Origin of the sequence: Niallia sp. M35, from assembly GCF_050971705.1 — a bacterium.
GTDB lineage: Bacteria > Bacillota > Bacilli > Bacillales > Cytobacillaceae > Niallia > Niallia circulans_A.
This window is the reverse complement of record NZ_JBPCEP010000003.1, coordinates 173,015-384,351: the sequence shown is the minus strand read 5'-3', so window position 1 is coordinate 384,351 and position 211,337 is coordinate 173,015. Positions and strand designations below refer to the sequence as shown.

The 211,337-nt window shown below is 34.9% G+C and carries 200 protein-coding genes, 5 pseudogenes, 2 riboswitches and 3 other annotated features (1 of these 210 cut by a window edge); of the genes and pseudogenes, 148 read left to right on the top strand and 57 right to left on the bottom strand.

Features of this window, described 5'->3' with window-relative positions; genetic code table 11:
* A partial coding sequence (locus tag NiCM35_RS05735; protein ID WP_433778889.1) for a DNA/RNA non-specific endonuclease occupies positions 1 to 672 on the top strand: 672 nt, incomplete at its 5' end.
* Positions 673 to 682: 10 nt separating this feature from the next.
* On the top strand, positions 683 to 1,150 hold the full coding sequence (locus NiCM35_RS05730; RefSeq protein ID WP_433778887.1) for a DUF600 domain-containing protein: 468 nt from the start codon (positions 683 to 685) through the stop codon (positions 1,148 to 1,150).
* A gap of 316 nt (positions 1,151 to 1,466) precedes the next feature.
* Here NiCM35_RS05730 and NiCM35_RS05725 read toward each other — a convergent pair whose 3' ends face one another.
* Positions 1,467 to 1,655: a helix-turn-helix domain-containing protein gene (locus tag NiCM35_RS05725; protein ID WP_433778898.1), complete on the bottom strand. Its 189-nt coding sequence runs from the start codon at positions 1,653 to 1,655 to the stop codon at positions 1,467 to 1,469.
* Between the two features lie 94 nt (positions 1,656 to 1,749).
* Between NiCM35_RS05725 and NiCM35_RS05720 the strand changes: the two genes are divergently transcribed.
* The 19 genes and pseudogenes from NiCM35_RS05720 to NiCM35_RS05630 all read left to right on the top strand — a co-directional run bounded on the left by NiCM35_RS05720 (position 1,750) and on the right by NiCM35_RS05630 (position 16,915).
* Complete coding sequence (locus NiCM35_RS05720; protein ID WP_268877105.1) at positions 1,750 to 1,974, top strand: recombinase family protein; 225 nt, start codon at positions 1,750 to 1,752, stop codon at positions 1,972 to 1,974.
* Positions 1,971 to 2,201 carry a recombinase family protein gene (locus NiCM35_RS05715; protein WP_433778885.1) on the top strand — a complete coding sequence of 77 codons (231 nt, stop codon included), beginning with the start codon at positions 1,971 to 1,973 and terminating at the stop codon, positions 2,199 to 2,201. Before NiCM35_RS05720 ends, NiCM35_RS05715 begins: the two co-directional genes overlap by 4 nt.
* Positions 2,153 to 2,830: pseudogene (locus tag NiCM35_RS05710) on the top strand (transposase); the annotation flags it as partial. The gene NiCM35_RS05715 and the pseudogene NiCM35_RS05710, both read left to right, overlap by 49 nt.
* 57 nt (positions 2,831 to 2,887) lie before the next feature.
* A complete protein-coding gene (locus NiCM35_RS05705) occupies positions 2,888 to 3,409 on the top strand; it encodes a DNA/RNA non-specific endonuclease (RefSeq protein WP_433778896.1) in 522 nt (173 codons plus the stop codon).
* On the top strand, positions 3,402 to 3,872 hold the full coding sequence (locus NiCM35_RS05700; protein WP_433778884.1) for an antitoxin YezG family protein: 471 nt from the start codon (positions 3,402 to 3,404) through the stop codon (positions 3,870 to 3,872). The genes NiCM35_RS05705 and NiCM35_RS05700 overlap by 8 nt, the downstream gene beginning before the upstream one ends.
* Before the next feature lie 840 nt (positions 3,873 to 4,712).
* A complete protein-coding gene (locus NiCM35_RS05695; protein WP_433778882.1) occupies positions 4,713 to 5,663 on the top strand; it encodes an HNH endonuclease signature motif containing protein in 951 nt (316 codons plus the stop codon).
* Between the two features lie 21 nt (positions 5,664 to 5,684).
* A complete protein-coding gene (locus NiCM35_RS05690; RefSeq protein WP_061796301.1) occupies positions 5,685 to 6,158 on the top strand; it encodes an SMI1/KNR4 family protein in 474 nt (157 codons plus the stop codon).
* Between the two features lie 706 nt (positions 6,159 to 6,864).
* A pseudogene (locus tag NiCM35_RS05685) lies at positions 6,865 to 7,239 on the top strand (recombinase family protein); the annotation flags it as partial.
* A 25-nt stretch (positions 7,240 to 7,264) separates the two neighbouring features.
* On the top strand, positions 7,265 to 8,899 hold the full coding sequence (locus NiCM35_RS05680) for an HNH endonuclease (protein ID WP_433778880.1): 1,635 nt from the start codon (positions 7,265 to 7,267) through the stop codon (positions 8,897 to 8,899).
* Complete coding sequence (locus tag NiCM35_RS05675) at positions 8,896 to 9,384, top strand: SMI1/KNR4 family protein (RefSeq protein WP_123259340.1); 489 nt, start codon at positions 8,896 to 8,898, stop codon at positions 9,382 to 9,384. The genes NiCM35_RS05680 and NiCM35_RS05675 overlap by 4 nt, the downstream gene beginning before the upstream one ends.
* A gap of 282 nt (positions 9,385 to 9,666) precedes the next feature.
* Positions 9,667 to 10,293, top strand: coding sequence for a DNA/RNA non-specific endonuclease (locus tag NiCM35_RS05670; protein WP_433778878.1), 627 nt, complete (start codon positions 9,667 to 9,669; stop codon positions 10,291 to 10,293).
* 11 nt (positions 10,294 to 10,304) lie between these two features.
* Complete coding sequence (locus NiCM35_RS05665; protein WP_123259341.1) at positions 10,305 to 10,781, top strand: DUF600 domain-containing protein; 477 nt, start codon at positions 10,305 to 10,307, stop codon at positions 10,779 to 10,781.
* A 720-nt stretch (positions 10,782 to 11,501) separates the two neighbouring features.
* Positions 11,502 to 11,975 (top strand): annotated as a pseudogene (locus tag NiCM35_RS05660) (recombinase family protein); the annotation flags it as partial.
* A gap of 179 nt (positions 11,976 to 12,154) precedes the next feature.
* Positions 12,155 to 13,084, top strand: coding sequence for a DNA/RNA non-specific endonuclease (locus NiCM35_RS05655; protein ID WP_123259342.1), 930 nt, complete (start codon positions 12,155 to 12,157; stop codon positions 13,082 to 13,084).
* Between the two features lie 2 nt (positions 13,085 to 13,086).
* Positions 13,087 to 13,497 carry an immunity protein YezG family protein gene (locus tag NiCM35_RS05650; RefSeq protein ID WP_123259343.1) on the top strand — a complete coding sequence of 137 codons (411 nt, stop codon included), beginning with the start codon at positions 13,087 to 13,089 and terminating at the stop codon, positions 13,495 to 13,497.
* A 426-nt stretch (positions 13,498 to 13,923) separates the two neighbouring features.
* On the top strand, positions 13,924 to 14,700 hold the full coding sequence (locus NiCM35_RS05645) for a recombinase family protein (RefSeq protein WP_249878404.1): 777 nt from the start codon (positions 13,924 to 13,926) through the stop codon (positions 14,698 to 14,700).
* 147 nt (positions 14,701 to 14,847) lie between these two features.
* Complete coding sequence (locus NiCM35_RS05640; RefSeq protein ID WP_123259345.1) at positions 14,848 to 16,077, top strand: IS110 family RNA-guided transposase; 1,230 nt, start codon at positions 14,848 to 14,850, stop codon at positions 16,075 to 16,077.
* A 218-nt stretch (positions 16,078 to 16,295) separates the two neighbouring features.
* Positions 16,296 to 16,628: a hypothetical protein gene (locus tag NiCM35_RS05635; protein ID WP_249878405.1), complete on the top strand. Its 333-nt coding sequence runs from the start codon at positions 16,296 to 16,298 to the stop codon at positions 16,626 to 16,628.
* A gap of 5 nt (positions 16,629 to 16,633) precedes the next feature.
* Positions 16,634 to 16,915 (top strand): hypothetical protein, encoded by a 282-nt coding sequence (locus tag NiCM35_RS05630; RefSeq protein ID WP_047940545.1) that lies wholly within the window; start codon positions 16,634 to 16,636, stop codon positions 16,913 to 16,915.
* Between the two features lie 351 nt (positions 16,916 to 17,266).
* On the opposite strand, the gene NiCM35_RS05625 is transcribed toward NiCM35_RS05630, so the two are convergent.
* Positions 17,267 to 17,467: a helix-turn-helix domain-containing protein gene (locus NiCM35_RS05625; RefSeq protein WP_026906918.1), complete on the bottom strand. Its 201-nt coding sequence runs from the start codon at positions 17,465 to 17,467 to the stop codon at positions 17,267 to 17,269.
* A gap of 166 nt (positions 17,468 to 17,633) precedes the next feature.
* Between NiCM35_RS05625 and NiCM35_RS05620 the strand changes: the two are divergent.
* The 20 genes and pseudogenes from NiCM35_RS05620 to NiCM35_RS05525 all read left to right on the top strand — a co-directional run bounded on the left by NiCM35_RS05620 (position 17,634) and on the right by NiCM35_RS05525 (position 33,101).
* Positions 17,634 to 18,409: pseudogene (locus NiCM35_RS05620) on the top strand (recombinase family protein).
* A gap of 131 nt (positions 18,410 to 18,540) precedes the next feature.
* Positions 18,541 to 19,773, top strand: a complete 1,233-nt coding sequence (locus NiCM35_RS05615; RefSeq protein ID WP_433778874.1) for an IS110 family RNA-guided transposase — start codon at positions 18,541 to 18,543, stop codon at positions 19,771 to 19,773.
* 521 nt (positions 19,774 to 20,294) lie between these two features.
* Positions 20,295 to 20,759, top strand: a complete 465-nt coding sequence (locus NiCM35_RS05610) for a hypothetical protein (protein WP_249879602.1) — start codon at positions 20,295 to 20,297, stop codon at positions 20,757 to 20,759.
* 551 nt (positions 20,760 to 21,310) lie between these two features.
* Complete coding sequence (locus NiCM35_RS05605) at positions 21,311 to 21,823, top strand: Imm6 family immunity protein (protein WP_249878406.1); 513 nt, start codon at positions 21,311 to 21,313, stop codon at positions 21,821 to 21,823.
* A 222-nt stretch (positions 21,824 to 22,045) separates the two neighbouring features.
* Positions 22,046 to 22,588: a T6SS immunity protein Tdi1 domain-containing protein gene (locus tag NiCM35_RS05600; RefSeq protein WP_433778871.1), complete on the top strand. Its 543-nt coding sequence runs from the start codon at positions 22,046 to 22,048 to the stop codon at positions 22,586 to 22,588.
* A 624-nt stretch (positions 22,589 to 23,212) separates the two neighbouring features.
* The gene (locus tag NiCM35_RS05595) at positions 23,213 to 23,686 is read left to right on the top strand and encodes a toxin-antitoxin system YwqK family antitoxin (protein ID WP_095328968.1); all 474 of its coding nucleotides are present in this window, start codon (positions 23,213 to 23,215) and stop codon (positions 23,684 to 23,686) included.
* Positions 23,687 to 24,005: 319 nt separating this feature from the next.
* Positions 24,006 to 24,189: pseudogene (locus NiCM35_RS05590) on the top strand (IS1595-like element ISSpps1 family transposase); the annotation flags it as partial.
* Between the two features lie 81 nt (positions 24,190 to 24,270).
* Positions 24,271 to 24,816 carry an SUKH-4 family immunity protein gene (locus tag NiCM35_RS05585; RefSeq protein WP_123257762.1) on the top strand — a complete coding sequence of 182 codons (546 nt, stop codon included), beginning with the start codon at positions 24,271 to 24,273 and terminating at the stop codon, positions 24,814 to 24,816.
* Between the two features lie 425 nt (positions 24,817 to 25,241).
* Positions 25,242 to 25,454, top strand: coding sequence for a bacteriocin immunity protein (locus NiCM35_RS05580; protein WP_371474300.1), 213 nt, complete (start codon positions 25,242 to 25,244; stop codon positions 25,452 to 25,454).
* A gap of 558 nt (positions 25,455 to 26,012) precedes the next feature.
* Positions 26,013 to 26,501 carry a cytoplasmic protein gene (locus NiCM35_RS05575; protein WP_433778868.1) on the top strand — a complete coding sequence of 163 codons (489 nt, stop codon included), beginning with the start codon at positions 26,013 to 26,015 and terminating at the stop codon, positions 26,499 to 26,501.
* A 252-nt stretch (positions 26,502 to 26,753) separates the two neighbouring features.
* A complete protein-coding gene (locus tag NiCM35_RS05570) occupies positions 26,754 to 27,239 on the top strand; it encodes a hypothetical protein (protein ID WP_095328978.1) in 486 nt (161 codons plus the stop codon).
* Positions 27,240 to 27,516: 277 nt separating this feature from the next.
* On the top strand, positions 27,517 to 27,891 hold the full coding sequence (locus tag NiCM35_RS05565; RefSeq protein ID WP_433778866.1) for an immunity 22 family protein: 375 nt from the start codon (positions 27,517 to 27,519) through the stop codon (positions 27,889 to 27,891).
* 467 nt (positions 27,892 to 28,358) lie between these two features.
* Positions 28,359 to 28,682 (top strand): carbon-nitrogen hydrolase family protein, encoded by a 324-nt coding sequence (locus NiCM35_RS05560; protein WP_235973328.1) that lies wholly within the window; start codon positions 28,359 to 28,361, stop codon positions 28,680 to 28,682.
* 53 nt (positions 28,683 to 28,735) lie between these two features.
* On the top strand, positions 28,736 to 28,972 hold the full coding sequence (locus tag NiCM35_RS05555) for a hypothetical protein (RefSeq protein WP_235973327.1): 237 nt from the start codon (positions 28,736 to 28,738) through the stop codon (positions 28,970 to 28,972).
* Between the two features lie 215 nt (positions 28,973 to 29,187).
* Positions 29,188 to 30,369, top strand: a complete 1,182-nt coding sequence (locus NiCM35_RS05550) for a GTP-binding protein (protein WP_303984118.1) — start codon at positions 29,188 to 29,190, stop codon at positions 30,367 to 30,369.
* A gap of 35 nt (positions 30,370 to 30,404) precedes the next feature.
* Positions 30,405 to 30,554 (top strand): 50S ribosomal protein L33, encoded by a 150-nt coding sequence (gene rpmG, locus NiCM35_RS05545; RefSeq protein WP_016203575.1) that lies wholly within the window; start codon positions 30,405 to 30,407, stop codon positions 30,552 to 30,554.
* A 68-nt stretch (positions 30,555 to 30,622) separates the two neighbouring features.
* Positions 30,623 to 30,892, top strand: coding sequence for a 30S ribosomal protein S14 (rpsN, locus tag NiCM35_RS05540; protein ID WP_095328963.1), 270 nt, complete (start codon positions 30,623 to 30,625; stop codon positions 30,890 to 30,892).
* A 73-nt stretch (positions 30,893 to 30,965) separates the two neighbouring features.
* On the top strand, positions 30,966 to 31,322 hold the full coding sequence (locus NiCM35_RS05535; protein ID WP_095328962.1) for a hypothetical protein: 357 nt from the start codon (positions 30,966 to 30,968) through the stop codon (positions 31,320 to 31,322).
* A 322-nt stretch (positions 31,323 to 31,644) separates the two neighbouring features.
* Complete coding sequence (locus tag NiCM35_RS05530) at positions 31,645 to 32,604, top strand: LacI family DNA-binding transcriptional regulator (protein ID WP_123257758.1); 960 nt, start codon at positions 31,645 to 31,647, stop codon at positions 32,602 to 32,604.
* Between the two features lie 335 nt (positions 32,605 to 32,939).
* The gene (locus tag NiCM35_RS05525) at positions 32,940 to 33,101 is read left to right on the top strand and encodes a hypothetical protein (protein WP_163186798.1); all 162 of its coding nucleotides are present in this window, start codon (positions 32,940 to 32,942) and stop codon (positions 33,099 to 33,101) included.
* 213 nt (positions 33,102 to 33,314) lie between these two features.
* On the opposite strand, the gene NiCM35_RS05520 is transcribed toward NiCM35_RS05525, so the two are convergent.
* From NiCM35_RS05520 to murQ, 4 genes are all read right to left on the bottom strand, one after another.
* Complete coding sequence (locus tag NiCM35_RS05520) at positions 33,315 to 34,328, bottom strand: MupG family TIM beta-alpha barrel fold protein (protein WP_095328960.1); 1,014 nt, start codon at positions 34,326 to 34,328, stop codon at positions 33,315 to 33,317.
* Positions 34,325 to 35,689 carry a PTS transporter subunit EIIC gene (locus tag NiCM35_RS05515; RefSeq protein ID WP_433778861.1) on the bottom strand — a complete coding sequence of 455 codons (1,365 nt, stop codon included), beginning with the start codon at positions 35,687 to 35,689 and terminating at the stop codon, positions 34,325 to 34,327. The genes NiCM35_RS05520 and NiCM35_RS05515 overlap by 4 nt, the downstream gene beginning before the upstream one ends.
* 102 nt (positions 35,690 to 35,791) lie before the next feature.
* Positions 35,792 to 36,646 carry a MurR/RpiR family transcriptional regulator gene (locus tag NiCM35_RS05510; protein ID WP_095328958.1) on the bottom strand — a complete coding sequence of 285 codons (855 nt, stop codon included), beginning with the start codon at positions 36,644 to 36,646 and terminating at the stop codon, positions 35,792 to 35,794.
* Between the two features lie 21 nt (positions 36,647 to 36,667).
* A complete protein-coding gene (gene murQ / locus NiCM35_RS05505) occupies positions 36,668 to 37,567 on the bottom strand; it encodes an N-acetylmuramic acid 6-phosphate etherase (RefSeq protein ID WP_095322230.1) in 900 nt (299 codons plus the stop codon).
* Positions 37,568 to 37,769: 202 nt separating this feature from the next.
* Between murQ and NiCM35_RS05500 the strand changes: the two genes are divergently transcribed.
* The 8 genes from NiCM35_RS05500 (at position 37,770) to NiCM35_RS05465 (ending at position 47,643) form a co-directional block, all read left to right on the top strand.
* On the top strand, positions 37,770 to 38,153 hold the full coding sequence (locus NiCM35_RS05500; RefSeq protein ID WP_433778859.1) for a PH domain-containing protein: 384 nt from the start codon (positions 37,770 to 37,772) through the stop codon (positions 38,151 to 38,153).
* 90 nt (positions 38,154 to 38,243) lie between these two features.
* The gene (locus tag NiCM35_RS05495) at positions 38,244 to 38,939 is read left to right on the top strand and encodes a DUF5694 domain-containing protein (protein WP_371472175.1); all 696 of its coding nucleotides are present in this window, start codon (positions 38,244 to 38,246) and stop codon (positions 38,937 to 38,939) included.
* Between the two features lie 128 nt (positions 38,940 to 39,067).
* Positions 39,068 to 39,970, top strand: a complete 903-nt coding sequence (locus NiCM35_RS05490; RefSeq protein WP_095328955.1) for an alpha/beta fold hydrolase — start codon at positions 39,068 to 39,070, stop codon at positions 39,968 to 39,970.
* Positions 39,971 to 40,091: 121 nt separating this feature from the next.
* Positions 40,092 to 40,937 (top strand): alpha/beta fold hydrolase, encoded by an 846-nt coding sequence (locus tag NiCM35_RS05485; protein ID WP_371472178.1) that lies wholly within the window; start codon positions 40,092 to 40,094, stop codon positions 40,935 to 40,937.
* Positions 40,938 to 40,995: 58 nt separating this feature from the next.
* Complete coding sequence (locus NiCM35_RS05480) at positions 40,996 to 43,089, top strand: class I SAM-dependent methyltransferase (RefSeq protein WP_433778856.1); 2,094 nt, start codon at positions 40,996 to 40,998, stop codon at positions 43,087 to 43,089.
* A gap of 139 nt (positions 43,090 to 43,228) precedes the next feature.
* The gene (locus NiCM35_RS05475) at positions 43,229 to 43,411 is read left to right on the top strand and encodes an H-type small acid-soluble spore protein (protein WP_371000768.1); all 183 of its coding nucleotides are present in this window, start codon (positions 43,229 to 43,231) and stop codon (positions 43,409 to 43,411) included.
* A gap of 269 nt (positions 43,412 to 43,680) precedes the next feature.
* Positions 43,681 to 45,042 (top strand): methyltransferase domain-containing protein, encoded by a 1,362-nt coding sequence (locus tag NiCM35_RS05470; protein ID WP_095328952.1) that lies wholly within the window; start codon positions 43,681 to 43,683, stop codon positions 45,040 to 45,042.
* Positions 45,043 to 47,643: a polynucleotide kinase-phosphatase gene (locus NiCM35_RS05465; protein ID WP_433778853.1), complete on the top strand. Its 2,601-nt coding sequence runs from the start codon at positions 45,043 to 45,045 to the stop codon at positions 47,641 to 47,643.
* A 93-nt stretch (positions 47,644 to 47,736) separates the two neighbouring features.
* Here the strand turns inward: NiCM35_RS05465 and NiCM35_RS05460 are convergent, their stop codons facing one another.
* The gene (locus NiCM35_RS05460; protein WP_433778851.1) at positions 47,737 to 48,288 is read right to left on the bottom strand and encodes a class I SAM-dependent methyltransferase; all 552 of its coding nucleotides are present in this window, start codon (positions 48,286 to 48,288) and stop codon (positions 47,737 to 47,739) included.
* A gap of 211 nt (positions 48,289 to 48,499) precedes the next feature.
* Between NiCM35_RS05460 and NiCM35_RS05455 the strand changes: the two genes are divergently transcribed.
* From NiCM35_RS05455 to NiCM35_RS05400, 12 genes are all read left to right on the top strand, one after another.
* Positions 48,500 to 50,482, top strand: a complete 1,983-nt coding sequence (locus NiCM35_RS05455; RefSeq protein WP_371472190.1) for a methyl-accepting chemotaxis protein — start codon at positions 48,500 to 48,502, stop codon at positions 50,480 to 50,482.
* 64 nt (positions 50,483 to 50,546) lie between these two features.
* Entirely contained in the window at positions 50,547 to 51,464 is a 918-nt protein-coding gene (locus tag NiCM35_RS05450; RefSeq protein ID WP_095328948.1) for a CobW family GTP-binding protein, read from the top strand.
* A gap of 209 nt (positions 51,465 to 51,673) precedes the next feature.
* On the top strand, positions 51,674 to 52,597 hold the full coding sequence (locus NiCM35_RS05445; RefSeq protein ID WP_433778849.1) for a permease: 924 nt from the start codon (positions 51,674 to 51,676) through the stop codon (positions 52,595 to 52,597).
* An 18-nt stretch (positions 52,598 to 52,615) separates the two neighbouring features.
* Complete coding sequence (locus NiCM35_RS05440; RefSeq protein WP_095328946.1) at positions 52,616 to 53,392, top strand: TIGR03943 family putative permease subunit; 777 nt, start codon at positions 52,616 to 52,618, stop codon at positions 53,390 to 53,392.
* A gap of 479 nt (positions 53,393 to 53,871) precedes the next feature.
* On the top strand, positions 53,872 to 54,690 hold the full coding sequence (gene thiM, locus NiCM35_RS05435; RefSeq protein ID WP_095328945.1) for a hydroxyethylthiazole kinase: 819 nt from the start codon (positions 53,872 to 53,874) through the stop codon (positions 54,688 to 54,690).
* A gap of 4 nt (positions 54,691 to 54,694) precedes the next feature.
* Positions 54,695 to 55,495, top strand: coding sequence for a bifunctional hydroxymethylpyrimidine kinase/phosphomethylpyrimidine kinase (gene thiD / locus NiCM35_RS05430; RefSeq protein WP_095328944.1), 801 nt, complete (start codon positions 54,695 to 54,697; stop codon positions 55,493 to 55,495).
* A 12-nt stretch (positions 55,496 to 55,507) separates the two neighbouring features.
* Positions 55,508 to 56,167: a thiamine phosphate synthase gene (gene thiE / locus NiCM35_RS05425; protein ID WP_433778846.1), complete on the top strand. Its 660-nt coding sequence runs from the start codon at positions 55,508 to 55,510 to the stop codon at positions 56,165 to 56,167.
* A gap of 194 nt (positions 56,168 to 56,361) precedes the next feature.
* Complete coding sequence (locus NiCM35_RS05420; protein ID WP_095328942.1) at positions 56,362 to 56,496, top strand: YjcZ family sporulation protein; 135 nt, start codon at positions 56,362 to 56,364, stop codon at positions 56,494 to 56,496.
* A gap of 307 nt (positions 56,497 to 56,803) precedes the next feature.
* Positions 56,804 to 58,087 (top strand): ammonium transporter, encoded by a 1,284-nt coding sequence (locus NiCM35_RS05415; RefSeq protein ID WP_371472199.1) that lies wholly within the window; start codon positions 56,804 to 56,806, stop codon positions 58,085 to 58,087.
* Positions 58,088 to 58,260: 173 nt separating this feature from the next.
* Positions 58,261 to 59,244 (top strand): DUF294 nucleotidyltransferase-like domain-containing protein, encoded by a 984-nt coding sequence (locus NiCM35_RS05410; protein ID WP_123257746.1) that lies wholly within the window; start codon positions 58,261 to 58,263, stop codon positions 59,242 to 59,244.
* 1 nt (position 59,245) lies between these two features.
* Complete coding sequence (locus tag NiCM35_RS05405; RefSeq protein ID WP_123257745.1) at positions 59,246 to 59,974, top strand: exonuclease domain-containing protein; 729 nt, start codon at positions 59,246 to 59,248, stop codon at positions 59,972 to 59,974.
* A gap of 43 nt (positions 59,975 to 60,017) precedes the next feature.
* Positions 60,018 to 60,611 (top strand): GNAT family N-acetyltransferase, encoded by a 594-nt coding sequence (locus NiCM35_RS05400; protein WP_123257744.1) that lies wholly within the window; start codon positions 60,018 to 60,020, stop codon positions 60,609 to 60,611.
* Positions 60,612 to 60,922: 311 nt separating this feature from the next.
* Here the strand turns inward: NiCM35_RS05400 and NiCM35_RS05395 are convergent, their stop codons facing one another.
* Entirely contained in the window at positions 60,923 to 61,276 is a 354-nt protein-coding gene (locus NiCM35_RS05395) for a hypothetical protein (protein WP_123257743.1), read from the bottom strand.
* Positions 61,277 to 61,698: 422 nt separating this feature from the next.
* Between NiCM35_RS05395 and NiCM35_RS05390 the strand changes: the two genes are divergently transcribed.
* The 3 genes from NiCM35_RS05390 to NiCM35_RS05380 all read left to right on the top strand — a co-directional run bounded on the left by NiCM35_RS05390 (position 61,699) and on the right by NiCM35_RS05380 (position 65,307).
* Positions 61,699 to 62,451, top strand: coding sequence for a DeoR/GlpR family DNA-binding transcription regulator (locus tag NiCM35_RS05390; protein WP_095328936.1), 753 nt, complete (start codon positions 61,699 to 61,701; stop codon positions 62,449 to 62,451).
* Positions 62,448 to 63,356, top strand: coding sequence for a 1-phosphofructokinase (gene pfkB, locus NiCM35_RS05385; RefSeq protein WP_095328935.1), 909 nt, complete (start codon positions 62,448 to 62,450; stop codon positions 63,354 to 63,356). Before NiCM35_RS05390 ends, pfkB begins: the two co-directional genes overlap by 4 nt.
* A gap of 73 nt (positions 63,357 to 63,429) precedes the next feature.
* Positions 63,430 to 65,307 carry a PTS fructose transporter subunit IIABC gene (locus NiCM35_RS05380; protein ID WP_123257742.1) on the top strand — a complete coding sequence of 626 codons (1,878 nt, stop codon included), beginning with the start codon at positions 63,430 to 63,432 and terminating at the stop codon, positions 65,305 to 65,307.
* 80 nt (positions 65,308 to 65,387) lie between these two features.
* On the opposite strand, the gene bcbE is transcribed toward NiCM35_RS05380, so the two are convergent.
* On the bottom strand, positions 65,388 to 66,686 hold the full coding sequence (gene bcbE, locus NiCM35_RS05375; protein ID WP_123259377.1) for a bacillibactin exporter BcbE: 1,299 nt from the start codon (positions 66,684 to 66,686) through the stop codon (positions 65,388 to 65,390).
* A gap of 169 nt (positions 66,687 to 66,855) precedes the next feature.
* On the opposite strand from bcbE, the gene NiCM35_RS05370 reads away from it, so the two are divergent.
* The 8 genes from NiCM35_RS05370 (at position 66,856) to trpA (ending at position 74,569) form a co-directional block, all read left to right on the top strand.
* Positions 66,856 to 67,497 (top strand): MOSC domain-containing protein, encoded by a 642-nt coding sequence (locus tag NiCM35_RS05370; protein ID WP_123257740.1) that lies wholly within the window; start codon positions 66,856 to 66,858, stop codon positions 67,495 to 67,497.
* A 59-nt stretch (positions 67,498 to 67,556) separates the two neighbouring features.
* Positions 67,557 to 67,806, top strand: a binding site (T-box leader).
* Positions 67,807 to 67,843: 37 nt separating this feature from the next.
* Positions 67,844 to 68,079: a binding site (T-box leader), on the top strand.
* A gap of 88 nt (positions 68,080 to 68,167) precedes the next feature.
* The gene (gene trpE, locus NiCM35_RS05365) at positions 68,168 to 69,565 is read left to right on the top strand and encodes an anthranilate synthase component I (RefSeq protein WP_433778841.1); all 1,398 of its coding nucleotides are present in this window, start codon (positions 68,168 to 68,170) and stop codon (positions 69,563 to 69,565) included.
* Entirely contained in the window at positions 69,546 to 70,133 is a 588-nt protein-coding gene (locus NiCM35_RS05360; RefSeq protein ID WP_163186810.1) for an anthranilate synthase component II, read from the top strand. The genes trpE and NiCM35_RS05360 overlap by 20 nt, the downstream gene beginning before the upstream one ends.
* Positions 70,130 to 71,155 carry an anthranilate phosphoribosyltransferase gene (gene trpD / locus NiCM35_RS05355; protein ID WP_123259381.1) on the top strand — a complete coding sequence of 342 codons (1,026 nt, stop codon included), beginning with the start codon at positions 70,130 to 70,132 and terminating at the stop codon, positions 71,153 to 71,155. Before NiCM35_RS05360 ends, trpD begins: the two co-directional genes overlap by 4 nt.
* The gene (trpC, locus tag NiCM35_RS05350) at positions 71,156 to 71,950 is read left to right on the top strand and encodes an indole-3-glycerol phosphate synthase TrpC (protein ID WP_123259382.1); all 795 of its coding nucleotides are present in this window, start codon (positions 71,156 to 71,158) and stop codon (positions 71,948 to 71,950) included.
* A complete protein-coding gene (locus NiCM35_RS05345) occupies positions 71,947 to 72,558 on the top strand; it encodes a phosphoribosylanthranilate isomerase (protein WP_433778838.1) in 612 nt (203 codons plus the stop codon). The genes trpC and NiCM35_RS05345 overlap by 4 nt, the downstream gene beginning before the upstream one ends.
* 18 nt (positions 72,559 to 72,576) lie before the next feature.
* Complete coding sequence (trpB, locus tag NiCM35_RS05340) at positions 72,577 to 73,773, top strand: tryptophan synthase subunit beta (RefSeq protein ID WP_123257735.1); 1,197 nt, start codon at positions 72,577 to 72,579, stop codon at positions 73,771 to 73,773.
* Between the two features lie 4 nt (positions 73,774 to 73,777).
* A complete protein-coding gene (trpA, locus tag NiCM35_RS05335; protein WP_095328925.1) occupies positions 73,778 to 74,569 on the top strand; it encodes a tryptophan synthase subunit alpha in 792 nt (263 codons plus the stop codon).
* Positions 74,570 to 75,062: 493 nt separating this feature from the next.
* On the opposite strand, the gene NiCM35_RS05330 is transcribed toward trpA, so the two are convergent.
* Positions 75,063 to 75,989 (bottom strand): LysR family transcriptional regulator, encoded by a 927-nt coding sequence (locus NiCM35_RS05330; RefSeq protein WP_433778836.1) that lies wholly within the window; start codon positions 75,987 to 75,989, stop codon positions 75,063 to 75,065.
* Between the two features lie 453 nt (positions 75,990 to 76,442).
* Here NiCM35_RS05330 and NiCM35_RS05325 point away from each other — a divergent pair, with 453 nt between their 5' ends.
* The 14 genes from NiCM35_RS05325 to NiCM35_RS05260 all read left to right on the top strand — a co-directional run bounded on the left by NiCM35_RS05325 (position 76,443) and on the right by NiCM35_RS05260 (position 91,396).
* Positions 76,443 to 78,155, top strand: coding sequence for an ABC transporter ATP-binding protein (locus NiCM35_RS05325; RefSeq protein ID WP_095328923.1), 1,713 nt, complete (start codon positions 76,443 to 76,445; stop codon positions 78,153 to 78,155).
* A 191-nt stretch (positions 78,156 to 78,346) separates the two neighbouring features.
* Complete coding sequence (locus NiCM35_RS05320) at positions 78,347 to 79,321, top strand: DMT family transporter (RefSeq protein WP_095328922.1); 975 nt, start codon at positions 78,347 to 78,349, stop codon at positions 79,319 to 79,321.
* Positions 79,322 to 79,699: 378 nt separating this feature from the next.
* Positions 79,700 to 80,476, top strand: a complete 777-nt coding sequence (locus NiCM35_RS05315) for a Cof-type HAD-IIB family hydrolase (RefSeq protein WP_095328921.1) — start codon at positions 79,700 to 79,702, stop codon at positions 80,474 to 80,476.
* 380 nt (positions 80,477 to 80,856) lie between these two features.
* Positions 80,857 to 81,954: a glutamate 5-kinase gene (gene proB, locus NiCM35_RS05310; RefSeq protein WP_095328920.1), complete on the top strand. Its 1,098-nt coding sequence runs from the start codon at positions 80,857 to 80,859 to the stop codon at positions 81,952 to 81,954.
* A gap of 16 nt (positions 81,955 to 81,970) precedes the next feature.
* Positions 81,971 to 83,218, top strand: coding sequence for a glutamate-5-semialdehyde dehydrogenase (locus NiCM35_RS05305; RefSeq protein WP_095328919.1), 1,248 nt, complete (start codon positions 81,971 to 81,973; stop codon positions 83,216 to 83,218).
* Positions 83,219 to 83,273: 55 nt separating this feature from the next.
* Positions 83,274 to 84,173, top strand: coding sequence for an AEC family transporter (locus tag NiCM35_RS05300; RefSeq protein WP_095328976.1), 900 nt, complete (start codon positions 83,274 to 83,276; stop codon positions 84,171 to 84,173).
* A 359-nt stretch (positions 84,174 to 84,532) separates the two neighbouring features.
* Positions 84,533 to 84,865 carry a PadR family transcriptional regulator gene (locus NiCM35_RS05295; protein WP_095328918.1) on the top strand — a complete coding sequence of 111 codons (333 nt, stop codon included), beginning with the start codon at positions 84,533 to 84,535 and terminating at the stop codon, positions 84,863 to 84,865.
* Positions 84,862 to 85,506, top strand: a complete 645-nt coding sequence (locus NiCM35_RS05290) for a hypothetical protein (protein WP_095328917.1) — start codon at positions 84,862 to 84,864, stop codon at positions 85,504 to 85,506. The genes NiCM35_RS05295 and NiCM35_RS05290 overlap by 4 nt, the downstream gene beginning before the upstream one ends.
* Positions 85,507 to 85,599: 93 nt before the next feature.
* Positions 85,600 to 87,081 (top strand): DUF4153 domain-containing protein, encoded by a 1,482-nt coding sequence (locus NiCM35_RS05285; RefSeq protein WP_095328916.1) that lies wholly within the window; start codon positions 85,600 to 85,602, stop codon positions 87,079 to 87,081.
* Positions 87,082 to 87,153: 72 nt separating this feature from the next.
* Positions 87,154 to 87,768, top strand: coding sequence for a sigma factor (locus NiCM35_RS05280; protein WP_433778831.1), 615 nt, complete (start codon positions 87,154 to 87,156; stop codon positions 87,766 to 87,768).
* Between the two features lie 26 nt (positions 87,769 to 87,794).
* Complete coding sequence (gene clpP, locus NiCM35_RS05275; protein ID WP_433778829.1) at positions 87,795 to 88,376, top strand: ATP-dependent Clp endopeptidase proteolytic subunit ClpP; 582 nt, start codon at positions 87,795 to 87,797, stop codon at positions 88,374 to 88,376.
* 348 nt (positions 88,377 to 88,724) lie between these two features.
* Positions 88,725 to 89,141 (top strand): NAD(+)--rifampin ADP-ribosyltransferase, encoded by a 417-nt coding sequence (gene arr, locus NiCM35_RS05270; RefSeq protein WP_095328913.1) that lies wholly within the window; start codon positions 88,725 to 88,727, stop codon positions 89,139 to 89,141.
* A 97-nt stretch (positions 89,142 to 89,238) separates the two neighbouring features.
* Positions 89,239 to 90,429, top strand: coding sequence for a class I SAM-dependent rRNA methyltransferase (locus NiCM35_RS05265; RefSeq protein WP_095328912.1), 1,191 nt, complete (start codon positions 89,239 to 89,241; stop codon positions 90,427 to 90,429).
* Positions 90,430 to 90,616: 187 nt separating this feature from the next.
* Positions 90,617 to 91,396 carry an HAD family hydrolase gene (locus NiCM35_RS05260; RefSeq protein WP_095328911.1) on the top strand — a complete coding sequence of 260 codons (780 nt, stop codon included), beginning with the start codon at positions 90,617 to 90,619 and terminating at the stop codon, positions 91,394 to 91,396.
* A gap of 88 nt (positions 91,397 to 91,484) precedes the next feature.
* Here NiCM35_RS05260 and NiCM35_RS05255 read toward each other — a convergent pair whose 3' ends face one another.
* Positions 91,485 to 91,931 carry an Lrp/AsnC family transcriptional regulator gene (locus NiCM35_RS05255; protein ID WP_047940607.1) on the bottom strand — a complete coding sequence of 149 codons (447 nt, stop codon included), beginning with the start codon at positions 91,929 to 91,931 and terminating at the stop codon, positions 91,485 to 91,487.
* A 226-nt stretch (positions 91,932 to 92,157) separates the two neighbouring features.
* Between NiCM35_RS05255 and NiCM35_RS05250 the strand changes: the two genes are divergently transcribed.
* From NiCM35_RS05250 to ppc, 4 genes are all read left to right on the top strand, one after another.
* Positions 92,158 to 92,784 carry a YitT family protein gene (locus NiCM35_RS05250; protein ID WP_095328910.1) on the top strand — a complete coding sequence of 209 codons (627 nt, stop codon included), beginning with the start codon at positions 92,158 to 92,160 and terminating at the stop codon, positions 92,782 to 92,784.
* Positions 92,785 to 92,968: 184 nt separating this feature from the next.
* On the top strand, positions 92,969 to 93,349 hold the full coding sequence (locus tag NiCM35_RS05245) for a hypothetical protein (protein ID WP_095328909.1): 381 nt from the start codon (positions 92,969 to 92,971) through the stop codon (positions 93,347 to 93,349).
* A gap of 241 nt (positions 93,350 to 93,590) precedes the next feature.
* Positions 93,591 to 93,890 (top strand): heme biosynthesis protein HemY, encoded by a 300-nt coding sequence (locus NiCM35_RS05240; RefSeq protein WP_061796239.1) that lies wholly within the window; start codon positions 93,591 to 93,593, stop codon positions 93,888 to 93,890.
* Positions 93,891 to 94,347: 457 nt separating this feature from the next.
* Positions 94,348 to 97,110 carry a phosphoenolpyruvate carboxylase gene (gene ppc / locus NiCM35_RS05235; RefSeq protein ID WP_095328908.1) on the top strand — a complete coding sequence of 921 codons (2,763 nt, stop codon included), beginning with the start codon at positions 94,348 to 94,350 and terminating at the stop codon, positions 97,108 to 97,110.
* A 238-nt stretch (positions 97,111 to 97,348) separates the two neighbouring features.
* Here ppc and NiCM35_RS05230 read toward each other — a convergent pair whose 3' ends face one another.
* A complete protein-coding gene (locus NiCM35_RS05230; protein ID WP_095328907.1) occupies positions 97,349 to 97,666 on the bottom strand; it encodes a thioredoxin family protein in 318 nt (105 codons plus the stop codon).
* Between the two features lie 309 nt (positions 97,667 to 97,975).
* Here NiCM35_RS05230 and NiCM35_RS05225 point away from each other — a divergent pair, with 309 nt between their 5' ends.
* Positions 97,976 to 98,410 (top strand): hypothetical protein, encoded by a 435-nt coding sequence (locus NiCM35_RS05225; RefSeq protein WP_095328906.1) that lies wholly within the window; start codon positions 97,976 to 97,978, stop codon positions 98,408 to 98,410.
* A 58-nt stretch (positions 98,411 to 98,468) separates the two neighbouring features.
* Here NiCM35_RS05225 and NiCM35_RS05220 read toward each other — a convergent pair whose 3' ends face one another.
* Positions 98,469 to 99,263: a Cof-type HAD-IIB family hydrolase gene (locus tag NiCM35_RS05220; RefSeq protein ID WP_095328905.1), complete on the bottom strand. Its 795-nt coding sequence runs from the start codon at positions 99,261 to 99,263 to the stop codon at positions 98,469 to 98,471.
* 125 nt (positions 99,264 to 99,388) lie between these two features.
* Positions 99,389 to 100,324, bottom strand: coding sequence for a helix-turn-helix domain-containing protein (locus tag NiCM35_RS05215; RefSeq protein ID WP_433778824.1), 936 nt, complete (start codon positions 100,322 to 100,324; stop codon positions 99,389 to 99,391).
* Between the two features lie 251 nt (positions 100,325 to 100,575).
* On the opposite strand from NiCM35_RS05215, the gene NiCM35_RS05210 reads away from it, so the two are divergent.
* The 3 genes from NiCM35_RS05210 to NiCM35_RS05200 all read left to right on the top strand — a co-directional run bounded on the left by NiCM35_RS05210 (position 100,576) and on the right by NiCM35_RS05200 (position 103,343).
* On the top strand, positions 100,576 to 101,733 hold the full coding sequence (locus NiCM35_RS05210) for a metallophosphoesterase (protein ID WP_095328903.1): 1,158 nt from the start codon (positions 100,576 to 100,578) through the stop codon (positions 101,731 to 101,733).
* A gap of 90 nt (positions 101,734 to 101,823) precedes the next feature.
* Entirely contained in the window at positions 101,824 to 102,828 is a 1,005-nt protein-coding gene (locus tag NiCM35_RS05205) for an LLM class flavin-dependent oxidoreductase (protein ID WP_123257729.1), read from the top strand.
* Positions 102,829 to 102,935: 107 nt separating this feature from the next.
* Complete coding sequence (locus NiCM35_RS05200; protein WP_095328901.1) at positions 102,936 to 103,343, top strand: hypothetical protein; 408 nt, start codon at positions 102,936 to 102,938, stop codon at positions 103,341 to 103,343.
* Positions 103,344 to 103,457: 114 nt separating this feature from the next.
* On the opposite strand, the gene NiCM35_RS05195 is transcribed toward NiCM35_RS05200, so the two are convergent.
* Together NiCM35_RS05195 and NiCM35_RS05190 are read right to left on the bottom strand one after the other, a co-directional pair.
* The gene (locus tag NiCM35_RS05195; protein WP_095328900.1) at positions 103,458 to 104,462 is read right to left on the bottom strand and encodes a cation diffusion facilitator family transporter; all 1,005 of its coding nucleotides are present in this window, start codon (positions 104,460 to 104,462) and stop codon (positions 103,458 to 103,460) included.
* A 224-nt stretch (positions 104,463 to 104,686) separates the two neighbouring features.
* The gene (locus tag NiCM35_RS05190; RefSeq protein ID WP_164463637.1) at positions 104,687 to 104,860 is read right to left on the bottom strand and encodes a hypothetical protein; all 174 of its coding nucleotides are present in this window, start codon (positions 104,858 to 104,860) and stop codon (positions 104,687 to 104,689) included.
* Positions 104,861 to 105,097: 237 nt separating this feature from the next.
* Between NiCM35_RS05190 and NiCM35_RS05185 the strand changes: the two genes are divergently transcribed.
* Positions 105,098 to 106,753: a copper resistance CopC/CopD family protein gene (locus NiCM35_RS05185; RefSeq protein WP_433778821.1), complete on the top strand. Its 1,656-nt coding sequence runs from the start codon at positions 105,098 to 105,100 to the stop codon at positions 106,751 to 106,753.
* Between the two features lie 281 nt (positions 106,754 to 107,034).
* Here the strand turns inward: NiCM35_RS05185 and NiCM35_RS05180 are convergent, their stop codons facing one another.
* Positions 107,035 to 107,607, bottom strand: coding sequence for a biotin transporter BioY (locus NiCM35_RS05180; protein ID WP_235850211.1), 573 nt, complete (start codon positions 107,605 to 107,607; stop codon positions 107,035 to 107,037).
* A 150-nt stretch (positions 107,608 to 107,757) separates the two neighbouring features.
* Here NiCM35_RS05180 and NiCM35_RS05175 point away from each other — a divergent pair, with 150 nt between their 5' ends.
* The 6 genes from NiCM35_RS05175 to NiCM35_RS05150 all read left to right on the top strand — a co-directional run bounded on the left by NiCM35_RS05175 (position 107,758) and on the right by NiCM35_RS05150 (position 111,727).
* Positions 107,758 to 108,090: a DUF3889 domain-containing protein gene (locus tag NiCM35_RS05175; protein ID WP_095328898.1), complete on the top strand. Its 333-nt coding sequence runs from the start codon at positions 107,758 to 107,760 to the stop codon at positions 108,088 to 108,090.
* 83 nt (positions 108,091 to 108,173) lie between these two features.
* The gene (locus NiCM35_RS05170; RefSeq protein WP_206426401.1) at positions 108,174 to 108,887 is read left to right on the top strand and encodes an MOSC domain-containing protein; all 714 of its coding nucleotides are present in this window, start codon (positions 108,174 to 108,176) and stop codon (positions 108,885 to 108,887) included.
* Between the two features lie 258 nt (positions 108,888 to 109,145).
* Positions 109,146 to 109,442 carry a YfzA family protein gene (locus tag NiCM35_RS05165; RefSeq protein WP_095328974.1) on the top strand — a complete coding sequence of 99 codons (297 nt, stop codon included), beginning with the start codon at positions 109,146 to 109,148 and terminating at the stop codon, positions 109,440 to 109,442.
* Between the two features lie 206 nt (positions 109,443 to 109,648).
* Entirely contained in the window at positions 109,649 to 109,780 is a 132-nt protein-coding gene (locus tag NiCM35_RS05160) for a hypothetical protein (RefSeq protein WP_275068594.1), read from the top strand.
* Between the two features lie 292 nt (positions 109,781 to 110,072).
* Positions 110,073 to 110,507 carry a MarR family winged helix-turn-helix transcriptional regulator gene (locus NiCM35_RS05155; RefSeq protein ID WP_095328896.1) on the top strand — a complete coding sequence of 145 codons (435 nt, stop codon included), beginning with the start codon at positions 110,073 to 110,075 and terminating at the stop codon, positions 110,505 to 110,507.
* Complete coding sequence (locus NiCM35_RS05150) at positions 110,504 to 111,727, top strand: MFS transporter (RefSeq protein ID WP_095328895.1); 1,224 nt, start codon at positions 110,504 to 110,506, stop codon at positions 111,725 to 111,727. The genes NiCM35_RS05155 and NiCM35_RS05150 overlap by 4 nt, the downstream gene beginning before the upstream one ends.
* Before the next feature lie 53 nt (positions 111,728 to 111,780).
* Here NiCM35_RS05150 and NiCM35_RS05145 read toward each other — a convergent pair whose 3' ends face one another.
* Positions 111,781 to 114,951, bottom strand: a complete 3,171-nt coding sequence (locus tag NiCM35_RS05145) for a S8 family peptidase (protein ID WP_433778816.1) — start codon at positions 114,949 to 114,951, stop codon at positions 111,781 to 111,783.
* A 223-nt stretch (positions 114,952 to 115,174) separates the two neighbouring features.
* Between NiCM35_RS05145 and manA the strand changes: the two genes are divergently transcribed.
* On the top strand, positions 115,175 to 116,119 hold the full coding sequence (manA, locus tag NiCM35_RS05140; RefSeq protein WP_123257724.1) for a mannose-6-phosphate isomerase, class I: 945 nt from the start codon (positions 115,175 to 115,177) through the stop codon (positions 116,117 to 116,119).
* Positions 116,120 to 116,388: 269 nt separating this feature from the next.
* Here manA and NiCM35_RS05135 read toward each other — a convergent pair whose 3' ends face one another.
* On the bottom strand, positions 116,389 to 117,186 hold the full coding sequence (locus NiCM35_RS05135) for a histidinol-phosphatase HisJ family protein (RefSeq protein ID WP_433778814.1): 798 nt from the start codon (positions 117,184 to 117,186) through the stop codon (positions 116,389 to 116,391).
* 200 nt (positions 117,187 to 117,386) lie between these two features.
* On the opposite strand from NiCM35_RS05135, the gene NiCM35_RS05130 reads away from it, so the two are divergent.
* From NiCM35_RS05130 to spoIIP, 6 genes are all read left to right on the top strand, one after another.
* The gene (locus NiCM35_RS05130; RefSeq protein ID WP_095328891.1) at positions 117,387 to 118,154 is read left to right on the top strand and encodes an alpha/beta hydrolase family protein; all 768 of its coding nucleotides are present in this window, start codon (positions 117,387 to 117,389) and stop codon (positions 118,152 to 118,154) included.
* Between the two features lie 136 nt (positions 118,155 to 118,290).
* Positions 118,291 to 119,064 carry a DeoR/GlpR family DNA-binding transcription regulator gene (locus NiCM35_RS05125; RefSeq protein WP_095328886.1) on the top strand — a complete coding sequence of 258 codons (774 nt, stop codon included), beginning with the start codon at positions 118,291 to 118,293 and terminating at the stop codon, positions 119,062 to 119,064.
* Positions 119,061 to 119,933, top strand: coding sequence for an HAD family hydrolase (locus NiCM35_RS05120; protein ID WP_095328885.1), 873 nt, complete (start codon positions 119,061 to 119,063; stop codon positions 119,931 to 119,933). Before NiCM35_RS05125 ends, NiCM35_RS05120 begins: the two co-directional genes overlap by 4 nt.
* A 428-nt stretch (positions 119,934 to 120,361) precedes the next feature.
* On the top strand, positions 120,362 to 120,967 hold the full coding sequence (locus NiCM35_RS05115; RefSeq protein ID WP_095328884.1) for a lysophospholipid acyltransferase family protein: 606 nt from the start codon (positions 120,362 to 120,364) through the stop codon (positions 120,965 to 120,967).
* Positions 120,964 to 121,383: a 3-hydroxyacyl-ACP dehydratase FabZ gene (gene fabZ, locus NiCM35_RS05110; protein ID WP_235850209.1), complete on the top strand. Its 420-nt coding sequence runs from the start codon at positions 120,964 to 120,966 to the stop codon at positions 121,381 to 121,383. Before NiCM35_RS05115 ends, fabZ begins: the two co-directional genes overlap by 4 nt.
* A 257-nt stretch (positions 121,384 to 121,640) precedes the next feature.
* Positions 121,641 to 122,780, top strand: a complete 1,140-nt coding sequence (gene spoIIP / locus NiCM35_RS05105) for a stage II sporulation protein P (protein WP_095328883.1) — start codon at positions 121,641 to 121,643, stop codon at positions 122,778 to 122,780.
* A gap of 51 nt (positions 122,781 to 122,831) precedes the next feature.
* On the opposite strand, the gene NiCM35_RS05100 is transcribed toward spoIIP, so the two are convergent.
* Positions 122,832 to 123,779, bottom strand: a complete 948-nt coding sequence (locus NiCM35_RS05100; protein WP_095328882.1) for a tyrosine-type recombinase/integrase — start codon at positions 123,777 to 123,779, stop codon at positions 122,832 to 122,834.
* Positions 123,780 to 123,886: 107 nt separating this feature from the next.
* On the opposite strand from NiCM35_RS05100, the gene NiCM35_RS05095 reads away from it, so the two are divergent.
* The 7 genes from NiCM35_RS05095 (at position 123,887) to NiCM35_RS05065 (ending at position 130,992) form a co-directional block, all read left to right on the top strand.
* Positions 123,887 to 125,371 carry an aminotransferase class V-fold PLP-dependent enzyme gene (locus NiCM35_RS05095; RefSeq protein ID WP_123259394.1) on the top strand — a complete coding sequence of 495 codons (1,485 nt, stop codon included), beginning with the start codon at positions 123,887 to 123,889 and terminating at the stop codon, positions 125,369 to 125,371.
* A gap of 163 nt (positions 125,372 to 125,534) precedes the next feature.
* Entirely contained in the window at positions 125,535 to 126,140 is a 606-nt protein-coding gene (locus NiCM35_RS05090) for a TetR/AcrR family transcriptional regulator (protein ID WP_095328880.1), read from the top strand.
* Entirely contained in the window at positions 126,127 to 127,386 is a 1,260-nt protein-coding gene (locus NiCM35_RS05085; RefSeq protein WP_095328879.1) for an MFS transporter, read from the top strand. The genes NiCM35_RS05090 and NiCM35_RS05085 overlap by 14 nt, the downstream gene beginning before the upstream one ends.
* A 109-nt stretch (positions 127,387 to 127,495) precedes the next feature.
* Positions 127,496 to 127,594, top strand: a riboswitch (TPP riboswitch).
* A 69-nt stretch (positions 127,595 to 127,663) separates the two neighbouring features.
* On the top strand, positions 127,664 to 128,245 hold the full coding sequence (thiT, locus tag NiCM35_RS05080) for an energy-coupled thiamine transporter ThiT (protein ID WP_095328878.1): 582 nt from the start codon (positions 127,664 to 127,666) through the stop codon (positions 128,243 to 128,245).
* Between the two features lie 152 nt (positions 128,246 to 128,397).
* Positions 128,398 to 128,817: a GNAT family N-acetyltransferase gene (locus NiCM35_RS05075; RefSeq protein ID WP_095328877.1), complete on the top strand. Its 420-nt coding sequence runs from the start codon at positions 128,398 to 128,400 to the stop codon at positions 128,815 to 128,817.
* 146 nt (positions 128,818 to 128,963) lie between these two features.
* Entirely contained in the window at positions 128,964 to 129,086 is a 123-nt protein-coding gene (locus NiCM35_RS05070) for a hypothetical protein (RefSeq protein ID WP_268926805.1), read from the top strand.
* A 193-nt stretch (positions 129,087 to 129,279) separates the two neighbouring features.
* Positions 129,280 to 130,992, top strand: coding sequence for a glycosyl hydrolase family 18 protein (locus NiCM35_RS05065; protein ID WP_095328875.1), 1,713 nt, complete (start codon positions 129,280 to 129,282; stop codon positions 130,990 to 130,992).
* Between the two features lie 54 nt (positions 130,993 to 131,046).
* On the opposite strand, the gene NiCM35_RS05060 is transcribed toward NiCM35_RS05065, so the two are convergent.
* Positions 131,047 to 132,759 carry a methyl-accepting chemotaxis protein gene (locus NiCM35_RS05060; RefSeq protein ID WP_095328874.1) on the bottom strand — a complete coding sequence of 571 codons (1,713 nt, stop codon included), beginning with the start codon at positions 132,757 to 132,759 and terminating at the stop codon, positions 131,047 to 131,049.
* Between the two features lie 546 nt (positions 132,760 to 133,305).
* Here NiCM35_RS05060 and NiCM35_RS05055 point away from each other — a divergent pair.
* The 16 genes from NiCM35_RS05055 (at position 133,306) to NiCM35_RS04980 (ending at position 150,465) form a co-directional block, all read left to right on the top strand.
* Positions 133,306 to 133,719 (top strand): CoA-binding protein, encoded by a 414-nt coding sequence (locus NiCM35_RS05055; protein ID WP_095328873.1) that lies wholly within the window; start codon positions 133,306 to 133,308, stop codon positions 133,717 to 133,719.
* A gap of 641 nt (positions 133,720 to 134,360) precedes the next feature.
* Positions 134,361 to 136,340, top strand: a complete 1,980-nt coding sequence (gene parE, locus NiCM35_RS05050; protein WP_095328872.1) for a DNA topoisomerase IV subunit B — start codon at positions 134,361 to 134,363, stop codon at positions 136,338 to 136,340.
* The gene (gene parC / locus NiCM35_RS05045) at positions 136,337 to 138,772 is read left to right on the top strand and encodes a DNA topoisomerase IV subunit A (RefSeq protein ID WP_095328871.1); all 2,436 of its coding nucleotides are present in this window, start codon (positions 136,337 to 136,339) and stop codon (positions 138,770 to 138,772) included. The genes parE and parC overlap by 4 nt, the downstream gene beginning before the upstream one ends.
* A gap of 894 nt (positions 138,773 to 139,666) precedes the next feature.
* Positions 139,667 to 140,443 carry a YybI family spore inner coat protein gene (locus NiCM35_RS05040; protein WP_095328870.1) on the top strand — a complete coding sequence of 259 codons (777 nt, stop codon included), beginning with the start codon at positions 139,667 to 139,669 and terminating at the stop codon, positions 140,441 to 140,443.
* 78 nt (positions 140,444 to 140,521) lie between these two features.
* Complete coding sequence (locus tag NiCM35_RS05035; RefSeq protein ID WP_095328869.1) at positions 140,522 to 141,586, top strand: AbrB family transcriptional regulator; 1,065 nt, start codon at positions 140,522 to 140,524, stop codon at positions 141,584 to 141,586.
* A 144-nt stretch (positions 141,587 to 141,730) separates the two neighbouring features.
* Positions 141,731 to 142,294: an SGNH/GDSL hydrolase family protein gene (locus tag NiCM35_RS05030; RefSeq protein WP_172859345.1), complete on the top strand. Its 564-nt coding sequence runs from the start codon at positions 141,731 to 141,733 to the stop codon at positions 142,292 to 142,294.
* An 8-nt stretch (positions 142,295 to 142,302) separates the two neighbouring features.
* Entirely contained in the window at positions 142,303 to 143,034 is a 732-nt protein-coding gene (locus NiCM35_RS05025; protein ID WP_095328867.1) for a class I SAM-dependent DNA methyltransferase, read from the top strand.
* A 21-nt stretch (positions 143,035 to 143,055) separates the two neighbouring features.
* Positions 143,056 to 143,700 carry a histidine phosphatase family protein gene (locus NiCM35_RS05020; protein ID WP_123259398.1) on the top strand — a complete coding sequence of 215 codons (645 nt, stop codon included), beginning with the start codon at positions 143,056 to 143,058 and terminating at the stop codon, positions 143,698 to 143,700.
* A gap of 47 nt (positions 143,701 to 143,747) precedes the next feature.
* A complete protein-coding gene (locus NiCM35_RS05015) occupies positions 143,748 to 144,272 on the top strand; it encodes a P-loop NTPase family protein (RefSeq protein ID WP_095328889.1) in 525 nt (174 codons plus the stop codon).
* 53 nt (positions 144,273 to 144,325) lie between these two features.
* Positions 144,326 to 144,537 (top strand) — a binding site (T-box leader).
* A gap of 45 nt (positions 144,538 to 144,582) precedes the next feature.
* Complete coding sequence (locus NiCM35_RS05010) at positions 144,583 to 145,044, top strand: HIT family protein (RefSeq protein ID WP_123257718.1); 462 nt, start codon at positions 144,583 to 144,585, stop codon at positions 145,042 to 145,044.
* Complete coding sequence (locus NiCM35_RS05005; RefSeq protein WP_433778806.1) at positions 145,044 to 145,850, top strand: PP2C family serine/threonine-protein phosphatase; 807 nt, start codon at positions 145,044 to 145,046, stop codon at positions 145,848 to 145,850. Before NiCM35_RS05010 ends, NiCM35_RS05005 begins: the two co-directional genes overlap by 1 nt.
* A gap of 152 nt (positions 145,851 to 146,002) precedes the next feature.
* Positions 146,003 to 147,034, top strand: a complete 1,032-nt coding sequence (locus NiCM35_RS05000) for a glyceraldehyde-3-phosphate dehydrogenase (RefSeq protein ID WP_433778805.1) — start codon at positions 146,003 to 146,005, stop codon at positions 147,032 to 147,034.
* A gap of 248 nt (positions 147,035 to 147,282) precedes the next feature.
* Positions 147,283 to 147,996 carry an ABC transporter ATP-binding protein gene (locus tag NiCM35_RS04995; protein WP_123259399.1) on the top strand — a complete coding sequence of 238 codons (714 nt, stop codon included), beginning with the start codon at positions 147,283 to 147,285 and terminating at the stop codon, positions 147,994 to 147,996.
* Entirely contained in the window at positions 147,989 to 149,149 is a 1,161-nt protein-coding gene (locus NiCM35_RS04990) for an ABC transporter permease (protein WP_371473169.1), read from the top strand. Before NiCM35_RS04995 ends, NiCM35_RS04990 begins: the two co-directional genes overlap by 8 nt.
* A 30-nt stretch (positions 149,150 to 149,179) precedes the next feature.
* Positions 149,180 to 149,797, top strand: coding sequence for an NUDIX hydrolase (locus NiCM35_RS04985; RefSeq protein ID WP_433778803.1), 618 nt, complete (start codon positions 149,180 to 149,182; stop codon positions 149,795 to 149,797).
* Between the two features lie 98 nt (positions 149,798 to 149,895).
* On the top strand, positions 149,896 to 150,465 hold the full coding sequence (locus NiCM35_RS04980) for a nitroreductase family protein (RefSeq protein ID WP_095328859.1): 570 nt from the start codon (positions 149,896 to 149,898) through the stop codon (positions 150,463 to 150,465).
* 44 nt (positions 150,466 to 150,509) lie between these two features.
* Here NiCM35_RS04980 and NiCM35_RS04975 read toward each other — a convergent pair whose 3' ends face one another.
* A complete protein-coding gene (locus tag NiCM35_RS04975; protein ID WP_095328858.1) occupies positions 150,510 to 151,574 on the bottom strand; it encodes a DmpA family aminopeptidase in 1,065 nt (354 codons plus the stop codon).
* Positions 151,575 to 151,731: 157 nt separating this feature from the next.
* Here NiCM35_RS04975 and NiCM35_RS04970 point away from each other — a divergent pair, with 157 nt between their 5' ends.
* From NiCM35_RS04970 to murA, 3 genes are all read left to right on the top strand, one after another.
* The gene (locus NiCM35_RS04970) at positions 151,732 to 152,331 is read left to right on the top strand and encodes a DJ-1/PfpI family protein (RefSeq protein WP_095328857.1); all 600 of its coding nucleotides are present in this window, start codon (positions 151,732 to 151,734) and stop codon (positions 152,329 to 152,331) included.
* Positions 152,332 to 152,484: 153 nt separating this feature from the next.
* Positions 152,485 to 153,315: a DeoR/GlpR family DNA-binding transcription regulator gene (locus NiCM35_RS04965; RefSeq protein WP_433778800.1), complete on the top strand. Its 831-nt coding sequence runs from the start codon at positions 152,485 to 152,487 to the stop codon at positions 153,313 to 153,315.
* 28 nt (positions 153,316 to 153,343) lie between these two features.
* Complete coding sequence (gene murA / locus NiCM35_RS04960; RefSeq protein WP_095328856.1) at positions 153,344 to 154,654, top strand: UDP-N-acetylglucosamine 1-carboxyvinyltransferase; 1,311 nt, start codon at positions 153,344 to 153,346, stop codon at positions 154,652 to 154,654.
* A 598-nt stretch (positions 154,655 to 155,252) separates the two neighbouring features.
* Here murA and NiCM35_RS04955 read toward each other — a convergent pair.
* Positions 155,253 to 156,140, bottom strand: coding sequence for a sulfite exporter TauE/SafE family protein (locus NiCM35_RS04955; protein WP_095328855.1), 888 nt, complete (start codon positions 156,138 to 156,140; stop codon positions 155,253 to 155,255).
* 113 nt (positions 156,141 to 156,253) lie between these two features.
* Here NiCM35_RS04955 and NiCM35_RS04950 point away from each other — a divergent pair, with 113 nt between their 5' ends.
* Positions 156,254 to 157,150 carry a LysR family transcriptional regulator gene (locus tag NiCM35_RS04950; protein WP_095328854.1) on the top strand — a complete coding sequence of 299 codons (897 nt, stop codon included), beginning with the start codon at positions 156,254 to 156,256 and terminating at the stop codon, positions 157,148 to 157,150.
* A gap of 217 nt (positions 157,151 to 157,367) precedes the next feature.
* Here NiCM35_RS04950 and NiCM35_RS04945 read toward each other — a convergent pair whose 3' ends face one another.
* Complete coding sequence (locus NiCM35_RS04945) at positions 157,368 to 159,560, bottom strand: alpha-galactosidase (protein WP_341122908.1); 2,193 nt, start codon at positions 159,558 to 159,560, stop codon at positions 157,368 to 157,370.
* A 73-nt stretch (positions 159,561 to 159,633) separates the two neighbouring features.
* On the bottom strand, positions 159,634 to 161,580 hold the full coding sequence (locus NiCM35_RS04940; protein ID WP_123257713.1) for a sucrose-specific PTS transporter subunit IIBC: 1,947 nt from the start codon (positions 161,578 to 161,580) through the stop codon (positions 159,634 to 159,636).
* 221 nt (positions 161,581 to 161,801) lie between these two features.
* Between NiCM35_RS04940 and NiCM35_RS04935 the strand changes: the two genes are divergently transcribed.
* Both NiCM35_RS04935 and NiCM35_RS04930 read left to right on the top strand, forming a co-directional pair.
* Entirely contained in the window at positions 161,802 to 163,283 is a 1,482-nt protein-coding gene (locus NiCM35_RS04935) for a sucrose-6-phosphate hydrolase (RefSeq protein WP_095328851.1), read from the top strand.
* Between the two features lie 6 nt (positions 163,284 to 163,289).
* The gene (locus NiCM35_RS04930; RefSeq protein ID WP_123257712.1) at positions 163,290 to 164,267 is read left to right on the top strand and encodes a LacI family DNA-binding transcriptional regulator; all 978 of its coding nucleotides are present in this window, start codon (positions 163,290 to 163,292) and stop codon (positions 164,265 to 164,267) included.
* A 174-nt stretch (positions 164,268 to 164,441) separates the two neighbouring features.
* On the opposite strand, the gene NiCM35_RS04925 is transcribed toward NiCM35_RS04930, so the two are convergent.
* From NiCM35_RS04925 to NiCM35_RS04915, 3 genes are all read right to left on the bottom strand, one after another.
* Positions 164,442 to 165,338, bottom strand: coding sequence for an NAD(P)/FAD-dependent oxidoreductase (locus NiCM35_RS04925; protein WP_433778796.1), 897 nt, complete (start codon positions 165,336 to 165,338; stop codon positions 164,442 to 164,444).
* 93 nt (positions 165,339 to 165,431) lie between these two features.
* Positions 165,432 to 165,848 carry an RrF2 family transcriptional regulator gene (locus tag NiCM35_RS04920; RefSeq protein WP_123257710.1) on the bottom strand — a complete coding sequence of 139 codons (417 nt, stop codon included), beginning with the start codon at positions 165,846 to 165,848 and terminating at the stop codon, positions 165,432 to 165,434.
* Between the two features lie 123 nt (positions 165,849 to 165,971).
* Positions 165,972 to 167,228 carry a polysaccharide deacetylase family protein gene (locus tag NiCM35_RS04915; RefSeq protein ID WP_123257709.1) on the bottom strand — a complete coding sequence of 419 codons (1,257 nt, stop codon included), beginning with the start codon at positions 167,226 to 167,228 and terminating at the stop codon, positions 165,972 to 165,974.
* Between the two features lie 187 nt (positions 167,229 to 167,415).
* On the opposite strand from NiCM35_RS04915, the gene NiCM35_RS04910 reads away from it, so the two are divergent.
* The gene (locus tag NiCM35_RS04910; protein WP_095328846.1) at positions 167,416 to 168,282 is read left to right on the top strand and encodes a permease; all 867 of its coding nucleotides are present in this window, start codon (positions 167,416 to 167,418) and stop codon (positions 168,280 to 168,282) included.
* Positions 168,283 to 168,297: 15 nt separating this feature from the next.
* Positions 168,298 to 169,140 carry a TIGR03943 family putative permease subunit gene (locus tag NiCM35_RS04905; RefSeq protein ID WP_095328845.1) on the top strand — a complete coding sequence of 281 codons (843 nt, stop codon included), beginning with the start codon at positions 168,298 to 168,300 and terminating at the stop codon, positions 169,138 to 169,140.
* A gap of 48 nt (positions 169,141 to 169,188) precedes the next feature.
* Here NiCM35_RS04905 and NiCM35_RS04900 read toward each other — a convergent pair whose 3' ends face one another.
* The gene (locus NiCM35_RS04900; RefSeq protein WP_095328844.1) at positions 169,189 to 169,710 is read right to left on the bottom strand and encodes a GNAT family N-acetyltransferase; all 522 of its coding nucleotides are present in this window, start codon (positions 169,708 to 169,710) and stop codon (positions 169,189 to 169,191) included.
* Between the two features lie 191 nt (positions 169,711 to 169,901).
* Here NiCM35_RS04900 and NiCM35_RS04895 point away from each other — a divergent pair, with 191 nt between their 5' ends.
* The 3 genes from NiCM35_RS04895 (at position 169,902) to NiCM35_RS04885 (ending at position 172,593) form a co-directional block, all read left to right on the top strand.
* Positions 169,902 to 170,120: a hypothetical protein gene (locus NiCM35_RS04895; RefSeq protein WP_095328843.1), complete on the top strand. Its 219-nt coding sequence runs from the start codon at positions 169,902 to 169,904 to the stop codon at positions 170,118 to 170,120.
* A 130-nt stretch (positions 170,121 to 170,250) separates the two neighbouring features.
* Positions 170,251 to 171,201: an L-lactate dehydrogenase gene (locus NiCM35_RS04890; RefSeq protein WP_095328842.1), complete on the top strand. Its 951-nt coding sequence runs from the start codon at positions 170,251 to 170,253 to the stop codon at positions 171,199 to 171,201.
* A gap of 123 nt (positions 171,202 to 171,324) precedes the next feature.
* Positions 171,325 to 172,593: a glycoside hydrolase domain-containing protein gene (locus NiCM35_RS04885; RefSeq protein ID WP_123257708.1), complete on the top strand. Its 1,269-nt coding sequence runs from the start codon at positions 171,325 to 171,327 to the stop codon at positions 172,591 to 172,593.
* Between the two features lie 93 nt (positions 172,594 to 172,686).
* On the opposite strand, the gene NiCM35_RS04880 is transcribed toward NiCM35_RS04885, so the two are convergent.
* The 4 genes from NiCM35_RS04880 to NiCM35_RS04865 all read right to left on the bottom strand — a co-directional run bounded on the left by NiCM35_RS04880 (position 172,687) and on the right by NiCM35_RS04865 (position 175,591).
* Complete coding sequence (locus tag NiCM35_RS04880; RefSeq protein WP_433778792.1) at positions 172,687 to 172,989, bottom strand: phospholipase A2 family protein; 303 nt, start codon at positions 172,987 to 172,989, stop codon at positions 172,687 to 172,689.
* A gap of 147 nt (positions 172,990 to 173,136) precedes the next feature.
* Positions 173,137 to 173,688: a hypothetical protein gene (locus NiCM35_RS04875; RefSeq protein ID WP_123257706.1), complete on the bottom strand. Its 552-nt coding sequence runs from the start codon at positions 173,686 to 173,688 to the stop codon at positions 173,137 to 173,139.
* The gene (locus NiCM35_RS04870) at positions 173,685 to 174,059 is read right to left on the bottom strand and encodes a hypothetical protein (protein WP_047940673.1); all 375 of its coding nucleotides are present in this window, start codon (positions 174,057 to 174,059) and stop codon (positions 173,685 to 173,687) included. The genes NiCM35_RS04875 and NiCM35_RS04870 overlap by 4 nt, the downstream gene beginning before the upstream one ends.
* Positions 174,060 to 174,334: 275 nt before the next feature.
* Positions 174,335 to 175,591, bottom strand: a complete 1,257-nt coding sequence (locus NiCM35_RS04865; RefSeq protein WP_095328838.1) for a sensor domain-containing protein — start codon at positions 175,589 to 175,591, stop codon at positions 174,335 to 174,337.
* A 241-nt stretch (positions 175,592 to 175,832) separates the two neighbouring features.
* Between NiCM35_RS04865 and NiCM35_RS04860 the strand changes: the two genes are divergently transcribed.
* Positions 175,833 to 176,456, top strand: coding sequence for a LysE family translocator (locus NiCM35_RS04860; protein ID WP_095328837.1), 624 nt, complete (start codon positions 175,833 to 175,835; stop codon positions 176,454 to 176,456).
* A gap of 171 nt (positions 176,457 to 176,627) precedes the next feature.
* On the opposite strand, the gene NiCM35_RS04855 is transcribed toward NiCM35_RS04860, so the two are convergent.
* The 6 genes from NiCM35_RS04855 to NiCM35_RS04830 all read right to left on the bottom strand — a co-directional run bounded on the left by NiCM35_RS04855 (position 176,628) and on the right by NiCM35_RS04830 (position 183,584).
* Complete coding sequence (locus NiCM35_RS04855; RefSeq protein ID WP_123257704.1) at positions 176,628 to 177,353, bottom strand: MBL fold metallo-hydrolase; 726 nt, start codon at positions 177,351 to 177,353, stop codon at positions 176,628 to 176,630.
* A gap of 244 nt (positions 177,354 to 177,597) precedes the next feature.
* A complete protein-coding gene (gene htpG / locus NiCM35_RS04850; RefSeq protein ID WP_433778894.1) occupies positions 177,598 to 179,475 on the bottom strand; it encodes a molecular chaperone HtpG in 1,878 nt (625 codons plus the stop codon).
* Positions 179,476 to 179,770: 295 nt separating this feature from the next.
* Positions 179,771 to 181,399 (bottom strand): catalase, encoded by a 1,629-nt coding sequence (locus tag NiCM35_RS04845; RefSeq protein WP_123260876.1) that lies wholly within the window; start codon positions 181,397 to 181,399, stop codon positions 179,771 to 179,773.
* A 563-nt stretch (positions 181,400 to 181,962) separates the two neighbouring features.
* Positions 181,963 to 182,376 carry a GNAT family N-acetyltransferase gene (locus tag NiCM35_RS04840; protein WP_095328834.1) on the bottom strand — a complete coding sequence of 138 codons (414 nt, stop codon included), beginning with the start codon at positions 182,374 to 182,376 and terminating at the stop codon, positions 181,963 to 181,965.
* Positions 182,377 to 182,495: 119 nt separating this feature from the next.
* Positions 182,496 to 183,251, bottom strand: a complete 756-nt coding sequence (locus NiCM35_RS04835) for a DUF1048 domain-containing protein (protein WP_123257703.1) — start codon at positions 183,249 to 183,251, stop codon at positions 182,496 to 182,498.
* Positions 183,252 to 183,584 (bottom strand): PadR family transcriptional regulator, encoded by a 333-nt coding sequence (locus tag NiCM35_RS04830; protein ID WP_095328832.1) that lies wholly within the window; start codon positions 183,582 to 183,584, stop codon positions 183,252 to 183,254.
* Positions 183,585 to 183,787: 203 nt separating this feature from the next.
* On the opposite strand from NiCM35_RS04830, the gene NiCM35_RS04825 reads away from it, so the two are divergent.
* Complete coding sequence (locus tag NiCM35_RS04825; RefSeq protein ID WP_095328831.1) at positions 183,788 to 184,291, top strand: hypothetical protein; 504 nt, start codon at positions 183,788 to 183,790, stop codon at positions 184,289 to 184,291.
* Positions 184,292 to 184,351: 60 nt separating this feature from the next.
* On the opposite strand, the gene NiCM35_RS04820 is transcribed toward NiCM35_RS04825, so the two are convergent.
* From NiCM35_RS04820 to map, 3 genes are all read right to left on the bottom strand, one after another.
* Positions 184,352 to 185,752, bottom strand: a complete 1,401-nt coding sequence (locus tag NiCM35_RS04820) for an amino acid permease (protein ID WP_095328830.1) — start codon at positions 185,750 to 185,752, stop codon at positions 184,352 to 184,354.
* A 155-nt stretch (positions 185,753 to 185,907) separates the two neighbouring features.
* Positions 185,908 to 186,086, bottom strand: a riboswitch (Lysine riboswitch).
* A 264-nt stretch (positions 186,087 to 186,350) separates the two neighbouring features.
* Positions 186,351 to 186,767 (bottom strand): hypothetical protein, encoded by a 417-nt coding sequence (locus NiCM35_RS04815; protein ID WP_341182201.1) that lies wholly within the window; start codon positions 186,765 to 186,767, stop codon positions 186,351 to 186,353.
* 345 nt (positions 186,768 to 187,112) lie between these two features.
* Positions 187,113 to 187,856, bottom strand: a complete 744-nt coding sequence (gene map, locus NiCM35_RS04810; protein WP_341182200.1) for a type I methionyl aminopeptidase — start codon at positions 187,854 to 187,856, stop codon at positions 187,113 to 187,115.
* A 301-nt stretch (positions 187,857 to 188,157) separates the two neighbouring features.
* Here map and NiCM35_RS04805 point away from each other — a divergent pair, with 301 nt between their 5' ends.
* Positions 188,158 to 188,799, top strand: coding sequence for a LysE family transporter (locus tag NiCM35_RS04805; protein WP_095328827.1), 642 nt, complete (start codon positions 188,158 to 188,160; stop codon positions 188,797 to 188,799).
* Positions 188,800 to 188,841: 42 nt separating this feature from the next.
* Here the strand turns inward: NiCM35_RS04805 and NiCM35_RS04800 are convergent, their stop codons facing one another.
* From NiCM35_RS04800 to NiCM35_RS04760, 9 genes are all read right to left on the bottom strand, one after another.
* Entirely contained in the window at positions 188,842 to 190,290 is a 1,449-nt protein-coding gene (locus tag NiCM35_RS04800; RefSeq protein WP_095328826.1) for an alpha-amylase, read from the bottom strand.
* A 171-nt stretch (positions 190,291 to 190,461) separates the two neighbouring features.
* Complete coding sequence (locus NiCM35_RS04795; RefSeq protein WP_433778787.1) at positions 190,462 to 192,444, bottom strand: methyl-accepting chemotaxis protein; 1,983 nt, start codon at positions 192,442 to 192,444, stop codon at positions 190,462 to 190,464.
* A gap of 164 nt (positions 192,445 to 192,608) precedes the next feature.
* A complete protein-coding gene (locus tag NiCM35_RS04790; RefSeq protein ID WP_371471786.1) occupies positions 192,609 to 193,778 on the bottom strand; it encodes a M20 family metallopeptidase in 1,170 nt (389 codons plus the stop codon).
* A gap of 182 nt (positions 193,779 to 193,960) precedes the next feature.
* Complete coding sequence (gene speD, locus NiCM35_RS04785; RefSeq protein WP_095328823.1) at positions 193,961 to 194,767, bottom strand: adenosylmethionine decarboxylase; 807 nt, start codon at positions 194,765 to 194,767, stop codon at positions 193,961 to 193,963.
* Positions 194,768 to 194,882: 115 nt separating this feature from the next.
* Complete coding sequence (glsA, locus tag NiCM35_RS04780; protein WP_095328822.1) at positions 194,883 to 195,812, bottom strand: glutaminase A; 930 nt, start codon at positions 195,810 to 195,812, stop codon at positions 194,883 to 194,885.
* Between the two features lie 113 nt (positions 195,813 to 195,925).
* Positions 195,926 to 198,127 carry a sensor domain-containing protein gene (locus NiCM35_RS04775; RefSeq protein WP_433778783.1) on the bottom strand — a complete coding sequence of 734 codons (2,202 nt, stop codon included), beginning with the start codon at positions 198,125 to 198,127 and terminating at the stop codon, positions 195,926 to 195,928.
* Positions 198,128 to 198,547: 420 nt separating this feature from the next.
* Positions 198,548 to 200,344 (bottom strand): carbon starvation protein CstA, encoded by a 1,797-nt coding sequence (gene cstA / locus NiCM35_RS04770; protein ID WP_433778781.1) that lies wholly within the window; start codon positions 200,342 to 200,344, stop codon positions 198,548 to 198,550.
* Positions 200,345 to 200,493: 149 nt separating this feature from the next.
* A complete protein-coding gene (locus NiCM35_RS04765; RefSeq protein WP_095328817.1) occupies positions 200,494 to 201,234 on the bottom strand; it encodes a LytR/AlgR family response regulator transcription factor in 741 nt (246 codons plus the stop codon).
* Positions 201,227 to 202,987 carry a sensor histidine kinase gene (locus NiCM35_RS04760; protein WP_095328816.1) on the bottom strand — a complete coding sequence of 587 codons (1,761 nt, stop codon included), beginning with the start codon at positions 202,985 to 202,987 and terminating at the stop codon, positions 201,227 to 201,229. The genes NiCM35_RS04765 and NiCM35_RS04760 overlap by 8 nt, the downstream gene beginning before the upstream one ends.
* 157 nt (positions 202,988 to 203,144) lie before the next feature.
* On the opposite strand from NiCM35_RS04760, the gene NiCM35_RS04755 reads away from it, so the two are divergent.
* The gene (locus tag NiCM35_RS04755) at positions 203,145 to 203,771 is read left to right on the top strand and encodes a ribonuclease H1 domain-containing protein (protein ID WP_433778778.1); all 627 of its coding nucleotides are present in this window, start codon (positions 203,145 to 203,147) and stop codon (positions 203,769 to 203,771) included.
* Between the two features lie 216 nt (positions 203,772 to 203,987).
* Positions 203,988 to 204,935 carry a nucleoside hydrolase gene (locus NiCM35_RS04750; protein WP_095328814.1) on the top strand — a complete coding sequence of 316 codons (948 nt, stop codon included), beginning with the start codon at positions 203,988 to 203,990 and terminating at the stop codon, positions 204,933 to 204,935.
* A 54-nt stretch (positions 204,936 to 204,989) separates the two neighbouring features.
* On the opposite strand, the gene dacB is transcribed toward NiCM35_RS04750, so the two are convergent.
* The 3 genes from dacB to NiCM35_RS04735 all read right to left on the bottom strand — a co-directional run bounded on the left by dacB (position 204,990) and on the right by NiCM35_RS04735 (position 208,426).
* On the bottom strand, positions 204,990 to 206,480 hold the full coding sequence (dacB, locus tag NiCM35_RS04745) for a D-alanyl-D-alanine carboxypeptidase/D-alanyl-D-alanine endopeptidase (RefSeq protein ID WP_095328813.1): 1,491 nt from the start codon (positions 206,478 to 206,480) through the stop codon (positions 204,990 to 204,992).
* Positions 206,481 to 206,573: 93 nt separating this feature from the next.
* Complete coding sequence (locus tag NiCM35_RS04740; RefSeq protein ID WP_095328812.1) at positions 206,574 to 207,383, bottom strand: Fpg/Nei family DNA glycosylase; 810 nt, start codon at positions 207,381 to 207,383, stop codon at positions 206,574 to 206,576.
* Between the two features lie 461 nt (positions 207,384 to 207,844).
* Positions 207,845 to 208,426, bottom strand: a complete 582-nt coding sequence (locus NiCM35_RS04735; protein ID WP_095328811.1) for an NAD(P)H-dependent oxidoreductase — start codon at positions 208,424 to 208,426, stop codon at positions 207,845 to 207,847.
* A 122-nt stretch (positions 208,427 to 208,548) separates the two neighbouring features.
* Here NiCM35_RS04735 and NiCM35_RS04730 point away from each other — a divergent pair, with 122 nt between their 5' ends.
* Entirely contained in the window at positions 208,549 to 208,923 is a 375-nt protein-coding gene (locus NiCM35_RS04730; RefSeq protein WP_095328810.1) for a winged helix-turn-helix transcriptional regulator, read from the top strand.
* Positions 208,924 to 209,333: 410 nt separating this feature from the next.
* Here NiCM35_RS04730 and NiCM35_RS04725 read toward each other — a convergent pair whose 3' ends face one another.
* From NiCM35_RS04725 to NiCM35_RS04715, 3 genes are all read right to left on the bottom strand, one after another.
* Positions 209,334 to 209,771, bottom strand: a complete 438-nt coding sequence (locus NiCM35_RS04725) for a GNAT family N-acetyltransferase (protein WP_371471798.1) — start codon at positions 209,769 to 209,771, stop codon at positions 209,334 to 209,336.
* A gap of 269 nt (positions 209,772 to 210,040) precedes the next feature.
* Positions 210,041 to 210,766 carry a lysozyme inhibitor LprI family protein gene (locus NiCM35_RS04720; protein WP_433778773.1) on the bottom strand — a complete coding sequence of 242 codons (726 nt, stop codon included), beginning with the start codon at positions 210,764 to 210,766 and terminating at the stop codon, positions 210,041 to 210,043.
* A gap of 469 nt (positions 210,767 to 211,235) precedes the next feature.
* Positions 211,236 to 211,337, bottom strand: partial view of an NAD-dependent epimerase/dehydratase family protein gene (locus tag NiCM35_RS04715; protein WP_433778771.1) — the 3' end only. It continues 792 nt past the right edge of the window; only the last 102 of its 894 coding nucleotides appear in the window; its start codon lies off the right edge, out of view — the gene reads right to left on this strand; it ends in the stop codon at positions 211,236 to 211,238.

Below are 211,337 nucleotides of genomic sequence, written 5' to 3'. Positions count from 1 at the left end.
AAACAATATGTCCAAGAAGTCACCCACTTCTTTAGACAAAACTTTATGCCCCATCCGTCCTTCCAACTAAGTACAGCGAATCAGGCTCCTGTCAATGTGTGGAGCAGAGCCACAATAGAAAATCGGATGGATTCAATCGTTCCGGTTTCTCTGAGGAAAGTGGAAGGGAAAGGGACTACTAAGGGTATAGATAATGGTACTAGACAGGTATCTGGTGATATCATTAAGGATGGTAGTCATTTGGTTAAAGGTGGTAAATTAAAACCCAATGTTAAATATCAAGCAGGTGAATATAATTATCAATATAAGACAGATGGTTTAGGGAGACTTACTGATTTTAATGCGGATGACTTAAAACTAACAAAACGTAATAATAGATTGTCTCATAAGTCCAATACACCTGGAAAAGAACCTGGAGACCACGCAGGACATCTAGCAGCTGATAGATTTGGAGGTTCTCCAGATTTGGATAATCTTGTGTCTCAATCAAGTAGTGTTAACTTGAGTAAATACAAAAAGTTAGAAAACCAATGGGCTAAAGCAATAGAAGAAGGAAGAGACGTTTCAGTTAATGTTAAGGTTAATTACGAAGGAAATAGTTTAAGACCTAGCAGCTTTGATATAGAATATGAAATAGATGGTCGTATGAGGTTCACAAGTTTAGAGAACTAGGGGGGATTATGTGAAGTTATTTGAGGACTATTTTTCAGAATTACAAACAGACATGGTGGCTATTTGTTTAGAGTATGTTGATAATAAGGCTGATGAAATTTTTATTTATTGTTCGTATGAACCAAAAATGTATGTTTTTGATTTTTTCTATAAAATTAATGGAAAAGTTGTTCATAAACATCAACTAAACGAAGCTTCAAAAGAATTGGATAGTCAACAAAATCGAGTTTATGATGTTTCCAAAGAAAGGCAGAAGGCTGCACTAAGAATAGGTAATCAAAATTTAAAGCTTATTCATAAAAAATGTGAAGAGTTCAATAAGGATATGCCAACAGAAATGAAATTACATTATAATGTAAAGAAAAATAGCTTAAAAGGAAAATATAGATATGATTTAGTTTATTCTATTGATGACGAACTATTACCAGATGATATCTTTGATTTATGGTTCGAAGAAGTGAAGGAAAATAATTTGTAAAACTAGACCTTGATTGGCTTAAGTGCCTTTCAAGGTTTCTTTTTTGAGGGGCTACCTAGTGCCGAATGAACCGCTAGTTATAAATAGAAAATAGATACTCTTTGTATGCCGGATAGGTTGTTTTAACAAATTCTTTAGTACGTACAACACCTTTAAAAAGGGTACCCTATCTAGTGAATTTCCTTTGTTGTGAAATAACCTAAAATCATCAGATACCACCATACTTAACCTCAAATACTTACCCTTTGCTTTCTCCCTGCCTTTTAAATTTTTCGCAACTTTTACGTACAAAAGAACGATTACTTTATCGAGAGGACTACTCCACCTCGATTAATTCCTGAATGTCGATGTCTAACACTTTGCATACTGTTTCTAATGTTGATAGATATACCCTATCTACGTTGTCTGAACAAAGGTGACTGATAGTATTAGGCCGCAGCCCTGTCATACGTGCTAATTCACGTTGTGAAAGGTCACGTTCTTTTAGGATTTCCTTTAGCTTGATTGTATCGCTAAAGCAGCATACAATGAATTTATATTAAATATAGCGGTTAAGCGTTACGTTAATCAAGATTAGCGTAACGGAGGGGTAAAATATCATGAAAGTTATCGGTTATATTCGAGTATCTACACAAGGTCAAGCAAGGGATGGTTACAGCCTTGCTTACCAGGAAGAGGAAATCAAGGCATATTGTCAGGCTCAAGGGTACACGCTTTTACGCTTGTTTAAGGACGAGGGTATCAGTGGTGCTAAAGTAGATGAAGAAGCGTTAGAAGTGGATAGGATGCTTTTAGGAGATGTTGGAGTATCTCTCCCACAATGAGGTGGGATTATGTTGTAACACTTAATACAAGCCGTTTATGGCGGTCAGACATTGTGAAAGTGTTAGTACATCGAGAATTGAAAAAGTATGGAGTGGACATTCGGAGTATTGAACAACCGCAATACAGTATCCATAAGAAAGACCCTAGCGACTTTTTAATCAATGGTTTAATGGAGTTTTTTGGGAAAGCTATCCTTCGCCATCTCATTTGGAGGGGAAAACGGTAGATGAATTACGGACATTTCTATTAGAAGCGAGTAGCAATGTATGTTCAACTAGAAAAGCAGAGCAGATACTATCACTTGTTCAATCTGATGGAGAAGTAAAGCGAGACTATCAGACATCAAGAGATTTTATCATCCAAAGCATGGTCAGAGATATTCGCTTTAAAAAACAGGAAATCAAGAAGGTGGATAAAGAGTTAAAGGTAACTATTCAGACATTAGGTATGAAACTTGAAACCATGCCAGGAATTGATGTAGTTACTTCATCCGCTTTAATTGCAGAGATTGGTGACATTCATCGGTTCGCAAACTCTGACAAACTCGCAAGATATGCAGGAATTGCCCCTATCAAAATGGGTTCGGGTGGTAAGGAAACGATGAAGAAAACCAAGCAAGGTAACCGAAAGTTATATGACATCTTCTACAATCTAGCTGTGCAACAAGTACAAGTCTGTAAAGGAAGTAAAATACCTCGTAACCCTGTGTTTTATGCTTACTATAACCAAAAGCTGAATGGAGGAAAATCTAAGTCACCAGCCCAGCTTTGCATTATGAGAAGATTAGTCAGAATAATCTATGGTATGATGAAAAATAAAATGGCTTATATCATGCCTGAAACGAAAGTAAGTTAATTAATTTGGGTGGTGGTTGAATAAACTGCCATCCTTTCATAAAGTACATTTTTAGATATTCCTAAGGGTACGGGTAAAGACATTACAAAAGTTAAATACGGGGACCAATATACTAGGATTGGTCGTAAAAAAGTATTAAAAGCGAATGTTGAGTATACAAGTAAAGAAGGATACAATTATAAAACAGATAGTCATGGTCGGATAAATAATGCTGAAGGAACTCTCACATTAGGAGATGGCAAAAGAAATAACTATGCTCAAAAAGTAGTAGGAAGAGAATACCGAAAACCTGATGATGAAGGTGGCCATTTAATTGCAAGTATTTTCAAAGGTTCAGGAGATCTTGATAATCTTGTTCCAATGAATGGAAATTTAAATAAAGGCGAATGGAAAAAACTTGAGAATACATGGACAGATGCACTTAAACATGGTGATGAAGTAAAGGTTAGGATAACCCCAAACTATAAGGCTAATTCACAACGTCCGGAAAGTTTTAATATTAAGTATAAAATTGGTGAGGATGAATGGGAAATTAGACGATTTGATAATGTATCGGGAGGGAGAAAGTTAGATGAATGAAGAACAATTAGATAGATTATATCAACAGATAGCTGAGGTTGTTGTAGAAACTATTCCAGAAGAATGGTCTAAGGTTTATTTATACGGTGAGGTTGTTGAAGGATCTCAGACTGCTTACTTTTATTATTATCCGGAAGGTAGTAATAAACCAATATACAGTCATGAAATAACTGAACTATTTACAGTTAGTGAACTTGAATACACAGAAAAATGGCATCAATTAGTTGATTTTATTCAAGAACTTTGGAGAGCATTTAAAGATAATGATCAAGAGCCTTGGACAAATTTCACTATGGTTTTTGATAAGATAGGAAAGTTTAATATTGATTTTAATTATGATGTTCTTTCTAAGATAGACTCTCATGAAAGGAAAACTATTTGGAAGTATGAGCATCTTGGCATTATACCTAAAAGTAATTCTGGGAAACGGCATTTAGAAAAATATCTCTCCACACTGGAATAATTTCTAAATCAGGTTAAGGATGAAAAGAACGAGGAATAGGTGAGATGACATTTAAAACTTCGAAGTACTGTTATAGGGAACAAGGCAAATACTTACGAAATTAAATAGGTTTTTGGTTTCAAATAGAATTAGTATTAGATTAATTTATATAGCTAACTATAAAGCACTTGACTGCATTTTATGCACAACAAGTGTTTTTTTGTAAGCAATTTATACTTTGGACGACATCAAAACTGCTTATATGAAATTCATACCTCATGAAGGCAGTACCATCATGGAGTCTTGATTGAATAATAGGATTTTGTGAGAAGAATAATAACTAGCCAAGAAGACATTTTACATGGCGAGGATAAGTTATACATGGAATAGCTAACAAACTAACGATAATGACAAAGCTCGTGACGATAACTAATGGGTAACGTAAAGAGGTGCTGTTTTATTGTATAAGAAAAATAACTTATGGTTGTATTTTTACAAGTGACGGTCGTATAATATTCGCTATTCGTTAAAAAACGTTACGAAAATTACAACTTTCCTAAAAGGAGGGTCAAAGTTGAATGTTGTAGGGTATACGAGTTTCAACACAAGAGCAAGCCAAAGATGGATATAGCTTGAAATTGCCCTTAAATTAACGAAGGGAAGAAACAAGAAGCCAAGGAAGGTATTACCCCTATTTCCAGAAACAGTGATGAGAGTCGATTGGAACGATATTTGGGGAATCTCACCCAAATTATATGGGGAGTAAGCTATAGACTTAGCCGCGTCATTCGGGAAACGTATCGGTTCTCCAGCCTTCTATTTAGTCTGTTATAAAACGATCCCGCAATAGTCCTTGAATCGATGGCGCAGTCTATAACAGACACCGCCGAAAAAGAAGGGATCATGTATGTATCGGGAAGTGCAGCCACTTCCTTCCTCCCATATGTCGGCCAAGCAAAATACCTTAAGCTGTTAAAAGGAGAAAAAAGTAAAAATAAAGCCAACGGAATCCGTTCAGCCATTTCACAAAAAACAACAGAATCGCTCCAACGAATCGATGGAAGCAAGAAAGAGAACAGCCTATGGCCTAATGGCATAAAAAATAGTGGCAAACAATATGTCCAAGAAGTCACCCACTTCTTTAGACAAAACTTTATGCCCAATCCGTCCTTCCAACTAAGTACAGCGAATCAGGCTCCTGTCAATGTGTGGAGCAGAGCCACGATAGAAAATCGGATGGATTCCATCGTTCCAGCCTCTTTGAGGAAAGTGGAAGGGAAGGGGACTACTAAGGGTACGGTTAAAGATAAGGGAGTTAGTGAAACTACTTTAAGAAATATTGATGATTTTATAAATGGTAACAAGAAATTTGATGAAGTCATTGAAGACTATGCAAAAGTATATAAAGAACATGTTGATTTAAACAAACCTTGGTCTTGGGATGATACTATTCCGGGTGGAGATTGCTTGTCTTCTGCTCAAAAAAGAAAGATAAAAGAAATGGCTATAGAAAAAGGACATATTCCTGAAATAAAGGTTACAAAAGCAGATGGTATGAGGTATGGATTTGCCGACTTTGCAAGTGCAGGTGTTGTAGAAGAGACTGTTCAGCTACCAGAGAGATTTTGGAAGTTATCGGATAAAGAACAGTTTAAGTGGTTAGACGAACAAATTGGTGGTACAAGAAAAGGGATGACGTGGCATCATACGGAGGTTCCTGGTAAAATGGAGCTAGTCCCCTTTGGCATTCATAATATTACACCTCATAATGGTGGAAGGACAAAAGGTATGTGGGCCGACGCTCCAAGATAATAATATTGAGGAGGTATAGTAATGGAATTTAAGGATGGTTCAATAATTTATCCCTTGCCGGACGATACTTTGCTTTCTGAAAAGGAAGGTAAGTGGAGAATAAATTTACCAGAGACGTATAAAGAATTTATAAAAAAATATAATGGTGGTACTCCTATAAAGGATAGTTTTAAGTGTAATAGCCATATTTATGCGATTGATAGGTTTTTATGTATTTTAAAAGTAACCGGTGAAAGAGATGATGAGTATTACGATATAGGAGTAGTTAGAACACAACTAGACGAAAGAATTGTTTTTGATGAAAATTTAGTAGGTACTGAACTGCTACCAATAGCTGTTTTATTTGCAGGTGACTTTGTTTGCTTAGACTATCGTAACAATGTTGAAGAGCCTATTGTATGCGTTTGGAATCATGAAGAGTCTTCAGATTTAAATCCTATAACATATATTGTAAGTAATAGCTTTGAAGAATTTTTAAATATGTTAACAGAATAGATACTTGTTGGTAGTATCTAAACCTTGATATAATGCCCGTAAGTTAGTAACACTTATTTAATTTACTTTAAGCACTTGATTGTCTAATAGGCAACAGGTGCTTTTTGTTTTTTGTGAGAAATTTATGCTTTGGTCTACATGAAAAATGCTAATGAAAATTCATAATTCATGATGGTTATACCATCAAGGCATTTGTTTAATACTGTGTTTGTGAAAATAATAAGATAAATAGGTGAGACTACATTTTTACATGCAAAGAGGATTTATTATACTACAAAACCACAAACTAAAAACAACAACGACAAAGCTCGTAGTGCTAAAAGATACAGATACATAAATCTAGTAAAAAGAAAGTGAGAATTTTTGAGTGAGACAAAAAGAAAATGATTTACATGAAAATCGAAAGCTCATGATGTTTGTACTATCAAGGAGTATCGTTTTAATACTTGGCGGGACTGAATAAGAAAGAGAAATGGGCGAAATGACATTTTACATAGCAGGGGTAGTTATGATATGGAATGGTTGACAAGCTAACGAGTGACAAAGCTCGTGGCGATAAAAGGTAGGTTACGTAAGAAGGTTACTAGTTTAGCAACAGGGCAGACAAAAATTGGGTTGTATTTTTAAAAGAGACGGTCGTATAATACTCGCTATTCGCTAAAAAGCGTTACGAAAATTAAAATTTATGTAACGGGAGGGTGAGAAGTTGAACGTTGTTGGGTATATACGTGTCTCGACACAAGGGCAAGCAAAAGATGGATACAGCTTGAAATATCAAGAAGATGAAAATTAAGCGTTTTGTAAAGAACAAGGCCTGAACTTGATTATATTTTTAGAGAGGAAGGAATTAGCGGCGCCAAATTGAATGACGAAGCATTTGAAATAGACAGGGTGGGCTTACAGGAAATGTTGGCTCACCTTTCGTCTGTCCAAGTTGATTATGTGGTAGTACTGAACACAAGACGATTATGGAGGTCGGATAATAGTGAAGGTACTCATACAACGAGAGCTGAAGAAATATGACTGTGACATTAAAAGCCTTAAATTAACGAAGGGAAGAAACAAGAAGGCAAAGGAAGGTATTCCCCTCTATTTCCAGAAACAGCATGATGAGAGTCGATCGGAACGATATTTGGGGAAATCTCACCCAAATTGAATGGGGAGTAACCTATAGACTTAGCCGTGCCATTCAGGAAACATATCGGTCCCCCAGCCTTCTATTTAGTCTGTTTGACGATACAGATCTGGAAGAAAAAGAGCGAAGCAGATATAATAAACAACAGCTGGAAAGCATTCGAAATGACATGGAATCTGTTCAATCCAAGCTAAAAAATAAAATGGAAGAGCTGTGGGATCTCTATGAGTCAAAAGTAAAAAAGTATGAAAACACAGATGATGAATATGCAAACAAGGCCTCTCAGGTCAAGGATCGCTATACAACTTTCTCTGAAAAGGTAAGCGATGTGATTTCTGTAACAGCAGAGGGAGCTTGGGATTTTGTAAAAGGGCTCGCCGTAGCGATTTATGAGATAGCCAAAGGCCTTATTACGCTTGTGATCGATGCTGGAATCGTGGCCGCATCAGGAATCATTCCAGATTCTATAGAGCCGGATTTTCTAAAAAAAGCTTCTACGAAAAGGATAGAGAGTGCTACAGAAACGCTCGATGCGATTATACACGATCCCGCAATCATCCTTGAATCGATGGCGCAGTCTATAACAGACACCGCCGAAAAAGAAGGGATCATGTATATATCGGGAAGTGCAGCCACTTCCTTCCTCCCATATGTCGGCCAAGCAAAATACCTTAAGCTGTTAAAAGGAGAAAAAAGTATCAATAAAGCTAACGGAATCCGTTCAGCCGTCTCACGAAAAACAACAGAATCGCTCCAACGGATCGATGGAAGCAAGAAAGAGAACAGCCTATGGCCTAATGGCATAAAAAATAGTGGAAAACAATATGTCCAAGAAGTCACCCACTTCTTTAGACAAAACTTCATGCCCAATCCGTCCTTCCAACTAAGCACAGCGAATCAGGCTCCTGTCAATGTGTGGAGCAGAGCCACAATAGAAAATCGGATGGATTCAATCGTTCCGGCTTCTTTGAGGAAAGTGGAAGGGAAGGGGACTACTAAGGGTATAGATAATGTCCACCGTTCTGAAATTGATGAAGTAATTAAAAATGATTATGATATAAATGGAAACTTTATTAATAGATCCATTGTTCCAAAAGGTTATGAGAGTGTTGAAGACTTTTTGAAAGTAGTAGATGATACAACTATTAAGGAATATGGTTATGATAGTATTGATGAATTTAAAGCCGTAGTGGGGCATGTGGATGATTATTTAAATGCTTCACCAAAGAATAATATAGTAAATAAAGGATTAGCAGGAGGAAAACATGTGAAAGGTGTAAATTATGATGTACTAGGTTTTCCTATTTTTAAGGGTGATGATGTTAAATTTACATTGAAACTTCAAGAAAATCTATTTAGAGCAACAGATGATAAGCAGTTTAAAATTTGCACCGGCATTCTAAAGGAGGCAATCGAAAAGGGAGAGGTCTCAAAGGATTTATTTACTCCAAAGCAATTAGCTCAAATAAATGCTGGGAAACTGAGAATTCAGGGATTAACTTGGCGTCATCATCAGGTTCCAGGAAAGATACAATTAGTTATTTCTAAAATTCATGATGTAAACCATTTAGGTGGTAATAAATTATGGGGAGATGGTATTAGATGAGTAAAATAGAATGGCAATTTGCTGATGAACCAGTAAGTGAAGAATATGTAAAAAAAACTGGGAATGAATTAGGTTTTGAATTTCCAGAAGATTATATAATTTGTGTTGCTATAAATAACGGTGCAAATGTAGAACCTGATCTATTTAATATAGGAAACAGAGAGAAAGTATTTGGTACTTTATTGTCATATGATAAGAGTAATGATGAGTATATTGTAGATGTTTATATTAGTTATAGAGATACATTGCCTAATGGATTAGTTCCATTTGCATTTGACCCCGCGGGGAATTTAATATGTTTTGATTATAAAGAACACAAGGATAATCCAATTGTAGTTTTTTGGGAACATGAAAATGCTTGGGAAATAGAAATGTTAATAAAAGAAGAGGGTTTAACTGAAGAACAGGCTGAAGAGCGTGCAAGAGAAAATGTATTTTACGTTGCAGCAACATTTTCGGAATTTCTTGATAAGCTACATGACTAAGAATTTAATAAAATAAACATTAAAATCAAAAGCTCATGAAGGTTGTACCATTATGGGGTTGTATAACAATATTTTGCTATGAAAATAAGTACGATAATTAGGCGAGATGACATTTTAAACATACGATGTATTGTTACAGGGAACAACCAAAAACTTACGAAATTAAATAGGCTCGTTGGTTTAAAGATAGAAATAGTAATTAATTACTTTATATAGCTAACAATAAAGCACTTGATTGCCTTTTAGGCAATGGACATCACCCACTTCTTTAGACAAAACTTTATGCCCAATCCGTCCTTCCAATTAAGTACAGCGAATCAGGCTCCTGTCAATGTGTGGAGCAGAGCTACAATAGAAAATCGGATGGATTCAATCGTTCCAGCCTCTTTGAGGAAAGTGGAAGGGAAGGGGACTACTAAGGGTACGGATAATAAAACAAATAAAATTCCAGATGGTGTTATTAGAGACGGAAGTCATATGAGTACGGATGGTGCTTTGAAACCGAATGTTAAGTATAAAGCAGGAGAATATGAGTATTTATATGAGACTGACAATATGGGGAGACTTAAAGAGTTTAATGCAGATGATTTAAAATTAACAGAAAGAGATAGTAGATTACCACATAAATCAAACACGCCTGGAAAAGAAACGGGTGACCAGGCTGGACATTTAGCTGGTGATAGGTTTGGGGGCTCTCCAGATTTAGATAATCTTGTATCTCAATCAAGTAATGTGAATTTGAGTAAATACAAGAAGTTAGAAAATCAATGGGCTACAGCCATAAAAGAAGGGAAGAAGGTTTCCGTTAATGTTAAAGTCAATTATGACGGAACTGGATTAAGGCCGACAAGCTTTGAAATAAAATATAATATAGATGGTGTTATTAAGAAAGTAAAATTAAAAAATTAGGGGTGATAGACTTGAGTAAAGTATTTGAAGATTATTTTTCTGAATTACAAGCAGATATGGTAGCAATTTGTTTAGAATACGTTGAAAATAAAGCAGAGGATATTTACATTTACTGTTCATATGAGCCAGAAATGTATGTTTTTGACGTATTTTTTAAAATAAATAGTCAATTTGTTTTTAAGCATAACTTAAATGATGCAGTAAATAGCACAAGCACGAAAGGTAAGAAAACATTGATTTATGATACCTCTGAACAAAGGCAAGAAGCTGTTTTAGATATTGGACTTGAAAATTTAGAAAAAATTCATGAAAAATGTAAAGAATATGGAAAAGAAATGCCTACAGAGATAAAGTTACATTATAATGTGAAGCAGAATAGTTTAAAAGGAAAATATAGATATGATTTAGTTTATTCAAATGACGAAGAGCTTTTACCAGATGATATTTTCAATTTTTGGTTCGAAGAGGTAAAAAGTGGAAATTGCTGAAGTGGAAATGTCTTAATTAGTATAAGAGTTCAGAAGTATTCAGGATTATGTTTTAGAATTAACTACAAGCACTTGTTTGTCTTATTAGGCAACAGGTGTTTTTGTTTTTGTGTTAGAAATTGTTAACTTTGGGCAACATTGGACTATGCTTTGTGAAATTCATAGCTCATGAAGGTAGTACCATCATGGAGTATTGATTTAATATTTTGATTTTTAAGAAGTACGATAAACAGGCGAGATGACATTTTAAGTGGCAGGAAGACTTATGATGCTGCAAAACCCACAAACTAATGAAAATGACAAAGCTCGTATTGCTAAAGGTGGTAACGAATCAGATACATAAAGCTAGTGAATAAAAAGAAAGTGAGGATTTTTTGGAGAGACAAAAAGAAAATGATTTAATTGAAAATCGAAAGCTCATGATGGTTGTACCATCAAGGAGTATCGTTTTAATACTTTACGGGAAATGAATAGGAAAGAGAAATAGGCGAGATGACATTTTACATGGCAGGAATAGTTATGATATGGAATGGTTGACAAACTAACGAGATTGACAAAGCTCGTGGCGATAAAAGGTAGGTTACGTAAGAAGGTTACTAGTTTAGCAATAGGGCAGACAAAAATTGGGTTGTATTTTTACAAGAGACGGTCGTATAATACTCGCTATTCGTTTAAAAAGCGTTATATAAATTGTAATTTCCGTAACGGGAGGGTGGAAAGTTGAACGTTGTTGGGGATATACGGGTTTCAACGTATGAGCAAGCGAAAGAGGGATATAGCCTGAGATATCCAGAAGATGAAATAAAAGCATATTGTGAAGAACAGAGTTTTAAGTTGATACATATTTTTAGAGATGAAGGAATTAGTGGCGCAAAACTAAATGAAGAAGCATTAGAAATAGACAGGGTGGGATTACAGGAAATGTTGGCTCACCTTTCGTCTGTCCAAGTTGATTTTGTGGTGGTGCTGAACACAAGCCGATTATGACGGTCAGACATTGTAAAGGTGTCGATACAACGAGAGCTAAAGAAGTATGGCTGTTACATTAAGAGCATTGAACAACCATCTTACAGTATCCATAAGAAAGACCCCAACGATTTTTTGGTCAATGGCATAATGGAGTTATTAGACCAATATCAACAGCTTGAAATTGCCCTTAAATTAACGAAGGGAAGAAACAAGAAGGCAAGGAAGGTACTACCCCTATTTCCAGAAACAGTGATGAGAGTCGATTGGAACGATATTTGGGGAATCTCACCCAAATTATATGGGGAGTAAGCTATAGACTTAGCCGCGTCATTCGGGAAACGTATCGGTTCCCCAGCCTTCTATTTAGTCTGTTATAAAACGATCCCGCAATCGTCCTTGAATCGATGGCGCAGTCTATAACAGACACCGCCGAAAAAGAAGGGATCATGTATGTATCGGGAAGTGCAGCCACTTCCCTCCTCCCATATGTCGGCCAAGCAAAATACCTTAAGCTGTTAAAAGTGGAAAAAAGTAAAAATAAAGCCAACGGAATCCGTTCAGCCATTTCACAAAAAACAACAGAATCGCTCCAACGGATCGATGGAAGCAAGAAAGAGAACAGCCTATGGCCTAATGGCATAAAAAATAGTGGAAAACAATATGTCCAAGAAGTCACCCACTTCTTTAGACAAAACTTTATGCCCCATCCGTCCTTCCAACTAAGTACAGCGAATCAGGCTCCTGTCAATGTGTGGAGCAGAGCCACGATAGAAAATCGGATGGATTCCATCGTTCCGGCTTCTTTGAGGAAAGTGGAAGGGAAGGGGACTACTAAGGGTACGGGTAATGCTTCTAACAAGGTAAACTTTGGTGAGCAATATACTAAGGTTAATGGAAAGAAAGCATTGAAACCAAATATAGAATATAAAACTAAAGAAGGTTACCATTATAAAACGGATAGTGAAGGAAGAATATCAAATGTAGAAGCGACGTTACAACTCGGAAAAGCAGACCGTAATAATTATGCACAAAGGACAGTTGGTAGAGAAGATAGATTACCTAATGATGATGGGGGTCATTTGATAGCTAGCATTTTCAAAGGTTCAGGGGAAATTGACAACTTAGTACCAATGAATGCTACACTTAATAGGAAAGAATACAAAGCCTTAGAAACTTCTTGGAAAAAGGCTTTAGAATCAGGGAAAACAGTTGAAGTTAAAATTGAACCTATTTATAAAGGTAATTCTTCTCGTCCTTCAAAATTTGAAGTTGAATATAAAATTAATGGCAAGAAGTATGAAGTTAATTTAAGCAATTATAATGGAGGTAGTTAAATTTGGAAACAAAACAGATGGAAGCCATCTACCAAAAGGTAGCGAATATTTTAGTTGAGATGATACCAGAAGAATGGGAAAAGATTTTATTATATGCTGAGGTAAGAGAGGGGTTTTCTCAAGTATTTTTTTATTACTATCCAGTAAATCAGGAACAACCAGTATATAGCTTGGATATTGTAGATATGTTTAACATTGATAAACCTCTGCATAGAAAATTAAAACAAGAACTGTATGATTGTTTTGAAGAACTTTGGAATGAATTTATGGTTCAGGACCAGGAACTATGGACAAGTTTAACATATATTTTGGATAACATGGGGAGAATGAAACTTAATTATGGGTATGATGACGTTTCAGAAATTAGTCCAGACGAGAAACAGGATAAATGGGAGGCTGAATACTTAAAGTAATAACAGTAGGTGATTTACTTTAACTTTTTTACTAACTGAGCACTTGATCGTCTTTTAGGCATCAAGTGCTTTTTGTATGAAGAGTATTCCTAGGGAAACACTAAAAATATTTGTATGGAAATTCATAACTCATGATGGTTGTACCATCAAGGCATTATGTTTTAACACTTGAATAGAATGAAAAGTACGATAAACAGGCGAGATGACATTTTACATGGCAGGGGTAGTTATGACAGGGAATGGCAAGAAACTAATGAGAATGACAAAGCTCGTGGCGATAAAGGTAGGTTACGTAAGAAGGTAACTAGTTTAGCGTCAGGGCAGACAAAAATTGGGTTGTATTTTTACAAGAGACGGTCGTATAATACTCGCTATTCGTTAAATTCGTTACGAAAATTACAATTTATGTAACGGGAGGGTGAAAAGTTGAACGTTGCTGGGTATATACGAGTCTCCACTCAAGGGCAAGCAAGAGATGGATATAGTTTGAAATATCAAGAAGATGAAATTAAAGGGTATTGTAAAGAACAAGGCTGGAACTTGATCCATATTTTTAGAGAGGAAGGAATTAGTGGTGCAAAACTGAATGAAGAAGCATTAGAAATTGACAGGGTGGGCCTACAGGAAATGTTGGCTCACCTTTCGTCTGTCCAAATTGATTATGTGGTGGTGCTGAACACAAGCCGATTATGGAGGTCGGATATTGTGAAGGTACTGATACAACGAGAGTTGAAGAAATATAGCTGTGACATTAAAAGCATTGAACAACCTAAGTTCAGTATCCATAAGAAAGACCCCAATGACTTTTTGGTAAATGGCTTAATGGAGTTATTAGACCAATACCAACGACTTGAAATTGCCCTCAAACTAACGAAAGGAAGAAATAAAAAGGCGAAGGAAGGTGGTTATGCAGGAGGAAGGGCAACATTTGGTTATACAAAACAAAAGGGTGAAAAGGAATTAAAGATACATAACGGTCATGCAGAAGCAGTAAAACGGTTGTTTGAGCTTAAACAGCTACATAGGAAATGGTCACTGTCTAGGTTGGCAGAAGCATTGAATGAAGAAGGGTATCAAACAACCCAAGGGAAAACATTTACGAAAGTACAAGTAAAAAGAATTTTAGACAGAGAGAGTTTTTATCAAGGGATATATACATATGGACAAATACAAGCAAATGGGAAACATGAAGCAATAATTTAATAGGTTACTTAAAAAAGGGACTCATTTTCTTATAAATTACTATGTAACGATGAAAATGGATAGGCCTTCGTACCAATGCGCACCAGAAGGTGAACGCTCGAACTAAGGTTGCCGGCATTTTCATTTAATTGAATAGGAGATGGGAAAATGCACGAAAAACAGAAACACTTGTATGTCGGAGTAGACTTGCATAAACAACACCATGTGGCAGTGATTATTAATTGTTGGCAGGAGAAGCTTGATGAAATAAAGGTTGAAAATAAACCGTCTGCCTTCTCAACTTTTTTATTGGACATTGATAAACTTATAGATGATGGATTAACGCCTGTATTTGGCTTAGAAGATGTTGGAGGCTATGGACGATCGTTAGCACAGTTTTTAACGGACCATGGACAAGTTGTAAAAGAAGTAAACCCAGCACTTTCCTACGCTGAACGAAAAAGCCATGTGACCGTACAAAAAAGTGATAGCTGGGATGCGGAATGTGTGGCACTCATTTTGTTGAATAAACTGAACGATTTGCCTGACGCGAAACCGCATGATTTATATTGGTCGATACAACAATTGGTTACAAGAAGAAATGCTTTGGTGAAAGTACAAGGTGCTTTAAAGAACCAACTGCATATTCAATTGAGTCACCATTACCCTAGCTATAAGAAGTTTTTCTCCCAAGTGGATGGTAAAACAGCTTTAGCATTTTGGGAACGATACCCATCACCGTCTTGTATAGAAGGTGTGAGTATAAAACAATTGACCACCTTCTTATTAGAAGTGAGCCATAATACTTGTTCGGTGAAAAAAGCGAATGAAGTATGGAAGCTATTGAAAGAAGATGGACACACAACGAAAGAACACCAAGAAACACGAGATTTTCTAGTGAGAAGCATTGTACGTGACATCTCATTTAAAAAGCAGGAAATGAGTTATGTGGAAGGCGAATTAAAACAGTTAATGAGTTTACTAGATTTTCAACTAGACTCCATGCCAGGCATTGACCTCGTAACAGCTTCAGCATTAATTGCAGATATAGGTGATGTAAGACGTTTTCCTAATGCCAACAAATTAGCACGATTTGCGGGGATTGCGCCTGTTTACTTTGGGTCTGGTGGGAAAGGCAAGGAACAAAAAAGCAAACAGGGAAATCGGGCGCTACACGCTTTATTTTACAACCTCGCAGTCCAGCAAGTGCAAGTAGCAAAAGGAAGCAAACTACCAAGGAACCCTGTGTTTCATGCTTACTACCAACGAAAGCTTAAAGAAGGCAAAACAAAGGGACAAGCATTGGTTTGCATTATGAGAAGGCTTGTGAACATTGTTTATGGCATGATGAAACATAAAACAGCCTACGAATTGCCGATAGAGCAAGAAAAGAAGTAGTTTAATAGGATGGTAAATGGCTGACTTTTTTATTTTTAGCTTTTAAGATTACAATATAGGGTATAGATAATGCTTCTGTAACCAACAAAAGTAATTTATATAGGGGTGATAGTTTACTTCACTCTCGAACTAGACCAAATGGAATTGGTAAACCTCATATATCGAGTTCAGGTGATTTAGTTCCAGCCAGTAAGGATGGTTTATATAAAGGGCGACAAGTGACTGTTACAGATATACTTGGGGGTTATAGAAAAGGAGCTAAATCTAATAGCCCTTATACTAGTTTTACAAATAACAAAAATGTGATTGGAAATTATGGAGAAAATGCAATTGAACTAGATATATCAGCCTTAAGGAAAGATATACAGTCTGGAAAGGTAAAAGATGTTGTTATACTTTCTCCAAAACAAATTCAAAAGTTAATTGAAAGAGATGTTATTTCTTCTGATTTTTGGAAGAATAGAGCAATTAACTGGACTAAAAGGGATAATGAGTATTTGATTAAAGGGGAAGTTCCTAGCCAATATATTAAGGTTTCGCCTAAGGAGTGAGAATTTTGAAACTATACTTTCTAAACGAGTTTTTAGGAGATATACGCAATATTAATGTTGATGGTATGTGGATTAATGCTGAGATTACTCCTTCAAAAAATATAGACAAATTCAATGATTTTTTTGCAGCGATTGTTGATGAGGAAAATGATTTTGAAGAAACCAATTATAACGAAGAATGGTTAGATGATAGCAATTGGTATATTATTGATGATGAAAATAGGAGAAAGGGTATATACATACCTGCAGTTTATCCTGATAGGGAAATTAACTGGAGGTGGAGATGATTTATAGATAGATAGCATTGATTATATTTATAGATTATAAAAAACCTTGAGTGGCAATACGCCTTTTAGGTTTTCTTTTTTGGTGGGCTACCTAGTGCCGAGTGAACTACTAATTATTTACAGAATAGAGATAATGCTTTTAAGCTCTATATGATGTTTTAACAAATTCTTTAGTATGTAACACCTTTATAACCTATGCCATATCTACTCTTTATTTTGTTAAGCAAATAATCATAATATCATCAGATACTACCATTTCTATTCTTCAAAGCCAAACCTTTGTTTTCTCCCTGCCTTTTAAATTTTTTCGCAACTTTTACGTACAAAAGAACGATTACTTTAACGAGAGGACTACTCCACCTCGATTAACTCCTGAATGTCGATGTCTAACACTTTGCAAACCGTTTCTAATGTTGATAGATACACTCTGTCCACATTGTCTGAACAAAGATGGCTGATTGTATTTGGTCGCAAACCTGTCATTCGTGCCAATTCACGCTGTGAAAGGTCTCGTTCTTTAAGGATTTCCTTTAGCTTGATTGTAATAGGCATGGTACTTCCCTTCCTCTTATTCATGTTACCTTTTACGATACATTACAAACTTATATCGGTAAAGGGGTTGATTGTATCGCTAAAGCCGCATACAATGAATTTATATTAATTATAGCGGCTAAGCGTTACGTTAATTGAGATTAGCGTAACGGAGGGGTAAACTACCATGAAAGTTATCGGATATATTCGAGTATCTACACAAGGACAAGCAAGAGATGGATACAGTCTTGCTTACCAAGAAGATGAAATCAAGACTTACTGTCAGACTCATGGATACACGCTTTTACGCTTGTTTAGGGACGAAGGTATCAGTGGGGCTAAAGTAGCGAAGAAGCGTTAGAAGTGGACAGATTAGGCTTTCAGGAGATGTTGGAGTATCTTACCCATCAAAAGGTGGATTATGTTGTCACACTGAATACAAGCCGTTTATGGCGGTCAGACATTGTGAAAGTGTTAGTTCATCGGGAATTGAAAAAGTATGGAGTAGACATTCGGAGCATTGAACAACCGCAATACAGTATCCATAAGAAAGACCCTAGCGATTTTTTAATCAATGGTTTAATAGAGTTATTAGACCAATATCAACGATTAGAAATCTCTTTAAAGCTAGGGAGAGGGCGGAATAAGAAAGCCCAACAGGGTGGCTATTCAGGTGGAAATGTCGCATTAGGCTACAAAGTGGAAAAAGGTAAGAAAATCCTTGTCATAGATGATAGACAAGCGAAAACCGTTCAAAGAGTGTTTGACCTAAAGGAACAGTATCCTTTATGGACATTAACACAACTGGCAGAACGATTGAATGAAGAAGGACATCGAACGAAACAAGGAAAGTTGTTTACGAAAGTCCAAGTAAAGCGAATATTGGATAGAAGGAATTTCTATTCAGGTAAGTATCAATATGGTGACATTATCGCTAATGGAAAACATCAAGCGATTTTATAAGAGATAAGAAATAGAGGATGGATTGGCTTTTGTACCCTTGCGAGTCTCTAAGAGACTAACGCTCGAACTAAGGTTGCCGACATTCTCTTTTTCTTTCTCACGTACATAATCCAAGATAGGAGTGAGGTCTTTTGAAAAGAGATGAATTTATTTATGTAGGTGTCGATTTGCATAAATTCCAACATACAGCGGTGATTGTGAATTGTTGGGGGGAGAAGCTAAATGAAATCACATTTTTGAACAAACCTTCCTTATTCCCTGACTTTATACGTTTTGTAGAAGAACAAGCAGAAAAAGGTATCACTCCTGTATATGGATTAGAGGATGTCAATGGCTATGGTCGTTCTCTAGCAGTTTATTTGTTAGAAAGAGGATATATTGTAAAATCAGTTAACCCTTCTTTGTCTTATGCAGAAAGAAAAAGTCATGCCATGACAAAAAAGAGTGATAGCTGGGATGCCGAGTGTATTGCAGAAATTCTAGCAAGAAAAATTACACAACTTCCTGATGCAGCCCCATCGGATATTTATTGGACAATCTCTACATTAGTTGGTCGGAGAGATACCCTTGTGAAACAATTGGGTTCGCTGAAAAATCAATTACATTTACAGCTTTCCCACCACTATCCAAGCTATCGTCAATTCTTTTCACAGGTGGAGGGAAAAACAGCTTTAGCTTTTTGGGAAAAGTATCCTTCACCCCACCATCTGGAGGGGGTAACAATGGATGAACTTCGATTGTTCTTACTTAATGCTAGTAACAACAGTTTATCTACTAAAAAATCAAAGACTATTCTTTCCCTTGTAAAATTTGATGGTGAGACGAAACGTGACTATCAATCGCAAAGAGACTTTATTATTCAAAGTCTTGTTCGTGACATCCGATTTAAGCAAGAGGAAATCAAGAGGGTGGAGAAGGAACTTAATGGGCTAGTGAAATCTCTAGGGATGCAACTTGCAACGATGACAGGGATTGATACAGTCACCGCTTCCGCTTTAATTTCTGAAATAGGAGACATTCACCGTTTCTCTCATTCTAATAAACTAGCACGTTATGCAGGAATAGCCCCTGTACTATTCGGTTCGGGCGGTAAGGAAACGTATCAGAAAAGCCAACAAGGCAACAGAAATCTTCATCATATCTTTTACAACCTTGCTGTCCAACAAGTTCAAGTAAGTAAGGGGAGTAAGACACCCCGTAATCCTGTGTTTTACGGGTATTATCAGAAGAAGTTATCACAAGGCAAAACAAATAAACAAGCCCTTATATGTATCATGAGAAGGCTTGTGAACATCATTTATGGCATGATGAAGAATAAGACAGCATATATCATGCCTGAACAAGTAGAGAAGAAAGCTAGTTGATGGATAAAGGTGGCGGTGTTATTCAACTGTCACCTTATCTCATGTATAATTTAAGATAGAACTAAGGGTACGGGTGATGTTACTCCTAAAAAGAAATCTGTACTAGATTTGCTTAAAGAGCGTTGGGAAGCAGGGAATAATTTTAATAAGGAAAATCGTCCTCGTTTCCCTTATAATGATGAGGTAGAGTTGGAAGCAAAAGAAGTAGGGGGCAAAAAGTAAGTAGTTGACTCAAATGTACCCAACAAGGAAATAGTATCGAGAAAATTTACTCAACTTAGTGAAGTGCAAGGAAAAAACAGCTAAGAGTTACTTAAATGAAATCACAAAAAAACATTCTTGGGGTTCTAAAATAACAAATGGGACTTTTAATTCTAACGCTTTCAAAGAAGGGCGACTTAAAGTGAATTAATATTAGAAATACCTGTACAAAATAAACTAATTCAGCAAACAATTCTTGATGAGGCAACAAAAAGCAGGATTATTATTAGGGATATTAAGGGGAAGGTGTATAATTGACTATGAAAATTTATTATTGTGACGAATGGTCGGACATCAAAAAGAAGCCTTGGAACATACTTGATGTCCGTACTGCATACACATACCATCAAAAACAAGAACCATATACGGCGGTATTATTAGAGGATGAGAAACCTAAGTATATTGTAAATGTTACAAATGAATGGGTTTCGTTGGGGTTTTATGATGACCTGATTCGTAAATATTTAAATTATGATTTTGAAGTTATGAGTGATGGTAAGATTTTTTTAAGAACAGCCGTGTATTGGGAATATGATGATGAAACTGACATGGAAGTAAGCACCTTGATTTTGGGCTTCCGAGAAGATGGCTTTATAGCAATGGAAAAGAGAGATTTAAAGACCGGTTCAGTCGAGGAGCGCGAAACTAGCGATATCCTTGAAAGAAACTGGGATGTATTTCCTGAATTTGGTCATTACAATTATTTGTGTAAAGAGGAAAGATAACGTGTTTAGAGTACTCTAATACCTAAATTAGTTATACGAAAGGGGTTTACGTGTACATAAAGCAAGTGAATTAAAATACAATTAAGACATTAGAGTTGGACAAAAAGAGCAATGATATGTTTGAAAAATAGAGACTCCATGAAGGTACTGCACATCATGGAGTTTTATTTTATATAGGATTGATAAAAAAATACGAAAATTGGATGATTTGACATTTACATAGTGTGGGGGACTTCTGATACTGCAAAACACGCAAACTAAAGACAATGACAAAGCTCGTGGCAATAAACAATAGGGTAACGTGAAAGTGTGTTCTGTTATTAATTTAGCTTAGCTTATTAATTATAAGTTGTATTATTACTAGAAGCGGTCGTATAGTACTTGCTATTCATTTAAAAAGCGTTACGAAAATTAACATTTATGTAATGAGAGGTTAAAATACGCTAAGATAAAATCGAAGTAACATCAGAAATGGGTGAAAACATAAAAATAACTAGTAGGCTTAATTTAATGATTAAAAATGGAGAATAATGATTAGTGGGAGGTTAATTATGGAAAATGCTAACTTTAGTAGTTTAACAGAAGATGGTAAAGTAATATTTTTCCTTGGACTCTCAGAAAAAGTTTTGTCGGTATTTTCTCGCAAAGAAGATCAAATGTTAGCCCAAGAAGTTATATATAAATGTTGGGAATGGCTAAAAGGGAAAGAAAATATAGGGGTTATTCTTTATGAATTGTTAGATAATGAGGAAAATGGTATAACAATAATTCAAGAGATGTCAGATAATGAAACAGACTTCATAGCTTGGAACTGTGTTATTGATGCAGTTGCTTATACTAGTAGAAAAGCATTTGAAAGAGAAGGTGTCAAATATTATCCAGAACCAATTGCTTTAGTTGATGATACATTAGTAGACCATTTTATGGATCGTTTTGGAAAATGTGTAGAGAATGCAGATAGTTATATTCAAAGAATAATTTTTTTATTGGATAATTATAAGAATGGGAATATTGCGAATGATTGGCGGACAGAAATTTTAAAGAAATTACAACTATACAATTAACTATGACTCTATTATTATATGAACTTTCTTGAAAAGTGCTACAGAAACGGTCGATGCGATTATACACGATCTAGTAATCGTTCTTGAATCGATGGAATCAAGTAAGAGAACATCCTATGGCGTAACAATATAAAAAATAGTGGGAAATAATATGTCAAGAAGTCACCAAAGAATACTTATTTGAATGTAAAGTTGACACATTAAATTAAGGGAGCATTTTAATTGGATTCCTTTGAGAATTTTTTAAAACATCATACTGTTGATGAAAGGATTATCTTAAAATATAAAGATAAACTTCCGGGAGAACTGATAGAAGTATGGTATAAATATGGTTTTGGAACATTATTAAACGGTTTTTTAAAATTAATTAATCCAGATGAGTATTTGGATATTTTAGAAAGATGTTATAGAAGGTACGAGCAAGCAATTCCAATTTTTACGACCTCGATGGGTGATATTATCGTGTGGGAAAAAGATAAATATGTTAATTTGTTGAACTTTAGGAAAGGACTCGTACACATTGTTTCATCTGGCTTTAACTTCTTTTTTGATGATTTAAAGGATAATGACTTTATAAATGATGAATTAATGTGGGAACCATACCCTAAAGCTTATAGTAAGTATGGTAGACCTGATTATGAAGAATGTTTTGGATACACTCCTTTACTAGGTCTAGGTGGATCTGAAAAAGTAGAAAATCTAAAAAAGGTAAAAATAAGAGAACATATTCTTATTATTACAGAATTTATGGGACCGATTGAATAGAACCAATCTCAAGATAAGCACTTGATCGCATTTAAGGTATCAAGTGCTTATTTGTATGTAATATGCTTAGTTAAGCAAATGAATAATACTGCTTGAAATAGAGACCCCATGATGGCAATACCATTATGGAGTACGGTTGTAATACTAACTAAAGATACGGGCTCCTTTTGATTAGTGTAAAGCATTTAAACTAAAATGAATAATAATGCATGTGCGCTAAACAATGGATAACCTAAAAAGGTCACATAATGTACAATTTCTGCAGCGGTAGGGTGAAGAGGTTGAACGTTGTTGGGTATATACTTGTTTCAACGTAAGTCGCTCCCTTTTGTAACAGTACAACCTCAGTAGACTAACAGTTGGCAGCATTTTTATTAAATAGGAGGAACATGATTAATTAGATTAAGAACAAATCTGGGTGATGGACCTCAAACTGAAGTTTCTACTTTTAATGAGGCATTATTGGCGATGTCTGATGCGAAGCTGGAAGAATTTGTGGTATATTAATCCTTGCAAGGAAGCTCAATAATTTCATGCCAAAAGGGTACAAAAAGCAAAAGATAAGATATCCACACTATGCATACATCATAGCCTGATCTTAATATATACTAGAGGTGCTTAATTATGGAAAATGATAGTAAATATACAAAGGATTTTGTCTTGAAAAACGGTGTAAACTTTGATGATTTATGGTTTACTTCATATAGTGACGAGATTCTTGATAACCCTGAAGATGAAGGTGGAAAGCCATTTACCGGATTAGCATTCGAACTGTACGAAAATGGGAATCTAATTTATTTTTGTTTCTATAAAGATGGATTAGCTCATGGTTTAAATCGCGAATTTTATGAAAGTGGAAAAATAAAATGTGAAGAGTACTTTAAATATGGACTAGTTAATGGAAAAAGTATTTGTTGGCATGAAAATGGAAATGTTAAATCGACAAGTGAAGTCGAGTTATCGATTGAATTGAACTATAAAGAATGGGACGCCAATGGAAAACTTATAATGGAAAAGGAATTAGAACAAGATAAAGAAAATGCGCAATATGCTATTTTATTAACAAGAAGAGAAATAAATCGTAACATAGGTAGGTAAGAAATCATTGAATAATAGATTTGTTTCAATTTAGAATATAAACATTATGCAAAAATAGAATGAAAAAGTGGTGTTTTCGTTGTTATTAAAACCGGAGTATGCCCAAAATATAATAGTCGGGGTAAAAACTTCTTCTCAATTCTCATGGTATCTAACAGAAAGAGATGTTTGGATACTAGATATAGTAAAATATAAAAAATTATATGAAAGAAATGGATTTAGTTTTGATATGGACTTTGCTCTTTCTCTAAGAAATAACATTTCAGTTGTAAATGAAAAGAATTATCGTCTCTATTTACAAGAATATACTGATTATACTTTTTATTGGGGACATAAAGTGTTTTCTGCACGCGCTAAAGAAAAGTATAGATTTATTTAAAGGAATAGTAGAAAAGGATGAAACCTATTTCTGGGAAAGTCAAAAAGGTCAAAAGGATATTGAAAATCACAAACCTAGAAAACGTGGTGGTTCTTCTACTGTCGGTATCCATAATGTGGAAATGGATTAGAGACTGGAATAGATGATGAAACTGCAAGAAGGCTGGATACCTTTATAAAAGATTCAAGAAGGTGAGAGAAGAATAGTGATGACACCAGAAGAATTTATTAATAAATGGGATTATATTAAGAATGGCCCACTGAACAAATTTAAAGAAGCAGATTTAATGAATACATATTTTTCGGATGAAGTTAAGAGGTTTTTGTCTATAGGAGGTCTACCGGAGACTCCACCGCCGTATTTGGAATTTACTACGTCCCAATTTAGACCTATTACCGATGTATTTGATATGCCAGAAGAGTTTCAAAAATATTGGTTTTTAGGGTCAACTGGTTCGGGGAATCCAATCTGTATAACGGAGAAGGATGAAAACATAGTGTCACTTACTAATGGGGATAATTATAAAGTGATATTTGTTAATTCATCTCTGAATCAGTTTGCAGAATGTATATTAGCTTATGTATCCATGATTGATAAAGCAATAGAGATTAACGGAGAGGATGCCTATATTGATAACGATATACCTAAAGTAGTAATGGAGTGGCTAAAAGGGGAACTAGAGAAAATTGATAGTAAGTGTATGGAAGCAGGATTCTTTTGGTCTACTGAGTTTGAAAATCTATTTGTATAACCTCTCGCGTATGGGAAGATCCTTAAAATATAAGAGCTTTAAATTAGACAGAAGTCTTCAAACCCACACCAAACTTATATAAAAAGAGTCAATTAGTGTAATGCCAAGGAGATAAACTGTTAGGTAAGCAATTTAATTCTTTGATAATTTTAGAGAAAGAGAAATGGGATAATATAGGAAATGATAACCTTACAAAGGAGTTTAAAAACCAAAATATTTCAAGGATGTTAGAGGGAAGTACTTCTATTGTAGAACATGGTGGTAAACATAAATCATATATACTTACATAAAAGCATATAGACAAGGGTAGAGAAGTGTTCAAACTTGATAATTTAATGATAACTTCATCAAAAATACACTAAAATATTTGAAAACCTGTTTATCAATTTGGAAAGAAAGGGCAGTAATTTAGGAATGGTAGAAAAATGAGTGAAAAGTTATCTAAAGATGAGTTAGTTGAACTAGTAAAAAAAATATGTAATCCTAAGCAGTCAGATGAAAAGGTAAGTGAATATATAGAAATTTTGGAAGAAAATGTTCCTCATCCTGCTCCGAGTGACTTAATTTTTTGGAATGATGAGGATTTATCTCCAGAGGAAGTAGTAGAGATTGCCTTTGCACATAAAGAAGAGAACTAATCGGTAAAGGGGGTGATTGCATCGCAAAAGCCCCATACAATGATTTGATTAATATAGAGGCTAAGCGTTACAGTATTCCTAAATGGCATAACATGTTATGAAGTTATCAGAAATATTCTAGTATCTACACAAGGCCAAGCAAGAGGTGGATATAGCATTGCATTTGAAACGATGAAGAAGACGAAACAAGGTAATCGAAAGCGATATGACATCGGCCATTATTTTTAAATATTCCTAAAGTTATAGATAAGCAAAATAGACCTATTCCATGGGCTTCTGGAAATCCTCCCTTACGCGTTCCTAGGAAAAATTCACTAGAGTTAATGGGGTTACCCGGCTCTATAAGTTGGCTAGGTTATCAAGCAAGATATAAAAATTCCTACTCCATAAAATAAACATCCAGTTATTAAAAATGGAAATGAATGACTCTGCAAATGGTGTATTTTTACCTATACTTTTTGGCGATGTTAGTAGCCTATCTAAATATAGAGGCTTTCAAAACGTTTATAACAATATTGTAAGAAAAATAGAAGAATTAAGGGAAAGGTGGTTATCTAAATGAAATTGGGTGAAAACACTCAATTAGTAGAAGAAGTAATGGATTTTATACGTCATAATAAGATGTTTAATATGAATAACTTTCATGTAAATAATTTAGAGGTAATAAATAATTTCAAGGAAGCACAAAACCTTGCTTGGTCTCAGGACTCAAGTGAAGTTGATACTGTATGGGAAAATGTTAAATCACAGGAAGCAGGAAGTATTGTTCAACAGGTATATGATTTGGATTTAGTAACTGAACAAGATGATTTATATGATTTTTTTAATGACTATAACAATTACTCGAACGACTTTCTTCCTTTTGATTATATTGATATTAATGAGGAAGTTGAGGGTGACCTCATGATGTGTGCATTAAATCGATTAGTTAATGGGAAAACAGACAATTTTTATGAAAAAATCTTTGAGATTTATAAGCAAGGAGGGTGGCCGTGTGGGTGGAAGGGGACATACCCGATTGGTGAAATTATTGTGTATGTGCCTTAAAATAAAAAAATTACAAATCTTGATTGGCAAAGTGCCTTTTCAAGTTTTTTTTATTTATAATAAATTAAACTGATATTTAGTGAAACAAAATGAAAATAATTTGTTTGAGAACGGAGAGCTTAGGATCCTAGTACCATCAAGGCATTATATTTTAAGTGGTTTGTGAAAATAAGACGATAATTAGGTGAGATAACATGGTACATGCAGGTGGAAGGGGTAAGAGTTGACTTTGAGAAAGGTGGTATAAAAGTAATGAACGATGGTGTATTTAATAATTTAGTTGAAGAGGTAATTCGGTTCTCAAAAAATTTCCAGAGCGAACTTACTAATAATATTACCAATAAAATTGTTATTATTAATGATATAAAAAAAGCAGAATATTTAGCGTATGATGAGATTTTTGGTGAGGATGAGTATAATTGGAAAGATATCAGAGAATTGGAAATGAGTGAAGTTTGGGAGACTTATTACGCAATGTCAGAAAAGGAAAAGCCTAAAGGATTGGAAGAATTATTAGAAGTTATTGCTGGTAATGTGAGCAAAAGCTCATGTAAATATAGTATGTTTTATAATGATGTTGTAGCAGACCTTACTAATTGTGCCATTAATCGAGCGGTAAACGGAAAGAATAACACTTTTTTTGAAGATTTGTTTGAGATATATCAACTTGGTGCCTTTCCTTGCGGTTGGAATGGTGCTTATCCAGAAGGAAAAATTATTGCTTATACATTGGATTAAAAATAAAAAATCAGAAAGAAAAATGCACGTCAACTTAGAAAATCAAGAGATTTACATGAGTAGAACTTAGTTTCAAAGGTTCCTCAATTTAAGTGTGGATATATTTAGTACTGAAGAGATTAAAGATTTAAGAACAACTATATCAGATGTCAATCCAAACGTGTTTATGTAGGAGGAAGCCCCGTTAAAGCACATGATAATTGTTAGCAGTAATAGATTAGAGGGTGGAGTTATGTCTCTGCCTCATGCTTTAAGACTAAAATAGGAGGCTACTATTATGGAAAAACAAGGGTGCGTTTCAGTTTGGTTAGGGAATATAAACGATGAGGACTCAATAGGAGAGTATGTTGATTTAAGTTATGATGAGGATGGCGAGTCTGTCCCATCCCAATTCTTTATCGATTTTAAGATTGATGTGGATGAAACAGATGAGGATACGATAGAAAAGGAAGTGTATAAGAATAGTAGTAGTGATATTGCAGCATTATTAGAAGGGTGTTCGTATGAAGAAATTGTCATCCCAAAAATCCAGAAAAGTATAAATCTAAAGAAATCATATAATGCTGTGATTTTAATATATAATTTTCAATATCAAAATGAAATTAGCTCAACAGATGATTTTGATTTTATTGCTGCAACAAATTATGAGTAAGATAAATTTTAAAGATATGGAGAATGGAATTAGTTAATGGTCAACTCAGAAATTACTTATCTCTTCTTAGTAGCCTTATGTTTTACACTTACTATATCAGAAGTCAAAAGAAGGAAATATAAAGGCACGGAATAATCTATGGTTTTTTGAAAGATATAACGACTTATATCATGCTAGGTCAACCGGAAACATAGCTAGTTAATCATTTTGTTTGAGGTTGAAATTAGCAATAGAACAATGAAAACTTTCTCATGAAAAGAAAGGATTTTCCAATTGAAATAAAGAATGTATTTAAGTAGATGAAATTTAAGTGAAGGTTTCCGATCAAAGGAAGAACTTTTTTGATAATAATTCAAATAAATAGTAACTAATTATGGGGCTGTTGTAATGGAAGATTTAAATTATGAAAGGAATATACATACATTTAAATATTTACTAGAAAACAATTAAATATATCAGGAGGGAAAATGAAAATACTAATTAGTCAACCAAAAATGGAAAACAGCTTACAGCAATTGACAAAAGAAATAGAACGTTTTCCCGAAGTCAATGTCATTCTATTTCCAGAGGGTTACTTTACTGCTGATTATATCGAAGAAGTATGTAATCTAGCGATAAAACATCATACATATATAGTTACAGGTTATAAAGATAAAAATAAGAAAGATAGAGCATTTATAGCCAATCGCGCGGGGAAAATAATTTTAGAAAGAGCAAAAACGCCTGAGAATGAAATATTATATACACCGTCTAAACAAAATTATTATGCAGAGAGATATTTCAAGGAGTAGTAGGTTTAGAGAATGGTAAGGTTGAGATCATTTTTAATCCAATAGGTGTTGGAATGTTTAGCGAGAAACAATACGAAGAATGGACATGTGAAGCAAGAAAAATAGCAATGAAAGAAAATGCTATCGTAGTCGGAACAAGTCATGCTGATGGTTCCTATAGAAATGGCGGTTTTTCTATCCCAATTGCTTACTGTTTTGATCAAGAGGGAAATGATTTATTGCTTTCTAAAGATGATATTCGCACTAGAATTTTTGATACAGAGACTAATAGTATAAAGATAGCAGAGTAATTAAGATAAAGATGGAAGAAGAAGGGGAAATTAACATAAATCCCAAGTTCCCTTCCGTAACTAAATTTCATTACATAATAAAAAAGTATATAATAAACACTTGCAAATCGTAATCATTTCGTTTTATTATAGAATAGTTATTACTTCATCAGAAATAACTAAAGTGGAAAGTTTAAATCGGAATGATGACGATTTGTTTATTGGGAGTGAGAGTATTGAATAATAAGAAAATCCCTGTTACTGTTTTAAGCGGTTATCTCGGGTCGGGCAAAACTACTTTGCTAAATCATATTCTATCCAATAGGGAAAGCCTAAAGGTGGCTGTGATTGTCAATGATATGAGCGAGGTAAATATTGACGCTTCATTGGTGAAACAGGGCGGTTTTTCAAGAACGGATGAAAAATTGGTGGAAATGCAAAATGGTTGCATCTGCTGTACACTTAGGGAGGATTTAATAATTGAAGTGGAAAAGCTTGTGCAATTAGGTGATATTGATTATATCGTAATTGAATCAAGCGGAATTAGCGAACCGATTCCGGTTGCGCAAACATTTACATATGTAGATGAGAGTGTAGGGATTGATTTATCGCGATTTTGTCAGTTAGATACGATGGTTACAGTCTTAGATGCTCATCGTTTTTGGCATGATTATGCATCTGGTGAAAGTCTTTTAGACCGAAAGCAAGCAGTGGGTGAAATGGATGAAAGAGAAATAGCAGATTTGTTAATTGATCAAATTGAATTTGCGAATGTCATTTTGTTAAATAAAACGGATTTAGTTTCGGAAAGCAAACTACAGGAACTGAAAGCAGTTATCCAAAAATTTAACCCAGAAGCCAAAATTATAGAAAGTGAATATTCCAGAATTCCTTTAAATCAAGTTTTAAATACTCAGTTATTTGATTTTGACGCTGCTAGTCAAGGTGCAGGCTGGATAAAAGAATTAAATGAAGAGCATATTCCAGAGACAGACGAATATGGAATTTCTTCCTTTGTGTATCGTAGCAATAAACCTTTTCACCCTGTGAGATTAATGCAGTGGTTGCAAGACTGGCCAGTTGAAGTAGTTCGGGCGAAAGGATTTATTTGGTTGGCTACGAGAAATGATATTGCCGGATTACTTTCCCAAGCTGGACCGTCCTTAACCATACAAGAAGCGGGCATGTGGATAGCAGCTTATTCGGAAAGCGAGCAGAAAGAAGTTTTAGAGGAAGATCCAGATTTACAAAAACGTTGGGATCCTCTTTACGGAGATCGCATGACAGAGTTAGTGTTTATTGGGATTGGCATGAATCAACAGCAAATGGAAGACGAGCTAGATGCTTGTTTATTGACTGATATGGAAATGAAAAAGGATTGGACTAAATTTATTGATCCACTGCCTGCGTTTTTTTGAGTAAAAAAATTCAATTTTATTAGGAGGAAGAAAAAATGAGAGTGAAAATTACTTTAGCATGTACAGAAACAGGAGATAGAAATTATATTACAACAAAAAACAAACGAAATAATCCAGACCGTATTGAGTTGATGAAGTATTGTCCGCGTTTAAAAAAGCGCACTTTGCACAGAGAAACAAAATAATTTTTTTATAGTTATTAAATCGTAATCATTTCGTTTTATATAATTCGAATGTATTGGAGGAAGTAGAAATGGCAAAAAAGTCGAAAGTAGTAAAAGAAAAAAAACGCCAAGCCATGGTTGAAAAATATGCAGCGCTTCGAATGGAGTTAAAAGAAAAAGGAGACTTGGAAGCACTTAGAAAGCTACCAAGAGATTCCTCACCGACCCGTTTGAAAAATAGATGTGAAGTGACTGGTAGACCAAGAGGGTACTTAAGAAAATTTAAAATGTCCCGTATTGCTTTTAGAGAATATGCCCATAAAGGACAAATTCCAGGAGTGAAAAAATCAAGCTGGTAATGAATAGAAAGAAAAGTCGTCAGCATATTGGTTTGACGACTTTTATCTACACAAAAAAATGGAGGAATAAGAAATGAATTCCGTTAATCCTGTATTAGTGCAAATTTTTTATCGAAGCGCGATTGCTAACTTGCCAGAAAAAAAACGGGAGATTTATCGATACATAACGAGTAAAGAAGAAGAATTAGAGAAGATAGCTGTAAGCGAGAAACAGTTTATGGAGCTGATGGTTAATCATTCCCCATTTAAAGAGGCGTCTAACTATTTTTCCCTCAGTATGTCAACAATTAAAGAGATTATGGGTGAGGCACAAGCGGAAATCGATTTAATGATTATGACCAGAATTAATCAAATGAGATGGATTAATTACTCCAAGACTGATAGAAAAGCGCGAAAAAATAAAAAATGGACATTTGTATTTGTCTCTTAATTTTGCCATAATGGCACTCTTATTTAAATAGATACGTTGGAATAACATACATAGCTACCATGCTTATCTGTTTTTTCACATTAACCTGGTATGTGTTTCATCCTTTACACTTTAAGCAAATAAGATAAGCGGGGCAGAAATTTATTTTGCTTCTATTTTATAGCTTAGCTTATGTTTGCTTAAAGTCGTCTGGACAATCAATGGATGCAACATAAATTTCATCTTTTGCAGGTTATTTCATTGGGGTATACAGAAAAGACCAGAAACTGTATTCTTAATATATAAGGTAAAAAAGATATTGGGTTTTGAAAAGGTGAAAAGTATGACAAACATTAAAGATCTAGCAAAGATGGCTGGTGTTTCTGTAACAACTGTTTCCCGTGTCCTTAATAATCATCCATATGTAAGCAAAGAAAAGAGAAATGCTGTATTAGCGGCAATTAAAGAAAGTAATTATGAACAAAATATTAATGCAGTTCATTTAAGTAAAGGAAAAACACAAATGATTGGTGTTGTCCTTCCTTTTTCTGACCATCCTTATTTTGCGTTGCTGCTAAAAGGGATAGCAAAACAAGCGCTGGAGAATAATTATAAACTTGTATTGTTTCAGACGGATTATATGGAAAGCAGGGAATTAGAGGCATTACAAATGTTGAAGCAAAAGCAAATTGACTCCCTCATCATTTGTTCGCGAACTTGCGAATGGTCTGTAATTCAAGAATATCTTTCCTATGGAACAATTGTTTTATGTGAAGACACAAAGGGGAAGGAAGTTTCTTCGACATTTGTTAACCAATATAAAATTTTCAAAGAAGCTTTAGCATTTTTACATAAAAAGGGGCATCAAAAAATCGGCTACTGTATTGGGAGAAAAACGGGTCCAAGCAGCCAATTACGTGCAAATGCCTATCAAGAGTTTCTTTTGGAACATCAACTTCCTTATTGTGAAGAATATATTATCGATCACTGTAATTACTTTGAAGATGCCAAAAAGGTGATGGATCATTTACTGCAAATGGATAATCCTCCGTCTGCTTTAATTGTGACAAGTGATCAAGTTGCAGCAGGAATTGTTATCTATTGTCAAAAACAAGGAATCAAAATTCCAGAAGAGCTTGCGATAATAGGTTATCATAACGAATCCATTGCAAGGCTGATGGAAATATCTACAATGGAAATTCCGCTTTTAGAGATGGGAAAGAACTTATTTCAACAAGCTATTAGCAAAGAAATATCGAAAGAAGAAATGTTTTTTCGGTTTATTGAAAGAACCACTGTATAAACAAGTTGTTCTTTAGCTGCAAATTAAAAACATCCCAAACAAGCATTTTGGGATGTCAGACTGTAGACAAACGCCTGGAAATTTGAGGTTTTGCCTATGGTCTTTTTTGTGACCTCTTCTAATAGGGTATTGATTTCCGCTACAGGGGTTCGCTTTCCATGGGGCGAGCGCCGAGCCGCTTCGTCGCATACGCTCCTGCAGGGTCTCGGACTTTCTCGCATCTCCCATAGGAGTCTCACCCCTTCCGCTCCAATCAACATGTTTTCATCAAGTTAGTCTAAAAATTTAACTGTTCTGGTTTAAAAATATAGGTAGATAATTTTAGAGGTGAAGTCATGCTTTCCAAACATTCTTCTATTCAAAGAAAACTTGCTTTAGATCACCCTCGACCTAAACAAGTTATCAAAAAATTTATGCAAAAAGAAAAGCGTGGTATGCGATGGACAACTTTATGGGGACTTAAAAAATTGTCTATGCAAGCGATGCTTAATCCATAAAGGCCAACTGGACTTGGATGAGTCTGGTAACTGCTTAAGAAGAGCATAAAGAATAAATCAAAATACAATAAAATAACGAAAAAGACCCTAAATTACAAAAGGGGTTCAGAATAAAAACATTCTGATTCCCTTTTGTCGACAAACTGTCACCCCAAGCAAGCATTTGGGATGTTTTTATATTTTGTATCTTGCCTCTTTACGATTTTGCTCTAATTAGAAGGAAAAAGGAACAAGTTTTATTTTTTGACTAGGTTTTAGTAAGGATAGAAGCGGTATATCTGCATCAATTACCTTTCCGATAACGTTGACTCGCTCATCTGCTGGAAGATCGCACAGGGTGATTTGTATTTCTCCGCGATAGCGTCCATAGAGGTCATTATCTCTTGTGATTGTGCCGGCTGGACGTGCTTCTGTGTTCTCTGGGTAGATATTCTCTAGACTTCTCGTACCTAGGAAGCGGAGAACATCACGGGAAAGATCAGGACGAAGTTGGAACTCGCCTTCTTGATAATCCTGGATACGGATGGAGACATAATGATGCTGATCAAAATCGATTAATTTATGAAGTAGTGCTTCACTTACTCCAGGATCACCAATGTAAACATCCTCAACCCCTGCTAGAAATAACTCTAATGCACCATGATATGGCTCTAAGTGCCGATGATTTTCCAATGTAGGCAGCCCGTCAAATAGAGGACCACGTTTTTCTTCATCACCTGGAATATATGCACTAATAGGTATTCCGAAGCGCTGGAAGATTTTATTTTGCGATTGAAAAAAAGAAAAGGATAATCCCGTTTCTTGTCTTGGATAGAAATTATGCCATGCTATCAATTGGTTGGCATTCAGACCAGCTTTTATAAGTGCAGACAAGTCCTCCTCTTGGAAAGCACTAGCATTAAGAGCCAATTTAAAATCTTGGGAAAGGGTTAAAATCATTTCATTATCAAAACCATCATCTAATCGAAGACCAATAACCCCTAGCTTCTTTAACTCCATTAAACTGTTTAATCCTAAATGACTAGGAGTTCTTAAGGAAACATCGGCAAAAACCTCTATTCCTGATTCAGCAGCTAGAGTCATAAGTGCTTTAGCTCTAGTCGCTAATTCTCCAGACTCCTCCGGAATATGGAGGGAGGTGAATGCCCGCTTTACTCCTAATTTTCCAGCGCGGGTAATTCGTTCTTCCGCTAAAGGATCCTTTAAATAAAAGGAAATGCCAATCATTCAAACTCACCAGCCATTTCATCTTTGAAGCCAAATAAATACGTAAAAACAAATCCAGCAGCATAAGCAATTAATACCCCTGCTAAATATAGAAACACTTGACCGGTAACAACAAGGAATGCAAGTGGGATACCAGATACGCCGATAGCTACAGTAGCAACTCCGAATGCAGCCTGAAACGCTCCGCCGATTCCAGCTCCCAAACATGCCGTTAAGAAGGGACGCCCTAGCGGAAGGGTAACACCAAATATCAATGGCTCGCCAATCCCAAGAATCCCTGCAGGAAGACCACCAGCAATAGCTCTCTTTAATCGTTTTTTCTTTGTTTTAAAGTAAATCGCAAACGCTGCACCTACTTGGGCAGCACCACCCATTGCAAGGATTGGCAGAAGAGGATCATTATCAATTGTATTAATTAACTCAAGATGTATTGGTGTTAACCCTTGGTGTAACCCAGTGACAACAAGGGGAAGGAAGGTTGCCCCAAGAACAAATCCTGCAACTACACCCCCCATTTCCAGTAAGGAGGTTAATCCTTTTGTAATGACATCAGAAATAAGACCGCCAAGCGGCATAAATATGAGATAAGTCAAGATACCAGTAAGCAATAAAGCGACAGTCGGCGTAATAAAAAGATCTAGTGAGGTTGGAACATATTTACGAACCTGTTTTTCAACTAATGCGATAAAGATTGCTGCGAATAGCACGCCAATTAGTCCGCCTCGACCAGGCAGTAAATCTGTGCCAAATAAATGAATCCCAGCAACAGCGGGGTTTATTATCAAAATACCGGCAATAGCTCCAAGCGCTGGCGAACCGCCAAATTCTTTTGCTGCATTTGTACCAACTAATATGCCGAGGTATCCGAATAATCCACTGCCAATCACAGATAAAATGATGGCAAGTTGTGATTCTTCTGCCAGCACACCGGCCTGGACAATGGCTTTTGTAATTCCTGTTATCAATCCAGACGCTACGAGAGCAGGAATTAAAGGAATGAAGATACTAGCAATTTTGCGCAAAAATAATTTAAAAGGTGTTGCATTTTTTTTGTTAATTTCAGCTTTTGTGCTTGCTGCCTTTTCTTTTAGATTAATCCCGCCAGCATCTTCGATTAATCTACTAAAGGCTTCTGTAACTTTATTTACTTTTCCAGGGCCAAGAATAATTTGCAGTGTTTCTTCAACTACAACTCCTAATACTCCATCCACTTTTTTTAATTCTTCTTTATTGATTAAGGAAGAATTTTTCGGTGTGACACGAAGTCTTGTCATACAATGTGTGTAGCTAACAATATTTTCAGGACCACCTAATTGTTCGAGAATCTTTTCTGCTAAAATTTTATTGTTTTCACCAGCCATCTTAAATTCCCTTCTCTCCACTATTATTTATTTTTGCACTCCTATCAAATGTGTCCAGGCACCATGTTGTTTCTAGATAGGAAAGACACATTTAAGCGAATGCTACTTTCCTTCTTTAATAAATTGAATAGCTTCTCTTGTTTTATCAATAGAGGTAATAGTGTCCTCATATTGAACTGTTGCCATTGAGAGAAACAAAATATCCATGATATATAGCTGAGCTAGACGTGACGATGTGGCTGCACTTCGAAAGGGAGCTTCAGCTGAATAGGAAGTAAACAGCTTTATATCTGATAATGATGCAACAGAAGATTGACCGTATTTTGTTAGACTGATTGTTTTTACACCATGTTTCTTGGCAAGTGACATGACTTTAATTACTTCGGGAGTTTCGCCTGAATGGGAGATTCCAAAGACAATATCATCCTTGCCTGCATTTCCGATTAATGTAGCGACAAGATGTATATCAGTAAAGGCAGTAGCGTTTTTATGAATTCGCAGAAGCTTTTGCTGAGCATCTTTAGCGATAATATTGGAAGCACCAATCCCAAAAAAATGAACATTTTTTGCAGCAGATATAGTGTGGACAGCGCGCTCCAATTCTTCATAATTAATTATTTCTTCAGAATCACGGATACTCTGAATGCTGTTACTAGTTGTTTTTTGAACAATAGAGTAGAAGGATTCATCTGGTTCAATATCGCGATATCCTTGTTCAAGGGGCTTCACTAAATCGCCAGCAATTCTAACTTTTAAATCTTGAAAGCCATTTAAGCCTAAGGATTTACAGAGTCGAATAACCGCGGCTCCGCTTGTACCTGCATGCGCGCCGATTTCATGAACGGTACTGTTTAAGAGCATATTTGGATTTTCTAGTATAAATGCAGCAATCTTTCGCTCGGAAGCGGGGAGCTGCTCCAACATGCTTTGAATAATTTTTAAACCACCTGCTACCACAATCTTAACCACCTTTTCAGATTACTTCTGAATTGCTTTTTTTACATAACCATTAGCATTTGCTAAAAGCTGCTCTGCTTCTTGCTTGCTTGAATTTGTTTTTAACATGACGATTGCTGTTTTGACTTGTAAGTTTGCCTCTTCCAATGTTTCTAATGCTTGTTCATAGGAGACATCTGCAATTTTGCAAATAATAGCGATTGCTCGTTCCTTAAGCTTTTCATTGCTTACATGAACATCTACCATTAAGTTTTCGTATGCTTTTCCTAGCAATATCATGGAGGAAGTGGAGATCATATTTAAAATCATTTTGTGTGCAGTGCCTGATTTTAACCGGGTTGAACCGGTAAGCACCTCAGGACCGACAATCACTTCGATTGCTTGCTCTGCTTCTTTACTGATGGCTGCATTTTTATTACAGGATAAGGCAATTGTTTTTGCTCCAACTGCTCTTGCATACTGCAATGCTCCGATAACATAAGGAGTCCTTCCACTGGCGGCAATACCAATCACCGTATCATTTTTTGAAAGACTTATAGCTTTTAAATCTTTGATACCAAGATCTGGCTGATCTTCTGCTCCTTCGACCGCTTTAAAAAAGGCTGTTTCTCCACCAGCGATCAGTCCTTGCACCATTTCGGGATCTGTACCAAATGTTGGTGGACATTCTACAGCATCGAGAACGCCTAATCTTCCACTCGTTCCTGCGCCCACATAAATAAGGCGACCGCCTTTTTGGAAGGATTCAAAAACGTATTGGACGGCTACCTCTATATCAGATAAGACTTCCTTGACTGCAAGAGCCACTAGTTGATCTTGTTCATTCATCAAACGCAATATTTCCATTGGTTCAGCCGTATCGATTTGCATTGTTTGCTCATTTCGAGATTCTGTTGTTAATAGCTCAAGCTTTTCTTCCATGGTAAATACTCCTTCTCCAAGTTTGTTTAGATTTGAAAACGATTTCCTTGAGATGATTATAATAAAACTAAAATGAAATTTCAATAATTCATAACAAATAATAAAATGAAATTTTATTTCAAGATGCTTACATAAAAGAAAAGACAATTGACTGAAACTTACTGTTATCCTTATACGTATGATAAGAGGAGGGGGTAAAAACATGATTTTCCGTTCGAAAGTAGATCGCTTCTTTATTATCATGTTGTTAGTCGTTATTTTTAGCATGGGGCTTGTTACGTTAGGTCCATTGTTTATAGAGAAGGAACGAACAATATTGCCCAGTATTATTATGAGTACCATTTTTATCTTATGTACTTCTTTTTTTGCATGGATTACATTTGGTATTAAGTATGTGTTTACCGATGAGTATTTACTAGTAAAAGGGGGACCTTTTCACAGTAAAATCCGCTATGAAAATATTACTAAAGTTGCTAAGACGACTGATATATTTACTGGTTTTCGACTTAACATGCGAACCAGCAATCGAAATATTTTACATGACAGCGAGCCTTGGCAGTGTAAAAATATCTCCGCAGAACGCTGAATTATTTTTAATAGAATTAGAAAATAGAATTTCAAAAAGAGGAAAAAACAATAATTAACGATAAGTTATTTTAACGATGGCGGTGGAGATGTGAAGAAGATAATATTAGTAGGCACTTTTCATTTTGCGGAAAATGCTGATATGATAAAAAGGAAAGACGAAGAGATCGAAGAATTAGTTCAATTATTAGCAGAATGGAGACCTTCCAAAATTGCCTTAGAATGGGATAAAAAAGATGAGCAGCTTCTTATTGAAAAATTTCATCAAGAAAGTAATCAATATTCTTCAGATGAGATTGAACAAATTGGTTTTAGATTAGCGAATAAATTACACCATGATAAGGTATATGGTGTAAATTGGGAAGGGGAATTAGTGCAAGAAGATGTTCAAAACCTATTTAATGAAATAAAGGAAAATTATCAAGAACTATCTGAAAAAATGGAAAGTTTAAATAAAGCTAGTCCCGTGTTGTCTGCAACAAGTTCATTAATAGAGGCATTTCGCCGATTGAATGAGAACGCATATATACATAGACTTGAGGATCTTTATTTATCTTTTGTCTTAGTTGAAAATAAACAGGGTGTAAAAATTGGTATTCCCTTTCTAGATAAATGGATGAAAAGAGAATTGTATATATTTAATAATGTGCTAGAGATTACAAAGGATAATGATCAAGATTGTATTTTGCTTCTTATTGGCAGTGACCATTTGTGGCTATTAAGAAAGTTTTTTGAAGGAATTGGCTGGGAAGTAATAAATCCTTTTTCCTATACAAACAAAATATAAGGGGCAGGAGGAATGTTTCATGTATTCAATAGAAGGCTTCCATTAACGTTCAAGGTTACTGCCATTTTCACGAGCTCCCCCATTTTCTATAGGCATAAGAAGAATGGAAAAAGGAAGGATGAAAATCGATGGCAATTCACTACTTGAACATTAATAATAAAGAATTATATGTGGAAACGCATGGGAAAATGACAGGAAAAGCTATTCTATATTTACATGGCGGCCCAGGTGAAGGGTGTTTTGACTTTTCCATGAATCAAACACATCGTCTAAACAATTTTTTTCGTTTAGTTGTTATAGATCAGAGAGGAGTATGTCGCTCTGAAGAAATTTTTAAGGAGGAGTCTTTTGGAATAAACCATTTAATAGAAGATTGCGAAGAACTACGTATCCAACTAGGTATTTCTAAATGGTCGATTATAGGGCATTCTTTCGGTGGATATTTAGCCGTCCTATATGCAAATCGCTATCCATATGCTATCGAAAAGTTAATTTTTGAGTGTCCTACATTTGATTTCGAATTAACAGCAAAATCCTTATTAAAAAGAACGGCTAGCTTATTTGCAAGATATAATATGATTCCATTACAGAAGCAAGTCAATCGTTTAATTGCTAAAGCTGTGTCACCAAAAGAATTGGTAGAAGGCTATTTGCAGCTAAGCTCTTATTTGCAAGAAAAACGAATGGAAATATATAGTTTGCATTCTATCAATCTAGAAACAAGTATTTATACAGACGAACAATGGGATCGTTTTTATGATAAGTCTGAAATCCATTTTGTAAGATTAAGGAATGAAGGCAAGATCTTCGAATCGGTTTTACCACTATTAAAGAAGATACAAGTACCGAGTCTTTTAATAGTAGGTGAATATGATCCAGTAACCTGTGAAAAGCAAATAGATTTTTTTGATAAGAATGTTCGACAAGGAGAAATTCAAATAATAGAGCAGTGTGGGCATACGCCTCATAATGAAAGTCCAGAATGGTTTAGTAAAATGGTAACGGAGTTTATATTATGGGAAAATCATTGAAGCAAAAATCATGAAACTAAATGGTGTGAAGTAAAAGGTGCTATGTTTTCATTATTAGTACCTTTTCCCCTTTTTTTGAAAGACTTCATAAGATAGATTGCTGTAAAAGGAGAAGACAATCATGTATGTAAAAACAAGGGATGGATTACTAGTATATTACGAAATGAGTGGAAACGGAGATCCATGCCTTTATCTGCATGGAGGTCCAGGATATTGGAGCAAACCTTTCCAGCTATTTGCCCATGGTCTTTTAGAAAAAGATTTGCAAATGATATATTTAGATCAGCGAGGATGCGGCCGATCTGAACATTCCCTATCCCATGATTATTCATTAAATAGATTAATTATGGATTTAGAAGAATTAAGAATATCGCTAGGAATTAATAAATGGTATATTATGGGACATTCCTTTGGCGGCATTCTTGCAGTTAACTATGCTGCTCGATTTCCGGAACATACCATTGGGCTAATATTAGCCAATGTAACACTGAATATGTACGAATCGTTTGAGTATCAAATAAATAGAGGACTTGAAATTTTACAAGAACAACGAAATATCTTCCCTTCTGATCCACTGGAGGATTACATAGAATTATTCTATTCGACTCTTTTTAAATTAATCGAGAACGGACGTTACGATCATTTTCAATATACAGATATAGACAAGAAAAAAGAAGTAGATATGATAGATAAGGAATTAAGAACGGATGCCTATTTCCAAAAGAAGATTTTCTCCTTAAAAGAATATTTTGACGATTTTACAGAACTTCTGAGAGAAATACAAAAACCGACTCTGATTATAGCTGGTAAATCTGATCATGCTGTTGGACCAAACCATCATTTAACTTTTCCGTGTGAAAATGCAGTCATTCACTATATTAATGGCGGACATCATCCATACATAGAGAATCAAGATGCGTTTAAAGAGGCAGTATTAAGTTTTGTAAATGATAAAAAGACTGTTTAGAATTAAATTAAATCCGATGATAATATTGTATTCATCATTTTGTCAGGAGTGAAAGGAAATGCTAGCCTCTCTACAGGCAATTCAAGAAGTGAGACAAGGAAATAAAGAGGTATTGCGACAACAGAAATGGCTGCAATATCTTTATATAACAAAAGAAAAGAATGTGAATTTAGAACAAGTTCCTTCGTTAGAAGGGTTAGAAAGCAATCCGGTTTTATCCTATGTGGAAAAGACTCTATTAATCTTAGATAATTGTACGAGTTTAAATGATCCTGAAAAACAAATAATAGAACAGGTTTTAATTTGGAGTGATGTAGCAAAATGTGGATCGCCTTCTCAGCGCAAATATTGGAGAGAAAGGGGATTTCAATTAGGCATTCATAATATTGGTTCTGCGCAAATTTATGCAGAGGAAATAAGAAAGACAACAAATGGCGAACGTAACTTGGTTTTAGAAGAGCTTATTTTTACACTTATTTATACACATGGATTAATAGGTCAATTTATAAGAGGAGAAGTTCGCTATTGTCAGTTAGAACCATTAATTTTATCTATGAATAAAAACATCGTAGTAGATCAAAATGATAGGTACCGTTTATTATATGTCTTGAATCAATGTATCATCGAAGCTGTTTCACCGGAAATATGGAAGGAAGTTCAAAAGGAAGTTAAAGAAGTTATCAGCTCTATTTTGGAAGGGAAAAGGGAGCAAGAGTTGCCATTAAAGGAAAGAATAAAGAGGCTGAGAAAAGCTGCTATCCAAAACGGTGAAAATTTTGATGAAGAGTATAGTCGTTTTTTAAAAGAATCGAAAAGAAATGAAATGCTTCAATTATTTTTTCATAAAACGGATATGTGGTATGTGGAGTCTGCTCTGCATGATTTCTCCTTGGAAGAATTTTTGAAAATCTTCCTATTAATCTATCAAAAAGTCGATCCATTAACAATAAGGCAAATCAGCTTTGAACCGTTTATGAAAGACATCTATTATGACTATAAAGGTAAAAAGACAATTAACTTATACAAAAAGAGAATCATTGAGGCATTTTTGAAAGAACAAACGATTGATGATTTAATTGCCGGCACAAAGTGCGCAAATGAACATGTCGAATTAGTGATTATTCCGCTTGACTCTTTAAATGAAAATATTAGCGTAACATTTGTTTATTCAAAGGCTGGGGAGAAATTAATTGAGTTTTGTCAGGAAGCAGAAAAATCCCCCCTTTATGAACGGGCAATCATTCTTTTATATGATTTTTTTGGTTTTCGAAAGGATGGCTTTGATCGAATGCAAAATGAACAAAACTATCTTGCTGATATGAATAATGCTGAAGACCATAAAAAGATGATTGCTGACTACGCAATAGGAAATAAGCTGCTGGATATAGGGGCAGGCGGTGGAATTATGTTAGATATTCTATCGGATCGTCATCCCCAAGCAACTGTTATCGGCATTGATATTTCTACCAATGTTATCGAGGCATTAGAAAAAAGGAAAATAAGAGAAAAGAAAACATGGCTTGTTAAACAGGCAGATGCACTGCAATTAAAAGAAACTTTTGCGGTGAATAGTATGGATACCATTGTATTTTCTTCGATACTTCATGAGATGTATTCTTATATTCCATATAAAGGGATGAAATTTAATCCAGAGGTTATTTTGGATAGCCTAACAAGTGCATTTGAAGTCCTTAAACCGGGCGGCAGAATCATAATTAGAGATGGTATTATGACCGAACCGAAAGAAGAATGGAGACAAATTGAATTTAAGCAGCCAAATGGTTTGGATTTTTTTAAACGCTATGTAAATGATTTTAAAGGCAGACAGATCGAGTTTGAGCAAATTAATGAAAGCACTGTTAAATTGCCGATAAATGATGCGATGGAATTTCTATATACTTATACATGGGGAGAAGAGGCCTATCCGCATGAAGTACAAGAGCAGTTCGGGTACTTTACCCCTGCAGAATATAAAGATGTTATTAAAAGGGTGATTGGCAATAAGGGGAAAGTGCTATTGTTTGACCATTATATACAAGATGGCTATGCAGAGCATCTATTACCGAAAGTAAAATTGATGGATTCCTCTCAAAACGTGGTTAAACTTCCTGACAGCACCTGTTTTATTGTGATTGAAAAACATCTTAGATAGAGCTTTAAATAGTTTTCAAGTAAGGCAAAAAAATGGAGAGAATAGATTTCCGCCTACTTTCACATAATGAAAAAGGATCTATTTTAATAAAGGAACCCTATGGGGAACTTAACATTTCTTTATATAGAAAGTAGGTGGAATGATGGATATTAACAGAGCAAAACAAATACTTTCCTCATCAGCAGAAATAGAAGTAAAGTATAACGGTGCCTCAGTTTGGCTGGAAGATATTAAAGAAAAAGATGCAACCGCAATCGTTCATCTGGTAGGCGGAAGTCAAGAACAAACAGAAGTTGACATTGCAAGCCTAGAAGAAGCTTAAAATCTCTCGCAAGACAACCACGAGGATAGAGGTTCCAGTTGGTAGACAAAAGGAGAGGATCAGAATGTTTTCATTCTGATTCCCTTTTTAACACTTGTAGCGGAAAACAACATCTCTATTAGAAGGGATTACAAAAAAAGAGTATAGGCAAAACTCCTAATTCAAGGAGTTTGTCCTCATTCTGCAACCACTCGTAATAGTGGTTCTTTTTTATGAAAAATATGGTAAAATAGTATTCAAATGGTTTTGAGAGAAAAAGAGGTGAGTTTATGCAAATAAGTCTTAAAGTATATGGCGAGCATGCAAGGATGGTCTCCCATCTTATTGCTAAAAATCCCCATAACTTATATGAAAGAAAAGAGAAAGGCGGGTTAGTGCGCATTGTTTTTACCAAAAACGAGGAGCATGAAGTCCAGATATTATTTTTCGTTACAGTAGATAATATGGAATTAACGAAAAATCAAACTAACTTTTCGTCTATTACACATTATATTAATGATAGAGAAAGTGCTGTCAGCAGTATTTTCTGCTCAGTTTTACGAAAGGCAGTTGGAACTGCATTAAATGGAAAGCCAAAAGATGAATTCAAAGAGTGGGTGAACTATTCTTTTCCCCTAGAAATTACATTTGGACCGCTATCTACCAAGTTAACCAATCATGAATTAGCAGAACTCTTTGAACCTTTAGGATATGAGCTTACGATCGAAAATGGCAAGGTACTTTTACCAAAGTCATTCGCGAAAAAAAGTTCAGCAAAATTTATTACGTTAAAGGCAAAACAGACGATACAAGACTGTTTCCGTCATTTGTTTGTGCTGATTCCAGTAATGGACCAATATAAACATTATTATATTGATGAAAAAGAAGTGGATAAGCTGAAGCGTTACGGAGAAGGATGGCTTTCCTCCCATCCGAAAAGAAATGAAATTATAAAGGAGTCGCTTGTTTTTTCAGATTTAATAGAAAAATCAAGGTTAATAGAATCAAAGCCTTCAGAGGAAAAACAAGCACCTTTGACAAAGAAGAAAAGCTTAAATCAATGGCGCTATGAGAAAATTATAGAAACTGTAAAGAAGCTTCCGCATAATAGCCGAATTGTAGATATGGGTGCTGGAGAAGGAAAGCTAACGGCCCAATTAGGCTTTATAAGCGGAATAGAAGAACTTATCGCAGTAGATCCTTCTGAACGAGAACAGTTAAAAGCTAAAAAAAGAATCGAGGCATTAGTGGATAAGCCTGACTTTCTTCTTCCAACTTTTAAATGGGGCTCTTTATTTTATTATGATAGTGAATTGGAAAAGAAAGATATCTTTATTCTCTGTGAAGTCATTGAGCATATTGACGAAAATCGATTAGGGAAGGTATTTGACACCATTTTTACAAAATACAAGCCTTATCATGTAATTGTGACAACGCCTAATCAAGATTACAATGCTGTCTATGATATGAATGAGGCAAAAAGGCACAGCGACCATCGATTTGAATGGACGCAGCAACAGTTTGAAGAATGGACCAAGTATTGGGAAAGTCATGCTAACTATAAGGTACAAATCGATGGGATAGGTGAATATATAGAAGGTTACGGCTATCCTACACAGATGGCCATATTTTCGCAGAAAAGAGGTGGATAAATGAAAACGATTCGAATACCCTATAACAGTATTGTTTTATTAATAGGACCATCAAATAGTGGCAAATCAACAACATTGGAAAATTGGATAAACAAAGGTTTTCTGCAAGCGGAAGAAGTAATTAGTTCCGATCATTTTCGGAAATTAGTCAGTAATATTGACTTTGTAGACTGGACAAATCAACCTAAAGAAGTAGCTGCCAACTTGATGGAAGAATATAGCCAAATCTCAACAGCGGCCTTTGAAATGATGAAACAAATGATTAGCGCAAGAGCGACATTGAATAAGCGAAGCTATATCGACGCAACCCATTTAAAAGAGGCAGAACGGGAAAAGTATCGACTTCTGGGAAAAAAATATCATGTTCCTGTAGTAGTGATTGTTTTTGATCTCTCTTTATCTGTCCTTCTGGAAAGAGACGAAAAGCGCACCCATCCGAGAGGAAAAGGGAAGGTAAAAAGACAATTTGAAATAATGCGTCAGGAAATCCGCAAAATCCAAAGGGAAAGCTATCACGCAATATATTATATTAGAGATCGGGACGAGTCAGTAAGTATCGAAACAGAAGAAGCTTCGTACTATTTAAATGCTGATAATGGCTTAGATATTATCGGAGATATTCATGGATGTATGGATGAATGTTACGAATTGCTAGAACGTTTAGGTTATATAAAACATGATGATGGGTTATATCGCCATCCAGAAGGTCGGAAATTTGTTTCGGTAGGGGATATTATGAGCCGCGGCCCAAAATCTGCAGAAGCACTTTTCTTTTTCTCTGCTCACCTTAACCATAATCTTGCGTATATGATTGATAGTAACCATGGATGGAAAATAGCAAGATGGCTTGATGGGAAAAAAGTGACACTAAATCACGGAGATGAATGGATTAAAGAAACGTTTACTTCCTTTTCCCTTACATATACAGATGAGCAGATAGAAAAAATAAGAGAAGATTGGAAAACTATGCTTCTTCAGTCACCTTCCCATTATGTTCTGACAAGAAATGGTGTGAAAACAGCAGTTGTTGCTCATGCAGGGATAAAAGATCATTATATTGGCAAACAATCAAACACGATTTCCGATTTTACAAGATATGGAGAAACATTAGGAATGGACACAGATGGGAAGCCGATCCGTGGAGACTGGTACAGAAATCATCTATCAAAAGAATTAATTATTTGGGGACATGATCCGAAACCGGAGCCGCTCTTTGTGAATAATACAATCAATATTGACCAAGGGGTTGTTTTTGGCGGAAAGTTAACGGCTTTTCGTTATCCAGAAAGAGAATTTATTTCGGTTAAGGCTCAAAAGGATTATGCTCAAATTGAAGATAATCCATTAAAAAAATGGCAGGAAACAAGGCTTTCTCTGCCGAATGTTCAGCGATTTATTAATGGTTATAGTGTTTGGACAGATACGTTTGGAGAAATTAGTTGTCCGCAAAATAATGTGAAAGCAGCGATGGACAAGGTGTCCCATTTTACAATTCCCATGGAAGAGTTAATCTATATACCGCCAACGATGAGTCCTCCGTCGCAAACTTCAACAATCGAAGGATATTTGGAACATCCAATCGATGCCTATCATTACTACAAAGATAATGGGATAGACCAAATGGTTGTCGAGAAAAAGCATATGGGCAGCAGAGGGATACTTTTGTTATTTAAGAATCCAGAGGCAGCAGAAAAGTATGTTGGGAAAAGAAGTTTAGGCACTATCTATACAAGAACAGGGAGAGCCTTTTTTTCTATAGAGCTCGAAGAAAAAATTCTGACAAAGCTCCATTATGATCTGACAACTGTAAATTATTTTGATAAGAATCAGACAGACTGGGTATTGCTTGATGCTGAAATCCTTCCATGGAATTTAAAGGCAAAGGATTTAATTATTCAGCAATACGCACATGTGGCTGAAATGAGCGTGATGGATAGAGACAAGATTTACGAGCAGCTTCTTTGTGCGCAGCAAAATGGCATGGCTGTTAATGGCTGGGTAGAAGAATTTGCACAAAAGCGACAAAATGCGCAAAGTTTTAGTGAAGTGTACAATCAATATTGTTGGGAAATTCAACAATTAGAGGATATAAAAATCGCTCCATTTCATATCCTTGCACATAGCAACGAAAGTTATTTTCATCAAACACATCAGTGGCATATGGAACAAAACGAATATTTCAGCACAATTAGCAGTCTTTTTATGAAAACAGATTATCTGATTGTAAATGATGATGAATCATTAAAGAAAGCTGTCAGCTGGTGGGAAGAAATTACGACAGATGGCCATGAAGGGGTTATCTTTAAACCTTATCAATTCCTTGCGAGAAATCCAAAGGGAAAATTACTTCAACCAGCCATTAAAGTAAGAGGACGGAAATATCTTCAAATTATATATGGCATGGATTATTTAGAAAAGGATCAATTAAGACGATTAAAAGACCGTAAAACAGCTAAGAAGCAGCGCAATGCCTTAAAGGAATTGGCTTTAGGAATAGAAGGGATCAATCGTTTTATCCAGTTGGAGTCAGTGGAAAGAATTCATGAATGTGTCCTTGCGACATTGGCTTTGGAAGAAGATCCGATTGATGCAAGATTATAAGATAAAAAGCAAATTCAGAAGGATATTTTCTCAATGAATTTGCTTTCTATCCCAGCTTGATATTTATAAGGGAATGCACTGGTTAATTTTTCATTATCTTTTCCATGCATCGATTATAAGAGAAGGAAATAAAAGCTTTTCCCCGTTATTTCTTTGATCGTATTTTTTGGACCTAAAAATCACGCCATCTTTTCCGTGCCATTCATTTTCATGAAAAACACCTTCTTCATCACAATACTCCAATAAATGTACTTCGAGTCCTGCTAATTCAAACATTTTTGACAATGTTTGATAATTAAGAACAATCTTATGAGTGAAGGCAGGATGGTTTTTAGGCCCGGGCCCTCCGATTTGCACTATTCGTTGATACGATTCATCCGGAAAGAAACCGTCTGGTACAGCACAGCGAATATAACCTCCTGGGTTCAAATATTGATAGCAAAGTGAAGCTGCTTGAACACCTTCCTCAAAGGTGAGATGCTCCCATACATGTTCCGCTAAAATAGCGTCTATGGAACATTTTACAAACTTTAGCCAAGTTGAATCGTCCAATAAGTTAAGCTCATCTTCCTGTGTATGAATCCAGCCAGGATTATTCCTGTATTCCCCAGCACCAATAACAATCTTTATCGTTTCATCCTTCATATGAATCCCTCCATTTTAGAAATTACCATTAGCATACAATATAGAATATAAATTACTTTTTCGACAAGATAAAAATGTTAACGAGTAACAAATAAAAAACAGGCCAAATGACATAGGAATCATCGCCTATCTATTGTAAAATAATAGTACAGAAAGGATTACCTTTTTTCTTGTAAGAATGTATGCGTATTCAAAGAGAGGGGAGATGACAATGAAAAAATTTCTTATAAAAAAAAGAAAAGGAATTCCGTTAAAAAAGAAGCTTATTATTTCCTTTTTAGCAATGCTATTAATTCCGAGTATCTTAATTGGTGCATTTTCTTTTTTATATGCAAACAAGCAGATGGAAAAAGATTTTATAAGCAATGCGAGTACTAATTTAAACATGCTGGATAAGAGTATAACCAATTTAATGTCTGAAAAAATTTATGATGTGTCAGCATTAACAGAAACAATGACGAAAAAACTATTGGAAAAAGATCCGGAAACTCTGCAGAAAACCATTGAGCAGTATAGCCAAGTCCATCCTGAAGTTTCTAGTATCTATATTGGAACAAATGATGGAAAGCTTTTTCAGAAGTCTATGGAGGAAAATAATGATCATATGGATCCAAGGTTGAGAGATTGGTATAAAGCGGCTGTTAATAAACCAGGAGAAGCAGTTATCATGGATCCTTATCTTTCCCCAGTTTCTAAAAAGATGGTTATTACCATTGGAAAAACGATTGCAGATAATGCTGGCGTTATGGCAGTAACCATGAATTTAGATTACTTAGCAGAACTCGCAGGTGAAATAACATTTGGAAAAGAAGGCTATGTCATCTTACTTGATCAAAAGAAACGGTTTATTGTTCATCCAGATGAAAAACAAGGGGGTGTGGTGAAAGCCTCCTATTATGAAACACTTTATAACCGACAAGCTGGCACATTGGATTATTCAGCAGATAAGATTAGTCGGAAAATGGTTTTTCAGACAAATAAGCTGACTGGATGGAAGTTAGCAGGAACGATGGAAAAATCAGAAATTGTCAATCATTCCAAAGATCTATTGTATGCGGTAACAGGGATATTAGCTGTCTCTATTATTATTGGAGGGATCATGATGATGGTGATTGTTTCCTCTATTATCAAACCAATTAAAAAATTGAAAGAACAAGCCATTACAGTGAGTAAAGGGAATTTAACTACGGACATTAACATAACTGCTAAAGATGAAATTGGCGATGTTGCAGCAGCATTTCATACGATGCAAAATAATTTACGACAGCTTATTAGCAATATCGAGCAAAGTTCCGAGAATGTCGCTGCAAGTGCCGGTCAGTTAACAGCAAGTGCGAATGAGGTGACTATTGCATCAGAGCATGTAACCAATACTATCCAGCAAGTAGCTAGCGGTGCGGAAATTCAGACAAAAGGTTTGGATAATAATGTCGATAGTCTTAAGTCTGTCTTAAATGGAACAAATCAAATCGTTATTTTTAGTAAAGAGGTTTCAGATCTTTCAACAGGCACGATAGAAAAAGCATATGCGGGAGGGAACTCCATACAAGCAACACTGGAACAAATGCATGTAATCAATGGGACAGTTGCTGAATCAAATAAAATGATTAAAGAACTCGTAGAACAATCCAAGCATATCGAAAAAATAACAGAAAGCATTACTACTATCTCCGAACAAACGAATCTTCTTGCATTAAACGCAGCGATAGAAGCAGCAAGGGCGGGGGAGACAGGCAAAGGTTTTGCTGTTGTAGCAAATGAAGTACGTAAACTTGCGGAACAGTCTGGACAATTTGCCAGTAATATTTCGCAATTAATTACGGATGTACAGAAAACGACCGAGAATACAGTTCAAAGAATGGCAGAGGTATCACGAGCTGTTCAAACAGGACTAGAAGTAACGGATGAATCTCATATAAGATTTCAAGAAATTGTACATAGTATGAAGGAAATGACCCCACATATTCAAAAAGTTACGGACACTTCAAATGAGATGGCAACCACTCTAAAGGAGGTAAGCATCACAGCAGGCGAATTAGCGCAGATTGCCTCTGATAATTCGGCTTCTTCTGAAGAAGTTGTATCCCTAACGGAAGAACAGCTGGCTGCTATTGAAGAAATTTCAGGTTCCGCAAAGAATTTGTTGAATATGGCGGAACAACTCAAACGAAATCTTCATCAATTTACCTATTAATCGTCATATGAAAAGTACCTCTTGCATAAAGTAGCGTTAGGCTTTATATGCAGGAGGTATTTTCGTGGAAAAAATAAAAGTTTATTTAATAAATGGGTTTCTTGGGAGCGGAAAAACAACAACTCTATTAAAATGTATGGAATATTTTAAAGGGAAAAATAAAAAATATGCTATTATCTTGAATGAACTTGGGGAAACAAATATCGAAAAACATCTTTTTAAAGAGGAGTCACTCTATGAATTGTTAAATGGATGTGTCTGTTGTTCCATCAAAGAAGATTTAAGATCAACACTTAATGACCTAACCGTGACATTGCATAAAGAGAACATAGAAATTGTGTTGTTAGAAGGGACAGGAGTAGCAAATCCTTGCGAAATAATGGAGACATTTAGTGAACAGAGATATAGAGATAATTTTGAGGTCGTTGAAAGAATTTGTTTAATTGACAGCTTGCATTTTACAGAATATACAAGTATTTTTTCGAGCAGCAAAGAAGTGAGGCAGCTGCAGAAAGAGCAAATTGAGAACGGAACAGTATTAGTCCTAAATAAAATCGATCAGCTTTCAAGCAAGCTTGCTGTTGAAAAGGTGGAAAAGCGAATTAGAAAGATAAATCCTGATGCTCCGTTATTACATAGTAACTATGGCCATGGAGTAACAGCATATTTGGAAAAACAGGAAGGTACTAAAATCAAAGACCAATCTATTTCCCATCATCATCACCATCATCATATTAAAGCAATGAAAATAGTTCAAACAACCCCTATGACGAAAAGCGAATTACGAGATTTCTTAAAAAATAATCAAGATAAGTTACTGCGAGCTAAAGGAACAATCAAAAATAGTGATGATCATTCTTGGTATCATTTTCAATATGCTTCTGGTTTGCTAGAATGGCAAAAAGTAAAGGAATATCTTCCTGATCGAAAAGGAGAGATCATTTTAATAGGTGAAAAATTACCTGAAAAAGTAATTCTATAATACTTTCTTTGTGTATCTTAATCGAATCTAGCATAAGATACACTATTTTTTGCATAGATAGGATAGGACAAGCATAGATATAAACTGTATAAGGATACATGATCGAAGAAAAGGAGTATGCTATGTCTATCCCAACTCGTATGAAGGATATTTTTATCTTTTGCTTATTTATCGCTTTAATGTATCTATTTTTTTTCGGGGATCTTTATGTGGCAAAGCAATGGAGCTTCGCATTGCCAGATCAAATAAAAACTATTTTTGTGTTATTTCTTGGGATTTTGCTTGAGGCACTTCCGTTTTTATTATTAGGTGCTATCGCCTCCTCTATAATTAATATTTATATTTCAGAAGAGTATATTGCTAGAATTATGCCGAAAAACCCAATAGCGGCCATTGGTGCTGCTTTAATTGCTGCAGTGATTACACCAGTCTGTGAATGTGCCATTATTCCAGTTGTTCGCAGATTAATTCAAAAAGGAATTCCTGTCCATATTGGTGTTGTCTTGTTAATGGGAGCTCCAATTCTTAATTTTATCGTTTTTGGCAGTACGTACTATGCCTTCCAACATAATTTATCGATTGCATACGGACGTTTTATCATTTGCGTATTGGCAGCCATTATAGTGAGTCTCATTATTTATTTCTTTTTTTCGAAACAAAAGGTATTAAAAACACAAAGGGAAGATTTAATGGCAGCCGTTCCTACTAATGAAAACAAAGGTGATTCTAAATGGAAAGGAATTTTGCATCATACGTGTCATGAATTCTTTACGATCGGGAAATATTTCATTGTTGGAGCAGTATTTGCAAGTGTTGCCCAAGTATATTTAAAGGATAGTTTTATCATGCAGGCGGGGGAATCACCAATTGAAGGAACAGCAGTAATGATGGGGCTAGCATATGTGCTATCACTTTGTTCAGAGGCAGATGCTTTCGTAGCAGCTTCCTTCTCCAAGATGTTTACCCCTGAAGCGATTATTGGTTTTTTAGTTTTTGGACCAATCCTTGATTTTAAGAATACATTTGTCATGATGGCCTCTTTTCGGGTGAAATTCGTATTCGTGTTTATTACGATTGTTACAATGATTGTCTTCTTGCTTTCGCTAGCTTCACGATTCATTTTGTTTTCATGACACATATAAGGAGGAAAAATGGTGAAAATTAAATGGAGTCCAACCTGGCAATTAGCAAACGAACTGCAAGGAATTGTGCTGATTGGCTTCAGTCTCCTTATTTTCAAGTTATTGGTGACAGGAGATGTCGGACAGCTTGTTGCCCCTAAAATGGTGCCATTATTAGGTATAACGATGACATTAATGTTTCTTCTTGGTTTTTTCCGGTTGTTAAATAGCAACTTAAAGGGAGCAGATTGTGATTGTGATGTATGCGACGAGAATGCCTCTTTCCTGAACCTTACTTTTTCTTATCTGCTATTCTTTAGCCCGTTGATGTTGTTTTTTACCTTACAAGACATGTCGATTGATAAAAGCATGCTCCCAAATATTCAATTTGAGCAAGGACAAACCTTTTCTGTTAGTGAAGGTCAGCTCAAAACCTCTGAAAAAGAAGATATGATTACAATTGAAGATGACAATTATTTGCAGACAATGGATATGATTCATACAAATTTGGATGATATGGCGGGTAAAGAAGTGATGATTACGGGTTTTATTCATCGGGAAGAATCCTTTTCCGATAATCAAGCAGTTATTGCAAGATATGTCATGACCCATTGTATTGCAGATTTAGGCTTGTTTGGTTACATGCTGGAGGGCGAAGTTGGTGGATTACAAAGTGATCAATGGTATGTGATAACAGGAAAATTGGATAAGAAGGAATATGAGGGTCAAATAATGCCTATCATTAAACTAGAAAAGGCCGAAGAAACAATAGCACCTGATGAAGATTACATATATTCATTAGACTAATAGGCTACCATTCTTGCATTATTCCTATTTTTTCGTTAAAATTTAAGAGAATTCAATTAAATATAAGCGGGGGCTTGTGGAAACAGGCTGAGAGTATGGCTAATCTGCCATTGACCGAATGAACCTGTTGGATAATGCCAGCGTAGGGAGGTGTAATGGGATCAAAACACTTTGCTTAGGCGTAGTGTTTTTATTTTGCCATAATTGCTGAAAAATCGCACGGCGCTTCCTTCGTATCCGTGTTAGGAATTCAGTTAGTTATGGCTTTTTTTGTTTGTACGTAATTTATTTCACGTTTGAAACGGGAAGATGCCATTGTAAGCATATCTATATTTGAGGAGAATAAATCGGCCTCAGAAAATACTATCTGCAAAGGTACTATGAAAGGGAATTCCCGTGAGAGGGAGATCACTTTGCCATCAAAACGTTAATAGTCTTAAGATTAATAGGGAACTTTAGAAAGGAAATGAGATTAAGAGATGAATGAAAAAGTTGACATGGTAATTCCGGCTATTTTAACAAAACTTCGAAAACATGTTCCGTTGGTTCATAATATTACTAATGTTGTTGTTACTAACTTTACGGCAAATGGATTACTAGCATTAGGAGCTTCACCGGTAATGGCATATGCAAAGGAAGAAGTTGCAGAAATGGCAGCAGTAGCGGATGCTCTTGTCCTAAATATTGGAACACTAACAGCTGAAAATGTAGAGAGTATGATTATTGCTGGGAAGGCTGCGAATCAGGCGAATACACCCGTAATTTTAGACCCTGTTGGTGCAGGAGCTACTAGTTACCGTACGGAATCTGTGCACCGTATTATGAAGGAAGTAAAAATCAGCTTGCTTCGCGGAAATGCAGCAGAAGTAGCGAATGTAGCTGGAATTAAAGCAAAAATGAGAGGAGTAGACTCTGTCGGCGAACATAATAATCAAGGAATCGCGCTGGAAGCTGCAAAGCTTTTACAAGTACCAGTGATTATAACAGGTGAACAAGATATAGTCGCAGTTGACGGGAAACTGGCTATTATCCATAATGGGCATTCCATGTTAACAAAGGTTACAGGAACAGGTTGTTTACTTTCCTCCATTCTTGGTGCATTTATTGCAGTAGAAAAGGATATCTTTCTTGCTTCTATAGCTGGTTTAGTAGCATATGGAGTTGCATCAGAACATGCTTTTGAAAAGACGAGTGAAGAAGGTCCAGGAAGTTTTCAAATCGAATTATTAAATCAATTATCGAAAATAAAGGAAGAGAATGTAAAAGAAGCGATGAGAGTGGAGATTAAGAGGGGGTAATTTTATGGCTACAGCAAAAGCATTAACAATAGCAGGGTCAGATAGTGGCGGAGGAGCTGGAATCCAAGCAGATCTAAAAACCTTCCAAGAACTTAAAGTATATGGAATGAGTGCCATCACCGCTATTACCGCGCAAAATACCCGAGGTGTAGATGGGGTATACCCAATGACGCTTGAGGCAATTGAGAAACAACTAGAATCTATCGCAGTGGATTTACGACCAGATGCGTTAAAAACAGGTATGCTATTTAATAGTGAAATAATTGAATTGGTAGCGGAAAAGATAAAAGAGTATCATTGGAAAAATTTGGTGATTGACCCTGTGATGATCGCTAAAGGTGGTGCTAATTTATTGCAGAAGGAAGCAGCAGAGTCCATGAAAAGAAAGCTCCTCCCTCTAGCTACTGTTTTAACACCGAATATACCAGAGGCAGAGGTATTAACAGGGATGGATATTCGAAATATAGAGGAAAGGAAAGAAGCTGCCAAAAGATTAAATGCGATGGGGGTTGCTTATGTCGTTATAAAAGGTGGACATGGGGCCGAGAAGGAAGCTATTGATCTATTATTTGATGGCAGCGATTTTTCAAGCTTGGTGGCGGAAAGAATTCCAACGAAAAATACGCATGGAACAGGATGTACTTTTTCGGCTGCGATTACAGCGGCCCTTGCCAATGGTTATTCTATTAATGAAGCTTTCCGATTAGGGAAGGATTTTATTCATCAAGCTATAAAAAATGATCTTCATATAGGCAGTGGACATGGTCCAACCAACCATTGGGCTTACCAAGAAAGCAAAAGATAATATGGGGGATATATGACAACTTATACAAAAGAACGAATAAAACAATTGTTGAAAATTTATTTTATAACGGGAAGCAACAATAGTACATCTGATCCAAAAGTTATTTTGGAAGAAGCACTTAAAGGCGGGATATCCATTTTCCAATTTCGCGAAAAGGGAAATGGGGCATTAAGAGGAGAAGACAAAATTCAACTGGCAAAAAGGTTGCAAGAACTTTGCAAGCAATATCATGTTCCATTCATTGTGAATGATGATATTGAATTAGCCTTGGCCATTGATGCTGATGGGGTACATATCGGTCAAGATGATGAAAATGCCATAAAAGTTAGAAACATGTTAGGTAATAAACTGTTGGGGGTTTCTGCTCACTCCATAGAGGAGATTAAAGCAGCGATAGAGGCAGGAGCGGATTATATTGGCATAGGTCCTATTTACCCAACAAGTACGAAAAAGGATGCCAAAGCAGCACAAGGCACCTCTCTTATTGAAAAAGTAAGACAAGAGAACATTTCGATACCGATTGTTGGGATAGGGGGAATTACTACTGAAAATGCTCCTCCTGTTATACAAGCAGGAGCAGATGGAGTTGCTGTTATTTCGGAAATAAGTTTGGCAGAAAATCCTTATAAACAAACGATAAACTTAAGAAAAGCAGTTTTTAACCAAGCATAAGTTATATTTTTTTAAGTAAAATGGCAAGAGTTTATATTTTTTGCGGAAAATAGACATTCACCCAACCCAAATATAGCTGCCTGCATACAATGGTTTTGTAGAGGAGCTAGAATAAAGAAAATATAAAGGCTCCTTATTCGTTAACCAAAAAAGAAATGGTTAATCTACTACAAAAGAGAAAGGGAGATGTATATATGTACGGTTATGGTGGATATGGATGCGGATATGGTACTGGAGCTGTTGGTGGTGTTGGCTACGGTGGCGGATTTGCATTAATCGTAGTATTGTTTATCTTATTAATTATCGTCGGTGCGACATTTATTTGTTAATAAAAGATAAAAAGCTGACCTTGTGTCAGCTTTTTTTACATATAAAAGAATTTACGTTTTGTTCATTAATGGGTATTTTTAAAATATAAATGGTAACGGTTTCGGAAAAATATCGAAAAATACATACAATTATCGTAATAAAACAACAGGTATAATAAAATAAATATAATATTTTAAGTTTTAAGAAAATTAAATTTAAAATACTTATTGACAGAAAATTTAATATGGGTAAAATAAAGTTATTAGAGTGTTAGATTATATGACACTCGATGGCAAAATAACGTACATAAAGGGGGAAGGTAACTTAATGGAAAATTTAGAGTTTTTAATGAACAGCTTGTGGACGATGATTGCTGCAATTTTAGTTATTTTTATGCTTGGTGGATTTATCTTATTAGAAGCAGGTTCCACAAGAATGAAAAATGCAGGCCATATTGCTGGTAAAACAATTTTTACATTTGGGATAGCTTCGTTAGTTTTCTGGGCTGTTGGTTATGGATTTATTTTTGGAGACAATGCTAATTTCTTTGTCGGAATGAGTGAGTTTTTCTACAATGGCGGTAGCGTTGGCCAAATAGATGGAGATGGATTACAAACTACTGTTTTCTTCGTCTTCCAACTAGCGTTTGCAGGGATTTCTTTAACAATTGCACTTGGTGGTTTTGCGGAGCGTGCGAAATTATCTGTATATCTAATTTTCTCCGTATTATTCGGTATATTGGTTTATCCTATCATTGCCCATTGGATTTGGGGAGGCGGCTGGTTAGCTGAGCATGGAAAGCAAGACTTTGCGGGCTCAACTGTTGTTCACTTAACTGGTGCAGCAGCGGCTCTAGCAGCTACGATGCTTTTAAAGCCGCGTATTGGAAAATACAATGCTGATGGTTCGGCTAACCCGATATTTGGTCATAACCAAGTTTATACAGCGTTAAGCGTATTAATTCTTTGGGTCGGTTGGTTCGGATTCAATGCAGGTAGTACAGTTTCTGTAGCAGACGGTTTCTTTGGATATGTTGCTTTAAATACAAACTTAGCAGCAGCAGCTGGCGCAGTAGCAGCACTACTAATTTCCTGGATTGTTTTAGGAAAGTCAGATATTACAACCATGCTAAATGGTGCCTTAGCAGGTCTCGTTGCCATCACAGCATCTTGTGCATTCGTTGAGCCTTGGGCAGCAGTAGTAATTGGTTTAATTGCTGGAGTACTGGTATTTTATAGTGTTCGCTTCTTCGAGAATAGAAAAATCGATGATCCAATTTTTGCACTATCTGTTCATGGTACTGCGGGAATTTGGGGAACACTATCTAATGGATTATTTGCAACAGCAGAGTTAGCGGAATATACGGGAGTAGGGAAAGCTGGTCTATTTTATAACGGAGGCTTTGGGCAATTAGGCGTGCAGGCGCTTGGTGTTATAACTTGTGGGTTATTCGCTTTTGCAATAAGCTATGTCATTCTATTTGTTATCAAGAAGGTTAGCGGACTACGAGTAACAGAAGAAGAAGAAATTATGGGCTTAGATATTAGTGAACATGGTTCATATGGTTACCCGGAAGCATTCTTGTCAAAAGACGAAACAAAAAGCTTATAAAATCAGACGTTTAATAGTCGCGATTAAGAAAACAGCCTGTAAATTAAATGAGGATAGAAGTCTCGCTGAAAAGTGAGACTTTTATCTTTTTTCATAAATCAATTGCAAATAAGAACATGTTATGATAGACATACAGATTAATATAAATATCGACTAAAGAAGGAAGTGCATGGATGTGCTCTAAAAATCATAGATTAAATGAATGGAAAAGAGAAAAGGAACTTTTTTTACAAACAACCACTTATCAAAACACTCAATTAAATGATTTTTACGATGAACTATTTATGGAGTTATTTCAATTCATCCTTTTTGAATATAAAAAAAATTATGGAGAACCTCCATGCTCATTTGTCTGGTTTGTTACAGGAAGCGCTGGCAGAAAAGAGCAAGGCATCTTTAGCGATCAAGATCATGGCATTATCTATGAAAGCAATGACGAAAACAGCAATCAATATTTTATCCATTTTGGAGAATGGCTAAGTGATGCGCTAAATGAAATAGGTTATCCATATTGTGAAGGGAAAGTCATGAGTAGTAATCCAATCTGGTGCAAATCCGTAGAAGAATGGAAACACCAATTACAGCAATGGATGGAAAAAGAAAACTGGGAATCAATTAGATTTTTGCAAATCTTTTATGATAGTAGACAACTATTTGGAGAGGAAAATTATGTTCAAGAGTTGAGAAGTTATATTCATCAGTTCTGCGTTCTTCATCCAATGCTTCTAAAAAGATTTATGAATAATGTAATGCGTATAAAAAAAGGGGTCGGAATATTTGGCCAATTTTTTGTTGAAAGAACAGGAAGTCACAGAGGATCGATTCATTTGAAGCATACGATGTATTTACCGTATGTCAATTCGATTAGACTTCTCTCTATTAAGGAAAAAATCCAGCAAACATCGACGTTAGAACGCATTCAAACATTGAGAACGATGGAGACATATGACAACTGGTTAAAACCATATGAAAGCTCTTTTCGGAGAATATTAGATTATCGCATTAATTCATTTAAAGAGGCAAAAACTTATGAAGATGTTCACTATTTGAATATAAAAGAGTTAACGAAAGAGCAAAGACAAGAAATAAAAGGATTAATGCGCCATGGCATCAAATTATATCATCAAGTACAAAGGATAATTGAAAAAGGGTGTTAAAATGGGAGTCGAATCGTTTCTTCAATATATGAGAGATTTATATGGAAAAGTAAATTCGAGTGTATTGCACGCTACTTCAAGTGGGAGTAATTCTCAGCAAATTGCTTTTATGAGACAGCTTCAAAAGGATTTAAAGGTTGAGGCTGCCTCTAGGTTACCATTAAATAATTTAAAAGCAGTTGTTTTTGATATTGAAACAACGGGATTTTTACCTGATAAAGGCGATCAAATTATTTCAATAGGTGCTATAAAAGTAGAGGGGAGCGATATTTTAGATGAGCAATTTTATACATTAGTAAACGCTAGAGTAGAGATACCAGAAGAAATAAGCCGCTTAACAGGAATTAAAACTGAAGATTTACTTGATGCGCCGTCTTTATCTGATGTTCTTGTGCGATTTTTTGGTTTTGTAAAAGATGATACGCTCATTGCTCACCACTCTTCCCATGAGAAAAGCTTTATGCAGTCTGCATGCTGGAGAAGTTTTAAAACACCATTTAAGCATCGAATCGTTGATACTTCTTTCTTGTTTAAAATCGTTGAACCACAACAAAGAATATTGACATTAGAGGAATGGTGCGAATTTAGTGATATTCCAGTCATTAATCGTCACCATGCCTTAGGAGATGCTAAATTAACTGCTGTTCTATGGTGTCAGTATTTACAAAGGGCTGAACAATTGGGCTGTCGCACGTTACAGGATATATATGAAAGGCTAGCATGTCGATAAAATAGAGGACAAAGTTTTAACAATTTACTGGTGGTGAATGTAAATGGATGTGTTTGAGACAAAAAGACTGTTATTAAGAGGATGGAAGGAAGCGGATTATAAAGATTTATATGAATATGCGCAAAAGGAAGAAGTAGGTCCGTTTGCGGGCTGGTCACCACATAAAAGTGAACAAGAAAGCAAAGACGTAATCCGCTATTTTTTACAGAATGAAAATTCATATGCGATTGTTTGGAAAGAAGAGAATAAGGTGATTGGAAGTATTGGTTTTCATGAACGAATGCCTGATGTTAAACTCTCTCATTTAGCACAGCGCGAAGTAGGTTTTGCCCTTAACCCCCGGTATTGGGGAAGAGGGGTTGTGCCAGAAGCAGTCAACCATCTATTAGAATATGGATTTGAAAAATTGTGTTTGGATTTAATATGGTGTGGTCATTTTGATTTTAATACGAAGTCAAGACGAGTAAATGAAAAATGTGGGTTTCGTTATAAATTCCAAAAAACCAATCACTATAAACTTTTTGATAACCAGTTAATTACAAGCGTTTATTATTGTATGACGAAAGAGGAGTATTTTAAAAAAATACGAGAAGCTTCAGTAGGTGTATCCCATACAAATCAAGTAAGAAGCACATAATAGAGACCGCTTCCCTAAAGGTGGAAGTGAATAATGAATAGGCTGCCTCGAACTTATCGGGCAGCTTTTTTGTATGAATTTTGGTAATTAAAAAGCACTTCGATCAAAACATTTAATTAATAGGGGGATATTAAAGACGGATAGAGGAAATTAATCCAAAAAAAAGTCGCTTCATAGAAGCGAAAAGAGACATTGGATTAAAGATTGAATCGATAACTATATATAGTGTGATTTTATAAAAAAACAACTATATATTGATTTGATAGTATCATACAATTTATTTTTACGCAATTATTTTCTATTAAATTAATCTAGGAAACAATGAGTAATACAATATAAAACAAGAGGATAAATCCTATGCCGAATAGTATTAGGTATTTCGTCCACATCGAGGAAAGCTTTTTTCGCTCTCGATTTTTAGTAAAGCCAATAAAAGATAGAGTGTTTTTGTATAACACAAAATAAATCAAGGCAAATCCTATATATTGTAAAATAAATAATCCTGTTAAAGACTGCTTTCCCTTTAAAAATTCCACATTAGGAAATGAGTAACCAGTAATAAGTTTTATAATCGTATCGTTAACTGTTCCGAAAATGGCAAATAAAAGGACCGCAGAAAATAGTATTTTAACAAAGTCTAAATAATAATAAGAAATTCTCTTCATATATTCCTTCCTTTTCTTTTGTAAATATTTTTCTCACCAGAACACAGAATACCATAAACAACGAGGAAATGATAAAGGAAATTCTATCTGTGTTGAACATTTAGTGCTGCGATTTTCGTAAAATCGGTAAATTAAAAGAGATAATTTAGGGAAAAATAATGATAGTTTTAAAAGGGAGAACAATAAAAAAATTCATATTATACTAAAAACGTTCACAAAACGTCAAAAATATGATAATATTTGATTGTTTTTGAAAGAAAATGCTTGAAATGTGAAATCGTTTACAGTATGATGTTCTTAAATTAAGTTGTTTTTTAATGAGGGTAAAAATCATATTTATCGTATCCTGTTTAGTTAAGGTTAATCACCTCAAAGAAAATGACATAATCCCAAGACATACCCTAAAAGGGAGCGTGATAATCTTGTTAACACCTGAAAGGCATGAACTTATTTTACAATTACTGAAACAACATAGTGTTGTGAAAATTCAAGATTTGATAGATGTTTTGAATACTTCAGAATCCACCATCAGACGCGATTTAACTCAATTAGAGCAAGAAGGGTTCTTGAAACGGGTGCATGGTGGAGCAGCTAGGCTCCAAAGGAAAATAACGGAGCAGAGTATGAGTGAAAAAGCGTTCAAAAACCTCCAAGAGAAAAAAATGATTGCGGCATACGCAGCAAAGCTAGTAGAAGATGGAGATAGTATATATTTGGATGCTGGTTCAACCATTAAAGAAATGATTCCATTCTTAAAGAATCGAGACATTGTTGTGGTAACGAACGGACTTACGCATATGACAAGCTTACTTGAAGCTCGTATTCAAACCTATATAACAGGTGGTTATGTCAAAGAAAAAACAAACGCGTTAGTCGGTCGTGGCGCATTATTAAGTCTTGATAACTATCGATTCGATAAATGCTTTATGGGTGTCAATGGTATTCATCCTGAATATGGGTATACTACTGCTGATCAAGAAGAAGCAATGGTGAAAAGCAAAGCATTATCATTATCAAGAGAAGCTTTTTTTGTCGCAGATGATAGTAAATTTTCCGAAGTTTACTTTGCAAAGATAGCTGATTTGCACAATGCTTCTATTATTACTAACTATCTGGATGAAGAGGTAAACGATTTATATTCAAGGAAAACTAGCATAAAGGTTGTGAAAGAATGATTTATACCCTAACTTTAAATCCTTCTGTCGATTATATAATCGAAGTGGCAGAAGTGCATTTAGGAGAACTAAATCGCTTAGAAAAAACAAGTAAATTTGCAGGTGGAAAAGGAATAAATGTTTCAAGAGTGTTAAAAAAAATGGGCGTGCAAAGTAAAGCGTTAGGATTTGTCGGCGGATTTACTGGAAGCTTTATTGAAACACAACTATTATCAGAAATGATTGAAACAGATTTTGTGAAAGTAGAAGAAGATACACGTATCAATGTGAAGTTAAAGAGTGATACAGAAACAGAATTAAACGCAAATGGTCCCGCTATTTCTGAAGTAAAGTTTCAGGAATTGAAAGAGAAGATTGCTGCTCTAACGTCAGAAGATCTACTAGTTTTAGCTGGAAGTGTTCCGTCTACTCTTCCTAAAACCACCTATGAAGAGCTAGTCAAAATCTGTCACGCAAATAATGTTTCTTTCGTCGTAGATGCAGAAGGTGAATTATTAAAAGCAGTCTTGCCTTATCAACCGTTTTTAATCAAGCCTAATCATCATGAACTGGGTGAATTGTTTGGGGTAACTATTTCGACTCCAGAAGAAGCGATCCCGTATGGAAAAAAACTATTGGAAATGGGAGCGCAAAATGTGATCGTCTCTTTAGCAGGTGATGGCGCAGTCTTGATTACTCAACACGAAGAAATTATTAGTACGGTTCCGAAAGGGCAAGTGAAAAGCTCAGTTGGCGCAGGAGATAGCATGGTAGCAGGCTTCTTATCTAAATATGAGGAGACACAGGATATAAAAGAATCCTTCCGCTATAGTATTGCCTCAGGAAGTGCGACTGCTTTTTCAATTGGATTATGTACAAAGGAAAAGGTAGAAGAGCTTCTTCCGCAAGTCCAAGTACAATCATAATCGATACACACCATTTCATAAGAAAGATAGATGAAAGTGGATAAAAATATAAATAAAAAGGGAGCGTTATGGAATGAAAATTACTGAATTATTAACGCAAGAGACTATCCTTTTGAATATTGAAGGAAATGGTAAGCTTGATGCCATTAATCAGTTAGTGGATATTCTTCATTCAGCGGGGAAATTAACAGATAGAGAAACGTATAAGCAAGCGATTTTAAATAGAGAAGAGCAAAGTACAACGGGAATTGGCGAAGGAATAGCAATTCCCCATGCAAAAACGAGTGCTGTAAAAACTGCTGCTATTGCGTTTGGGCGATCAAGCAGTGGTGTCGATTATGAATCATTAGATGGACAGCCGGCGAATTTATTTTTTATGATTGCTGCACCAGATGGAGCTAACAATACTCATCTCGAAGCACTTTCAAGACTATCTACATTATTGCTTAAAGAAGAAGTGCGCAGTAAGTTATTAACTGCAACTACAAAACAAGATGTAATATCAATAATTGACAGCTATGATGTAGAGGAAGAAACGGTTGACGAAAATATTGCCGATAAGAAGAATTTTATTGTGGCAGTAACTGCTTGTCCAACCGGTATTGCTCATACTTACATGGCAGCAGATTCATTAAAGGCAAAAGCAGCTGAAATGGGTGTTGATATTAAAGTTGAAACAAATGGTTCCGGTGGGGCAAAGAATGTTCTGACAGCAGAGGAAATTGACAAAGCAACAGCTGTAATTGTTGCTGCTGATACAAAAGTGCAAATGGAACGCTTCAACGGGAAACATGTGGTTGAAACACCTGTTGCAGATGGTATTCGAAAACCTGAGGAATTAATCAATCGCGCTATTAACCAGCAAGCACCGGTATATAACGGTGGATCAGGCTCTAATTCCGGCGAAGTTAACACAGGAAAAAAAGGCATTGGTAGTCAAATTTACAAACACTTAATGAACGGTGTTTCGAACATGCTGCCATTTGTTGTTGGTGGCGGAATACTAATTGCTATTTCCTTTATGTTTGGTTATAACTCAGCTGATCCGAATGACCCGAGTTATAATGCTTTTGCTGCTGTTATTAAATATATTGGTGGCGATAATGCCTTTGCATTATTAGTGCCAGTTCTTGCTGGTTTTATCGCGATGAGTATCGCAGATCGCCCAGGTTTTGCTCCTGGTATGGTTGCAGGATTTATGGCTGCTCAAGGTGGTGCTGGTTTTCTTGGTGGATTAATTGGCGGATTCTTAGCTGGTTATTTAGTTATCGGTCTAAAGAAAGTGTTAGAAGTACTTCCTAGATCATTAGAAGGAATTAAAACGATTCTACTTTACCCATTACTAGGAATTTTCTTTACTGGCCTTATTATGAATTATGTGATTATGGAACCTGTTGCAGCTATTAACACTGGTATGACAAATTGGCTGTCAAATATTGGTACGGGTAATGCCGTCTTCTTAGGAATTATCTTAGGGGCAATGATGGCGATTGATATGGGTGGACCAATCAATAAATCGGCATATGTTTTTGGAACAGGGCTAATTGCAAACGGTGTATTTGAGCCAATGGCTGCTATTATGGCTGGTGGAATGGTACCGCCATTAGCAATTGCTTTAGCAACAGTTTTATTTAAAAAGAAATTTACAAAGCAAGAAAAGGATGCAGGTTTAACAAACTTTATTATGGGTCTTTCCTTTATTACAGAAGGTGCTATTCCTTTTGCAGCAGGTGATCCGTTACGCGTTATACCATCTGTTGCAGTTGGTGCGGCAGTTACGGGTGGACTATCAATGTTCTTCCATATCGGTTTAAGAGCACCACACGGCGGTGTGTTCGTAGTTGGATTGGTTGATGGAAATCCATGGCTATACCTATTGGCTATTGTAATAGGGGCGATCATATCAGCTTTATTGTTAGGATTAGTAAAGAAGCCTGTTCAACAAAAATAAGTATAGAAAAAGCTGTAAATTGACTTTACTCGTTAATTTACAGCTTTTTTAATATGATCAAAGAACTGATGGAAGTTTTTCTATTGGTTTATTTTATTTTCTTTCTTTTCTTCTTGACCATCCACGTACTTTAAACGAAAGAAGGCAGCGATCGCAGCGATTAATGTGATTGCACTTAGTAAATAAAATTGTAAATGGTCGATATGCTTCATTAAAATTGCCATAATAGGTGGTCCTGCAGCGACTCCGATAAACCGCATACTGCTATATATACTTGTGATGGTTCCTCTTTCTTTTTTTTCAATTCCCTCCGTAATAAGGGCATCAAGAGGTGGTAAACTAGCACCAATGCCAATGCCAGCCACTGTAAGAAAGAGAATGATAAACCACATATTGTCCGAGAAGTTGAGTGCAATCGTACCAATAATGATTGCAAGCAATCCAATAAAAGTAATCCAGCGCATTAAGTTTTTGTCTTTTTTAATTTTTTTCCCGGTAATATAGGAAGTAAGACATAAAGCACCAAGCGGTATAGCAAGATAGAGCCCTTTTTTAACATTTTTTATATGATATTTTTTTTCTAATATATCTGATAGGTAAAACATTTCGGCAAATAATACAAACATAACGATTACCCCAATAAAGAAAATGGCATAGAGCCATTTTTTATCTTTATGCATTGTTTCTTTTGTATGCTGAATAAATTCCTTAAATGGTGCAGGTTTTTCTTTACTTTTTGGTGATTTTACAAAGATCAAAATCAAAACGATGGAAACCAAACAGAAGACAGGAATAGACATAAATGGGATGAACCAAATAAATCCTGCCAAAAAAGCTCCAAGAATGGGACTAAGTACTTTCCCAAAAGTGTTAGCTGTTTCAATAACTCCTAAAGTACTACTAACTTGTTCTTCATCCTTAAACAAATCACCTACTAGTGGCAATACTATTGGGAAGGCCCCAGCTGCTCCAACACCTTGAAGAGCCCGTCCAATAAGGATAATCCAGTAACTGTTATCCATCAGCCATGCAGCTAAACCAGAAATTACACCGCCAACACCTGCGATTATTAGGCTGGGGATAATCACTCGTTTACGACCGATACGATCAGATAGATATCCTGCCACTGGAATTAATATGATCGCTAAAACGGAATAGACTGTAATAATCATACTAACTTGAAAAGAGGATATATCCAGCTTTTTTTCAATCGAAGGCAATACTGGAATCAGCATACTGTTTCCAAGGGTCATTACTAATGGGATGGAAGAAAGTGAGAATATCGCCATTTTTGAAACCTTGACATTTTGCTTCTTCGCTGTCTTTTGTGCTTTGTTTGTAAGGTTTACTATGTTTTTATCATCATTTACATGATCCATTTTCATTCTCCCTGCTTTCAAATAGTTAACTATAGTTAATATGTACAGTCATGGCAAAAAATAAAGCATTTTCTTTCATCCAAAAACTGGATTTCATTATTTGGTTTACAAGCACTTTTCGTACAATAATATGGTATGATGAAATAAAAATAGTGGTGGTGTTTAATTAGTGGGGAAAATTATCACACTTAGTATTGGGAAGGAAAAAACATTTATATGGAAAAATAAAAGTATTTCTTCCGCGATTGGCAAAGAAAAAGTGAGTGAAGTCAGTCTAACATTTGATGGTTTTGTAGGCGATGGTGTTGCTAATCCAGCATTTCATGGTGGCAAGGAAAGGGCTGTCTGTTATTATCCTTTTGAACATTATAAAAAATGGGAAGACGAATTTAAAACAAAAATAAATCCTCCGGCGTTGGGGGAAAATATATGCGGAACGGAATTCACAGAAAAAAATACATATATTGGGGACATTTTTTCTTTAGGAAATGCTATTGTTCAGGTAACACAAGGAAGAGTACCATGTTCAACCATTTCAAAATATAATCAGATTGATCCATTTTTAAGTAGAATTGTGGAAACTTGTTATACCGGCTATTTTTTAAAGGTATTAGAAGAAGGCGTAGTCAGCGAACATTCTACGATGGAGCTAATAGAACGTCCGCAGAACAAGATATCAGTTTGGGACGCAACAAAAGTAATGCTTCTTGATCGTACAAATAAAGAAGCAATGCTTTCCATCCTGCAAATTGACGAATTAGCAGAAGATTGGAAGAATCGTTATAGAAAGGCACTTCAAAAAGTAAAATGAATTTTTGGGGAAAATGGTTGACTTTTATGTGAGAGTTCACTATTATGTAATTAACATATCGAACGGCAATGATGAAGAGTAGTATCTTTATTGAAAACGTCAGAGAGCTGGTGGTTGGTGTGAACCAGTGTGGACGATAAAGAGAATGGACTTCTGAGCTTCTAAACCGAACCAACCTTTGTAGTAGGCTTTAGCGAACGTCTCATCGTTACAAGAGACAGAAATTTGTCTAATAAAGACTGATTTCTTAAAGTGAGCTTAATTTTATTAAGCTAATGAAGGTGGCACCACGGGTTTCTCGTCCTTTTTATAGGAGAGAGACCCTTTTTTATTTTCAAAAAAATATGGCAAAACAATGAGGAAGAGTAGTAAGTATAAGAAAGATGTTAAAGAGAGTCGGTGGCTGGTGTGAACCGATACATTGATTATACTGAATGGACTTCTGAGTGGGGGCTTGAAAAAGAAGTAGGGCCTGACGGTATCCCCCGTTACTGGGATAGAGTATAATATTGTACTCGTAAAGAGAGAGCGAAGCTTCGCTCTAACCAGAGGTGGTACCGCGGTTTATGAATCGTCCTCTATTTGCAAATAACAATGCAAATAGGGGACTTTTTTTATAGAATTTTATAGATGAGCACTTTTCAAAAGCATCTGACTAGGAGGATTTATGATGGAAAATAGCATTTTGTTAATCGATGAAATCCAAGGAGATACACTGACACCCATTAGTATTTATCAAAGATTGTCTGGAAAAAAGAAATTTTTGCTCGAAAGCTCATTAAAACATGAAGATTCTGGAAGATTTTCTATCATTGGCTGCGATCCAACCTTTGAAGTTATAGGGAAAGGATTGGAAACAACTATTGTGGAAGGGGAAAAGCGAGAACAAAGAAAAGGAAGAGCACTCGATTTTATTAACGAATTTTTACCTGAAAACAAAGCGACGCTTCCCTTTCAACTACCAGTTAATGCGGGAGCATTTGGATATGTTGGGTATGACAATATCAGACTATATGAAAACATTGGCCCAGAAGCAAAGGATGAAATCGGGATTCCAGATGTGCATCTAATGTTTTTTGAAGATTTGGTAATTTTTGATCATTCAGAACTTAAAGTTTATTTAATTGCTAGCCCATTAAAGCACACAACAACGGAAAAAGAGTTAAAGTTCCGCCTTCAGATAAGAAAGTTAGAGATTACTGCACCATATAAAGAAGATTCACCTGAAGTAAAGGTAACTCCCTTTCAAGCAAGTATGTCAAAAGAACAATTTATGGAGAAAGTGAAGAAAGCAAAACAATATATTTTAGAAGGAGACATCTTTCAAGTAGTTCCATCGCAGAGAATGACAGCTGAGATAGAAGGATCACCATTTTCTTATTATCGTAAATTGCGTATCAAAAATCAGTCCCCTTATATGTATTTCTTTGATTTTGAAGATTATGCAGTGCTCGGAAGTTCTCCTGAGAGCTTAATTAAAGCCGTAAATGGCAAAGTCATTACCAATCCTATTGCAGGTACAAGACCAAGAGGTAAGACGAAGGAAGAAGATAGCCAGTTAGAACAAGATTTACTATTGGATGAAAAAGAATTGGCGGAACATAAAATGCTTGTTGACTTAGCAAGGAATGATGTTGGGAAAGTGAGTAATTTTGGCAGTATTGCGATAGATAAATATATAAAAGTAGAAAAGTTTAAGCATGTTATGCACCTCGTATCGGAAGTAAGTGGAGAATTAAAGAAGGATTACTCGTGTGTAGATGCTTTAATTTCTTGCTTGCCTGCGGGAACAGTGTCAGGTGCACCTAAAATTAGGGCAATGCAAATTATAAATGAATTAGAAGGAACAAAACGAGGTATTTATTCTGGAGCTGTTGGCTATTTTTCCCAAAATGGGAATATGGACTTTGCTTTAGCAATTCGCACGATGGTTATTAAAGGCAAAAAGGCATTCATTCAAGCTGGAGCAGGAATTGTTCATGACTCTATTCCAGAAAAGGAATATGAAGAAACAATCCATAAATTAAAATTATTTTTGGAGGGACAACATGATTTTATTAGTCGATAATTATGATTCTTTTACGTATAACTTATTTCAATATTTAGGGGAGCTGGGAGAAGAGATAAAGGTTGTTCGAAATGATGAAATAACTGTAGAGGAAATTCGGACATTAAATCCTCATGGAATTGTTTTGTCTCCTGGACCAGGCAGGCCAGAAAATGCAGGCATCTTAATCGAACTTATCCAATCCCTTTATCAAGAATATCCAATTTTAGGGATTTGCTTAGGGCATCAGGCAATTGGATATGCCTTCGGTTCTGAGATAGTAAAGGCAGTAAATGTCATGCATGGAAAGACATCGACTTTACGAGTTACTGGTCATCCCTTTTTTCATGCTATGGAGGAACCGATTGAAGTGATGCGTTATCACTCTCTTGTTATTAAAAAAGGTACATTAACGAAGGAATTTGAGGTTTTGGCTAGTTCAACAGATGACCATGAAATTATGGCGATCAAACATAAAGATTATCCGTTGTATGGCTATCAATTCCATCCAGAATCGATTGGGACCGAGAGCGGCAAGCAATTTTTGCAAAATTTTATCAATGAAACTCGAGAGGAAGTGCAGAGATGAAACAATATGTGGAGAAAATCATGGCTAATGAATCATTAACTGAAACAGAAATGGAAGGGGCCGCTGATCTTCTTTTTTCTGATGACATTACCGATACAGAAATTGCTGCTTTTATGACAAGTTTAAAAATGAAGGGAGAAACAGTGGAAGAGATCGTGGGTATTGTAAAAGCCGTTCGTAAACAAACATTGTCTTTTGCTGAGCCTGTCAGTGGATGTATCGATAATTGTGGAACAGGTGGAGACAAATCACAAAGCTTCAATATTAGCAGCACGTCGGCATTTGTGTTAGCTGGAGCTGGAATTCCTGTCGCTAAACACGGAAATCGCAGTATTTCTAGTAAGACGGGAAGTGCAGATGTATTAGAAGAGCTTGGCATTAAGCTAAATATCACTCCAGAACAAAACATGCAGCAATTAGAAGAAGTTGGGATCACTTTCTTGTTCGCGCAACATGTGCAGCCGAAAATGGGGAGAATTATGAAGGTTCGCCGAGAATTAAGACTTCCAACTATATTCAATCTAATTGGTCCATTAACCAACCCAATTTCTTTGGAAAGCCAGGTGTTAGGGATATACAGAAGTGATTTATTGCTTACCTTTGCGGAAAGCTTACGGAAACTTGGTAGAAAACGAGCAGTTGTATTAAATGGAGCAGGTGGAATGGATGAAGCTTCCCTGCAAGGCGATAATCAGCTTGTCATTTTACAAAATGGAAGAATAGAGAAAATCGTCCTTACTCCAGATGATGTTAATCTGCCATATTATACAAATCAACAAATACGTGGAGGCGATGCTAAGGAAAACGCAGCTATTTTATTAAAAGTGTTGAAAGGAGAAAAAGGTGCATATCGAGATACAATCCTATTAAACGCAGGCATTGGTATCTATACAGCTGGAAGAGCAGAAAGTATTGGAGAGGGAGTCCATATAGCAAAGGAAAGCATTGACTCTGGAGCCGCACTTTATAAGTTAAACCAATTAGTAGAAGTTAGTAAAGAATTGGAAGGGGCAGGGATTTAAGTGACAACCATATTAGATAAAATTATTACAAAAAAAAGAGAAACAATTGCTGACCTTTATGAGAGAAAAGAAGTACTGCATACGAAAAAGCATTCTTTTAAAAAAAGATCCTTTACAGAGAAACTGAAGGATGCGGAAAAGTTAGCAATTATAGCTGAGTTTAAACGGGCATCCCCATCAAAAGGGGATATAAATATCGATAAAGATCCGAAGGAACAGACGAAAATGTATGAAATATATGGTGCAGATGCCATTTCTGTTTTAACGGATACCCCATTTTTTAAAGGCACATATGAGGATTTGGCGGAAGTAAGAGAAACAGTAAATCTGCCGATTCTCTGCAAGGATTTTATCGTCGATAAAATTCAAATTGATTTTGCGAAATATTATGGAGCGGACATTATCCTATTAATTGCTGCAGCTTTAAAAGATAATGAACTTCATGAGTTATATACGTATGCAACAGAAATTGGTCTGGAAGTGTTATTAGAGGTTCACAATGAAGAAGAGCTAGAAAGAGCTTTGAAGACAAAGGCGCAATTAATTGGGGTCAATAATCGGAATTTAAAAACATTTGAAGTAACATTAGATACTACCGAGAAACTGGCAGGGAAAATTAAAGAAAGTGGCAGGTATATGATTAGTGAAAGTGGCATCTCCACATATACAGATATCCAAAAAGTTAGTGCAAGCGGAGCAAATGCTATTTTAGTAGGGGAAAGTTTTATGAAAGCAGCGGATCTTGAAACAAAAATGAAAGAAATGAAAGTGTCTATAAGGGCGGAGATAGAATGAATGTAAAAATTTGCGGAATTACAACAATAGAAGCAGCAGCATGTGCTGTTAGCTATGGTGCAAGTGCAATCGGTTTTGTATTTGCAAATAGTAAAAGAAAAATAAGCGAAGAAGAGGCTAAGGATATTATCGCTACTCTTCCTAAAGATTTAATGAAGGTAGGCGTTTTTGTCAATGAGTCCAAAGAAAATATAATGAAAATTGTGAATATTACAGGCATCAATGTAATTCAGCTTCATGGTGATGAAACGGCAGAATTCGCAGCAAGTTTTTCCTTGCCAATCATTAAAGCATTTAGTATTTCCACGCCAGAGGATTTAAAACAAGTGGCAGCATATCCTTGTGACTATGCACTACTTGATAGCCCGAGAGGAAAGTATCATGGCGGAAATGGAATAGCGTTTGATTGGAATTTGATAAAGGATTATGACTTTGGCAATAAAAAAGTTATTCTTGCCGGCGGTCTAAACGAAAATAATCTTACGGAAGCAATAGAAACCACCCATCCATTTATGGTCGATGTAAGCAGCGGCGTGGAGACAGATGGCGAGAAAGATTTAGAAAAAATAAGAGTTTTTTTAGAATTAGCAAAAACTGTTCAAATTTAAGAAAAGAGGGAGCTTATTATGACAGAAACTTATGTTTATCCAGATAATAGAGGCCATTTTGGAAGGTATGGAGGTAGATATGTTCCGGAAACTCTGATGCTGGCAGTGACAGAGCTTGAAGCGGAATATAAAAAGGCACAAGAAGACCCTGCTTTTCATGAAGAATTAAATAATCTCTTAAAGGATTATGTAGGCAGAGAAACACCGCTATATTATGCAGAAAATCTTACAAAATATGCTGGCGGTGCAAAAATCTATTTGAAAAGAGAGGATCTAAATCATACTGGTGCTCATAAAATTAACAACTCTCTTGGGCAAGCACTTCTTGCAAAAAGAATGGGCAAAAAGAAAGTTGTTGCAGAAACAGGAGCAGGCCAACATGGAGTAGCAACGGCGACAGCATGTGCCTTATTAAATTTAGAATGTACGATTTTCATGGGAGAAGAGGACATTCGAAGACAGAAATTAAATGTCTTTCGAATGGAGTTATTAGGCGCAAAGGTTGTTAGTGTTACATCCGGAAGTGCTACCTTAAAAGATGCGTGTAATGAAGCCTTACGTTATTGGGTAACAAATGTGATAGATACTCATTATATCCTTGGGTCAGTTATGGGACCACACCCATTTCCGATGATGGTACGTGACTTTCAAAGTGTTATTGGTAAAGAAGCGAAAAAACAATACATCGAAAAAATTGGCAGGCTACCTGAGGCGATTGTGGCATGTATTGGCGGCGGCAGTAACGCAATGGGAATATTTTATCCATTTATTGAAGAGGAAAGTGTCGCTTTACATGGAGTAGAGGCTTCAGGACATGGCCTTGATACAGATAAACATGCTGCATCATTGTCGAAAGGAAAACCAGGTGTTTTACATGGTTCATATATGTACTTATTACAAAATGAAGACGGTCAAATCCAAGAGGCACACTCTATTTCAGCTGGTTTAGATTATCCTGGTATCGGTCCTGAACATAGCTTTCTACATGATATCGGACGTGCTAACTATGAATCTGTTACAGATGACGAAGCCTTTGAAGCACTACAATTACTATGTAAGATCGAAGGAATTATCCCTGCTTTAGAAAGTGCGCATGCCATTAGTTATGCAGTAAAACTTGCAGCGAAGATGGATAAAGAGGAAGGCATTATTGTTTGTTTATCTGGTAGAGGAGATAAGGATGTAAATACAGTTATGGAAAGAATGGGGGAGTAAGCGGATGATTACAATTGAAGCAGCCTTTAAAGCGACACTTGATAAAGGGGATAAAGCTTTTGTTCCATATATTATGGCTGGAGATGGAGGACTGGAAACATTAAAGGAGAAAGTACTTTTTCTTGAAGAAGCAGGCGCAACAGCAATTGAGCTTGGCATTCCTTTTTCTGATCCAGTTGCGGATGGACCGATTATTCAAGCAGCAGGGATTCGTTCTCTTCAAGCGGGCACTACTCTTAAAGGGGTATTAGAAACTATACAGTCGTTTAGAGAGCTAACGAATATCCCGCTTGTTATCATGACTTATTTAAACCCTATTTTAGCCTATGGCGTGGAGAATTTTTTTCAGGATTGTGAAAAAGCTGCGATTAATGGATTAATCGTACCTGACTTGCCTGTTGAAGAAGAAGCATTACTAGAGGAAGTAGCAGCAAAACATTGTGTTGAAATTATTCGATTAGTAACCTTAACAAGCCCATTAGATCGCATCGAAAATATTGCCAAAAAAGGGAATGGCTTTTTATATGCTGTAACTGTTACCGGTATAACAGGGTCTCGAACAAGCTTCCAAGCTCATTTAGGTACCCATTTATTAAAGGTCAAGGAAGTTAGTCCTATCCCTGTTCTTGCTGGATTCGGAATATCTTCTCCTGAACATGTTGTCAGCATGACTGAGTATTGTGATGGTGTCATTGTAGGAAGTAAAATTGTACAACTATTTTCTGAAAATAAACTGGAGGAAATAAAAGCATTAATAGCAGCTAGCAAAAAAGGGAATACATTACCCGCTATTTAAGTTTGGAGCATGAGTTCCATTTAGTGATAATAGTGAACAGGATTGAAAAATCGCAAATTTCTGTATTTTATTATAAATTAAAAAGGAAGGTTTCAGTAAAGTCACTTGTTATTTACCCGCAGGCTGAATACACTTCGCTTGCCGTGGGGGTTACTGCATTCAGCCTGCGAGTGTTACCACAAACCTTCTTACTTAAAATTAATCAAAAACCCCAAACATACGAATTTTAGTGTATGTGTATAATTGTTTGGGGTTATATTTGATTGAAATACTTATGTCCCAATCTGAATAGAAAGAAATGGTTTATACTAATATTCATCAGTTAGCAAGCTAACATGAGAATGTTTTTCTTTGTTATTTAGTTTTGTTCGAATGCTTCTAACGTCGTATATAGGCTAAAAAAATGCGCAAATTATTTCCAAATCACGGATCATTAGCTCAATAGCATTCTGTCCTTCTTGTCTCCTAGCAGTACTGGAAACTCTCCTACATGTTACTCTCCTAAATTTATGTTTCGATATAATCGTTTATTTTCTTTCGTCAGCTCCTTGATTAGCGGAGATACTGCATGTTGTTTAAAAGAAAATTCTGGAGTGATATAGGAAAAATATCTGGTAATTGGCCTATTTTTGATCCGTAATATTTTTAGACTTCCCATGGAAAATTCTTTTTGGATAGCGTATTTAGAGAGAATAGAAATGCCTAAATCAGCTTCGATTGATTCTTTAATAATCTGTATGCTCCCAAATGACCGAATCATTGGCGGGGAGAATGCCTGGTTTTGAAAAAACTGATTAATAATCTGCCTCGTACCGGACCCCTCTTCCCTTAGGATCCAAGTTTCCTCATATAAATCGCTTAATTCCACGAATGTTTGATGGGCAAATCGATGATTTTTACTGACGATGATTACTAATTCATCTTCTTTAAAAGGTGTAATGGATAGGTGAGGGTGTGTTTTTAAAGGACTATCAATGATACCTAAATCAATTTCTCCACGTAAAAGTTGATCAACAATACGGTTCGAATTTCTAATACTTATCATTGGTTTCTCTTGGTTATTATTGATTCTAACATTGTTAGCCATTATTTTTGGCAGTAAATACTCTCCAAATGTAAAGCTTGATCCGACGGTGAGAGGACGGCTTTCTTTTTCGGAAAGGTGTTCAATTAAATTATTTACTTCCTTGTATTCCGATAAAATTTTCTTAGCATGAAAATAAAATAGTTCGCCTGCTTTTGTTAGCTTTACATACTTATTCGTTCTGTCTAAAAAGGTAATATTATACTTTTTTTCCAAGGCTTTAATAGAAAGAGTTACTGCTGATTGCGTAATATGTAAGCTTTCTGCGGCTCTCGTAAAATTCAGTTTTTCAGCAACTGTTACAAAGGTTAAGAGATGATAATCCAAAAAAAACACGCTCCTTTATAAGACATAGAATACATGATACATGAAGAAAGCAATATCGAGATTACCTAAAATAAGAGACAATACATTCTTTCTATATATTATACTAAAAACTAGTAAAGAAAAAAGATTAATTAATAGAATAATCTAAAAATAAAGAATATTAACTAAATTATTATTTCTTTTTTTTAATTATAAACAAGCAATCAGTCCTTACTCCTATTTTCATAAATGTTTTCTTCTGTAATTATTTCGGAATGATAAATATTTTTCTTGTAGAAAAAGTGAATTGCTAATATAATCAATAATGATTCTCATTATGATGGTATTTGGTAAAAGATTACATTGTGCGCTTTAGAAGAATCGAAGCAAGAGAAGGTTAGGATTTCGCAATAATAAATAAAGAGAAAACTAGTTTGATTGGTAAAATGGTAAATAAAACGATAGGAGTGAAGGAGAAAAATCATGATAAAACGCTTTTTTTCATATTATAAGCCACATAAAAAATTATTTACACTCGACTTTTCCAGTGCAATAGTGGTTGCTTTATTAGAGCTGGCATTTCCACTTGCAGTCTCTTGGTATATTGATGAACTACTTCCCGAAGGTAATTGGAGTAGTATTTTATCTGTAGGAGTAGGTCTGTTGCTATTATATGGTATCAGTACTTTTCTTCAATACATTGTTAACTTTTGGGGACATAAATTAGGGATTAATATTGAAACAGATATGAGAGGTCAATTATTTACTCATGTACAAAGACAATCCTTTTCGTTTTTTGATAATACAAAAACGGGACATATTATGAGTCGGATTACCAATGATTTATTTGATATCGGGGAACTGGCCCATCATGGACCAGAGGATTTATTTATTGCTATTATGACATTTGTCGGTGCATTTTGGATTATGCTTACGATTAATATTAAACTAGCACTTATCGTTATCTTTATTGTTCCAATTCTAGTTTGGTTAATTACATACTGTAACCGAAGCATGAACAAAGCTTGGGGACAAATGTATGGAGATATTGCAGATGTTAATGCAAGAGTGGAAGATAGTGTATCTGGGGTTCGTGTTGTTCAATCATTTACAAATGAAGAGTTTGAAATTTCTAGATTTACAGTGAATAACCGAAGATTCCGCAAAGCAAAAATCGGAGCATATAAAGTAATGTCGATTACTTCTTCTTCTGTTTATATGTTAATGCGATTTTTCACATTAGTCGTTCTAGTATTTGGTGCCTGGTTAACTTTTAATAATCAGATGAAAATTGGCGAACTAGTATCTTTTATCCTTTTTGTAAATATATTACAAAAACCGATTGATAAAATTAGTGCAATTTTGGAACTTTATCCGAAAGGAATGGCAGGATTTAAACGGTTCTTGGAGTTGTTAGATACGGAACCGAAAATCCAAGATCGCGATGATGCAATTGAAGTAGAATCCTTAAAAGGAAATATCCATTTAAACGATGTAAGCTTTGGCTATGATAAAAATCCTGTCTTGAAAAATATTAATCTTTCCATTTCGGCTGGGGAAACAATTGCTTTTGTAGGTCCATCCGGAGCTGGAAAGACTACGATTTGTTCATTAATACCACGTTTTTATGATGTAAATAGTGGTAGTATTAAAGTTGATGGTATCGATATTCGTGATATGACAATGAGTTCATTAAGATCACAAATTGGAATCGTACAGCAAGATGTCTTTTTATTTACAGGTACACTGAAAGAAAATATTGCATATGGAAATTTACATGCTACAGATGAAGAAATTCACGAGGCAGTAAGAAGAGCACATTTGGAAGAGTTAGTGCTTAAATTACCAGAAGGATATGAAACACAAATTGGGGAAAGAGGATTAAAGCTTTCTGGTGGTCAAAAACAAAGGATTGCCATCGCTCGGATGTTCCTAAAAAACCCGCCAATTTTAATATTGGATGAAGCCACTTCTGCCCTAGATACAGAAACAGAATTAATTATTCAAAATTCTTTAAATGAACTAGCTAAAAATCGAACTACTTTAATTATTGCTCATCGACTTGCAACTATTCGTAATGCTGATCGCATTGTAGTAGTTACTGAAAATGGGATAGAAGAAGAAGGAAAGCATGATGAATTATTAGAGCGTAATGGTATTTTTGCTAACCTTCATCGTGTTCAATATCAACGATAAACATATGGTCTGTACTTTTAAAGGTGCAGACCTTTTTTTATGGGTTGGTCACAACAATGAAGCATCCTCAATTAAATTAAACAAAAAAACATAGGTTAGAAGGAAATAAAAAAAATATTGTTATTAATATCCAATATGCGATATATTGGATATAAGTTTTCGTGATTAACAAAAAAATAGGGGGGGAACAATTGAGACCAATCATTTTAGGGATATTTTCAGCTTTGTTTTTTGCGTTTACTTTTGTATTAAATCAGTCCATGGAAATAGGAGGAGGAAGCTGGATTTGGAGTGCTTCCCTGCGTTATTTTTTTATGGTCCCGTTATTGCTCCTAATAGTTGGGTGGAGAAGGAATTTAACAGCAGTATGGAAAGAATTAAGAGACAATCCAGTTACTTGGATCTTTTGGAGTTCAGTAGGATTTGGATTGTTTTACGGTGGTATTTGTTTTGCTGGAGCATATGGACCTGGTTGGCTGGTTGCAGGAACATGGCAGCTTACTATTATATCTGGAACATTGCTTGCTCCCTTTTTTTATGAGCAAAAAATGGACGGAAATGGCCGTATTCAAAAAATCAGAAGGAAAATTCCTTTTAAAAGCTTAACCTTTTCCATGTTAATTGTATTGGGTATTATCATTATGCAGCTTGAATTTGCCGTATCTATTTCCTTAAAGAATGCATTATTTTGCCTTATTCCAATTCTTATTGCATCCTTTGCCTACCCACTAGGTAACCGGAAAATGATGGAGGTATGTGATGGGAGATTAGATGTATTTCAAAGGGTACTAGGTATGACTGTAGCAAGTATTCCTTTTTGGGTTCTATTATCAGGTGTTGGTGCATTCACATTAGGATTACCTGGAAAGCAACAAGTGTTTCAATCTGCTATTGTGGCCATATTTTCCGGTATAATTGCTACCATCTTATTTTTTGCCGCAACAGATTTAGTAAAAGACAATTTGATTAAATTAGGAGCGGTAGAGGCAACACAATCATTAGAAGTTTTATTTGCCTTAATAGGAGAAGTTCTATTTCTTTCTGCCCCATTACCTAGCCATTTAAGTTTTTTTGGTATCTGTTTAGTTATGTTTGGAATGGTTTTACATAGTGTATATTCAAGTAAAAAATTACACATAAATAGAAGCATGGAAGCATCTTCATAAATGTTACGATCATATGTTGAAGATAAGGTAAAAATTTTGTTAAAACCCTAATGATTTTATGAAGTTTTGTTAGACTTATCGGAATTTTTTACTTTTTTATCCCTATTCGTTATACTATGGTAATGAGTAGGAAAGGCAAATTTAGAAGTTGAATATGTTAGTCAGAAGAAATGATTTGAATTTTGTTACTACGTGGATTGGCAAAAAATTTTAGAGGATTATTGCAAACAGTTTATTTAGCATAGCATGAACATGCTCTGTTTCAAAAATCTAGTTATGGTAAAAAAAGATAAATATACAGCTTAAGAATACGGAAATTCTGACAGTCGTGTTTTTTGGCTATCACTTCTAAAAATAATCATTAGGAGGAACAGCAAAATGACAAAGAGGTTAGAAGACAAAGAGATTAAATTAATCGCACTAGATATGGATGGTACTTTATTAGATGAAAAAGGAGAAATTCCAGAAGAAAATAAAAAAGCGATTAAAGAGGCCCATGACCAAGGACTGCATGTTGTATTAAGTACTGGTCGAACTATTGCAACTTGTAGAGATCATGCAAAAAGTCTGTTATTAAACTCTTATTTAATAACGGTAAATGGTAGTGAAATATGGGATATGAATGGTAATTTAATCGAAAGAAATCTTGTCGATGCAAGCAATATTCAATGGATGTGGGAATTAGCACAACAGCATAAAGCTAAAATGTGGGCTGCTAGTTGTGAGAAAGTCTGGGTAGATGAAATGCCAGAAGACATAAATAAATCAGAATGGCTCAAATTTGGCTATCATATAGAAGATGATAAAGTTCGTGAACAAGTCTTAACAAGTTTAAACGAGAAAAAATGCTTTGAAATCAGCAATTCTTCCCCAGTAAATATTGAAGTCAATGCGCTTGGTATAAATAAAGCAAAAGGACTTAAAAAAGTATGTGAACTTTTAGATATTACAATGGATCAAGTACTAGCGGCTGGAGACAGTTTAAATGATATTAGCATGATTAAAGAAGCAGGAATAGGCGTGGCAATGGGAAATGCACAAGATATAGTGAAACAGACAGCAGATGTTGTTACCTTGACGAATAATGATAATGGTGTCGCTTATGCAATCAGAAAATGGGCCTTAAAAAAAGAAATGGCCGGGATAAAAGAATAATCACTTACTGACAAATAGAACAAAAATTTTTTTGCTATTCTTATAAATTTCAAAAAACGATTGAAACAATAGTGAAAACTGCTTATAATTAGAAAAAAGAAAATCGAACGAAGCGAAAGGATTAGTATGTGAGAACCTTTCATAAAAGAGAGTGAAGTTTATAAGCTGAAAGACTTCATAATGAAAGAACACAGAACCTGCCTCTCAAGTCCTACTACAGTAGGCGCATTTCTTGCGTTATCAGACAAAGTGGAATCAATATTTATATTGGTTCAATTAAGGTGGTACCACGGAAAGCTCATTTTCGTCCTTTTAATAGGATGAAAATGAGCTTTTTTAATTTGGGTGTATTCGGAGTAACTTAGTACGGAGGAAATCAAATGGAGAAGAAAAGAATTGTTGTAAAAATCGGGAGCAGCTCTCTTACAAATACAAAAGGAGCAATCGATCAATCAAAGCTAAGTGACCATATCGCAAGCATTGCAAAATTAAGAGAATATGGGCATGAAGTACTTTTAGTATCATCTGGAGCAGTGGCTGCGGGCTTTGGAAAACTCGGCTATCCTTCAAGACCAGTTACATTGAAAGGGAAACAGGCAGCAGCAGCAGTAGGTCAAAGCTTGCTAATTCAAAGCTATAATGAACAATTAAGTAAGTTTGGGATTGTTCCCGCTCAAGTATTACTAACAAGAAATGATTTTTCCAAACGTGATCGCTACCGAAATGCTTATTCTACATTAACAGAATTATTAGAAAGAAATATCTTACCAATTATAAATGAGAATGACACTGTATCTGTAGAAGAATTAACGTTTGGAGACAACGATATGTTATCAGCCCTTGTTAGTGGACTTGTCCATGCCGATCAATTAATAATTCTCACAGATATTAATGGCTTATATGACAAAAATCCAAAGGAAGATGCCTCAGCAAAACGGATTGATTATTTGCCTGAAATAACGGTGGAATGGAAGGATGCTGCGAAAGGATCTGGGTCAAAGGTTGGAACTGGTGGCATGAAATCAAAGTTGATTGCAGCAGAAACAGCAAATTCCTTAGGAGTAAAGGTTTTTATCGGAAAAGGCGAGGGGGAGAAGAAGCTCATCGATATTATAGAGGGGAAAGGAGACGGAACCTATATTGGTTCAGATGCTTTATCATCTATAAACAGTAATCGTCAATGGATATCCCTTCATTCTACAGTAGAAGGAAGTCTGTATGTGGATGAAGGAGCAGAAATGGCGTTGCTAAATAAAGGTGGGAGCTTGCTTCCAGCCGGTATTTATAAAGTTGAAGGGCTCTTTGAAAAAGGAAATGTTGTCGAAGTCTATGGTGAAAAAGGAGTTATCGGTAAAGGGGAAGTACTCTATTCTTCTGAAGAGCTAAAAGCGATTATTACACAAAGAGCAGAAGAAAAAACAATGATAAAACATCCTAAAATCGAAGTTATTCACCGTGACAAATGGGTGAAATTATAAAAAGGAGAGATGGAAAATGGGCGAAGTATATCAAAAAGGTAAATTAGCAAAGAATGCAAGTTATCAATTATTAAATAAGACAACGGAACAGAAAAATGCAGCTTTATCTTTTATTAGTAAACAATTAATAGAAGATCAAGAATTAATAATAAAAGCAAATAAAATAGATCTGGAAAACGGGAAAGAAAATGGTCTATCTTCTTCTGTTTTAGATCGAATTATGCTGGATGAAAAGCGGATTAATAATATGGCCTTAGCACTAAAAGAGTTAATTAAACTGAATGATCCAGTTGGTGTAGTGGTGGAAGAAATCGAAAAAGAAAATGGCTTAAAAATTATCAAGAAAACTGTGCCAATTGGCGTAATGGGAATGATTTATGAGGCGAGACCAAATGTAACGATTGATGCAGCAAGTCTTGCTCTGAAAACAGGGAACAGTATTGTCTTAAGAGGAAGTTCATCTGCTAAGCAATCAAATCTGGCTCTTGTTGACACAATCCATCGCGCGCTGGAGAAATCCGCAATTCCAAAAGAAGCAGTCCAGCTAATTGAAGATACAAGCAGAGAAACAGCGAAAGAACTATTTCATTTGAAAGAATTTTTAGATGTATTGATCCCTCGTGGCGGCAAAGGGTTAATTGATACGGTAGTAAATGAAGCAACCGTTCCGGTCATTGAAACAGGAGCTGGCAATTGCCATTTATTTATTGATGAAACCGCAGAGTTAACTATGGCCCTTGCGATTAGTTTGAACGGCAAAACGCAACGTCCATCAGTATGCAATGCCTTAGAGACTATTTTAATAGAAACAAAATGGTTTGCTCAACATGGATTAGCACTATTAGAAGCACTACATCATAATGGTGTGGAGATTTATGGAGATGAAACTGTCTGCACTACTTTTTCTTTTGCAAAAAAAGCGACAGAAGAAGATTGGTATACAGAATACTCTGCTTTGAAAGTAAGTATAAAAACAGTAGATGGAGTGACAGAAGCAATTAACCATATTAATACTTATGGTACTAAGCATTCAGAAGCGATTATTACAGAAAATATTGAAAATGCCGAAACTTTTTTATCAGGAGTAGATGCAGCAGCAGTCTATCATAATGCTAGTACAAGATTTACAGATGGATTTGAATTTGGTTATGGGGCGGAGATTGGAATCAGTACGCAAAAACTGCATGCTAGAGGTCCAATGGGATTAAATGCTTTAACATCCTTTAAATATTTTATTTATGGAGAAGGTCAAGTTAGAAATTAATTGCTGGCAGTTTACACCAGGGTATGTCATAGTTCACGAAGATTGGATGATGTTATTGGAATATTTAAGTATTTTATTACCTATTTTCTTTATTTTTTCCGTTGGTTTCATTGGACAAAAGATGCTTCATATTGATATAAAATCTGTTTCAGCTGTATCTGTTTATTTGATGACGCCGTTGTTGTCTTTTAGCGTTTTTTATGAAACAACTTTTACAATAGACTATTTGTATATGACACTGTACGCATTAACGTTAGTATTAAGTATTGTCGCGATCGTTTACATTATTGGATTTTTTAGAGGTTATTCGGTTAGAAAGACATGCGGAATGATACTATCCTCGGCATTTATGAACAACGGTAATTATGGAACTCCGCTTGTTTTATTTGTTTTCGGAGAGCCAGGCTTGCACTATGCAGTTATCTTAATGGTTATTCAGCAATTAATTATGGTTACGATCGGTGTTTATTATGCAGCCAAAGGCTCTGTTGATGATGGAAATGGGAAAGATACTTTAAAAAAAGTATTAAAAGTACCAGTTATGTATGGAGCAATTCTAGGAGCAGTCTTGCATTCTCTTCATCTACCGATTGGAGCAACGATGCTTGAGGCTATTAAGCTAGTTGGCAATGCGGCGATTCCAACCGTCATGCTTGTTTTAGGAATACAGCTTGCTAATGTCCGTCTAAAAAATATTTCTTATCGCCCTCTATCTGTTTCATTGTTACTTAAACTTATAGTATCACCAGTGATTGCATGGCTGCTAACGCTTGTATTGCCAGTAGATGAGATATTAAAACAAATAATGATTCTGCTTGCTGGAATGCCAGCAGCAGCAAACACAACCCTTTATGCTGTCCAATATGGAACAGAACCTGATTTTGTATCAAGTGCAACCTTTTTTAGCACATTAGCTAGTTTAATAACATTGCCTGTTATTTTGTCTCTGATTTAATCATTATTGTAAAATTGACAGGGGATATCAGTTTTTCTGTTTAAGATCAGAGATGGGGGAGAAATATTCCATTTTATTTTAAACCTGAAAATTATGTGAGTATGCTAAGACATGTTCGGATAATTATTCGGGTTTTTACTCGTTTTTTTAGAAGAAAATAGCATTTGAAAAAAGAACTGGAATGAAAGAACCAATTCATACGTTAAACTATATACAATGGCTAAATGAAGAATGCTAGTCTTTAAAGGCGTAGATTTGAGCAAAAAATTAGATTGGAGAGTCATATTTCATATTGCATTATAGCGATAGGAACGATACAATACTAACAAAGTACATTTTATTTCTAGGTAGGTGAAAATATGTTCAATAGAGAGCTAGTAAAAGGGAGTACATCTTTAATACTTCTACAGCTATTAGCAGAGAAAGAAATGTATGGTTATGAACTAGTCAAAGAAATGGAAAAAAGAAGTGATTATTCTTTGCAAGTAAAAGAAGGGACCTTATATCCCGCTCTACATAAATTAGAAAAACAAGAATATGTAGAATCTTTTTGGAAAGAATCAGAAAAAGGACCAGCAAGAAAATATTACCGAATTACCGATTCTGGTCAGCAAATATTGGAGCAAAAAACAGCAGAATGGAAAAACTTTGTGCAAACGATTGATAAAGTGATTGGGAGAAAGGGAATATGATTTCTTCAAAAGAATCCTACATGAAACAGCTGCGGGATTTACTCAAAGATCATGAGCAATCTGAAGAAATATGCATGGAGTATGAACTTCATCTAATAGACATATTGGAAGAGATTGCTTTTGAAAAACAATGTTCAGAAGAAGAAGCGTTAATTATGGCAATCCAAAGATTAGGAACACCACTAGAGGTTGTTGCCATGTATCAAGAAGAGTTAAACATGACTGCGAAAAAAACGCAATGGAATTTCTTTTTCGCTAATTTGTTTTTCTTTGTCGGCGGAATTGGTTTGACGATCATTTATCATCGCCTATCTAATCCAACAATCAGTAAATTATGGTCACTCTTAACCAGTATTCCATTTTTTCTTATTGTTCTTTACTTATTCTTTTGGCTTTTACTTGGATATGAAGTAGGCAAGGAATTTGGCCTTGGCGGAAAAAAACTTTTACTGAAGACATTTTGTATTTCATTAGTTCCTAATCTATTGCTTATGTGTTCCGTTGTCTTTAAGATTATTCCATTAACACTCTTTGATCCATTATTAACACCGGAATTTGTCCTTATCTGTATTTCTTTTACGATAATGTTATATCCAATATGTTATCTTGCCTTTCGCTATGGAACAACAAGATCGGTATAAGTTGTTCTTTTGTATACTACCTAGTATTACTGTGCAACGAATTTCTTTTTATTTCACTATATAGATAAACTATGTAAAGGGAGGGAAAATAACTTGAACAAGAAAAATTTCATTTATTTTATAAGCTGTTTTTTACTGGCAATTATTGCAGAAATAACGCTATTTACAGAGACAATTGGAATTTCCCTTAGTATTTTTGTTGTTGTTTTTTATGTTTTTTATTTTTATCTAACGAGGAAACAAACGCACACACATCGTTTAATTGGTATATATCTATTTGTGTGCATATGGCTATTATCATTGTCTTTTGTTTTCATAGCTAATCCTTCTTTTTATTTCTTTAATTTTATTGTTATTTTTAGTTTAATTGGTTTTCATACCACGTTATTAACAAGTCCTTCTTTTCTTAGTTGGTGCAATACCGATGTTTTCTTTTATTTAAGAAAGAAAGTCTCTTCCTTTTTTAAATTAGGAAAATATTTAACCTTTCTAGTATGGAAATCAGTAAATGTACGTTCTGATGAAAGGAATTATATCGCTATAAAAAGAATAGTATTAGGAATGGTAATTGTAATGCCGATTTTAATGTTATTAATTTTCCTGCTTAGTTCCTCAGATCAGCATTTTAATAATATGATGGTAACCATAATCACCCGGCTTTTTTCATTCCATATAGATGGAATAAGTACATTGCTAAGAATAGGTTTAATATTTGTTTTTCTATTACTATTCATGAAGACAATTAGTAAAAGGTCGATTATTATTCCAAGCGAAAGAAAAGGAAAACAAGGAAGATGGGAGCAAACAACTTTATTAACCATTTTACTTTTCATTAATGGGCTGTATATATTTTATACCATCGTACAGTTCCAATACTTTTTCAATGATGTATTATTGAATGGTTTTACATATGCTACCTATGCGAGAAGAGGATTCTTTGAACTTATTATCGTGACTGTGATTAACATATCAATTATTTTGTTAGTAAATAGCTTTGCTAAAAAACGCACTCTTTTTTTAAAAATATTTTTATCCTGTTTAATTGCTTTTAGCTTTATCATTCTTTTGTCTGCTCATTTACGATTATCTTTATATGAACAGGCGTATGGATATACATATTTACGTTTATTTTCTCATTCCTTTATTTTACTCTTAGCGGTATTTTTCTCCTTCACATTGATAAAAATTTGGATGAAGAAAATTCAACTTATGCGTTTTTTCTTATTATTTTCCCTGTTATATTACTGCAGCCTGAATGTCATGGATATCGATCGCATAATCGTTAGCAAAAATTTGCAGCGGTTTGAGGAAACAAACTTAATTGATTTTCTCTATATAGATTCTTTATCTTATTCAGCTATTCCGGTTCTAGTAGATTATTACGAAAAAAATCCTGATATGGAGAGCGTAAAACAATTATTGCTTGCTAAAAAGGAACGCCTTCAGCAGACAGATCAAAAATGGCAGAGCTATAATATCGTGGAAGACCGTGCAAGAAAGTTACTTAATGCAATGGAGTTGCCTAAGAAAGTGCCTGAAAATCATGAAGAGAATAAATATCGATTAGAAGAATAATTTTTTTGACCCCGTATCTTTTTCGCTACCTGAAACGTTCTATATATAAACAGTAAAAGGAGGGATTTATCAATGAGGATGGAAATGCAAAATATAAAAAATCTGTATCAAAAACTCGATTCCTATTGTCGGTATCTTTCCTTAGATAAATGGGAACGAGAGGATTTAATTCAAGAAGCCATTTTAAAAGCGATGGAAAATTATCAAGATAAAGATATTACACCTGCTTTGCTTAAAAAAATAGCTGATAATCAATGGATTGATAAAATAAGAAAAAAACAAGATATTATTGGTATCCAAGTAAAGGAACCAAGAGCAGAAGAAAAAAATTTAACCTCTATGATGCTGGCAGAATTTCTATCTGAAAAATTAACCTTTAAGCAAGGGATTGTCTATCTGCTCGTAGAGGGGTTTCAATTTCGCTTAAAAGAAGTTGGAGAATTATTAAATATAACAGAAACTGCTGTGAAATCAGTATTGTTCCGAGCCAGGAATCAAGTGAAAAAAGAGGCGATGATCGTTAAAAATCAGCATGATGAAGATAAGGAAAACATGCAAAGGATGTACTATGAAGTACTTAAGAGAGAAGATCCCGCTATTCTAATTAATTCAATCTATAAAAACATCCTTTTAGCTAAAGAAGATAAAAAATATTTGTCTCAACAGCCTATGCTTATAGCCGCATAATAATAGAATACAGGAGGTTAATAACAATGAGTACTATTCCTTATGTTATTGAACAATCAGCAAATGGAGAAAGATCCTATGACATATATTCAAGACTTTTGAAGGATAGAATTATTATGATTGGGGATGAGATCAATGACCAAGTTGCTAATAATATCGTGGCTCAGCTGCTATTTCTTTCAGCAGAAGATCCAGAGAAAGATATTTCTATATATATCAATAGTCCTGGCGGTTCCACCTCTGCTGGTTTTGCTATTTATGATACGATGCACTATATTAAGCCAGATGTTCGGACGATTTGTACAGGAATGGCAGGATCCTTTGGTGCGTTATTACTTCTTGCTGGTACGAAAGGAAAAAGATATGCCTTACCGAATAGCGAAATTATGATTCATCAACCATTAGGTGGAACGAGAGGGCAGGCAACAGAAATTGAAATATCTGCGAAACGAATATTAAAACTTAAAGAACATATTAATCGTATTATGGCAGAGAAAACGGGCCAGTCTTTTGAGAAAATAGCAAATGATACAGAAAGGGATTATTTCATGAGTGCTGAAGAAGCAAAAGAATATGGCATTGTCGATGAAATAATTAGCGTGAAATAAAAAGAGGCGGAGCAAAAGGAGTCTAACCGAATATAAAACCGAACGAATATACGGCGATAGTTAAAGGGTAGCGTATATTTCGTTTGGTTATTTGTTTTTTGGTAAAAGTATTGTAGTAGCGGCCTATTCCATTGTGATCTCCGAAGCAGGATCTAGGAATTCTCGCGGCTTTCTTAAGAGAGTATCTAGACTTCTCCCTTTTAGTTAAATTCTTTCTTTCTTTCTTTCTCTCTCTACTTACATTATACTATTACTAACAGTACTATTTATAGACTAGTTTTTTTATAATTTCCCACTATACTAATATTGTTCTACAAAAATGAAAATAATAATTTAGGAGTGCATTGAATGAATATTAAAACAAACGCTTTAGACAATGGCCCGTTTTTTCATGGTACGAAAGCAGAACTGAAAATTGGCGATTTATTAGAACCTAATCACCTATCAAATTACCAAGATAAAAAATCGAACCATATATATTTTACTGCAACGATTAATGCTGCTAAATGGGGTGCTGAATTAGCAAGGTCTACTTCAAAAGAACGTATTTATATTGTAGAACCATTAGGTGAGTTTGAAAACGACCCGAACGTAACGGACAAGAGATTTCCGGGAAACCCAACTCGTTCCTATCGTTCTAAGTCTCCTTTGAAAATAATAGCGGAGTTAGGCGCGTGGGAAAGACATTCTGATGAAGAAATAAATCATATGCTTGAATCTTTAAAAAAATTAAGCGAAGCAGGAAAAAATGTAATTTACGATTAAGTCACATAACGATAGAGAAGATTAGCGTCTAGCTTCATTTCATGTATAATAGAAAGGGCATATGAAAATATTAGGTCGGAAAGTTAAAGGTGGCAAAATGGAAATCGTAACAGTACAAATTGAAACACCATTTGAGAAAAATTTATTAAATGGAAATCCCTTAATTTATAAAGAAGCTATAAAAGCTAATATTTCTCTTGAAGAAGGGCAAATAATAGATGTTGTAACAAAGAAAAACAAATTTATTGGCAGAGGATATTATGCCATTCAAAATAAAGGAATTGGTTGGATTTTGACAAGAGAAAGAAACATTCCTATTGATGATTCTTTTTTTGAAAATCGATTAAAAAAAGCAATTGATAAAAGAGCAGCCTATTTTAAGGATCCTGAAACGACAGCATTTCGGATCTTTAATGGGGAAGGCGATGGAATCGGAGGCTTTTCTGTTGATCTTTACCAAAATTATCTGTTAATCCAATGGTACAGTATTGGCATTTATAAATATAAAAGCTGGATTGTTGAATCGTTGCAGCGATTATTAGAAATAGACGGAATCTATGAGAAAAAAAGATTCGATGATAATGGAACATATATGGAAGACGATGATTTTGTGGTTGGTAAAAAAGCTGATTTCCCCCTTACTATTTTAGAAAATGGGATTAAATACGCAGTAAACTTGAATGAAGGTGCGATGACAGGAATCTTTTTAGATCAAAAAGATGTCCGTAAAACAATTCGAGATCAATATGCAAAAGGGAAAAATGTTCTAAATACTTTTTCTTATACAGGGGCTTTTTCGGTTGCGGCAGCTGTTGGTGGTAGTTTATCGACTACTAGTGTTGATTTGGCAAATAGAAGCAAGCAGAAAACGGCAGATAATTTTCTGTTAAATGATATTGACTTATCGAGTCAAAAAATTATCGTAGAAGATGTTTTTCACTATTTTAAATACGCAGTGAAGAAACAACTAAGCTTTGATATGGTCATTCTAGATCCTCCTAGTTTCGCACGTTCAAAAAAGCATACTTTTCGCGCAGCAAAAGACTATACTAATTTACTTAAAGAAGCAATTGCCATAACCAATAATGGCGGAATTATTGTCGCTTCCACTAATTGTGCAACCTTTGATATAAAGAAGTTTAAGGGATTTATTGATGCTGCCTTTCATCATCAGAAAGAAACATATCAAATAGTTGAACAATTTGGTTTACCTGCCGATTTTGCGAATATTAAAGAAGTAACAGAAAGTAATTATTTAAAAGTTGTTTTTATAAAAAAACTAAAGTGATATCTTAGAATATTATTTTCGATTTGAAATATCAAAGAAGGATTTTGCTGTTCAATAGCAAAGTCCTTTTTTATGAAAAAGAAGGGTTTACGTGGTTTAAAAACACTTGTAATCTTATAGAGAAAGATTCCTTTTGCTTGGCTATGCTTTGAATAAAATATTTTTTGTTTAAAAGGAGAACGGAAAAATGACAATTAAAGCAATTATTTTTGATTTGGATGATACACTACTATGGGATAAAAAAAGTGTACAAGAAGCTTTTTTTAAAACATGTAAATTGGCAGAAGAAAAATATAAAATTTCTCCTGTACGTTTAGAAGAAGCTGTGCGGAAGGAAGCCAGAGCTTTATATGAAGGTTATGATACATATGAATTTACGAAAATGATCGGGATTAATCCCTTTGAAGGACTTTGGGGAGAATTTCTTGAAGAACATGCTTCTTTTCCAATAATGAGAGAGATTATCCCGGTTTACAGGAAAGATGCATGGACAAAAGGATTACTAGCACTCGGAATTGATGATCCCGAATTTGGCGAAGAATTAGCGGAAGCTTTTCCAGAAAACAGAAAGACATCTCCTTACGTATATGAAGAAACATTTTCTGTCCTTAATCAATTAAAGGGTAAATACTCATTGTTATTATTAACAAATGGATCGCCTCATTTGCAAAATACTAAGCTATCTATTACACCAGAAATTTCTCCTTATTTTGATCATATTGTAATTTCTGGCGATTTTGGCAAAGGTAAGCCTGATCCTTCTATCTTTGAGCATGCTGTTTCTTTAATAGGTGTAGATAAAACTGAATGCTTAATGGTGGGAGATAATTTAATGACAGATATTTTAGGGGCTAATCGGGCGGGAATAAAGTCCGTTTGGATTAATCGCGAAAAGGCTGCAAAGCAGGATGTACTGCCCACATATGAAATACATCACCTTGAAGAATTATTCGCTTTATTAGATTAAGAAAGAAGAAAAGACTAGTGATCATTGGAGACATTTTGCCTCTTATGACGACTAGTCTTTTCATTTTTTAATTCATTATTGTGATTGTTCATTGTGATTGTTCGTTAGGTAATATATGTCTAAAAGGAACAGGTGAAGCTAAGATGACGGAAGTATTAATAGTGCCATAAGGAATTAAGCGGTCGACCAAGTTTCTCATTCCGTCAATTCCAGAAACAGCTGCTTTAATAATATAACTGACAGTACCGGTTACACGATGGCATTCAATAATGTCTGCTTCTGTTTTAATAAATTCCTCAAATGCATGTGGTTCTTCTTTTAGTTCACTGATTTGAATGTATAAAAGCGTTTCTCTCCCCAACTTTGCAGGTGAAATTCGGGCGCTGAATTCTAAAATTATCCCCTTTTCTTGCAATCTTAATAATCTTTCCGAAACACTCGGGCGACTCAAAGCTAATTTTTTGGATAAATCACTAACCGTAATTCTGGCATCTTCTTGTAAAATTTTTAGTAGTTGTATGTCAACCTTATCCATTTTAATGAATACTCCTTTTTGCAAAATGAATGTAATGATGCATATATTTATGCGAAATAGAGGAAGTACAAGGTAATTACATTCATATTGGTATGTAAAAACACTTCGATATATTCTATCATTATATATGTAAGAATTCCACCCTAAAATCACAAATTTTTAGGATTTCACCGATAAATCCTCGTTTATCTTCCGCTTATCATGATTACTATAGGAGTGTGTGGCATTGAGAAAAATAATTGTAATGATGTTTGGTTGTTTAATTACATCATTCGGTCTGTTTTTATTAAAAGGGTCAGCAATTGTTACTGGTGGAACAGCAGGACTCGCATTAAGTATCTCTTACTTATTACCTATTTCATTTTCCATCTTATTTACTTTAATAAACATACCGTTTTATATTTTATCCTACTTTAAAATGGGGAAGAAATTTACGTTATCCACCATCTTAGCTGTATCCTTAGTTACTTTATTTTCCTATTTATTATCCATCATTCTACCGCCGCTCGCTCTATATTCCCTACTAGGGTCTATCATCGGTGGCTTTATTATTGGAATAGGAACTATTATTTTGTTTATGAATGGTTCGTCTTTAGGGGGAGCACAAATTCTGTCTATTACGCTTCAAAAACAATTAAATTGGAATATGGGAAAAACAAATTTTATTTTTGATTCAATTGTTATTTTAATTGGCTTGTACAGTGTAGGATTAATTAGAGGTCTTTACAGCATTGTGTCAGTATTTATCATTTCGTTTATGATGAGTACGTTTAAGGAAAAAATAGCTAAAAGAAATACGAGTAATGCTAATATCGAAAAAGTTAACTCTGTGGTTGAAACACAATCTGTTTAACAATAGGAACCCCTAACTCCCCTCCTTCATATGAAAGAGGGGAGTTAGAGGGTTGTTTTTTGTTATAATAAAAAGGATATTCTTTATATTCAATATTATAATAAGGAAAAATAATTGACAGTGATAATCATTTTCATTTAAAATGTAAACAAATAACGAAATGAATAGGAAGGTGTAAGATATAATGAAAAATGATTTCATTGTTTTAGCTCCATTTCAATATATGATCGAATGTACCTGTCCTAGACCTGAACATACATTCATTCTTGATTTACATAAAGGGGATATCATTACCATTACTGAAGAAAAAAAATACGTTGATTCGCTTGGCTGGCTACTGCTTGTTATGGTAAATGACTATAGTTTCTTCATGTTTATCGATGAAATAGAAGAGTTTATTGCGAATAAAAAGATTACTTCCTTAATGGATATGGAATTAAGAATGAATTATTTAGAATATAAAGTAAATGAATCGTTAGATGGCTTAAATAAAGAGCAATTTGAGCTTTTTGCCAAGGAGCTTAATGATTTAAAATCCATTCAAAATGAGCTTGCGTTGATTTGATTATATAAATTTTCAAGAGTAATCCATGTAGATAAATTGGATTGCTTTTTTATTTTTATAAACGGATAGCGAAACAATCTAGTAAATCCTATGAAAGAGCCAAGGAGATTTTTTACAAAAGAAACAGAAAAAATGAATTAATTCAAACATAAAGTCTTGAATATTTGCAAACGTCTTTCTAGAAGATTACAATGGGATAGTATTATGAAGAAGGCAAATGTTCGCTTAGGAGGATTATTAGATGAAAGTCAAAATAAACAGACACGCTGTTAAAGTACTTAATCAAATGTTAGAAAAGGCTGAAGAAGGAGAAATGATTCGTGTATACATAACAGAGAATCATGGAAACCATGCACATTACGATTTAAAATTGGACAAGAAGACAGAACATGATGAAGTGGTGCAGTCTGATAAAGATATTCCTATTTTATTAGATACAAGAGATGCAGATTTCTTGGATGGTGTTTGGATTCAATATTTCCATGTTCCACAGCCAGGATTCACTATTTATAATCCATCAAAAGAACAACATCATCATTAAAAAAACAGGAAGTGGAAACACTTCCTGTTTTTTTATATTTGCTTTTGTCCTCATTTTAAATGAGATATTTCCATACTGATTGTTATATGTTATAATTAACTCCTAAATGAAAGTTGTTCTGTATTTAATCCGTCACTTTTAAGCGTAACAGAGCATTTAGGTTTACATATTTCATTTTTTAGGCTATATACTTTAAATGACATAAATGATGAGAATCAAGAAAAAATAATATTTAGGTCTCATATGTTCCCATAAATCTACCAGAAAATTTACATAAAAATCCAAAGGAAGTTAATTGTTGTATGATTAATATAAAAAATAGATGATTTCTTAAAGATCTATCTTATCTATCTATTAATTATCGATTTTTGTTAATGAATTTTTAAAAGAATAATGATAGGATTAATGGTAATAAAGTATTTATGTTAAAAAATTTAGATTAAGGGATGGTAATCTAATGACAACAACGATAAAAGGAAATGAGAGCAGTTTACCTTTACGAAAAGATGTGAAACACCTTGGTAATATTCTTGGTGAGGTACTTATCCACCATGGTGGCCAAGAATTATTAGACAAGGTAGAAATAATTCGTAAATTAGCAAAAGAACTGCGGGAAACGAATAATGAACATACATATAACCAATTAAAGTTCGAAATGGAAAGACTAGATAAGCCAGTTCGCAGACAAGTTATTCGAGCATTTTCGAAATATTTTCATTTGGTGAATGTTGCTGAGTTAAATCACCGTATACGTCGTAGAAGAGAATATCAGCTAAGTCAAGAAAAAGGTGTACAGCCATATTCCATTGATCGTGCAATCATGGCATTTAAACAAAAGAATTTATCTGAAGAGACCATTCAAGAAGTCTTAAATACTCTTTCACTTGAACTTATTATTACAGCACATCCAACAGAATCAACAAAACGTACGATTTTAGAATCGCAAAAGAGAATTGCTAATATCTTAAAACAACTTGATAACCCAATGTTGACGAAGAAAGAGAGACAGCATTTAAACGATGATCTCTTTGAAGAGATAACGATCATGTGGCAGACAGATGAATTACGGCAAGAGCGTCCTACCGTAATGGATGAAGTTAGAAATGGTCTTTATTATTTTGAGCAAACATTATTTGATGTATTGCCAGAAATCCATCAAGAGGTTCAGGATGCACTGGATGAAAACTATCCTAATTTCGAATGGAAAGTACCTAATTTCTTATGGTTTGGTTCTTGGATTGGTGGAGACCGAGATGGTAACCCAAATGTAACACCTGATGTTACATGGCAAACACTGCATAAACAAAATGAATTAGTCATCCAAAAATACATTCATGCAGTAGATGAATTGATGAAGAGATTCAGTCATTCTACTAATCGTGTTAAGGTTAGTTCAAAGCTTATTCAGACAATTATGGAGGAAGAACAACTATATCTTACACCAGAAAAGAAATGGCCAGTTGAAAAAGAAGTTTATCGCCGGAAATTTTCAATTATTTTAGAAAGATTAAAAGAATATGGCAAATCTGAAAAAGGCTATGTGAAGGCAGAAGAGCTACTTGAAGATTTATATTTAATTCAAGAAAGCTTCGCCTTGCATCAACCAAAAGCCCATCAGCAAAAAGATTTACAAAAATTAATTCGACAAGTGCAATTGTTCGGTTTTCATTTAGCAACTCTGGATATTCGTAATCATAGTGGAGAGCATGAGGCAGCTATAGATGAGATTCTGCGTAAAGTTGGCATAACAGATAATTATAAAAATTTACCAGAAAATGAAAAAATAAGAATTCTTGAATCTGTTTTGAATGACCCTCGTCCTATTCTTTTATTAAACGAAGATTATTCAAATGAAACACAGGAAATGATTAGCACATTTAACATGATTAGAGAAGCACATAAGAAATTTGGAGAACGAGCTATTAATGTTTATTTAATCAGTATGACCCAGTCGCCAAGCGATATTCTTGAAGTACTTGTATTAGCAAAAGAAGCTGGAATTTATCGACTGCATGCGGATGGAACCGTAGAAAGTCACTTAAATGTAGCACCATTATTAGAAACAATTGATGATTTAATCGCGGGACCTAAGATTATTGAAACATTATTCCGCATGCCGGTTTATCGAGAACATTTAAGACAACATAATGACCAGCAGGAAATCATGCTAGGATATTCTGATGGCAGTAAAGACGGTGGCACATTAACAGCAAACTGGAAATTATTTAAAGCTCAGCGTGAAATTCACGAAATGGCTAGTAACTATCAAATCGGCTTGAAGTTTTTCCATGGTCGTGGTGGTTCACTTGGTCGCGGCGGCGGTCCGTTGAATAAGAGTATCCTATCTCAACCAGGTGAAACATTAGGGGATGGCGTAAAAATTACGGAACAAGGGGAAGTATTATCCTCGCGCTATTTATTAGAAGATATTGCTTTTAGAAGCTTGGAGCAAGCAACTTCTACATTGCTCATGGCAATTGCTCATATTTCAAAGGATATTAGCGAACATAAAGAAGAGAGAAATCTTTGGGAAGATTGCATGGAAGAAATATCTGCTATCGCGCTTGCAAAATATCAATCATTAGTTTTTAATGACCCTGATTTTATGACTTATTTTAAAGAGGCAACTCCTTTAAATGAAATAGGAAATTTAAAAATTGGTTCACGGCCAATGAGCAGAAAAAATACAACAACTTTTGAGAATCTTCGTGCTATTCCATGGGTTTTTGCATGGACTCAAAGTAGACAGCTTCTGCCCGCTTGGTATGCTGCTGGTACTGGATTAACAGAGTTTGCTCAGCAAAAGCCAGCTAATATTGAAATTTTAAAACAAATGTATGCAAAGTGGCCATTTTTCCACTCGACAATTGATAATTTACAAATGGCCTTGATGAAGGCAGATTTAACAACTGCTAGAGAATATTCTTCTCTTGTGGAAAATGAAGCAATCGGCAATCGGATTTATCAAAATATTAAAGAAGAATATGATAAGACAAGAGCTATTTTATTAGAAATCACTGGTATAGAAGAATTACTTGATCACACACCTTCTATTCAAGAGTCTGTTTATAGAAGAAATCCATATGTAGATCCATTGAATTTCTTCCAAGTTGATTTAATTAAACAGCTTCGTGAACAAGAAGTTCTTGACAAGGAATTACTGAATCAAGTTCTATTGACCATTAATGGTATCGCTGCTGGTTTACGAAATACAGGCTGATTTGAGGATAGCCTGAAAAAAAGATGAGTCTAATCTCAGACTGTAGACAAACTCCTTGAAATTCGAGGTTTTGTCTATGGTTTTTTTGTATAACCTCTTCTAATGGAGTGGTGTTTCCGCTACAGGGTTTTGCTTTCATATATGACAAAAGGGGATCAGAATGAAAACATTCTGATTCCCCTTTTGTTGATAAACTGAGAGGACAAATTAATATTACTCCTCTTTTTATTTCCCAAAATTATTTATATGATGCTAAAAATTCTTCTACCTGTTCAGGTGTTTTGGCATTGGCGCTGTGTAAGTGTCCAATTTTTTCACCGTCTTTAAAAACTAACAGACTTGGAATTCCCATGACATCATACTTTTCAGCTATTTCAGGAAGCTCATCTTTATTTAAACTATACCATTTTTTGTCATTATTTGCTTCCATGATTTCCCCAATGAACATATCCATTCTTGTACAATCAGGACACCAAGTGGTAAAAAACTTCACAATATTTGTATCACCATTGTTAATAATTTCCTCAAATGTTTCTACTGTTTTAATTTCATTCATATCTTTAAGCTCCTCATTAAATAAATTCCAAATAACTATGAAAAGTTACTACAATTTTTATTATACACATGAAACGTATTTCTTTCCTCCAAAATGCATTCTTTTCTCTAAGCATTTTATTTGCATTATAACGTTAGAAAGATAAGAATATACAAGGTAGGAGATGAAGGATGCAAACAATATGATATTGCCATTATAATTTATATTTATGCAGTTATTTTTTGACCCCTTATTTCGTTATAATAAATGAAATGTTGTCATATGATAAAGAGGGTTCATTTTGCGGTTTCAAGTAAGAGGAGGTAACAAATGAGTTCAACAAAAATAAACATCTCACCAGTGGAAAATACGTACATACGCTTAATATTAGCAATAGAGAATATGGATAAAGAGAAATTAGTAGATCTAGGTGATTCCTATTTACTAAAAGTCAATAAGAAAAATAAAAGCGGTAACGAACTTCACTTTTCCATGCTTTTTAACAAAAAGTTGATAAACAAAGTAGCAAGAAGTACGAATCCAACTGTAAATATTACAAAAAATAAACATCTTATCTCTCTTGAAATCACTATTATGCTTGATTTAACAGAGCCAATAAAAGAAGAGAATTTTTTCTGGATAAAAAAAGAATTTGCCAGCACTCCAGCATTTGAAATCTCCTACAAAATGAATGAAGAATATTTTGATAAGAAAATATTACAGCATCTGAACAAAGAAGCAAATGAGGAAAGTACAGAAGTTTAACAAAAAAGGATCAGTTTCCGTTTTAGGAGACTGATCCTTTTTGTTAAGGAATGATTACTTATTCTTCGATTAATCCAAGCCATTTTAAGCCATTGTAAATACCTGAATCGGTAACAGATGTGGTTGTATGCTTAGCATAGGAAAACAACAACTCATGTGCATTCCCCATCGCGAATCCTTCTCCAACTACTTGGAGCATTTCTTTGTCATTTAGGCCATCTCCAAAAGCAATAGAAGCTTCTTTCTCGATTCCTAATCTTTTTAAAATAAGGGAGACAGCAAACCCTTTATTTACTTTATCACTAATAACATCATAGGAATGTCTAAATCCATCGATATTAACTTGTGATAAGTGGATATCAGGGAAATCTTCGTATAGTGAAATATCTTCCTCTCTTAAATTGATTATAGTAATTCCTAGAATATTCGCTTTTTCATCTAGAGTAAAAGCTCTATTTTGCTTTAAGTGGAATTTTGCACTAAATTGTTTTGTCATTTTCCCTTCAGGGTGGGAAAGTAAATTATGAGTATTTGTATATAAAATTAGTTCATTTCCTTTTTCATTGGCAATATCTAAGTATTTCGTGACCAAGTCAGGACTCATCGGTTGTCTAAAAACATCTTTTCCATTATGTATTGCATATGCGCCATTATAACCGATAAACGATTCTATGGCGAGTGTCTCTCCAATATGTGATATTTCATGCAGTGGTCTTCCAGTTGCTAAAAAGACCTCTAATCCTTTTTCTTTCATTAATTGCACTGCTTTTTTTGTGGAATCTTGGATCGTATCTTCTGGTGTTAAGATAGTTCCATCAATATCTAGGAACAAAACTTTATAAGTAATTGACATTTTTACCTCCATTAAATTTACATTTCTTCAATACCATACTACCATATAAAAAGGACAAATGAAAAAGAGTAACCAAAAAGGGAAATTATTTGGCTACTCTTTCAGCAGAATTTAAATGTTATCCATTATTTGAAAATTTTCCACCAGGATCTCCTTTTTTCTTGAGCAGCTGCGGCATGACGAAATGTTTGTACAAGTTCTTGAAAACTTCTTTCTCTTTGTTTAATTTCTTTATTCAGTTGTTCTCTTTCTAGCTGCAATGTTTCCATAAAATATTGATCATTTTCATTTAATTGCTCGACTGTTTTGTTTAGCTCTTCATTTGATTTCGAGAGATGCTCAATCATTGATTTAATTTCTTTTGCGGAAGAAACATTAGATGTCCATTGTTTCGAGTAGGTTTTTCTTTCAGCTTTCGAAATTTGGGAAAGTTTTTTGATTTTCGTTTGAATTTCTTCATATTTTGTTGTCGTAGTTTCTGCGTTTTTATGTAAAAGTTCGGAAAATTCATCTAAATGTTCGGATGTTTGTGTCTGCGTTTCCTTTACTGTATTAGTAATATGGGAAATTGTTTCTTCATGACCAGCTTTTATTTCCTTTGAGATCGTTTCTAATACCTCTGTTTTAATCCCATTTCTAATTTCATCTTTCACTTCTTCAAGAAAATCTTGTTTATAATTTTCCAAGGAAGAAAGTAATAGGTGAAAGTTTTGTTCTGTAATTTGTGATTTCGCCGTCTCAACAGGTTCTAAAGCTCCCTTTTTAGGAAGCAATTCGATGATTGTGTTTTCGCTTTTTTCTTTTATTTCCACAATCTTTTCTTTCTTAGGTCTGTTAAGGAGCATTGTTAATGTTTCTTTTACTTCAGCTGTTTTTCGTTTCTCTTTATATAAATTTTTCACCTCATGTAGGAGGGTTATTTCTTTTTCGGTATAAATACGTGCTCCTGTTTTGGTTCTAGGTATCACGATAATTCCTTGAAATTCCTTTTCCCATTGTTTTAGCATTGTTGGCGTTGTCGTCAGTTTTTTTGATGCTTCACCTATCGTATATGCTTTCATTTTTTCTCTCTCCTTTTGAATAATCAATTTAATTGACCATCTTTACTGTATGTATTTAGAGAAGCGGGAATTAATTTCCTGCAACAAGACAAAAGCTATCAAAACTTCTGATTAGTTGACAAATTTCCCACTTTTTCTAATTTAGGAAACGATATTATTAATTCCTTTCTTCATTTATGTGTAGGTATGTTCATAAATGTATAAACTAAGACAATCGAAAGGTGTGCTCGGAGAAAAGGGGAGACTTACATATGAAAAAGAAATTCTTTGTTAGTATTTGTATTACTTTTATCCTTTTTATACATGCCAACCCTCTACTTACAAAAGCTTCTGATGAAAATCACAAGGAATCTATCTTTCCACTTCGAATTTTAGAAACAACGGATATTCATTCCTATCTTTTAGATTATAATTACGAAGAGAAAAAGAAAACGATTGAATATGGATACAATCGTGTTGCAAGTTTAATATTGCAGGCAAAAAAAGAACAAAGAAATACAATGTTGTTTGATGTAGGGGATGTAATAAAAGGAAGTCCACTTGCTGAATATGTAGCAAGTTCGCCGATGTTTTATTCTAGTGATATTCATCCAGCCTATAAGAGCATGAATTTAATGGGATATGACGCGGCAACGGTAGGGAATCATGAGTTCAATTTCGGATTAGATTTTTTGTTAAATACACTAATAGGGGCAGATTTTCCCTATACGAATGCCAATATTTATGTAGATGATCATAATGGTTATGAACAAGATGATATTCATTTTTTTCAACCTTTTCTACTATTAGATAAAATATTAGTAAATGATCAAGGAAAAACGGAAAATATTAAGGTGGGTGTCATAGGATTAATTACTCCAATAACCGGGGTATGGGACAAGGAGCATTTGGAAGATAAACTTATCATAAAAAATATGCAAAAAACAGCAGAAGAAATTGTCCCACAAATGAAAAAAGCTGGCGCAGATATAATTGTTGCTTTAGTGCATGCCGGTTTATATTCTGATCAATATTGGCCAAAACAAGGGAATAATGTCAGAGATATTAGCAAAGTCAAAGGAATAGATGTTATTCTTTATGGTCACTCGCATGGTATCTTTCCAGTTAAAGGAGAAAAAGGACCAAAAGGTGTTAACCATGAAAAAGGTATAATTAATGGAAAACCGACGGTCCAGGCAGGAAACTGGGGAAATCACCTTGGAATAATTGATTTAACGCTTAAGAAGAAAAAAGGAAAATGGGCAATTGTTGATTCAAAATCAACTGCAAAACCAATTATTAGGATTATAAAAAACAAAAAAATACCGATTGTTTCCCCAATGCCGCAATTGGAATATATTCTTTCGCGATATCATCAAGATACATTAGAGTATATAAACAGTAAGCAATTACTAAATCATTTTGATTAATATATTCGCAGAAATTTCAATATACAGGCAATAAAGTTGAAGGGAAGAACGGAACAGCTTTATAGTAAGTAGAGAGAAGGGGTTGGATATATGGGAAAAACATTACAGGAAATAAAATATTCCGTTCTTGATTTAGCACCGATTAGAGAAGGAAGCAATGCTGCTGAAAGTTTTAAAAATAGTTTAGAACTTATTCAACATGCTGAACAGTGGGGTTATAACCGCTATTGGGTAGCTGAGCATCATAGTATGCCTGGAATTGCTAGTAGTGCTACTTCGGTATTAGTTGGCTATTTAGCTGGGGGTACAAGCAAGATTAGAGTCGGAGCAGGCGGAATTATGTTACCGAATCATTCGCCTTTAGTTATTGCTGAGCAATTTGGTACATTAGAATCTATGTACCCCAATCGTATTGATTTAGGTCTTGGAAGAGCGCCTGGCAGTGATCAACTGACGGCAAGGGCATTAAGACGTTACCATCAAAGTGATGGAAGTGATTTTCCTGAATTGCTAGAGGAATTAAGAACGTATTTTAAACCATATGAAGAGACGAATTTACCAGTAAGGGCTATACCAGGGGAAGGGGTAACGATACCGATTTGGCTGTTAGGCTCTAGTGACTTTAGTGCTAGATTGGCTGGTCAACTTGGTCTGCCTTTTGCATTTGCTAGTCATTTTTCGCCAGACTATACGATTCCTGCACTTAATACTTATTATCAATCATTCTGTCCATCAGAAATTTTAACGAAGCCATATGTGATGGTTGGAGTGAATATTATTGCAGCAGACACGGATGAAAAAGCGGCCTATCTTGCTTCATCTTCTCAGCAGCAGTTTTTAAGTCTTATCCGGAACAAGCCGACACAACTGCAGCCCCCAGTTTCCAATATGGAGGAGATGTGGAGTACTTATGAGAAAGCTATTGTTCACAAGCAATTGAAAGCATCTATTATCGGCTCCAAAGATACAGTTACTCAGAAATTACAAACATTTTTAGAGGAAACCCAAGCGGACGAAATAATAATCAACACACAAGTGTATTCTCAATCTGAACGTCTTCGTTCATATGAAATTGTAAAAAATATTTTAAAATAAAAAGGCTGTAGCAAGTACAAAATGATATTATTTCATTTTGTACTTGTTTTTGTGTATGATAAAGCTATAGATATTTTGTCAGCTGTAAATACTTGGAGGGAACTGTTGTGAAAACAACTATGAAGTTGGTTAATCAAGAAAAAATCAAACAGATTTTAAAACAAATGGTCGATGATGCTTATGCTAATATAAAAGGAGAAGAGGTTTTACTTTGTATGGAATGTTGTGACGTAGATTTATACGTTGCGGCAGAATCTTGCGAACCATTTATAGAGGCAGTGAAAGTAAACTTTGAACTTGATGATTTAGGTGAAATTATGGATAGAGAAGCATACCACATATTAATGAGGGAACTCGATGAATACTATGTGGATTTACATGTGAAGTCTGGCTATTATGATTATTTTCCAGCAGGCACATATAAAGTCGATGGGAGAGAAGAGGAGTCAGAAACCAATGTTCTGGCACCTAAAGGAGTATTTTATGCGCCGTTTGAAGACGCGGTAATTAAATAGATTCTTTGTTAATTTTAAAGGCCAGGGATTTTTTATGTATTCCTGGCCTTTAGCATAGAAGAATAGTTGATTTTTAATTCACCTATTCAAGAATGAACCTTATAATCTTTGATTTTAATTTGTATGCTTTTCAGCCATCTTTTTATGCTTATCCAATTCGGAAATAAAATGGGGCCATTTTAAAATACCATCATCTTTATCAAATTCGATAATCACATCAGATACGCCTTTTTCTGATAAAATCTGCTTTTCAATTCGTTGTCTTATTTTATCTACTTGCTCAACGGTTAATTTACTATCGATTTCGATACTGAGTTCTACATGAAAATCTTCCCCTTCTTTGTAGACTGCTAGATCTTGGATATCGCGTACATCAGGATCTTTTATCGCGATATTGCCAATTGTATCTTGCATTTCTAAATCTGCTTCTCCTATAGCTCCTGCAGCGTTATCTAAAAAAACTCTCCCAACAACAATAAACATAAAAATGCCGATGATAATGGATACAACGCCTTCAGCTTGTTTAAAGTTTGTATATTCACTTACTATTACTGCCGCAATTGCTAAGATTCCTCCTGCTGTTGCTACGGAATCTTCTAAAAATACCAATTTTGTTGCAGGCTTGGCAGATTTTAAATAGGCAATGCTGGCAGAAAACAATTGTAAACCTCTTGTTTTTAAACCTGCTGTTGCAACAATTTCTTTCATTGCTTTAATTAAAACGGTAAATTCTAAGCAAACAGATATGGAGAGGATAATGATAATGAGTAAAAAGCCTGTTGATTCTTGTGGCTTAAAAACATGATCAAGCCCTTCGCGAATTGTTTCATAAGCCATAATTCCAACAATTAAAACCGCAAATAATAAAACAACATTGACAAGTCTGCCAAATCCTCCTGGAAAGCGTTTTGTTGGAGCTTTTTTACTTAATGCAGATCCAATAAACACAAAAAATTGATTGGCTGCATCACCAAGGGAGTGCATTGTTTCAGCAAACATCGCCACATTGCCGGTGAGAAAGTAAGCAACTCCTTTTAATAAGGAGATAACGGTATTTACTAAAGCAGCAAGCAGAGCTGAACGGTTTCCATTCTTTAATAATAATAAGAATTCCTTCATCCTATCTAATACCCTTCTTCCTCAGTAAAGGTCGTATACAAATAAAAAGAGAACTTCCCGTTTGTAACCAATTAAAGTTTAAGTGGTTACATTGTAAGGGAAGCCTCTATTAACTTCTAATTGATACTGAAAAAAACGTGTTCATTAAATTTTTTTCGTAAGTCTATGGTGTTATCAGACAATCGTTGAATATGTATGTCTAAGAAGTAGTAAATCCGGCATTTTTAAGCTGATTCGCTTTTTTCAACCGCACTGTTCCAATCAGGAAAATAATGGAGCGCATGGCGCATTAAATCTGGATGGCTTTGTTTTATCTTCTTTTTATTCATATTCATGCCATTTGAGCGTAATTGTTGAATGGCCAACAATACTTCATCAGCATTCATGCTAATATCCATGGACCTACCTCCTTTTAAATTTATTCATATTATTTACCAGTTCAACATATTTTATTCGCTTTTTCCGTAAATATTTCTTGGGAAAGCGCAAAAAATGCGCTATAAAGACAAATGTTGACTTCTCTACCTAGTTTAATGTCGAACTCTTTTAGGAAGGCAGCACTTCATTGTACGAATGTCTATTCTTTCGCTATAATTGGGAGGGGAATGAGAAAATAGAAGGACGTGATTTTAAAAGTGAATAGCAAAAAGTTGCTTATGATTCTTCCTTTCGTTGTATTAATGTTTAGTCTTTTAGGGATTAATAATGTTTCTGCACATGCTTATATTACAAATTCAAACCCTAGTGAGAATGAAATATTAGAGTCAGCGCCAGAGAGAGTATACATAGAGTTCAATGAAAAGATCCAAACTGGTTTTAAAATATTAAATGTTTTAAATTCATCGGGAGAAAGAGTAGACAAGAAAAATGTAGTCATTAATCCTGATACAGAAAAATCAATGGAAGTTGATCTAAAGTCAGATTTACCGAATGATATATATACGGTAGAGTGGAGAGTTGTTTCTGCTGATGGCCATTCTGTGTCTGGGATGATTCCTTTCAGCATTGGGGAATTACCGGATGGTGCAGATTTTCCAACTCAACAGGACAGTGGTAATCTAGTAAGTTTTATAAGCACGATGATCAATAAAGGCTTTCTTTATATAGGTTTTTCTGTCTTTATGGGATTATTGTTATTCTATACATTTTGGTATAGAAATAATAAATTATCCGCTAAGCTAGTAAAAAGAACGAAAAGAATTTCTATTATTGCTGTCTTATTACTTGCTATTAGTATTATTAGTGCATTAGTTATTCAAACACAAAGCTATGCTGGTGTAAGTCTATTAGCTAGTTTGAAGCCAAGTAATTTAATGGAAACATTGACAAGTACAAAGGAAGGAATTATTTGGATTGTACAAATGATCCTTTTAGCTATTTTATTCCTTGGACAACGATTTATTTGGGCAAAAGAAGCTTATTTAGATAGAAAACATTGGATAATTCCTGGATTAGCATTTATAGGCATCATGCTTTCAAAAGCATTTCTTGGCCATCCTTCCAGTTCACCTTATGAGACTGTAGCTATTGTACTTGATTTCTTTCACTTAATAGCAGCATCTATTTGGCTTGGCGGAATGATTGTTATTATTCTCTTTTTACGAGAAGGCATATTTGCTAAAGAAGGGGAAGGGCATGATTTATATTGGGGAACTATGGAGAATTATTCATTATGGGCCCTTTTTACTGTTGCGGTTTTAGCCATTTCTGGTGCAGTAAATGCTTCCTTATTAATTCCTGATTTTCAGTCATTAGTAAGTACGGCATATGGAAAGGTTTTGCTTATTAAAATTGGTTTACTTGTATTAATGTTGATTTTTGGTGCATATCACCTCGTTAGCAGACTTCTATTAAGAAAGAAAGACTTTTATAAAAAATCAATAAAAGTGGAAATTACACTTGGCATATTAATACTGATAGTAACTACAGCATTTACTCAAATACAGACACCGACCTTGCCTATCGACCTGCCATTTTATGAAGAAGCAGAACTTGGGTATAATGAAAATATCAGTTTATCGATCACACCTAAGAAAACGGGTGTGCAAAATCAGTATGAAGTATTTGTATTTGATAATAATCGTAAGCCAATTGATCCCGTGGAACAAATTACAATTAGTTTAAAACAGGGAGACAAAGAAATGGCGTTTCCATTAACGAAGGAAAAGGAAGGACATTATTTTGCAGAGAATCTTCAATTAAATCAGCCGGGAAAATGGGATGTAGAAATACATGTGTTAACCGATAAATTAGAATCACTGGATTATTCTTATTCTATTGACATAAGATAAAGTTTCATATAGAGGGCAATGGGAAATAGAGAAGAGGATAATTATTTCTCGGGAAAGCGCATAATCAGACAGGATTTTTAGAAGAGAACGTCGTATAATAGCGAATAACATAGAAAGCAATCGGTTTTAGTAACAAACTTGTTCGCTATTACCGAGGATTTTCAGACTATAGGCAAATACCTAAAATAATTATGGGGTTTGTCTATAGTCTTTTTTATTAGCTAAATGAGAGATTGTCCTTTAAAATGTGCCAGTCTTTCTTATCGAGAAAAATTTTCATGCTAATGCACGCGAAAGGAACTTTTTTTGATGACGGAATAATATAAGCGATGTCCTATAATACCAGCGATAAAAGTTAGGATAATGTCTTTTATTAAAGGTAGAGCCATCCAACTCCACATTAGTTGGTAGGTAAACCCTTCTGGTGCAGCATACCAAAGTTTGTAGGACATATACATCCAACTAGTCCCAATGATGTAATTAATCAATAATCCAATGAAGGCGCTAAAAATATAGAATGGGACGGTTTGCTTTTTTTCGATTAAGGAACCCACAAGAAATGCTGTCATAATAAAAGCTAAAATAAATCCAAACGATGGCCTAGTAATCACCATAAGACCGCCAGATATCCCCGCAAAGATAGGTATTCCAATAAGTCCAACAAGCATATATACAAACATCGCCACACCGCCTAACCTTTTCCCAAGAATCAACCCTGCAAGAATAGAAAAGAAAGTCTGAAGAGTTACGGGAACACCTCCAATTATAAGAAAACTTGTAACATTTGCTCCCACCGCCATAAAAGCAACAAATAAGGCAATCATTGTTATATCTATTGGCTTCCACTGTTTCAAAATGGCCACTCCCTTTTGTTTAATTTCTGTAATAAATATACTTCTCTAATTAATTTGTGTCAACTTATAATTTTAATTGGTTAACATATAAAAATACATATATTTTGTTTCTCTGTTCATACTAGAAATAACAAGAAAGGAGATGTTTGCATGAAAAAATTAAAATATCCATTCATAAGCATCTTTTTGGTAAGCTTATTCCTTATGCAGCTTAACGGTCCTTTACATACAGGTGCGGAAGAGCTGCCTTCCTATGTAAAATGGGGGAGAATTGCCATAACAAAAACGCAAGAAAAATATCCTAATAGTGAAGTTACTGATTATCTTCATGTAGGCAAGGAAGATAAGAAAGGAACATCTGTGGAAAAGTTTAAACTAATTGTAAACAAAGATCAAAAGGAAATTGGTGTATTTGTTCATTTAACTTTTGACACCCGCACAGAACGACTATTGTCGGTAGATATGCAGGAAACAAAGCCTTAATTTTCGAAAAACTCTCTAAAAGAATTGGTTTTAGAGAGTTTTTTTGTTTTAATAGAAGAAAGAGAAGTAAAAGGGGAGAAATTATGATAGGGAATATACAAAAGATTATGCGCTATCCAATAAAATCATTTACTGGAGAAAGCTTGGAAAAGGCACGGATTATGTCTTATGGAATATACGGCGATCGTAGTCATGCTTTTATCGATAAAGCAAATAATAAACATCTAACAATAACACAATACCCTAAAATGGTTACATATAGAGCAGGCTTTTCAGGAGAAGAGTCAATAGAAAAATTTCCTGATTTAACTATAACTGCAAATGATGGCTCGGAATATATTTGGGGGGAAACAGCATTACTAGAAAGATTAGAACAAGAAACGAATCGGACACTAGATTCAATTACCTATGCTCCGACCTTTGTTCCCTTTCCAGCAATTGAAGAAGGCAATCTTTTATTAATTTCCACAAAGGCCCTATCAGAATTATCTACATCATTTGGTGAATCAATTGATGAGAGAAGATTCAGAGGAAATATTGTCTATGATCTCCAAGAAAGTGGTATAAACGAACAAGATCTACTAGGGAAAAAAATAAAAATCGGTTCAGACGTAATTCTGAAAATTAATAAGTTTTGTGAAAGATGTATGATCATAACTGTAGATCCAGAAACAGGCATCCGACAGCCGAAGCTATTAAAACAGATAGTTAAAGAGCGAAATAACCATTTTGGTTTATATGCAAGTGTGATTCATACTGGAATTATTCATATTGGTGATGAGATAGCTATTTTATAAAGAAATGGATAAATACGGATGGTAGAAACATAAAAGTAAATTATTTAAAGTTGAACAATCTATAATTACGAGTATCCACCCGCCATTTCCTTCTGATTTAATGGCTATTGATGATTTAAATAACAAGTTAGTAGAAATGGTATATATTCAATTTAATTTTTTCCAATAAAACAGAAAAATTTTGAAACTTAATTCCTAACTATCCGTATGAATTTATGAATATATAGACAAGAGTATTCGTAAAGGATGGGATTTACATTGGTTAGGAAACAAAAAGCTTCAACATTTCTGGAAAAATATTGGGTATCTTCTATTAGCGTATTTGTATTGTCACAAATATTCTTTTTTACTTCAGAAGCCACAGGATGGATACTTAAATACAGAGATATGGATGGAACAATATTTGGGAGGCTTCTTGACAGTTATATTATCACTGAATGGTTTAATTTCTATGAAACACCACAGTATAATTTACTTACTGTCTTTTTTGTCGTCTTTTTTCTTGTGCCCGGAATAATAAGTGCGATAATAAAGATTTTTACTCGCGGTAAATAATAATACCATTGCGGATTTAAGCTGTAATAATAGATATGTGTGCAAGTGGGGAATAGAATAACGCTGGTGGCCATATTTAAACACTGCTGCTATTAAGCTGCCTGCTTATAGAAAAATGGTAGGATAGCGAAATATCTATTCAGGCAGTCAATTTATAGTTATTAACCCAGAATAGGTACCTAAATTTTATAACGGGAAGTTAGAAGATGAAAATTAAAACAAGAAAGCGTAACAGTTTTTTTAAAGAGGTATTATTTGAGGTAGTAGGGGAAGTAGTCTGGAATATTGTACTGTTTATACCAAGAATGGTATTTCGTTTAATTAGTAGCATTTGGTAAATAGTTAGTTGATGTTTAATTAGTTACAAATTAAAAGACTATAGCAGCTTGTCATCCAGAAACATTGCTTCATTCAAGTTTTGGGGAAGATGTCTGAGATACACTACCGAATAAAGCAGCAGAAACATACTAAGATTAATAGCACAAACCAAGGCCATGGTTTGTGCTATTAATCTTAGTATGTTTGTATTATGTTTAATCAAACGTTTGTTTAAATGAAATATTATATTGCCATCTCCCACAAAGATATGATATAGTTACCTAGGTAATTATTTTTAGATCGGAGAAAGCAATGAACACGACTCATGATTTATTCCATTCTATCCAGCAGCTCGCACGACAATTAACCAAACAATTAAATACAGCACTTGAGCCATTTGATATTTATAGTTCTGAATGGGCAATTTTGTATGTATTAAAAAAGAATGGTCCCCTTACCCAAAAGGAAATCGCCGATTATCTATCCATAGAACCCCCTCCAGTAACACGTACCATAAAGAAGCTCGTGGAGAAAAAATATGTTCTGCAAATAAAGGGAGAAGACAAGAGGACAAATAGAGTTTTTCTAACAGATTTTGCTATACAGCAGTATGCGAAATGGGAAGCAGCTGTTCTGCAAGCAAATCAGGAGTTACTTGAACAATTGCCAATCGAATCTCGAAAGACTTTACAACACATAATTTTTGAATGGACTCATTCATTAACAATCAAGGAGGAAAAGAATTGAATAAAGAACCATTATGGACAAAGGGATTTATCCAAATATGGATAAGTAACTTTTTTTTATTTATGACGTTTTATTTTTTATTAGTTTCATTACCAATTTATGCGATTCGAGAATTGAATGGAAAGCAGTCTACAGCAGGCTTAATTGTTACGGTATTTATTATAACAGCTATTCTCATCCGCCCAGTAGCTGGTAACTTGATGCAGAAGTTTGGCAAAAAAGCTATATTTGTTACTTCATTACTTATTTTCTTAGTGGCAGCGGTTTTTTATTTATTTACTGATTCAATTACTAGTTTGCTCATCGTTCGCGCAATACACGGCATTGGATTTGGTATGGCTACAACTGCAACAGGAACGATTGTTGCAGATATTTTGCCAAGTTCTAGAAGAGGAGAGGGCATGGGGTATTATTCGATGAGTATGAATTTAGCAATGGTAGTCGGTCCATTTATCGGACTGCAAGCAATTAACTCATGGGGAACTTCTACCTTGTTTACATTGGCGCTAATTTTTGCTTTCTTTGCGATTCTAACAGGTGGATTTATGAAACTAGAGTCAGATATGGAGACAGAGAGAGTAGACAAAGAAGCAGAGGCGAAAAAAGGATTTCAATTTGATAGAATTATAGAGAGTACGGCAGTAAAAATTAGTATCGTAGCAGCGATATTTGGGATTGTTTATTCATCGATTCTTTCATTTGTTTCGGTTTACGCTGAAAACAAAGGATTTATAAGTGTTTCAGGATATTTCTTTGTGGTTTACGCTATCTTTATGTTAATAGCAAGACCTTTTGCTGGTAAGTGGTTTGACCGCTATGGTGCAAATAAAATTGTTTATCCGTGTATCATCTTATTTTCCATTGGGATGATTATCCTGGGGACTGCACAAACAGAATGGATGTTCTTACTTTCTGCTGCATTAATCGGCTTAGGATATGGATCAATGTTTCCATGTCTACAAACCATTGCGATTCAGAAAGCAGCGCCACATCGAAGAGGGCTTGCAACAGCTACATTTTTATCCATATTTGATATAGGAATAGGGTTCGGCTCCTATATTGTAGGAATTATTGGTGATGCTATTGGGTTGAATTCATTCTATTCATTAAGCAGCATTTATATTTTAATCGGCATTGCTGTTTATTACTATTTGCATGGTAAAACGATTAGAAATGAAACGACAGTAGCTAAGGAAGAACAATTAAATACAAGTGCTTAAAAAAAGACTCTCCTTTTAGAAATGGAATTTTTCTAAAAAGGAGAGCCTTTTTATTATTTTGCCTTTGTGACCACTTTTTTAACAGGTTTGCTGACATTACCAGATGTATCTTTTGCCGTAATAGTTAAAGAGGTTTTTTCTTTTTGCTTTTTAATTTTGATAGAAAAAGCTCCTTTTTTATTTGTTTTTCCTTCTGCTAATACTTTGTTGTTTCTTTTAATGATAATGGTCGCATTTTTTTCAGAAGTTCCTGTCACTTTTGTTGTTTTCGTCGTGATCGTATTTACTTTTGGCTTAGCAGGAGCTATTTTATCTACTACTGTAATAGTCTTCGCTTTACTTATATTTTTTGCCTTATCTGTAGCTGTAACACTGATTTTCGTATTTTCTTTTTGCTTTTTAATTTTAATCGTATACTTTCCTTTTTTATCAGCAACTGCAGAACCGAGCTTCTTTTTGCCTGCTTTGGCAGTAACAGTAGAATTAGCTTCCGCTTTACCAGTGATTTTATCTGATTTATTACTGATTGTTCCCGTTATCGTTGGCATGGGAGGTGGAGTGTTATCCACAACTTTTACGGTTGCTGGTTTACTTGTATTTTTTGCACCATCTGCAGCTGTTACAGATACAATTGTATTAGCTTTCTGTTTTTTGATTTTAATAGCGAATTTCCCATTTTTATCTGCATTTCCTTTACCAATCAATTTCCCCTTAACCTTTGCATTAATATAAGCAAAAGGTTCACTTGTACCTTTCATCAAACTATCATTATCGCCAAGTTTTTGAATCGTTGGTAAATTTGGAGCTTTCGTGTCTCTTTGAACAGTCGTTCTGAGGGAAGTACTTGCATTTCCATTTTTGCTTGAAAGTTGGATATACATAAGCTTATCCGGTTTTTGTAAAGGTATTTCTACTGTAAACTTGCCATTTTTGTCTGCTGACGAAGAATAGGTTTTACTGCCAAGTTTTACACTTACTTTGCTTCCTTGTTCAGCTGTCCCGGTAAGTAATCGAGTACTATTATAAACAGGATTAATTTTTGCGTTTAATTTTAGAGCACTAAAAGCAGAAAATGCGTTTAATCGCCCCCAGCCAGATACTTTATCAAAACCGATGGGATTACTACTAGCAGGTAAATCTTCTGGATATTCTTCCGAAAATTCATTTTCAGGATTGTCATTTTCCTTAAAAACAATAGATGTTGTTGTTTCAATTAAATATTTTTCTACTTCTTTAGGCTTCAGCTTTCCATTTAAAGAAAGCAATAATCCAGCTACAGCAGATACATGTGGAGTAGCCATTGAAGTACCACTGTATAACACGAGATTTCCATTGGGAACCAGACTTGGAATGTTGGAACCTGGTGCAACAAGCTTAAGCTCTTTTCCATAACTTGAATAATCAGCAACGATATCTAAATCGTTGGAAGCCCCAACAGCCGTTACATATTTGGAAGAGCCCGGATAATCAAGGCCTTCATAACCATTATTTCCGCTTGCGGCAATAATAGTGACATTTTTGCTGTTGGCATATTGCAGCATGGACTCAATTACTCTACTATAACCACCACCCAAACTCATGTTGATAACTTTTGCACCATGATCTACTGCATATTTAATTCCTTTTGCAATTTGTTCCGTGTCACCAGAGCCAGATGCATCTAATATTTTGACTGGCATAATTTTTGCGTTTGTATGGATGCCAGACATTGAATAGCCATTATTTATGCCCGCTGCAATAATGCCACTTACATGTGTGCCATGATTATTGTCATCATATACATTGTCTGATTCGTTAATAAAATTATAACCCGCTGTGATTTTATTTTTTAAATCGGCTAATGAAGCATCCACACCAGTATCTAAGACAGCAATTTTCATTTGTTTAACATCAGTAGATTGTTGAAGCTGATAAAGCTTTTCAAATTGAATATCAGCACCATTTTTCCCATTTGTTTGGGCAGTGTTTTTTAATGACCATTGGTAAGGTGCAGAAACATCACTTGGCAAGGATAGTAAGGTATACTGCTGTACAGGCTCTATATATTCTACTTCTTTTGCTTTTTGAATCTTGTTAATAAGAGTATTAGCACTTTTCGTTGTGTATTTTCCTTCCTTTAATTCAAGGGTAAACATGCCGTCAGCAATTTTTTCGCTTCCTTCTAAACCTTTAATCGTTTGAGCAGAAGCCTTACCCAAGCTGTTTTTTAAAGAAGAAACTGTTTTACCAGCTTTCATTTTTACAATATATTTATTATTTATCTCTTTGTTCGTAATACTTGAACTGGAAGCTCCTAATAAAGTAAAAATGTCATCAAGCGTTTTTCCTTCAATATTAGATAATTCTACTTTGTTAGCGAGGGTTGAAATCTTAGTTTGTAAAGCGGTAGGAGAAGCTTCTAAGGCGATTTCATACAAATTATTTATTGCTTTTGCTTCGTTTTTCCCTATCTTATAGGTGCTACTTGTACCATTATCAAGCAGATTAGCGAAAATCGGTTTTAATGTATTTAAATTTGTTAATACATCTTGTCTTAGCTGCTTATTAAATATCATTTTCGCTGATAAAAATGGAGATACTTGATAGTATAAAGAAGATAGTTTTTTCCCATTTGCGGTTGAAGACAAAATGGTATCTCTAATGGTACGTAATTGTGTAAGGAGTGGTTGATTGTCCTTTGTCTCCTTAGTACTTAATTCAACTGGACATGCTTCTTCTGTTTCAACAGTAGGAGCTTGCTTTGTATCCGTTACTTTTAAGGAAAATTGACTATTCGGTTCAGGTACTTCCTCTTCTTCTATGTATTCCTCGTCATCTGTGTTGGAATAATACTCAACCTTAATATAGTATGGCCCTTCCCAAGCAATCGGGAAGTAAATGACGCCCTTATTATCCATAAAGCTAACGGCGTTATATCGATCGAAGGTGTTGTCTGACATAGCATTATCTTTACTTGAATATACGCTAATATTCATTTCTTCCGTCGAATTCAATTCGACCTCCAGGTGAGTTGCTTTAGTCACGACAGATTTTGGATCAATCTTAAACCATTTAACATATTCATCTGGCTGAAAGCTCGAGGATAACTCTTTTCCGATTGAAAGAGTATCAGCTGAAATTTCTCCTTCTGATGCTAGAATCTCTTTCGATGGCATGGCGCTTAATACTAATGTCACCGTTAATAACAAAGCAAATAAGGTTTTCCATTTACGCTTTTTATACATAATTCTCCTCCTATTAGTAATATATTACAAATCTATTAAAACACCTTTCTACCTCTTTGTCCTCATATTTTTTGTATTTTTAGAAAAAAATGTATGTTATCAATTTCATTTAATAATATAGAAAGCAGATCGACATTTTCGTTTTATGAAAATAAAAACCAATTTACTTTGGAATATGATAGAATAGTCTAGTAAATATTGTAAAGAAGGAGTTCCAAATCACATGAACGAGCCATTATTTTTTAAACCAGTATTTAAAGAAAGAATTTGGGGCGGTACAGCACTACGTAGCTTTGGGTATGATATTCCCAGTGAAGTAACAGGAGAGTGCTGGGCGTTTTCAGCACATCCTCATGGTCAAAGTATGGTGAAGAACGGATCATTAGCGGGTAAAAACTTAGAAGAGTTATGGGAGAATCATCGTGAGCTTTTTGGAAATATGGAAGGTGACCGTTTTCCTTTATTAACAAAAATATTAGATGCTAATCAAGATTTATCTGTGCAAGTGCATCCAAATGATGACTATGCAAAAGTTCATGAAAATGGAGAACTTGGTAAAACGGAATGTTGGTATATTATTGACTGTCAGGATGGAGCAGAAATCATTTTTGGGCATCACGCGAACACAAAAGATGAATTAACAACGATGATAGCGGAAAATAAATGGGATGAATTACTAAACAAGGTACCAGTGAAAAAAGGTGATTTCTTCTTTGTACCTAGCGGAACGATTCACGCTATTGGTGAAGGGATTATCATCCTTGAAACGCAACAAAATTCGGATACCACATATCGCGTATATGACTATGATCGTACAGATAGCGACGGCAATAAGCGAGAGCTGCATATTGAACAGTCAATTAACGTTACAACTGTTCCACATCAATTAGCGGCAACTACTCCACTTGTTAAACAACAAGGAAACATGGAGATTACTAAATTTGTTACATGTGATTATTTTACAGTAGAAAAATGGGTGTTGGACGGACAGTCTACTAGAGAACAAGACCAAGCTTTTTTACTATGTAGCGTAATTGAAGGAGATGGATCTCTGCAAAAGGATGGCAAAGAATTCACTTTCCAAAAAGGGGATCATTTCATACTGCCATATAAATTTGGTGAATTTGAATTGGCTGGGAAAGCAGAGCTGATTGTTTCCTATATCTAAAACGAATTTGCAAAAATAAAAAAAGAGTGTCATTTGGATACTGATCTCCAAAAGTTAGAATAACAATACTAACTTTTATCGGTAACTACCTATGCACTCTTTTTTTATTTAGTTTGGGATGATTATTGAGTAGTGCTGTATTATCCTTTTAATTGATAATTTTTTCATCCTATCCTAACGGAATGGTCGGAAATCCTTCTACTTTCTCATTACAATAGAAGAGTCTCTGCTAGTATAGCTCTAATGCTTATAAGAAGCTGTTAAGATTTCTACATATCTATTCGAATAGGTTTTCTTTTTTCATATTTGTAATATGCTGTAAAACCTGCTTTCTTTGCTAGATTAAGAGCTTGCATGAAACCGGCGCCAACATCGTCTTTTCTATGGGAATCAGAACCAATTGTAAGTATTTCGCCACCTAACTTTTTATATAATGCCAAAACTTCTATAGAAGGTAATGATTCATTTAAGCTTGTTCGCCAGCCAGAAGTATTAATTTCTAAACCAATGTTTCTTTTGATTGCTGTTGTTAAGATAGTAGTGATAATCTCCTGATAGTCAGGGAAGTGATAGATACCTCGTATGGGATGGGCATAGCGCTTCATTAAATCAAAATGAGCGAGGACATCAATATCTGCGTATGTAACTAATTCAAGAACCTCTTTAAAATAAGTAAGATAAATATCCTCATCAGGGTGAGTATTCATATATTTACGAAGTGTAAGCCCATGTAAATTGTGAACAGAACCAAGGATATAATCAAAAGGAATCGGTGCTAACACTGCTTTATATTGTTCACGTAATAAATGGGGTTCACATAGTTCAATTCCTAATTTAATTATTAATTGATCCTGATAACGAATTCTACATTTGTTAATGTCTTCTAGATATGTTGGCCAAATCATATGACCGTAAGTAGGAGCATTCGGATTGACAGAAAAGTGTTCGGTAAAACAAATTTCGTTTACCCCTTTACTTATGGCATTTTCACAAATATCCATCATTATTGCCTTAGAATCAAATGAATGGTTGGAATGATGATGATAATGATAATCAATATAATACATAAGAATCTCCTTTAATGACGCGCTTTAATTAATGAAATATTGCTTGTTTATTCTACCATATTTTAATAACAAACTTGAAGTTGGAAAGAGGTTCTATTATTTTATGAGGAAAAAGATTTCAGAAAATTCTTCTTTTAAACTTACTAAACAGGTAGGAATAATGTATAATAGATATATGAAGTATTTAGGAGGAAGAAATAATGACCGAGGTAAGAACAATCAACTGGAAAGACGATACTATTGTTTTGTCTGTTGATTATCCAAAGAAAATACAGAGTGAATATAAAGTAGTGATAATGTGTCATGGGTTAATTGGCAGTAGAATTGGCGTTGATCGCTTGTTTGTAAAGGCAAGTAATGTACTGACTGAATTGGGTTATTTAGTGATTCGTTTTGATTATAGGGGATGTGGTGAATCAAGTGGTGAGTATGGCAGCACGCAATTGTCTGATTTAATAGAACAGACAGAAGCAATTATTCAATTTGCTTATGATGGATTCTCGATAACGGAACTTATTTTACTTGGTCATAGTCTGGGAGGAGCTGTCGCGGTATTGACAGCTATCAAAGATTCACGGGTCAGCCGGTTAATTCAGTGGGCTGCTGTCGGAGATCCAGCGGTTGATATTAAACGAATATTTGGTAAAGCTAGATTATCTGAATTAGCAGAGAGGGAAGTTGTTGATTTTTATGGTTATTCTTTTTTTCAAACTTATTTTGATTCTTTAACAGATTATCAACCATTAACTAGCTGTCATAAATTTTCAGGAGATGTGCTTCTAGTGCACGGTACAGCTGATGAGGATATTCCTTATCACTATTTGAATAAATATAAAAATGAATATTTAACTAGAAATACAGGAACAGTTGATTCCATACTTATTGAAGATGGTGTACATACATTCTCATCTGGAAGGCAATTTTTGAAGCTGATTAATGGAACGGTTGACTGGTTAGAAAGGAAATAATTAAAAACGCAAATGGATGAAATAGATATCCGTTTGCGTTTTTTTAAGTAAAAATAATTATTTTGCTTATTATAATGGAAATTTATAAGTAAATAACTTAAAATGTAAATAGATGAAATGAATTTGAGGGGATAATATGGCACAAGAGCAAAGATTAGTGGAGATTATACAGCACTTAAATGAGCATGAAAAAATAACGGTGGAAGAAATTTGTTCTCTCTTTCATGTTTCCAGAGATACAGCTAGAAGGGATTTAGTAAAACTAGAAGAGGAACAAGCAATTATTCGAACAAGGGGGGGTGCGCTTTTACCAAAAACTCATCGCAAAGTAGATAATTATCATAATCGATTGAAAGCTGTCTCAGAAGAAAAGAAAGCAATTGGAAAATTAGCTGCATCCTTTGTTCGTGAGAATGATCATATAATTTTAGATGCTTCTACCACTGTACAGGCAATCGGAAGTTTTATTAATCAAGAATGTACAGTGATAACAAATTCTATTAATTTGGCAGATATTTTATCAGATAAACAATTGCCGAAAATCCACTTATTAGGTGGAGTAATGCAAAAAGAACATCGCTATTTATATGGGAATTCTGTTATTCAACGATTGGATAAATATTATGTAGATAAAGTGTTTATTGGTATTGTCGGTATATCTGAAAAGGGACTAACAATTGTTGACGAAGAAGACGGCGATGTTAAAAAGAAGATGATGCAGCAAGCAAAGCAGGTTATTGTAGTTGCCGATAATAGCAAGATTGGCATCACTGACTTTTACCAATTCGCGAATCTTTCCGATATTGATCTCTTTATCACTGATAAAGAACCGGAAGAATGGTTTATTCAATTATTAAAGGAAAATGGTGTGGAATTATTAGTGGCAGACAGGAAGGATGGAGAAGGATGATTACATGTATTGTAACCGATTTAGATGGAACTCTTTTAAATCATGAAAGTAAGATTAGTCCAGAAAATGCAGCCAGTTTGAAAAGTGCACAAGAAAAAGGAATAGAAGTAATTGTAGCAACAGGGCGAAACTATCCAGATGTTATGGAGATTTTCAAAGAAACCGGACTAAAAACATGGGTTATTGGCGCAAATGGTGCGACTATCCATGATCCAGAAGGAAAACTATTTGATCATCTTCCGATGGATAAGACAAAAGCAATGAATCTATTGCAATGGTTAGATGAGAGAGATTACTATTATGAAGTTTTTAGCAACGATTATCTATACTCGCCACAGCGTGGTAGACAATTAATTGCCATTGAACTAGATCGTTTATGTACGGCAAATCCTCAAATTAGCAGAGAAGAGCTTGAAAAACATGCGACTATTCAATTTGCGCAAACAGGATTTTCTTATATTGATAGCTATAAAGAAATAGAAAATCCAGCAATTGATGTCTATAATATTTTGGCATTTTCCTTTGATAAGGAGAAGCTAGACACTGGATGGAAAACGTTCGAAGATGATTCCAGCATCACCATTGTGACATCTGGTACCTATAATTTTGAATTTGAACATAAGGATGCCTCCAAAGGAAATGCACTGGCAAAATTAGCAAATCACTTAGGAATTCACTTAAAGGATGTGTTAGCAATGGGTGACAGTATGAATGATCTTTCGATGCTGACAAAGGTCGGATATCCTGTGGCGATGGGAAATGCAAGGCAGGATGTAATAGAAGCTTCACTAGAGGTTGCTGAAACGAATGACCAGGATGGAGTCGCAAATACGATTAAACGATTAGTATTGTCTTCGATAACCGTATAATATAGGAACCCTGCATGGATATAAGACTTAGAATCAAATATAAACCTAAACAATTATACGGAGAGGCCATTAGAATTTCGTATGATCGTTTAGGTTTTTTTTATTATTTGGATAAATAAAGGTTGTGGCCATTCTTTGATCACCAACTTGTTTGAAAATTAGTTCGATAAATTACTGCTTTAATTACAGTTGATCCATTATGTGGAAGACGCCTATTTTGTAGTTGTTTGATACTATTTTTTTTAAGGAGAATGAGATATAATAAGTAGGTAGTAAAAAAATAGTATCTAGTACTAATAGCAGATGATATTATTTTTGATAGCGGTTTTTAACAGCGGAATATTTGTATTTGGCCATTTTAAAAATCTTACATATAGTATAGCTACACATAAATAATAAGTAATTTTCACATAAAGGAGAAAGAAAAAATGTATGCATTTACGAGCAGATTTGCAAATGTTGTCTTAAAAATTTTCGGCAGAACAAAGGTAATCAATAAAGATAAATTACCGCAAGATACTGGTTATGTGGTTGCATGTTCTCATATTGGATGGGTGGATGTGGTTGCGCTTGGTACTTCTTTATTACCAAATGAAATTCACTTTATGGCTAAGAAAGAGTTATTTAATAAACCAAATGCAGCGAAATTTTTGCATAGTATTAATGCTTTTCCAGTGGATCGAGAAAATCCAGGCCCAAGCAGTATTAAAACGCCAGTAAAACTTTTAAAGGAAAAAAAGATAGTAGGAATTTTTCCTAGTGGAACAAGAACTTCTGAGGATGTGCCATTAAAAAAGGGAGCTGCTACGATTGCAAACTTGGCGAGAGTACCTATCGTTCCAGCAGCTTATAGTGGTCCTACGGATTTAAAGGGGCTGTTAAGGGGAAGGAAAATCCGTGTTATATTTGGTGATCCAATTTTTTTGAAAAATGAAGATGGTACGAAAAAAGATCCAGCTGATATTACAAGAGAATTAAGCGATGTAATGGCACAATTACAAAATGAATTAGATAAAAGAGGCGGTAAGCAATGATGAATCTACAGAAAGTGAAGGATATACTAAGTCGGTATCCTCTGCCTCTAGTAGATGAAATATTAGAGTTAAAAGAAGGCAAAATGGCAGTTGGAGTAAAGCAGATTAACAAGGAAGACACATTTGCGACGGGGCAAAACCCCAATAATCCGATTATGCCAGGCGTCCTTATAATTGAAGCGATTGCGCAAGTTACAGCAGTAGCTATTCATAGCGAAGAAAAACATAGGAATAAATTCGCCTTATTAGCAGGCATTAATCATTCCAAAATTCGAAAGCCAGTTTTTCCTGGAGATGAACTTTGTATGGAAGTAATGGTTGAAAAGGTGAAAAATAGCTTTGCTAAAGCAAGTGGGAAAGCAACAGTAGCTGGTGAATTGATTTGTGAAGCAGAGTTTCTTTTTTCCTTTCAATAAGCAAAGTAGTTACTTGGTCACTTTCTAGAAAAGGACAATCTTTCTAGAAGGTGATTTTTATTTTTATGGAAGACTGGATAGCTAAAAATAGCAGCTTCCTATAGTCTTTATAATAAATTTTACGCAATCAACATAATAAAAAAATTTCTCAATCATCTTTAAAATAATTACATTTCCCTATCAAATATTTCATAGATTACAAGACTATTTTCTAGTAAATAGACATATATCTATAAGGAGAAAGGGGATGTACCTATATGCAAACCTCCAAAACACGTACATTAATCCAATATTTGAATACAACAATATTAGGAATCATCCTAATGTTTATCCTTATTGCGGGAATCACGACCTCTATTTTTTCCTTTAAATTAACTTCTGATAATGTTGCCAATATTTTAAAATCAGTAAATACAACGGAAATTTATACAGAAATATTTCATAGTGAAAATCATCTTTTTCCAAAATCAGATGGAAAGGGACTTTCAATCGGAAATATTCTTTTTCAAATTGCCACTAATATTCGTTTAGATGACACACGCACTCTTTTAGGAAGAGAACTACCTGCTCTGACTTTTTTTCATACTGAAATAGTTGTCGCAGAAGAAGGGACAAGTCTTGCTAATCTACCATTTGAGTCAACTCCTTCTAAGGAGCTTATGAAGAACCCTAAAGAAGTAGATGAAGAAAAAGTGGAGAAGGAAGATAAGCCTTCAGAGAATAAAGCTCCAGTAACTACTCCTAAAAATAAAACAGTTTTGGTTTACAATACTCATAATCTAGAAGCATATCTACCACTTTTAAAGAATGCAAATGAAAATGAAGCAGTCAGCTCAGATGAACGGGCCAATGTAGTTGGGCTAAGTAATAAATTAAGTAGTATATTGCAAGATGAAGGAATTGGCGTGCAATTAGATAAAACAAATATTAACCAAAAGCTTCTTGATAGAGGCTGGAATTTCTTCTCATCTTATGCCGTTTCTAAAGAGGTGGTGGAGACAGCAGTTAGCGAAAATAAACATTTAAACTATTTAATTGATATACACCGAGATTCAGCAAGGAAAAAAACTACTAGTGCTACGATTGATGGTAAAAGCTATGCCAAATTACTATTTATTATAGGCAATGCGAATAAAGGCTATGAAAAAAATCAAGAATTTGCCAAAAAGCTTCATGCAGAACTGCAAAAAAAATACCCTGGAATATCGAGAGGCGTATTCTTGAAGGGAAAAGAAGAAGGAAACGGAGTATACAATCAGAACTTTTCTGATCGTGCTATTCTACTTGAAGTAGGTGGGATAGACAATACGCAAGGAGAACTGAATCGCAGCATTGAAGCATTTGCTGACGTATTCTCAAAGGTGTATTGGGAAGAAAATGACGCGACACAGCAATAACTAAGAAAAAGCTGGACCAACTTTTATATTGGAGATCCAGCTTTTTTCTATTTATCTATTGATTTTATTTTGCAAATATTGTTTATACCTTCTAAGGGCAGCTTCACTTGTTAAATGAAATTGATGCATTACCTTCTCATCGCTTACGCCTAATGCTAGTTCTTTTAATATAGCAGCATTGCGAAAATTGACTGCAGAAATTTTACGCAAACCTGCTCTTTTTACTTCATCTTTAATCATTTCTTGAATAGCGCGGACAGACAGAGCTTTTGGTTTTTGTCGATCATAATCATATTGAAAAGAATAAGAAATATTGTTAAAAGCAACAAAGACGGGATCATTAGAATAATATTTTGGCCGCAAGACTTCCGGAATGGAAAAGTAGTATGCTCGTAATTTTGTCAGAATATCATTTGGAATGGTGAGAAGGAACCCAGATTCTTCTCTATGAAGAGTTAGTTCTCCTTGTGCAAAGTTCACATCTTTCATTTTAATACTGTGTATATCGAGAGGTGTCAGGCCAAAGGTTTTTAATAAAGTCACAATTGTCCAATTTCTTGCCAGCAGATAGTTTCGAGCCGATTTTTTAGTTCCTTCAAAATCCTTTGTCAGCAGGTTTTGCAATAATTTATTAGATTCTTCACTTGTAATAAAATCTTTTGTAGTTAGGGAACGCAATGGGGCAGCTTCAGCTAGTTTATGAATTTCATGGGCGCAAACACATTGGTGGTACATCAATAGTCGGCTAAGGACAGATGCAAGTCGGCGTATAGTTGCTTGTGACAGTTGCTTTTCCTTTAAATAATGAAAGTAAGCGCGAATATCATCAGCACCTAATGCCTTTATTGTTTCAAATTTAGTATTTTCCTTGTATGTAGAGAGCCAGCTGAAAAATTTCTTTAAATCAGATTCATATTGTTTTAATGTAAGTTTGCTTCGTCCAGATTGATTTAAGTTCTCCATATAATCAAGTGCATAATCAGGCAAGGTAATCATCATATATGTTCCATCCTTCTTATGAATTTTTTTCAAACTATCCGAAATGCAATAACCTCTCTTCTTATTTTGACATAGGTTAAAGAAGGAGAGAGAAAGGGGATTTTAAATTGATTAGAATTAAAGTTGGTGAGTCTGTCTACCAATATCATACTAAATTAGAGCAATATTTTTCAAAAATTAAGCATAATATCATTGGCAATAATTTAACCTTTTCTACACCTTATGGAACGCAACAGCTGCTATATGCGGATTGGACGGCAAGTGGCAGATTATATAAGACTATTGAAGAGAAGATCATCCATAAATTAGGACCGTATGTTGCTAATACACATACAGAGTCAAATGTTACGGGTACTTATATGACTAAGGCATATAAGGAAGCAAAGCGAATCATCAAAAAACATGTTCATGCAGACGAAAATGACATTATTTTATTCGATGGATTTGGTATGACAGGGGTTGTTAATAAATTACAAAGAATAATAGGTTTAAAGAATGGCTGTGCCTGTGCGAAAAAAGAGAAAATCGCTGTAATATTTGTCACTCATATGGAACATCATTCTAATTATTTATCATGGTTGGAAACAAATGCAGATGTCATAATGATTAAGCCAAATGACAGTGGGGATGTCAGCATGGAACATTTAAAATCTCTGCTAGAGCAATATAAGGACATCCCATTAAAAATAGGGGCATTTACAGCATGCTCCAATGTTACTGGAAGGAAAACAAATTACCACGAGCTGGCAAAAATAATGCATAAGTATAAAGGCTATTGCTTTGTTGACTTTGCTGCATCAGCTCCTTATGTAGAAATGAATATGCATCCTGATGATAAAGAGGAACGATTAGATGCTATTTATTTTTCACCTCATAAATTTCTAGGTGGACCGGGAACGAGCGGAGTGCTAGTGATGTCAAAGAAGCTTATTTATTCCAGTATACCGGATCAGCCAGGAGGGGGAACCGTTGATTTTACGAATGAGTGGGGAGATATCCTTTACAAAAAAGAGGAGGAAGAACGAGAAGATGGGGGAACACCAGGATTTTTACAAGCGATTAAAATAGCATTATGTATACAACTAAAAGAAGAAATGGGAATAGAAAGAATAGCAGCTAGAGAGAAGGAATTAATTCAATTAGCTATGACAGAACTGAAGAAAATCAATAGAGTTCGAATACTAGAAAGCGAAAATGAAGATAGGTTAGGGATTATCTCGATTATTTGTGAAGATATTCATTATGATTTAGTTGTACTATTATTGAATGATCGCTTTGGTATACAAGTAAGGGGTGGCTGTTCGTGTGCTGGTCCATACGGACATTATTTACTACCAATTACAAAGGCATATTCAAAAGAAATAAGCAAAGAAATACAAGAAGGAAATTTCTCGCATAAACCAGGGTGGGTGCGAATATCCTTACATCCTACTATGAGTAACGCAGAAGTATATTATATAGTGGATGCTATTAAAAAGATTCTAAATTATCAAGATGAATGGAAAAAGGACTATGTAACAAAGCCGTTCTCTTGTGAATATCATTCAATAAGAAGAGATAAATTACAGATGAAGGATTTGTTTACGATATAAGTGACAGCAACGAACGACATACATTTACTTCACTCCCTTAATAAGGGAGTTTTTAGTAAGGGGATAAATAGTTTGAAAATTTCACAAAAAGAGTTTGACTACCAATATTTTCTTTTATATAATATGATTGATTAATCAATCATTTAAGAAATGAGGAATTCAAATGGCTAAACCAAGATCTGAACAAAAAAAAGAAGATATTTACCAAGCTGCTTTAAAGTTGTTTTCACATAACGGTTTTAGTAAAACAACCATTAAGGATATTGCTGCAGAAGCAGGTGTTAGTTTTGGAACGGTATTTACTTATTATGAAAATAAAGAAACTTTGTTTACAGAATGTGTAAATAGACCTCTCCAATTATTTAAGGAGATAATAAATGAAACCAAAAATGAACTTACTGATTTAACTGAAGAAAAACTTAAATATATCATTCGAAAACATCTGAATTTATTCATGGAGTCCGAAAAAGAACTTCGTATTGTGCAATATGTGATTGGGCAGCCAGATAGATTCGCTGAAATTCATGCATTAGATGAATTTGTTGAACTATTTTTAGTTTATATTCAAGAAATTGTTCATATAGGAATGGAAAAAGGCTTCTTGCCAAAAAGTAACTCCAAAGAGGTGGGGTATGGATATCTGGCTTTCCTAATGGGAGCTCGGTTAACCTATTCAGATCATGCGCATGCTATGTTTACAAGCACATTTACAAATCAAGCTTACCGTTTATTTGGTATGGAAGGGGAATATGCCGATGAAAACATTTAGCCAATTACATATTTCCCTTCGTATCCGCATGTATTTACAGTTTGTTACTTCTTTAACATCAAGTGCAATCATCCCTTATATATCTGTTTATTTTAGCTCACTAATCGGAACAACGGTAACAGGAGTAATTGTCATCATAGTCATTCTCTCTGGTATAGTTGGCGCATTAATCGGCGGCTACTTGGCAGATAGAATCGGGAGAAGAAAAATGATGATAATAGCAGAAGCGGGCATAGGAATAACCTATCTTTTTATTGCAGTCTTTAATTCACCACGGATTAATCTACCATATATAAGCGCAGGTTTATTTATGATTAATTTATTTTTTAATGGCATGTTTTTCCCTGCATCTACAGCAATGATTCATGATTTAGTATTGGCAGAGCAACGGAAATTTGTTTTTACAGCGATGTATTGGCTAGCAAATTTAGCAACCGCACTTGGTACTATCACAGGAGCATTTTTCTTTATTGACTATCATTTCTATTTCTTCCTATCAGTTGGTATTGTGTCACTTGGATCAAGCTTAGTTACCTATTTATTTATTAAAGAATCTCTTATGAAAAATAAATTTTTAAGGAGCGACAATAAATCTAAATTTACTATTTGGTCTAATTATCTTCATGTCTGGAAAGACCGGACTTTTATGATTTACTTACTTTCCTGCTTCCTTATCTTCTCTCTTGAGAGCCACTTAACAAATTATATTGCCATTCACTTAAGAGATACAATGCAAGATACTAACCTTTTTGGAATCCTTCCTGTAAATGGTATCAATATGGTGGGGATTCTTCATGCGGAAAATACTATACTGGTAGTTTTTTGTGTAGGTATTGTTACATGGATGATGAAAAAAATATCGGACAATAAGCAATATTTTATAGGAATGTGTTTATTTGTGGTTAGTTATTGTATCCTAACCTATATCTCGTCACCATTATGGCTTATTATGATGATGCTGTTTATTTCAATAGGCGAATTGATGTATGTTCCGATTAATCAAAGCATCCTTGCAGATTTAGTGAATGAAAATTACCGCAGCTCTTATTTAGCTCTGAATGGATTGATTGGTCAAGGACAGATGATAGTAGCTGGCTTAGCAATTACGATAAGCACTCAAATTTCTGCCTTAACCATGTCTTTAGGATTATTCTCATTTGGGATATTAGGTTTGTTATTAATGGGTTATGTTGTTAAAAAGGAAACAAATTCTAAAAAACAAATGAACATAACCCAAACAGTTTAAAAATCTCATTATTGATGCTATAAACATTAACGTCTGAATTTTATTTATTTAAAGAAAACGCCTATTTATAATAAGAATCTATGTTATAATGAATGTAATTTGATAAAAAGCAAACCACAAGGGGAGCGTAATGCTGAGAGTGATCAATCGATCTGACCCTTCGAACCTGTTAGTTAATTCTAACGTAGGAATGTGGGAAGAGTTTATATAGTATAGCTATATTATTCATTTCGCGCGTTAGTTCTCCTTTTGGTCTGCAAAAAAAGGAGATTTTTTTATGAGAAATATGAAATTAGTTGTCATGATAGAAGTGGCAATCATGGCGGCCGTTGCACTTATCCTTGATTTATTACCTTCTATTCCAATATTTAATACTTCGATTTCTTTTGCCATGGTACCTATTTTTATCGTCGCATTTCGCTGGGGCTTTAAAGCTAGTGCAAGTGCAGGATTTTTATGGGGACTACTGCAAATAGTTTTTGATTTACAAGCTTTAACATTCTGGCAAGTAATTTTAGAATATTTAGTTGCATTTGCTTGTATTGGCTTTGCTGGATTATTTGCTTCCTCTATTCAAAAAGCGTTAAAAACGGAACAAAAAGGAATAGCGACTGGCTTAATAATATTAGCAGTGGTAGTTGGTGGGTTTACTCGCTATATTTGGCATTTCATTGCAGGTGTAACTATTTGGGCGAGCTATGCACCAAAAGGAATGTCACCATTTATCAACTCCTTGATTGTAAACGGCGGTTCCTACGTAGGAGCAACTATTTTATGTTCGATTATTCTAGTTCTTTTATTAGTTTCTGCTCCGCGCATTGTCCTTGATCGACCGGTAAATGGAGCTTCTAAAAATTAAAGAGTACAAAAGAAGGCGTTCCTTGAGGAGCGTCTTTTCTTATCATATGGTACAATATTCCAAAGGGGAAAATCATATTTTTTATAAGAAATGATTGCAATACACCAATAACTACTAAGATATTCAAAAATTAGAAAAGTAGGTGTGCGAAAATGATTAATTTAAAAAATGGGTTAGGTATTCAAATTCGTCCATATAAAGAGGACGATTTCCAATCAATTCATGAATTAAATAAACGAGAACAATGGACTAACTTAGTAGAGAAGAAAGAAGATACTAAGTCTGCCTGGAATCATTCGAATGCAGCCTATGTTGCCACTCTTAATGATCAATTAATAGGCTATATTAGAGGCATTACCGATCGATCGATTACTTTGTTTATTTGTGAGTTACTCATTGCTCCGGACTATAGAGGGATTGGTCTTGGGGAAAAACTCTTATACTATGTACATAGTAAATACCCCTCAACAAGAGTAGAAATGCTGGCTAGCAGTACTTCTAATACTTACTATGAAAGCAAAGGCTTCCGGTCATTTTATGGATTTAGGAAAACGTTCCTTGAGTATAATTAGTAAGGTATTTATGAGCGAATTAAGACGCACTTCCAGAAGTGAGAGGAGAGTTAGTAATGAACAATAAGAGTAATTTTATATTCATCCTTTTATTTTTATTTTTCCCATTAATATTTTTGATTAGTTCTTTCGGTTGGAGATATATCTTGCAACAGAAAGAGTTAATGGTAGTTGCAACAGACTGCTTTGCTATTTTAGGTATTTACTATGTGATTAGCAGTGTTTTCTTTTCTTTTACTTTTAAAAAGATAAATTTAAAAGATTTATAATAGAAAAGACATACGAGTTGAGAAATCGAAAAAAGAATAGAGGTATAGCTATTCCTTAAGAAAGGGAGCCATCTTTTCGTTTGGATGGTTCTTTTTTTGTCGAATTCTGTGATAATATGAAACTATTATCATTCGAAAATCGTCTAGATTTTGAGAGAATCTGTTTTGCAAGGACTACTTCAAGGAGGTACAAATGACAGAAATAAAGTATTCATTTCAAAAAAAGCCAACAAAGAGAAAATTAATTGGCGGCATTATCATAGCGGCATTATTAGTCGTTATATCTTTCATTATGCTAATGTTCTACCCATTTGCCAATAAGGATAAGGTGGAGTATTTCAAAGGAAAAAATCCTGTATTATTAAATGGAGAACAAGTCGGCAATGCTATTATAGACAAGGGCACGGTTTATTTGCCTCTAAATATTTGGCAGGAAAAAATAGATGAAAGTATCACTTATGATGAGAATAGTAATTCCGTTATTGTCACGACTAAAGATAAGGTGATCCAATTTCCGTCTGATTCTGTTTCCTATTATGTAAATAATAAAAACACTAAACTTTCCTTTCATCCATTAAGAGATGAGAATGGAACAGTTTACTTGGCTTTAGATCCATTAGCGAGCTTTTATCCAATCCAATACTCTATAGTAGAGGATAACCATGTGGTGCTTTTAGAGGAAAATGGACAAGAAAGAGCAAGCGGAATATTTACTACGAAAAAAGTTAAAAACGATTTCACCAGATTGCGTTCGGAGGCTGCATTGCGATCTCCTTATACAGGGGAATTAGTACCTGGTGAGCATGTAACAATTGAAAAAGAAGTAGATGGTTTTTATTTTGTAAGAAAAGCGAATGGAATTGCCGGGTTTGTAAAAAAGAAATATGTAGATAAAGGGAAATCAGAGGTTGTTGAAGTTGAATTAGAACAGAAAGAACCTAAATTGAAGAAGATCAATGGGCCAATCCAATTAACATGGGAAGCTGTTTATTCTAGAAATCCAGATACTTCAAAGATATCAAAAATGCACGGTGTAAATGTTGTTTCCCCAACTTGGTTTAAACTGAAGGGAACTGACGGTAATGTCAGTAATTTAGGCTCAAAAGCTTATGTTGAGTGGGCGCATAAACAAGACTATCAAGTATGGGGATTATTTTCTAATGCTTTTGATCCGGATAAAACACACGAAGTATTCAAGGATTATCAAAAAAGGCAAACAGTGATTAGACAACTTTTAGTTTATAGCGAAATGTACGATTTAGATGGAATCAACATTGATATTGAAAATGTTCGGGAAGAAGATGGCAAATATATCACCCAATTTGTGAGAGAAGCTACACCTTATTTACATGATGCGGGTCTGACTGTATCAATGGATATAACGTTTATAGCTGGCGGGAATTATTCTGCATTCTTACAGCGAGACCATTTAGCCGAGATTGTCGATTATCTTGTTGTGATGGCATATGATGAGCATTGGGCAACAAGCCCGAATCCTGGAAGTGTGGCAAGTTTTCCATGGGTTGAAGCGAATTTAGAAACATTACTTGATATTGTTCCAAGTGATAAGCTTGTCCTCGGAGTACCATTATATGCTCGACTATGGGAAGAAAAAGAAAATGGAGAATTATCCTCTAAATCACTTTCGATGGAAAGTGTGGAGGAATGGTTAAAAGAACATAAAGTTACCCCTACCTATGATGAAGCGAGCGGTCAAAATTATGGGGAATATTATGATGAAAAAACGAAATCAACCTTTAAAATTTGGCTGGAAGATGAATTATCTTTAACAAAGAGAGCAGAATTAGTCGAAAAGTATAACTTAGCTGGACTTGCAAGTTGGTCGCGTACTTTTGCTAATGAAGCAGCATGGTCTGCTTTATCTTTAGAGAAAAAAGAACAATAAGTAATGCTTTAAAACCACTTTCCCATACAAAGGAAAGTGGTTTTTGCTATCATTTTATATTTTAAATAATTTAACTATCGTTTGTAACTCTTCAGCTAATTTCGCAAGAGATAAGGAAGAAGAAGAAATTTCCTCCATGGAAGCTAGTTGTTGCTGTGTTGCTGCTGATATATTCTGGGTTCTATTTGCAGATTCAATCGCAACATCGCTTACTTCATAAATCGTATGACTAATAATGTCTGTACCTTCTGTAAATTTAACTAAGGCATTCGATATTTCTTCGATTTGACCTACAACGTTCTTTACAGCTATCTCTATTTTTTGAAAAGAGCTTCCGGCAATCTGGACAATATCTAGTCCAGATTGTACTTCGTTAGAAGCTTTTTTCATTGTTTCAATGGTTTGCTCAGTATCCTTTTGGATCATATGGATTAACTTCGCAATATTTTCGGTAGAGGCCGTTGATTCTTCTGCAAGTTTTCTTACTTCGTCAGCAACAACGGCAAATCCTTTTCCGTGCTCACCAGCTCTAGCAGCTTCTATAGCGGCATTTAAAGCTAAAAGGTTTGTTTGGGCTGAAATTCCAGTAATAACATCCGTTATCTGGCCAATTTCCGCTGAACGTTCATTTAAAATACTTATTGCATCTGAAAGACTATTAACATTAGAATAAATCGAATTCATTTGCTTATTTACTTGTTGAATAGCTTTGTTACCTTCTGTCGACATATCAGATGCATGCTTTACGTTTTCAGACATTTTTTCCGTATGAGCAGCAATTGAATTTGTATGTTCCGAGATTGTTGTGATGACTTGGTTGCTTTCTTTTACTTTCATTACTTGTGTTTCAGATCCAGTTGCTAATTCTTGAATGGTTAGACTTATATGCTCACTTGCACTGCTATTTTGTTCTGCACTTGCACTAAGTTCTTCCGATGCGGACGCTACATGCTGCGAGGATTCCTGTACAGTACTAAATACATTGCGAAGTTTCTCCGTCATTCGGTTGAAAGAGGTAGTAAGTTCGCCGATTTCATCTTTTGATTGATAGGTTCCCTTTACCGTAAAGTCCCCTTGTTCTGCTTTAAATAATAAATCTTTTATTTGTTTTACTGGTCTTACAATCATACGACTGATAATAAGACTAATAAATAATAAAAGGATGAGAGCAGCAACGCTAATGATAAAGACAATAATAGTAACTGTTTGTACACTCTCTATGTTTTTTTTATAAGTAGCTTCTGCGGAGGAAGCCTTTAAGTTTTGAAGCGATGTCAGAGTGTCATTTACTTTGACTCTATATTCCTCGACATCTGTTGTGAAAATACGGTAAGCTTCTTCATTTTTATTCTGTAAAGCAAGGGAAATTACATCTTTTCGCGCATCATTTAATTTTTGCATTTCTTCGTTATATACGGTAACTAGCTCTTTTTCCTCGGTTGTTGTGTTGTCTTTTAAAAATTCAGACAATAGCTGATCTGTTTCTTGAGATGTAGCTGTTAACTGATCATTTAATTCTTTGTTTTTGGCTGATTCAGTAGTAAGCAAGAGTTCTAAAGTGTAGCCGTTACTAGCTCTTGTGTTAATTCTCATCTGCATAAGATTGGATATTGGTATTAAACTTTTCTCATACATTTCTTGTGAATCTTTTGCCATATCTTTAATGTAGTGCAATCCCGTGTAGCCAATAGTTCCCAGAGAAAGGGCACTTACTAAAATAATGATAAAAAGCTTCCGAGTAATATTTAGATTTTTCAGTAGTTTCAAGCAGATTTCTCCTTTAAATTAAAATAATATTTACACTACTATATCGGCAAGGATATGGCAGTACATAAGTAATTTTTAAAAAATATTTTTGCAGCTGAATTTTTTCCTTTTTTTAAAAGAATCAAAAGAAAATGGATAGTACTATATATCAAATTTCGTTTTATCGAAGCATGCTGTTTTTAGAGCAACTATTTTTAAAAGGATAAGTGGAAGGAGCATTAATAATATTGTTGAAGTGTTTATATAAAACAATTGAAAGGGTCTCTCTGGGAGAGTTATGCTTACGGCGAGCAATTCTTAGAGCAAAAAGTGGGGAATTTAAGGGTCTCTATGAAAAATAACCCCTTACATTTATAAATTGTTTAGTTAGAGAATTTTATTGCCAAAAACTTTATGTAGGCATAAATCTATGCAAATAATGCAATTTTCTTTTGAAGTGTGGCAAAATTTGCTATTGTTAGAGTGTGTTCTATTATGCTTTCCATCGTTTTTTCTTCCCTCTTTGGGGAAATATACTAGAAATGAATTGGAATAGGAGCGATTTTAATGACAATTGAAAATCCAAGTCGAGAAGAGATTGGCAAAATTTTAAAAAAAGCGAAAAAAATTGCGGTAGTTGGTTTAAGCGATAATCCTTCTAGAACATCCTATATGGTTTCAGAGGCGATGCAAAAGGCAGGATATGAAATTATCCCCGTAAATCCAACGGTAGATGAAGTGTTAGGTGTGAAAGCAGTTAAGCAATTAACAGATATCAAGGGACATGTTGATATTGTTAATGTGTTTAGAAGATCGGAATTCTTACCAGAGGTTGCAGCTGAGTTTGAAAAAATAGATGCAGATATATTTTGGGCTCAATTGGGACTTGTACATGAAGAAACATTTCATGATCTAACAGAAAAAGGCTATACGGTAATCATGGATCGCTGTATTAAAGTAGAGCACGCGATGACAAAATAGAAAAAGAAAAAGCAGAATGGTTGTCACTAATCATTCTGTTTTTTCTTTTGTAATAGAATAGCATTTATCCTAAAAAAACTGTTTGTTTGAGTGGATAAAACGATATCATTTAAAAAAAAATGAACGCGGTATTTATAAACTTATTCGTTTTTCCAAAGAATCTGTGTTAACATAATATAGATAAAAAGAGGAAATCCTCTTAAAAAAATCTTTTGCTTTTGCGATTATTGGTATAATATTGGTTTTGTCAGGAAAAAATCGAAAGATAAAATGGAAAATGAACGTGAAAAATGAGATTATGTGCTACAATACGATATAAGAACAAATGTTCTTTGTTGGACAGGTATCAACAACTGTTTATTAAAATTCGATAATTTGAAAAAAAGAAGGTTAGTAGAAAAGCCTTCTTTTAAACTCGTCTAATAAAAGTAGGGCTGTTTTAGAATTTTTGTTAACGATAGAAATTACAGCTTTATATAAGAAAGTGACAAAAATTCTTAACTGCCTAAAAAACAATTACCCGATAAATATTTTGGAACTTAGAGGATAATTCGTTTTTTAGACGAATACATAAACAATTGTTCGACATGATACATAGAAAGATACTATGTCGGATTTGTAGAAGTGAAAGGGGTATGTCAGTGGCAAAAGATCAGCAAGCATTCGAATATAATGATGATGCCATTCAGGTGTTAGAAGGTTTAGAAGCTGTCAGAAAACGTCCGGGAATGTATATCGGGAGTACAGATTCTAGAGGATTGCATCATCTTGTATATGAAATTGTAGATAACGCAGTCGATGAAGCACTGGCTGGATATGGAGATGCGATTATTGTAAAAATTCATCGTGACAATTCCATTAGTGTCAAAGATAGAGGACGTGGAATGCCGACTGGAATGCATAAGATTGGAAAGCCAACTCCTGAAGTTATCTTTACCATTCTTCATGCTGGAGGAAAATTTGGACAAGGCGGTTACAAAACTAGTGGCGGCTTACATGGTGTAGGTGCTTCTGTTGTTAACGCATTATCAGAATGGGTTGTTGTAAAGATCAAACGCGATGGTTTTATTTATGAACAACGTTTTGAAAACGGCGGAAAACCTGTCACCACACTAGAAAAAGTCGGGAAAACAAATCAAACTGGAACAACGATTCACTTTAAGCCAGATCCAGCGATATTTTCAACAACCACTTATAATTATGAAACGCTTTGTGAACGTTTAAGAGAATCTGCCTTTTTATTAAAAGGGCTAAGAATTGAAATTATCGATGAAAGAAATAATGAGCACGGTGTTTTCCATTATGAAAATGGAATAGAAGCTTTTGTTGAATATTTAAATGAAGAGAAAGATACCCTGCATCCAGTCGTAAGCCTTGAAGGCGAAAGTAACGGGATTGAAGTGGAATATGCTTTTCAATTCAATGATGGCTATTCAGAGAATGTTTTGTCCTTTGTTAATAATGTCCGCACAAAGGATGGCGGGACACATGAAGCTGGGGCCAAAACAGCCATGACACGTATGTTTAACGAATATGCGCGAAAAGTTAACCTTCTGAAAGAAAAGGATAAAAACTTGGATGGTTCGGATATCCGTGAAGGCTTATCTGCTATCGTTTCTGTACGTGTACCAGAAGATTTATTACAATTTGAAGGGCAAACAAAAGGAAAATTAGGGACCAGTGAGGCAAGATCAGCGGTGGATGCTGTTGTCTCTGAACACTTAGCCTATTTCTTTGAGGAAAATCCTGAAGTCAGCTCTCTTTTAATTAAGAAATCGATTAAAGCGGCACAAGCTAGAGAAGCTGCTCGAAAGGCAAGAGAAGAAGCAAGAAGTGGGAAAAAACGTAAGCGTGGAGAGGCAGTTCTTTCTGGTAAGCTAACTCCTGCTCAATCGAAAAACCCACAAAGAAATGAATTATATTTAGTGGAAGGAGATTCTGCTGGCGGTTCCGCAAAACAGGGGAGAGATCGTCGCTTTCAAGCTGTTCTTCCATTGCGCGGAAAAGTAATCAATACGGAAAAAGCAAAGCTTGCAGATATCTTTAAAAATGAAGAGATAAACACAATTATCCATGCAATTGGGGCTGGAGTGGGAGCCGACTTTAAAGTAGAGGATTCTAACTATGATAAAGTCATTATCATGACAGATGCTGATACAGATGGAGCACATATTCAAGTACTTCTATTAACGTTTTTCTATCGTTATATGAAACCTCTTGTGGAAGCAGGTAAGGTATATATCGCTTTACCGCCATTGTATAAGGTTAGTAAAGGTTCTGGAAAAAAAGAAGTCATCGAATACTCTTGGAGCGATGATGACTTGCAAGATACCATTAAAAAAGTGGGGAAAGGCTATATTTTGCAGAGATATAAAGGTCTTGGCGAGATGAATGCCGATCAACTTTGGGAAACAACAATGAATCCTGAAACAAGAACGTTAATACGAGTTAAGATAGATGATCTTGCTCGTGCTGAACGTCGTGTCACAACATTAATGGGTGATAAGGTGGAACCACGTAGAAAATGGATTGAATCAAATGTTGCATTCGGATTAGAAGAAGAAGGCAATATTCTCGAAAATGAAAATATTATGGTCACTGAGGAGGAGAGTCCATCATGAGTTCATTAGAGCAATACCGTGATTTACCTTTAGAGGATGTTCTCGGTGATCGTTTTGGACGGTATAGTAAATACATTATTCAAGAACGGGCATTACCGGATGCGAGAGATGGATTAAAGCCTGTTCAGCGTCGTATTCTTTATGCGATGCATGAAGAAGGAAATACACATGATAAACATTTCCGCAAATCAGCAAAAACAGTCGGGAATGTTATTGGTAATTACCATCCCCACGGCGATTCTTCTGTATATGACGCGATGGTAAGAATGAGTCAAGAATGGAAGGTTCGTAATGTCCTAATTGAAATGCACGGAAATAACGGGAGTATTGACGGGGATCCACCGGCGGCTATGCGTTACACAGAGGCTAGATTATCGGCTATTTCTGCAGAGTTACTTCGTGATATTGAAAAAAGAACTGTGGATTTCATTCCAAACTTTGATGATACATCCAATGAACCAACGGTGTTACCAGCGAAATTCCCGAATTTGTTAGTCAATGGTTCTACAGGTATCTCGGCTGGATATGCAACAGATATACCACCACATCACTTGGGAGAAGTTATCGATGGTGTGATTGAGCGTATGGATTCACCAAATTGTACGGTGGAAGACATTATGAAACATATTAAAGGTCCAGATTTCCCGACTGGTGGTATTATCCAAGGAGTAGAAGGCATTAAAAAGGCATATGAGACTGGTAAAGGGAAAATCATTGTTCGTGGAAAAACAGAAATTGAAACATTACGAGGCGGCAAGCAGCAAATTGTCATTACAGAGGTTCCTTATGAGCTAAATAAAAGCAATCTGGTGAAAAAGATTGATGAATTGCGTTTGGATCGTAAAGTAGAGGGAATCGCAGAAGTAAGAGATGAAACGGATCGTACAGGATTGCGAATTGTAATCGAGTTGAAAAAAGAAGTCGATGCAAACGGAATTCTAAATTTCTTATTTAAAAATACCGATCTACAGATTACTTACAGCTTTAATATGGTAGCCATTCATAATAAACGTCCAAAATTAATGGGAATTATCGCTTTACTTGATGCTTATATCGAGCATCAAAAAGAAACGATTAAACGACGTACTGAATTCGACTTGCAAAAAGCTAAAGATCGCGAGCATATTGTGGATGGATTAATAAAAGCATTATCTATTCTTGATGAGGTTATAGCAACGATCCGCGCATCAAAGGATAAACGAGATGCGAAAAATAACTTGATGGCTGCTTTTCAATTTACTGAGCCTCAAGCAGAAGCAATTGTGTCTTTACAGTTATACCGCTTAACCAATACAGATATAACGGCATTAGAAGCAGAGGCGGCAGAGTTGGCCCAAAAAATTGAAGAGTGGACGGCAATCCTAGCAAGTGAAAAGAAATTGCTATCGGTTATCAAAAAAGAACTTAAAGATGTAAAAAAACGCTTTGTTAGTGAAAGACGTACATTAATACAAGATGAAATTGAAGAAATTAAAATCAATCTTGAAGTCTTAATCGCGAGTGAAGATGTAATTGTCACTGTAACGAAAGATGGATATATTAAGCGCACAAGCCAGCGTTCATATGCAGCAAGCAATGGCCAAGATTTTGGTATGAAAGATACAGATCGAATACTTGCCAAAATAGATGTAAACACAACCGAAGTCTTGTTATTGTTTACAGACAAAGGCAATTATCTCTATTTACCGGTACACGAGTTGCCAGATATACGCTGGAAGGATCTAGGTCAGCATATTTCCAATATCATACCAATTGACCGAGATGAATCGATTATTAAGGCAATGCCTATAAAGGACTTTGAACAAAATCAATATCTGCTTTTCTTTACAAAAAATGGTATGGCGAAGAAAACAGAGTTGATTAACTATAAAGCACAGCGTTACTCTAAACCATTAGTTGCTATTAACCTAAAAGGAGACGACGAAGTAGTAGATGTTTTCCTAACAAACGGTAAACAAGAAGTTTTAATAGCAACTCATATAGGTTATGCCTTACGATTCCATGAGGAAGAAATCAATATTGTTGGTGCAAGAGCAGCTGGTGTCAAAGGTATTAATCTTAAAGACAATGATTATGTTGTTGCTGGTAAAGTTATAACAAATCCTCTGCAGGAAAGCGTCGTAATTGTTACGCAACGTGGTTCCATAAAAAAAATGAAACTCACTGAATTTGAGTTTTCTGGAAGAGCAAAACGAGGCTTGATTATGCTTCGAGAATTAAAAGCAAATCCTCACCGTATTGTTGGGATGACAATAGCAGGGGCACAAGATATCATTTATCTTCAAACCGAGAAAGGCGATATTGAATCGCTGAAAACGGCAGATCTTCGCTTTAATGATCGCTATTCCAATGGATCCTTTGTTATCGATGAAACAGAGGCAGGTAAAATTGTTGAATTATGGGAAGAAAAAATTACCGATGAGCAAGTATAAATAATATTAGTTTAAGAGGTTCCCGATTCGTAAGGTCAATTGCGAATTGGGAACCTCTTTTAATTAGAATGAAATTGTTTTGGATATAGGGAAGGTAAAGCGATGAAAACCACTTTGGAAGAGAATGTCGAAGAAAAAGGTGTTCATCGAGTGAATGAAAACCACTTTGAAGGAGAACGCAGGAGAAAATAGCGTTCATCGAATAAATGAAAACCACTTTGAAGGAGAACGCAGGAAAAAATAGCGTTCATGAAGAAAATGAAAGCCACATTGGAGTAGAACGTAAGAGAAAATAGCTTTCATCGAATGAATGAAAACCACTTTGAAGGAGAACGCAGGAGAAAATAGCGTTCATGAAGAAAATGAAAGCCACATTGGACTAGAACGCAGGAGAAAATAGCGTTCATGAAGAAAATGAAAGCCACATTGGAGTAGAACGTAAGAGAAAATAGCGTTCATCGAATAAATGAAAACCACTTTGAAGGAGAACGTAAGAGAAAATAGCGTTCATCGAATAAATGAAAACCACTTTGAAGGAGAACGCAGGAGAAAATAGCGTTCATCGAGTGAATGAAAGCAACTTTGGAAGAGAATGCAGGAAAAAATAGTGTTCATGAAGAAAATGAAAACCACTTTGAAGGAGAACGCAGAAGAAAATAGCGTTCATCAAACAAATGAATACTACTTTTTATAATACCACTGAAAAAGGCAGTCTTTATCCGAGCAAACCCCGCTTTTTTAAATACGAAAATCATAAACAATGGAGTTCATTTACCTTCTAATAATGCCAGTTTACTTTATGCAAAACCTCCAATTAAAATTTCTTTTCCTTTCTTACATGATTTTACCAAAAAAGGACATCCTAAAAGTAATAAGACATAGGGAGGTTTTAGCATGAGAAGGGAAATGCTTGTGGCTTTATGTGCTTTCTTTTTGATGACTTTAACTGCTATTACTGGTGTATATGCAATGGAGAAAGAAGATAAAACAAACAAATTAATTTTGGAAGAAAAAATCGATATAACAAATGATGAACAGGAAGAAACCGTGCAATTAAAAGGAGATGCATCCGATCAGCCTGAAAATAGCAATTTCTTTAAGGAATTTTTTTTAAAGGTAACGAAAGGAAAAGATAAGAGCGCCACTCTAACAGTGGAAGGTGGATTTGATCCTGTATTACATATAATCGATATAAATGATGATCATCAAAAAGAAATATTACTTACTGTTTCTGCGAATGAAAGAGGGTCAGAAAAAAACTTTTATTTCTTTCAACTACAAGGCAATCATTTAATAGAATTGCAAAAACCAGAGCTGGCATCGGTTGAAAGTCAGTTTAAAGATGCCTATAAAGCGGAAATAAAAATAAATAATGAAAAAACATATATATTCGATTTATATGATCGGAGAAATCATTATGAGAAACTTGGTCTTTATCATAAAGCAAGATTAAATGAACCAACTGAATTAATTTTATCCCCCTTTTCCGAATTAAAAGTAACAAGATTCAACAATCAAACGGCGATGAAAGGGAAACAAAGAATTAGTGGGCTGGCGACAGTTGATACGATTGGTTACTTGGAAACTTGGTGGATATGGAAAAAGGAAGAATGGATATTAGAAAAAGTAAAAGTGAAGGAAATTAGTTATAAAGGATCGCAGCACCATTAAAAAAAGAGATTCTTCATTTTAAGGAGAAATAAGTAGTATAATGAAAGTACTTATTTCTTTTATGAAAGGATCGAATTTATGTCATTACTTTTCTTATGTTTAAGTGCTGTATTTGGGGGATGGTTGTTTCAAGTATGCCAGCTTCCTCTGTCTTGGCTGCTTGGCCCCATGTTCAGTACCATCCTTTATGTTCGACTTGCCAAAAATTCTCCGAATTTACCTTTCTCCTTTCGAGATATCGGACTCCTTGTTATTGGCTACCTCATTGGAAGACAATTTACCAATCAGACACTTATTGAAATGGGAACCCACCTCCCCTCCATGCTTTTGATGACGGTTGTTATGCTTGCCTTTAGTTTCCTTCTTGCCTTTACAACTTCAAAATTAACGCATAGTAATTTAAAATCAACTGTTGCCGGTAGCATCCCAGGAGGACTATCTCAAATGGTGGCGATTAGTTCAGAAATAAAAGGAATTGATCTCACTGTCGTTACAGTTATTCAAATAAGTAGAATTTTATCTGTCATGATTCTTGTTCCACTCCTCGTATATAGTCCTATTTTGTATGGCAATCAAGCAGTTGCAGCAGTAACAACCACTAGCGGAAGCCCGAGCTATCATTGGATGATTTTCCTAATCTTATTCTTTTGCTCTCTAATTGCAAGCAAAGTGAAAAAGTGGAAGTTTCCAGCGCCGTTTATGATTGGTCCAATGATTTTTGTTGCAACCATATCGATTGCTGGGATGGATGTACCCGAAATTCCGACTTCTCTTGCATGTGTGGCACAAACATTGATTGGAATTGATCTTGGTTTACAAATTAAATTTGGTAATATCGAAAACAAAGCAAGGTTTTTAAGTGTTGTTACAGTAACTTCTGCCTTACTAGTCCTTTTTTCTTTAGTACTTGGCTATATTTTAGTAAGAGTAGATCAGGATATTTCATTATTGACTGCTTTTATTGGATTAGCTCCAGGAGGAATGGCGGAAATGGCCGTACTGGGGCAATCCGTTCATGCTAACTTGCCGATTATCACAACGTACCAGTTATTTCGATTGTTGTTTATCTTATTTTGTGTCCCAATTATTATGAAATGGGGTTTTCAGCGTGTAGAAAAAAGATTAGCAGAGCGAAAAGGTTAATTTCAATAGGATTAATTTGTGCAACAATCTAATTGCTACTTTTAAGTTTTATTTCCGAAAAGAAAAAGACGAATCATTCCAATTAGTATAAAATAGGATAGAAGCAAGTGGTTTGAATATTCTTACAGGAAGGAGGGAGAAAAAATACCGCTTTTAATTTGCTTTGGAGATAGTATTACTGCAGGGAGAGAAACTAGAAATGAACCTGTTTTGACAGCCATGCTGGCAGATAAAATCGATCATTATGAAATAATCAATGCAGGAATAAATGGGAATAACACAGTTGATGCATTAAAAAGAATACAAGCAGATGTTATCCAGAAGCAGCCTGATTTAGTAACGATTCTATTTGGTGCAAATGATGCAGCCTTTCATAAGATGATTGACTTACCCACCTATCGAAAAAATATGAAGAGAATCGTCCAATTGATTGGTCCAGACAAGGCTATTCTGATTACGCCAGCTCCAGTCGATGAAACGTTGCAGTTTGCAAGGACAAATGAGGTTTTAGCTAGGTATGCAAATGCAGTTAAGGAAGTTGCTAATGAAACAGGAGCATACTTTATTGATTTTTATACTGAAATGCTCTCTTTAAAAGATTATCAGAAGAAACTAAAAGGTATACATAATGATGGTCTTCATTTTGGGGAAGCAGGTTATGCTATTTTAGTAGATTTGCTTGTGAAAAAAATAGATAAAATTTGGTAGGTGGAGATATGGCATATACAGGTTCTTCTGTATACGATCAGGAACAGTTCTTTGAAAATTATCGGGCTAGAAGAAATCGAGAAACAAGCCCCAATAATAGTATAGAAAGCCCTATTTTATCTGAATTATTAGGGAAAATAGACGGTAAGTCTATCCTTGATTTAGGTTGTGGAGATGCAAGTTTTGGTATAGAACTTTTAGAAAAAGGTGCAGCAAGTTATACAGGAATAGAAGGTTCGAAGAGAATGTTTGACGAAGCTTCCCATATTTTAAATGGCACAACTGCTTCTGTGTATCATTCTACACTAGAGGATTGGAAATTTAGCAATAGCAAAATGGATATCGTTGTCTCAAGGCTAGTATTTCACTATATTAAAGACTTACAGCCAATTTTTCAGGGTGTATATGATCAGTTAAATGATAATGGTAAGTTTATCTTTAGTGTGCAACATCCTCTATGCCTTTCTACATTTGACAGTTCCGTTTCCTCGAAAAAAAGAACGAATTGGATTGTCGATGATTATTTTTCTATAGGAGAAAGAATAGAGCGATGGATAGATGAGGAAGTAGTAAAATATCATCGCACGATTGAGGAGTATTTTCGGCTGTTAAAAGAAGCAGGCTTTAAAATAACCGATTTACGAGAAGGAATGCCGAAACGAGAAAATTTTTTGCGTAAAGAAGAATATGAAAGACGAATGAGGATTCCGCTTTTCTTGATAGTATCTTGCGAAAAATAAAGCAAAGGAAGGGAGTTTCAAATGAAGAAGGAATTGAGACTGTATTTTATCAGACATGGAGAGACTCAATATAATATCGAAAAGAGAATGCAAGGGTTTTGTGATTCTCCTTTAACAGAAAATGGGATATTACAAGCAAGGTCAGTTGGTGCTGGTTTAACAGATATACCTTTTGAGGCTGCTTATGCCAGTGATAGTCAGAGAGTGTTAGATACGGCAAAATTTGCTATTGGTAATAGAAATATTCAACTAACAAAAGATGCAAGATTAAAAGAAATGAATTTTGGAGTGTTGGAAGCAATGCTGCAGACAGACATTATCGCACAGCATGGAGATATAGTGGAAAGACTCTTCTCCTTTACAGATATGGAAAGCAAAGTTCAAGATGGAGAATCCTTTACTGAATTATTAACGCGAACAAGAGCGGCTGTTGACGATATTATTGCTAAGCATAAAGATACAGGCGGCAATATTTTGGTTTTCTCTCATGGTGTTACGATTGGATTTTTCATTAAATCTCTGCTAAATATGGCTGATTACCCACACCATGATAATTGCTGTGTTTCTGTAATTAATGTAAAAGATGGTGTATTAATGGTCGAAAAAGTAGCAGATCCTTCGTTTCGTGATAATGGAAAGCTATCTTTATCTTTAAGTATAGATTAGATATTTCCCCCAACACTTATGTGAAAACTTATATAAAGGAGGGGGCGATAGTGAAAGCTACTCCTAATAAGATTCATATCATTGGTTCTGTAGCTAGTGGAAAAACGACATTAGCAAAAGATTTATCAATGAAATTACAAATTCCCTATTATGAATTAGATAATGTTGTTTGGAAGCGATCAGATCGTGGAGATGTTAGAAGATCGGAAGAAGAGAGAAAAGCAAATTTACAATCCATAACCCAAACAGATAGATGGATTGTAGAAGGTGTGCATAGTGAGGAATGGGTACGTGGCAGCTTCCAACAAGCAGATGTCATTGTTTTTTTGGACACCAATTATTCTAAACGTACCTATCGTATAATAAAACGATACGTTAAACAGAAGCTTGGTCAAGAAAAGGCCCATTACCAGCCAAACTTAACGATTTTCTTTAAAATGTTTAAATGGAATAAGCATTTCGAGCAAGTAGGTAAACCTTCTTTCTTTCATACATACAAACAGTATCAGAACAAAATTTTTGTGATAAAAAATGAAAATGAATTATCGGACCTATTTAAAAATAACGATTGACATTTTTTGAAGTTTTTCCTAAAATGACAGAAAGTTTCAATTAGTTCCATAAGATAAACACGATGATTAGGAGTATTAAGAAGTAAGTATGCTAGAGAGAGCTGTCGTTTGGTGAAAGATAGCGCATATCACTTCCCAACTCGCCTAGGAGTGGTTAGGTAGAAATGTATATCTAGACGGTTGGCTCTCGTCATTGAGCTTAAGAAGGTTCGTTTTCTAACGAATGAAGAAGAGTGGTACCACGATAAATCCTATCGTCTCTTTTAAGAGACAATAGGATTTTTTTATACTATTTTAGGGGGAAAGGGAAATGGAAACCAATTGTTTCATATGCGATAAACATAAAGGGATTATTAAAACAGCAGGAATACCAATCTATGAAAATGAATATGTTTATGTTGGTCATATTGACAGAAAAGGCAAGGGCAGTTACCTAGGACATCTTATGATCGATTTAAAAAGACATATTCCTACACTTGCTGAGATGACAAATGATGAAGCAAAGGCGTTTGGACTTATTATTTCAAGAGTCAGCAAGGCATTAAAGGAAACAGAAAACGCGGAACATATTTATGCTCTCGTCTCAGGAAATTCGGTTCCTCATCTTCACCTTCATCTAAATGCAAGATATCCGAATACTCCTGAAAGATATTGGGGACCAACGGAGTTATATGATTGGCCAGAGGCTCCGATTGCAAACGCAGAGGAAATGAGCTCTTTATGTAAAAGAATAAAAAATTACTTAGCAAATGAAGTTTTTGAGGAAGCGTAATGGAATATAAATGGGTAGGTTCTGATAAGAATTATGTAGATGAAATTAATATCCTCCATCTAAGAAATAATTTAGTACTTGGACGCTTTGGAGGAAACTCCTCTGCAGGTCAATATAAAAATGAAGACGGCTGTTTCATTTGGATAGAACGTGAATGGGAGCTTGTCATCCTCTTGGATGCACATGATTCAGCACAAAGTGCAGAATTAGTAATAAAAAGTATAGCGACAAAGAAAGAGGAGATCAAAACAATTCTCCAATTACCGTTAAAAAGAGTGTTCCAAGAAATTACTTACTTTTTCTTAAACCATTTCGCAAGCAAGGAATTTCTGGAGCAATGCAAGATGATTCAAGGAGAAACTGCATGCTTAATCGTTGTAAGAAAAGCACACTATTTATGGTGGTTATCAATTGGCGACTGTATACTTGCACTCCATCATCCAGAACTTTCAAGATTAGGAGAATACCAGCAAAATCACCGAAGCTTCTATGAATGGATTGGGGTAAATAGTACTTTCCATCAAGAAGTACCCTCCTATAATCAAGGAGTGAAAGAATTAAGAAAGGGTAAAACACATATCTTTCTCACTACAGATGGACTGATTGAGTGTCCCAACACGGATTATCATAGGATGGAAGCCATTTTTCAAGGATTTGATACGTTTTCTAATCAAGAGAGCGTCTATTATTTATTAAAAGAAATAAAAAAGAAAAATGTCCGTGACAGCACAACGATAATATCTTGGATTGTTCATAATAACAAAGAAGATACGATGCCAAGTGATTTTTTAAAAGGAGTGAGATAAAGTTCAAGGCGCTATAAGAATACATCTTATTTTTAATCAAATAAGATGTATTTTATTTTAAATCAAATAAGATGTATTTTATTTTAAATATGTTATACTTATTATAGAGTATTAATTTAATAGTATAACATATTTAAAAAGGAGCGAAGTCTATGACAATATCAGTTGCAATAAATGGCTTTGGGAGAATTGGAAGAATGGTGCTTAGAAATGCTATTAATGATCAAAGTATACATATTACTGCTATTAATGCCAGTTATCCTTCTGAAACGATAGCACATTTAATAAAGTATGACACAATTCACGGTAAGTTTCCAGGTAAGGTTGTGGCTAAAGAACATTCGATTTTTATAAATGACCAAGAGATTCTATTAGTGAATAACCGTAATCCAGAAAAACTTCCGTGGCGTGAATTGGGAATAGATATCGTAGTAGAAGCTACAGGGAAATTTAACGCGAGAGACAAAGCAGCAATGCATTTAAAAGCTGGTGCGCATAAAGTAGTGCTTACCGCTCCTGGTGTAAATGCTGATGCAACCATCGTCATGGGTGTGAATGATAGTATATTAAATATTGATAAACATCATGTTATTTCGAATGCATCATGTACGACCAATTGCTTAGGACCGGTTGCTATGGTTATAGACGAACATTTTACGATAAAGAATGGATTAATGACAACAATTCACTCCTATACCAATGATCAAAACAATATAGATAATCCCCATCATGATTTACGGCGGGCAAGGTCATGTGGGCAAAATATTATTCCCACTTCGACTGGAGCAGCTAAGGCCTTAAAACAGATCCTTCCACATTTGGAAGGAAAACTTCATGGAATGGCGTTAAGAGTGCCAACACAAAATGTTTCTTTAGTCGATTTAGTCGTCGATTTAGAAAAAAATGTGACAAGTGAAGTTGTTAATCAAGCTTTTGAAGAGGCCTCAAACGGAAAACTGAAAGGGATTCTAAGCATTACAGAGGAACCTTTAGTATCTGTTGATTTTAATACAACAACCGAGTCTGCAACTATTGATGCTTTATCAACAATGGTCATCGGGCAAAATAAAGTGAAAATACTAGCTTGGTATGATAATGAATGGGGCTATTCTAATCGAGTGGTTGAATTGGTAAAGCTTGTTGGAAGCAAGTTGCGTGTGAAAATGGATAGTCAAGCTGTGTAAAAGATAGTTAATCGATTAAACGATAGAATAGATGCAGGAAGGTAAGATTATCTGACTGCATCTATTTTTTTGTTGCTTTCTTCATGATGCTCCTATATTTATAAAACGAATTAAATCAGAAATAAAGCAACTGTTTTAGGCCTGCACCAGTGGTCCGATTTTTTTATCTCCAAAAATTTTTTCTAATTTAGAAACTTTCTTACAGATTTGTCCGTATGAAAGAAGAACGTGATAGGGAGGGTGTGTAAATGTCTCTTTTAGAAGTAAAGATTCAATCAGCTGGATACGAGCAAAAGAAAGAAATTATTAGAGAAATTAATTTTACTATTGAAAAAGGAGAATTGGTTGGTTTAATTGGGCCAAATGGTGCTGGCAAAAGTACGACAATCAAAAGTTTATTAGGTTTAATCGAACATTTAGAAGGAACGGTTTCCTACATAGATGGCATAACTTATTCCTATTTACCAGAACGACCTATTTTCTATGATGAATTAACATTATGGGAACACCTAGACTTTGTTGCAGCAGTAGAGGGGTTAGAAGAAAAGGAATATAAGCAAAAGGCTAATGAATTGCTAAATGTGTACAAGTTAGCGGAACACGCGCATGAAAACCCAACTAAATATTCAAAGGGAATGCAGCAGAAAGCGATGCTTATACTTGCGATGATTACAAATCCATCCTTATATATTATTGATGAACCGTTTATGGGACTTGACCCAAATGCCATGAAGCTTTTTCTCGGATCGATGGAAATAGAGCAAAAACATGGTGCTGGCATATTAATGTCTACCCATGTATTAGATACAGCAGAAAAGATTTGTGATCGATTTCTTATGATCCATAATGGCCAGCTAGTGGCAAAAGGAACATTAGAGGAGATAAGGGATCAATGTCAGTTGCCCGCTGGATCTTTGTATGATTGTTTTCATTTGTTAGCAGAGGATCATGGTAATGAATAGTAGAAAGTTGTTTTTTTCACGTTTAATTAGGAATTGGCACTATCAATGGAAAGTGCTTCGATCGATTGCTGATTGGACGGTAATTGTATATATCTTAGTCCCTCTAGGTGTTTTCTGTGTAGCTATCTATCGTTCTTGGTGGCTGGAGATACCTGTCTGGATACATAAGATCCCTTTTATTGTTCCTTTTTTCTGCCTTTACTTTCTGGCATGGATTGGCAATATCAGAACCCTTATTGTGGAAGCTGATAAAGTATTTTTAGTCAAACAGCTTCATTTGATTGGAAGGTTAAAAGCACTGAGCTATTTCTATTCTCTGTTCTTTCAAACAATGGTGCTTTCAGCAGGCTTCTTATGCTTACTACCATTTTTACTCCATTATTATTTGTTAAATTGGTCAGTAATCCTTGTCTTATTTGTCTATTTCACTGCTTTACAATCTTGCTTCATGTTATGGAAGTACCATATCCGAAAAATAGGTTCTATGTGGGCAAAAAGCTTGCTGGTGGTTTTCTTGTTTCTTGTATTTAATTGGTTTAGTCAATGGATTTATCATATAGTGGATATGGGAATGACTATTCCAGTATATGCTCTGTCACTAATTATCCTCTTGTTGTCGATCTTCTTTAGTTTGACAGCTTTACAAAAGATCGCATCTATTGATCTCCATATTGAATTAGAGCAAGAGCGTAAAACTAGTATCGTTCAGGCCATCTATTTAGCAGCTCCTGAAATAGAAAAGCCGGTCATTGTGAGAAGAAAGAAACCGCGTATTTTCAAAAACTCTAAACGGATCTTTCAAAATCGCACACCAGTTAACGGCTTTATCGAATTATTTATTAAGATAGTTATACGTAATTCTAGTTATATATATGGGTATTTGATGTTAATTAATAGCACAACCGGTGCCATGATTATAGTACCGCCCCTATGGTTAAAGATTCTTATTTTTGTAGGGTTTTCTATTATCATGAATGGGTGGCTTACGACCCTATGGAATAAAGTGTGCCACTACCATCCGTTGATGAAAAAATATATGGAAAGTGATGCTTATTTTTCAGCAAGGAAAAAAGCTGTAAGAGGTATGCTAAGCTTTGCGTTAGTGCTGGTACTTTTTTTAACTTGTGTTTTTGGTTTTATCATTGGAAGGTAAGTCAAAGCAATTTGTAAAGGAGGTCATTAGATGGAACCGAAATGGTTACAATGGGCGAAACAGCTGCAAGCAATCGCCCAAGCCGGATTAACCTATTCAAAGGATACTTTTGATTTGGAAAGGTTTGAAGATATCAGAAAGATCAGCTTAGAAATTATGTCGGAATATACCAAGGTGAATGAAACAAGAATTCGTGATCTTTTTGCAAATGAAACAGGGTATGCTACGCCGAAAGTAGATATTAGGGCAGTAGTTTTTCAAGGTAATAAAATACTAATGGTGAAAGAGAAGACAGATAATTCCTGGGCCTTGCCAGGAGGTTGGGGCGATATTGGCTTAACTCCAGCTGAAGTCGCAGTAAAAGAAGTACAAGAAGAATCAGGATTTAAGGTGAAAGCAGTAAAATTAATTGCGGTTATGGATAAGAAATGCCACCCGCATCCTCCATCTCCTTACCATGTATATAAAATGTTCATCCAGTGTGAGATTGTAGGAGGAGAGGCGCAGGAAGGAGTAGAAACTAGCTCTGTCGGTTTTTTTGCAAAAGATGATCTCCCGCCTTTATCCATTCCAAGAAATACAGAATCACAAATATTACTAGTTTTTAAACATATGGCTAATCCGTTGGAGCCTGTTTATTTTGATTGATTCTTTCTTTCTATTCTTTAGAATCAATTAGTTGAATTGTCATTTTTTTATAATTAAAATGGAATAGAAGTGAAATAAATTTTGAGGGTGGAATATTTATGAAGGAAAATGAAATACATACATTTCGTCAAGCAGACCACGAGATTGATCCTATTTTTTTAAATCGTTGGTCACCCCGTTCTTTTTTAGATAAAGAAGTTTCTGAAGAAGTCTTAATGCGCCTGTTTGAGGCTGCTCGCTGGGCGCCTTCTGCAAATAATTTGCAGCCATGGCGTTTTATTATTGCTCGAACGGTAGAGGAACGATCATTATTTCATTCTTTTATTTTTGAAAGAAATTTAGAGTGGTGTAAAAATGCACCGGTATTAGCAGTGCTTATTTCGGATAAACAAAATGGGATGCATGCCTTTGACAGCGGAACTGCATGGGGATTCTTATCCTTGCAGGCTATAAAAGAAGGTTTAAAAACACATGCTATTGGTGGATTTGATAAAGCAAAAGCTCGTGAAGTATTAAACATTCCAGAAGAATTTGATATTCAAGTAACTATTGCCATTGGTTATCAAGGGGATAAAGAAGCGTTGCCGGAAGATTTTCAAGCAAGAGAAATTCCGTCTAGCCGCCGTCCGTTAGAGGAATCGATTTTGCAAGGTAAATATAAAAAATAAATAAGGAAAACAGACGCTTTGTATCATACAGGCGTCTGTTTTTTCTAATGTAAACAAATATTATGTTCGCTTAATAAATCTATAAGAGCAGGTCGTTCATTCCCGTCTCGTCCAATTACATGGGTTGCAGTTATCAAGGAATTTAGCACAGCTTCTTCTGTAGCTTCTCCAACGGCTCTAAATGCAACATCGATATCCTCTTCATGAATGGTTGAAATAGGGACACTGGAATAAGGATTTTCATGTGGAATTTTTGTTGCCGTAGAAAAACCAATGACTACTTCACCGCTTCCAGTTGTAATAATCGAACCTGTTCGTGATAATCCTGTTACTGCGCGCTTAATAATTCGATTTAATTGTCTTTCCGAAACGGGAAGATCAGTAGCTACGATGATGATGACAGAGCCCTTATCTTTATCTTCATTTGCTTGTGTAAGCTTTTTTTTGAGCTGTTGTCCGATTGGATTCCCTGCTATTACTAGATCACTCAGCGTACCAAAGTTGGTCAGAGCCAGTACTCCTATTGTATAGCTACCATGTTCCATATGTATTATTCGGGAAGAGGTTCCAATTCCACCTTTTAAAGAATAGCACAGCATGCCGCGGCCAGCACCAACTGATCCTTCATCAAATTCCGCAGAAGCATTAGCGATTGCCCCGAAAACATGGTCTTTCTTAATCTTTCTTGCTCTCACATCATTAAGAAACATATCGTTACACTCACACACAATGGGATTAACAGTACCTGTTGTTCGACCAATATCCTCGTTATGCTCTAGCATATATTCAATTAATGCATCAGCTGTCACACCGATACTTAATGTATTGGTTAAAAGAATAGGTGTTTCAATTGTTCCTAATTCTGTTATTTGCATTAAACCCATTGTTTTACCAAACCCATTAATTACATGGCTTGCAGCGATTACCTTTTCTTTAAATATATTGCCTGGATGGGGCATTATTGCGGTAACACCTGTCTGAGTGTCCCTATTATTTAAAGTAGCATGGCCAACTGTGACACCTTCTACATCTGTAATGGCGTTTCTTTTACCTGTTTCTAATTTTCCAATTGTTATTCCATAATCTCGAAGCCTCTTTTGTCCATTCACTTAAAAAAACCGCCTCTCCTTTTTATTATTTTTATTTTTTCAAAAATCAGTCAGTTAATCAAGTTTAAGATAATTTATCTCTCTATGATGAAATTCTTAAGTATAATAATAATAAGTAACTAGCTAGAATATGGCTTTAACGAAGGAGAGAGATAAAATGCAAACCGACCAATGGAAAATAGGGATATTTCTATTCAATGATGTGGAGGTATTAGATTTTGCTGGCCCGTTTGAAGTGTTTTCTGTTACAGCAAGAGAGGATGGGTCTAAACCGTTTATCGTGCAGACTATTTCGGAAACGGGACAAATGATTCGAGCGAGAAATGGATTAAAGGTATATCCGGATTATAGTTTCCAAACAATGCCTAAGTTCGATCTTTTAATCATCCCAGGGGGACTAGGTGCAAGAGAACGAGAAGTACATAATAAAACGGTGATTAATTGGATTAAGGAACAAATGGGAGAGGTTCAATGGATGGCTTCTGTATGTACGGGAGCGTTATTGCTTGCTGAAGCAGGGCTGCTTGATGGATTGAACGCGACAACACATTGGGCGAGCCTCACAAGGCTTAAGGAGGAATACCCACAAGTGAATGTGGTAAAGAAGGTGAAGTTTGTCGATGAAGGGCGCATTATTACTTCAGGTGGCATCTCGGCAGGTATTAATATGTCCTTTCATCTTGTCAAACGTTTAGCGGGTGTGAAAATAGCGAAAGAAACAGCAAAAAGAATGGAATATGATGTGGAACTTTCTTAAAAAACTGCTTATATAGCAATTTTTTTATGAAACGAAAGATGAGAAATAAACTAACAAGAAAAAACAATGGTAGAACATATGTTCTGTGATGGTAAAAAAGGCATAATACGGAATGAAACAGAAGGAAAACGAAAAAATATTTGACAAAACTTAATGAAACGGAATAAGATGAATTTAGATTTTAATGGGAAAGGGAATAGTATGCTAGCGGAGGAAAGAAGAAAATTAATTTTAGAAATAATTTCTAGAGATGGGAAAGTTATTGCTAAAGATCTAGCAAGTAAATTTGAGATGTCTCTTGATTCCATTAGAAGAGACTTAACAATCATGGAAGAACAAGGGTTGCTGCAAAAAACATATGGTGGTGCCATTCTCTCTGAACCAATACCTAAAGTAAGAACAATGCCGCCGCCGTCATCTATTCGATATGGAACGGCTGCCCAACACGAAAATGCTATTTCAAAATTAGCAGTATCATTTATTAAAGAAAATGATACGGTTTTTATTGGAGGAGCAGGTATCCATTATGGAATGGTAAAATATTTGCCAACTGATTTCCCTTATACAATCGTTACAAATTCATTGAAAATTGCCGAGCTTATTAGAATGAAAGAAAACATAAGTTCTTATTTAATCGGAGGGAAATTAAGAGGAGCTTCATCAAGCAGTATAATTGATTGTATTGCAATGGAAATGATGCGCAAATTTTCCTTAGACATTTGTTTTTTAACTGGTGGAGGAATTAATGCCAAAGGTATAAGTACCTCTACTCCTGAAGCAGCTGCATTTGCTCAGACAGTTGCCAGTGTTGCTCAAAAAGTGGTCTGTTTAGCACCCCATGAAAAAATCGGTCGTGAAATGTTTATGCAATCCGTACCAATCGAAGAAATTGATATCCTTCTAACAGATCTTGGTGCACCGCAAAAAACGATTGATGAAATGAAAAAGAAACAACTAAAAATAAAATTTGCTGATTTACGTTGATTAGATAGATTGGAATAGGAGATTTAAAATGAGATGGATGAATATAGAGGGACCTTCTAAACTAGAAGGATCCTTATCAGTACCAGGTTCGAAAAATAGTTCTTTGGCAATTCTAGCTGCTGCATGCTTAGCTAGTGAGCCTGTAACATTAAAGAACATCCCAAACATTGCTGATTTCAAAGTACTTCGTCAAATTGGAGAAGAAATAGGATGTATCATGGAGCGAGATAGCCGCGGGGATGTTTATATTGACCCGACTAAAATATATAATCCGATAATTGAACCTGAAAAGTCAAGGAAGTTTAGAACAGCTTATTATTTCATTGGAGCATTACTTGCTAAATTCGGAAAAGTATCACTTGGCTATCCTGGCGGGGATGATTTTGTAAGCAGACCAATTGATCAGCATATAAAGGCGTTTGAGAAAATGGGCGCAACTTTTACTTTTCATGAAGATTATTATGTGGTGGAGGCCAAAAAATTAAAAGGGGCAACAATCTATTTTGATACGATTACATCAGGTGCCACTATTAATAGCATGCTAGCAGCTGTATTAGCTGAGGGAGAAACAATTTTATTAAATGCTGCAAGAGATCCAGAAGTAACAGATACGGCATTATTTTTGAATAAAATGGGTGCGAGAATTAAAGGTGCTGGTACGGATACAATCAAAATTAAAGGTATAAAAAGCTTGAATGGTTGTAGTTATACCGTAATTCCTGACAGGCTAATTGCTGGAGCTTTCCTGATTTCATCAGGGATTACAGGTGGAACGATTACAGTGAATGATATTATCCCAGAACACCTAACATCTTGTCTCACGAAACTGGAAGAGATCGGTGTCGGTTTGGAAATAAAAGAGAATAATATTACGTCTTTTCTAGATGGTAGTTTAAAAGCATCGAGGGTAAGAACTGCTATGTTCCCTGGATTTCCAACGGATTTGCAACAGCCATTAACCGTTTTGTTAACACAAGCACAAGGGAAAAGTATACTTCGCGAAACTGTTTATCCGAACCGATTTAATCATGTATACCAATTAAACAAAATGGGTGCATCTATTGAAGTATCAAATGGGATTGCCCATATAAAAGGAAAGTCAGCTTTACACGGAGCCTTAGTGCATGCTTCAGATGTCCGTGCAGGTATTTGTCTAATGTTAGCTGGAGTAATAGCAGAAGGGACGACAACAATTACTGGAATTGAACATATTGAACGAGGATATGATGAGGCAGTTGCAGCTTTTAACAGCCTTGGTGCGAAAGTCTCTTTACATCATTCTGATGAAATTACAAATGATCTATTAATGATGCAAGAATTCGAAAAAATAATGAGATAGATAATATATTTTTCCTAAATTGATAGATAACTAGGGGAGAATTAACTGACCAAAAAACCAAAGATGTTCTTTGTATAGACGTCTTTGGTTTTTTGAATGATTTTAGCTATAATATATTTCAACTTGCAGTATAAAGACATTTCATCCTTTTAAAAGTATAGAATATTTATCAATATACGTGAGTGGCGGATTTATGATTTTTTATAGATCAAAAAAACAAAAAAACTAGTTTTAATCGTTTTTTTTGACGAAAGATGAAATTAATTTTTAGTAGTTTTCAATGAAAAATTATATAGAGCATATAAAAAACTAATAATAATTTTTAATAAGCTAACTAAATAAATTTCAAATGTCCATATAGATACGATGCAGTTAGTTAATAATAGATTGTAAGAGATAACAATTTTTTAATTTTGTCTCACTATCTAGAGTATACTTTGGAATGAGATGTGATTTATTAAAATTTTAATCACTGTGTATAATATATATTATGTAAACTAGAATAAAAAATAATTAAAGTCCTTATAATCCAATTAGTAATCATTCCCCTTTTTTTACGATAAAGATGATCCTAATAAAGAATCATCTTTATTAAATATTAAATAATTTTAACAATCATTTGTACCATCAATGCACTTATGATAATTAACAAAAGAGTTTTTGCTGCTTTTTGAGAAACTTTTGGCAATACGAGCAATCCAATTTGTGATCCAATAATGGAACCAACTGCCATGCAAATGGCATAATACCAATTAATAAAACCGTTCTGGTAATAAATAATAAATCCTCCCATACAGCTGCCAAGAATAATAACTCTTGTCATTTGCACAGCTTTCATATAGGTGAAATTACTTTTTAAATAAAATAAAATACTAAATGTGGCGGATCCTGGTCCAAATCCCCCATCATATGCTGCAATAAAGAAAGGAATGTATAATCTTTTCTTTATTGTTTTTTGTTGTTTTTGCTTTTTATCTTGTTGTATAGTAGCAGTCCATTGTTTATTTTTCATTGTCACTATTAAGGCAAAACAAAGTAATGCAAATGCAATGATATTCATCGTTTCTTCCTGTATATTAGTAGTTACTAGTGCTCCCCCTATTCCACCTAAAACAGCGATTAGGATAGTAATTAATAGAAAGTGGACACTTAGCTGTTTATTTCTTATTAAATAGAAAACACTAGAAAGTGCCGCAATTCCTGAGGAAAACTTATTTGTAGCGATACTTGTTTGAATAGGAATACCTGTTAACATCATACCAGGAACGGTAATTAAGCCACCCCCTCCTGCTAATGTTCCAATAAAAGAAGCTCCTAAGCCAATTAGCATTAATGTAAAAAGTTGATAATTCCCCTCCCTTCTTCCTAAAAATGCTGTTGTTAGTCCGATTGATACTAGTATGATTAGAATAATACAGAAAAAGATTTTTTGACGTTTTATTTGTATTTGTTGTTCGCTTTCTTCTTTTATCATTGGTAAGTTCATGATTATAGGCTCCTTTTTACCATTTCTAATAAAAAGGTTATATAATTATAATAGATAACTCTAATATATATTTCTTGTGTATATATAAATAATATTTATAGGAGTGAAGATTAGTGAACCTTCATGCTCTGCGTATATTTATCACCGTTGCCTCTGCAAAAAGTGTTACAGATGCAGCAAGAGTTCTTTCTATTAGTCAGCCTGCGGTAACTATGCAAATCCGAAATTTAGAAAAAGAAACAGGATTGACATTAATTGAGTCAGCGGGAAGAGGAATTAAATTAACAAAGGAAGGAGATTTTTTATATAAGCAAGGGGAACGTTTATTTGATTTAGAAAGAGATATTGAGGGGAAAATAAACAAACTGAAAGCTGGAATACTAGATAATATCAAAATAGCATCCACGCATTTACCGGCTAATTTTTTATTACCATCTCTATTAGCAAAATTGAAAATAGATAATCCTTTACTCCATATAGAGTTATATAGTGGTAATTCAAACGAAGCGATTGAGAAATTACTCCGCTATAAAGTAGATTTAGCACTTGTTGTAAAAGAACGGTGGGAGCAACCGGAATTGCATGTCACACACATAATGGATGTTGATTTTTGGTTCATCGTGCCGCGAAAGCATAAATTTGCTGGTGAAGAAGTTTCGTTTTCACAGTTGGTTCAAGAGCCTTTTTTAGTAAGAGAAAATGGAAGCTCAACAAGAGACATGTTATTTTCTTTGTGTAAAATTCATGGTGTGAACCACCCTCCTATTGGATTGCAATTTCATGGCTTAAACGAATCTATTCATTCAGTTATTGCTGGTTATGGAGTCATGTTAGCTCCTTCACTTGCAGTTAAGGAACATGTGCTTCGTAAGGAAGTAGGTGTGGTTAAAGTGAAAGGAGTTGAAATTAAACGGCCGATATTCCTTTGTAGACGCAATGAAAACGTAGAGCTTTCTCCTCTCGTTAATCAATTACTGGATACAATAAGAAATATGGATTATATGAAATAAAATGGGGGTTTTTAGATTTTCAATGAAGTTAAGGATTTTAGCTGTCGTTTTTTAATTCTTATTGTTTTCCAAGGAACGACTGGTGAAATTCGTCTATTTAATCTCACCAGTCCCGGTAATCCTTAGGAAGTCTAAAAGACAAAATCATTAATAGAAAATTAGGGGTTATTCGATATATTACTCCTTATCTTTTATATCCCTCTCTCTATTCAGGTCTCTAATTAATTTGTGTTTCTACTTTCTCAAAGTGATAAATCAATGTTTTGTAATCTTCTTTTACCCGTGGGATGGTTACTCCTGCATAGTTAAGTTCACTGCCGGAATATAGTCTTCCGGTTGCTACATCCTTATAGATTGCAAGATCTTCCAGATAATAAACAGGGAGATAGTTAACTGGCACAGCAGGCCGTGCTATCCCGTTAAAATAAACAACGATCGCTTCTTTTTCATTTTTAAACATCCATGCACTTTCGAAATATTCTCCTGGCGCTTTCAATCGGTAAAATTTTCCGAACTGAAAAAGCTTTCTCTGTTGTTTATAAAAAGATATTTGGTTTTCTATTTCTAGTAGTTCCTCTTCCTCTGCTTCTGTTAAATCTAACTCGTATCCAAGATTGCCACTCATTGCAACCCTTCCCCTTGTTTCAAGTGAAGTGATTCTTCCCACCTGATGGTTAGGTACGCTAGAAACATGTGCTCCCATCATAATCGGAGGATAAAGCAAACTGTAGCCATATTGAATCTTTGTCCTGCATAATGCATCTGTATTATCGCTTGTCCAAGTCTGGGCCATATAACGCATCATTCCAGGGTCAAATCTCCCCCCTCCGCTTGAACAATTTTCAAATAGTACATTTGGAAATTGATTCACTAATGTATCTAGGATTCGATATAAGCCTAGTATATATCGATGGGAAATCTCTCCTTGCTGATCTATAGGAAAAGAGGTACTGCCAATATCGGTTATATGTCGGTTCATATCCCATTTAATATAATCAATTTTGCCTGTTACTAAATATTCCGATAATACGCTTATTAAAAAGTCTTGTACTTCTGCATTAGATAAATCTAGGACTAACTGTCTTCTTCCTTCTATGGGCTTATATCCATGGGTATGGATAATCCAGTCTGGGTGTGCTTTAAATAGCTCACTATTGGGGGAAGTCATTTCTGGTTCGAACCATAAACCAAACTTCATTCCTTTATTTTTCACCATCTCAGCTAAACCAGCTATTCCGTTTGGCAGTTTATCTTTGTTCTCGATCCAATCACCAAGTGAGGAAGTATCGTCATTTCGGTTTCCGAACCAGCCATCATCTAATACAAACATTTCTATGCCTATTTGTGCTGCTGTCTCCGCTAATTTCCAACTTTTTTCTTCTGATATATCAAAATAATTGGCTTCCCATGTATTCAATACGATTGGCCGTTCTTGATTTCGAAATGACTTAGGGCATAGATATTGTTGATAAAGTGTATGGAAAGTATGACTCATCTCATTTAACCCAAGATTAGAATAAACCATCACAGCTTCTGGGGTATCAAAGCTGCCTCCAGGTGAAAGCTTCCATGAAAATCCTTCCGCATTTATGCCAAGTTGTACACGTGATGAACCATATTGTTCTACTTCAACTTGTGCTTGGAAATTCCCACTATAAATAAGATGGAATGCACGTACTTCTCCGCTGAATTCATCTGTATTCGGATTTAAAAGGGCTAAAAATGGTTGATGCTGCGGACTGCTTGCACCACGAGTACTTTCTATTTTTTGAATTCCGTTATGCAATTTCCTTCTACTTATATTAGCCTCATTTGTGTGAGACCCGTAAAGAGTTAATAAATCAAAAGTAGCTGCCGCGATATCTACTTGAAGACTTCCGGCATTATCAAGGAATACCTCTTGTTCCCCATGATTGAGAAAAGCAACATGTCTTGTTATAACCGGTAGTTGTTCATAAAGATGATAGTAAAGCTTCATTTCCAGCTGCTGAATATCATCATATAGGGTTATAATTAATGTCGTAACATTGGTATCTTCTCCTTCTAATGTAGGTAAACCTTCCAGTGGCTGTTTCCCAGTTATGATATCAAATTTCTTAAAAATAAAATCAGTGCGTGTTTGATTGGTATGCGAACGTATTGTATAATTCGAGATTCGATGATCACCGCTTTGTTGCGTACTTGTTTCCAGAGGGAGTGCATTTAAGCTAAACACTCTCTCCTCAGGAAACGGATTAGTGGCAAAGCCGCGATCTATCATTTGAATCTGAGTGCTTCCATTAAAACTTTCTAGTCTTCTTCCCCAATATCGATGACAGACATATTTATCTTTTTCTATGGAGAGAACATAACTTATTTTCTTGTTTTGTAAATGAAGTGTCTTGCCATCTTTTTCAAGAAATATAGGCAATGAAGTACCTCCTTGCATACGTTTTTCTTTCTATACCAGTCTATTTCACTAATTAAGAATTAAGGGACGAACATTAGTTCCTTTCTGATTGTATTAAGGTTAAAGCTTTCTCTCCTACCTTAATATCTGTATCCTTAATGCTACTAATCTCTAAGTATTCACTAGAATTGGTGATAATCATCATCACAGTAGAATCAAACCCTGCTTCTTTGATTTTCGCCATATCAAATTCTCCTAGCAAATCACCTTTTTTCAACTTTTGACCTTGCTTAATATAGGTTTTAAACCCATCTCCTGCCATTTTTACTGTATCTATACCGATATGCAGAAGAATTTCTGCACCTTTTTCCGATTGAATTCCATATGCGTGGTTAGAATCACTAGTAACTGTCACAACTCCATCAATAGGAGCATAAATCTTCCCTAAACGCGGAATAATGGCAATTCCTTTTCCCATTGTACCAGAAGCGAAAACCGGATCATTTACACTCGTTAAATCAACAGCGTTCCCCTCGACTGGTGCCGCAATCTCTTCACTTAATGCTATTTGTCTATTAATCGTAGAATCTTTTTCTGTTGTTTCAGTACCTTGAGAATTAGTAGATGGAACATTCAATTTTTTTCGTCCATAAAGCATTGTAGCTGCAAAGGCGAGCACAAAACTAATAACAACTCCAATCAAAAACATGGGAATTGCTTTAGGGCTTATAGCGATAAAGCCAATTATTCCGGCAGGACCTAAAGATACATTGCGCACTCCAGTGAATCCCATAAATGCTGCTCCTACACCTGCTGCAACAAGGCCGATAAAAAATGGGAATTTAAGTTTTAAATTAACCCCAAATAATGCTGGCTCTGTTATTCCTAACATAGCTGAGAAAGAAGCTGAGGATGCTAATCCCTTTTGCTTTTGGTTTTTTGATAAGAAGAAGATCGCTAAACATGCCGCTCCTTGTGCTACGTTAGCTGCTGATGCAATTGGAAATAGAAAGCTTCCTCCAGTTTTTGCAATATCCGCTAACAATTGTGTTTCTATCGCTGGGAAGGATTGATGCAAACCTGTTAATACAACTGCAGAGTAGCCCAATCCAAATAAACCATAACCAACTCCACCAAGTGTATCAATTAACCACAGTAATCCATCTGTTAATTGATTGGAAACACCACGTAATAATGGACCAACAAATGCAAATGTGACAAAACCAGTAATAATTACGGAAAACAATGGTGTAAAAGTAAAATCAACTGCATTGTTTAAATGCTTATGAAAGAACTTTTCAAGTGTTGCCAAAATCCAAGCTACTCCAATTACAGGTAAAACTTGTCCTTGATAGCCGGCTTGAGCGATATGTAAGCCGAATACATCCCAATGCGGCATCTGCCCTGAAGCAACAGCTTCTGCTACTCCATAGCCATTTACCAGTTCGGGCATAACAAGCATCATCCCTGCCGCTGCTCCAAGATAAGGATTTCCGCCAAAACGTTTTGTTGCAGAAAAACCAATTAAAATTGGTAAGAAGGCAAATGGTGCAGAGGCCATTAAGTTGACAATTTCTGCGAAGCCTTTAATACCTGGGACCATTTCAACAATAGATTTTGGCCCAAATAAACCCTCTCCTGTTAAGACATTATTTAAAGCCATTAGTAGCCCGCCGGCAACTAAAGCTGGAATTAGCGGAACGAAGATATCGGATAAGAGCTTTACTAATTTCATGACAGGATTCGTTTCTTTTTGTGCCGTTACTTCTTTTAAATCATCTTTTGTTGCTTCCCCAACACCTGTGATGCTAATTAATTCTTTATACACTTCATTTACGTCACCAGGACCAACGATAATTTGAAATTGACCATTCGCTTCAAATGTTCCTTTTAAATCTGGATCATCATCTAAAGCTGCTTGGTCAATTTTTTTTGTTTCTTTTAAAACAAGTCTTAATCTAGTTGCACAGTGTGTAGCAGCAATTAAGTTATCTTCACCCAACGCTTTGGCTACACGTTCAGCTACTTCTCTGTGTTTCATGTAAATTCCCCTTTCTATTAAATCGCTTTCAAATCCTTTTGCACGATTAATTTAACATCGTTTTCATTTTATGTCAAACGTTTATCATAAAATTTTATTTTATTTAGATAAATGTAATAATTGAACTGATAGTAAGTGAGAAAACGTTTGACATATTTTTGAGAACGTTTTAAAATTCCCTTAAGTACACTTATGAACTACAATGAAGGAGTTTTAATTACATGACAGATATTGTTAGCAATTGGACACGAGATCTTAGATATAAACCCTATTCAGAATGGGACATTGACTATAAGAATGCTTTAAATAAATCAGTGGAAAACTCCAAGTGGCGTACCGGATATCATATTGAGCCCAAAACAGGTTTGTTAAATGATCCAAATGGCTTCTCATTCTTCAATGGAAAATGGCAGCTCTTTTTTCAGTACTATCCATTCGGCGCTGTCCATGGTTTAAAAAGCTGGTACCATTTAGAAAGCAAGGATTTAGTACATTGGCAAGAAAATGGGATTGCCCTACAATCGGACAATAATTTTGATTCACATGGGGTTTATTCAGGTTCAGCATATCCCATTGATGAAGACAAGCTCTTCCTCTTTTACACTGGTAATGTTAGGGATAAAGATTGGAATCGTTATAGCTTCCAAAATGGGGCCTTTATGTATAAAGACGGAACCATTCATAAATTTCCTAAACCATTGATTAACCAGCCAAATGAAACAACAGATCATTTTAGAGATCCGCAAATTTTTTGTTATCAAGATCAACTGTATATGATTATTGGTGCCCAAAAACAGTCAGATAAAAAAGGGGCGATCTTTCTCTACAAAGCATTAGAAAATGATATTAAAAATTGGACATTGGTTAGTGAATTAGCATTTTCTGATCAAGAACTTGGCTTTATGATTGAATGTCCGAATCTTATCTTTATTGAGGATGTGCCTGTTCTCTTATTCTGCCCACAAGGCTTATCTAAGAAAATTCAATCCTATGAAAATATTTATCCAAATATGTATACCATTGGAGATACGTTTGACCCTGTTAAGGCGGCGATCACTAAAACTACAAATTTGCAAAATCTTGATGAAGGCTTCGATGTCTATGCAACACAAGCATTTAATGCTCCTGATGGCAGGGCCCTTGCGATTAGCTGGATTGGATTACCGGAAGTTAATTATCCGACAGATCAAGAAGGTTATCAAGGTGTATTAAGTTTAGTGAAGGAACTTACATTACAAGATGGGAAACTGAAACAATATCCAGTAATAGAAACAAAAAAATTGCGGGAAATGGAGACGTCTTTTCATGAGTCATTTGACACGAAGACCAATCGATTTGAACTTGAAGTAATCATACCTGAAAATGAAATTGTGAAAATATTGCTCTTTTCAAATGTGGATAAAACGCGTTATTTAGCCTTTACACTCGATTCGGTAAATGGTAAAGTTTCTGTAGACAGAGAATATGCAGGCGAACGCTTTGCACAAGAATATGGTTTCCAGCGGGAAGCATATGTTTCGAAAAATACAGATATAAAAGTAAATATATTTGCTGATACCTCCGTTTTTGAGTGCTTTGTAAATGAAGGAGAACGAGTTATTACAGGACGTGTTTTTCCAGATGATTCACAAACATTAATTTACCTGCATTCTAAACGTAATGTCAGCGGTACAATATGGAGACTAAATAATCAGAAGAGGTAAATTAAAATGGTTGCAAAATTAACCGATGTAGCCAAATTAGCTGGGGTGAGTCCTACAACGGTCAGCCGTGTTATTAATAAAAAAGGCTATCTATCAGAAAAAACAATTGCTAAGGTTCATGATGCAATGAGAGAGCTTCATTACCAACCAAATAATCTTGCTCGCAGTTTGCAGGGGAAGTCCACAAAGCTAGTGGGATTAATTTTTCCTGCTTTAAATAATGTCTTCTATGCGGAATTGATTGATCATTTAGAACGAGAACTTTTCCGTGCAGGGTATAAAACAATCCAATGTAATAGTGAACATAATTCAGATAAAGAACGAGAGTACATTCAAATGCTCCAAGCAAATCAAGTAGAAGGAATCATTGCAGGTGCGCATAACTTAAACCATGATGATTACACGAATATCAAGGCACCTATTATAAGCTTTGACCGTTTCCTTGCTCCTAATATTCCAATTGTAAGCAGTGACAATTATCAGGGCGGTGTTTTAGCAACACGCTCCTTGCTCAACCATGGTATCCAAAAAATAATCATGTTAACTGGAAGCAATGATGTTAAATCACCAACCTATTTACGAACAAAGGGCTATATAGATGAAATGAACAATGCTGGTTTACAACCAAGAGTATTTTCTATAAATGGAAGCTTTACTCCCTTGAGAAAATCAGTTGAAATCGCTAAAATACTTAAAACAGAGCAGCCAGAGGGAATCTTTTGTTCAGATGATATGAAAGCACTTTTAGTAATAAATGAAGCGGAAAAACTTGGTTTAACACCCCCGCAAGATTTTAAACTAGTTGGATATGATGGGACTTCCTTTATAGAGGATTACTTCCCTAAACTAACTACAGTGAAGCAGCCTCTTGGAGAATTGGCTAAGCTTTGTGTAGAACTTCTTATTCAAAAAATAGACGGAGTAAATGATCAGGAAGACCGCTATGAAATCCCCGTAAAACTAATAAGCGGACAAACAAGTTGATTTTATCCTTGTTTGTCCGCTTATTTTTTCAAGTCTAGTAATCCCCTTCCTTTTCTACTGACTTTTCTCTGAAACAGTTGGCAACTTTATTCTCTAAATTGCCCACTTGGTATTGGTAATGAGAAAGACAAGAATCTAGCTAATGCTGAGTTACATTCTCTTGTTTTTTACTTCTTAAAATTCCTCATTAATTAAGTCAGCTATTACTCCTGAAGCAGCTCTGCTGCCTTGGCTTGCAGCGTTTATTAACTGTGGTGGTGTTAGTAGAGTATTATCTCCACTTGCGTATACTCCTTCTATATTAGTTCGCCCAAGAGCATCGGTTTCCACTCCACCCATCTTATTTAATGTACATCCAAGTGCTTCAGCAAAGGGAACGGCTTGTTGAAGTTCGGCTGTGACAAAGCCTCCTTCTCTATCAACCTCTTCCCCATTTTTAAAGATAATCTTTTGCAATTGTCCCTTATCACCGTACAGCCTGTCTATTTCATGTTCGATTACTTTAATATTTTTGTTATTTAGCATGTCAAGTTGCTCTTTTGTAAGTATCTTCTTGCCGTTTGTGCAAACGATAAGGTTTTTACTCCAATTAAAAAGCAATTTAGTTAAATGAAAAGCATGATCATTTTCTGCCAATACTGCTAAAGCTCGATCTTTAAGTTCCCACCCATCACAAAATGGACAACTATATATGTTTTTTCCATAAAAATGATGCAAGCCAGCAATATCGGGCAGAATATCAATCAGTCCAGTAGATAATATAATTTTCTTTGCCTGATATGATTCATTTTGATCAGTGAAAATGATGAAGTATTTATTTACCTTTTTAATCTCTGTAACTTGTTGGTGTTTAAAGAATACATCGGGATATTTTTTTAATTCTTCTTTCCCAAGTTGCTTAAATTGGGAAGGCTTAATACCGTCTCTTGTTATGAAACCATGGGATTCTTGGGTAACGGAATTTCTAGGTTTATCGTCGTCGAATAAGATCGTTTTCATTCGTGCTCTTCCAAGAACAAGTGATGCATTTAAACCGGCTGGGCCTCCACCTATTACAATACAATCTAACAATACTTTTTCCTCCTCAATAAGAATAACATATATTAAAGACTCTTAATATCCGTAATTAGACTAAAAATAAAGATGAGTTATCACCTTTATGTTTTACTTAGCATTATGTTCAATTTGATTAGCAATATCGCGTATATATTTTTGGCTTAAATGTTCACGCATCTTTGTTTCAGCCTCTAACATGACATTTTCAATTAAGCATTCGCCGTTTTTTCTATCATCATGTTCCAATGAACAGGTAAACAAAGATGTCTTTCCCTCAATAGCTGTAATAACATCTAAAAAAGAAATTTCCTCGGCCTGTTTTATAATACGATAACCGCCATTAACACCTGGTGTTGACTCAATTAAGCCTGCTTTAACAAGTTTGGTTAATATTTTCGATAGATATGTTGGTGATAAATCTTGGATTTTGGCTAATTGATCTACTCCTACCGTTTTCCCTTTTGTTGCAAGGGTTAAATAGACCATTGTGTGTAATGCATAATTCGTTGCTCTTGAATATTTCATCATACTACCTCTTTACGGATATATTAAAGACCTTTAATGTCTATAATTGATTATATAGAAAGAGAGTGAAGAAAACAAGTTTTAGAGGGAATTTCCTTTTATTAAGGAGAACTCCCTTCCTATTTACTGGTATGCCTCTATCCCTAGTAATTCATCCAGTCCGACTATTTGAAAGTCTCTTTCCTGAATAGCTTCAATTATTTTCGGTAATGCCTTTGCTGTTTCTGTTTTTTCTGAATCTGAATGCATTAAAATAATATCGCCGTTTCGCAAATGGTTGGTGACATTTCTAATAATATTGTCTGCCTCCATTTGTGACCAATCAAGTGTATCGATGGACCAAATGATAATAGAATATCCTTTTAGTTCAGCATTTTTCATTAGCGTTTCATTTGTTTCTCCATATGGTGGGCGAATCATTGCAGGTTCTTTTCCAATAAGCGATTGAAGAGCGCTACCTGCTCGTGTTATTTCCTCTAATTGCTGTTCCTTATCTAAAACAGATAAGTCAACATGATGATAGCTATGACTCAAAACTAAATTCCCATTTTTATAAGCATTTTTTACAACTTGCGGATGTTTTTCTGCTTCACTGCCGATAAAGAAAAAATTCCCTTTCACTTTATATTGCTGTAATATTTCAATGATTCTTGGTGTAATGCTATCATCAGGTCCATCATCAAAGGTTAAAGAAATTTTCTTTTCATTCCGCCCATTGAGGTATACATTTGCTTTATTCTCTTGGAATTTCACGATCTCCCTCCTCCAGTTTTGCATCATTTCCCATTGTTTATTGGTAAGTTGATTAGATTCGCCTTGGATAGTTAAGGTATATTCCTCTTGTATACTTCTAGGTTTGTGATAGACAGATAAATGTTCTACCCTATTGGTTTTATTTAATATAATAAACTTAAGCTGAATATCTTCACTAAGGTTATAGACAATTATTTGTTCGCCGTCCCCTATTCTAATTTCTGCTGGGTCCCCTATTTTCTTTTTTAAATCTGATAGAGATAATCTATTTAATCGCTTTTTATTGGAACGAACATCATAAATATCGCCTTTGGCAGTATAGCCAAACACGGTATCCTTTTCCTTATAGATGGCATAGTATCCATCTCCTACTTGATCTGTTTGATCCGGTTCTCCCCATTGGCTAATTACTTGTTCGATGGTACTGGTAAAGACATTAAAGGAACTTGTATCCGTCATGCCTTTTTTTGCAGCTTCTACTAGAACAGTTATAAAGTCAGAAGATAACTGCCAATTCTTTTGTTCTGGATTTATATGACTCTGTTTAAGATTTACTGGGTCTTCTGGTAACGGAGCACTACATGCCACAATGAAAACAGATTGTGATAGTGCGACCAAATAGAGCAAAAGCTTTCTCTTCAGCTTTTTTCACTTCCTTCCTGCTTTCCTACTATTTAATGTAAAGGTTCGTGTATTCGTTTGCAATACATAATTATCATTTGTTGTGATTCTCTTTTATTTTCATCTGATTTTAATAAATCTTCTTTATAATGATGACTTTCTGATTTTTACCAAAAAAGTAGGTGTTTAAAAAATGAATATGGAAACCTTATTACAATTAAATACGATTTTTATCAGTATTATCATTGAGGCATTGCCCTTTATTCTAATTGGGGTTCTTATTTCGGGAATAATCGAAATTTTTGTCTCAGAGGAACTTATTGCAAAAATGATGCCGAAAAATCCAATACTGGCCATTTTATTTGCTTCTTTAGTTGGAAGCATTATCCCAGCATGCGAATGTGGAATTATTCCTATTACAAGGCGGTTAATTTTAAAAGGAGTACCGGTTCCTGCCAGTATTGCCTTTATGCTTACCGGACCGATTATTAATCCAGTAGTTATGTTCTCGACATATGTTGCTTTCGGGAATAGCTGGAGAATGGTAATTCTTCGTTCTGTATTGGCGCTTGTTTGTTCCATTCTTGTTGGACTTGCTCTGCATAAATCAGTAAAGCAATCTCCGTTGAAAAGTCATGTGATTGAACATGTGCACTTTCATTCTTTTAAAGACCGAATCGAAGCAATGTTCAAACATTCGATCGATGAATTTTTCTCTGTTGGAAAATACTTAGTTATCGGCTCGTTTATTGCTGCAGCAGTACAAACTTTAGTCAAGACTTCCACCCTAGTCTCAATAGGAACCGGACAGGCTTCCTCTCATCTTGTGATGATGGGACTTGCTTACATACTAAGTCTTTGTTCCCAAGCAGATGCTTTTGTTGCAGCGAGCTTTAGAAACAGCTTCTCTGAAGGTTCTATTCTTGCTTTCCTAGTGTTTGGTCCTATGTTGGATATCAAAAATACATTGATGATGCTAAGCACTTTTAAAGCCAAGTTTGTCATTCTATTAACAGGCCTTATTACAGTTTGCGTGTTTCTCGTAACAATTTTTCTATAAAGAGGTGAAAAAAACATGTTTCGAATATTTGTATTAATAGGCTTTACTTATTTATTTCTACATTTACATGCAACTGGCGATATTTCAAAATATATTAATATGAAATATGCTTATATTTCAGAGTCTGCTATCTATATATTTGTTCTCTTTACAATTATATGTGTCTATAACTATGTAAAAAAAGATAAACATACACATGATGAATCGTGTAATCATTGTGGACATGATCATGCTCATGAAGAAAATAGTTGGTGGAAACGTGGATTAACGATTATAACCTTGCTTATTCCTATTCTTACTGGTTTAATCCTTCCAGTGGCTACTCTTGATTCGAATATTGTGGAGAAAAAAGGACTCTACTTCCCTGCATATGATGAAGGAGATGAATATAGTCAGCATCAATTCCTGCAGCCGAATACGAGTAGCTATTATGGCAAAGAAGGCTATGCAGAAGTGATGGATAAAGGCTTAGATAAAATAAAGAATCTCCCTGAAATTAAATTAGGGGAAGATAATTTTTTAAATGATTTGGAAACAATTTATAATTACCCAGGACAATTTATGGATAGAAAAATTACATTGACAGGCTTTACTTACAAGGAAGAGGATTTAACCAATAATCAGCTGTTCCTCCTGCGTTTTGGTATTATCCATTGTATTGCAGATGCGGGTGTTTTTGGAATGCTTCTTGATATTCCGGATGAATTGAAAAGAGAGAATGACCAATGGCTTCAAGTAACAGGTAAGCTTGAAACAGTGTACTATCAACCATTTAAGAAAACCATTCCGATTCTTAAAGTTACAGATTGGAAGTCCATTAATCAGCCAGATGATCCTTATGTATATAGACAGTATTAAAAAAAAGGAGAGAATGTTTGCATATATGCAGCATTTCTCTCCTTTTTTTCATATATATTTTTCCATGCGAATATCATCCCACATTCTATCTTGATAATAAGTGAAGAATTTATTTTTGCCGATTTCTTGGTATCCAAGCTTTTTATATAATTTATATGCGTTTTTATTAAATTCAAATACGCCTAATTCAATCCTGTTAAATCCTTGTTTTTTGATCTGCTCTTCTAAGTAGATTAATGATGTTGAGCCGATCCCTTTTCCTCTTGCAACTTCTTCGCCGATTGTAATAGCGATCCAGGCGGTCCCCTGTTCTTTTTTATATAAATGGACGGGATCAATCGTATAATTCATTTCTCCAACAAGTATATCATCTAAATAAATAGCATACATATGGTAATTGGTTAAACGTTTTGTTATATCCTCTATTGTGACAAGTACGCGGTTTTCTGCATCCTCTTTATCTCTGCAAGGATGAATGAATGGGATAAGTCTTGGATCATTTTCCCACTTATTTAAACAAGAAACTAATTGATCAGTTGGATTATCTATTTTTTTAAAGGAAATGTTCATATATGGTTCCCTCACCTTTGTTTATTCTTTTCTTATTATAAGCGAAGATCAAGTAAGTTTGTTTGAAAATATTTTTAAATGAATGGAAGTTTGTCTTTCCAATGCCTAGCATGTTTATCGTTCTAAATTATTTCCTTTATCCATATTAATTTTAATATCCGAAAAAACTTCCTTTAAAGGAGCGATAATGAATGATTACTGTCCATTATTTTGAAAATAGTACCAATGTATTAACCCAATTACGGCAAGACATACCGAATATTGATGAACCAGTAAAAATAAAGGGACGAAAAGGCAAGATCCTTTCCGTGAATCAACTAAAAGAAGAAGTATATCAAGTAAATGTGGAATTTGAAAAGGTGGTAAAAAAAGCCGTACTTGCAACAGATAATAAAAAAAGAAAGCGTTAGATATTGTAAAGGAGATATCATATGCATGATGTCTTCTTTTTTATGATTTCAGTCCACTTTGTATAAAATACATAATTCACAAGTGATAGACAAACGCTATTTAATAAATGGTTTAAAAGGAGAGTAGAAAATGTTAAGTAATAAAGTTAGTCGTGTAGCATTAATCGGCACTGGGTTTGTTGGATCTAGCTATGCATTTGCTTTAATGAATCAAGGAATTGTCGATGAACTATTATTAATTGATCTAAATAAGAACAAAGCATTTGGCGATGTAATGGATTTGAATCACGGCAAGGTATTTGCCCCTAATCCAATCAGTATTAAATATGGGGAATATAAAGACTGTGCTGAAATGGATTTAGTTGTCATATGTGCAGGAGCCAATCAAAAACCAGGAGAAACACGTCTTGATTTAGTGGAAAAAAATTTAAAAATCTTTAAATCCATTGTCGAACAAGTAATGGCAAGTGGATTTAATGGAATATTTTTAGTTGCCACAAACCCAGTAGATATTTTAACCTATGCTACTTGGCGCTATAGTGGTTTACCGAAAAATCAAGTCATTGGCTCTGGTACGATATTAGATACCGCAAGATTTCGCTATTTACTAGGAGATTATTTTAAAGTTGCCCCAACTAGTGTACATGCCTATATTATTGGTGAACATGGGGATAGTGAACTACCTGCCTACAGCTCGGCAGATGTTGCTGGTATCCCGGTTTATAAGTTAATGAAAAGGGCTGCTCATTATAAAATGGAAGATTTAGATAATATTTTTGTGAATGTACGGGATGCGGCATACAAAATCATTGAAGGAAAAGGGGCAACCTATTACGGAATTGCGATGGGACTTGTACGGATAACAAAAGCAATCTTAAGTAATGAAAATAGTGTATTAACGGTTTCTGCCTATTTGGATGGTCAATATGGGGAAAAGGATGTCTATATAGGTGTTCCTGCTGTTATAAATAGAGAGGGAATACGAGAAGTTGTTGAGTTGGAATTAGCTTCAGATGAACAAGAAAAATTTCATCAAAGCGCTGCTGTTTTAAAAGATATTCTCAAACCGCACTTTAGCTAATAATCTAATTCCTCTGTTAGCTGTAGCTGCAATGATAATATATTCTCTCCAAAAATAGCCCACACCCAAATTCCCTAATTTACATACTTTATAAAGTAAGTAAATTAGGAAAGGTGTGACAGAATGGATTGGAAGAAATACCTTCTTATAGCAGCTGCTACTTTCTTGATTCTTTTTTCTGGAATTGTTACTGTTTTGCTTTTTCAAGCAAATAAAGTGGAAGCGGACAAAGAAAAAGGCAATTCAGTTAATTCCGAAAGTAATGTCACAACGGAAAGCGGTCAAGGCAATGTTAATATTTCTGTAACAAACAATATACAAAATATAGTGAGTGGCGAATCTAAAGCAACAATAGAAAATAAGGTGAAAAATGATTTAGAAGATAAAGAAGCAACAATTGATAATAGTATTGAAAATAAGACAGAAAACGAAGCATCTGTTACTATTAATAATGCTATTGAAAACTTGTTAAAAGGACAGGTAAATGGTACGACCAATAATAATATTACGAATAATATTCTCTCTAGTAATAAAGCAGAGCTAGCGAATAATATATTGAATGATTTAGATTTAAATGTGGACGTTAATGTCTCCAATGAAGTTAATACAAATGGGAAGAAAGAATCTTCCAATAATGATAATGGAGATACAAACGACAACGGAAATAATAAAGAAGATAATGGTAAGGAGGAAAACGACGGGAAAGAAACAAACGGAAATGAGGAAAACAAGGAAAAAACATCCTATTTATGGGGAATTGATTCTGCAAGTGAAACAACACAGGATTTTCTTGCTTGTGTAAGAGATAACTTTGGAAATCCTAAAGTGATTGCACGCTATCTAGGAACAAATGAAGGTGTTTCTCATGGCTTGACGGCAGATCAAGTCGATTTAATTCATTCCAATGAAGCGGATATCTTACTAATATATAATGGGTTTACAGACGCAACAGGGTATGATAATGGTGTAAGTGAAGCGAAGAAGGCAATTGAGTTGGCTAAGGAGCTTGGAGCCCCAGATGGTGTAGCCATTTTTGCGGATATAGAACCCAATTATCCTGTGGATGCCGCCTTTATAGAAGGTTGGTATGCCGAAGTTAGTAAATCTATCTATAAGCCTGCTATTTATGGTATTTTTGATAAAGATGAAGCGTTAACTGTTTCCTTTAATGAAGCTGTAAAAAACAAAGAGGAAATAAAAGATAATACATTTCTATGGTCTGCCTCTCCTAATATTGGGATAACTACAGAAGAAGATGCTCCCAAATTTAAAGTGGATGCACCGGAAGAGTCGCTTGCCTATGGCTGGCAATATGGTATTAATGATCAGACATGTAATATAGATACTAATCTATTCGACAGCAAACTGACAAATGTATTATGGAAACAATAAAAAATGGACATCTTACTAACGAATAATTCGAAAAGTAAGATGTCCATTTTTTAAATCTAGAAATGAAAATCACCGATGCCGCGTTATAGGAACTTATAAGCGTCTGCCTCTCCATCCGCCATTGATTTCCAGTCGAAATCGCATGAAGTCAGAGATCAGTCTGGCTGTCTTCCCTTCTTGAGTTCGTTCTCTAGATTTTGATTGGATACAATGGAGTAATTTTTCGTCACAATAGCGACAAGAACCATATGTCTCTACACATTGATCATGCCTTCGACAACAGGAGTCAACATAATTGATCGGTGCACCAGGGCCACTGCAGCCGGGTCCGCAATATCGATATCCGCCAGGCAAGCATAGTTTAATCGGATTTCTTTTCCTTCTTTTTTTTGGCATTTTCTGATTCTCCCTTCTGTATAGATTATGATGCTTGTATGAAATAGCTTGGGGAATCAATCTAAAAAGGAAAACTTCCATATGAAAAATTGTTTCATAAAAAATAAAAGCTTGTCCAAAGGAAAACTTCGGACAAGCTTTTATAAGTTAACTTCTTTTTTTGAAGATAGTGGAAATAATTTCGTCGGTTGACATATCGCTTTTAATTTTAAACGATCCTAGTTTTAAGTATTCTGCTACGCCTTTTTTATCTACTTTTTGCGAGAATTCTAAGGCACTTTCTTTAATGATTTTTTCATCATGTAAAATGCTTCCTACATCATAACTAGTCATACCACTTGAAACTTTAACAGTAACTGTTTTAACTTCCTCTTTTTTCTTATCTTCTTCTTTTTTGTCTTTGTCATCTTTCTTTTCTTCAGAAGTATTAGATTTAGATGCTTGTTTCTTCACATCATCTTCTTTTTTCTTTGCTTCATCAGAAGTTTGAACGACATAGCCACTGCTTGTTAAGATATCTTTCATTTCTTCAACAGTTGGCGTATTTGCTGCATCACTTGCTACTTTATCTACTTTTTGGACATTATTGTTTGTTTTAGCATTCGCTGTATCATCCTTCGTAGAAAAATAGACAATGCCACTAACAGAAGTCGCTAAAAGAACCCCCGCTGCGAAGCTGGTAATTATTGATGGCTTCATTGTAAAACACTTCTCCTTTCCTCTTTTCCAGTTAAGTAAGGAGCTAACATTTCTTCTACTTCAGCTTGAGTAAGCTTTTTTTGAGCTGCAATTGTTTCAACTGAATACTTACGTCTATGCAAGTCAAGCACTTCTCGTAAAACCATTCGGTCTTTAGAAGCTAGCTGAACGCCTGTTTGTTTTTCTAATATTTCTATGTCCAACTCAAGATGGCGTATTTGTTTTTGCAACTGTGCTATTTCTTCCATCACAGAAAGGTGAATTACATCTATTTCACGTTGCTCTGATTTTGACGTTTGTTTTGCTTTAATTACGGAAGTAATGAGCAAAATGGCTGCTGCAATAAACAATATGGCTAGTGTCCATTCCATTTTAAAGATCCTCCCTCTTTCAGAATCTACTTTCCTAAGTACCTATTATACATTCTTTTTCATTATTTTTCGATGATATTCTACAAAATCCTTCAATAGTTAGATAAGTTGGGATAATTATGCAACTTTTATTATATGAAAATAGTTGCAAACAGCCCTTCTGCCAATTGAATTTTCCAAGAATCATCGAAAGTATTTAAAGATAGATTTTAATAGCGGGTCCTTGTACCTATGAACAAAAAGACCCAAAGACATTTGCCTTTGAATCAAATTTTTTATTGTTTAGTTATTTGATATCCGTTTTTCCCTGATTTTTTCATATGATACATAATTTTATCAGCATTTTGCATTAATGTTTCGATATCTTTCCCATGATATGGATAGATACTGATACCGATACTGCAAGATATAGAATAAAGTTTATTGTCCATTCGAAGAGGATGATTAAAGATAGCAAGTATTCTCTTGGCGTAATTTTCTAATTCATGTTCTGTATTCATATCCTTAATGAGAAGAATAAATTCATCTCCACCCAAACGACATAAAAAATCTGTTTCTCTGATTGATCCTTTCATCCTAGCTGCAATCAGCTTCAGTGCTCGATCACCGTATTTGTGTCCTAATGAATCATTTATTTGTTTAAAGTCATCAATGTCTATAAACAGTAAAGCAAATGAATGGCTTTCATTCTGGACTTCTATTAATTCAGTCATGGTTTTATATAAATAGCGTCTATTAGGCAGTTCTGTTAATGTATCGTATAGTGCTTGGCGTTTAATAATTGCTTCATATGCCTTTCTTTCTGATATATCTCTTGCAATGGTGGAAAGAAAATGAACATTTTGATAGGTAGCTTTATGACTGACAATAGTTTGCGATACAGGAACTTGTTTCCCGAGTGCGTTGCATAGGACATTTTCTCCTTGCCATATACTTTTTTCGTTTGAAATGCCGTTTTCATTTAATTCAACAAATTTATTTGTCCAAAGTTGTGCATTCACAGATTGCAAGTCTTCCGTACTTTCAGAAATGCCAAGAAAGAATCGAGCAGAAGGATTTAAATAAGTGGTATTTCCTTTACTGTCTGCCGTCGCTATAAAATCTGGAGAAGCCTCAATTATATCTAGTAATTGTTGCTGACGCTCTTGATTTTTCTTCCATAAGGTAATATCTCGATTGATTCCTCTATATCCGATTGCTTTGTTTTGACTATTTATTATAGGCTTCGCATTTGTTTCGATCAATACATCATAGCCATTTCGGTGTATCATGGTGAAGTCCATATTATGGAGAATTTTGCTATGTTCCTTAGCGGTTGAAAATATTGTTTTTAATGTTGGAATTTCATCTGCTTTAATATAAGAAAACAGAGATTGCCCAAGTATTTCAGCAGATGAATAACCTAATATGTCTTCAACGATTGAATTGGAATACGTAAATTGCCAATGTTCGTTTAATTGCCATATCCAGTCACTTACATGTTCAACAAGCATGCGAAAAAAATCAAGAGATGGCGTATCATTTTCATTCATAGTTATGTCTCCTACTAAAAAATAATTATAGGCAAATAGGTATTTTCTTTTTTAATATTATATCATTGTCAGTCTATTATTAAAAGATGTCCTCTCTTTCAATAGAAGTACTTACTATTCGATTTTGCTTTTGCAAAATATAGACAATCCAATTATGAATGGAAAAAGTTTTCTAAAAATGTGGTACATGCTCTCCTTATTGAATACGTTAATTATAGACGTTTATATTAGGAGGATCTTTATGGACAGTATTTTATATTATATTGCCTTGGGTTTATCATTAGCAGCCCCGATAGGGCCAGTAAATGCGGCGGTTATAAACAGAGGACTTAGGTATGGATTTCACCATGCTTGGGTTCTGTCGCTAGGTTCTCTCTTAGGTGATGTATTCTTTATCATTCTCGTATACTTTGGCGTGGCAAAATTGGCTAATATCCCAATTGTTCAAACCTTTCTTTGGTTGTTCGGTGCATTTGTCCTCATCTACACAGGAATAGAAGGAGTCATGACTAAAACTAGCACTATATCAAGTAGGGGTAAAGACAATAATTCTATGCTTCGGTCATTTGTTACAGGATTGCTGATGAGTATTATGAATCCGTTATCGATTATCTTCTGGTTAGGAATATATGGATCTATTTTAGCCTCTACTATACATAATTTTAGTACAAGCACGGTACTTCTATATACGGGATGCATGTTATTTGGCGTAGCAATCTGGGATATTACCGTATCGGTGCTGTCCAGTTTTTTCCGAAATGTCGTATCTGAACAGCTAATCACTTTTGTTAGTAGAATTTCTGGCCTGATTCTTGTTTTGTTTGGAGGTTATTTTGGGATTCGCGGAATTCAGTTCTTTTTATAATGTCGGCTGTTTCTTTTATTCTCCAGTAGAATCCCTTTTCCTTGTCTACATGGAGAAGCAAAACCTTTGTGGTTTAAATAATAGACTAAGTGAAAGGGAAAGTGACTATTAGAAATATCTCCTAAAAGTATGTAAAGCATTTTTAGGATTATTTCTAATAGTGCACTATTTTTAAAGAGTTTTCGTTTGAACCAAACCTTCTAATTGCTCTTGGATATTTTCTGTAACCATTCCTCCATGAAAGCAAACGACTTGTTTAATTGGATAAGCTAAAAACTTTTTGAGGGATTGAATCGCTAGCTTCATATTTGGTGTATGTACTGGATTTGGGTGCTGCAAGCGACCATTGGCAGCTATTAAGGCATCTCCAGCAATTAAAGTACCAGATCTTTTATGAAACAGGCTAATATGCCCTGGTGTATGACCAGGTGTATGAATTATCTCTATACCTCCATCTATGTCTAATAGTTGATTATTCTGTAGAGAAGCAGTAACTTTTGCTTTAGGTGGATGGAGATAAATAAATTTTAATGAATCAGGAAGTGATTTCCATTCTTTTTCGTTAAAATTATCAGGATTTGCTTTTAATAAAGGTATATCCCCTTCTATAAAAGGTATATCTCCTTCATGTGCGTAAATCGTTAAATGCTGCGTACATGCGGTTAATATTTCTGGTAAGCTACCTATATGATCAATGTCTTGGTGTGTTAACAAAATTCCCGTTAAGTCCTCCAAGGATTTATTTGCTTTGGCCATCGCTAAATTTATATCTTCCATATACCCCGGCATTCCTGTATCTATTAATAAGGTTTGTTTTTCATCCCATATAAGGGTTGGGTGAATGACAAAGGAATTTTTTTCAATCGTCAAGATCTCTATTCCTTTTAATTCTGCCATAATATTGTTCCCCATCTCTGATAGTTTTTTTTATAAGTATAGCGTTTTCGTTTTAATTAGTAAAACATAAATTTATAAGAATAGGGATGATGTATAGTTTGAAATAGGGGCAGATGTTTTCTCCCCCATTTTCTTCTTAAAATAAAGATAACTCGAACAATTATCCGAAAATTCTCTTAGGATCTCCGTATAATCGTTCGAGTTTATATTGGTTGGAAAACTTAGTCCCAGCCAATTTCTTTTCTTATTTCATTAATTTACAAATATTATTCGTAAATTCGACAGGATCTTCAATAGACAAACCTTCAATCAATAGGGCTTGATTATATAAAAGGTTTGTATAAAGAGCCACTTTGTCTTTGTCTTTTTCATAAGCCTCTTTTAATGATTGGAAAATTTCATGATTTTTATTAATTTCTAACACTTTGTCTGCTTTGATATTTTGATTGTCTGGCATCATACTTAACACTTTTTCCATTTCAATCGAAACTTCCCCTTCTGCCGTTAAACATACAGGATGTGATTTTAAGCGGGTAGACACTTTTACGTTTTTGACTTTGCCAGAGAGAATCTCCTTCATGTAATCAAACAACGCTTTGTTCTCTTCTGTTACTTCTTTTTCCTCTTTTTCTTCCTCTTGATCAAGGCCTAAATCTCCGCTTGATACGGATTTAAATTCCTTCTCTTTATATGTTGCAATCATTTTTATTGCAAATTCATCAATATCATCTGTTAAATAAAGAATTTCATAGCCCTTATCTGCTACTAATTCTGTTTGTGGAAGTTTTTCGATACGATCAATCGAGTCACCAGCTGCATAATAAATGAATTTTTGATCCTCTGGCATTCTCTCTACATATTCGTCTAATGATACTAGTTTTTTCTCTTTAGATGAATAGAATAAGAGAAGATCCTGTAACATTTCTTTATTCATCCCGAAATCATTGTAGACACCGAATTTGATTTGTCTTCCAAAGGATTCATAGAAGGATTCATACTTTTCTCTTTCATCCTTTAAAAGGCTGAGGAGCTGGCTCTTAATTTTCTTTGTTAAGTTCTTTTCAATCCGTTTTAATTGACGATCATGCTGCAGCATTTCTCTTGAAATGTTAAGGGATAAATCTTCAGAATCAACCATCCCTTTGACAAAACTAAAGTAGTCTGGCAGCAAGTCTGCGCATTTTTCCATAATTAAGACACCATTTGAATAGAGCTCTAGTCCTTTTTCATACTCTTTAGAATAATAATCAAACGGTGTTTTTTCAGGAATGTAAAGTATTGCATTATAACGAATTGCTCCATCTACGCTAACATGAATATGCTTCAATGGCTTATCATAGCCATAACGTTTTTCTTCATAGAAATTTTGATAGTCTTCTTCTGTTAACTCGTTTTTATTCTTTTTCCAAATGGGAACCATACTGTTAATGACTTGTTCTTCGCTAACTTCTTCATACTCATTTTCTGTGCCTTCTTTTAGCTTACTTGTCGTTACATCCATTTTAATTGGGTAACGGATAAAGTCAGAGTATTTTTTAATAATCGATTTTAAACGATAATCTTCTAAAAATTCATCATACTGCTCTTCTTCTGCATTTTCTTTAATTGTAAGGATGATATCAGTACCGATTGTTGATTTCTCCGTTTCTTCAATGGTATAACCATCAGCACCTTTTGACATCCATTTATAAGCTGTATCACTGTTCAGTGATTTAGTAATAACGGTTACTTCATCTGCCACCATAAACGGTGCATAGAAACCTACACCGAATTGCCCAATAATATCATGGCCATCCTTCGCTGCATTTTCCATTTTGAAAGCAAGGGAACCACTTTTAGCAATTGTACCTAAATTTGCTTCTAATTCTTCCTTTGTCATTCCAATACCAGTATCAGAAATGGTTAACGTACGGTTTTCTTTATTAGCAGTAATTTTAATAAAATAATTATCCTTTTCAAAATTAATAGAGTCATCTGTTAAAGCTTTATAATAAATTTTATCAATTGCATCACTAGCATTTGAAATTAACTCACGTAAGAATACTTCCCGCTGCGAATAGATGGAGTTGATCATCATTTCTAATAAACGTTTCGATTCGGCTTTAAATTCTTTCGTTTCGATCAATTTTCATACACCCTTTCTTCATTGTCTTATGTAATAATATTAGCACTTAAATGTAATGAGTGCTAATCTATTAATTAAATATCATATTTCATAAGGGATGTCAATTATTGTTATATAAAGGAAAGGAATGCACGGAATGGTCGTTAGCACAAAAAAATTCCCCGCTAAAGTCAGGGTGAATGGATGGTTAATAGGTCTAATAATCCTAAAAAGGAGACACAACTTTAAATGTGTCTCCTTTTTAGGATTATGAACTTTTAGTAGCTGTTTTTTCTATCTACCATTCCACTTATTAATAAGGATCAGCTTCATGGCTTTTCTTCACGGCATCTTTTGTAGCTTCATTGGCATCTATTGTTCCTTGCCCATATTTTGATTGACCTGCTTCACGCCCTGGAACATTTTCTTTGGCCATTTCTTTCATCTCTTTCATTTTCGTTTCGATGCCCTCTTTTACACGGCGGCCATAATCTTCATCTGCTTGTGTAAAGTGTTCAATCATTGCATTTTGAATTTTTTCATCACAGATTGCCAGTGCTTCCGATAGGTTTTTTATTAATTCTTCGCGCTCCCAATCTTCAAAGCTTCTGTATGTGTGACCAGCTTGTCCATAGTTATTAGGTCGGTCTATTGGTGCACTCATCGCCGCAGCATTATAGGTCGGCTGATGAGGCACCCGCTCTTCTTTCCCTGCCTCCTTAAAACCACCAAGCATAGATGGTTCATAGTTGATATGTGGGTTGTCCCCAGATTCTTTCGGATCACGTACATCCATTTGCCCACGATGTTGATTTGTGCGCACAGGTGCTTTTGGAGCGTTTACTGGTACTTTCAGATAATTTGCACCAACACGATAGCGTTGAGTATCAGAGTAAGAGAAGGTGCGCCCTTGTAACATCTTATCGTCAGAAAAATCCATTCCATCTACAAGTACACCAGTACCGAAAGCGGCTTGCTCAATTTCGGTATGAAAATCGACCGGATTACGATCGAGGACCATACGCCCAACTGGCAACCATGGGAATTTATCTTCTGGCCAAAGCTTCGTATCATCAAGAGGATCAAAATCTAGTTCTGGATGATAATCATCCTCCATGATTTGCACGTAAAGCTCCCATTCAGGATAATCCCCACGCTCGATTGCTTCATATAAATCTTGTGTAGCGTGGCCAACGTTCTTGGCTTGAATAGATTCTGCTTCCTCTTGCGTCAAATTGCGAATGCCTTGTTTTGGTTCCCAATGGTATTTTACTAATACTGCTTCACCTTGTTCATTTACCCATTTATAAGTGTTCACCCCAGAACCCTGCATATGACGATATGTAGCTGGAATTCCCCATGGTGAGAAAAGGAAGGTTATCATATGTGTAGCCTCAGGAGTGCGGGAAACAAAATCAAACATACGTTGTGGGTTTGGTACGTTTGAAACTGGATCTGCTTTAAAGGCATGTATCATATCTGGAAACTTCATGGCATCACGAATAAAGAATATCTTAAGGTTATTTCCAACCAAATCCCAGTTTCCGTCTTCGGTATACATTTTTACAGCAAATCCACGTGGATCGCGTGCTGTTTCAGGTGAATCCTTCGCCCCAGCAACAGTAGAAAAACGAACCATCAATGGTGTCTTCTTCCCTGCTCCGGAAAACACTTTTGCACGAGTATACTTTTCAACCGGTTCATTTCCTACTTTTCCGTAAGTTTCAAAATACCCAAATGCTCCAGACCCACGTGCATGTACGACACGCTCTGGTACTTCTTCCCGATCAAAATGGGAGATCTTTTCAATAAAATGGTAATTTTCGAGTGTGGCAGGACCGCGGTTCCCAATAGTACGGATGTTTTGATTATCTAATACAGGATGTCCTTGTCGCGTTGTTAACGTTTCGCGATCTTGATCTTGTCCCTTTTTATTATTCATATCTTTTTTCTCTGTCAAATAAATAACCTCCTAGTAATTAGTCATTATTAGTTGTATCCAATAAATGTTAATTCATGCTGTTGGAAGTAAAGGATGGAGTAAAACCATTTAAATATTGGGGTTACGGTATTTTTTTTACTCTCATTCTCAAAGAACTTGCATAATACTAATAAAAGGAATGAAATAGTAAATGGATTACATACCTTTTCTTTATTTACTTTTACCCATTAAATTCTTGGTTAACCTATTTCTATACATGCAAATTCTGGTATAAAATGAAACAGATTTTTAAAGCAGTTAATAGAAAAAAGTAAAAAAAACTATGTAACATATTAAAAGCAACAATGAAAGTAAATTAGATCAATAGTAATAAAGGCTCTTCGATTTGCTGGTTATTAATCGAGTAGATGACCTAATCTATTGGTTCAGACTTTTCCTAGATGTTAAATAGTCATTTCCTTCTTCTTTACACTCCTCCTCTTTAAGTACGTAAATAGTGTTACCAGAATAAGGATGGATATGCACAAGAAAAAAATAAAAAAACCACATACAAAATGCAGTTTTTAAAGATGGAGAGACATGCCAGGAGCATCTTGTTCTCTTTCTATGAATCCTAATTTTTTATAAAAGGGATGTTTTCCTTTGGCTGAAAATAATTGAATGGATTGAATACCTGATTGCTGGCATTTAGATACGAGCTTTTCAATTATTTGCTTTCCTAATCCTTTGCCCTGCTCATCAGGATGAACCATTACGTCGCAAATTAATGCTTGATATACTCCATCTGATATCATGCGACCAAAGGCGATAAGTTTTTGATCATTATAAATAGAAACAGAGTACCAGCTGTTTTTTGCTGCTTTATACAATTGTTCCCGGGTATAGTTTCCTTTTTTATTTTTTAATAAACCGCTGTCCTCATGTAATCGGGCAAACTTTATGAATGGTGGGAGCTCTTCTGTTATAATGTAATCCATGCTTCTTTTCCCCTTTAATCTTCGAATTCTTATAATTATATTTATACATTATTATGAATTAATATTCAATTATTTTTTACAAAAAAGCATATCTTTTTCAGATATGCTTTAAGAGGTTATTAAGTAGATTTTTGCGCCTTTTTTCCTTGCCAAATTATCCAGATAAAATACCCGAACAAGAATACAAAGAAAATAATGGATGATGTTATAGTCTTCATTTCTTCTGACATAGGTAAAGGTTTTACTAGAAGGTTTGGAAGATAGAGAATAACAGGGAAAAAGACAACCCATGATTTACTCCACCAAGCAAACCAGCATAAATAAACAAAAGGAATAAGAAAGAATAGTAGTTGTTTAGTTACCGTATCAATCATATATACTGGTCCATAATTATTCCCGTAGAACATTAACACAATAAACATTCCTATAATTAATAATTGTAAGGGGAATATTATGGCAAATGCTTTTTTATTAGAGACATTTCTTGATGAAATGAAACGGAATATGACAACGTACATACCAAGCATGACAACACTAATCAATAGAGAACCTAATCCAACTAATAAAGATATTTGATTTTCGCCTAAAATAACTTTTCCAATTAAGGTATAGGCAATTAAACTAATAAATACATGTGGTAATAGTTTCCCCCATTCGATTAAATCTGTCTGCATTTCTTTTGCTAAACTTTCCATATATGCTTTTGGGGAATCTCCCGTTATTTCTGATATATTCTTTCCATTTGCTTCTGCTTCTTGTAAATGATCGGTCAATTCTTCGACAATCTCTTTGATTTCTTTTTCCTTTTTTCCTGTTGTTAATAAATATAGATATAAATTTTCCACAAAAGCTTCTGCTTCTTTCGATAATTTCACTTACTTCTCCTCCCTTATATCTTTTAATAACCAATGTACACTTGTTGCCAGTTCTGTCCACGTATCAGCAAATTCATCTAGGACTTTAGTTCCTTTATCCGCAAGAGAATAATATTTGCGCTTTGGACCAGATGGAGATGCTTTTGTTTCTACTGTAACAAGCTCTTCCTTTTTCATTCGTAAAAGTACAGGATAAATACTTCCTTCACTAATCATGGTAAATCCATAAGCTTCTAATTTTTCAATCATTTCATAACCATAAATCTCTCCTTTGGATATAATTGCAAGTAAACATCCTTCCAAAACTCCCTTTAACATCTGACTTTTTGACATGGACATATATCCTTTCTATTCAGACTATATTGTATAGCAAGATAGACGCTATATTGTATAGCAACATTCTATCTTTAAACTTATCTTACCATATGGTATTTTGCATTGCAAGATACTTGTAGAAAATTAGGCTCATCTTTTTCCAATTAGCTTTCATAGTGGACTTCCACTCCCTCATACAGTAAGGAGAAGGAGGTGGAGTAGTGAAAAAAGTTATTAAAATCTTGTTTTTACCCTTTCTGTTTTTAATTACAGCTTGTTCAACGGATCCAGTTCGAGAGGATTTACTTGAATATGTAAATGAAGATATGAAAACAGCGTTTGAATTAGAAGTAAAGGCTGTTTCTGCATACGATTCTGTTTCGGGTATTAATTATACGGATGATTGGACCATGTATGATACAATCCAAACTACGGTTATACCCAATTATAATGAATTTATTAAAGAGTTGAATTCAGTACAAGTGGAAACAGAGGAATTAAGAGAAATTCATGAAATATATATTGAAGGTGCTGACACACAATACAATGCATTTGTGAAAATACTTACAGCGCTAGAAACACAGGATATCGCGCTAATAGAAGAGGCAAATGCTATGCTGGAGGAAGCTCGTAAACTGATTCGACAATATATGAATGAATTAGATAAACTTGCGAAAGAGCATGAAGTGGAATGGGATGATAATACAGTGAGTGAATCACTTTAATCCGTTATAAGAAAAAATCCGAGAGGTAAAAACAAAGTTTTTACCTCTCGGACAATTGTGTTATTCGGGTTTAGTTCCTTTATTCAATTGGTTATAGAAAAAAATTCCACTTAATAGTAAAAGTACTCCGAAGCTAAATGTTTTAATATCTGCAGTTCCTGCAATAATTACCCATATAGAATATATCGTTGCAATGATACCAATAACAAAGTCTACTCTTCTCGATTTCATGGAAGTATACGTTTCTCCTGACATAACTAATTTTAATTGGAAAATAGACGAAATTAAATAAGGAACAAGATAGCTTAATGTCGCAATATAAATGATAAAGTCAAATGCCTGCGAAATACTCTTTGAAACGGTGGAGAAAATAAACAATTGCCCTAAAATATTGGTCACGACTAAAGAAAAGGTTGGAATACCCTTTTTATTTTCCTTTAAGAAAGCAGGAATAAAAATTCCTTGTTTAGCAGCAGCATAAGGTACTTCTGCGCTTAACATAATCCATCCGATCGTAGAGCCAAATAAGCTGATTAACCCGATAGCTGCTAGTACTTTACCGGCAATTGGTCCCAGTACAGTTTCGATCGCATCGATTAAAGGTTTCTGCGAAGCAATTAGTTCATTTTGGGAAAGAATTCCCATAACAAGTGTGCTTATACCAATATAGATTGCTAATGCAATTAATAGTCCAATAATGGTTGCTTTTTTAACATCTGACTGTTTTTTTGCGCGAGAGGCAAAAACGACGGCCGACTCTACCCCGATAAATGCCCATAATGTGGTGATAGCTGCACTGTTGATTTGTCCGAACAGACCAACCGAATGACCTGATGCATTTACTTTAGGTTCAGCAAATGGAAGGATATTGCTTGTTTCAAATGCAAATAAAGCAATAATAATAAATAGCATAAAACCGATTACTTTTGCTGAAGTAGCGAGTATATTTAATTTTCCTGCATTCTCTAGACCGTTTAAAATGATCCAATGGGTTCCCCATAATAAAATGGTACAAACAAGAAAGGTTAACGCATTTCCCACATAAAGGGTAAAAGAGCCAATATTTATTAATGCTGCTTCACTTGTTAGAATAGGGAAAAAAGTGGATAAATAGCCTGCAAAAGTAGTGATAATGGCAACATTACCCGCTAAATTTCCAATCCAATATCCCCATGTTGACATAAAACCAGATAAAGTAGATTTTTTGGACCCTCGTTTAAATAACTCTTTCGCATAAATTTGTGGACCACCTGTTAATTTTGGTTTGCGTATAGCTAAATTTCCAAATACTAAGGCTGTAACTAACACACCAAATCCGGTTAATAACCATGCAAGAATAACCCCAGCTGGACTTGCGACTTCCGCTAATGAGCGTGGCAGCATAAATATTCCCGAGCCAACCATATTTCCAACGACTAAGGATATTAATATCCCCAATCCTAATTTTCCTTTTGTGTTCATATTTGTCTCCTTTATGATGTATTTTGCTCATGCTAGGACATAGGAGATTTACTTGAAGCCTTATATCTGTATACAATCAATTGTATTTTTATTATTTCTAAGGCATAAAAAAAACACACCTTTAAATGGTGTGAAACGCTAAAACACCATCAGATAAACAGGATAGTTCATCATAGTAAGATCCTATGACAGTTCTGCACCTATTCGTATGCAGACCCAGCTACTATTATCAGAGAATAATAGTGCTTCGGCGATATTTCCTTTCAAAAGCAATCAATAAGCTCTCTGGCTTTCCCTCTTTTTACTAATAAAAATCGCGACCTCTACCTCATCTCGAGCTGATAAGGATTTTGTTATGAAATTACATGTACTAGGTTACGGGATCTGACCATCAATGTCAATGGATATATAAATAGAGGGAAATGTCGCTAAATTCACAATTATAGATTCTTTTATCGTTTATTCGTTTTAAGAACTTTCTAAAAAGCACTGTCAATTGCTTTATTATGTTTTTCCCAATTTTAAATTTTTCTAAACAAATAAGCTCTGCTTTAAAACAGAGCTTAAGTTTACTGTGAAATCGATGGAGTTCAATTGTTTAATGAATCGTGAAAGTATCCTCATATGTCTCTCCCTCTTTCTGCCATTTTACAGCCATTTTATAAATATGCCCTCTTTTCGGACTATTTCCTAAATAAAATTCTGTAGCAAAAGGATGCAGAGTAGTGACTGACCCATCTATGTCTGTTCCTTCCACAAAGGAATCAGTTTGTGCTAATATCTCATCGTTGTCTGTAAATGTTAATTCTTTTACTTCCACTTTTTGTTTATCTAATTGTTTTAATTTACCCTGCCAGCCTGTAGGCTCACTTAGATCTAAATTTTTCTTATAGGTATACTTCCACATGCCATTGTCTGACTTAACAGAAATGGACAGAGTTGAAGCATATGCATAGAAACTTGAAAAAATAACTATAAATAAGACTAAGCCGGTGATTAGAAACTTCTTCTTCAAAAAAATTCTCTCCTTTTCAAGCGGTAAAGCAATTCTCTACTTTGAATTTAGCACCTCACTACTCCTAATTCGAACTATTAATTTACAAATATTTGTCTGCGTGAACACATAAATACATTGTATCACCAGTTTTTCATAAATGAACATAGAATAGGGATATCTTACAATCTCAAATTGAACTTTTTCAGTGTCTTCCCTGTAGCAAAGTAGTCATACTTGTCCTTGTCATAGTGAACAGTTGTCGCAAAAAGGAATAAAAAAAGACCATAGGCGAAGACCTTGAATTGTAAGGTGTTTGTCTATGGTCTGGTACTTTATTTTGGTACAGAGCTTGCATCTTTATATTTATAAAGTTGTTATAATTGGTTTATCTTTTGTAATAATTACAGTGTGCTCATACTGGGCAACATAGCTTTTATCTTTAGTAGTAAATGTCCAGCCATCATTTCCTTCATCTACTTCCTCTGAACCGGTTGATATAAATGGTTCAAAAGCGATTACCATTCCATCTCGAAGCAGTTCTGTATCCCATGAATCAAAATAATTTAGAATATGATCTGGTTTCTCGTGAAGAGATGTTCCAATTCCATGTCCTGTCAGGTTTTTAATTACCGTAAATCCGTTCTTTTTTGCTGTGTTGTATACAAACTTTCCAATACGATTCTTCTTCGCTCCTGGTTTGAAGCATTTAAGCCCTTCTTCAAAAGCTTCTTGTGCTACTTCACAGAGTTTAATAAGCTTAGGATCGCCATTTCCTACTACAATCGATTTTCCAGTATCAGCGAAATATCCATTTTTGCTTGCAGAAACGTCAATATTAACTAAATCTCCTTCTTGAATGACACGATCACCTGGGATTCCGTGAGCGACCTCTTCATTTACAGATATACAAGTATATCCTGGGAAATCGTACATTTCTTGAGGGGCAGAAACCGCACCATGTTCGGTAAATAACTTTCCAGCCAGATTATCTAATTCTTTTGTCGTCACTCCCGGTACTGTATTTTTTATTAATTCCTCTCTGATAATGCTTACGATTTTCCCGATTTCTTTTAAACCGTTAATGTCTTGTTCACTTTTTACTATCATGTAAATTCTCCTTGTTTATATCAGTTCTCGAATCTTTTTCGCGTATACTATTATATGCTAAATAAAGCACTAAGTAAAAGAAATTCCATTATTATCGCCAAATAAAAAAGAAGAACAGAGAGATGGCTTATTCTTTTTTTAACGTTCTCAATTATGTTGGTTTAAATATTTAGTGAAGTTATTTTGCTAATAAAGTGTTGTTATCCATTGGTTATAAATAAGTTTTCATTTTTCTAATTAAAATCACATATCATCTATTTTTTTTACATAGCATGTACAAGAAAGGATGTGGGAGAAACGAATGTTCAGTATGACCATCTTACTTAGCTATATCTTATTAGGATTAACATTAGCTGCTCCGATTGGTCCAGTAAATTCCGCTAGAATTGATAAAGGAATTAAAAATGGCTTTTGGCATGCTTGGATTGTTGGTTTTGGATCCATGCTTGCAGATGGTATTTTTATGATAATGGTATACATAGGAATGGTTCATTTTCTTGAAATAGAAATCATTCAAATATTTCTTTGGCTATTTGGGGGCTTTATTTTGATTTATACGGGGATGGAAAGTATTGTAGGTGCCCAGCATCTTAAATTGGATTCCCTTCGAGGAAAAGATTCTTTGTTTAAATGTTTTTTAACAGGTTTTATCATGTCTATAACAAGTCCATTATCCATTTTATTTTGGTTAGGCATATATGGCTCGATATTAGCAAAAACGGCCCAAGAAAATGGGACTAGTTCTTTATTGATATATAGCAGTATGATTTTTCTTGGTCTTACTTTATGGGATTTGATTGTAGCTGCTTTAACAAACGGCTTTAGACGTTTTCTTACACTTAGAACTTTAAGAGGCATTTCCATTATTTCTGGTGCTTCCTTAGTTATATTTGGCGTGTACTTTGGTTATCAAGGAATGATGAAATTATTCTTTTCCTCATAAAAAGTGTGGGGATGTTGTTTTTCGCAATATCCCCACACTTTTTTAATCAGCCAATCCCCATACGGAAACACTCTTCGCATTAACAGGAAATTCGCCGTATCCATCTTCATCAATTGTCACGCGATCTTTTCTTGTATTTGTAAAATCGATCCATTCTTCACCACTTCGTGATTCACCAACAAACATTTTTTTGTTTCCATCATCCTTATTGGATATAACAACAGCACATCCGGATTTTTCCATTTCAGCTTCTCCATGGCGAACCCAACCAATTATATTTGGATTATCAAAATAGTCATCCTGTTTGCCGTAAGCCTTTTTCTTGCGAACATATAATAAGGGGTCGATGGCTGCCTTTTTTCCATCTATTGGCTCGTCCCCGCTAATTCCAAAATAATCTCCATAAAATATGGTTGGGTAGCCGTCTTTTCGAAGTAAAATAAGGCTGTAGGCAATTTGCTTAAACCAATCTTCTACCCATGATTCTAATGATTCATTTGGCTGTGTATCATGATTATCAACAAATGTTACACAATTAAGAGGATTTTCTTTTACTAACGTTCCCTCGAAAATCGTTGTTAAATCAAAGTTACTTCCTTCCATGGAGGCAGTATGCAATTTATAGTGTAGTGGGACATCAAATAAATCGATTTTGTAATCCATTTGCTCTAAAAATTCCTGACATTCTTGCAGATCAGCTTTCCAAAATTCACCTACGAAATAAAAATCGTCTTTTTCTTTCAGCAAGGAAGTGGCGAATTTTTTTATAAAATCGTGGTTTATATGTTTAATGGCATCTAATCGATAGCCATCACAATTTAGTGTTTCGTAAAGCCATTTTCCCCATGAAATCATTTCATTTTGGACTAGCTCATTATTATAGTCAATGTTTGCAAACATTAAATAGTCATAATTTCCAAATTCATCATCGACGTTTGAATTCCACATTTTATTATCGCCTACAATGCGGAATACCCCTTCTTTTTTTGTCTTATTATCATAATCGGTTCCGTTAAAATGCTGGAAGTTCCACTTAAAGGATGAATAAGTATCTCCTCTTCCTGGAAAAGTGAATTTTGTCCATGCTTCGATATCATGTGGTTCTGATATCTCTTCTTCTCTATTTTCAGGATTTACTTCAATTGCTTTAAATGTTTCTTTCTCATCTGCTGCTGCTTTGTGATTCATTACCACATCCACATAGACTTGAATTCCGACATTATGACATGCCTCAATAGCTTCCAGTAATTCCTTTTTCGTTCCATATTTTGTACGAATACTGCCCTTTTGATCAAATTCCCCTAAATCATATACATCGTAAACGCCATATCCATTGTCTTCATTGGAGGCAGCTTTCGTCACAGGTGGAATCCAAATGGAATCAATACCAGCTTCTTTTAATTCTCCAGCTTTTTCTTTCAATCGGTTCCAATGTTGACCATCGGCGTCTAAATGCCACTCGAAAAATTGCATCAATGTCTGATTTTCCATCTATCATTTCTCCTACTCCGTATAATTTGTAGCTTTTCTCACAATGAAAATTATTGAGAAGCTTTCATATGAAGTAATACTACCCAAAAATACTATATTTCAAGCCTACTTGAAATATAGTATTTAAAGAAAAGTAATTTTATTTAATGGATAGGAAGACATTTCTTATTATTAATAATGAAATTGACTGATTAGATTTTTTAAATGATCAGCTGTTTCAGCAAGTGTAATGGCAGAAGCAGATACTTCCTCAAAGGATGCGAGCTGCTCTTCAGAAGCTGCTGAAATTTCTTCTGATAATTCAGCATTTTGTTTGCTAAATAAAAGTAATGTATCAAAGGTTTCAGAAAGCAATTTAATGTGTTGATACACCTCTTCAGAAGAGATAGTTACTCGATTAATAATCGGCGTCGTTTCATTCATACTAGTGGAAATAGAGTGAAATGCTGATTTGACCGAAGACATAATGGATAGTCCCCCATCTACTTGCTGATGAACACTTTTCATTCGATCTACTGTTGAATGTGTATCCGTTTGAATCCCTTTTATTAGGTGCTCAATTTCTGTGGCAGAGTGTTGCGTAGTTTCCGCTAATGTTCTAATCTCCTCTGCTACTACCGAAAAACCTTTTCCGCTTTCCCCTGCTCTTGCTGCTTCTATTGCAGCATTAAGAGCCAATAAATTCGTTTGGTTTGCAATGGAACTTATCAATTGAATAATTGATTCCACTTCTTTTGAACGCTTATTCAGATCATCAATTTGTTTATCAGACTTATTGACTGATTCCACAATTAGCTGCATTTGTTCTTCTGCTTGATAGATGGCGCGTTCTCCTTCTTTCGCTTTTTCAACTGTCATTGTGCTTAAATTGGACATGGACAACGAGTTTTCTCTAATAAATCCCGTTCTCTCGGTGATCTCTTTCAGCTTAGTAGAATTTGCTTCTATCTGTTGTTTTTGATAATCAGCTTTAGATGCTATTTCTTGGGTAACAGACACTAAATCTTCAACAACCTTCGTTGATGAAGTAGAGCTGATGGTAAGATTCTCACTAGAGGCAGCAACTTGGCTGATACTTTTTTCCATATAGATAATAATGTGCCTTAAACTATCTTGCATTTTCTGAAAGGAAGAAGTTAAATGACCAATTTCGTCTTTCCTTTTAACAATTAGTTTTTGTGTTAAATCACCTTTCCCAACTAGTCCTGCTTTTTCTTTTAATTGATTTAGTGGCTTAAGGATAGATTGGGTATTGAAATAAATAAGAATGGAACCAATGAAAACAAAAAGAATGATGGCCCAAAATGATGCTTTTAAGATTGGAGATGAAGCCTCTGATACTTCTTTTGCATACATGGACCCTGCTATTTTCCAGCCTGTAAGCTTATTGGTGAGATAAGTAAGTTTTTTTTCTTTGTTATCCAAACTATATGTAAAAGTCCCGTATTCTTTCCTATTCATCTGCTCGATATAGTTTTCTGTACCGATTTCTCCAATTTTTTCGATAGGATGTGCCATATAAGCATTATTTTCATCAATAAGGAAAGCATATCCTTTTTTACCTATTGTGACATTGCTCACAATAGATTGTATGGCACTAAGTTTAATCTTTAAACCAATTACTTTATCGCTATCTTTGGTGCTTCCAGCAATCGTAACAACCATTTCATTTGTACTTGCAGATATGTATGGATCAGAAATATAAATTTCTTCAGGGCTCTCTTCTGCTTTAATAAACCATTCACTTGCGGTTGGATCGTAATTATCTGCCATTTGCCTATCTGGCTTTTGTATATATTGTCCTTGCTTTGTAGCATAAAATATGCTGTCAATGTCATCATAAAAATAATAATAGTCTTCTAGTGTAGCAAGTATTTGCTCGTTTGATACAGGTTTACTTTCTTCTCCCCAATCTTTTCGAAGTTTATCCACTTGCTTTATTTTAGTGGATAATTCGCTGTTGATATTTTCGTCTAACCGTTTAACTTGCTGGGAAGCATTGTCCATTATTTCTTCCTCTAGCTGATTTTTGGAATTGAAGTAGGAAAAGCTCCCAATAAAGATAGTTGGAATAAATAATAGAACAAAAAAGCTTGCATAAAGTTTCTTTTTAATCGTCATGCTGTAATGAAATCGCTTTAGTATTTTTCTCATTTTGATTAATAGCTCCTTTACTATTGAGAATAGGACCTACTTATTATAAATGAATCTTTTTCTTCTATATCGAAAGAAGGATAAATGTCATAAAAATGCCTTAATTTAACAAAAAAAAACCTTACATTCAAATTTGGTTATCATTTGAATGTAAGGGAAAAGTACTAGTTTTTATTTTTTATAAATTCGGCTTTTATTTCTGCGAGTAATTCTTTATTCGTAAGAATTTCTAAACCTGTAAGAGCCATTGATTTTGCACCTAAAATCATGGCATCTCTACCTTGATCAGACATAGCAGCTTCTCTAAATTCATGAGTATGACAAGCGTATGCCTCATTACAGATTTTTACATAGGGATGAATAGATGGAACTACTTGGCTGACATTGCCCATATCAAGGGATCCTGAACCATCCCGCTGCTCCTGTATTTCAGATGCATCTACGCCTAAATCAACAAGCTGTTTTGTAAATAAATCAGATAAAGTTTGGTTGGTAATCATATCATCATAGGAGAATTCATAGAAACTAGATTTAACTGTAGCACCTGTTTGCAGGGCAGCTCCCTCTGCACATTGTTTTACTTTTTCTACTAATTTATTAACTTCTTCTCTTTTTCCTGCTCGGACATAAAACTGTGCAACAGCATAGTCAGGGACAATATTTGCCGCTTTTCCACCTTCTGTGATTACTCCATGGATACGCGCATCTGACTTTATATGCTGTCTTAGAGCATTGATACTATTAAAGGTCTGTAATACAGCATCTAGTGCATTAATGCCTAAATGCGGGCTTGCTGCAGCATGAGCAGCTTTGCCGAAAAATTCAAATTGGATAGCGTCCATTGCAAGTGAATCGCCGCTCGTCATATAATTATCTAATGGATGGACCATCATTGCCACATCTAGCTCCTCAAAAATTCCTGCTTCTGCCATTGTTACTTTCCCGCCTTTTGTTTCCTCAGCAGGCGTACCGTAAACAATCACTTTTCCTCCTGTTTCGCTTAAAACTTTACTAAGACCAATTCCAGCAGCAATTCCCATAGTCCCGATTAAATTATGTCCACATGCATGACCAAGCTCAGGAAGTGCATCATATTCTGCCATATAGCCGATAACGGGACCATCATTGCCGCTGTCAAAGGTTGCTTTAAAGGCAGTAGGTAAATCACAGATCCCTATTTCAACGTTAAAACCATGCTGTTTTAAGGTATCAGTTAAAATTTCACAAGCTTTAAATTCTTCATGGCCTAACTCAGGATTTTCTCCAATATAAATACTTATATCTTTAAATTTTGCTTCGTTTTCATTAATTGTATCTAGGATGATTTGTTTCATCATTTTCGCACCTTTCTATCTTTCTACAATAATAGTTTACCAATTTTTTATAAAAAAGCTAGAAAAATATGTTTAAAAATAATATCGTTAGTATATTTATACATTAGATTTATAAATATCTTACGATAAATGAAGAAACTGGCTTCGCTTTATTTAAAAGTTGTCGCCAGTTTTGTAATAGATCACTTTATATTTTTCCCATAAAAAATTTCATTCATTTCCTGTGTGAGTTTTGCTGTTATCATCATACGATCATCTTCAGTCAGTTCTTCTTCTTTACAGGCAAATAAATAATTATTTAAATGGAATTGTTTTAACTTGCATTTTGTATGAAATATATTTTCTTGATAGATATTAGCATCAATCATATCAAATTGTGATTTTGCTTCTTCGGGAATATAGTTTTGAATGGAATTGATATCATGATCGATAAATAGTTTATGCCCAAGTATATCACGGGTAAATCCCCTTACACGATAATCTATAATCATTATATCTGTATCAAAAGAGTGGATTAAATAGTTTAGTGCTTTTAATGGCGAAATTTCTCCACACGTCGAAACATCAATATCGGCACGAAATGTACTGATTCCTTCATCTGGATGATATTCAGGATATGTATGGACCGTTATATGGCTTTTGTCGAGATGCATAACAACGGAGCCTGGAAGTGGTCCAGGTGATTCCTTAAATACTTCTTTTGAAGTATCAGCAACTGGTCCCTCAGATACGAGCAGTGTTACACTTGCTCCTTGTGGTTCATAGTCTTGCTTTGCAATATTTAGAACATGTGCGTCAATAATATCGGAAACATTTTTCAAGATTTTTGTCAGCCGCTCAGCGTTATACTGCTCATCGATATATTGAAGATAAGCTTCTCTCTCGCTTTTTGTTCGAGTATAACAGATATCATACATATTAAAGCTCAATGACTTAGTTAAATTGTTAAAACCATGTAATTCTATACGCTGCTGAGGTGTTAAACTCATGTTTATCCCCCTTTTAAACAATTGGTACAGTTATGTTACCCGAACAGATTGGGGAATAACCAAAAAATCACTAATCCTCATTTTTAATAGAAAAGATTAGTGATAAGCTTTATTATTAGAACATACTTAAATCATATTTTTTTGCAAGAATTTCTAATAGTTTTAAGCCCGCAACACTATTGCCTTTGTCATCTAGTGCGGGACCAGAAATGCCAATTCCAAAGCGAGAAGGTACTGCGCCTAAAATTCCGCCGGAAACACCACTTTTTGCAGGGATTCCGACCCGAACAGCGAATTCTCCAGATGCATTATACATGCCGCATGTAACCATAAATGTTTTGCAAATACGAGCTACATGTGCTGGCATTAACTGTTTGTTTGTGACAGGTTCCTTACCATCTAAAGCAAATACGATCCCGATTCGTGCTAAATCTAAACAATTTACTTCGATTGAACATTGCTTTGTATATAAATCCAATAATTCTTCCACATCTTCATTAATGATGCCATGTTGTTTCATAAAGAAACAAAGTGCTCTATTCAAATGCGATGTATCAAATTCTGATTTAGCCACCTCTGCTGAATAACCTATATCACTATTTCCTGATAAGAGCTTAACAAATTCAATGATCTTCTGGAATCGTTCATCGACTGTGTTCCCTTCAATCATATGAGTAACAGCAAGAGCGCCTGCGTTTATCATCGGATTTAATGGCTTCGATGGGTTACTCATTTCTAGTTTTACAATAGAATTAAATGGATCGCCAGTAGGCTCATAGCCAACTTTACTAAAAACATACTCTTCTCCTGATTCAATTAGTGCTAATGCTAAAGTAATGACTTTTGAAATGCTTTGTAAAGTAATTTTCTCATGAATGCAGCCTGCTGAATAACATGTACCATCAGAGTGATAAATAGCTACAGATAAATCATCTGGGTTTGCTTTGCTAAGTGCTGGGATATAATCAGCAACTTTCCCATTATGTGTATATTGTTTTGCTTCTAACAAGATACTTTCTAATTCTTCATTAGATTGACAAGGCATTTTTTCACCAACTTTACGAAAAATTTTTGCATCCCTTTTTATAAAATATAAAAAAGAATTTCTTTATGATAATAGTATATCCTTAGAAACAAAAAATGAAAAAGATTTCTCGTTTATAAATAGTACTTTTCTAACTCAGATGAGGTCAATGGTTTGCTAAAGTAATAACCTTGTACGATATCGCATTGATGTTTAATGAGAAAATCGATTTGATTTTCTGTCTCTACTCCTTCTGCAATGACAAAAAAATTCATATTATGTCCCATATCAATAATGACTTTAGCTAAAGAGCCTTTGTGGATAGGATGGCAAATATCATCGATAAAAGTTTTATCAATTTTAATGGTATCAATAGGCAGTGATGTTAAATAACTTAACGAAGAATAGCCTTTGCCAAAATCATCAATCGATATTTGAAAGCCAAGGTTTTTAATATTAGCTAATTCGATTTGGGCTAATTCAATATTTTGCATAATGCTTTCCGTTATCTCTAACTCGAATTTTTCTGGATTTATTTCTAATCTTGTTATTTCTTTTTGTAGAAAAGGTATGAAATCAGTGTATTGAATTTGACGAGCCGAAATATTGATAGCAAGTTTTAAATCTTTTTTTCCTTCTCTTTCCCATTTCTTTTTCTGCGCAAATGCCTCCGTTATGACCCATTCTCCAATCGATAGTATTAGATTAGATTCCTCAGCAATTGGGATAAATTCATCTGGAGACAAATAGCCGTATACCGGGTGTTTCCAACGTAGCAGAGCTTCGACACCAAATATGCTGCCAGTATAGATATTGATTTGCGGCTGATAGTACAACTCTAGTTCTTTATTGCTAATAGCTCTTCTTAGTGCCATCTCCAATTCCATTTTTCGCGCTCCTTTTTCTGCAATGGAAGCGGAGTAAAATTGAAAATTATTTTTTCCCTGGTCTTTGGCAACATACATCGCTGTATCGGCATTTTTTATTAATGATTCTTGATCTTTTCCGTCTAATGGATACATACTGATACCGATACTTGGTGTCACGAAAAATTCGTCATCTTTCACTACAATAGGATAAGAAAAGTGGTTTATTATTTTTTGGGCAGTCTCAGCTGTTTCTAATTTTGTTTTATTCTCTAATAGAATTAAAAATTCATCTCCCCCCAGGCGAGCAACAAAATCATTTTTTTCGATAGCTGATTGCAAAATAGTAGATACTTCTTGTAAAATGATATCTCCTATCCCATGTCCTTTCGTATCATTTATTCGTTTAAATTGATCCAAGTCTAAAAACAATATAGACATTCTTTCCACTTCTTGGTTATAGAGTCGATCATTTAAATGATGCATACAACTGTTTCGATTTGGTAATTTTGTTAGCGTATCTGTGAAAGCTAGTTCTTTAATTTTTAATTCCGCCTGTTTCCGGGATGTAATATCTCTTCCAACAACCAAAACAGCTTCTTGTCCGCCAAAAAGAATTGGCATGCAATTGATTTCCAAAAATACGTTTTTCGTTAATTCTTTCGTCAATTCAATTTCCATCTCAACGACATTTTGGTTTAACTTTTTGCTTTTCTTATATTGTTGCACAATATTTTGATAAGTATCTGCAAAAAGTAAATCGCTTATGGCTAGTCCCTGTAAAGAACTATAGTCTTTACCTAACATTTTGGTGCCAGCCTTATTTATATATTGAAACTTGTAATCAACTACTACTGCAATAATATCTGGTGAAATATCGACCAGTTTACTGAATTTATCTTCGTTTTCTTTGCTATCCGTTATATCAATTAACACGCTTGTAAACTCGGTCATTTCCCCAGTTGTTTTATCAAATACAGCGATTCCTCTATCTTTTATCCAGCGGATTTTTCCATCTGGTTTAATAATACGATAAGTGCTGACAACGACATCTTGATGGGTTAAAAGCTCTGCTCGTTCCGCCAAAACTTCTTGATCAGCTGGGTGGATTACATCTTTCCACAAATTGTAATTTTTATAAAATGCCTCTGCTGAATAACCATAAATAGCTTCAATTCCAGCTGTTACCATTAATTTATTTGTTTTCAAATCATGAAACCAAATCGCAATGTCCAGTGTGTCAAAAATAGACTGTAATTTTTTATTGCTTTGAGCAAATTCGCCAAGTACATAGGTGAACTTTTTTATTAATTGATAAAAAACATATAGTAAGCCACTAGTAATAATTAATTGCAGTAGAATAAAAAGCTCTTTATTTATAGAAGCAGCAAAGATATTTAAAATTACAGATAAAAGTACAAAAAAACAAATGGCTACCATCCATTTTGTTTCACTGTGTTTATAATCCATAGAAGAACTCCTTACGTTTATTTATGTCAAGAAAATTTTTATTAAAATTATTACTAGGTAATATAACAAAAATACTTCTCCCTTACTATCCATAATTCCATAAAGTTAAACTATTGACAATAAGTTTTTAAGTATACGTATACATAGAATACACTTATTAGGATTCGTTTATAATTTTTATTTGAGAAATCTATTTATTGGGGGAAGATAGTGTGGATATATGCAAAATGGGAATGGACATGGGAATAAGAACAAATCTAAATCTTTTTATAGTCACTTCCATTTTTAAAATATAAGTCAGATGGAAAATCAATTTTCAAATGAATAAAAAACCCAAACAATCATACGAAATAACACAGCAAGATTCGTAGATTATTTGGGTATAGCTTTGACAGGAAAATTAGTTTAAACCATTCTATCTTAATTTAGATTCGGTGCTTCCACATGAACGCGGGGCGTATTCCAGGTGTCAAACCATTTTTTGGTTGCAGCTATAATTATGATAACCCCTAATATTAGCATGATGATTGATAGTACGGCATTAAGCACATTATAACCTGACGCTTCTGGGTTTAAATAAACGTTTTTAACCATCCACACCCCAGCATAATTTACTGTTACAAATAAATATGCCATCGGTATAAGACAAGTCAGCATATATCTACGTTTATCAGCCACTTTTAAAATAACGGTTGCTCCAACAATCAGCCCGATCGTTGCCATGAGCTGATTTGAGACACCGAATAGTGCCCATACCGAGCTAATATCTCCTGAAAATAAGAGATATCCCCACATTAAACATGCTAATGCACTTGCGAAAATAGAACCAGGCAGCCAATCCACTCTTTTTAGTGGTTTGTAGAACTCACCAAGAAAATCTTGAATTAAATAGCGTGCAGTTCTCGTCCCTGCATCAATGGCTGTTAATATAAAGACCGCTTCAAACATAATCACAAATTGGAAGAAATAAGATGCTAGATGGGAGAACCAAGAAATTTCTGTGAAAATATAAGACATTCCAACTGCTAAGGTAACTGCCCCTCCCGTTCTTCCTTCTAAATCAATGCCGATTTCACGACTTAATTCTGGTAAGTTTGATACACTCATGCCAAGTGTTCGAAATACTTCTTGGCTAGAATTGATCGCGAAATAATCTCCGGGATGAAGAGCAGTTGCAGCAATAAGTGCCATAATCCCTACTAAACATTCGACGAGCATCGCACCAAAACCAACTACTTTAATATCAGTCCACTTATCAAGCATCTTTGGTGTTGTGCCAGAGCCGACAAAGGCATGAAATCCGGAAATAGCACCACATGCAATCGTAATGGAAATAAACGGCCATACTGGTCCTGCGATAACTGGTCCCCCTCCATTTACAAATTCCGTAAATGCAGGAAATTCAATAGCAGGGTTAATAATAAATACACCAATAATAAGGGCGATAAATACACCGATTTTCATAAAGCTACTTAAATAATCTCGCGGTGCCAATAACAGCCATACAGGTAGAGCAGCTGCAAAGAATGCATAAATAGGAAGAATAATAGCTAATGTTTTTGTATCAAGAGTTAACCAATCTCCCATTACGGTGTCTTGGATCATCGGTCCTACAAATACACCTATCATTAACAGAATAAATCCAATGGTTGTGCATAGTTTGAGATTACCTGTTTTTTTATAAAATATGCCTACACCCATTGCAATTGGGATAGTAATTCCTACCGAGAATGTCCCCCATGGATTTCTTTCTAAAGCATGTAGAACTACCATCGATAAACCAGCCATGGTAATGGTGATAATAAATAACATAGCAAGTCCTGTGCAAAAACCTGCAACGGGGCCAAGTTCTTCCTTTGCTACTTCAGATAATGATTTTCCTTTTTTTCTCATACTCGCAAATAATACGACCGCATCATGTACAGCCCCTCCGATAACAGCCCCAATCAACAGCCAAATCAATCCAGGCAAATAACCAAACTGTGCAGCAAGAATAGGTCCTACAAGGGGACCAGCTGCCGCTATTGCTGCGAAATGGTGTCCAAAGGTCACCCATTTATTGGTCGGTACATAGTCTTTTCCGTCATTAAGTTCATGTGCTGGAGTTTTTTCTTTATCGTTAAGCTTTAATACTTTTACTGCCATAAAAGTCCCATATAACCGATAAGCAATCATTAAAATACAAGCAGATGCAATAACGATTGTAACCGCATTCATTTTATCTACCTCCTTTAATGGTTTTATTATAAAAAATGAAAAGGATAAAAAAGCGTTTTCAAGGTAAAATGCATAGAAAACTAGCTGAAATGCAAAAATGACTGGATAAAATACAATATCCAGTCTGTATATATAACAATTAAAATTACTTAAAATCCGAATAATTGTTTAATCTCTTTTGTATAGTTTCTACTTAAAGGCACTTTTTCGCCATTATTCATGCATAGTAAATACGTAGAATTAAACCATGGTTCGATTTCACAAATTTTTTCTTTATTAACTAAAAAAGACCGATGTACTTTCATAATGGGACTATTTACTAACTTTTGCTCTAATTGCGTTAATGTAAAAGTAATGACCAATTCCTCTTCTTCTGTAATTAGCAATGTTTTGCCATTTTGTGCACTTATATAGACGATTTTATCTAAATCAATAATCTTTATTTTGTCATTGGCTGTGACGGCTAACTTATTACTTTGAAGAGACGATTTGCTTGGCGCTTTTCCGTGTGTTTCTTCTTTAGTTTCGCTCCGCTGATTCTGGATCTTTAAAATCGTTTGATTAATTCGTTCTTCTTCAAACGGTTTTAATATATAATCGACAGCATTTACGTCAAAAGCTTGAAGTGCATATTCATCATATGCAGTTGCAAAGACAATTTCAGGGCGATTTGCGGTATGCTTTAACTGTTCCGCTAAATTCATTCCATTATCTTCCCCAAGTTGAATATCTAAGAAAATAACGTCTATTTTTTGATTATCAATTATGTATAGAGCTGTTTCCAAATCATCACATTCGGCCACTATCTCTATTTTGCTGCTTCTTTTCAAGAGATATTTTAATTCATCTCTTGCTAATGGTTCGTCTTCGACAATTAATGCTTTAATCATCTACTTCCCTCCATATGCTTGGTTCCTTAGAAGGCAATGTAATCATCACCTTTGTTCCTCTATTCCATTCACTTTCAATGGTGAATTTGCCTTTCTCCGCATATAACTTTTTCACTCGTTCCTGAATATTCCAAAGTGCCGTACCTGTTCCTGTACTGGAGGATATATTTTTTTGCCCAATCATGTATAGAGTGTCCTCACTCATGCCTTTCCCATCGTCTTCTGTAATTAATACCATCCTATCTTTCTCTCTATATGCACATATCGTGATGGTCCCAACTGTACCCTTGGAAAAACCGTGACGAATGGAGTTTTCTACTAGAGGTTGTAATGTAAACGGCGGAATAAGGACTTTTTTTAATTCCGGCTCTATGGACTCTTTTATAATAAACTTATTGGGAAATCTCGCTTCTTCTAATGCTAAAAAGGCATGAACATGCTCTAATTCTTGACTTAAAGGGATCAGCATATTTTTAGCCCCTTGTATGTTGCTGCGGAAATAAGTAGATAATCTTTGGATCATCTGCCGCGCTTTTTCTCCATCTGTACGAATTAGCGCAGATATGGTGTTCATACTGTTAAAAAGAAAATGAGGATGAACTTGTGCTTGCAATGCTTTAATTTCTGCATCCTTCCATAATTTTTGTTGTAATTCTGCTTCTGCTAATTCAAGCTGTAAAGAAAATAACTTGCTTAACCCTTCTGCCAAAGTATATTCTACTAATTGAATATTTTTGGGATTGGCAAAATATAATTTAAGAGTGCCGACAGTTTTATTATTTGCTTTCAATGGTAACAAAATGGCAGCGTGCAACGGACATGCTTGATTGCTGCATTGAATCTCATCTTTCTTTTTCGCTATAAGAATATTTCCTTCCCTTAACACTTTTTCTGTTAGTTTGGTAGAAGTTTTCTCTAATGGGATATGATGATCTCCGCCGAGCCCCTCATGTGCCAAAACAATGGATCGATTCGTTATGGATACTGCATCAGCATTAGTAGCTTTTAGCATAATTTTAGCAACTTGCTTGCTAGATTCAGGATTTAGTCCTTGACGAAAGTAAGCAAGCGTAGATTGAGCAATATTTAAAGCAATATTCGTTTGTGCTGCTTTCGTTTTTTCTTCCTCTAACAGAATATTTTGAATGATATAGATAAAAATCAGCATTCCAAACCCATTAATGACAATCATTGGAAAAGCAATGATTTTGACAAGTTCGAATGCAAGCTCAAAAGGGGCAGCAATTAAAAGGATAAATAGCATTTGAATAATTTCCATGGTGATGCCGATAATCACTGCTTTGCTTGCAGAATCCTGTTTAATGGAGTATTTCCTCCCAAGCAGTCCAGTCAATAATCCAGCAGCAATGGTAGATAATCCACAAGCTAGTGCAGTGAATCCACCTAAAGTTAATCGGTGAAGGCCAGCTATTAATCCTACTCCCAGGCCAACTAATGGGCCGCCAATCATTCCACCAATGGCTACCCCCATAATTCTTGTGTTAGCAATAGCACTTGAAACATCTAATTCATGCTGCCATGTATGGGTGCTAATACTTCCTTTTAATATTTCGACTCCAGTATAATTACTAATTATTCCGAAGACGCCAAAGATAAGAATTAACGATAGTTTATCGTGCCATTGTGACTCATGATGAATAATCGATCGGAAAATCTTTATTCTCGATAATAAGAAGGCAAAAATAACTAAAATACCGACTCGTTCAATCATTAGTGGAAGTAATTGCAGCAATTTATTTCCCCTCCCTATTTTACTCAACATCATTATAGTAAATTCCTAGATTTATAGAAAGCCTTTTCAAACATATTGTGGAGATCTGTCAGCATTTTCGTTTCGATCCCTTCCTGTGATATGATTATTTAATAGTTGTGAAAGGTTGGATGAAAATATGGCAGCAAAAAAATATTATGTAGTATGGAATGGTAGAAAAACAGGGGTTTTCTCTACTTGGGCGGAATGTGAAAAGCAAACAAAAGGTTTTAAAGGGGCTTCTTTTAAGTCATTTCCTACTTTGGAGGAAGCAGAAAAAGCCTTTAAGCAAGATGGAAATATATCAAAATCAGCATCCAAAAGTTCTTCCGCTCAAAAACAATCTAATCAAACATTGGCGGCGATTGAGGAAAATAGCATTTCTGTTGATGCGGCATGTAGTGGTAATCCTGGAATGATGGAATATCAAGGCGTTGATACGAAAACAGGAGAAGTTCTTTTCCATTATGGTCCAGTATTCGGTACGAATAATATTGGCGAATTTTTAGGAATTGTACATGCATTAAGTCTTTTGCAAAAACAAGGCAAGAACACCACCATATACAGTGATAGTATGACGGCGTTAGCTTGGGTACGTAATAAAAAGGCTAATACAACATTAGTAAGAGATAAGCGTACAGAAGAATTGTGGCAATTAATTGAGCGTGCCGAAAAATGGCTGAAGCAAAATAACTATTCAAATAAAATTCTAAAATGGGATACGAATAAGTATGGTGAAATCAAAGCAGACTTCGGTCGTAAGTAAGGCTGTTGTTAATAATTATATTGTTTTGAGAACTTGGAGGTTTTCCAAGTTCTTTTTCTTCATTAAACATTCTTGTCACTTAAAGCTTAAATTGAATATTATTAATAAATAGATATTTTATTTAATTTACTAATTATTCACATTGATCTGATAGTATTATAGAATAGGTATAGAAAATAACTAGTTTATAAGTTTATTTACATAGGAGTGAATTTTTTGAAAAAGAAAGTATATTTTAATCATGATGCCGGAATTGATGATTTAGTTTCTCTGTTTCTTCTCTTACAAATGGATGAAGTAGACTTAATTGGTGTATCAGTTATCCCAGCAGATGGCTATTTAGAACCAGGCATCAGTGCAAGTAGAAAGATTATTGATCGATTTGGTCAAGGACCAGTAGAAGTTGCTAGATCTAATTCTCGCGGGGTTAATCCATTTCCGAAAGAATGGAGAATGCACACGTTTTATGTGGATGCCTTGCCGATTTTAAATGAAAGCGGTGAAATAAATACCCCTGAAAGTGAACTTCCAGCACATGAACATTTAATTAAAACAGTAAGGGGAAATCCCGATAAAACAACACTCTTATTTACTGGACCGCTGACAGATTTAGCAAGAGCACTTGAAATCGCTCCAGATATTCAAGAAAAAATTGAAAAATTAGTCTGGATGGGTGGAACATTTTTAGAGGTTGGTAATGTACAGGAACCAGAACATGATGGAACTGCTGAATGGAATGCTTTTTGGGATCCTTGGGCAGTTGCAGCTGTTTGGGCTAGTGATTTACAGATTGAAATGGTAGCGCTAGAAAGTACGAATCAAGTTCCACTAACCCTCTCTGTCCGCAATCATTGGGCATCATTAAGAAAATTTACAGGGATTGATTTTGTTGGTCAATGCTATGCTGCATGTCCTCCTCTTGTTCATGTAGAAACGAACTCTACCTATTATCTTTGGGATGTACTAACAACAGCAACGATTGGAAAAAAAGAACTAGTTAAAATGAAAGAAGTTAAATCAATTGCTTTAACAGAAGCGCCGTCCCAAGGGAGAACCTTAATAAGTGACAATGGCCGGCCTGTTTCTGTTGTATATGATGTAAAGAGAGATGACTTTTTCGCATACATTACCGACTTAGCAAAAATGGCGAAAAATAATTTATAAAAAATATCCGTTCCTATTTGAAAAAATAGGAACGGATATTTCAAAGCAGCCACCTCAATATTCTGCCAATGTTTCCATTATCTTATCCTCAATCTTTTTTCCCTTATCTTCATCCGTTAGATGGTTCAATAAAATAGAAAAAATATATTTCTTGCCTGTTTTGCTTTCCATGTAGCCAGATAATGAACTTACAGAGGTAAGTGTCCCCGTTTTTGCGAGGATTTTTCCTTTAGTATTCTCAGAATTCAATCGATGGCGCAGTGTTCCGCCAATCATTTTTTCCTCGTGACCTGATACAGGTAATGATTGACTAAATGAGGGAAACCATGGTTGTGCTTGTACTTCATATAAAAACAAACTTAAGTCGTTTGCTGAAATAAAATCTATAGGCGATATACCGGACCCATCTCGAATAACCATCTTAGTTGGATCAAGATGAAAAGCCACTAATTCTTCTTCTAAGGCCTCGAGTCCTTTTGCAAAGCTACCTTCTCCTTTTTTGACTACTCCCAATTCCTTGATTAATGTCTCAGCAATTGTATTATTACTTAATTTCAGCAATGGAAGTAGCAATTCACGGAGAGGAATCGAAGAATGAGTGGTAAGGATAGAAGCAATTTGTGGTGTTCTTCCTTTTTTGACCACCCCTTTCCACTGTATTCCTTCTTTCTTTAAAGCTTGTTGAAACACATCTAATGTATAGCTTGTAGGATCATGAACAGATACCCACTCTTTTTTTAAGGAATCGTCAATTGGCAGGCTTCCTGTTATTGTTACTACTTTACTGTTATGTTCTCTGTTAACTTTTAAACTTGCAGCAGATTCTTTATCTGCTGTTATACCATTATTGACAATTTTAATTTCGCTTGTTCTTGGCAAAGTATTGATTATGACGGGTTCATTTTTTTTCTTACCAGGTTTTATTTCAAGCAATACAGTACCTGCGTCATATTCTTTATCTGGTGATAGTGTTAAAGCGGAAATTGGGGCCCCGTAATAGGTAGATTCATCACTCCATGCCAAATCACTTGAAAAAGGAATGTTGTCATACCAGGAGTCATCGCCTATTATATCTCCATCTATATAGCTAATCCCTTTCCTTTTAATTTCTTTCGAGAGTTTTGCTAAATCAGAGGCTAAAAGGCTTGTATCCCCATTTCCTTTTATGTATAAGTTTCCTTTTAAATGAGCATCTTCTACTCTTCCATCTCCATAAATTTCTGTAATAAATTGATAGTCTTCTCCTAAAATGTTCAATGCTGCTGCTGAAGTTAGTAACTTCATATTAGAAGCTGGCGTTAGTCGTAAATCGGCCATATGTTCATAAACAATTTTCCCTGTTTCTTGTTCGCGAATGCTAATTCCTGCTAAACTTCCTTTTAGTTCTGGTTCTATATTTAACAGTGATTCAAGTGCCGTGGACAATGTAGCTTTTTTATGATCTTCTGCTGCGAATACTTTCGGTGAAAATGTGTTAGGTGTGCTTCCAGACAAGAATATAGAGAATAACATTACTACTATTATTCCCTTTTTCCATAAAGTCATCTTCTCACTCCTTATACTTCTCCTTGATAAAAGTGCGTTGAGTTGTTAAAAGTATATTATGTCCAGGAATTGCAGAATTATCCGCATGAATAATTAAAACTGACAACCTGGACAATAAAAACACTTTTTAGAAGATACTTTTATAAATACTATTTTGTGCTGACACCTTGGACATATTTCTCCTTCTCTGTCATATACTTTGCAAAGCTTATCATATCCTCCGGTTTTTTTATCCCCTATATAAAGGGGATGCTCCATATAACCACCCATATGAGTTGCCGCTCTTAATATTTTCAGTATGGAATTATAGAGCTCGTTTAGCTCCATTTCTTTTAAATCCTCTAGTTTCCGAGTCGGTAAGATTTGCGCATCAAAGCAGATTTCATCGGAGTAACAATTGCCAATACCTGAGATAAAATGTTGATCGACTAATTTAAGCTTTATTGTCCCCTTCCTAGAGTTAATGATGTTTTGAAAGCTGTTTTCAGTAAAATGAGGTTCAATAGGATCTGGACCTAAGTCGTTCAGCCTTTCTTTACATTCTTCAAGAGTTAGTAAATGTAGATAACCTAATCGGAGTCCAATAAAATACAAGTGATTTTCTCCAAATGTTAGTTGGATTTGAATGGTTCTATTTGGTTTTTCTTTTTCGGTTCCAAAAAACATCCATCCACCTAACATTAAATGCAATAGAAGAACCTTTTGATTGTTTAAGTAAAAGAGTAGATGTTTCGCACGCCTTTCCACGCGAAGAATAGTAGTATTCACTAATTGATTCTCAAATGATTGTTTCGTAATATTAATGGACTTTTCTCGGTTAACGGCTATCGAGGTAATGGGTTGAGTGGTAATCAATTTATTTAATAAGATTTTATAGTTTTCCATTTCTGGCAATTCCGGCATTTATTCATTCTCTCCTTTTTATTTCCTCCCTTATTTTTGCCAAAACCATGAAAAACTATTTATGACACTTTATGATCAATATGTAAAGTTTGTAAATCCTTTATTTAGATGAGAAACTTGCTCGTATTCAACATCCAGACTAACTACTGGGTTCGTTGTTTCTCTTCCTCTTATAAATTACTCACCTGTAACCCCTATTCTTTCTTGAAGTATCATATCTTCGCAGTTATACAAGATTTACGTCCCAACCAGTCTCAAACACTTTCTGCAAGCAGGGGGGCTGACAGTTTAGTTGAGGGTTCAATGCCTCATGCCCCCGTACGTCCTGCTATGGCTACTGATATAAAAGATTTTGTTAATAAAAAGGTCAACCATTAAAACTGGTTAACCTTATAATACGTACGCACCCATTTCTTTAAGTACATTTTTTCAGAAACGTTGTCTTTTCCGTCCATTCTACTTTAAATTTCTTGGGTTATTTCTCTTAAAAATTGCTTCCTCTTCTCATCTGTTGTTAAGTTAACTCTAGAAAAATGAATCCATTTAGTGTATTCGTTTTTAACTCCCAGGTCAGCTAAAGTTCGGTTAATGAAAACTCCTTGAATAGCATTGCCTCCTTCAGATTCAATATAATCTTTATCCGTTGTAGAAGTTGAAATCACAGTTGTTTTTTCTATATTTGTCAATAAGCCTTTCAAAGCACCTGTTGTTTTATCCTCTAGAAAAGCGAATCCGCTCAACATCACTTTATCAATAAACCCTTTTAGAATAGCAGGTAAGTCCCACCACCAGACAGGAAATATAAAAATCAACTCAGTTGCCTGACTTAATTTTTTTTGATAGTCCTTAACTAATTCATATGGTGTTTCTCCACTATTAAATTGCGCCAATTCTTCTGCTGTAAATACTGGATTAAACCCGTCTTTATAAAGATCGATCACTTGAAATGTTTCTTCCTTAGCTTCTAAGTCTTTCGTGATAGAATTTAAGATTGCATGATTATAGCTTCCTTCCCATGGATGTGCATAGACGATTGTTTTCATTACTAGTTCCTCCTTCTCCCTTATTTGCATCATATTTTGATGTACATTCATCTTATTGTATGCTATATATTTTTACAAGTACGGTAATTAAAGTGTGATACTAACCTAAAGGAGAGTGCTGAATGGAAAACGATTCTTATCTATTTGAAGAGAATTTGAAGGATACTGGTTTTGGATATACTTTGTCATTAATTGGTGGGAAATACAAAATGACAGTTTTATATGCTTTATATTTAAACAATAACCCTATTCGCTATAACCAGTTGAAACGGAGGCTTGGCAATATTTCTTTTAAAACACTAACCAATACATTAAAGGAACTAGAGAGTGATCAACTAATTAATCGGAAGGAATATCCTCAAGTGCCTCCAAAAGTAGAATATTCTTTATCAGATAAGGGTTTGTCACTGATTCCTGTATTAGATGCAATTTGCTATTGGGGGGAAGAACAATTGGATAAAAGGAAGGAAGTCACGATGAAAGGGAACAATAACTAAATAAAGCTGTCTGGTCAGCAGCTGTAGATTTATTTTGCATAGTCTTAAACAATAAACATACTCAGGATTATGAAAAAGAATTGATCATTTACAAGCTGCTGTCACTATTGTTTAATAACAAGCAAACAACAGTGCCTTTTACTAGAGTATTAATAAATTGAATATATGAAGTTATTTTAGGTGAAAATACCAATGTTTATAATGTAGAAAGTATATTTTCGGAGGTTGTTTTACGAAAGGAAATGGAAAATGTATGTTTAAGTGTTGTTTAAACCAGGGGGTTTCTTCTATTGTCTCAGCCACACAAAGAATGCAAATTATGTTAACCTGATCTCCGCGTTAATATCTGAACAAAAAGGTAGGTTGGCTACCTTTTTGATTAACACTCATTAATAAAATAAGTTAGTCTCTTATAACTGTAAACTCATAGTAATTGTCCTGATGTTAAATCCCAATTTCTCATACAGTTTAATTGCGTGATTCCCTGCAAATGCACTTAGACGGATTTCTGAATATCCATCTTGTTTTAGATGGTCAATACCTGCTCTCATTAACAGTTTGGAGATTCCTTTCCCTCTGAATTCTTCTATAACAAATAGCTCGTAAATAAATCCAATCATCCTATCAGTAAATTGGTCTTTGCTTGTCCCTATAAAAATCCAGCCCATTATTTTGTTGTTTTTTGTGGCTATTAAATAGTAGCTTCCTTTTTCCAAAAGTGGTTTAACAAGCTGGTCAATTTTTTCCTTCGTAGGTTCAACTTGTCCTAAAGTACCATCAAAAATAGCTTGTGGCGAAAGAGATAATACCATTTTTAATTCAATATCATTAGGTTTTCTAATATCCATTAATTGCATCAGTCCTTTCATTTTCTTTTATACAAGTGTAGCATAAATATTCTTAAGGCTATTATGCTACACTTGAATTCTAATTGAGCTTACCTGTCATATTTGTGCATATGAAAGCTTCTCTTCACTTATTACAGGAATGAGCCTGTTAGTAATAGTGCAAAAATAGCATATTACTCGAGCTCCCCAAACTTCTCTTTTTCTGCAATTATTGAATATTTAAGAATCCTAACATGATTGAAAAAGATAATATGCTGCAACTCTTTTTATTAATCCGTTATAAACTTGTTAACTAATTCATAACATCGTTCTTTGGTTAATTCGTAAGATGATATATAATAAGCAACCCACTCATGGGTTTTTCCAGCATATTTTTGTCTCTCTTTATCTGCCTCAGCTTCTTTCTGTTCTATCCAATTGATTTCTTCCATTTGTAAACTCTCCATTGTCTTAGGAGATAACTCTTTCTTTAGTAAATCATATATCCTATTTAAAGCAATGTCATACTTCTCATCAGAAATTCCATAATAGTTTTTCATGGCATTAGTTGTACCTGTATCTGAATATTTTTTATCTGGTAAGGAATCCAGTTCTCTCTGGATGCTATCTAGTCTCTCTAAAAACTCTTGTCTACTTCCCTCTATTTTGTCGGGTAAGGCAGTAAGTTCTTTTTGAATATTATCTAAAACCTCTTCCCTTTTTTTGTTCATTTTATCTGGTGTGCTTGTTTCTGGCTTAATTTCATTTTCCTTTACTTCACTAATTGAATTTGTCGAAAATTCTTTGTCTGAATTATTATTTGGTTCAATATGATCTTCTTTCTCCGGATTGTTAATACTATTTTCATCAGTGGCTGAATCATTAAATGTATCCGTATTACTTGATGTATTATTTGGTTCAGACTTATTATTGTTTGAACCATCAATAGATGATTTGCTACAAGCTGTTATGCCTAGTAAAAAAACGATGAATAGGGTTATTGAAATTTTCTTCACACTTCCAACTCCATTTTCTGTTTAAAATAAATCACACTAAGTATTGGGCTTTCTCTCTACTTAATAGGCAAATAGCCACTTCTTTAGGTCTACCTCTATAAATTACAGATTATCAACAATGATTTGCCTTCTTCAACACGACTGCGCATGATAACAGAAATGCTTTCCTTTAATTTAAGGAAAGTACCCGATAATTTTTTGCTTTTTCTATTTTTTGTTAAAACGAGTCTTGTAATATATATAATAGGGATCAATAAAAATACTAGTGACATTATGTTTTGATTTACTATAAAACCATAAATAAAAATTACTGTACAAATAGCTAGGATAATAAGAGTGATTCTTTCTAATAAAGATAACTTCATGATTTACACGCCTTTGTCTATTTTAGATGTAAATATGGTGAAATAGGATAAATATATATGCTTAGTACTACTACGATTGTTTTTTAAAAAGTTCCCGTTATTTATTAGTTAATATATGTATTGTGCTCCAACGCAAGTTTCTTAAGGTTAGAAATAGTTTCTTCCAATGTTTTAACTGGCATATATCCTAATCCTTTGATTTTTTT

Excerpts from the sequence above, each read along its gene's own strand:
- NiCM35_RS05225 (WP_095328906.1), top strand. The coding sequence starts at position 97,976 with ATGAGTTCAACAAAAATAAACATCTCACCAGTGGAAAATACGTACATA.
- NiCM35_RS05115 (WP_095328884.1), top strand. The coding sequence starts at position 120,362 with ATGTATGCATTTACGAGCAGATTTGCAAATGTTGTCTTAAAAATTTTC.
- NiCM35_RS05675 (WP_123259340.1), top strand. The coding sequence starts at position 8,896 with ATGAGTAAAATAGAATGGCAATTTGCTGATGAACCAGTAAGTGAAGAA.
- NiCM35_RS04830 (WP_095328832.1), bottom strand. The coding sequence starts at position 183,584 with ATGTCAAAAAGTCAGATGTTAAAGGGAGTTTTGGAAGGATGTTTACTT.
- NiCM35_RS04905 (WP_095328845.1), top strand. The coding sequence starts at position 168,298 with ATGTTTCGAATATTTGTATTAATAGGCTTTACTTATTTATTTCTACAT.
- NiCM35_RS04880 (WP_433778792.1), bottom strand. The coding sequence starts at position 172,989 with ATGCCAAAAAAAAGAAGGAAAAGAAATCCGATTAAACTATGCTTGCCT.
- NiCM35_RS05065 (WP_095328875.1), top strand. The coding sequence starts at position 129,280 with ATGACAGAAATAAAGTATTCATTTCAAAAAAAGCCAACAAAGAGAAAA.
- fabZ (WP_235850209.1), top strand. The coding sequence starts at position 120,964 with ATGATGAATCTACAGAAAGTGAAGGATATACTAAGTCGGTATCCTCTG.
- NiCM35_RS04895 (WP_095328843.1), top strand. The coding sequence starts at position 169,902 with ATGATTACTGTCCATTATTTTGAAAATAGTACCAATGTATTAACCCAA.
- NiCM35_RS04910 (WP_095328846.1), top strand. The coding sequence starts at position 167,416 with ATGAATATGGAAACCTTATTACAATTAAATACGATTTTTATCAGTATT.
- NiCM35_RS05715 (WP_433778885.1), top strand. The coding sequence starts at position 1,971 with ATGAGGTGGGATTATGTTGTAACACTTAATACAAGCCGTTTATGGCGG.
- dacB (WP_095328813.1), bottom strand. The coding sequence starts at position 206,480 with ATGACTTTATGGAAAAAGGGAATAATAGTAGTAATGTTATTCTCTATA.
- NiCM35_RS05420 (WP_095328942.1), top strand. The coding sequence starts at position 56,362 with ATGTACGGTTATGGTGGATATGGATGCGGATATGGTACTGGAGCTGTT.
- parC (WP_095328871.1), top strand. The coding sequence starts at position 136,337 with ATGAGTTCATTAGAGCAATACCGTGATTTACCTTTAGAGGATGTTCTC.
- NiCM35_RS05720 (WP_268877105.1), top strand. The coding sequence starts at position 1,750 with ATGAAAGTTATCGGTTATATTCGAGTATCTACACAAGGTCAAGCAAGG.
- NiCM35_RS05005 (WP_433778806.1), top strand. The coding sequence starts at position 145,044 with ATGGAATATAAATGGGTAGGTTCTGATAAGAATTATGTAGATGAAATT.
- NiCM35_RS05075 (WP_095328877.1), top strand. The coding sequence starts at position 128,398 with ATGATTAATTTAAAAAATGGGTTAGGTATTCAAATTCGTCCATATAAA.
- NiCM35_RS04725 (WP_371471798.1), bottom strand. The coding sequence starts at position 209,771 with ATGGATATTAGAAAACCTAATGATATTGAATTAAAAATGGTATTATCT.
- NiCM35_RS04935 (WP_095328851.1), top strand. The coding sequence starts at position 161,802 with ATGACAGATATTGTTAGCAATTGGACACGAGATCTTAGATATAAACCC.
- NiCM35_RS05315 (WP_095328921.1), top strand. The coding sequence starts at position 79,700 with ATGACAAAGAGGTTAGAAGACAAAGAGATTAAATTAATCGCACTAGAT.
- NiCM35_RS05565 (WP_433778866.1), top strand. The coding sequence starts at position 27,517 with ATGGAAAAACAAGGGTGCGTTTCAGTTTGGTTAGGGAATATAAACGAT.
- NiCM35_RS05230 (WP_095328907.1), bottom strand. The coding sequence starts at position 97,666 with ATGAATGAAATTAAAACAGTAGAAACATTTGAGGAAATTATTAACAAT.
- NiCM35_RS05690 (WP_061796301.1), top strand. The coding sequence starts at position 5,685 with ATGGAATTTAAGGATGGTTCAATAATTTATCCCTTGCCGGACGATACT.
- NiCM35_RS05170 (WP_206426401.1), top strand. The coding sequence starts at position 108,174 with ATGATAGGGAATATACAAAAGATTATGCGCTATCCAATAAAATCATTT.
- NiCM35_RS04855 (WP_123257704.1), bottom strand. The coding sequence starts at position 177,353 with ATGGCAGAATTAAAAGGAATAGAGATCTTGACGATTGAAAAAAATTCC.
- manA (WP_123257724.1), top strand. The coding sequence starts at position 115,175 with ATGAACGAGCCATTATTTTTTAAACCAGTATTTAAAGAAAGAATTTGG.
- NiCM35_RS04890 (WP_095328842.1), top strand. The coding sequence starts at position 170,251 with ATGTTAAGTAATAAAGTTAGTCGTGTAGCATTAATCGGCACTGGGTTT.
- NiCM35_RS04795 (WP_433778787.1), bottom strand. The coding sequence starts at position 192,444 with ATGAGAAAAATACTAAAGCGATTTCATTACAGCATGACGATTAAAAAG.
- NiCM35_RS05145 (WP_433778816.1), bottom strand. The coding sequence starts at position 114,951 with ATGTATAAAAAGCGTAAATGGAAAACCTTATTTGCTTTGTTATTAACG.
- NiCM35_RS05290 (WP_095328917.1), top strand. The coding sequence starts at position 84,862 with ATGATTTCTTCAAAAGAATCCTACATGAAACAGCTGCGGGATTTACTC.
- NiCM35_RS05410 (WP_123257746.1), top strand. The coding sequence starts at position 58,261 with ATGTGCTCTAAAAATCATAGATTAAATGAATGGAAAAGAGAAAAGGAA.
- NiCM35_RS04900 (WP_095328844.1), bottom strand. The coding sequence starts at position 169,710 with ATGAACATTTCCTTTAAAAAAATAGATAATCCAACTGATCAATTAGTT.
- NiCM35_RS05625 (WP_026906918.1), bottom strand. The coding sequence starts at position 17,467 with ATGCCTATTACAATCAAGCTAAAGGAAATCCTTAAAGAACGAGACCTT.
- NiCM35_RS04800 (WP_095328826.1), bottom strand. The coding sequence starts at position 190,290 with ATGGAAAATCAGACATTGATGCAATTTTTCGAGTGGCATTTAGACGCC.
- NiCM35_RS05130 (WP_095328891.1), top strand. The coding sequence starts at position 117,387 with ATGACCGAGGTAAGAACAATCAACTGGAAAGACGATACTATTGTTTTG.
- NiCM35_RS04820 (WP_095328830.1), bottom strand. The coding sequence starts at position 185,752 with ATGAACACAAAAGGAAAATTAGGATTGGGGATATTAATATCCTTAGTC.
- NiCM35_RS05520 (WP_095328960.1), bottom strand. The coding sequence starts at position 34,328 with ATGATTGGCATTTCCTTTTATTTAAAGGATCCTTTAGCGGAAGAACGA.
- NiCM35_RS05125 (WP_095328886.1), top strand. The coding sequence starts at position 118,291 with ATGGCACAAGAGCAAAGATTAGTGGAGATTATACAGCACTTAAATGAG.
- NiCM35_RS04765 (WP_095328817.1), bottom strand. The coding sequence starts at position 201,234 with ATGATTAAAGCATTAATTGTCGAAGACGAACCATTAGCAAGAGATGAA.
- NiCM35_RS04995 (WP_123259399.1), top strand. The coding sequence starts at position 147,283 with ATGTCTCTTTTAGAAGTAAAGATTCAATCAGCTGGATACGAGCAAAAG.
- NiCM35_RS05455 (WP_371472190.1), top strand. The coding sequence starts at position 48,500 with ATGAAAAAATTTCTTATAAAAAAAAGAAAAGGAATTCCGTTAAAAAAG.
- NiCM35_RS05610 (WP_249879602.1), top strand. The coding sequence starts at position 20,295 with ATGAAAATTTATTATTGTGACGAATGGTCGGACATCAAAAAGAAGCCT.
- NiCM35_RS04840 (WP_095328834.1), bottom strand. The coding sequence starts at position 182,376 with ATGGATTACATTATAACAGAAGAGCTCCCACCATTCATAAAGTTTGCC.
- NiCM35_RS05480 (WP_433778856.1), top strand. The coding sequence starts at position 40,996 with ATGCTAGCCTCTCTACAGGCAATTCAAGAAGTGAGACAAGGAAATAAA.
- NiCM35_RS05175 (WP_095328898.1), top strand. The coding sequence starts at position 107,758 with ATGAAAAAATTAAAATATCCATTCATAAGCATCTTTTTGGTAAGCTTA.
- NiCM35_RS04955 (WP_095328855.1), bottom strand. The coding sequence starts at position 156,140 with ATGAACTTACCAATGATAAAAGAAGAAAGCGAACAACAAATACAAATA.
- NiCM35_RS05260 (WP_095328911.1), top strand. The coding sequence starts at position 90,617 with ATGACAATTAAAGCAATTATTTTTGATTTGGATGATACACTACTATGG.
- NiCM35_RS05500 (WP_433778859.1), top strand. The coding sequence starts at position 37,770 with ATGATTTTCCGTTCGAAAGTAGATCGCTTCTTTATTATCATGTTGTTA.
- NiCM35_RS05155 (WP_095328896.1), top strand. The coding sequence starts at position 110,073 with ATGAACACGACTCATGATTTATTCCATTCTATCCAGCAGCTCGCACGA.
- thiM (WP_095328945.1), top strand. The coding sequence starts at position 53,872 with ATGAATGAAAAAGTTGACATGGTAATTCCGGCTATTTTAACAAAACTT.
- speD (WP_095328823.1), bottom strand. The coding sequence starts at position 194,767 with ATGAGTTTAACACCTCAGCAGCGTATAGAATTACATGGTTTTAACAAT.
- NiCM35_RS05265 (WP_095328912.1), top strand. The coding sequence starts at position 89,239 with ATGGAAATCGTAACAGTACAAATTGAAACACCATTTGAGAAAAATTTA.
- cstA (WP_433778781.1), bottom strand. The coding sequence starts at position 200,344 with ATGAATGCGGTTACAATCGTTATTGCATCTGCTTGTATTTTAATGATT.
- murQ (WP_095322230.1), bottom strand. The coding sequence starts at position 37,567 with ATGGAAGAAAAGCTTGAGCTATTAACAACAGAATCTCGAAATGAGCAA.
- NiCM35_RS05535 (WP_095328962.1), top strand. The coding sequence starts at position 30,966 with ATGAATTCCGTTAATCCTGTATTAGTGCAAATTTTTTATCGAAGCGCG.
- NiCM35_RS05440 (WP_095328946.1), top strand. The coding sequence starts at position 52,616 with ATGGTGAAAATTAAATGGAGTCCAACCTGGCAATTAGCAAACGAACTG.
- NiCM35_RS04730 (WP_095328810.1), top strand. The coding sequence starts at position 208,549 with ATGGAAAACGATTCTTATCTATTTGAAGAGAATTTGAAGGATACTGGT.
- NiCM35_RS05055 (WP_095328873.1), top strand. The coding sequence starts at position 133,306 with ATGACAATTGAAAATCCAAGTCGAGAAGAGATTGGCAAAATTTTAAAA.
- NiCM35_RS05345 (WP_433778838.1), top strand. The coding sequence starts at position 71,947 with ATGAATGTAAAAATTTGCGGAATTACAACAATAGAAGCAGCAGCATGT.
- murA (WP_095328856.1), top strand. The coding sequence starts at position 153,344 with ATGAGATGGATGAATATAGAGGGACCTTCTAAACTAGAAGGATCCTTA.
- NiCM35_RS05220 (WP_095328905.1), bottom strand. The coding sequence starts at position 99,263 with ATGTCAATTACTTATAAAGTTTTGTTCCTAGATATTGATGGAACTATC.
- NiCM35_RS05295 (WP_095328918.1), top strand. The coding sequence starts at position 84,533 with ATGTTCAATAGAGAGCTAGTAAAAGGGAGTACATCTTTAATACTTCTA.
- NiCM35_RS05640 (WP_123259345.1), top strand. The coding sequence starts at position 14,848 with ATGCACGAAAAACAGAAACACTTGTATGTCGGAGTAGACTTGCATAAA.
- trpB (WP_123257735.1), top strand. The coding sequence starts at position 72,577 with ATGACAGAAACTTATGTTTATCCAGATAATAGAGGCCATTTTGGAAGG.
- NiCM35_RS05020 (WP_123259398.1), top strand. The coding sequence starts at position 143,056 with ATGAAGAAGGAATTGAGACTGTATTTTATCAGACATGGAGAGACTCAA.
- clpP (WP_433778829.1), top strand. The coding sequence starts at position 87,795 with ATGAGTACTATTCCTTATGTTATTGAACAATCAGCAAATGGAGAAAGA.
- NiCM35_RS05210 (WP_095328903.1), top strand. The coding sequence starts at position 100,576 with ATGAAAAAGAAATTCTTTGTTAGTATTTGTATTACTTTTATCCTTTTT.
- arr (WP_095328913.1), top strand. The coding sequence starts at position 88,725 with ATGAATATTAAAACAAACGCTTTAGACAATGGCCCGTTTTTTCATGGT.
- NiCM35_RS05360 (WP_163186810.1), top strand. The coding sequence starts at position 69,546 with ATGATTTTATTAGTCGATAATTATGATTCTTTTACGTATAACTTATTT.
- NiCM35_RS04775 (WP_433778783.1), bottom strand. The coding sequence starts at position 198,127 with ATGGATTATAAACACAGTGAAACAAAATGGATGGTAGCCATTTGTTTT.
- NiCM35_RS05465 (WP_433778853.1), top strand. The coding sequence starts at position 45,043 with ATGAAAACGATTCGAATACCCTATAACAGTATTGTTTTATTAATAGGA.
- bcbE (WP_123259377.1), bottom strand. The coding sequence starts at position 66,686 with ATGGATCATGTAAATGATGATAAAAACATAGTAAACCTTACAAACAAA.
- NiCM35_RS04845 (WP_123260876.1), bottom strand. The coding sequence starts at position 181,399 with ATGAATAATAAAAAGGGACAAGATCAAGATCGCGAAACGTTAACAACG.
- NiCM35_RS05670 (WP_433778878.1), top strand. The coding sequence starts at position 9,667 with ATGCCCAATCCGTCCTTCCAATTAAGTACAGCGAATCAGGCTCCTGTC.
- NiCM35_RS05575 (WP_433778868.1), top strand. The coding sequence starts at position 26,013 with ATGAAATTGGGTGAAAACACTCAATTAGTAGAAGAAGTAATGGATTTT.
- NiCM35_RS04860 (WP_095328837.1), top strand. The coding sequence starts at position 175,833 with ATGGACAGTATTTTATATTATATTGCCTTGGGTTTATCATTAGCAGCC.
- NiCM35_RS05400 (WP_123257744.1), top strand. The coding sequence starts at position 60,018 with ATGGATGTGTTTGAGACAAAAAGACTGTTATTAAGAGGATGGAAGGAA.
- NiCM35_RS04740 (WP_095328812.1), bottom strand. The coding sequence starts at position 207,383 with ATGCCGGAATTGCCAGAAATGGAAAACTATAAAATCTTATTAAATAAA.
- NiCM35_RS05405 (WP_123257745.1), top strand. The coding sequence starts at position 59,246 with ATGGGAGTCGAATCGTTTCTTCAATATATGAGAGATTTATATGGAAAA.
- NiCM35_RS04755 (WP_433778778.1), top strand. The coding sequence starts at position 203,145 with ATGGCAGCAAAAAAATATTATGTAGTATGGAATGGTAGAAAAACAGGG.
- NiCM35_RS04790 (WP_371471786.1), bottom strand. The coding sequence starts at position 193,778 with ATGAAACAAATCATCCTAGATACAATTAATGAAAACGAAGCAAAATTT.
- NiCM35_RS05395 (WP_123257743.1), bottom strand. The coding sequence starts at position 61,276 with ATGAAGAGAATTTCTTATTATTATTTAGACTTTGTTAAAATACTATTT.
- NiCM35_RS05515 (WP_433778861.1), bottom strand. The coding sequence starts at position 35,689 with ATGGCTGGTGAAAACAATAAAATTTTAGCAGAAAAGATTCTCGAACAA.
- NiCM35_RS05190 (WP_164463637.1), bottom strand. The coding sequence starts at position 104,860 with ATGGATATTAGCATGAATGCTGATGAAGTATTGTTGGCCATTCAACAA.
- NiCM35_RS05380 (WP_123257742.1), top strand. The coding sequence starts at position 63,430 with ATGAAAATTACTGAATTATTAACGCAAGAGACTATCCTTTTGAATATT.
- NiCM35_RS05160 (WP_275068594.1), top strand. The coding sequence starts at position 109,649 with ATGAAAATTAAAACAAGAAAGCGTAACAGTTTTTTTAAAGAGGTATTA.
- NiCM35_RS05475 (WP_371000768.1), top strand. The coding sequence starts at position 43,229 with ATGATGGATATTAACAGAGCAAAACAAATACTTTCCTCATCAGCAGAA.
- NiCM35_RS05555 (WP_235973327.1), top strand. The coding sequence starts at position 28,736 with ATGTTTAGCGAGAAACAATACGAAGAATGGACATGTGAAGCAAGAAAA.
- NiCM35_RS05215 (WP_433778824.1), bottom strand. The coding sequence starts at position 100,324 with ATGAAAGCATATACGATAGGTGAAGCATCAAAAAAACTGACGACAACG.
- NiCM35_RS05700 (WP_433778884.1), top strand. The coding sequence starts at position 3,402 with ATGAATGAAGAACAATTAGATAGATTATATCAACAGATAGCTGAGGTT.
- rpmG (WP_016203575.1), top strand. The coding sequence starts at position 30,405 with ATGAGAGTGAAAATTACTTTAGCATGTACAGAAACAGGAGATAGAAAT.
- NiCM35_RS05655 (WP_123259342.1), top strand. The coding sequence starts at position 12,155 with ATGGCGCAGTCTATAACAGACACCGCCGAAAAAGAAGGGATCATGTAT.
- trpA (WP_095328925.1), top strand. The coding sequence starts at position 73,778 with ATGATTACAATTGAAGCAGCCTTTAAAGCGACACTTGATAAAGGGGAT.
- NiCM35_RS05580 (WP_371474300.1), top strand. The coding sequence starts at position 25,242 with ATGAGTGAAAAGTTATCTAAAGATGAGTTAGTTGAACTAGTAAAAAAA.
- thiD (WP_095328944.1), top strand. The coding sequence starts at position 54,695 with ATGGCTACAGCAAAAGCATTAACAATAGCAGGGTCAGATAGTGGCGGA.
- NiCM35_RS05245 (WP_095328909.1), top strand. The coding sequence starts at position 92,969 with ATGAAAAATGATTTCATTGTTTTAGCTCCATTTCAATATATGATCGAA.
- ppc (WP_095328908.1), top strand. The coding sequence starts at position 94,348 with ATGACAACAACGATAAAAGGAAATGAGAGCAGTTTACCTTTACGAAAA.
- NiCM35_RS05460 (WP_433778851.1), bottom strand. The coding sequence starts at position 48,288 with ATGAAGGATGAAACGATAAAGATTGTTATTGGTGCTGGGGAATACAGG.
- NiCM35_RS05490 (WP_095328955.1), top strand. The coding sequence starts at position 39,068 with ATGGCAATTCACTACTTGAACATTAATAATAAAGAATTATATGTGGAA.
- thiE (WP_433778846.1), top strand. The coding sequence starts at position 55,508 with ATGACAACTTATACAAAAGAACGAATAAAACAATTGTTGAAAATTTAT.
- NiCM35_RS04920 (WP_123257710.1), bottom strand. The coding sequence starts at position 165,848 with ATGAAATATTCAAGAGCAACGAATTATGCATTACACACAATGGTCTAT.
- NiCM35_RS05570 (WP_095328978.1), top strand. The coding sequence starts at position 26,754 with ATGAACGATGGTGTATTTAATAATTTAGTTGAAGAGGTAATTCGGTTC.
- NiCM35_RS05280 (WP_433778831.1), top strand. The coding sequence starts at position 87,154 with ATGAGGATGGAAATGCAAAATATAAAAAATCTGTATCAAAAACTCGAT.
- NiCM35_RS05240 (WP_061796239.1), top strand. The coding sequence starts at position 93,591 with ATGAAAGTCAAAATAAACAGACACGCTGTTAAAGTACTTAATCAAATG.
- trpD (WP_123259381.1), top strand. The coding sequence starts at position 70,130 with ATGAAACAATATGTGGAGAAAATCATGGCTAATGAATCATTAACTGAA.
- NiCM35_RS05485 (WP_371472178.1), top strand. The coding sequence starts at position 40,092 with ATGTATGTAAAAACAAGGGATGGATTACTAGTATATTACGAAATGAGT.
- spoIIP (WP_095328883.1), top strand. The coding sequence starts at position 121,641 with ATGCAAACCTCCAAAACACGTACATTAATCCAATATTTGAATACAACA.
- NiCM35_RS05205 (WP_123257729.1), top strand. The coding sequence starts at position 101,824 with ATGGGAAAAACATTACAGGAAATAAAATATTCCGTTCTTGATTTAGCA.
- NiCM35_RS05695 (WP_433778882.1), top strand. The coding sequence starts at position 4,713 with ATGGCGCAGTCTATAACAGACACCGCCGAAAAAGAAGGGATCATGTAT.
- thiT (WP_095328878.1), top strand. The coding sequence starts at position 127,664 with ATGAGAAATATGAAATTAGTTGTCATGATAGAAGTGGCAATCATGGCG.
- NiCM35_RS05025 (WP_095328867.1), top strand. The coding sequence starts at position 142,303 with ATGGCATATACAGGTTCTTCTGTATACGATCAGGAACAGTTCTTTGAA.
- NiCM35_RS05100 (WP_095328882.1), bottom strand. The coding sequence starts at position 123,779 with ATGATGATTACCTTGCCTGATTATGCACTTGATTATATGGAGAACTTA.
- NiCM35_RS05605 (WP_249878406.1), top strand. The coding sequence starts at position 21,311 with ATGGAAAATGCTAACTTTAGTAGTTTAACAGAAGATGGTAAAGTAATA.
- rpsN (WP_095328963.1), top strand. The coding sequence starts at position 30,623 with ATGGCAAAAAAGTCGAAAGTAGTAAAAGAAAAAAAACGCCAAGCCATG.
- NiCM35_RS04940 (WP_123257713.1), bottom strand. The coding sequence starts at position 161,580 with ATGAAACACAGAGAAGTAGCTGAACGTGTAGCCAAAGCGTTGGGTGAA.
- NiCM35_RS05325 (WP_095328923.1), top strand. The coding sequence starts at position 76,443 with ATGATAAAACGCTTTTTTTCATATTATAAGCCACATAAAAAATTATTT.
- NiCM35_RS05680 (WP_433778880.1), top strand. The coding sequence starts at position 7,265 with ATGATGAGAGTCGATCGGAACGATATTTGGGGAAATCTCACCCAAATT.
- NiCM35_RS05135 (WP_433778814.1), bottom strand. The coding sequence starts at position 117,186 with ATGTATTATATTGATTATCATTATCATCATCATTCCAACCATTCATTT.
- trpE (WP_433778841.1), top strand. The coding sequence starts at position 68,168 with ATGGAAAATAGCATTTTGTTAATCGATGAAATCCAAGGAGATACACTG.
- NiCM35_RS04865 (WP_095328838.1), bottom strand. The coding sequence starts at position 175,591 with ATGAATGAAAATGATACGCCATCTCTTGATTTTTTTCGCATGCTTGTT.
- NiCM35_RS04885 (WP_123257708.1), top strand. The coding sequence starts at position 171,325 with ATGGATTGGAAGAAATACCTTCTTATAGCAGCTGCTACTTTCTTGATT.
- NiCM35_RS05010 (WP_123257718.1), top strand. The coding sequence starts at position 144,583 with ATGGAAACCAATTGTTTCATATGCGATAAACATAAAGGGATTATTAAA.
- pfkB (WP_095328935.1), top strand. The coding sequence starts at position 62,448 with ATGATTTATACCCTAACTTTAAATCCTTCTGTCGATTATATAATCGAA.
- NiCM35_RS05040 (WP_095328870.1), top strand. The coding sequence starts at position 139,667 with ATGAGAAGGGAAATGCTTGTGGCTTTATGTGCTTTCTTTTTGATGACT.
- NiCM35_RS05525 (WP_163186798.1), top strand. The coding sequence starts at position 32,940 with ATGCTTTCCAAACATTCTTCTATTCAAAGAAAACTTGCTTTAGATCAC.
- NiCM35_RS05120 (WP_095328885.1), top strand. The coding sequence starts at position 119,061 with ATGATTACATGTATTGTAACCGATTTAGATGGAACTCTTTTAAATCAT.
- NiCM35_RS05415 (WP_371472199.1), top strand. The coding sequence starts at position 56,804 with ATGGAAAATTTAGAGTTTTTAATGAACAGCTTGTGGACGATGATTGCT.
- NiCM35_RS05035 (WP_095328869.1), top strand. The coding sequence starts at position 140,522 with ATGTCATTACTTTTCTTATGTTTAAGTGCTGTATTTGGGGGATGGTTG.
- NiCM35_RS04965 (WP_433778800.1), top strand. The coding sequence starts at position 152,485 with ATGAAACGGAATAAGATGAATTTAGATTTTAATGGGAAAGGGAATAGT.
- NiCM35_RS04870 (WP_047940673.1), bottom strand. The coding sequence starts at position 174,059 with ATGGAATGGACACTAGCCATATTGTTTATTGCAGCAGCCATTTTGCTC.
- proB (WP_095328920.1), top strand. The coding sequence starts at position 80,857 with ATGGAGAAGAAAAGAATTGTTGTAAAAATCGGGAGCAGCTCTCTTACA.
- NiCM35_RS04875 (WP_123257706.1), bottom strand. The coding sequence starts at position 173,688 with ATGAAGCCATCAATAATTACCAGCTTCGCAGCGGGGGTTCTTTTAGCG.
- NiCM35_RS05595 (WP_095328968.1), top strand. The coding sequence starts at position 23,213 with ATGGAAAATGATAGTAAATATACAAAGGATTTTGTCTTGAAAAACGGT.
- NiCM35_RS04930 (WP_123257712.1), top strand. The coding sequence starts at position 163,290 with ATGGTTGCAAAATTAACCGATGTAGCCAAATTAGCTGGGGTGAGTCCT.
- NiCM35_RS05195 (WP_095328900.1), bottom strand. The coding sequence starts at position 104,462 with ATGAAGGAATTCTTATTATTATTAAAGAATGGAAACCGTTCAGCTCTG.
- NiCM35_RS04985 (WP_433778803.1), top strand. The coding sequence starts at position 149,180 with ATGGAACCGAAATGGTTACAATGGGCGAAACAGCTGCAAGCAATCGCC.
- NiCM35_RS05305 (WP_095328919.1), top strand. The coding sequence starts at position 81,971 with ATGGGCGAAGTATATCAAAAAGGTAAATTAGCAAAGAATGCAAGTTAT.
- NiCM35_RS05090 (WP_095328880.1), top strand. The coding sequence starts at position 125,535 with ATGGCTAAACCAAGATCTGAACAAAAAAAAGAAGATATTTACCAAGCT.
- NiCM35_RS05560 (WP_235973328.1), top strand. The coding sequence starts at position 28,359 with ATGAAAATACTAATTAGTCAACCAAAAATGGAAAACAGCTTACAGCAA.
- NiCM35_RS04805 (WP_095328827.1), top strand. The coding sequence starts at position 188,158 with ATGTTCAGTATGACCATCTTACTTAGCTATATCTTATTAGGATTAACA.
- glsA (WP_095328822.1), bottom strand. The coding sequence starts at position 195,812 with ATGCCTTGTCAATCTAATGAAGAATTAGAAAGTATCTTGTTAGAAGCA.
- NiCM35_RS04980 (WP_095328859.1), top strand. The coding sequence starts at position 149,896 with ATGAAGGAAAATGAAATACATACATTTCGTCAAGCAGACCACGAGATT.
- NiCM35_RS04970 (WP_095328857.1), top strand. The coding sequence starts at position 151,732 with ATGCAAACCGACCAATGGAAAATAGGGATATTTCTATTCAATGATGTG.
- map (WP_341182200.1), bottom strand. The coding sequence starts at position 187,856 with ATGATAGTAAAAAGTGAACAAGACATTAACGGTTTAAAAGAAATCGGG.
- NiCM35_RS05000 (WP_433778805.1), top strand. The coding sequence starts at position 146,003 with ATGACAATATCAGTTGCAATAAATGGCTTTGGGAGAATTGGAAGAATG.
- NiCM35_RS05085 (WP_095328879.1), top strand. The coding sequence starts at position 126,127 with ATGAAAACATTTAGCCAATTACATATTTCCCTTCGTATCCGCATGTAT.
- NiCM35_RS04990 (WP_371473169.1), top strand. The coding sequence starts at position 147,989 with ATGAATAGTAGAAAGTTGTTTTTTTCACGTTTAATTAGGAATTGGCAC.
- NiCM35_RS05470 (WP_095328952.1), top strand. The coding sequence starts at position 43,681 with ATGCAAATAAGTCTTAAAGTATATGGCGAGCATGCAAGGATGGTCTCC.
- NiCM35_RS04735 (WP_095328811.1), bottom strand. The coding sequence starts at position 208,426 with ATGAAAACAATCGTCTATGCACATCCATGGGAAGGAAGCTATAATCAT.
- NiCM35_RS05530 (WP_123257758.1), top strand. The coding sequence starts at position 31,645 with ATGACAAACATTAAAGATCTAGCAAAGATGGCTGGTGTTTCTGTAACA.
- NiCM35_RS05255 (WP_047940607.1), bottom strand. The coding sequence starts at position 91,931 with ATGGATAAGGTTGACATACAACTACTAAAAATTTTACAAGAAGATGCC.